This window comes from Pseudomonas sp. B21-047, from assembly GCF_024748775.1.
Classification (GTDB): Bacteria; Pseudomonadota; Gammaproteobacteria; order Pseudomonadales; family Pseudomonadaceae; genus Aquipseudomonas; species Aquipseudomonas capeferrum.
Window position 1 is genome coordinate 185,172 of the sequence record NZ_CP087169.1, and the last position, 227,726, is coordinate 412,897.

The window sequence follows — 227,726 nt, forward strand, 5'->3', positions numbered from 1 at the left end:
GCAAACCATGAAGCGGGTCTACCTGCTGGCCGTGCTGGCGATCGTGATCGCCGCTGCGCTGGGTATCGCGGTGGCCAAGCACAGTGGCTATGTGTTGATCTCCTATGGCAGCTTCCGTTACCAGTCGGGGCTGTGGGCGGCATTGGCCGGGCTGATCGCCGTAATCGCCGTGCTCTGGTTGCTGCGCTACCTGGTCGGCCTGGTGCTGACCTCCAGTGGTGTGGTCAACCCGTGGTCGCGACGCAACCGCAGCCGTCGCATCCGGGTGGCCATCGAGCAAGGCCAGTTGGACCTCGCCGAGGGTCGCTGGGCCAGCGCCCAACGCCATCTGCACCGCGCCGCCGAAGCCGAGCGCCAACCCTTGCTGTACTACCTCGGTGCCGCCCGCGCGGCCAACGAGCAAGGCCGCACGGCAGACAGCGACCAGTTGCTCGAGCGTGCTCTGGAGCGTCAGCCGCAGGCCGAGCTTGCCATTGCCCTGACCCATGCCCAGTTGCAGATGGACCGCGGTGATACCGACGGCGCCCTGGAAACCCTGCTGGCCATGCACGAGCGACACCCGCAAAACGGCCAGGTACTGCGCCTGCTGCAGCGCCTGCACCTGGGGCGCGGCGATTGGTCGGCGCTGATTCGTCTGCTGCCTGAGCTGCGCAAGGGCAAGGTGCTGCCGGCCGATGAGCTCGCCGAACTGGAAAAACGCGCCTGGGGCCAGAACCTGAGCCTGGCGACGACCCGGGGCGAAGATGCGCAAAGTGCGCGTCAGGCCCTGGAGCGCGCCTGGCAACAGCTTACCGCCGCCCAGCGCCAGGAACCGCAACTGGTGCTGGCCTATGCCGAGCAACTGCGGCAGGTGGGCGCCCAGGGCGAGGCGGAGCAGGTGTTGCGCACCGCCCTCAAGCGCGAATACGAAAGCCACCTGGCCCGTTTGTATGGCCTGGTGCGCGGTGATGACCCGGCACGTCAGCTACAGGCTGCCGAAGGCTGGCTTAAAGCCAACCCTCAAGACCCGAGCCTGTTGCTGACCCTCGGCCGCCTGAGCTTGCAAAACCGCCTGTGGGGCAAGGCGCGTGACTATCTGGAAAGCAGCTTGCGGATGGAACGCAACCCGGAAACCTGCGCCGAGCTGGCCCGCCTGCTCGCCGGCCTTGGCGAGACCGAGCGCAGCAACCAGCTGTTCCAGGAAGGCCTTGGTTTGCTGGATGAGCGTCTGTTGGCGCTGCCGTTGCCAGAAGCCGTACGCGCCTGAACCTTTGCCTGAGCCACCCCTGAGCCCGCGCCGAAGTGCGGATTCAGGGGCTGGGTAACTTGTCTGGCAATGTAAGTTAGATCTGCAATCCATTTCTTAAGACGTTTCCTACTTCCAGAATGGAAACTTCCTTTGCTATTCAGCGACTTGTCGTCCCTGTAGTGCCTTGAAACAAAGCGGTTGTTTCCTCTACCGTTTCAAGCCACTTCATTCCCCGGGACCACCATTGCCCATGCTGCCGGCCCGTTTACGTACTTTCTTTGTCCCTGCCTGCCTGGCCTCGTTGGCGGTGCTGGTCGGGTCCTATTACCTGGAATATACGCTGGGGCTGATACCGTGCCCGTTGTGCTTCACCCAGCGCCTGCTGTTGGGCCTGTATGCGATGCTTTGCCTGGGCGCAGTGGTACAGGCGCCTTCGACCAGCCGCGGTTACACGCGGGCGCTGCTGGCCTGCTCGCTGACGGGGGCGCTGCTGGCCGCCCGGCATGTCTGGCTGCAAGGGGCGAGTGGGGCGGTTCATGTATGCCCGGCGCCGATCTGGCGGGTGTTCGAGCAATCCTGGCGCGAGGCTGCCCGGCAGTTACTGCTGGGTGGGCCGGATTGCCACTCGCTGACCTGGAGTTTTTTCGACCTGACGCTGCCTGAATGGAGCCTGTTGGCGTTCCTGTTGCTGGCTGCGCTGCCCTTGAGCCACCTGCTGGCGTATCGTTTCCGCACCCTGGCCGGTACTTGACCTGGCGCACGCCTGGGGCGCCATCGCGACCAATGGCGTTGCCAGGGGGTATTAAACACTTGTATGAACTTTGTCTGCTGAGTACCTTGATGGTCAGCACGCGCGGGAATAATCTCCCAGCACGCATACCGAAAATACAACTGCTCGATGCCGTCCTGCTGATGTCACCTTTGTGCTGCGCGGTCGTGGTGCGAGGTGCAGCGGCATCTACCCAGAAGGGAAGAGATCGCCATGCTCGATAGTTGTCAGAACGCCCAGGAACGCTGGGGCGGGGTTCATAAGCTGATCGACCGTTGGCTTTTGGAGCGCCAGGAGCTGGTGCAGGCTTTCCGCGCGTTGCGCGACGCCAAGCCGGCCTTCGCCGACAAGGACAAGAACCGCGATTTCTGTGCGGTCCTGGTCGACTACGTGTCGGCCTGGCACTTCGAGGTCAGCGAACAGTTGGTCAGCGAAGCCAAGGCCTTCGGTGATACGCGTGGCCTTGAACTGGCCACACAGATCAACCCACGTATCGATGACAGTACCCAGATCGCCCTGGCATTCAATGACCATTGCGAGAAGGGCGAGTGCAAGGACCCGGAGCGCTTCGCCGAAAAACTGGCCAAGCTGGGCGGCCTGCTGCACGAGCGCTTCGAGCTGGAAGATTGCCTGATCGAGGTGCTGCACAACGCGCACAAGGAAGAGGGCGCAGTCGAAGCCTGAGGCTTGGCGTCAGTCGCCAACTGCCAGCAGTTCGATCTCGAATACCAAAGGCGTATAGGGTGCGATCAGGTCACCCGCGCCCTCTGCGCCGTAGGCTTGTGCCGACGGAATCACCAGGCGCCATTTGGCGCCTGCATGCATCCGAGGCAAGGCCACCTGCCACCCCTCGATCACCGAGCCCAGGCTGAACCACTGCGGCTGTTGGTTCTGATCGAACACCGAGCCGTCCGGCAACCTGCCTACGTAACGAACCTGTACCTTGCCCCCCGCTTTGGGCTGTGCCCCGGCGCCACTTTGCAGTTCGCTGTAGAGCACGCCTTCGGGTAGCTCATGCACACCGGCCCGTGCCCGCTCGTTGGCCATGAAGCGAGTTTCCACCGCCTTGAGCTTGTCTGCCTCGGCCTGCTCCGCCGTGCTGTCTGCCTGCGCCTCATGCTGCTGCAGCACGGCCTGCATGCGTGCCTTGTCGAGCTTCAGCGGCTGCCCTTGATAGGACTGGCGCAGGCCTTCGACCAAGGCGTCCAGTTGCAAGCCAGGCATCTCGGTGCGCAAGCGCTCGCCCAGGCTGGCGCCCAGGCTGTAGGCCAGGTCGTGGTCGTCCGCATTGGCCAGGGCGAAGGGCGCCACCAGGCACAAACCTAAAACAAGAAAACGAGGCATGGGCAGTTCCTGCGCAATGAGCGGGCCGTTACAGCCAACATCGGGGTGGGCCAGTATCTGCCAAATATGAGCAACGCTTAATTCAGCAACTACACTTTCACGGAGCTGCAAGATAACAACTTTGCCCAGGCATGCAACGCGGCGTAAATATTACTGTCAACATGCCCTAGCGGCGGTAGCAGCAGAAGCATAGTATGAGCCGCAATCTCGTCAGCCAGGAGGTAAACCATGTCGGCCAAAAAGAAGCCAGTAAGTACGCCGTTGCACCTGCTCCAGCAACTTTCGGGCAGCCTGCTCGAACATTTGGAAGATGCCTGCTCGCAAGCGCTGGCTGATGCGGAAAAACTGCTGGCCAAGTTGGAAAAGCAACGGGGCAAGGCACAAGAGAAACTGCACAATGGTCGCCTGAAAATGCAGGACGCGGCCAAGGCAGGTAAAGCCAAGGCGCAGTCCAAGGCCCAGAAAGCCATTGGTGAACTTGAAGGGTTGCTCGACTCGCTCAAGGACCGTCAGACCCAGACCCGCACCTATATCCAGCAACTCAAGCGTGATGCCCAGGACAGCCTGAAGCTGGCCCAGGGTGTGGGCAAGGTGCGTGAAGCCGCCAGCAAAGCGCTGGACCAGCGCGCCGTAGCCGCCAAGGCTGCAAAACCGGCCGCTGCCAAAGCCCCGGCGAAAGCCGCCGCTACCAAGCCAGCCGCTCGCACCGCCGCCAAGCCAGCCGCCAAAGCCGCCACTGCCAAGGCGCCAGCCAGAGCTGTCGCTAAACCCGCTGCCGCCAAGGCGCCAGCCAAAACCGCCGCCGCCAAGCCTGCGGCCAAGCCAGCCGCCAAACCAGCCGCTGGCAAAGCTCCGGCCAAGGCTGCTGCTGCCAAACCCGCAGCCAAGCCAGCTGCTGCCAAAGCCCCGGCCAAGGCTGCTGCTGCCAAACCCGCAGCCAAGCCAGCTGCTGCCAAGGCACCCGCCAAGGCCGCTGCCGCCAAGCCTGCAGCCAAACCAGCCGCTGCCAAAGCCCCGGCTAAAACAGCAGCGGCCAAACCTGCGGCCAAGCCTGCGGCGAAACCGGCCGCTGCCACCAAGGCACCCGCGCGTGCCGCCGCCAAGCCCGCTGCAAAACCGGCGGTGAAAGCAGCCGCCAAGCCAGCTGCAGCCAAGCCAGCGGCCGCCAAGCCAGCCGAAACCAAGCCGGCCACGGCTGCCACCAGCACGCCTGCTGCCGCGACCAATTCGGCCGCCCCGGCCCCGGCCGCTTCGGCACCTGCCAGCACCCCGGCTCAGGCGCCGTCTTCGGCCTCCTGAAGCGCTGCCGCCGCGACGCGCAATTGATGCAGCGCGCGGTGTTCTCGGGCCTGGTCCGGCGCTAGCCGGGCCAGCCAGTCGTCCGTGGGCTCGTGAGAGTCTGCGGGCCACTGTTGCGAAAGCGCCTGCAAGCGTTCCAGCAAGGTCTTCTCGGCCTGCAATTCCAGCCTCTTTACCTGCTCACGCAATGCCGCCAACAGCGCATCGTTGTGCGCTGCCGTGCGCCATTGTTGACGCAGGCCACGTAACGGGGCCACCACCTCACGCTGCCAAGGTTCGGCGATATCAACCAGGGCTTGCGCGCGCTGCTCAGTCACGGCCACGCCGCGTGCTTGCAGCCAGGTCGCACAGAGCAACAGGCAAACGTCACCGCCCAGCGCTTGCACGCCAAGGCAGGCCTCTTCCACGCCGGGCCTGGCATACAAGGCCAAGGCGTGATTCCACAGGTCGGTGCACATGATTCCACTCACGCTACGGGTCGAGGAAGCTGGTAGACTCCGCGACCATCATGATCAGACTATCCAACCTCACTTTACAGCGTGGTCCGCAGCGCTTGCTAGAAGGCGCCGAGATGACCTTGCACGCCGGCCACAAGGCCGGTTTGATCGGCGCCAACGGCGCCGGAAAATCCAGCCTGTTCGCCTTGCTGCGCGGTGAGCTTTCGCCCGATTCCGGCGACTGCCAGCTGCCCGGCGACTGGCGCATAGCCCACATGCGCCAGGAGGTCGACACCCTCGACCGCTTGGCCGTGGACTATGTGCTCGATGGCGACGTGCGCCTGCGCAAGGTGCAGGCCGAGCTTGCCGTGGCCGAAACGGCGCATGACGGCACCGCCCTGGCCCGCCTGCACAGTGAGCTGGAAAGTGCCGACGGCTATACCGCCGATGCCCGCGCGCGCAAGCTGCTGGCAGGCCTGGGTTTCACCAACGAGCAGATGGACCGCCGTGTCGGTGACTTCTCCGGTGGCTGGCGGATGCGTCTGAGCCTGGCGCAGGCGCTGATGTGCCCGTCCGACCTGCTGCTGCTCGATGAGCCCACCAACCACCTGGACCTGGATGCGATCCTCTGGCTGGAAGACTGGCTCAAGGGTTACCCCGGCACCTTGCTGCTGATTTCCCACGACCGCGATTTCCTCGATGCCGTGGTCGACCACGTGCTGCACGTCGAGCAGCGCAAGCTCAACCTGTACAAGGGCGGTTACAGCGCGTTCGAGCGCACCCGTGCCGAGCGCCTGGCGCAACAGCAGCAAGCCTACGAGAAGCAGCAGGCCCAGCGCGCGCACATGGAAAAGTACATCGCCCGCTTCAAGGCGCAAGCCACCAAGGCCCGCCAGGCACAGAGCCGAATCAAGGCCCTGGAACGCATGGAAGAACTGTCGGCGGCGCATGTCGATTCGCCGTTCGATTTCGTCTTCCGCGAATCGCAGAAAATCTCCAGCCCGCTGCTGGACATGTCCGAGGGCTGCCTGGGCTATGGCGACAAAGCCATCCTGGAGAAGGTCAAGCTGCAACTGGTGCCGGGCGCGCGCATCGGCCTGCTCGGCCCCAATGGTGCGGGCAAGTCGACCCTGATCAAGAACCTCGCCGGCGAGCTGGCACCGCTGTCGGGGCGCCTGGTCCGTGGCGAGAACCTGGCCGTGGGTTATTTTGCCCAGCACCAGCTCGACTCCCTGGACGATAAGGCCAGCCCGCTGCTTCACCTGCAGCGCATTGCCCCCACAGAGCGCGAGCAGACGTTGCGCGACTTCCTCGGCGGCTTCGATTTCCATGGCAACCGTGTCGACGAACCAGTGGTGAATTTCTCCGGCGGCGAGAAGGCCCGGCTGGCCCTGGCGCTGATCGCCTGGGAGCGGCCGAACCTGTTGCTGCTGGACGAACCGACCAACCACCTCGACCTGGAAATGCGCCTGGCCCTGACCATGGCCCTGCAGGAGTTCGCCGGTGCCGTGGTGGTGGTTTCCCACGACCGTCACCTGCTCAAGAGCACCACCGACGACTTCCTGCTGGTGGCCGACGGCAAGGTCGGTACCTTCGATGGCGACCTGGAAGACTACAGCCGCTGGCTGCTCGACTACCGTCAGCGCAGTGCGCCGGCCAGTAGCGCCCCAGCCAACCCGGACAAGACTGACAAGAAGGCCCAGCGCCAGGCGGCAGCGGCCTTGCGTCAGCAGTTGGCACCGCACAAGAAAGCGGCCGACAAGCTGGAGGCCGAGCTCAACCAAGTGCACGGCCAGCTGGCCGAGATCGAGACCGCGCTGGGCGACAGTGGCGTCTACGAGGCGGCGCGCAAGGATGAACTGCGTGACCTGCTGGCCCGGCAGAGCAAGCTCAAGCAGCGTGAAGGCGAGCTGGAAGAGGGCTGGATGGAAGCCTTGGAAACCCTCGAAAGCATGCAGGCCGAGCTCGAGGCGCTGTCCTGATGGAGGCGTTGCGCTCGCTGCTGCCGGGGCAATGGATGGATACCTTCTGGCTGGGGTTGCAGATTCTGCTGATCCTGGCCGCCGCCTTCGTGCTGCAGCGCGTCATCGCCCGTGGCCTCAGCCGTCTGGGCCAGCGTTATCCATTGCCGCCGGAGTTGCTGGTGCCGGTGCGTGGCAGCCTGCGCTGGTTGATCATGGGCAGCGCACTGCTGTTCGTGCTGGAGCGCATGGGGGTTTCTGCGACGGTGCTGTGGACGGCGCTGTCCGGTTTCGTCGCGGTGGCCGCGGTGGCCTTCTTCGCCATGTGGAGCGTGCTTTCCAACCTGCTGTGCGCAGTGTTGATCTTCACCGTCGGGCCGTTTCGCATCGGCGATGTGGTGGAGTTGGTCGATACCCTGGACAAGCCTGGGGTCAAAGGCCGGGTCATAGCCATCAACCTGCTGTTCACCACGCTGATGGAATTGCCCGAGGCGGGCGGGGCGCTGGTGCAAGTGCCCAACAGCCAGTTCTTCCAGAAGTCGGTGCGGCGCTGGCGGGGGGCTGAAGTGCAGGGCCTGAACAGGGACTTGTCGAGCGAGTCTGACTGACCCCCTGACATTGGCCAGCAAAGAGGCCGCTACAACCCCCGCACACACTCAAAAAATCGCTGGTTATTTTTTCACCAACACCTTAGCTTAACGTTTTGCAACATATGTTCGAGCGAGGTGTGTGATGTCGATGGAAGTGTGGTTGGGCTTCTTTGCTGCGTGTTGGGTGATCAGCCTTTCACCGGGGGCCGGGGCGATTGCCTCGATGTCCAGCGGCCTGCAGTACGGTTTCTGGCGCGGTTACTGGAACGCCCTGGGCCTGCAGATTGGCCTGATTGTGCAGATCGCCATCATTGCCGCCGGCGTCGGCGCCATCCTTGCTGCGTCCGCCACTGCCTTCACGATCATCAAGTGGTTTGGCGTCGCCTACCTGGTGTACCTCGCCTACAAGCAATGGCGTGCGTTGCCGATGGACATGAGCGACGAGCCTGCCGTACGCCCCATCGGTAAACCGCTGAGCCTGGTGTTCCGTGGTTTTCTGGTCAACGTCAGCAACCCCAAGGCCTTGGTGTTCATGCTGGCGGTGCTGCCGCAGTTCATCAATCCCCATCAAGCGCTGCTGCCGCAGTACGTGGCAATCACCGTGACCATGATCACCGTCGACATGCTGGTGATGGCGGGTTACACCGGCCTGGCTTCGCGCGTGCTGCGCCTGCTGCGTACGCCCAAGCAGCAGAAGCGGCTGAACCGTACCTTTGCCGGGTTGTTCCTCGGCGCGGCGACCTTCCTGGCGACCCTGCGCCGCGCGCCTATCTGAAAAAAGCCCGCGAGTGATGGCACCGGCTTCGCCGGTGTTCGCGGGGCAAGTCGGATCGCCGCACCGCCGCTCCCCCGCTATTTCGGTTTTTCCACAAACCCCTTGAGCAAATCCAACGGCAGCGGAAACACGATGGTCGAGCTCTTGTCCCCGGCTATCGCCCCCAGCGTCTGCATATAGCGCAACTGCATGGCTCCCGGCTCCTTGCTGAGCATCTGCGCCGCCTGCATCAGTTTCTCGGACGCCTGCAATTCCCCTTCGGCATGGATCACCTTGGCCCGCCGTTCACGTTCGGCCTCTGCCTGGCGTGCGATGGCACGCACCATCGATTCATTGAGGTCGACGTGCTTGATCTCGACATTGGCCACTTTGATGCCCCAGGCATCGGTTTGCGCATCCAGCACTTGGCGTATGTCGGCGTTGAGCTGCTCGCGTTCGGCCAGCAGCTCGTCCAGTTCGTGCTTGCCGAGCACTGCGCGCAAGGTGGTCTGGGCCAGCTGGCTGGTGGCGACGAGAAAGTCCTCGACCTGAATGATTGCCTTCTGGGGGTCGAGCACGCGGAAGTACAGCACCGCATTGACCTTTACCGAGACGTTGTCGCGGGTGATCACATCCTGCGGCGGCACATCCAGCACGACCGTGCGCAGGTCTACCCGGACCATCTGCTGGATGACCGGGATCAGCAAGATCAGCCCCGGCCCTTTGACCTGCCAGAAGCGCCCGAGCTGGAACACCACGCCGCGCTCGTACTCTCGCAAGATACGGAACGCCGACAGCAACAGCACGCCCAGCAGCATCAGCAGGGCGCCGAAACCCAATTGCATGAACATCGTCATTCTCCTTGCGCCGAAGGTGCAGCGGCGCTTACCTCCAGCATCACGCCGCGACGCGCCATGACGCGCACGTGTTGGCCAGGTTGCAGTGGCGTCGCGCACTGTACCTGCCACTGTTCGCCCTGCGCCTGTACCGAGCCGCAGTACGGGTTGTCTGCCAGCACCTGGGTGACGGTGACCAGGCTGCCGACCAGGCCGGCATCACCGCTGACCAAGGCGCGTTTGCGCGCTTTCAGCGCCATGCCCAGCACGCCACCGATGAACAGCGCCGAAAGCAGCGCCAGGCTGGCGATCAACGCCAAGGGGATGCCAAAGCCGGGGGCATCGGTATCCATCAAGATGACCGCACCGACCACGAACGCAACGATGCCGCCAAAACCGACCACGCCGAAGCTGGGCAAGAACGCTTCGGCGATCATAAAGGCCAGCCCAAGCAAAATCAGCGCGACTCCGGCGTAGCTCACCGGCAGCAACTGCAGGGCATACAGCGCCAACAGCAGGCAGATGCCGCCGATCACGCCGCCAACGGCGGAGCCAGGGTTCATGAACTCGAACAGCAGGCCGTACACGCCGACCATGATCAGCATCAGCGCCACGCTGGGGTTGGTGATCACCGCCAGCAAGCGCGTGCGCCAGTCCGGCAGGTGCTCGACCAGGCTGGCATCGCCGGTGTGCAGTTGCCGTGGTTGGCCGGCAACCTCCAGCGTCTTGCCATCAAGCTGGCGCAGCAGGTCGGGCAGGTCGTTCGCCACCAAGTCGATTACCTTCAGTTGCATGGCCTCGTTGGCAGACAGGCTGACCGCTTCACGCACCGCCTTCTCCGCCCAATCGGCATTGCGCCCGCGCAGCTGCGCCAGGCCCCGTATGTAGGCGGCGGCGTCATTGACCTGTTTGCGGGCGAGGGTTTGCGCATCGTCACCGGGCCTGGCCTTGTCGTCCTTGGGGGCGCCGCCGATCTGCACCGGTGTGGCAGCCCCCAGGTTGGTCCCTGGGGCCATGGCTGCAACATGGCTGGCATAGAGGATATAGGTGCCGGCACTGGCAGCCCGCGCCCCGCTGGGGGCGACGAAGCTTGCAACTGGCACGGGGCTGGCGAGTATTGCCTTGATCATCTGGCGCATGGCGCTGTCCAGGCCGCCGGGCGTATCCATGCGAATGACCACCAGTTGCGCGCCCTGCGCCTGGGCCTGGTCCAGGCTGCGCACCAGGTAGTCTGCACTGGCCGGGCCGATGGCATCGTCGATGCTCAACACCCAGACCGCTCCGGGCGCGGCCTGGCCGCTCGGCGTCAACCCGAACAGCATCAACAGCAACAGCCAGCGCCACCAGCGAGCGGCCACCTGTCGTCACCTCGTTCGCCTCTATTACACAAGTTTAGTCATGGCTGGCGGCCCAAGGCCTAAAATTGAAGATTGGGGGTAACTGCGGAGGTGCATCATGCGCATGGCAAAGACGCTGCAGGCTCGCCTGGACAAGGCCAACTGCGACTACGACATCATTCCCCATCCACATTCGGCCACCAGCCTGGAATCGGCCCGCACGGCCGGCGTACCCGCCGAGCGTGTCGCCAAGTCGGTGATGCTCGATGACCGGCATGGCAACTACATCATGGCCGTGCTACCGGCCAACCGGCACCTGGACATGAGCAAGGTACGCATGTCCGGCGCCTGGCAACTGACCCGCGAAAGCGGCTTGCCGAGCCTGTTCGGTGATTGCGAACGGGGCGCGGTACCGGCGCTTGGCGATGCCTACGCGATAAAAATGATGCTCGACCCGACCCTTACCCGCCAAGGTGATGTCTACCTGGAGGCAGGTGACCACGATCACCTGATCCACATGAGCATGGAGCAGTTCATGAAGCTGGTACCGCACGCCGAAGTGCGTGAGCTGTGCTGATGTTCTCAAACCAATGCCGGGCGGGCGTCGTAGACGGCCTGGCCGGCTTTCAGGAGGAACCATGGAAGCACCTACCCACCCATTTGCAGACCTTTTCAAACAGCTGGGCTTGCCTGACGATGCCTTGAGTATCGATCAATTCATCACCAGCCATTCACCGCTGCAAAACGACATCAAGCTGGTGGATGCCCCGTTCTGGACCGACGCCCAGCGCAGTTTCCTGAAGGACAGCATCAATGAAGATGCCGATTGGGCGGTGCCCTTCGACCAACTCAACGAAGCGTTGCGTCGTCCCCGAAAATAAAGCGCCGAGCGGCACCTGACGAGTGATTGGCCGTTGCTATGCTCAGGAAAACAATAAGGGGATAGCGCGATGAAAGATCCCTACGCACCAGGCTTCTGGTGCTCCGTGACGATCCTGGGCACGCTGACGGCCAGTTACTTCTATGGCATCAGGCAGACGCAACAGATGAACCAGGCGGTGCAGTTTCTCTACGCCGCCGCCGCGGTCACCGTGGCGGTTGCGCTGGTGGCGCTGACCTGGATCGCCTGGCAGCACTTGCACCTGAACAAGCGCGAAGTGATTCAGGGGCGAACGTTGCTGACCATCTGGAACACCAAGGTGGCCCTGCGCCGGGTCGAAACGGTGTTCGACCGCTATTTCTGGGGTAGCTACTGGCATTCCGGGCGTACGTTCGAAGAGGTCATGGGCGAGCTCAAGGGCACGCCCCTGGAGCAGAGCCTGGATGCCCTCAAGCGCCAGTGCCGGGCGCTCGACCGCGAAATCCACGATCACCAACACCATTGGCTGGCCAACGCGCGGGACTTGTCCAGTGTGGCGGCGGCCATGGCCCGTGAGCGCTACCAGCTCGACCTGGGCGAACCCACCTGTACCGGCAACGGTACCACTGCAGTGCTCAATCGCGACCTTGAAGTGCTGGTGTATACCTGGTCGGCGCGCCTGCGCAGCTTCGACCATCAACTGGACGAACTGGAGCGCGCCTACCATTGACGCGGTTCATTCGCCGCGGATGTACTGCTCCAGCTGCAGGATCAAGTTGGCCTGCTCGGCAATGGTTTCCTTTACCAGGTCGCCGATCGACAACAGGCCGAGCAGCTCGCCGTTGCTGACCACCGGCAGGTGACGCAAATGCAGGTTGGTCATCTGGTTCATGCAGTATTCCAGGTTGTGCTTGGGTTCGACCGTGATCACCGGGGCGCTCATGATCTCGCGCACCGGTGTTGCCGCTGACGAACGGCCCTTGAGCACCAGCTTGCGGGCGTAATCGCGTTCGCTGACGATGCCCACCACCTGGTTGTTCTCCACCACCGGCAGTGCGCCGATATTCTTCTCCGCGAGCAGCTTGAGCGCCTCCAGCACCGAGTCGTCAGGGCCGATGGTGTAAACGGTCTGGTGTTTCGACTTGGTTTTGAGGATTTGTTCGACGTTTTTCATACGGGCCTCTGCGGTGGAAAAAGCGTTGTCTCCAAGTAAATAAAGCATCCGGCACGGCGCTCTGCACGGCAATGCAGGAAACGGCATGGAGGCGATTGAAAAACGTCATGGTTGAGCCGATTGCGTACTTCGCGCAGGAGGCAGGCCAGATTTAGTGTGCTGGGGACCTTCCTGGGGGCGGTAATGTTCCCAATAATCTGTGACAATGCATGTCAAGTTGCCATCATCTAGACCTCGTTCGGCAAGGAGCCGCAATGCAAAGTATGTTTCGCCTTACAGCGCTAAGCTGCGCCTTCATGATCGCTGCCGGTTGCAGCAGCCAACAGAGGGAGAGTATTTCCAAGACTGTGAAAGACATTGGCAAGGACTACGGCCTGCCAGTGCTCTGTGGTGTCGGGGCCGTGGCCGGGGGGGCTGCCGGTTATGCCCTCAAAGGCAAGGACGGCATCTTGCCGGGCGCCGCAGCTGGCGGCGCCTTGGGTTGCGTCGTCGGTTATGTGTGGCAGTCCCGCCTGCAGGAGCTTGACCGCATCGCCAAGGAAGAAAACCTGAAGATCACCACCGAGCAGTTGACGGTCGCCTCGGCCGCCGTGGTAACGGCGGTGCCTGAACAGGCAGGCCTGGTGACTCAGATCGAGGACACCGGCATGTTCGCCACCGGCTCCGACCAACTGACCGCAAGCGGCCAGCGGGCCGTGGCCAAGCTGGCGCAGATGTATGCCAAGCCTGCGGCCAGCGACAAGCAGGCTGCCGCCAAGGAGGCGCAAGCACGTCGCCTGCTGATCGTTGGCCACAGCGATGCGGTGGGTAATGCCGAGTTCAACCAGAAGCTGTCCGAGCGCCGCGCCAAGACGGTCGGCAAGGTCATGCTGCAGGCCGGCATCCCGGCCGGCGCGATCTACTACCAAGGGGCCGGGGCATCGCGCCCGATCGCCGACAACAGCGACCCGCTGCTGCGTGGCAAGAACCGCCGCGTGGAAATCGTCGAGCTGGCAAACGAACAGGCCCTGGTAATGCGTGCCCAGGCCGAAGCGAGCAACACCCGCTACCTGCACTACGGCACCTCGACCGCCGCCAAGCCCCGTCAGGCGGCCACCACGGCGCAAGCGAGCAGCAAGCCTGCGCCGACCAAAGCCACCACGGCGCAGCGTACGCCTGCCGCGACCAGCACCAGCACCAGCACCAGCACTGCCAAGGCCGTTGCTGGCGCACGACCGCAAGTCGATTTCGCGGGTACGCCGGTTGCCAGCTACAACTGGACCATGGCCCAGAACATCAAGCCGAAACAGAGCGGTTTCACGCTGATCAGCAGCGCCTACGCGGCGCAGATGCCGATGTCCAGCTGCGAAGCCGACCGGCCACGCAATGCCGGTGAAGTGCTGAGCATGGCCAATGACCAGCCCTTGCAGCGGCGCGCCACCAAGGACTATCTGCCGGGCTACAACAACCGTGTCTGGGCCAACCTGGTCAACGGGCACCTGGTGACCGTGTCGCCGGTCTCGATCTTGCGCGAGAACGCCCGGGTCGATCGCCAGCCGATCCTTCAGCTGGTCGAAGACTACAAGCTGCCCACCCAGCACAAGACGCGGACGATGAACGCCGTGGCCAACACCTATGAAGGCGAAAGCGAAGTGCTGTACCGGGTCTTCGCCAGTGATGCCCAGGCCTCGATTTCCTGCATGGATATCGTGTTCAGCAAAGGCAACGCCGAAGTCAACGAGGGTGCCTTGTTCTATGCCGCCGGCAGTGACGCGTATGTCGCTTCCTACAAGCCGATCCCGGCCAAAAAATAAATCCCCGTCAAGGACGTCCTGAATGGAAGACTTTTCGCTTGCTGCACTCAAATCGCTGATTCTCGCTAATCAGTTGCTTTCCGCTGGCCTGCTTTCGCTGCTGATCACGGCGGTGATCGTGCGTAACTACTGGGAAGAGGTGTCCTACTTTCTGATCCGTGTCTGGCACAGCTTCCCCTTGATCGGCACGGTGGCGCGCTTGTCGCGCAAGCCAGCTTCGGTCGACGGTGACGGCTGGATCAACCACGAAGTCAACCTGGCGAACGTGTACAACAAAAAATTCAAGCTGTACGCCAAGGACGCGAACGCCTACAGCGCCTACCTCGATTACCTGTCCAAGGCTGGTGAGGCAGGGCGTTCTGCGCGCCCGTGGTGGGTATTGGCGGTAGTACTGATGTTGGTGGTGGTCGAGGCCATGGGCTTCGCCTATGTGGTCGCCGGCTGGGTGAACATGGATGCCTCCACCAACGACCGTCATTGGCTGACCGCTTTTGTGGCGATCCTGCTGGCCGTCGCCTCGGCGTTTCTTGCCGAAGCCGCCGGGCACGCGTTGCACCACAACAGCCTGGTCGCCCGCGCCCGCCACTGGTGGCAAGGTGAAGAGCCCTCCAAGCGCTCCCGCTCCCTGAAGTCCAACAAAGCGATCAACCTGGAAGACTCGTTCGACGACTCGGACAAGCCTGACTACGAGCAGCTGCTGGCCCGCGTAAAGGATGTAAACGCCAACGTCACGCGCAAGTTCTTCTGGTTGATCACTTGTGGTGTGTTCGTGGTTGCCATGGCCATCGGCGCCTTCGTCATCCGTTCGGCCACCCTGGACAGCATCGAGACCGAAATGGTCAACGGCATGCGTGCCGAAGCGTCCTCGCAAAGCAGCACTGCAGGTTCGCCATTCGACCTTCCGGCAGAGTCCCAGGCCATCAACGATGAAGCGGATAACGCCACCATCGACGACAAGATGCAGGCGATCCGCAAGGCCAGCCTGACCACCTATGTGATGCTGTCGCTGATCTACGTGGCGATTCAAGGCATCAGCCTGTGGTTGGCGAGCCGCTACTTCTTCGCCGGTACGCACTCGCATACCGCCTGGCAGCGTACCCACAAGTACGCCACCTCCGAAGAGATGCTCGATGCAATGGATCAGCAGCGTTCGGCCATCGCCAGCCATGCCGATGACAAGCTGCGTCGCCTGCAGACCTTGTTGTCCAGCCGCGATCACACCGATGCCAACGTGCTGACTGCGCTGGACGGGGAAAATACCGCCCGCCGCAATTTCCTGAGTTTCGTCGAGCACAAGGCAGACAAAATCTCGGAGAAGCCGGAAAAGCCAGTTCGGCCCGTTGAAGCCGTTGCGCCAGCGCCAGCTGCGGTCGCCGTCGCCGCCGCCGCCGCGCCGGTCGAGCCCCAGCCTGCCGTTGCCCCAGCTGCCCCAGCTGCCCCAGCTGCCCCAGCTGCCCCAGTTGCGGCAGCGGTCGAGCCGGCCGCTATCAAGGCGTCTGACTTCCACGATGTCACCGGCCTGCCGGAAGAAAGCCTGGCCGCCGCCAGCCGTGCGCTGAATGTCAGTGAGGCGCAACTGCGTGATATCCGCGAGCAACAGCAGGCGCTGAAGGCGCTTGGCCTGTTCCCGGCGAACAAGGAGGGCATGCTGTCATGAGGCTTGCCAAGGCCCTGATCCTTGCGCTGGCGCTGCCGTGTGCAGCGCTGGCCGCCGAACGCAACGACCTGCAGAGCTGCTACACGCGCAACGGCCTGGCCGATATCAAGCCAGCAGGGACCGGCCGCGAGCTGGTGGTGATCATCGATCAGACCATCCCGATGCCTGAAGACCTGCAACGCAGCAGCTGGGGCCAGATCGACCGGTTCGTGCAGCCGGGCGATCGCGTCAGGCTGTATACCTTCTCGGCGTTCCTGCCGGGTGAGTATCAGCGCCTGGTGTATGCCGGCGAGCTGGACATGCCGTTGCAGGGCGAGGTGCGTGACGATGTGAACATGCGCAAACTGCGTGGCCTGGACCAGTGCCTGGCGACCCAGAAAAAAGCCTTTCAGGCAGGCTTTGGCGGCTTGTTCGTGAAAGGCCTGCGTGAAGCCCGCCAGGACATCCCCAAGAGCGAGATCATGAACACGCTGCGCCGCGTGGGTGACGACATGGGCAAGGAGCAGGGTGTCCAGGAGCGGGTGGTGTACCTGATTTCGGACATGCTCGAGCATTCCGACTACACCAGCTTCTACGCCGCCAATCAGATCAAGCAGCTGGATGTCGCCAGCGAGCTCAAGCTTGCGCAAAGCAAGGGGCTGTATGCGGACCTGCAGGGTGCACGGGTGTATGTGTCTGGCGCAGGCCTGGTCACCGACGCGGTGAAGCATGCCTACCGTTCCGGCAAGACCATGGATGCGCTGAACAACTTCTGGGCGCAGTACCTGAATGCGTCCAACGCGACGCTGGAAGGCTTTGGTACACCGAGCCTGAGCACCGACCTTCGGTAATCAGACACTGGGGCCGCGCTGCGGCCCCAGTGTGCTTGCTTACAGCTTCGGCATCTGCCCGATGCGCGCGACCATCTCGCTCACCACCTGCAGATCCAGCATGAACTGCTCCACGGTCTTGAACTCGTTGTCGTTATGCCCGGTGTACTTCACATCAGGCATGGCCAGGCCGAATTGCACGCCGTTGGGCAGGTCATGCACCGAGGTGGCACCCGCCGAGGTGCCGAACTCATGTTTCATGCCCAGGTTTTCGCTGGCCACGGCCAGCAGGGCCTTGACCCATTCGCCTTCCGGGTTGCGGAACATCGGCTCGTCGAGGCTGTAGTCGAAGGCGACCGGGACATGGCTGGTGCTGGTCCATTTGCCCAGTCTGGCTACCAGTTCCTGCTTGATCGTGGCGACCGGCTTGCCTTTCGGGATGCGCAGGTTCACCGCCAGTTTCAGCCCCTTGTCATCCACGCCGACGAAGGTCAGCGAGGCGGTCAGCGGGCCCATGAACGCATCTTCGAAGCCTACGCCCAGCTTCTTGCCCAGGTAGTCCAGGCCCCAGTTGTCGTTGGCATAGCGAGCGGCGTCGGTGAACTGGTTGTGCTTGAGCGGCACCTGTTGGCCCAGGCCATCGATGAACACCAGCATGCGCGCCACCGGGTTGACCCCAGATTCGGGCTCCGAAGAGTGGGCCGAGACGCCGGTGACGGTCAGCAGCACGTCCTTGCCAGCCACCTTGGCGTCGATCTTGAAGTCACCGCCATTGCCCTTCACATACTCGGCACCGGCCTTGTTCAGGCTTGCGGCCAGTTCAGCCGGCTTGTCGCTGGCCAGGGTGGCTACCGAGGTGGTGGGGATCTGGTTGGTGGCCAGGCCGCCGGTGAGGTGGGTGATTTCAGCGCCCTGGCCGCTGGCGGCGCGTTTGTCGAAGCTGGCCATCACCGTGCCGTAGCCCTTCTCGGCTATCACCACCGGGTAGCCGCCATCGAGCGCCAGGTTGTAGTCGGGCGTCGGGTTGCGCTCGAAGTAGTAGGGGATGGCATCCCCGCTGGTCTCTTCGGTGGTGTCCACCAGCAGTTTCAGCTGCCGGGCCAGCGGCAGGTTTTCGTCCTTGGCCACTTTCAGTGCATACAGCGCCACGACGATGCCGTTCTTGTCGTCTTCGGTGCCACGGCCGTACATGCGGTCACCTACCAGGGTGACCTTGAACGGGTCGAGGCGGGTGCCATCGTCCAGCTTCCAGTTGTCCGGGTTGACCGGCACCACATCGGCGTGGGCATGGATGCCGACCACTTCCTTGCCTTCGCCGAGGGTGATCTCGTAGACCCGGTTGTCGACATTGCGGAAGTTCAGGCCAAAGCCTTCGGCCAGGGCTTTGATCTTGTCGGCGATCTTCAGGAATTGCGGGTTCTCGTGCTGCGGCACACCGTCGACGCTGAAGGTGGGGATGGCCACCAGTTCACGCAGGGTTTCGGTGGCGGCCTTGCCGTACTTGATGCGGGTATACAGGCCCAGCAGGCGGTTGATCTCGTTTTGCTGTTCGACGGCCAGGGGTTTATTGGCCAGGTAGGCGCTCAGCGTTTCGCCGAGGTTGTCGGCCTTGGCCAGGTCGCTGCCGTTGAGCTTGCCGATGAACTGCTTGAAGTCGGCAGGGTCGGTGCCGTCGTAGGCCTTGATGATGGCCGCAGATTGTTGCTGGGAGAGGTTGGCCTGGGCCGGCACGCTGAACAGGCCGATACTGGCCAGCAGCAGTGAGGTTGCGGTGAGTTTTTTCAGGTGCATGGGTGCGCGCATTCCTTCGCGAATCGTTGTAGGGAGGTACCCGTTCGAAAAACGGGAAGGTGCCCACGCTAACACCAATGCTCTGCGGTACGGGAGTACCAGAAACGCGACATGTCGCACAAACGAAAAAGCCCCGGGAATAATCCCAGGGCTTTCGAAGATGGCGCACTCGGCGGGATTCGAACCCACGACCCCTGCCTTCGGAGGGCAGTACTCTATCCAGCTGAGCTACGAGTGCAACGCGCACGCATGATACCCATCTGTTTCGGTTGCGTCCATCGCCTTGATCTGTGGCTGTTTTTCCCCGGGGTGATCCTGTGGCAGCGCGCTAGCCATTCATAGCGCAATCAGTTCAGGCCGCAGCCCTTCGACCCGGCGCGCCGGTTGCCGCAGACTTTACCGACCCCGTCGAAGCTGACCAGCGGCGGCGTGACGTCGGCCTGGTTGGCGGCGGGCTGTCTTGCACATCATCGAGGTCAACGAGGCGGGGGATGTACTCGACTTCTCGGGCCTGAACCAGATCCTCGACCCGTACCGTGGCGACCTGCCGTTGGGTGACACCGCTGGGGTGGGTGCCGGGCGCAACTGGGCGCACGTCAATGCCATCGATTACGACGCAGATGACCACAGCATCATCGTTTCAGCACGCCATCAAGGGGTGGTGAAGATTGGCCGCGACAAGGCGGTGAAGTGGATCCTCGCCTCGCCCCAAGGCTGGCCGCAGCGGCTGCGGGACAAGGTGCTGACGCCGGTTGAAAGCGAAGGCTTTGACTGGTCGTGGACCCAGCACACGGCCTGGCTGGCCGGCAAAGGCACCTTGACCGTGTTCGACAACGGTTGGGGGCGTGACTTTGCCCCGACCAAACTGACCGGCAACTACAGCCGCGCGGTGGAATACAAGGTTGACGAGGCCAAGGTGGGGTATCGGGCGTTGGTGATCGACTTGGCCACGGCGTTTTGAGGTTTGATCGTTTTGTGATCAGGGGGGTGTGGCTTTCGGGCGCTTGCCTTGGGTTTTGAGGTGGGGCGCAAATCGAGCGCCGCGCGGGCGGCGCTCGATCTCACAGGCACTGAAAATCTCACGCCAAACACCCCCCTTTCACATTTCTCCCCGCCCGATCGTCTACCCTGTAGCGGCCGTTCTGCGGGCGATTTCAGATGGGCTGTTCAACCATTCGTTCTTTTTTTCGAACAGCCTATTGTCCTACACCCCAGCAGCCGCTTAGCATTCGTTTGAGATTTCAAACGCTCGATGCCCTGCTTTGGGCGCTTTTCAACAATCAACAATTCGGGAAGCCGACATGCAGCTCAAAGACGCTCAGTTGTTCCGCCAGCAAGCCTATATCAATGGTGAGTGGCTGGATGCGGACAATGGCCAGACCATCAAGGTGACCAACCCGGCCACCGGCGAAGTCATCGGTACCGTGCCGAAGATGGGCACCGCGGAAACCCGCCGCGCCATCGAAGCCGCCGACAAGGCCCTGCCGGCCTGGCGTGCCCTGACCGCCAAAGAGCGTTCGGCCAAGCTGCGTCGCTGGTTCGAACTGATGATCGAGAACCAGGATGACCTGGCTCGCCTGATGACCACCGAGCAAGGCAAGCCACTGGCCGAAGCCAAGGGCGAAATCGCCTACGCGGCCTCGTTCATCGAGTGGTTCGCCGAAGAAGCCAAGCGCGTCTACGGTGACACCATCCCGGGCCATCAGCCCGACAAGCGCCTGATCGTCATCAAGCAGCCAATCGGCGTTACCGCGGCCATTACCCCGTGGAACTTCCCGGCGGCGATGATCACCCGTAAAGCCGGCCCGGCCCTGGCCGCTGGCTGCACCATGGTGCTCAAGCCTGCTTCGCAGACCCCGTACTCCGCCCTGGCCCTGGTCGAGCTGGCTCACCGTGCCGGTATTCCGGCTGGCGTGCTGAGCGTCGTCACCGGCAGCGCTGGCGAAGTCGGCGGCGAGCTGACCGGCAACTCCCTGGTACGCAAACTGTCCTTCACCGGCTCGACCGAAATCGGTCGCCAGCTGATGCAAGAATGCGCCAAGGACATCAAGAAGGTTTCCCTGGAGCTGGGCGGCAACGCCCCGTTCATCGTGTTCGACGACGCCGACCTGGACAAGGCCGTCGAGGGCGCGATCATCTCCAAGTACCGTAACAACGGCCAGACCTGCGTCTGCGCCAACCGTATCTACGTGCAGGACGGCGTCTACGACGCGTTCGCCGAGAAGCTGGCCGCCGCAGTGGCCAAGCTGAAGATCGGTAACGGTCTGGAAGACGGCACCACCACCGGCCCGCTGATCGACGGCAAGGCTGTCGCCAAGGTCCAGGAGCACATCGAAGACGCGGTCTCCAAAGGCGCCAAGGTGCTGGCCGGTGGCAAGCTGATCGAAGGCAACTTCTTCGAGCCGACCATCCTGGTCAACGTGCCGAAGACTGCTGCTGTCGCCAAGGAAGAGACCTTCGGCCCGTTGGCGCCGCTGTTCCGCTTCCAGGACGAAGCCGAAGTCATCGCCATGTCCAACGACACCGAGTTCGGCCTGGCTTCGTACTTCTACGCCCGTGACATGAGCCGTGTGTTCCGTGTTGCCGAGGCCCTGGAATACGGCATGGTCGGCATCAACACCGGCCTGATCTCCAACGAAGTCGCGCCGTTCGGCGGCATCAAGGCTTCGGGCCTGGGCCGCGAAGGTTCCAAATACGGTATCGAGGACTACCTCGAAATCAAATACCTGTGCATCAGCGTCTGATCACCGGTTAAAAGGCTTTACCTCTGCCAGCGGGGCGCGAGAGCGACGTCTCGCTGGCCTTTTTTACATGCAGTACCTGGTGGCCAGGGCGTTCACGGCAGTCGATCAACGAATACTGTGCGCGAGCACTCCCAGCCACCCCCGAATAAAAGCGCCATTCCGATCGGCGCAATGAGGGCATTATGAGCAAGACCAACGAATCCTTGATGCAACGCCGTGTAGCTGCCGTCCCACGTGGCGTCGGCCAAATTCACCCGATCTTCGTTGATACCGCGAAGAACTCGACCGTGATCGACGTTGAAGGCCGCGAACTGATCGACTTCGCCGGCGGCATCGCTGTACTGAACACCGGCCACCTGCACCCGAAAGTGGTTGCAGCTGTGCAAGAACAGCTGACCAAAGTCAGCCACACCTGCTTCCAGGTGCTGGCCTACGAACCCTACGTAGAGCTGTGCGAGAAGATCAACAAGCTGGTCCCAGGCAACTTCGACAAGAAGACCCTGCTGGTCACCACCGGCTCCGAAGCCGTTGAAAACGCCGTCAAGATCGCCCGTGCCGCCACTGGCCGTGCTGGCGTGATCGCCTTCACCGGCGCTTACCACGGCCGTACCATGATGACCCTGGGCCTGACCGGCAAGGTCGTGCCGTACTCCGCTGGCATGGGCCTGATGCCAGGCGGCATCTTCCGCGCACTGTTCCCGAACGAACTGCACGGTGTGAGCGTCGACGACGCCATCGCTTCGGTCGAGCGCATCTTCAAGAACGATGCCGAGCCTAAGGACATCGCCGCGATCATCCTGGAGCCTGTTCAGGGTGAAGGTGGCTTCCTGCCGGCGCCGAAAGAGCTGATGCAGCGCCTGCGCGCCCTGTGCGACCAGCACGGCATCCTGCTGATCGCCGACGAAGTGCAGACCGGCGCTGGCCGTACTGGCACCTTCTTCGCCATGGAGCAGATGGGCGTCGCGCCTGACCTGACCACCTTCGCCAAGTCGATCGCTGGCGGCTTCCCGCTGGCCGGTGTGTGCGGCAAGGCCGAGTACATGGACGCCATCGCCCCAGGTGGCCTGGGCGGCACTTACGCCGGTTCGCCGATCGCTTGCGCCGCGGCCCTGGCCGTGATCCAAGTGTTCGAAGAAGAGAAACTGCTGGACCGCAGCAAGGCCGTTGGCGAGCACCTGGTTGCCGGCCTGCGCAAGATCCAGGACAAAAACCCGATCATCGGTGACATCCGTGGTATGGGCTCGATGATTGCTGTCGAAGTCTTCGAGAAAGGTACTCACACCCCGAATGCCGCTGCTGTTGGCCAAGTAGTTGCCAAGGCACGTGACAAGGGTCTGATCCTGCTGTCGTGCGGCACCTACGGCAACGTCCTGCGTATCCTGGTCCCGCTGACCGCCGAAGACGCGCTGCTGGACAAAGGCCTGGCCATCATCGAAGAGTGCTTCGCTGAACTGGCCTAATGTGACGCGCTTCTGAAAAAACCCGCTTCGGCGGGTTTTTTTTGTGCCCAGAAAACCTGAGGGGCGCTATGGTTGACGCAGGACTTGCCGAGGAAGCTGCGACGGATTGCGTGCCAGGGATATTCAGGAGTTGGCCATGAGCGCTGTAGACCCCACCCCACCTTGCGTATTGATAGTCGAAGGCGACCCGTGGGTGCGTGACATGCTCAAGGAGATGCTGCTCAGCGTGCGCTGCGACGCCCGGCTGCAGGTCTGCGCCGACGGCTCGCAGGCACTGACCGCGCTATCGAGCAAGCCCGACCTGATCATCGCTGCGCGTGAGCTGGCCGGCGTCGATGGCCTCGACCTGCTGCGCAAGGTGCGCGCCAAGGGCCCTGGGTTGCCGTTCATTCTGATGAGCAACCGCAGCGACAGCGCCAGCGTGCGCGAGGCGTTGCCGTTGCACCCCACGGCTTATCTGAGCAAGCCACTGAACCTGGAAAACCTGCGCAAGCGCCTTGAAGAGCTGCTGCTGGCCGTGGGTGAGGAAATCGCCTGCCCGGTGCCGCACTTGCAGCCGGGTGCCAGCCTGCCTGGTTACCTGGAACAGCGCCGTGCTACCGCCGATGGTGGGCCGCTGCTGGCCGATGTGCAGGTGGCGATCAAGCGGGCGCTGAACCCCCAGGGCCTGAACCTGAAGGTGCTCGAGGAGGAAGTGCGCAACGACCCGCAGGTCACTGCGGTGCTGATCGCCGCCGCCAACAGCGCTGCCCTGCACCGCGATGCGCCCGTGCAGACCTTGCTGCAGGCGTTGAACAAGCTTGGCAGTACCCAGAGCATGAACCTGATCCTGGGCATGACGCTCAAGCGCAGCGCACGGCTGAGTGACCCGCTGCTGGCGCAGCATGCGGCCCACTACTGGAACCTCTCGCTGCACTGTGCCGAATACGGTCGCAGCCTGGCGCGCATGCTCGAACTGGACGAAGGGCGTTGCTACTGCGCGGGGCTGCTGCACTGCCTGGGTGACCTGGCGGTGTTGCGTTGCCTGCAGGAGTGGCGCCTGGCCGGTGGGGAGCTGGACGAGGGCAGGGTGCAGCAGTCACTGGATGAGTACGGCGCAGCGTTTGGTTCGGCATTGCGCACGCGCTGGCGCTTGCCACTGGCGCTGCGCGAATTGATCGCGGCGGTTTACCAACTGGGCGGTGGCGTGTATTCGCGGGAGATCCTGGCGATGAACCTGGCCGGGCAATTGTCGCGGCTGCCGGCGGGTCATGGGTTGGAGTCGGTTGCCAGTAACAAGACTGCGCGGCTGCTGAAGATCGGCTTGCCGGAGCTGAGCCGGTTGCGCAAGGTGGAAAACCCTGAGGTGAAGCCGCAGGGTGAAGAATCACCTGTGGACGAAAATGGGGCGGATACCTGAGATCATGAGAAAGCCGCATGAAACGCCCTCTGGGTTCACGCTTGCACCCGTTCGGGGTCTGCCTGAAATGACAAAACCCAGCCTAGGCTGGGTTTTGCAGGTCCCTCAAGGGGAATAAAACGCTAAGTGCCTCTAAGGGCTACGTGGGCACGATAATCGAGAAGGCTGTTGTTGTCAAATCTTGAGTAAGGATGCTGCATTCATGACTTTGATCACGGCGCGTTGTAGATGCTCCACAACTTCGCGAGTCAGTATCAGGTCAAGATGACCCCGCCCAATCTGTCTGGGTTTAAACAAGCGCTCTCTGCTCACTTGCGCCACCAAGTCAGATTTTGCCCAGCGGATTCGTTGTTTGAAGTAAGGCAGCTCTTCAATCAGGTGTGCAGGTATCTCTACATGCCACCCTCGACTCAGCTTTCCGGCATCTCTTGTGGAAGAGAGCGGCACCACAATGCACGCGTTGGAATCGATTTTGCCATTAAGGACCACCACCAGTCGATTTTTTACCATTTCAGGTTTCAAGCGGAAATCGTAAAGGCAGGGGGGATCCGCTGCTGATCTACCGATCCTGTACTCCCCATAATTGCATTCCAGTATTTGCCCTACCCTCGGCTCGAATTTGATAGCCATGTGTCACCTAGAGACCTTTACGACAGGCTTGATGATGTCACATGGTATTAAGCAGTTGTTTGCTCAGTGGTGCTCAGGAATTAATTTTAGATTTTTCCCACGCGACACCGCTGAATCACTGTAAGAACTTTTGTTGTTATATTTATAGACTTGGTTTTTCAGAAGTTTCCTACAGCGATCTATGTATTGTTTTGTGGAATTTCAATCGCGACTCTGAGCGTGTCGCAGGCGAGAAAGTTTTCACCTAACTACCCCCGTACGATCTGGTTCTTCCCCTGGCGTTTGGCCCGGTACATCGCCGCATCGGCGCGGGCGAACAGGCTGTCCAGGGACTCGTCCTCGTCGCTCAACGCCGTCAGCCCCTGGCTCACGGTCACACCATATTCGTGATCGCCATGGCTGAAGCTCAGCCGTTGGATCTCGCGTTGCAAACGCTCGGCAATCTGCTCTGCCACCTGCGCATTGCAGCCAGGGAACACTGCCGCAAACTCCTCGCCACCAATACGCCCGAACTGGTCGCCCCGGCGTAGCACGGCTTTGCCGCTGTCAGCGATGCGTTGCAGTACCTGGTCGCCTTCCTGGTGGCCGTAACTGTCATTGACCTGCTTGAAGTCGTCGATGTCCAGCAGCAGGAATGCCAGGGGCGTGCCGTCCTCGCGGGCGCTTTCGAACGCCTGTTGGGCGCATTCGAAGAAGTGCCGGCGGTTGCTGCTTTGGGTCAGCACGTCGGTGGTGGCCAGGCGATGCAGTTCGCCTTCAAGCTGCTTCTTCTCGGTGATGTCCTCGGCGATGCCGACAACGATCACCCGCTGCTCGCCCTCGCGCTGCTGGTTGATGTAGCACTTGTCGCTCAGCCAGCGCACCTGGCCTTCGGCATTGAGGATGCGGTACTCGCGGTCTTCCACCGAACCTTTGAGCAGCACCTGGGCCAGGCTGCGCTCGGCGTATTCGAGGTCGTCGGGGTAGATGCTGTCGCGCCACTCGTTGTAGTCGGCCAGCACCAGGCTGGCCGGGCGGCCAAAGATGCGTTCGTAGGCAGGGCTGACGTACAGCACCTGGCGGGCTTCCCAGTCGAACGCCCAAAGCACGGCGTTGACGCTGTCGAGCAATGAACTGAACAGCTGTTCGCGCTCACTCAGGCGCGCGACTTCGCCTTGGGCGTGAAGCAAGGCCAGCAAGGTTTGGGCGGCTTCTGGAGGTGGGGTGCCGGGCAGGGATGTTGGGAGTTTTTTGGCCATGTGCACGGAGCGAGTCTCGACAAGGAAGCGTGCGGCCAGCATCAGGCCCGCCACGCGGGCGATGTGCCGGGTTGGAGTCGAAACCAGAGGGGGAAGTTCCGAGCGGCACGCCCTGCCAGAAGAGCGTGCCGATCAACGGCCTTCAGGCGCCAGTCGGGCGCAGGGAGTAGGTCTTGAGCTGTGCGGCGAAGTCGTGCAGGGCGTGAATACCGCTGGCTTCGGCCTCGTGCACCCAGTCCTTCATGGCGGCGAGCATGTCGTGGCCATTTGCGCTGGTGCGCGCCCAGATTTGCTGCAAGGCCAGGCGCTTTTCGTAGATGACCTTGAGCGCCTGGCTGTGTGCGAGCAGCGACTCGATGCGTACGTGGTGGCGGTCTTCCAGCAGGCTGGTCTCGCGCGACAGCAGGCGCTTGGCGCGGCGGAAGCGGTGGCGTACCGACGCATCGACCTTGGCCAGTTCCTGCTGGACCAGCGGGCCGATCACCAGCTTGCGGTACTGGGCCATGATCTGGAAGCGGTTGTTGAGGATGGCCATGGCGGTGTCCATGTCCAGGTTCGCCTTTCCTTCTACCCGGTGGGCGATCGGTGCCACGCGCTGCACCTTGGCCAGGCGCAACATGCAGAACAGGCGGATCCAGGCCCAGCCCATGTCGAACTCCCAGCGCTTGACCGAGAGCTTGGCCGAGTTGGGGTAGGTGTGGTGGTTGTTGTGCAGCTCTTCGCCACCGATGACGATGCCCCACGGCACCAGGTTGGTGGCAGCGTCACGGCATTCGAAATTGCGGTAGCCCACCGCATGGCCAAGGCCGTTGACCACACCGGCAGCCCAGAACGGAATCCACATCATCTGCACCGCCCAGACGGTGATGCCGAGGGTGCCGAACAGCAGCAGGTCGATCACTGCCAGCAGGGCAATGCCGCCCAGCTTGTAGCGCGAGTAGAGGTTGCGCTCGATCCAGTCGTCCGGGCAGTTCTTGCCGTAGATGCGCAAGGTTTCGGGGTTGCGCGCCTCTTCGCGGTAGAGTTCGGCGCCTTTGCGCAGGACCGTGCTCAAGCCCTTGTGTACCGGGCTGTGCGGGTCGTCCGGGGTTTCGCACTTGGCGTGGTGCTTGCGGTGGACGGCAGTCCACTCGCGGGTGTTCTGCGCCGTGGTCAGCCACAGCCAGAAGCGGAAGAAGTGCTTGAGCGCGCCATTGAGCTCCAAGGCCCGGTGCGCGGAGTAGCGATGCAGGTAAACCGTGACGCTGACGATGGTCACATGGGTCATCAGCAGTGTGATGCCGACCAGTTGCCAGGCCGACAAGTCGAGCAGGCCGTTGTACCACATAGGTGTTAAAACCCTCGAGAACACAGGGGAAGGGCATGATTATCCCTTGGCAGGGAAATAAAACCAGTCACCCATTCAGATAGGACGTCACGACATGTTTCAACCTTTATAATGCCTGATCTTCGTTCAAGGGCCACTCCCCCCGACATGTCTGTTTCCGTTCGCGACGCCTTGCGCATGGCAGCGCTCTACGTGGTGCTGTCGATCCTCTGGCTGGTGCTGGCCCAAGTGCTGCTGCAGGGGATGACTGACGACCCGCTGGCGCTGACCGTGGGGCAGCAGATCAATGTGGTTATCTGGGTGATGTTCAGCGCGGTGCTGATCTTCGTTTCGCGCGCGCGGCTGCTGAATTTCATCGGCATCGGCGTGCGTCTGCGCGGCGAGGACCGCGAGCGGCTGCGCATGGCGGCGGCGGTGTTCGACAGTACCCTCGAAGGCGTACTGGTGACCGACCGCCAAGGCTTGATCGTGCACGTCAATCGCGCCTTCATGCGCATCACCGGCTACCAGCAGGACGAGGTCGTTGGCCAGCGCCCGAACAAGTTCAAGTCGGGCCGCCATGGCGTGGCGTTCTATCAGCAGATCTTCGCCACCCTGGCCGAGAAGGGCGAGTGGAGCGGCGAGATCTGGAACCGCCGCAAAAGTGGCGAGATCTACCCGCAATGGCAAACCATCCGTGCCATACACGATGACGCCGGCGAGCTGAGCCATTACGTGGCGGTGTTCAGCGACATCAGCGCGATCAAGCATACCGAGCAAGAGCTGGCCTACCTGGCGCATCACGACCCGCTGACCGGCCTGCCCAACCGCTTGCTGTTCACCGACCGCGTCGAACAGGCACTGGTGACGGCGCAAGCCAACAAGCGCGGTTGCGGCTTGCTGCTGCTCGACCTGGACCATTTCCAGAGCATCAACGACGGGCTTGGCCACACCATTGGCGACCAGTTGCTCAAGCTGGTGGGCGAGCGCCTGGGTGAGGTGGTGGGCAGCGGTGTGACCCTGGCGCGCCTGGGCGGCGACGAGTTCGGTGTGCTGGCCGAGAACTGCCAGCAGGTCGGCCAGGCCGGCAAGCTGGCGCAGCGCATCATCGAGCGTATGCGCGAGCCGTTCGTGTTTGATGGGCATCGCCTGTTCATCAGTGTCAGCGTGGGCATCGGCCTGTTCCCCAGCGATGCCTTGAGCGCCGAGCAGCTGCTGCGTAACGCCGACTCGGCGCTGTTCAAGGCCAAGAGCAGCGGGCGCGCCTGCTATGCGCTGTACACCGAGGAGCTGACCGCGCACGCCCAGCACCGGGTGGAAACCGCCGGGGAGCTGCGCCGGGCGCTGGAGCAGGACGAACTGCGGGCGTACTTCCAGCCGGTGCACGACCTGGCCACGGCGAAGCGGGTTGGGGTCGAGACGCTGGTACGCTGGCAGCATCCGCAACGCGGCCTGGTGCCCCCGAGCGAATTCATCCCGATCGCCGAACGCACCGGGCTGATTGCCGAGATCGACGCCTGGGTGCTGCGCCAGGCGTGTCGGCAGATGGTGCAGTGGCAGCGTGAAGGCCGGCAAATGGCCTTTGTGGCGGTGAATATCTCAAGCCGCCTGTTTGGCCAGCACGCGCTGTATCGGCAGGTGGCCGAGGTGTTGCACGAAACCGGCCTTGACCCGGCGTTGCTCGAACTGGAAGTGACCGAAAGCGCAGTGATGGAAGACCCGGAAGTAGCGCTGGAGCAGCTGCATCGCTTGCGTGAGCTGGGGGTCACCTTGGCTATCGACGATTTCGGTACAGGCTATTCGTCGCTGCTGCGCCTCAAGCGCTTGCCGGTGCAGAAGTTGAAGATCGACCAGGGTTTTGTCGCCGGGTTGCCGCATGACGACGATGACATTGCGATTGTGCGGGTGATCATCGCCCTGGCCCGCAGCATGGGCATGCAGGTGCATGCCGAGGGCATCGAGCAGCATGAGCAGGCCAGCTTTTTGCTGCAGGAACAGTGTCAGTTGGGGCAGGGGTACTGGTTTGGGCGGCCGATGCCGGCTGGGGATTTGGATTGGGAGTGAGGTGGTGCCCGTATGATCTTGGGGCCGCACAGCGGCCCCCCAAAAAAATGGCTCACCGCTTGTTCAACCCCTTCGCTAACCGATCCCCACCCAGCTGAATCACCGCCACCAGCGCGACCAGCATGGCAATCACGGTCAGCATGACCTGGCTGTCAAAGCGCTGGTACCCATAGCGATAGGCAATATCCCCCAGCCCACCGGCGCCAATCGCCCCGGCCATGGCCGACGAGTTGATCAAGGTCACCAGGGTGATGGTGAACCCGCCGACGATGCCCGGCAGCGCTTCGGGCAACAGCACATGCCAGACGATGTGCCAGCGCCGGCAACCCATGGCTTGCGCGGCTTCGACCAAGCCATGGTCGACTTCGCGCAAGCTCACTTCGGCAATGCGTGCAAAGAAGGGTGTGGCGGCGATGGTCAGCGGTACCACGGCCGCCCACACGCCGTAGGTAGTACCGACCAGCAGGCGGGTGAAGGGTATCAGCGCGACCATCAGGATCAGAAACGGGATCGAGCGGAACAGGTTGACGAACGCGCCCAACACCCGGTTAAGCAGGCGCGCCTCGAATATTCCGCCTTTGTCGCTGGTGACCAGCAGCACCGCCATCGGTACCCCGACCAACAGGGCGATCAGCGAAGACACGCCGACCATCAGCAGGGTATCGAGCAAGCCTTCAAGCAGGCGATCAAACCACATGGCCCAATACCTCCACGTCTTCGGCCCAACGGCGGGCGCGCGCCAGCAACTGGTGGGTTTCGTGTGGCGAGTGCTGCACCGACAGGATCAACTGCCCGAGCGCATGCTCACCGATGGTTTCAACACCCCCTTGCAGCAGGCGTACACGCCCGCCCAGGTCGTTGAACAGGGCCGATAGCTCCGGCTCGCCGAGCAGGGTCAGCTTGAGTACCACGGCGCTGTCGCGGCTCACCGGGCTGGCTTTGAGGCTGGCCTGCAAGCTAGCCGGCAGCTTGGCCTGCAACGGCGCGAGCAAGGTGCGGGTCACCTCGTGACGTGGCGCCCCGAATACCCGCCAGACCTCGCCCTGTTCGACCACTTCGCCACGCTCCAGTACTACCACGCGGTGGCAGATATCGCGGATCACCGCCATCTCATGGGTGATCAGTACGATGGTCAGGCCCAGGCGCTGGTTGATGTCGCGCAGCAGCTCCAGGATCGAGGCCGTGGTTTCGGGGTCCAGTGCCGATGTGGCCTCGTCGCACAAGAGGATCTCGGGGTCGTGCACCAGTGCCCGGGCAATACCGACCCGCTGTTTCTGCCCGCCGGAAAGCTGCGCCGGGTAGACCTGGTGCTTTTCCTGCAGGCCAACCAGCTCCAGCAGTTCGCGGACCTTGCGTTGGCGTTCGGCCTTGGGCACCCCGGCCACCTTCAGCGGCAGCTCGACGTTCTGCCACACGGTCTTGGCCGACATCAGGTTGAAGTGCTGAAAGATCATGCCGATGCGACGGCGCAGCGTGACCAGGCGGTCCTCGTCCAATGGCGCGATGTCCACCTGGTCGATCAGCACGCGGCCTTGGCTGGGCTGCTCCAGGCGGTTGATGGTACGCAGCAGCGATGACTTGCCGGCGCCGCTGCGGCCGATGATGCCGAAGATCTCACCCCGGCGAATGTTCAGGTCGATGCCGTGCAAGGCGGGCTGCGCCTGGCCAGGGTAGGTCTTGCCCAGGCCGATGAAGCGCACATGGGCTTCATTGACGTCGGGGCGCAGGGCCTGTTCCTTGGCCGTTGGCGGCAATGGTTGTGGTGTCGGCGCCCTGAGTGCGCTGGCCTGGCTCATGTCAGCCCTCCCAACCGGCCTGGTAGAGGTTGCCGTGGGCTTTGTTCAACGCCGCGCGCACGGCGGGCGAGTGCTGGTAGATGTCGACGAACTTGGCCAGGCGGGGGTCGTCCTTGTTTTGCGGACGGATGACGAACTGGATCACGTACTCCTTGTTTTCCAGGCCGTCGAACAGCAGCGCCGAGGTGGCGTCGAAGGTGTTGGCCAGGCGGATGTAGGCCGGGTAGCCCTGGACCAGGTCGGCGTCGTCATAGGCGCGCACCAGTTGCACCGCCTCGACCTGCAGAATCTTCAGTTTCTTGGGGTTGGCGACGATGTCGTCCTCGGTGGCCTTGTAGCCGACCCCCGGCTTGAGCGTGATCAGCCCGGCCTTGGCCAGCAGCTGCAGGCCACGGCCGCTGTTGATCGGGTCGTTGGCGATGGCCACGCTGGCGCCTTCGGGAAGCTCGGCGAAGCTTTTGTATCGCTTGGCGTACAAGCCGACGTTGTTGATGATGCCCGGCGCGTAAGGCACCAGGTTGAAGCCTGCGGCGGCCTTGGCGTTTTCCAGGAACGGGATGTGCTGGAAGTAGTTCACGTCGATGTCGCCGCTGTTGAGGCTGACATTGGGTGCGATCCAGTCGCTGAGCTCGATCAGCTTCACCTCCAGGCCCTGCTTGTGAGCCTCTTCCACGGCGGCTTCCAGTGGGATGGCGAAGGCTGAGGTGGTGCCGATCTTCAAGGGCTCGGCGGCGATCGCGCTGGCGTACAGGCCGAGGGTGAAGGCCATGGCCGCGACGGGCCGGAACAGTTTCTCAAGCATGGTGCAAGGCTCCCGTCGGGGCAGGGGTTGGGGTGAAGCGGTAGGCCGAGCCGGGGTGGCTGGCGGGCAGGTGCGGGTGGTCGGTGTCGAACAGCTTCGCGCGCAGGGTGCCTTCGGCGTAGGCGGTCTTGTAACGGCCACGCTGTTGCAGTTGCGGGATGACCAGGTCGATGAAGTCTTCAAAGCTTTCCGGGGTGACGGTGCGGGTCAGGTTGAAGCCGTCCAGCCCGGTTTCGTCGAGCCAGGCGATCAACGCATCGGCGACCTGCTCGGGTGTGCCGACCAAGGTCACGTAGCGGCCGCCCAGGGCGTGTTGCTCAAGCAGACGGCGGCGGGTCCAGGCGTTTTCCTGCAGCTGGCGGGTGGCCGACTGAATGGCGTTGCCCTTGCTGAAACCGATCGGCTCGTCCAGCCCAAAGGCCGCAAAATCGATGCCGGTGGAGGCGGCGAAGTGCGCAACGCCAGCCTCTGGGCTGGCATGACGCAGGTACTCGGCATGCTTGGCCTGGGCCTGTTGCTCGGTGGCGGCAACGATCACCGTGATGCCCATGAACACCTTGATGGCCTGCGGGTCGCGGCCGGCTGCCTGGGCGGCGGCGCGTACCTTGTCGACCTGGGCGCGGGTGGCGGTTTTGTCCTGGCCGCTGATGAACACGCATTCGGCATGGTTGCCGGCGAACGCCAGGCCACGCGTGGAGCTGCCCGCCTGGAACAGCACCGGTGTGCGCTGCGGTGACGGCTCGCTCAGGTGGTAGCCCTCGACGTTGTAGAACTCGCCGTGGTGGCTGACCTTGCGCACCTTGTCGGGCTGGGCGTAGATGCGCTGCTCGCGGTCGGCGACCACGGCATCGTCGGCCCAGCTACCTTCGAGCAGTTTGTACAGCACCTGCAGGTATTCGTCGGCCTGGTCGTAGCGGCGGTCGTGCTCGGGTTGCTGCGCCAGGCCCACGGCGCGGGCAGCGCTGTCGAGGTAGCCGGTGACGATGTTCCAGCCGACCCGGCCATTACTCAGGTGGTCGAGGGTGGAGAGGCGGCGGGCGAACAGGTAGGGCGCTTCGTACGTGAGGTTGGCGGTAAGGCCGAAGCCCAGGTGGCGGGTGACTGCGGCCATGGCCGAAACCAGCAGCAAGGGGTCGTTGACCGGCAGCTGGATCGACTCCTTGAGGGTCACCTCCAGCGACTGGCCATAAATATCGTAGGTGCCGACGATGTCGGCGATGAACAGCCCGTCGAACAGCCCCCGTTCCAGCAGGCGGGCCAGGTCGGTCCAGTACGCGAGGGTCTTGTACTGGGTCGAGGTGTCCCGCGGGTGGGTCCACAGGCCATGGTTGATATGCCCGATGCAGTTCATGTTGAAGGCATTGAGCAGCATCTGCTTGGCCATCAGATGGTCCCCCGGCGCGGCGGGTTTTCGTTGTTGAGGTAGTAGTTGCCGATGGCGTGGTACTTCCAGCGCACCGGGTCGTGCAGGGTGTGCACCCGGGCGTTGCGCCAGTGGCGGTCGAGGTTGTGCTCGGCCAGGGTGGCCTGGCTGCCGGCCAGTTCGAACAGCGTGGTACCGGCGGCGAGGGAGATTTCGGTGCTGATGGCGCGTGCTTCGGCCACGGCGATGGAGGCGGCGGCGACGTTGTCGGCGCTGCTGTCCTGCTGGGCGCGGTCGAGGTATTCGCCCGCGCGTTCCAGCAGGGCTTCGGTGGCGTGCAGGCGGATTGCGAGCTGGCCGAAGCTTTTCAGGGTCAGTGGGTCTTCGCTGGCCTTGTCCAGGCCCGAGTCGACCCAGGGGCGGCTGCGGGTGCGCACGAAGTGCAGGGCATCCTCGTAGGCGGCGCGGGCGATGCCGGTGTCGATGGCAGCGTGGAGGATCTGTGCCAGTGGGCCGACCGGGGTCGGGCGTTCGAAGGCGCTCTGGAACGGCACGACGTCTTCGGTGCGCACCCACACGTTGTCGAATACCACCGAGCCACTGCCGGTGGTGCGCTGGCCAAAACCGCTCCAGTCGTCGATCACCTGCAGGCCCTGGCTGTCGGCGGGGACGAAGGCCAGTTGCTGCACGCCGTCTTCGTCGATCACCGAGGTGGGGATGCGCTGGGCGTAAAGGGCGCCGGTGGCGTAGAACTTGCGGCCATTGATACGAAAGCCGTCGCCATCTCGGGTCAGGCGGGTGGTGCGGTCGTTGGCGGTTTTCGTGCCCAGCTCGGCCAAGGCATTGCCGAAGCGCCGGCCCGCCAGCACTTCGGCGTACAGGCGCTGTTGCTGCTCGGGGCTGCCGTTTACGCGCAGCAGTTCCAGGGCGTAGAAATGGTTTTGCGGTATTTGCCCGAGCGAGGCGTCGGCCTGGGCAATGCGGGCGATGACCTTGGCCAGGGTAACGTTGGAGACACCGGCGCCGCCAAAGGCCTTGGGTACGCTGATGGCCCACAGGCCAGAGCGGGTGAACAGGTCGAGCTCGGCGAGGGGCAGGCGGCGCTCGCGGTCGCGCAGGGCGCTGTCGCGGCGCAGTTGCTGGGCGATGTCTTCGGCGATGGCCAGGGCTTGGGTGTCGTGGGTGATGATGTTTGTGGTCATGGTGTTTCTCCGGGGCCTTTGGGGCCGCTTCGCGGCCCTTTCGCGACGCAAGGCCGCTCCTACAGGGATCGGGGGCTGTCTGTAGGAGCGGCCTTGCGTCGCGAAAGGGCTGCACAGCAGCCCCCAGGGCCAAAAAATCAGATCCAGGAATGCCGAGCAGGCAGGGTGCCGTTGAGGTGGTAGGCCCCCACCGCGTGGTACTTCCAGCGCACCGGGTCATGCAGGGTGTGCACCCGGGCATTGCGCCAGTGGCGGTCGAGGTTGAACTCGGCAAGGGTGGCGCGGCTGCCGGCCAGCTCGAACAGCTTCTCGCTGGCCTGCAGGCTGATTTCGGTGGTCAACACCTTGGCCTCGGCCACGGCGATCGAAGCGCGGGCCGCAGCGGTTGCGTCCACTGGCGCTGCATTGACCTCATCGAGTACCCGCGCCGCCTTGCGCAGCAGCGCCTCGGCAGCGTGCAGCTCAAGCTTGAGGCGGCCGATATCGGCAATCACATACGGGTCGTCGCTGGCGCGCTCGACCTTGGCCTCGATCCACGGCCGCGACTTCTCCCGCACAAAGCGGATGGCCTCTTCGATGGCTGCTTCGGCGATGCCGGCGTCGATGGCGGCCTGGATCAACTGCGAGGCTGCCCCCTGGATATTGGGGATGTCACGCTGGCGCCAGTTGTCGATCACCAGTTCCGCGTCCACCGGCACCTGGTCAAGCAGCACGGTGCCGCTGGCAGTGGTGCGTTGGCCGAAACCGGACCAGTCATCGACGATGCGCAGGCCCGGGCTGCCACGGCGGACGAAGGCCAGGCGCTGGCGGCCCTCGTCATCCAGCGCCTTGACCGCCACCCAGTGGGCGAACAGGGCACCAGTGGAGTAGAACTTTTCGCCACTGATGCGATAGCCGTCGCCCGTGAGGGTGATCTTCGCCTTCAGGGTCAGGGTGTCTTTAGTGCCGCGCTCGGGGCCGGCGTTGCCGATGCGCCAGCCGTCCAGCACGCTGCGGAAGATCACCGCCTGCTGTGCCTCGGTGGCCGTCAGGCGCAGCAACTGCAGCATGCCGAACTGATTCTGCGGGATCTGGCCCAGGGCCGGGTCGGCGGCACTGATCAGGCGGAATACTTCGGCGACGGTTTCGAACGAGACATCAGGGCCGCCGTGGGCCTTGGGTACGCTGATGCTGCCCAAGCCGCTGCGGGTGAACTGCTCGATCTCTGCCCATGGCAGCTTGCGTTGCTGGTCGCGGCGCGCGGCCTGCTCACGGGCCACATCGGCCAGCTCGCGAGCAGCTTGCAGGGCTTCGGCGTCGTTGCGCAGCACCTTGGCTGGCAGCAGCAGGGGCGAGCTGTCGAGGTCGCTGTGGAAAAGGGTATTTGGCTGGCTGGACATCAGTACCGCTCCTTGGCTGCACTCAATGCCCTGGCGATACGCACTGGGGTGATTGTGATTGTGATCCTGACCATTCCTAACCTCACAAAAGTAGTTGTGTCGCTTCAGCTGATGGCGACAGACGTTTGCTGGTCCGGTGGTCCGGTGTATATACCCTAATGGCTTATTAAGAGATTATGAACTAACCTTTTGGAATATATATAGAAGTCGAGATGTGCAGCGGGTGTGCCGGCCCCTATCGCGGGCAAACCCGCGAAGAGGCCGGTGCAGGCTTACTCGGAAGCCGCAGTACCGAGAAACTTGCGCAAGAACTGCCGAGTACGTTCTTCCTTGGGCGCGGCAAACAACGCCTTGGCCTCGCCCTGCTCGACGATCACCCCCTTGTCGAAGAAGATCACCCGGTTCGCCACATCCCGCGCAAAGCTCATCTCGTGGGTGACGATGATCATGGTGCGCTTCTCTTCGGCGAGGCCGCGGATGGTGGCGAGCACTTCACCGACCAGCTCGGGGTCGAGCGCCGAGGTGGGTTCGTCGAACAGGATCACCTCAGGCTCCATGGCCAGGGCACGGGCAATGGCTACCCGCTGCTGCTGGCCACCGGACAGGCGCCGGGGGTAGGCGTCTTCCTTGCCCGCCAGGCCGACCTTGGCCAACAGCTTGCGCCCCAGTGCCACGGCTTGGTCGCGGGGCGTTTTCTTGACGATCACCGGCCCCTCGATCACGTTCTCCAGGGCAGTGCGGTGCGGGAACAGGTTGAAGTTCTGGAACACGAACCCGGCCTGCTGGCGCAACCGGCGGATCGCACTTTGCTGACCGCCCAGCGGGCGATTGGCATCGATGCTGATGGCGCCGATCTGGATCTGCCCCGCGTCGGGGGTTTCCAGCAGGTTCAGGCAGCGCAGGAAGGTGGTCTTGCCAGAGCCGCTGGGGCCGATGATGGCGACCACTTCGCCCGGCTGCACGGTAAGGTCGATGCCGTTGAGCACGGTCTGGCCCTTGAACTGCTTGGACAGGCCCTTGACTACGATCATGCTCAGTGCTCCTGGTCATGTTGGTTGACCCGCGCTTCCATGCGGTTCTGGAAGTGCGCGAGGATACTGCAGAGTATCCAGTAGATAACGGCCACAGCCAGGTACATGGTGAAGACTTCGAAGGTGCGCGCAGTAATCAGCTGGGCCTGGCGGAACAGCTCGGGCACCTGAATGGTCGCCGCCAGGGCGGTGTCCTTGACCAGCGAGATGAAGCTGTTGCCCAGCGGCGGCAAGGCTGTGCGCAAAGCCTGCGGCAAGATTGCCCGGCGCATGGCCTGGGTGCGGGTCATGCCAATGCTGGCGGCGGCCTCCCACTGGCCACGGTCGATCGAGGAAATCGCCGCCCGCAGGATTTCGCAGATATAGGCGGCCATGTTCAGCGACAGGCCGATCAGCGAGGCCGGGATCGGGTCGAGTTCGATACCGATCTGCGGCATGCCGAAGTAGATCACGAACAGCTGCACCAGCAGCGGCGTGCCCCGGAAGAACGACACGTAGATGCGTGCCAGCCAGTCCAGCGGCAGGATCTTCGACAGCCGCATCAGGGCCAGGGCAAAGCCCAGCACCAGGCCGAAGAACATGCCGCCGACACTGAGCAGCACCGTATAACCCGCGCCCTTCAGCAGGAAGGGCGTGGAATCGACAACGAGTTGCAGGCTTTCAGCGATCATTTGGTGACATCGGCACCGAAGTATTTTTCCGACAGCTTGGCCAACGTGCCGTCGGCTTTGAGCTTGTCGATGGCCTTGTTGATGGCCGCCAGCAGTTCAGGCTCGCCCTTGCGCAGGGCCACGCCGCTTTCCAGACGCGAGAAGGCGTCACCGGCCAGTTCCGTGTCCTTGGCTTTTTGCGCGTATTCCAACGCGGCCAGGCGGTCGATCAGGATGGCGTCGATGCGGCCGTTGCGCAGGTCGGCGAACTTGCTCGGGTCATCCTCGTAGGTGCGCACGTCCGCTTTCGGCACGTCCTGCTTCACCCATTGTTCGTAGTTGGTGCCCAGGCCCACGCCGACCTTCTTGCCTGCCAGGTCCTGCGCGGTCTTGATGTTCAGCTGTTCGGCCTTCTTCTTCAGGATCAGCGCCTGAATGCCAGAGACGGTGTAGGGCTCGGAGAAGTCGTACTTCTTCTTGCGCTCTTCGGAAATGGTCACCTGGTTGATCACCACATCCAGCCGCTTGGACTCCAGTGCCGCGAGGATGCCATCCCATTTGGTCGGTTGAACCTTGGCCTTGACCCCCAGCTCCTTGGCCAGCAGCTCGGAAAGCTCGACTTCGAAGCCGCTCAGCTTGCCGTTTTCGTCCTGGAAGCTGAAGGGCGGGTAGGTGCCCTCCAGACCGACGTTGATCACGCCCTTTTCCTGGATGGTTTTCAATTGCTCGCCGGCGAACGCCTGGCTGAGCAGGCCGGCACCCAGCAGGATGGCCAGGCTGGCGTTGAGTAGCGGTTTGGCGAATTTCGACATGTCAGGCCCCGCGCTTGTTGTGGAAGTGGTGGGTGGCGACTATAGAGTTGGCCGCTTAGGCCAGGAAATAATAAAAAATTATCTTATTATTCCTTTTTTGTTTTTCTGTCGAGGTAGGTCAGCTTTGAGGTTAGGCCAGGATGCTGGCGCCGTCATCGCGGCTTATGCCCTACTTAGCGCAGGATGGAATAAAGCGTTGTTTTTTCCAAGGGATGGATTTGCCGTAGAGTGGATTGCATAACGACAGATTGGCCCCAGGCAGGAGAACACCGTGAGCGAACAACCAACATCCGCCCATTGGCAGCTGCACAGCATCGTCAGTGGTTTGCGCAGCGCCCGCGAGCAGTGGCGCAGCCGCAATGGCCGCAGCATTGGCGAGCAGGGTGGGCGCGAACTGCCTTCTCGCGAGGCCATGCGGCAAGTCCTCGAACAGTTGTGCGGGGCGCTGTTCCCCATGCGGCTGGGGCCGGTCGACCTGCGTGAAGAGAGCGAGGATTTCTACGTAGGCCACACCCTGGACGCCGCCTTGACCGCGTTACTGGCCCAGGCCCGCCTGGAGCTGCGCTACGCCGCCCGGCACAGCCAGGGCGACCTGGCAGCCGTCGATGCCCAGGCCCTGCGCCTGATCCAGGCCTTTGCCGCGGCGTTGCCCAACTTGCGCGTGCTGCTCGACACCGACGTGCTGGCCGCCTACCACGGCGACCCGGCGGCGCGCAGTGTTGACGAAGTGCTGCTGTGCTACCCCGGCATTCTGGCGATCATCCATCACCGTTTGGCGCACCATCTGTACCAGGCGGGCCTGCCGCTGCTGGCCCGTATCAGTTCGGAGCTGGCGCATTCGGCAACCGGTATCGACATCCACCCCGGGGCGCAGATCGGGCCGAGCTTCTTCATCGACCATGGCACCGGGGTGGTGATTGGCGAGACGGCCATCATCGGCGAGCGTGTGCGTATCTACCAGGCCGTGACCCTGGGCGCCAAGCGCTTCCCCAGCGATGAGTCGGGAACGCTGCACAAAGGCCTGCCGCGCCACCCCATCGTCGAGGACGATGTGGTGATCTATGCGGGGGCGACGATCCTGGGGCGCATTACCATCGGCAAGGGCTCGACCATTGGCGGTAACGTGTGGCTGACCCGCAGCGTGCCGGCCGAGAGCAACATTACCCAGGCGAACCTGCAGCTCGATTGCCAGGACAAGAACTGACCTAAGCTATTTGCAGCCTGGCCCCGCGAAAGGGCCGGGCCTGCCATGTGCCGATCAGCACCGCGGTTCGCATCAAATCCCGATCCATGTTTAACTTGAACGCTTGTTCAATGATAAACGCTGGTCCGCTGCCGGTGTTCAACAGGAGGATTCCTTTGCTGAACCCGTTCATTCCGAACCTTTCGTCACTCGACGAGGTGCATGCCCGATGAGTGCACCGAACCCATCCCTTGCCAATGGCAAGATCCGCATGAACCCCCCGGTGTTCTATTTCGCGGCAAGCTTCATCCTTCTCTTCGGCTTGGTGGTCATCATCAACCCTCAAGCTGCCGGCGACTGGTTGCTGGCGGCGCAGAACTGGGCGGCCAACACGGTCGGCTGGTACTACATGCTGGCGATGACGCTGTACCTGGTCTTCGTGGTGGTCACCGCCTTGTCCGGCTACGGCAAGATCAAACTCGGTGCCGACCACGACGAACCCGAGTTCAGCTACCTGTCCTGGGCCGGCATGCTGTTTGCCGCCGGCATCAGCATCACGCTGTTCTTCTTCTGCGTGTCCGAACCCCTGACCCACATGCTGCAGCCGCCCCAGGGCGAAGCGGGCACGGCAGAGGCCGGGCGCCAGGCGATGCAGATCCTGTTCCTGCACTGGGGCCTGCACGGCTGGGGTGTGTTTGCCTTCGTCGGCATGGCACTGGCCTACTTCGCCTACCGGCATAACCTGCCACTGGCCCTGCGCTCGGCGCTGTACCCGCTGATCGGCAAACGTATCAACGGGCCGATCGGCTACGCGGTGGACGGCTTCGGCATCATTGCCACGGTGTTTGGCCTGGGCGCCGACATGGGCTTTGGCGTGTTGCACCTGAACGCCGGCCTCGACTACCTGTTCGGTATCAGCCACAGCCAGTGGGTGCAGGTGGCCCTGATCACCTTGATGATGGGGGCGGCGGTGGCCGTGGCGGTCGCCGGGGTGGAGAAGGGCGTGCGGGTGATGAGCGACATCAACCTGTTCCTGGCCTGCGCCCTGCTGCTGTTCGTGCTGTTCGCCGGCCCCACCCAGCACCTGTTCAATACGCTGATCCAAAACCTGGGTGATTACCTCGGCGCCTTGCCACGCAAGAGCTTCGACGTCTATGCCTACGGTGAAAACCGCGACTGGCTGGGCGGCTGGACGGTGTTCTACTGGGCCTGGTGGATTGCCTGGGCGCCCTTCGTGGGCTTGTTCATTGCGCGCATCTCGCGTGGCCGTACCATCCGCGAATTCGTCTTCGGCGTGTTGCTGATCCCCCTGGGCTTCACCCTGGCGTGGATGTCGATCTTCGGCAACAGCGCCCTGGACCAGGTCATCAACCACGGCATGACCGCGCTTGGCCAGTCTGCCCTGGATAACCCGTCGATGAGCCTGTACCTGCTGCTGGAAACGTATCCCTGGAGCAAGGCGGTGATCGCGACGACGGTGTTCATCAGTTTCGTGTTCTTCGTCACTTCGGCCGACTCGGGCACCGTGGTGTTGTCGACCTTGTCGGCCAAGGGCGGTGACCCGGATGAAGACGGGCCTAACTGGTTGCGGATCTTCTGGGGTGCGATGACCGCGCTGATCACCAGCGCGCTGCTGTTTGCCGGCAGCATCGATTCGCTGAAGTCGGCGGTGGTGCTGACCTCGCTGCCGTTCTCGCTGATCTTGCTGTGCATGATGTGGGGGCTGCACAAGGCGTTCTACCTGGAGTCCCAGCGGCAGATCGCGCAGATGCATTCGCTGGCCCCGTTCGCCCAGTCACGCCGCGGGCGTGGTGGCTGGCGCCAGCGCCTGAGCCAGGCGGTGCACTTTCCGTCGCGTGATGAGGTGTACCGCTTCATGGACGACGTGGTGCGCCCGGCGATTGCCGATGTGCGTGAAGTGTTCGAGCAGAAGGGCCTGGTGCTGATTACCCAGGACGACCCCAGCCATGACAACGTCAGCCTGAAGATCGGCCATGGTGAAGAGCAACCGTTCATCTACCAGGTGCAGATGCGTGGCTATTTCACGCCGTCGTTTGCATTGGGTGGGCTGGGTACGCAGGAGTTGAAAAACCGCCGCTATTACCGGGCGGAGGTGCACCTGAGCGAAGGCAGCCAGAACTACGACCTGGTGGGCTACAGCAAGGAGCAGATCATCAACGACATCCTCGACCAGTACGAGCGGCACATGCAGTACCTGCACCTGGTCCGCTAGACCCTAACGCCCGCTCCCACAGATTCCGCACAATGCCTGAGAGCAGCGGGGTACTTGTGGGAGCGGCGGTGCGGCGATCCGACTTGCCCCGCGAAGAGGCCGGTGCAGGCCCCATCAATTTTCAGAACGGCGCATCCCCCAGGATCGTCGCCCGGTGCATCACCCGCCGCTCAGGCCGGTAATCATCCACCGCAAAATGCTGGGTCACGCGGTTGTCCCAGAACGCCACATCATTTTCCTGCCAGCGCCAGCGAATGCTGAACTCCGGCCGTGTCGCATGGGCGAACAGCAGCTTGAGCAACGCTTCGCTTTCATACTCGTTCAACGCGTTGATGCGCGTGGTGAACCCCTCGTTGACGAACAGCGCCTTGCGCCCGCTCACCGGGTGGGTGCGTATCACCGGGTGCGACAGCGGCGGGTTGTTGCGCCGTGTCGCCTCCCAGCGCGCCAGGTGTTCGGGCGTTGTGCCAAACCGTTCGAGCGGGAATGACTTGGTGAAGTCGTGGGTAGCGGTGAGCCCGTCGAGCATCGCGCGCAACGGCGCCGACAAGGCTTCCAGCGCGGCAATACCACTGGCCCACAGGGTGTCGCCGCCATACGCCGGCAGCTGCTTGGCGCTGAGTACCGCGCCCAGGGCCGGGGTCGGCAGAAAGGTCACGTCGGTGTGCCATACCGCATTGTCGCGCACGTCGGTGACCGCCGTGTCGAGTACCAGCACCTGCGGGGTTTCGGGCACGTTGGGGTAGATCGGGTGGATGTGCAGGTCACCAAAGCGGGCAGCGAAGCTGGCCTGCTGCTCCGGGTTGAGCGGTTGCTCGCGGAAAAACAGCACCTGATGCTTGAGCAACGCCTGTTCGATGGCATCGCGCTGCTCGGCGGTGATAGCGCGGCTGATGTCCACGCCGCTGATCTGCGCGCCGAGCGCCGGGCTGAGAGGGGTGATGGTCAGGCTCATGTCGGTCTCGATCTGTTCTGTGGGCGCCGAAATGCCGGCGTGGTCAGTGGCTTTGCCCGTGCCAGGGCACCAGTTTTGCGTTGCAGGGCGCGCAAGCTCATCTCCAGGGCAAAGGCGATCAGGGCGATCAGCAGGATGCCCAGCACCACCACGTCGGTGACCAGGAACTGCGCCGCCGACTGCACCATGAAGCCCAGGCCGCTGGTGGCGGCGATCAGTTCTGCGGCCACCAGGGTCGACCAGCCCACGCCCAGGCCGATACGGATGCCGGTGAGGATGTCGGGCAATGCGCTGGGCAGGATCACGTGACGGATCAACTGCGCCTTGCTGGCGCCCAGCGACTGCGCAGCGCGCAGCTTGGTCGGGTCGACAGTGCGCACGCCGGTAGCGGTGGCGATGGCAATCGGGGCGAAGATCGCCAGGTAGATCAGCAGCACTTTCGACAGCTCGCCAATGCCGCACCAGATGACGATGAGCGGCAGATAGGCCAGCGGCGGGATAGGGCGGTAGAACTCGATCAGCGGGTCGAGAATGCCCCGCGCCACGCGGTTGTAACCGATGGCGATACCGACCGGAATGGCGGTCAGGGTCGCGGCCACCAGGGCCAGGCCGATGCGGCCCAGGCTGGCGCCCAGGTGCTGCCACAGGCTGGCATCCATGTAGCCTTGGGTCAGCAGGGTCCAGGCCCTGGCCAGGATGTCGCCGGGCGAGGGCAGGAACAGCGGCTCGATCCAGCCAGCTGCCGTCACCAGCCACCATACCAGCAGCAGGCTGGCCAGGGTCAGGGTGCTGATCCAGCGGGTGGAAAGCGGGCGGCGTGTCTTTTCGGCAGGCCGGGTGTGGCTATCGTGCTTGCCGTTGACCGGCAGGTCCAGGCTGCTCATGCGCGCTCCTGCAGGCTTTGGCGTTGGGAGAAGACCCGCGCCAGCACATGCTCGCGGGTTTCGATGAAGCGTGGGTCGGACTTGATCGCCCGGGCCGACTCGCCAGCGGCATAGCGCTGGCCGAAGTCCAGTTGCAGGCGCTCGACCACACGGCCGGGGTTGGGGGCCAGCAACACCAGCTCGCTGGCGAGGAATACGGCTTCTTCGATGTCGTGAGTAATCAGGAACACCGGCTTGGCGGTGCGCTGCCAGACCTGCAGCAGCAGCTCTTGCATCTGCTCGCGGGTGAACGCGTCGAGTGCGCCGAACGGTTCGTCCATCAGCAGTACCCGTGGGTCGGCCGCCAGCGCGCGGGCAAGGCCCACACGCTGCTTCTGGCCACCGGACAATTGCCAGATGCGCCGCTCGGCGAACCCTTCCAGGTCGACCAGGGCCAGCATCTCGCGGGCCTTGGCTTCACGTTGCGCGCGCGGCACGCCGGCCAGCTCAAGGCCGAAGGCGACGTTGCCCAGCACGTTCTGCCAGGGCAGCAAGGCGTCGTCCTGGAACACCACGCCGCGTTCGGCGCCTGGGCCTTTGACCGGCACGCCGTCCAGGCTGATGCGCCCGCTGCTGGGGGCCACGAAGCCGGCGATCAGGTTGAGCAGCGAAGTCTTGCCGCTGCCGGACGGCCCCAAGGCCACCAGCAGTTGGCGTGGCCCCAGGCTCAGGTTGATGTCGGCCAGCACCGGGGTGCTGGCGCCGGGGTACTGTGCGCTGATGCGCTCCAGTTCAAGCAAGGCCATGGCTGGCTCCGGGTCAATTAGGCAGGAACTTGGCGCTGACGTACGGCGAGTAGTCCGGCAGCACGGCGTCGACCTTGCCTTGCTGCTTGAGGAAGTTAGCCGTGTCGGTCAGTGCTTTGGTGGTTGGCGCACCCAGGGCGTTGGCCTGGTCTGCGGCCAAGGGGTAGACGTTGCCTTCCAGCAGTACCGGGATATCGCTGGCCTTGGCGCCGGACAGCTTGACCAGCTTGGCCACGTTGTCTTTGTCGGCCAGCCAGGCTTGCGGGTCTTTGCGGTAGTCGGCGTAGGCGTCGAGGGTGACCTTGGCGAAGGCCTTGACCACGTCGGGGTGCTTGTCGGCGAAGTCCTTGCGCACGATCCAGGCGTCGAAGGTAGGTGCGCCTTTTGCGGCCAGTTCACCCGAGGTGATCAGCACTTTGCCGTTTTCCTTGGCCACGCCCAGGGCCGGGTCCCAGACGTAGGTGGCGTCGATGTCACCGCGCTTCCAGGCCGCAATGATGGCCGGTGGTGCGAGGTTGAGGATCTGCACCTTGGTGGGGTCGATGTTCCACGCCTTGAGCGCCGCCAACAGGCTGTAGTGGCCGGTGGAGACGAAGGGCACGGCGACTTTCTTGCCGATCAGGTCTTGTGGCGTCTTGATGGTGTCGCGCGCCACCAGCGCTTCGCCAGCACCAATCTGGGTGGCGATCAGGAAGGTTTCGACCGGCAGCTTGCGGGTGGCGGCGGCGGCCAGGGGGCTGGAGCCGAGGTAGCCAATTTGCACGTCACCGCTGGCCACGGCGGTGATCACATCGGCGCCGTTGTCGAATTTGCGCCAGTCGATGCTGGCCTTGCTGGCTTTTTCGTAGTCGCCATCAACCTGGGCCACTTTGGCCGGGTCGACTGTGGTCTGGTAAGCCACGGTCAGGTCAGCAGCCTGGGCCAACCAGCTGGTGCTGGCGAGAGTCAGGGCGGCGAACAGGCGCAGCGGAGCGTGCGGGATCATGGTGAACCTCTCGTCAGGCAATCGATGTGATGGATGGCGAGAAGACTAAATGATCTAAAAAATAGAAAATAAATAACTTTTTAGAATTAGCTTAGGAGCCAATTGCTGTAAGGCAGGAGCGGCAAGAGCAGGGAATCGCCGGTGACCTGTCTCAATGGCGAAAACCGAGAGGACTGCTAGGCTCTTTGCCCCTTAGACCCGGCTGGAATTAGGTTATGAGCAAACGTTTGCAAATAACTGAAAGTTATGATTGATACGCCTGGCTACAACAAATGGTAGTAAAGGTTCCTAATATATTCCGGAATAATCTTACAAATTCATAAAACGGTCATTTTGGATTTATAGGATTGTCATTATCCTGTAGCGCAGGTGGCCTTAGACCAAAGTCGCGAAACGTTTAGAAACGATTGACTTTATGGTCACGCTTTGGGACTAAATCGCCAATCCACGGTGAGCAGGGCAGCAGATCCCGCCGCCAGAGATACACAAGAATTAGAACGTAGAGGAGCAAAACATGTACAAGTCCAGCCTGGCTCTGGCCGTGGCACTGGGGGTTCTCGCCCAACAAGCAGGCGCTGCCGGTTTCGTTGAAGACAGCAAACTGTCGCTCAGCTCGCGCACCATGTACTTCAACAACGACAACCGTGACGGCGGTGCTGACAACCGCGAGTCTGGTCAGGGCTTCAAGCTTGACTACCTGTCCGGTTTCACCGAAGGCACCGTTGGTTTCGGCGTCGATGTCCAGGCCCTGTGGGGGATTCACCTGGATGGCGGCCGCGGCAAGCACCCTGACAACAGCAGCTTCTTCCCCAGCGATACCGACGGCTCTGCTGTGAGCCAGTGGGCGCGCGTGGGCGGTAACGCCAAGGCTCGCTTCTCCAAGACCGAGGTTCACTACGGTAGCGCCCTGGCGCCGAACCTGCCGATCCTGGTTGCCAACGATGGTCGTCTGCTGCCGCAGACCTTCGAGGGTGGCACCATCCAGTCGAAGGAAATCGACAACCTGACCGTCAATGCCGGTCAGCTGACCCACGCCATGGGCCGTGCTTCGAGCAACCGTACCGGCCTGTCCGTGGCGGGCGCTACCCAGGACAGCAACAAGTTCCGCTACGGCGGCCTGGACTACAAGCTCACTCCAGACCTGACCCTGCAGTACTACTACTCGAACCTGGAAGACTTCTACAAGCAGCACTTCCTGGGCGCGACCCACGTGTTCAAGATCGCTGACGACCAGTCGTTCAAGACCGACCTGCGCTACTTCGACAGCAGCAGCGACGGCAAGAACGGTGAAGCCGGCTACCGCTTCAGCAACAACGGCGGTTATGCCAAGAACGCTGGCGAGGTCGACAACAAGACCTGGACCGCCATGTTCACCTACACCCTGGGTGGCCATGCATTGATGCTGGGCCACCAGCGCGTCAATGACGACGGTGGCTTCGTCTGGCTGAACCAAGGCAACGTGGTTGACGGCAATGGCCGCAACGAAGGCGCCGGTGGTTCGAGCTTCTACCTGTTCACCGACAGCATGATCAACCAGTTCGCCAAGGCCGGTGAAAACACCACCTTCGGTCAGTACTCGTATGATTTCGCGCGTCTGGGCGTGCCAGGCCTGAAAGCCTCGGTCTCCTACCTGAAAGGTGAAGACGGCAAGAACGCCAACGGCAACGGTACCTTCAGTGAATGGGAACGTGACGCCCGCGTCGACTACGTCATCCAGGAAGGCACCTTCAAGGGCCTGGGCGCCAGCCTGCGTCACGGTGTCTACCGTGGTACTGGCACCAGCTCCCTGGCTGACCAGGATCAGACCCGTCTGATCTTCAACTACACTTACAACTTCCTGTAAGCCGTAGCTGAACAAGGAGCCTCGCCTAGTGCGAGGCTTTTTTGTGTCTGCGATTTCGTATGCTATTAGGTTATGAATAAATCAGTATTTATTCTTTTTGTTTTTAACCGAATGCAGGCACATTGAACTTCACCAGGCCAGAACACAGCACAGGAGCCGCACCCCATGAGCCTCAAACTCGGCGATATCGCCCCCGATTTCGAACAGGATTCCAGTGAAGGCAAGATCCGTTTTCATGAGTGGCTCGGCAACAGTTGGGGTGTGCTGTTCTCTCACCCGGCCGACTTCACCCCGGTGTGCACCACCGAACTGGGCCTGACCGCCAAGCTCAAGGACGACTTCGCCAAGCGTGGGGTCAAGGCCATCGCGCTGTCGGTGGACCCGGTCGACTCGCACCACAAGTGGATCGATGACATCAACGAGACCCAGAACACCGTGGTCAACTTCCCGATCATCGCCGACGCCGACCGCAAGGTTTCCGACCTGTACGATTTGATTCACCCGAATGCGAACGACACCCTGACCGTGCGCTCGCTGTTCGTCATCGACCCGAACAAGAAGGTGCGCCTGACCATTACCTACCCGGCCAGTACCGGGCGCAACTTCAACGAAATCTTGCGGGTGATCGATTCGCTGCAGCTGACCGACAACTACAAGGTCGCCACGCCAGGTAACTGGCAGGACGGTGACGAAGTGGTGATCGTGCCTTCGCTCAAAGATGAGGAAGAGATCAAGCAGCGCTTCCCCAAAGGGTATCGAGCGGTAAAGCCCTACCTGCGCCTGACGCCGCAGCCTAATCGTTAAAGGATCCTCGTTGTATTGCTCTTAGCCATGCAGGGTTTTTCGGGCCGTTTCGACGGCCCTTTTTTTTGCCTGGGATTTGCGCAGCTTGGGGCCGCAGAGCAGCCTCAAAACCGCAAACCCTATAAATAACAATAAGGAATAAACAAATGAAAAAATATGATTTCTAGATATATAAGCAGACTGTTAATGTCACTCCAACAGAACACAAGGAAGCGCTGCAATGCTGGTCGTCTCAATCGGTGGTAGCCCTGGTACCCGTTCACGCTCTGGCGTGCTGCTCGAGCGCTCGCGCCAGTGGCTGCAGGACCGCGGCGTTGAAGTGGTGACGTTCCAGGTCCGTGACTTCCCCGCCGAAGACCTGCTGCATGCACGCTTCGACAGCCCGCAGGTGCAGCACTTTCAGCAACTGGTGGCTCAAGCCGATGGCCTGATCGTCGCCACCCCGGTGTACAAGGCCTCGTTTGCCGGTGCGCTGAAGACGTTGCTCGACCTGCTGCCCGAACGCGCCTTGGAGCACAAGATCGTGTTGCCAATTGCCACCGGCGGCAGCATCGCCCACATGCTGGCGGTGGATTACGCGTTGAAACCGGTGCTTTCGGCACTCAAGGCGCAAGAGACCCTACAAGGGATCTTCGCCGACGACAGCCAGGTCGCCTACGCAGAAGGCAGCAAGCCAGCCCAGCTGGCGAGCGCCCTGCAAGAACGTCTGCATGACTCGCTGGAAACGTTCCACGTTGCCCTGGCTCGTCGGCCGCGGCCGGTAGCGCCCGGTGTATTGAATGAACGGCTGATCAGCGCCCGCTGGAGCATCTGACCCGCCTTACTGCTGTACCACCTTACTCGCCCGTCAACGAGGCCAGCAGGTGCAACCCGAACCCTATTCGCACAGGAGAGCGCCATGCGCACAGTCTTCTTGCGTCGTGGTCTGGTCGCCCTGTTTGCGGCGGCTGTGTCCTTCGGCGCCATCACCCAAGCCCAGGCCGAGAGCCTGCGCATCGGTTACCAGAAATACGGCACACTGGTGCTGCTCAAGGCCAAGGGCACGCTGGAGAAGCGCCTGGCCGAACAGGGCGTGCACGTGCAATGGACCGAATTCCCCGGTGGCCCGCAGCTGCTCGAAGGGCTGAACGTCGGCTCCATCGACTTCGGCGTCACCGGCGAAACACCGCCCGTGTTCGCCCAGGCCGCCGGTGCCGACCTGCTCTATGTCGCCTACGAGCCGCCTGCGCCGCACAGCGAAGCGATCCTGGTAGCCAAGGGTTCGCCGATCCAGTCGGTGAAAGAACTCAAAGGCAAGAAGGTCGCGCTTAACAAGGGCTCGAACGTTCACTACCTGCTGGTGCGTGCGCTGGAAGACGCCGGCCTCAAGTACAGCGACATCCAACCGGTCTACCTGCCTCCAGCCGATGCCCGTGCTGCGTTCGAGCGCGGCAGCGTCGATGCCTGGGTAATCTGGGACCCTTACCAGGCTGCCGCCGAGCAGCAGCTGCAGGCACGCACCCTGCGTGACGGCAAGGGCCTGGTCGACAACCATCAGTTCTACCTCGCCACCCGTGACTACGCCACTCGGCACCCGGCTGTGATCAGCACCTTGATCGAGCAAGTGCGCGCTGTGGGCGAGTGGTCCCAGGCCAACCCGCAGGAGGTCACCGACCAGGTCGCACCGCTGCTGGGGCTGCCTGCCGACATCACCCTGACCTCGGTCAAGCGCCAAGGCTACGGCGCCGCGCCGCTCACCCCTGAGGTGGTGGCCGCACAACAGAAGATCGCCGACACATTCCAGGCACTCAAGCTTATTCCCAAGCCGCTGAGCATCAAGGACGTGATCTGGACACCCCCGGCCAAGGTCGCCAGTGCGCCTTGATTGATTTGCCTGCGCCGGGGCGCCGCTCCGGCTTGAGCCACCCTTGAGGAGACAACTCCAATGAGCCTTAACATTTTCTGGTTCCTCCCGACCCATGGTGACGGCATGTACCTGGGCACGTCCGACGGCGCGCGCGCAGTCGACCATGGCTACCTGCAGCAGATTGCCCAAGCTGCCGACCGCCTCGGTTTTGGTGGGGTGCTGATCCCTACCGGGCGTTCTTGCGAGGATTCCTGGCTGGTGGCAGCGTCGCTGATTCCAGTGACCCAGCATCTGAAATTTCTGGTTGCCCTGCGCCCCGGCATCATTTCGCCGACCGTGGCGGCGCGCCAGGCCGCGACCCTGGACCGCTTGTCCAATGGCCGTGCACTGTTCAACCTGGTGACCGGGGGCGACCCGGACGAACTGGCCGGTGACGGCCTGCACCTGAGCCATGAAGAACGCTACGAAGCCTCGGTCGAGTTCACTCGCATCTGGCGCAAGGTGCTGGAAGGCGAAAGCGTCGATTACGACGGCAAGCACATTCAGGTAAAGGGTGCCAAGCTGCTGTACCCGCCGATTCAGCAACCACGCCCGCCGCTGTATTTCGGCGGTTCGTCCGAAGCCGCCCAGGACCTGGCTGCCGAGCAGGTCGAGCTGTACCTGACCTGGGGCGAGCCACCTGCCGCCGTGGCTGAAAAAATCGCCCAGGTGCGCGAAAAGGCTGCCGCTCAAGGCCGTGAAGTACGCTTTGGCATCCGCCTGCACGTGATCGTGCGTGAAACCAACGAAGAAGCCTGGGCCGCAGCCGACCGCCTGATTTCGCACCTGGACGATGACACCATCGCCCGTGCCCAGGCCTCGCTGGCGCGCTTCGACTCGGTTGGCCAGCAGCGCATGGCAGCCCTGCATGGCGGCAATCGCGACAACCTGGAAGTCAGCCCCAACCTGTGGGCGGGTGTCGGCCTGGTGCGTGGTGGTGCCGGTACTGCGTTGGTCGGCGATGGCCCGACCGTGGCGGCCCGGGTCAAGGAATACGCCGAGCTGGGCATCGATACGTTCATCTTCTCGGGTTACCCACACCTGGAAGAGTCCTACCGCGTGGCCGAGCTGTTGTTCCCGCATCTCGACGTGCAGCGCCCGGAGCAACCGAAAGCCGGTGGTTACGTGAGCCCGTTCGGCGAGATGGTGGCCAACGACATCCTGCCCAAGTCCGTGTCGCAGAGCTGAGGGCCGGACCATGAGTCGTGCAACTTCTTCCACCCTGGCTCAGCGCCTGGCGCCGTGGGCCCTGCCGGTACTGCTGCTGGCAGCCTGGCAGTTGGCGGTCAGCGCGGGCTGGCTGTCGACCCGCATCCTGCCGGCACCCAGCGCGGTGGTCAGCGCGGGTGTCGAGCTGGTGCGCAGCGGCGAGATCTGGACCCACCTGGCTATCAGTGGCTGGCGTGCCGGGCTTGGTTTCGTCATTGGCGGCAGCGTCGGCCTGGTGCTGGGCTTTATCACTGGCCTGTCGAACTGGGGCGAACGCCTGCTCGACAGCTCGGTGCAGATGATCCGCAACGTGCCGCACCTGGCGCTGATCCCACTGGTGATCCTGTGGTTCGGTATCGACGAGTCGGCAAAGATCTTCCTGGTCGCCCTGGGCACGCTGTTTCCGATCTACCTCAACACCTACCACGGTATCCGCAACGTTGACCCGGCGCTGGTGGAGATGGCGCGCAGCTATGGCCTGTCCGGTTTCGGCCTGTTCCGTCAGGTGATCTTGCCCGGTGCGCTGCCCTCGATTCTGGTCGGCGTGCGCTTTGCCCTGGGCTTCATGTGGCTGACCCTGATCGTGGCAGAAACCATTTCGGCCAATGCCGGCATCGGTTACCTGGCGATGAACGCCCGTGAGTTCCTGCAGACCGACGTGGTGGTTTTGGCCATCGTTCTGTACGCCGTGCTTGGCAAGTTGGCCGACCTCGCCGCCCGCGGCCTGGAGCGCGTCTGGCTGCGCTGGCACCCGGCTTATCAAGTTGCCAGGAAGGAGGGCGCATGACCGTGCTCAAGGAACAGCCGCCACGCCTGCTGCGTGGCATCCCCCTGGCATCCAACGGCCTGCGCAAGACCTTTGGCCAGCGTGAAGTGCTCAAAGGCATCGACCTGCACATCCCGGCCGGCCAGTTCGTCGCCATCGTCGGCCGCAGCGGCTGCGGCAAGAGCACCTTGTTGCGCTTGCTGGCCGGGCTCGACCAGCCAAGCGCCGGTCAACTGCTGGCCGGTGCTGCGCCGTTGGCCGAAGCCCGCGAGGAAACGCGGCTGATGTTCCAGGACGCTCGGCTGCTGCCGTGGAAGAAGGTGATCGACAACGTCGGCCTGGGCCTGTCTGGCAACTGGCGCCCGCGTGCGCTGGACGCATTGGAGGCGGTTGGCCTGGCTGACCGCGCCAATGAATGGCCGGCGGCACTTTCCGGCGGCCAGAAGCAGCGTGTAGCGCTGGCCCGGGCACTGATCCACCAGCCTCGCCTGTTGCTGCTCGATGAGCCGCTGGGAGCCCTGGATGCGCTGACCCGTATCGAGATGCAGCAACTGATCGAACGCCTCTGGCGTCAGCACGGTTTTACCGTGTTGCTGGTTACCCACGATGTCAGCGAAGCGGTTGCCGTGGCTGACCGGGTGATTTTGATCGAAGACGGCGAGGTCGGGCTCGACCTCACTGTTGACCTGGCCCGGCCAAGGGCGCGGGGTTCGCACCGCCTGGCGGCGCTGGAAAGCGAAGTGCTCAACCGTGTTCTGTCGGTACCGGGCACTGCGCCCGAGCCGGACCCTGTAGCCCCTTTGCCCACGCAACTGCGTTGGGCGCACTGAATGACTTACTTACCTCACTGAAGCCGAAGAGAAGGAATCAAGCCATGACTATCAAAGCCATCAACGTCCGCAACCAGTTCAAAGGCACCGTGAAGGAAATCCTCGAAGGCCCGGTACTGTCGGAAATCGACGTACAGACTGCCTCCGGCATCGTCACTTCGGTGATCACCACCCGCTCGGTCAAAGAGTTGGAGCTGCAGGTGGGCAGTGAAGTGATCGCGTTCGTCAAATCCACCGAAGTGTCCATCGCCAAGCTGTAATGGCAGTGGCGGCGCTGTGCGACCCAGTCGCGGGCTTGATCCGCGAATGGGCCGCCAGGCGGCCCGTACCCTTTAGCCCTAAGCGGGTCGCAACCCGCCAAACAGTTTGTTGGCCTGGCTTTCCGTGAGGGCGCCGCGCCAGGCGCCCGCGCCCAGATTGCGTTCGTGGGCAAGCTTGATGTGACCGGCCTCGAGCCGTGCAAAGCCTTGTGCTGGCCTGCGCTTGAAGTGGAAGTGCGCATACCACAGAGGGCTGCTAGTGGCCGCATCGTCGATGCGGTACTCCTCCAGATACTCGATAGCTTGGCCCTGCCTGTTCTTGGCCGGCTCCAGCACGCGTGACCAACCGATCCGCACCTCACCTTGGCTTTGCAGGTAATCCAGATGACCAGGCTCAGGGCGCTGTGTGGCTTTGGTCTGGTCGATGCGCAATTGCCGACCCACCCTGCGCAGTTCGCCTGCAGCCTGTTCGACACTGCCTGTAAGCTGGCGCTGAGCCTCGGTCAGCGCGCTCCCTCCCCGGCGGGCGATGTCCCGCGCCAGGTCCTCCAGCGTCGTGGCATAACCAATGGCCAGGTCTTGCAGGCTGGCAGGGGCCATGTTCAGGGCCTTGTACTGCTGTAGCTTGGCTTGCTGCGCGGCGACATTGCCCAATCGCTTGCGCGCGGCGGCCACCAGTACCATCAGGTCGGCTGCGGCCGCGGCAGGCTGCACACTTCTGGGTTGCCACAAGTTATCGGCGGTACGGGTGAAGGTGATGTGTGTTTCCTGGTTCAGTCTGTTGCTGACCTGCATCTGCGGCTGGCCGTCGATGGTGATCTCACTGCCTATCAACAACTGTTGGTCCACGGTTTCGAACAGACGGGGCCTGCTCGGCCCGCGATGACGGTTTGGCTTTCGCGTGATGGGGGCTGAGGCGTCGATGCCTGCCTCGACTTCGGCGATCAGTTGGGCCAACGAATGGCGCATTCGCTGGGTGCTTTGCGGTGTGATGTAATCAGGGAAGTCGTCCTGCCAACTGGTCATGTAGTTGCCAAAGCGCTGATAGCGGTCTTTGAGCTGGCGCAGGAAACGGTGCTCCTGGGTGCGGCTCAGGCCCGCAGTCGCCAGATCTTGATGGCTGAACAACAGGCTCCTCAGGTCGGTGATTTCCTGCCTCACCTGACGTTGCATCAACAGGTAGTCATAGCTTGGCCGGCTTGGCAGCGGGACGATGTGGCTCAGTTCGATGGCCAGTCTTACGGTTCGGTACTCATGAGGGTGCATCGGCATCTGCAGTCTATCGAGTGTTTGTTGGTAAACGGTGAGCTCATTGCCGCGCAGTTTTTGGGTGACCCTTGCCACTCGATGGAATTCGTATTCCAGCTTGCCGAGTGTGTGGCAGAAGCGCTCCTGAGCACCCCTCATCTGCCGCAGGAGCTCAAAGGAGTTGTCGCTGGCGGCGTCCAAGGCTTGTTCGAGCTGTTTGATCCGGGTGTATTCATCCTGCATCCGCAGATTGAGTTGTACGATCAAGGTGGGGTGCTGCCTGCCCAGGTTATAGGCCATTTGGTTGTGCATGCCTTGGTAGTGGCGACCCAGCTGTGGCTTGATTCTGTGCAGTCGCTCCAGGCTTTGCTCATGAAATGTCACGAAGGCTTCCAATTGCTCGATGGACTCCTGTAGCGCCTGCCTGATGGCGGGCAACGGCGCCGGTGTGCCTTGAGGGCCATTGGGGCCAACTCCGCGTGCGGTGTTCCAGGCCGAGACTTTTTCGGTGAGACGGGCTTGGTGTGCAACGCGGCCATTTTCGATGTCTTGCACCACCTGCCTAGGCGATAGCAACGCGGGCTGCCGGCCAAGGTAGCCGCGCAGGTGCTGCCAGCCCTGCTGGTACAGCCTGCCGAGGTAGGCGCCACCGCCTGCCAGCCCACCGTCGACGATACGCCCGCTCAGGCTGCCGTGGGGCTGCCAGGAGCCCAGCTCGTCGAGCTTCACAGGCTGCTTGTAGCTGCGTGCTGCGCTGCCCTTGAGGCGCCAGGTGCGATAGGTCGCGTCCCACTCGACCTGATAGTGCAGCCCCTGGCTGACGATGAAGTCGTTGCCGGTCTCGGCATGCCGGTTGACACCCTTGCCGTGAACCTCGGGGTGGTCGCGCCAGTGGCCCGAGGGCGCTTCGGTTTCATAACCGCTGAAGGGGTCGGTGCGCCCCCGGCGGGTCACGGTGGTGGGCCGCAACCCTTCGAGGCGCTGGCGCAAGTGGGTGCGGGTGCGTGCAAGTGCAGTGGACGAGCGCGACACAGAGGCGGCAGGCACCACATCGAAGAGCGCATCGACCAACGACAGGAACACGCTGTTCAGGTGCTCGACCCCCTCGCCAGGGTCACTCCGCAGAAATGCCTCGACGCTGGCATTGGCGGCGCTCCAGCCATCGTAGAGGGCAATCGCGGTACCTACGCCGGGCACGAAGCCCAGCGCCAGTTTGAGGTAGTCGTATACGCGCCCGTGGCGCATCGCCTCGCTTTCCAGGTACAGGTCGACCTGGCTGCGCGACGAGGCGCGGTGTTCGAGGATCAGCCGGCCCATCTGCAGGTTGGCTCGCACCTGGGCGATCGGCTCTGAACGGGCATTACCCACGCCGATGAAACCGGTGAACCGCTTGAGCAGCGCCTGGTTGATATAGGACAGGTGCGTGCGTGTGTCGCCTTCCAGCGGGCGGCTGGCGAGGTAGGTGCGCATGGCCTCGTCGATGGCCATGTCCTCCAGCGCCTGGCATGCCTGCTCGCTGTTTTCGTACTGGCTGATGACCTTGCCGTTGGGGGCATCGGGTAGCAACAGCAGGCACGGCCCGCTCGCCGGCTTGAGCAGGAAGATGCCCGAAAGCGTCACGCGGTCGCTGCTACCGTCCGCAGCTACGCCAGGCCGCAGGTCGAGTGCATGGTGATCGATGGTGCGGGTAAGCGTGGTGCCCTGCTGTTCGCGGCAGAACAGCTCGAATACCTCCATGCCGTGTGCATCCAGGGTATCGGGCCGGCTCAACAGCAGGATCTTCAACTGGTGCTCGAAGGGCCCGCGGAGCGTTTCCTGGCGCCATTGTGCCTGCCAGTCGGATTGCTCCGCGTTGCCCTTGAAGGTATCGCGTATCTGCTGCTCGTAGGCGCCAGCCACATCCAGTGTCTGCACCAGGGTGGCAATGTAGCTGTGGTTGAGCTTTTGTTGCAGGTCAGGCGTCGCCGTCGTGTCTTCGATTACGATGTTGGCGTTGGCCAGGCGCAAGGTCAGGTCGTCGTCCAATGCCCACAGCAGAAATTGCTCAAGGGGCACGTGGCTACGTTCGGCACTGAACGTCGTGACCTCTTTGTAGGCATTGGCGAAGCCGGACTCCGGCAGCGGGATACGCTGCTTGCCTGTGCGGTCGGCGATGTCCAGGGTGACTTGGGGCAGCGTCGTCAGGCCGAGTGACTGGCGCAGGTGCCCGTTCATCAGGTTGCGTGAAAACGCCCCGCGCTCAGGCAGGTCCCTCGCCAGTAAGCCGCTGGCAGCCAGCATGCTGACGCGCAATGCGTCGAACTGCGCCGCCAGTGCCTCGCGCTGGGGCGCATCAAGGTGGCTCAGTGAATGCAGGCGGGTGTGCAGGTTGGCAGTGCGGTTACGCTCGGCCAGCCGTTCGAACGCCTGGATCCTGGCGGCGTTGTTGCTGGCGCTCAGTTTCCAGCGCAGTTGCAGGCGCGACGAGGGGGCGGCCTGGGTCAGCAGGGCCACGTGGGTCGAGGCCAGGTAATCGAAAGCGTGGGTGGTGATGGGTTCGCTGATCAGGGCTGGTGTGTGCTCGCCGCTGTCGATCAGCTCAAGGAGCGCATCGATGTCCTGCGGCCAGACGCTTTCCAGCAGCACTTCTGGCCAGGCGCCCTGCAACGTGTTCAGCAGTCGTTCGGCCAGTTGGGCCTGGTCCGGGTAACAGGCCAGGCCACCGTCGTGCCCGGGTTTGTAGAGCAGCAAGGCGCTGTCTGCTTCACCCGTGGCGTCCTGGGGTATCGCCCGGAGGGTGATGAAGCCCGTCAGGGCCCAACTGCGAGGGCCCACCACCAGTTTCAGAGCGCTGGGCACGACCTGCCGTTGCAGGCTGGGGTTTGGCCGCTCCACCAGTTGGCGAACCCATTGCAGGCGCGATTCGCTCAGGTCCCCCAAATGTTGTTGGAACTCGGCCTCCAGCAGCAAGGCCTTTGCAAAGTGCTGGCTGAGGTGTTCGAACCTGCTGTTTTCGCCGTGCATTTGCCCCCAGGTTTCCGGCGTGGGCGACTCGGGAAGCGCAGCCAGCACTTGTTGCAGTAGGGCGTCCTGGGCATCGAGCTTGGCTTGCTGGGCCTGCAGCTCCGCCAGGCGTGCAGAGCCTGGCCCGGTATCGCTGCCCAGGTAGGCGGCCAGCAGCTGTTCCTGGCGGTCGATGCGCTGCTTGCGCCAGCCGAGTGGCAAGCGTTCGTCGAGTGAATCGAAATGCACCTCGTCCTCCGCCAACGCTTCATCGGCACTGACCAGCCGAGCCAGCTCCTCGCTCAATGCGTCGGGCAGCTCGACCTGCAGTTGCAGGCCCTGGCCGGTCAGCAGGCTGTTGAGCAGGCCGGCGAAGCCATCACCCGGGAGCGCGATGACGGCGATGAACGTGCTGTCGCTGTCGCTGGCCAGCGCGGTGGGCGGGGTGCGCCACAGGCGGTCCCGATGCTCGTGGGCCCACTGCAGCAGGGCCGCTTCGCTGTGGAAGGCGCGTACCGGGTTGTGGCCGTCGGGCCGGTACAGCAGCCAGGGCTCGTCATCGCCCGCGGGCGTGATCAGTAGCGCAGTGGGGCAGGCCCCTACGGGGATGCCTGGCTGATGCCAGTGCAGTTGCGCATACCGGCTGCTGCTGTCCAGCTGGCCCAGCTTCCAGGCCTTCGTTGCGATTCGGTCAAGCCCGTAGTTGAGCTCCAGCGCGCTCTGGAAATGCGCGTGCAACTGCTGCTCGGTAAAGGCCCTGCGTGCTATCGACTGCCCGGGCATACGTGCGTCCCAGTAGCTGGCGTGCCCAGGTGAAGGCTGCAGCTGCGCCTGGTTGAACACGCTATTCAGTGCCTTGACCGCCTGGCGTCGTCGCAGGTCGGCCTTGCCGAGGGCATTACCGCGTCCGGCGATAATCCAGGGGGTGGTGGGCAGGGGCAGGGGGCTGGCGAAGTCGTCCAGGCCGATGGGCGTGGTGTCGGCTGACAAGTCGAAAGAATGAGGCATGGTCGTGATCCACGTTGGCTGAGTGCTGGAGAGGAGCGCCCATTTCAACGTTCGATCGGAGGCGAACTGCGTTACATGTTGCTCGTTCAGTGTGTGTGGCGTTTTCCCAGGAACGGCGGCAGGTAGAGCCCCAGATACGCTTCGAATACCCGCATGCCTTCCTCGGCCATACGCGGGGTGATCTGTTCATGCAGCTGCATCGAGCGGGCATACACCCGGTCGCTCAATTCCATGGCCAAGGCAAACACATCCACATCGGTCGGCATTGTCGGCAGCTGGAAGTGCTGGTCGAACAGCCTGTGCATCAGCTCGCCCAGCTCCATGTCGTGCTGGCGGTCAGCCTGCACCACTTCGCTCAGGCCATGCTGGGCAAGGATCAGTTGGCGCGCTGCGGCGTCTTCGTTGTAGATGTCGAGCATGCGCTGCTCGATCAGCCGTGACAGTTGGTGCCAGGTATTGAACGCAGCGCTGTCGATGGGGGCGCTTAGGGCTTCGCGAAAGGCCCGATGCACATCGGCGGTCAACGCCTCGAGCAAGGCGGGCACGCTGGCGAAGAAGTGATACACCGACGAAGGCGGGATTTGTGCCCGTTCGGCAACGCTGTAGATCGACAGCCCCGCGACCCCTTGCTCTGCCAGAAGCTCGCGAGCCGCCGCCAGGATCGCTTCGATCCTGGCCTGGCTGCTGGCGCGCGGCTTGCGAAGGGAGGCGGTGCGGCTCATCAGTTGCTGATCGCCAGGATGCTGGCCTGGTAGGCACCGACGAACAGGTCGAAGTCGCCGACTTCGGTCTGTTCAAGCTCGCTCTGCTTGGCCAGGGACTCGCGGGCGAGCGTTTCGAAGGCCTGCTGGCGCGCGCTGCTCAACGGTTGTTCGCGCAAGCTCTCGGCATGGACACGGCTCTGGCGCAGCGAGAACTGGATAAAGCTCTCGTCGTGTTCGGTCATGCGCGCCAGTACTTGGGCCGATGGGGTCAGCGAAGCGTCGTCGACCTTGGCCTGTTGGGCATCCAGTGCCTTGGCGTGCTCGTCACTGCCGTGTGCCTGGTCGAGCAGGTCGGCCAGCGCGCGAATGCGCGTGATCAGTTCGCCGGCCCACGCCTGCAGACCGATCGGTTGGCCATCGCGCTGCAGTTGCAGGCCAGGGCGGCGACCTTCCTTGACCACGGTCAGGAAGTTGCTGGTGCACTGGCCGCATTCGCCGTTGTCCAGTTGCGGGCTTTCTTCAAGCGCGCAGAACAGCAGGAATGCATCGAGGAAACGCGCCTCGGGCAGGTCGATGCCGACGGGCAGGAACGGGTTGATGTCCAGGCAGCGCACTTCGACGTACTGCACGCCACGGGAGGTCAGGGCCTGGATCGGCCGCTCGCCGGTGTAGGTGACGCGCTTGGGGCGGATGTTCGAGTAGTACTCGTTCTCGATCTGCAGGATGTTGGTGTTCAGTTGCACCCACTCGCCATCCACGTGGGTACCGACCTCGACGTAGGGCGGGTAGGGCGTGCCCACCGCCTTGCGCAGGCTGTCGGTGTAGCTGGCCAGGTTGTTGTAGCAGGGCGTGAGGCCAGCCTGGGCGTTGCTCTGGTAACCCAGGTCACTCATGCGCAGGCTGGTGGCGTAGGGCAGGAACAGGGTTTCGGCGTCCAGCTCTTCGAGTTGGTGCGGGCGGCCACGCAGGAAGCCTTTGTCCAGTGTCGGCGAGGCGCCGAACAGGTACATCAGCAGCCAGCTGTAGCGGCGGAAGTTGCGGATCAGCGCGATGTAGGCCGACGACTGATAGTCGCGCGCGTCTTCTTCGCTGCCTTCACTTGCGCGCAGCAAGGGCCACAGCGTCTCTGGCAGCGAGAAGTTGTAATGGATGCCCGCGATGCACTGCATGGTGCGGCCGTAGCGCAGGGCCAGGCCTTTGCGGTACACGTGCTTGAGCTTGCCGATGTTGGAGCTGCCGTATTCGGCGATCGGGATGTCTTCCTCGGCCGGCAACGCACAGGGCATCGACGGGCTCCACAGGTACTCGTCACCCAGCTTGGTGTAGACGAAGCGGTGGATCTCTTCGAGGTTCTCCAACACCTGGGCCGGGTCTGCGAGGGCCGGGGTGATGAACTCCAGCAGCGACTCGGAATAATCGGTAGTGATCTGCTCATTGGTCAGCGCCGAACCCAACGCTTCCGGGTGCGGGGTCTGGGCCAGGCGACCTTCATCGGTCACGCGCAGGCATTCTCGCTCAATACCGTGCAGGCACTGCTTGAGCAGGGGAAGATTGGCGCCGAGCAGGCTCAGGCGGCGGTTGAGGAGGTCGCTCAAGATGGATTCCTTCACGCGTCAGTCGCCCCAATATGGGGGTGGAGATAACGGTCTACAAGGGTAGGGAGAAAGGAACTGGCGTTGTCGCCTGGTTTACGCGGTTCCAGCAGTGCCAGCGCACTGCTGAAAATACCGCAGATAGTGCTTGGTGAGCTAGAGAACCGCGAAGGTTCCTTGCGCTTTGGCCACCAGCTTGTCGCCTTGGACTACGTCGGCGTCGACCACCAGGGTGCGCCGCCCGGCGTGCAATACGCGGGCGCTGCACACGACCTCGCCGTCGCTGACGGCGCGCATGTAGTTGATCTTGCATTCGATGGTGACGCTTTGCTGGTCGAAGCCATGGCTGGCCGAGCAGGCCAGGCCCATGGCGATGTCCACCAGGCTAAAGATCGCCCCACCGTGCAGTTTCTGCCCCCTGTTGCGCAATTGCGGCGCAAGCGCCAGGGCCACTTCGGCAACGCCGGTGTCCAGGCGTTGCAGGCGGCAGCCGAGCAACTGGCTGAAGGCGCTTTCGACGTATTCGCGCGGGACGTCCATCACTTCTTCTTCAGTTGCTTGGCGTTGGCGAACAACGAGGCCATGGCATTGTTGGCCGGGGCTGCGGTGGTGGTTTCACGCGGGCGTGGCGCCTGCTGCTGGCGATTGCCACCGTTGCCACGGCCGCCACCCCGGTTGCCTTCGACCTTCTCGCCCGGGGTATCGCCCATGCGCATGGACAGGCCGACACGCTTGCGCGGGATGTCCACTTCCATGACCTTGACCTTGACCACGTCGCCGGCCTTGACCGCTTCACGCGGGTCCTTGACGAACTTTTCCGACAGCGCCGAGATGTGCACCAGGCCGTCTTGATGCACGCCAATGTCGACGAAGGCACCGAAGTTGGTGACGTTGGTGACCACGCCTTCGAGGATCATGCCGGGCTCCAGGTCCTTGAGGTCTTCGACGCCGTCCTGGAAGGTCGCGGTCTTGAACTCAGGGCGTGGGTCGCGGCCGGGCTTGTCCAGCTCCTGGAGAATGTCGGTGACGGTCGGCAGGCCGAAGGTCTCGTCGGTGAACTTCTTCGGGTCGAGGCGCTTGAGGAAGCTGCTGTCGCCGATCAGCGAGCGGATATCGCGGTCGGTGCCGGCGGCGATGCGCTGCACCAGCGGGTAGGCTTCCGGGTGCACGGCAGAGGCGTCGAGCGGGTTGTCACCGTTCATTACACGAAGGAAGCCGGCGGCCTGTTCGAAGGTTTTTTCACCCAGGCGGCTGACCTTTTTCAGCGCTGCGCGGGTGGCGAACGGGCCGTTGGCGTCTCGGTGCGCCACGATGTTCTGCGCCAGGGTTGCGTTGAGGCCCGAGATACGGGTCAGCAGCGCCACCGAGGCGGTATTGACGTCCACCCCCACGGCGTTCACGCAGTCCTCGACCACCGCGTCCAGGCCGCGGGCCAGCTTGAGCTGGGACACGTCATGCTGGTACTGGCCGACGCCGATGGATTTCGGGTCGATCTTCACCAGTTCGGCCAACGGGTCCTGCAGGCGGCGGGCGATGGAAACAGCGCCGCGGATCGACACGTCCAGGTCCGGGAATTCGCGGGCGGCCAGTTCCGAGGCCGAGTACACCGAAGCGCCAGCCTCGGAGACCATGACCTTGGTGACCTTCAGGGCCGGGTATTTCTTGACCAGTTCGGCCACCAGCTTGTCGCTCTCGCGGCTGGCGGTGCCGTTGCCGATTGCCACCAGCTCCACCGAGTGCTTGGCGCACAGGGCGGCCAGCACGGACAGGGTGCGGTCCCAGTCGTTTCGCGGTGCGTGCGGGTAGACGGTGGCGGTGTCCAGCAGCTTGCCGGTGGCATCGACCACGGCGATCTTGCAGCCGGTGCGCAGGCCCGGGTCCAGGCCCAGGGTGGCGCGCGGCCCGGCTGGGGCGGCCAGCAACAGGTCGTGCAGGTTGTGGGCGAAGACATTGATCGCCTCGCCCTCGGCGTTGTCGCGCAGCTCACCGAACAGGTCGGTTTCCAGGTGGGTGTACAGCTTGACCTTCCAGGTCCAGCGCACCACCTCGGCCAGCCACTTGTCGGCCGGGCGGCTGCGGTTTTCCAGGCCGAAGTGGCCGCCGATCATGACTTCGCAGGGGTGCAGGGTGCCGGGCAGTTCTTCGCCGACCTTCAACGAGGCACTGAGGATGCCTTCGTTGCGCCCGCGGAAAATCGCCAGGGCACGGTGCGACGGGGCGCTGCGCAGCAGTTCGTCATGGGCGAAGTAGTCGCGGAACTTGGCGCCTTCTTCTTCCTTGCCGGCCACCACGCGGGCGCTGAGCACGGCCTCCTGCTTGAGGAAGTTGCGCAGCTTGTCGAGCAGGGCGGCGTCTTCGGCGAAGCGCTCCATGAGGATGTATTTGGCGCCCTCCAGGGCCGCCTTGACATCGGCCACGCCTTTTTCGGCGTCGACGAAGCGTGCCGCTTCGGTTTCCGGGGCCAGCTGCGGGTCGTTGAACAAGCCGTCGGCCAGCTCGCCAAGGCCGGCTTCCAGGGCGATCTGGCCCTTGGTGCGGCGCTTTTGCTTGTACGGCAGGTAGAGGTCTTCGAGGCGGGTCTTGGTGTCGGCCAACTTGATCTCGCGGGCCAGCTCCGGGGTCAGTTTGCCCTGTTCCTCGATGCTGGACAGGATGCTGGCGCGGCGCTCGTCGAGTTCGCGCAGGTAGCGCAGGCGCTCTTCCAGGTGGCGCAGCTGGGTATCGTCCAGGCTGCCGGTCACTTCCTTGCGGTAACGGGCGATGAAGGGCACGGTCGAGCCTTCGTCCAACAGGCCCACGGCCGCTTCGACCTGTTGTGGGCGTACGCCCAGTTCCTCGGCGATACGGCTGTTGATGCTGTCCATGTAAACCACCTGACAATTGTGAATACGGGGGCCGCGCGCGGGCTCGGAGCCTGACGGCGCTGGATGAAAGCCGCGCATTATACCCATCGTGATCGGCTTGCGGTGATGGCGCCAAGCCAGCCCGAGAGGCCCGGAACTGGCGCTGGGGGAAAAATCTGCTAACAATGCTCACGGCACGCGTTGCAATGGCTACGCCATAATGCGCGGCGATACCAGAGGAGTTATTCATGACCGGCACTGCAAACACCGCTGAAGGTGACAAGATTCTCATCGTCGACGACGATCCCGGGCTGAGCAGCCTGCTGGAACGTTTCTTCACCAGCAAGGGCTACCGTGCCCGCGCGGTGCCCAATACCGAGCAGATGGACCGCCTGCTGTCGCGTGAGGTCTTCAACCTGGTCGTGCTCGACCTGATGCTGCCTGGCGAGGACGGCCTGACCGCGTGCAGGCGCCTGCGCCAGTCGAACAACCAGATCCCGATCATCATGCTCACCGCCAAGGGCGACGAGCTCAGCCGCATCAAGGGGCTGGAGTTGGGCGCCGACGATTACCTGGGTAAGCCGTTCAACCCCGACGAGCTGATGGCCCGGGTCAAGGCCGTGCTGCGCCGCCAGGCGCCGAGTGTGCCCGGCGCCCCGGGCAGCGAGGACGAATCGGTCACCTTCGGTGATTACGAGCTGTCCCTGGCTACCCGCGAGCTCAAGCGCGGCGACGAAGTGCACATGCTCACCACCGGTGAGTTCGCCGTGCTCAAGGCGCTGGTCATGCATGCGCGTGAACCGCTGACCCGCGACAAGCTGATGAACCTGGCCCGTGGCCGTGAATGGGACGCCCTGGAGCGCTCCATCGACGTACAGATCTCGCGCCTGCGCCGCATGATCGAGCCGGACCCGTCCAAGCCACGTTATATCCAGACGGTCTGGGGCGTGGGCTACGTCTTCGTACCAGACGGAAACGCCGGCAAATGATGCCTTGCCGTCGATGAAAACGCCGCTGTGGTTTCCGCAAAGCTTCTTCGCCCGCACGCTGTGGCTGGTGCTGATCGTCGTCCTGTTTTCCAAGGCGCTGACCCTCGTTTATCTGCTGATGAACGAGGATGTGCTGGTCGACCGTCAGTACAGCCATGGTGTGGCACTGACCTTGCGCGCCTATTGGGCTGCCGATGAAGAAAACCGCGACAAGATCGCCGAAGCCGCAGGGCTGATCCGGGTGACCGGCTCTGGGGTACCCGAAGGCGAGCAACACTGGCCTTACAGCGAGATTTACCAGCGGCAGATGCAGGCCGAGCTGGGCGAAGACACCGAGGTACGTCTGCGCATCCACGCGCCACCGGCGTTGTGGGTCAATGCGCCGAGCCTCGGCCCTGGCTGGCTCAAGGTGCCGTTGTACCCGCATCCGCTGCGTGGGCAGAAGATCTGGAACGTGCTCGGCTGGTTCCTGGCCATCGGCCTGCTGTCCACCGCGTCGGCCTGGATATTCGTACGCCAGCTGAACCAGCCGCTCAAGCGCTTGGTGTTCGCCGCCCGGCAACTGGGCCAGGGGCGTAGCGTGCGCTTGCCGATCAGCGACACTCCCAGCGAAATGACCGAGGTGTACCGTGCGTTCAACCAGATGGCCGAGGATGTCGAGCAGGCAGGGCGTGAGCGTGAGTTGATGCTGGCAGGGGTTTCCCACGACCTGCGTACACCGCTGACGCGGCTGCGCCTGTCGCTTTCGCTGTTGGACAGCGACAACGACTTGAGCGATGACATGGTTCGCGACATCGAGGACATGGACGCGATTCTCGACCAGTTCCTGGCGTTCATCCGCGATGGCCGTGACGAGCCGGTGGAGGAGGTCGACCTGGCCGACCTGGTGCGCGAAGTGGTGGCGCCGTACAACCAGCCGCACGAGCGGGTACGCCTGTGCCTTGAGCCGATACCGCCGTTCCCGCTGCGGCGGGTTTCGCTCAAGCGCATGCTGGGCAACCTGATCGGCAACGCCTTGCACCATGCCGGCAAAGGGGTCGAAGTGGCCGCCTATGTTTCGGGCGACGAGAGCGCGCCTTACGTGGTGCTCAGCGTGCTGGACCGGGGCACGGGGATCGACGAGTCGGAGCTGGAGACCATCTTCAACCCGTTCATTCGTGGGGACCGCGCCCGGGGTGGCAAGGGCACCGGGTTGGGCCTGGCGATCGTCAAGCGGATCGCGGCCCAGCATGGCGGCAATGTGGAGCTGCGCAATCGGTCCGGTGGCGGGATCGAGGCGCGGGTGAGGTTGCCGTTGGGGCTTTTGCTGCCGCGTAATGCCGTGTGATTGCCGGGGCCGCTTTGCGGCCCATCGCGACACAAGGCCGCTCCTACAAGGGTTACGCGATCCCCTGTAGGAGCGGCCTTGTGTCGCGATGGGCTGCAAAGCAGCCCCGAATCTCAGCCCTTACCCTTGGTCCGGGTCTGATTCGGCCCGCCGTTCTTCTCCAGGTGTTCGATGATCATCCCGGCCACGTTCTTGCCGGTGGTCACTTCAATGCCCTCCAGGCCCGGCGACGAGTTCACCTCCATCACCAACGGCCCATGGTTGGACCGCAGTATATCCACACCCGCCACGCTCAAACCCATCACCTTGGCCGCACGAATCGCGGTAATCCGTTCTTCCGGGGTGATCTTGATCAAGCTGGCGACCCCACCCCGGTGCAGGTTGGAGCGAAACTCCCCAGGCTTGGCCTGACGCTTCATCGAGGCAATCACCTTGTCGCCCACCACGAAGCAGCGAATGTCGGCACCGCCGGCCTCCTTGATGTATTCCTGCACCATGATGTTCTGCTTCAGGCCCATGAAGGCTTCGATCACCGACTCGGCCGCCTGGGTAGTCTCGCACAGCACCACGCCGATGCCCTGGGTGCCTTCGAGCACCTTGATCACCAGGGGGGCACCATTGACCATCTGGATCAAGTCCGGGATGTCGTCAGGCGAGTGGGCGAAGCCGGTGATCGGCAGGCCGATGCCGCGCCGCGACAGCAACTGCAGCGAGCGCAGCTTGTCGCGCGAGCGGGCGATGGCCACCGACTCGTTGAGCGGGTACACGCCCATCATTTCGAACTGGCGCAATACCGCGCACCCGTAAAAGGTGACCGAGGCACCGATGCGCGGGATTACCGCATCGAAGCCTTCCAGCGGCTTGCCCCGGTAGTGGATCTGCGGCTTGTGGCTGGCGATGTTCATGTAGGCCCGCAGGGTATCGATCACCACCATTTCGTGGCCACGCTGGGTACCGGCTTCGACCAGGCGGCGGGTGGAATACAGACGCGGATTGCGCGACAGCACAGCGATCTTCATGCAGCACCTGTGACAGGGGAAAGGGTGGCCGCAAAGGCCGGTTTGTCTTGTACGTACTTCAGGCCAGGGTTGACCACCAGTTGGCCGTGAATAAGTGCCTTGGAGCCGAGCAGCAGGCGGTAGCGCATGTCCTTGCGGCAAGCCAGGGTGAACTCCACTTCCCATACAGCATCGCCCAATGCCAGCGAAGTGCGGATCACATAACGGGCCTGGGCATGGCCGTTGGAGCTCTTGATAGTCTTCATGGTCACCAGCGGGGCTTCGCAACGGCGGTGGCGCAACTGAACCACCGAGCCCAGGTGCGCGGTAAAACGGACCCACGGCTGGCCGTCACGCTCGAATGGTTCCACCTCGGTGGCGTGCAGGCTTGAGGTGCTGGCCCCGGTGTCGATCTTGGCGCGCAGCCCGGCCAGCCCGAGGTCGGGCAGGGCCACCCACTCGCGCAGGCCGATCACAGTCAAATGGTCAAATGTCTTCACGAAGCGCACCCAGGGGATAAGGTGGTGAACTGTAAGCACGGCGTGGACTTTTTGCATCCGCAAGATACGGTAGTACAGTTCGATGAAAGACTGAATTCGAGGTAACGGGATGGCACACAAGGCGGAAGAAGACGACAAAGTTCGCCTGGACAAATGGCTGTGGGCGGCGCGGTTCTACAAAACCCGAGCGCTGGCCAAGGCGGCGATCGAGAGTGGCAAGGTGCATTGCCGGGGCGAGCGCTGCAAGCCAGGCAAGGAACCGAGGGTGGGCGATGAGTTCGTCCTGCGCACAGGGTTCGACGAGCGTACGGTCGTGGTCAAGGCGCTGTCGGTAGTGCGCCGTGGGGCGCCGGAGGCGCAGGCGCTGTACGCCGAAACCGAAGAGAGCGTGCGGCGCCGTGAACAGGCTGCCGAGCTGCGCAAGGCCGGCGCGATGGGTGTGACCACCGACGGCCGGCCTAACAAGAAACAGCGGCGGCAGATTCATCAGCTGCACGGCAGCTTCGAGTGAACGGGGCCGCATTGCGGCCCCAAGCATCAGCGAACCACAGCCAACCGCCCGACCAACGGCAGCTTGGCTGCCAACCGGAACAGCGGCGCCGTCCAGCGCATCAATGCCGCACTGCCCTTGGCCGCCAACGGTGTATGGCAGCTCCACCCCAATGCCAGTATCGCCATCAGCAACCCGCCGATGTAGTCATCCTGGCCCCAATGGGCGCCTGCCACCAAACGCGGCAGCATGAACACCACCGCCAGCCCCCAGACCACCAGGTAGTGCACCAGGCGCCGGCTGAACAGGCTCATGAACAACGCCCAGATCAGCAACACCGAGGCGTGATCACCCGGGAAGCTCTTGCTGGAGCGGTCCTTGAGTTCCCAGGCAGCCTCCAGGTTCGGGTAGTAGTCACTGAGGTGCACGACGTCATCGAAGATCATCGACGGGCTCTTGTGTTGCCATCCAGCGGCATCGACCCACTTGGAAAACAGCGCGCGAATCACCACTAATAGGACCAGGGTGACCAAAAAACCGAAAAAGGCCTCACGCACCTGGCAGGCTTTGAACACCCAGTTGCCACGGATCAGCACTGCCAGCAGGATCAACCCGACCACGATGTCGAACGGGCGCAGGCTGCCAAGGGTCCAGATGTAGCGCCAGGCGGTGTTGTCGGCCAGCGGCGCATTGAGGCTGTGAAACAGCCATTCGTCGAAAGTCAGGCACAGGATCTGGCCAATAGGCCATAACCAGAAACACAGTAGAGCGATGGGCAGCAGCGTGCAGGCTGCCAAGGGTCCCAAGGACCACCTTGCTTGGAACAGTGGTCGATTGTCCATAAGATACCTCTATTGCCAACAGGAATCGGAGCGCCTTGTGAGCGCTCTGTCACGGGCTTCGCAAGTGTTTCGAAATCCCGTGTAACCATTTTGTCATCATTTTTAGATAGCCAGAACCTATGAGCGAATTGCCGGATACCGATTTCACCCAACGCTTCATCTTCGACGACCGCGATATCCGCGGTGAGTGGGTGGGGCTCGACCGCAGCTATGCCGAAGTGCTGGCGCGTCACCCGTACCCCCAACCTGTGGCCGCGCTGCTCGGTGAGCTGATGGCTGCCACCGCATTGCTGGTGGGCGCGCTGAAGTTCGATGGCCTGCTGATCCTGCAGGCACGTTCCCAGGGGCCGATCCCGCTGCTGATGGTGGAATGCTCCGGTGATCGCGAGATTCGCGGCGTTGCCCGTTACGAGGCGGACCAGATCGGCGCAGAGGCGACCCTGGCCCAGCTGATGCCCGACGGCCACCTGACCCTGACCATCGACCCGGTCAAAGGCCAGCGTTACCAAGGTACCGTCGACCTGGACGGCGCCAACCTGTCGGAATGCTTCACCAACTACTTCGTTCAGTCGCAGCAGCTCAATACCCGTTTCTGGCTCGATGCCAAGGACGGCAAGGCGCGCGGCCTGCTGTTGCAACAGTTGCCGGTAGACCGCCAGCGCGACGAAGAAGAGCGCGCCGAGAGCTGGCAGCATGTAACGGCCCTCGCCAGCACGCTCAAAGCCGAAGAGTGGGTGCTGGACAACGAAACCCTGCTACACCGCCTCTACCATGAAGACGCCGTGCGCCTGTTCGATATCGAGCCGCTGCGCTTCCACTGCAGTTGCTCGCGCGAGCGCTCCGGCAATGCACTGGTAAGCCTCGGCCAGCACGACGCCGAGCAGTTGGTCGAAGAGTGCGGTGGCACGGTGGAAATCGATTGCCAGTTCTGCAACGAGCGCTATTTCTTCGATGCAAGCGATGTCGCGCAACTGTTTGCCGGTGGCGGGACAGACACGGCGTCAGAAACTCGGCACTGAAACGATTAACTACAGGGAATTCTGCTGTCGAATTGCGCAAAAGCGCAGTAACGACAGGAGGGGCCTACTTTTTTTGGGCGTTTCTGGCATAATCCGGCCACTTTTTTCGCTGTAGTAGTTTTTTACAGACAACTACAAAACGTTTGGAGCACTCGGCCTCGGGCCGGATGGGGTATCTCATGACGCAAGCCAACAACACCGTGTACACCGACCTGAGCGTCGATAAGCTGGTAGAAGAAGCGCTGCAACGCGGTGAGGGCGTGCTGGCCGATACTGGCGCACTGGTGGTCGAGACCGGTCACCGCACTGGCCGTTCGCCGGCTGACCGTTTCATCGTCGAAGAACCTTCCACCCAGGCTGCCATCTCCTGGGGCCCGATCAACCGCAAGTTCCCGGCCGACAAGTTCGATGCCCTGTGGGACCGCGTCGAGGCGTTCAACAACGCCCAGGATCACTTCGTTTCCTACGTTCACGTAGGTGCGGCCGCCGAGCACTACCTGCCGGTGAAGATGACCACCCAGACTGCCTGGCAGAACCTGTTCGGCCGTTGCCTGTTCATCAACCCTGAGCAGTTCAACCCGGCTGGTCGTGACCAGTGGCAGATCCTCAACGTTGCCAACTTCGTTTGCGAGCCTGAGCGTGACGGCACCAACTCCGACGGCTGCGTGATCATCAACTTCGCCCAGAAGAAGGTGCTGATCGCTGGCATGCGTTACGCCGGTGAAATGAAGAAAGCCATGTTCTCGGTGCAGAACTTCCTGCTGCCGGCTGCCGACGTGCTGCCAATGCACTGCGCTGCCAACATCGGCGAAGAAGGCGATGTGACCCTGTTCTTCGGCCTGTCCGGCACTGGCAAGACCACCCTGTCGGCCGACGAAAGCCGTTACCTGATCGGTGACGACGAGCACGGTTGGGGCGAAGGCGTTGTCTTCAACATGGAAGGCGGTTGCTACGCCAAGTGCATCGACTTGTCCGAGAAGAACGAGCCGGTCATCTGGAAAGCCATCAAGCATGGTGCTGTGCTGGAAAACGTCGTGCTCGACGCCAACAAGCACGCCGACTACACCGACGTCAGCCTGACCCAGAACAGCCGTGCGGCCTACCCGCTGGAGCACGTTGCCAAGCGTTCCGAAGCGAACCTGGGCGGCGAGCCTAACGCGGTCATCTTCCTGACCTGCGACCTGACCGGCGTTCTGCCTCCGGTTTCGATCCTGAACAACGAACAGGCTGCCTACCACTTCCTGTCCGGTTACACCGCGCTGGTCGGTTCCACCGAAATGGGTTCGGGCGGCGGCATCAAGTCGACCTTCTCCACCTGCTTCGGCGCGCCGTTCTTCCCGCGCCCGGCTGGCGAGTACGCTGAGCTGCTGATCAAGCGCATCAACGGCTTCAACTCCAAGGTCTACCTGGTCAACACCGGCTGGACCGGTGGTGGCTACGGCGTTGGCAAGCGCTTCAGCATCCCGACCACCCGCGCCGTGATCGCTGCGATCCAGAGCGGCGCGCTGGTAGGTGCCGACACCGAGCACCTGGACATCATCAACCTGGACGTGCCAAAAGCCGTTCCGGGCGTTGATACCGAGCTGCTCAACCCGCGCACCAACTGGGCTGACAAAGCTGCCTACGACGAGGCCGCCAAAGGCCTGGCCAAGCTGTTCATCGAAAACTTCAAGAAGTTCGAAGTTTCCGACGCCATCAAGGCTGCTGGCCCACAGCTGTAAGCTGTCGTTAGCTGTAAAGAAAAGCCGCCTGAGATGGCGGCTTTTTTGTGCCTGAAGCTTTTGCACGATGACTAATGGCCTTTTCGCGGGCTGCCCGCAAAAAGGACGTAAAGACATCCTCCAGTCTGGATTTTCTGTTTCACTGTTAGCATCCATTGCGACCTCGCGAGACAGACAGATGACCGAAGCCCCACAGCGCAGTGCATTCGCCCACTTCCATCCCATCCTCACCCGCCCCCAGGACAACGACCTGAACGGCCACATCGCCGGTGCCACCGTGCATGGCTTTTTCGAAACCGCCATCCAGGCCTTCCTCGTCGAGCAAGCTGAGCTGGACCTGCGTGAAGGTGCGCTGGCGGCGTTCGTGGTCAGTTCGGCTGCGGACTTTTTCGCGCTGCCGGGTTTTCCGGATGTGCTTGAGGTGGGCCTGGGGGTGACGCGGTTGGCCGGCAGTACCGTGGAATACCGGTTGGCGCTGTATCGCCCTGGCGAAAGGGATGCGTGTGCGGCGGGGACGGTGGTGCAGGTGTTCATCGAGCGCTCAAGCGGCCGGCCTGTGCCGCTGCCTGAGGCGCTGCAGGCCATTCTCAGCGGCCTTCAGCTCGCCCCGCAGGCATAAAAAAGCCCCGCCGGGCGGGGCGGGGCTTTTGCTGCCAGGGCCAAGCCCTCAGGCATCAGTGGCGCCAGTGGCGCTTGTGCTTGCGGTGGCCGTAATGGTTGCCACGGTCATAGTGACGACGGTCGTCGTAGCTACGGCGGTAGCGGCGATCGTCATGGCGTTCGTCGTCGTCGGCCTTGTTGCCCATGTAGTTACCCAGCGCGCCACCGGCACCGCCGCCGGCTGCCGCACCAATATAGCTACCGGTGGTGCCGCCCACCGAGCGACCAACCACGTTGCCGCCTGCGGCGCCCAGCGCGCCACCGATGGCGGCCTCGCCACGCTGGCGTTTGTCGGCACCCAGGGCACCGCCGGCTGCGCCGCCCAGGCCGGCACCAATAGCGCCGCCCGTGCTACCACCGATGGAGTTGCCCACTACGGAGCCGAGTACCCCACCCAATGCGCCGCCAATGCCGGCCTCGGTATTGCCACCGGCCATGGCAACGCCGCTGAGCAAGCTGAAAGACAACAACAGAATCGAGGAGTACTTCTTCATCAAGAGAGCCTCATAAGGATGACGAGGCGAATTTGAGGCTATGGAGGGCGGCTGGCAATTGAAATCCGACGAGTAGCACGAGTTGTACACAATTCTCTAAGTTACTGTTTTCTAGGTGAAACTTTATTGTTTTTTGGCTGTCAGAGGTACTTATGACAAAGCCCTGAACCGTTACGGAACAGGGCTTTTTCGTTTTTGCCGTAAGCCTTTCGAGCGCTACAGAATACGCCCGTCGTCCCGCGCACGTTCCAGCTTGATGGCAATGAATTTGGACGTCGGCGTATGGCTGCCATCGCCAATGCTCTCCAACGGCACCAGCGGGTTCACCTCTGGATAATAGGCCGCCGCCTGCCCGGCCGGGATATCGAAGGCCAGCAAGGTGAAGCCGTGCACACGGCGCACATGCTCATCCCCCCACAACGAGACGATGTCGACCTTCTGCCCCGGCTGGAAGCCAAGGCGGATGATGTCGGCCTCGTTGACGAACAGCACCTCACGCTGGCCGCGCACGCCTCGGTAGCGGTCATCCAGGCCATAGATGGTGGTGTTGTACTGATCGTGCGAACGCATCGACTGCATGACCAGGTCGGGCAATTGGCCGCTGGCCCGCACGCGCTCATCAAGCAAGGTGTCCGGCAGCAAGTTGGCCTTGAAATTGGCGCGCCCGGTGCTGGTCTGCCATTCGCGGTTGGCGGCGCTGTTGCCCAGGTAGAAGCCACCCGGCTCGCGCAGGCGCTGGTTGAAGCCGCTGAAGCCGGCAATGGTGTCGCCGATCAGGTCGCGGATGCGGTCGTAGTCGGCAACCAGCCAGTGCCAGTCGACCGGCTGCTTGCCCAGGGTGGCGGCAGCGATACCGGCAACCACCGCAGGCTCCGAGCGCATCTGCGTCGTCAGCGGCTTCAACTGGCCGTTGGAGGCATGGACCATGCTGAACGAGTCTTCCACGGTCACCGCCTGTGGCCCGTCGGCCTGCAGGTCGATATCGGTACGGCCCAGGCACGGCAGGATCAATGCCTGCTTGCCGTGCACCAGGTGGCTGCGGTTGAGTTTGGTGCTGATGTGCACGGTCAGCTCGCAGTTGCGCAGCGCCTGCGCGGTACGCGCGGTGTCTGGCGTGGCCTGGGCGAAGTTGCCGCCCAAGCCGATGAACACCTTGGCACGGCCGTCGAGCATGGCGTGGATGGCTTCGACGGTGTTGTGGCCGTTGTGCCGCGGCACGGGGAAGTTGAAGCGCTTCTCGAGGGCGTCGAGCAGTGCCAGCGGCGGGCGCTCGTTGATACCCATGGTGCGGTCGCCCTGCACGTTGCTGTGGCCACGCACCGGGCACAGGCCGGCGCCTGGCGCGCCGATGTTGCCGCGCAGCATCTGCAGGTTGACGATTTCCTGGATGGTCGGCACCGAATGGCGATGCTGGGTGATACCCATCGCCCAGCACATGATCACCCGCTTGCCACGGCAAAACATGCGCGCGGCCAGCTCGATGTCGGCCAGGGCCAGGCCGGATTGCGTCTGGATATGCGCCCACGGCGTGGCATCGACCACTGCCAGGTAGTCATCGACGCCGTGACCATGCTCGGCGATGAAGGCATGGTCGAACACAGCAGGTTCGCCGTTGGCCTGGGCCTCACGTTCCCACTGCAGGACGAACTTGGCCATGCCGCGCAGCAGCGCCATATCGCCACCGAGGGCCGGGCGGAAGAACGCGGTGTTGGTCGGCCGGTCACTGTTGGTCAACATCTCCAGCGGGTTCTGCGGGTGCTGGAAACGCTCCAGGCCACGCTCTTTCAGCGGGTTTACGCACACCACCTGGGCGCCGCGTTTCACCGCATCGCGCAGCGGGTCGAGCATGCGTGGGTGGTTGGTGCCCGGGTTCTGGCCCCAGACAAAGATCGCATCGGCATGCTCGAAGTCGTCGTAGGTGACCGTGCCCTTGCCGACGCCGACGCTTTGCCCCAGGGCCACGCCGCTGGCTTCGTGGCACATGTTCGAGCAATCGGGGAAGTTGTTGGTGCCGTAGGCCCGCACGAACAGCTGGTAGAGGTAGGCGGCTTCGTTGCTGGCCCGCCCCGAGGTGTAGAACTCGGCCTGGTCAGGGGTGGCCAGGTTGTTCAGTTCGCGGGCGATCAGGGCAAAGGCGGCATCCCAACTGATGGGCTGGTAGCGGTCCTGTAGTGCGTCGTAGACCATCGGTTCGGTCAGGCGCCCCTGGTACTCCAGCCAGTAATCGCTCTGCTCGCGCAGCGCGCTGACGCTGTAGCGGGCGAAAAAGGCGGCGTCCACGCGGCGCTTGGTGGCTTCCCAGTTGACCGCCTTGGCGCCGTTCTCGCAGAACTTGACCATGCCGCTTTCGGGCGAATCGCCCCAGGCGCAGCCGGGGCAGTCGAAGCCGCCGTTCTGGTTGGTCTTGAGCAGCGCGCGGATGTTCTTCAGTGCGTTATCGCTGCCGACCCAAGCCTTGGCCACGCTGCGCAACGCGCCCCAGCCTCCGGCGGGGCCGTGGTAGGGCTTGTAGCGAGGGGGGGCGGCTGGGGCGTTGTCAGGGAGGGGCTGGTACGAGGTCACGGCTGTTACGACTCCGCCGCTGGGCTGTAGACCCGCGGTGCACTGTGTTTGGGCAAGTGAATGAGGTTGAGGTTGTGCTTGCGCGCCCATTGCAGGGCCAGGCCGGTGGGTGCCGAGAGGCTGACCAGGGTCTGGATGCCGGCACGCAGCACCTTCTGGATCAGCTCCAGGCTGCAGCGGCTGGTGACGATGGCCAGGCCGCCGGTGCTGTCGATGCCTTGGCGCAGCAGGGCTCCGATCAGTTTGTCGAGGGCGTTGTGCCGGCCGATGTCTTCGCGGCCGAGCAGCAGTTCGCCGTTACGGTCCATGAACAGTGCCGCATGCACCGCGCCGCAATGCTGGCCGAGCGGCTGGAAGGCGTCGATACGCCCACGCAGGCCTGCCAGCCAGTGCGCAGGCGGCAAGGGCGCGCCGGGCAGTTCGGCCAGCTCGGGCAGTGCCTGCTCGAGTGCTTCGACCCCGCACAGGCCGCAGCCGCTGGTGCCGGCCAGCTGGCGGCGCTGGTTCTTCAGGTTCCAGAAGGCACGGCTGGAGATTTCCAGGTCGGCGTACAGGGCCGAACCGCTGCCGGACAGCTTGAGGTCATAGATCTCGTGGGTGCCTTCGACAAGCCCGGCGCCGACGCTGAAGCCGACGGCAAAGTCTTCAAGGTCGGTAGGGCTGACCAGCATCACCGCTTGGTTGAGGCCGTTGTAGGCAATGGCCAAGGCCACTTCTTCGGCCAGGGGCGTACTGGCGAGCTCGGCGTCGCCGAGCTGGGCATAATCGTAGGTGTTGCTGGCGGCGGGCAAGGCCAAAGGCGATGAGGCCGCGCAGACCGGAGGTTTGCTGTTCATCGGGGCTGGCTACCGGCGGCGATTTGATAGCCCAAGCCTAGGCCTGTGGGACGGTCTCGTCTAATCGCTAGGGTCTATGCCTTGATAGACCGCGTCGATTGGTCGCGGCAGGGGCATATCGGGTAATCCTGGCCTAGACTCCTGGCTCCGAGGTTTTATCAACAAGGAGAACGCAATGAGCCTGTTCAGTTTCGTGAAGGAAGCCGGCGAGAAGTTGATCGACCTGCTGACCCCCGGTAATGCCAATGCCGAGGACCAGTTGAAAAAGCACGTGGAAAGCGTCGGCCTGGGAAATCCGAACATCACCGCCACTGTAGAGGGCGACACGATCATCCTCAAAGGCGAGGTTGCCAGCCAGGAGGAGAAAGAGAAGATCATTCTGGCGGCGGGCAACATCAACGGTGTGGCCAGCGTTGATGATCAGATCACCGTAACAGGGCCGGTCGTTCAGGCGGCGCGCTTCGTTACCGTGAAAAAGGGTGACACGCTGTCAGCCATTGCCGTAGTCGTGTATGGCAATGCCAACCAGTACAACAAGATCTTCGAGGCCAACAAGCCGATGCTGTCGCACCCGGACAAGATCTATCCGGGGCAGGTGTTGCGCATTCCGGACTGATAGATCGTGCTGGCTCTTTCGCGGGGCAAGCCCGCTCCCACAGGCACCCTGCAATGCTCAAGGGTTTTGCTTACCTGTGGGGGCGGGCTTGCCCCGCGAAGAGGCCCTCAAAGACCCGACAACAAATCCCGGTAATCCTCTACCGCGGCAAACTCCTGGGTATCGCGCGGCGCTGCCTGGCTGTCCGGTTGCCTCACTGCCAGCAAGTGGCCGACCCCAAACTGCCGTGCGCTGCGCAAAATGGCCAGGGTGTCGTCGATAAACAGGCTGCGCGCCGGGTCGAAGCCGATATCCGCCTGCAACGCATCCCAGAACTGTGGGCTTTCCTTGGGGTAGCCATAGTCATGCGAACTGATCAGCCGCTCGAAGTACGGCGCCAGTTCTACCCGCTCCAACTTCAGTGACAACGAATCGCGGTGGGCATTGGTGATCATCACCACGCGCTTGCCCGCCTGGCGGATGGCGGCCAGGAAGGTGTCGGCATCCGGGCGCAGGGCGATCAGGTCGGCGATCTCGCGCTTGAGCTCACGGATCGGCAGCTTCAGCTCACGGCTCCAGAAGTCCAGGCAGTACCAGTTGAGCGTGCCGGCATTGCGCTCGAACAGCGGCTGCAGCTCCATTTCTGCCATGGCCCGGCTGACGCCATGCAGCTCGGCATAGCGCTGGGGCAGGTGGTCCAGCCAGAATCGGTTGTCGTAGTGCAGGTCGAGCAGCGTGCCGTCCATGTCCAGCAGGACGGTATCGATGGCAGACCAGGGAAGAACAGACATGGGAAACTCTCGTTCAGTCGGCTAGCCACGGTATAGTAACCCGTTCACGCCCAGGAGCTGCCCCATGCGCCAGAAACCCACCGTCCTCAACCGCGAAATCGTCGCCAGCAGCCGCCTGTTCCGCGTCGAGGCCGTGCAATTGCGCTTCAGTAATGGTGCCGAGCGCACCTACGAGCGACTGGTCGGCCGGGGCAACGGTTACGGGGCGGTGATGATCGTGGCGATGCTCGACGCCGAACATGCTGTGCTGGTCGAGGAATACTGCGGCGGCACGGACGAATACGAGCTGTCGTTGCCCAAGGGCCTCATCGAACCGGGCGAGGACGTGCTGGCGGCGGCAGACCGGGAGCTCAAGGAAGAGGCCGGTTTTGGGGCGCGGCAACTGGAGCACCTGACCGAACTGTCGCTGTCGCCTGGCTACATGAGCCAGAAGATCCAGGTGGTGCTGGCGACCGACCTGTATGAAGAGCAGCTTGAAGGCGATGAGCCGGAGCCGATGCGGGTCGACAAGGTCAACCTGCGCGAGCTGTCGGCCCTGGCCATGCACCCGCAGTTCACCGAGGGCCGCGCCTTGGCGGCGCTGTACCTGGCGCGCGACCTGCTGAGCCAGCGGGGGCTGCTGGAGCTATGAACGACCTGCAACTGATGCACGAAGTGGTCAAGCTGGCCCAGGTGGCGGGCCAGGCGATTCTGCCGTTCTGGCGCGCCGATGTGGCGGTCAGCAACAAGGCCGACGATTCACCGGTCACTGCGGCAGACCTGGCGGCGCACCGGGTCATTGCCGATGGCTTGCTGGCGCTGGCGCCGCACATCCCGGTGCTGTCCGAGGAAGACTGCGACATCTCGCTGGCCGAGCGCCAGGGCTGGAGCCGCTGGTGGCTGGTCGACCCGCTGGACGGCACCAAGGAATTCATTGCAGGCAGTGAAGAGTTCACGGTCAACATCGCGCTGATCGAAAACGCTGAGGTGGTGTTTGGCGTGGTGTCGATGCCGACCAACGGGCGCTGTTACTTTGGCGGCCGCCAGTTGGGTGCCTGGCGTGCCGAGGCGGGTGAAGCTGCCGAGCCGATCCAGGTACGCAATGCACCGCCTGCCGATGGCCGTTTCACCGTAGTCGCCAGCCGTCGTCATTCCAGCCCGGAGCAAGAAGCGCTGCTGGCCGGGCTAGGGGCTGCGGTGGGGGACCTGGCACTGGCCAATATCGGCAGCTCGCTGAAGTTCTGCCTGCTGGCCGAAGGCAGCGCCGATTGCTACCCGCGCCTGGCGCCGACTTCGCAGTGGGACACTGCTGCGGCGCAGGGGGTGGTCGAAGGTGCCGGTGGCGAGGTCATCGAGCTGGACGGCCAGCCGTTCCGCTATCCGCCGCGTGAGTCACTGCTGAACCCGTTTTTCCTGGCCTTGCCCAGCGCTGCCAGCTGGCGCCAGGCCTTGATCGACCTGTCGCGCCGCGCCTACAACAACTAGGGTGCGTGCAGGCAATCAGCGGTGCAGAACGTACTGCCCGCTGAACTGCACGGCCGGTTCGTCGCTGCCGGCATTGCTGACGGTAGTCTCCAGCGTCAGCCGCGCCCGCCCACGGCGCTGGTACATCGTCACGAAGCGCGCCCAGCTCTTTTCATCCGGCGCCGCACAGCGGGCCACCGCCGTACCGGTGACCGGCAACGGGTAACTGATCTGCCCCTCCTGGATGACGATATGCCCGTCATCGATGCCCAACTCGCGCAAGCGCAGGTGCAGCCACCCCCAGCCCACCAGTACCGCAGCGCAGTACAAGCTGCCGCCGAACATGGTGCTCTTGTGGTTGACATTGGCCGCCAGCGGCAGCTGCAGGCGCAGGGTGTGCTGCTGCCAGTCGATGACCTCCAGGCCCATTTCCCGCGTGAGGGGGATGTCGCTGTGCAGTACGCCCTGCAGGTACTGGCTGTCGGTGCTCATGGACGGTTGTCCTCCTGGTCGTCGTGCCCGCCGCTGCCGCCGTCAAAACTGAGGCTGTGCTTGCGCAGCTTGTCATGCAAGGTCTTGCGTGGAATGCCCAGTGCCTCGGCCAGGCTACGCATGGAGCTGTGGGGTTGGGCAAGCTCGGCGGCAATCAGCGAGCGCTCGAACTGCTCGACCTGTTCGCTGAGGTTGCCGGCCACTACCACCGGCGCCGGCGTTGTCGCAGCCGGTGCCTGGCCGTCGAGAGCAAGCTCAAGGCCCAGGGCAAAGCGTTCTGCAGCGTTCTGCAGCTCCCGCACATTGCCAGGCCAGGCGTGGCGCAGCAGCATGGCGCGCTGGGCGGGCTGCAGGGTGTGCGGCGTCAAGCCGTGGCGCTGGCTGGCGGCATCGGCGAAGTGCTGGAACAACACCAGGATGTCGTCACCGCGCTCACGCAGCGGGGGTATGCGCAGCGGCGCCACGTTCAGGCGGTAATACAGGTCGGCGCGGAAGCGCCCCTGGTCGGCGGACTGGCGCAGGTCTTCCTTGGTGGCCGCAATGATGCGGATATCCAGCGGGATCAGCTGGTTGCCGCCCAGGCGCTCGACCACCCGCTCCTGCAACATGCGCAGCAGTTTGACCTGAACATCCAGGCTCATGCTTTCGATTTCATCGAGAAACAGCGTGCCGCCATTGGCGAATTCGAACTTGCCGATGCGCCGCTTCTGCGCACCGGTGAAGGCGCCAGGTTCGTGGCCGAACAACTCGCTCTCGACCACCGACTCGGCCAGTGCCCCGGCGTTGATCGCCACGAATGGCCCGTCACGGCGGCTGGACAGGTCGTGCAGGGCGCGGGCCACCACCTCTTTGCCGGCACCGGTCTCACCCAGTATCAGCACATCGGCGCGGGTACCGGCCAAGGCGCCGATCTGCTCGCGCAGGCGCAGCATCGACGGCGACTGGCCCACCAGGCGCGTGGCCAGTTGCTGGCGGTCGCTCAAGGCCAGGCGCAGGCTGCGGTTGTCCAGCACCAGGCGGCGCAGGGCCAGGGCGCGGCGCACGCTGTCGAGCAGGGCGTCGCTGGCAAACGGTTTTTCAAGGAAGTCATAGGCACCGGCGCGCATCGCCTGTACCGCCAACGGCACATCGCCGTGGCCGGTAATCAGCAGCACCGGCAGCTCGCTGTCGCGCCCGTGCAGTTGCTCCAGCAGTTGCAGGCCATCGATGCCAGGCATGCGGATGTCGCTGACCACCACACCGGGCCAGTCGGCTTCGATACGCTCGGCCAGGCCTTGGGCATCGGCCAGCGCCACCACCTTGAGCCCGGCAAGGTCCAAGGTCTGGCTCAGCGCTTGGCGCAGGTGGGGGTCGTCGTCGACCAGAATGACCTGGGCTTGGCTGTCGATCAGTGTCTCGGGGGTCATGCCGAGGGGTCCTCCGAATTGGGCAGGGTAGCGCCGGGTGCGGCCACGCGCAGTTGCAGGGTAAGCAAGGCGCCGCCTTCAGGGTGGTTGGCCAGTAGCAGTTCACCGCCCAGCGCGCGCATCAGGCTTTCGCAGATGGCCAGCCCCAGGCCCAGGCCCTGGGTGCGGGTCTTGGTGGTGAAGAACGGCTCCTTGGCATGCTCCAGCGCCTGGCGGCTGAAGCCAGGGCCGTTGTCGCGGATGAACAGGTAGACGTAGCCATCGCGCTGTTCGGCACTCAGCCACAGACGGCGCGGGTTGGCCTTTTCGGTCAGGGCGTCGAGGGCGTTGGCCAGCAAGTTGCCCAGTACCTGGCGCAGGCGGGTTTCGCCGGCCTGTACCCACAACGTGGCCTCTGGCAGGTCGCGGATCAGCTCGACGGCCATCGCGCGGCGGCGCTTGGCCAGCAAGGCCAGGGCATCGTCCAGTGCCGGCTGCAGGGCCACGCTCTCCGGGGCGTGGCGGTCGCGGCGGGCGAAGGCGCGCAGGTGGGCGATGATAGAGGCCATGCGCCCGGTCAGTTCACCGATCAGCTTGAGGTTGCCGCGGGCGTCGTCGGTGCGTTGATGGTCAAGCAAGATCTCGGCGTTCTCGGCGTAACTGCGAATGGCCGCCAGCGGCTGGTTGAGCTCGTGGCTGATACTCGCCGACATGGTGCCCAGCACCGACAGCTTGCCGGCCTGGACCAGTTCGTCCTGGGCCCGCACGGCTTCCTGCTGGGCATTTTCACGTTCCAGCACGGCACTTTTGAGGCGGGTATTGAGGCCTTCGAGGTCGGCGGTACGTTCGGCCACGCGCTTTTCCAGCTCTTGGCGGCCACGGGCCTCGAAGTCGATACGGTCGATGTAGTGGCGCCGCCGCTGCATCACCAGGCCGGCCAGCAGCATCATCACCAGCAGCGTGCCGGCGCCGATGGCCATCACCGTCTGCACCGAGCGGTCGACCAGCATGCGTGGCGCGAGGATGCTGACTTGCCAGCCGGTTTCCTTGATGTCGCGGGTCTGGGTGATCCACGCATTCTGGCTGAGCAGCAGCGGCTGCGGGGCCTGGGTTGGGTACGGCTGGATGGCGATGATCGCCTGGCGCTCGGCCTCGGTCAGCGCGCGGGTGGCACGGAAGCGCCAGTCGGGCCGTGAGGTCAGGATCACCACGCCGTTATGGTCGGTCAGCAAGAGTTGCTCTGGGGTGCGGCCCCAGAGGGTTTCGGTGTGGTCCAGGTCGACCTTGACCACCAGCACGCCAACGATGCGCTCGCGGTCCCGCACCGCTGCGGCGAAGAAGTAGCCACGCTTGGCCGAGGTGGTGCCCTGGCCGAAGAAGCGCCCCAGGTGGCCGGCCATGGCCTCGTTGAAGTAAGGGCGGAAGGCGAAGTTACGGCCGACGAAACTGTCGTGCTTGTCCCAGTTGGAGGCGGCCAGGGTGTTGCCGCTGACGTCCATCAGGTACATGACCTCGGCACCGGTCTGCTGGACGATGTTCTTGAGCAGGCGGTTGGCGTTGGTCACCGCTTCCAGGCGGAACGGGTCAGCCAGCACGCCGCGCAGGGCCGGCAGGTCGCCGAGGATCTGCGGCAGGGTTTCGTAGCGGTGCAGGGTGCCGAGCAGGTTGGCGACGTACAGGTCGAGGGTCTGGCGGTTCTGTGAGGCCAGTTCTTCCTGGTAGTAGCGCTCGGCCAGGTGATGCAGCGGCCACAGCAGCGGGGCCAGGCACAGGGCCAGCAGGGCCAGGCTGCGCCAGCGGGGACGGCGTGGGGGCGTGGGTTTTGCAATCATCACGTAAGTGCGCCAGAAAAGTCTGACGCAATTATGCGCTACTTGAGGCAGTCGATCAGCGCCTGCTGCCAGTGTGGCAGGCGGATGTGCCATTCGTGGGCCAGGCGTGAGCAGTCCAGGCGTGAGTTGAGCGGCCTGCGGGCCGGCGTGGGGTAGTCGCTGGACGGGATTGGCAGCAGTTCGGCGCAGGGCAGGCCTTGGGCCTTGAGTTGCTCGGCGATGGCCTGGGCGAAGCCGAACCAGGACGTCTCGCCTTGCGCGGTGAGGTGGTAGGTGCCCCAGGCGCCCGCCTGCCCGGCCTGCCAACGTTCGACCAATACACGGGTGCTGGCGGCAATGCTGCCGGCCCAGGTCGGTGCGCCGATCTGATCGTCGACAATGCGCAGTTGAGGCTTCTCTTGCAGCAGGCGCTGCAGGGTCAGCAGAAAGTTGCGCCCGTACAGCGAATAAACCCAGCTGGTGCGCAGGATCAAGTGCTGGCCGGCCACTGCGGCAATCGCCTGCTCGCCTGCAAGTTTGCTTTGGCCGTAGACTCCCAGGGGGTTGGGGGCGTCTTGTTCGGTATAGGGCGTGGCCTTGCTGCCGTCGAAAACGTAGTCGGTGGAGTAGTGGATAAGCGGCGCGCCGAGCCGTGCCGCTTCTTCGGCAAGTACGCCAGGGCCGTGGGCATTGATCGCAAAGGCGCGCTCTGGCTCGTGCTCGGCCTGGTCGACCGCCGTGTAGGCACCCGCATTGATGATCAGGTCGGGGGCCAGCTGGCGCAGCGGGCCACGCAGGGCCTCGGGCTGGGCCAGGTCCAGTTGCTCGCGCCCGAGCACGTGAAGCTCGCCAAGGCCGACCAGCTGCGCCTGCAGCGCCTGGGCTACCTGGCCGTTACGGCCACATACGACAATCTTCATGGCAGCAGTTGCGCCTCACTCAGCGGTACGCCGACCTTGTCCTTTTCCGACAGCACCGGCGGCCCTTCGAGTTGCCAGTCGATGGCCAGCTGCGCGTCGTCCCAGCGGATGCAACGGTCGGCGCCTGGGTTGTAGTAGTCGGTGGTCTTGTAGAGGAACTCGGCCGTTTCGCTGACCACCGCAAAACCGTGGGCAAAGCCAGGTGGAATCCACAATTGGCGATGATTGTCGGCCGACAGGTGCACGGCAACCCACTGGCCGAAAGTTGGCGAGCTCTTGCGCACATCCACGGCAATATCGCGGATCTCGCCCTGTACCACGCGCACCAGTTTGCCTTGGGTGTTTTCCACCTGATAGTGCAGGCCGCGCAACACGCCCTTGAGGGAGCGGGAGTGGTTGTCCTGGACGAAGTCCACGGCAACGCCGGTCTGCTTGGCAAACTCACGGGCGTTGAAGGCTTCGAAGAAGAAGCCTCGGCTGTCACCGTATACCGTCGGTTCGATGATCAGTACATCAGGGATCTCGGTGGGGATGATGTTCATGCAGACTCGTTAGCCAGTTTGCCCAGGTACTGACCGTAACCGGTCTTCTTGAGTTTTTCAGCCTTGGCCAGCAACTGGTCACGGGTGATCCAGCCCTTGTTGAAGGCGATTTCTTCCAGGCAGGCCACCTTCAGCCCCTGGCGATTCTCGATGGTCTGCACATATTGCGAGGCATCCAGCAGGCTCTCGTGAGTCCCGGTATCGAGCCAGGCAAAGCCGCGGCCAAAGCGCTCCACGCGCAGGTCGCCGCGCTTGAGGTAGGCATTGGTGACATCGGTGATTTCAAGTTCGCCCCGCTCGGAGGGGCGGATGCCCTTGGCAATTTCGATCACGTCGTTGTCGTAGAAGTACAGGCCCGTCACCGCATAGCTGGACTTGGGCTTGAGGGGCTTCTCTTCGATGGACAGGGCATTGCCTTGCTCGTCGAACTCGACCACGCCGAAGCGCTCCGGGTCCTTGACCCAATAGCCGAATACCGTGGCGCCACTCGGGTGGTTGACCGCGCGCTGCAACTGTTCGGTGAAGCTCTGGCCGTGGAAGATGTTGTCGCCAAGAATGAGGCACACCGAGTCATCGCCGATGAACTGCTCGCCGATCAGAAATGCCTGGGCCAGGCCATCGGGCGAGGGCTGCTCGGCATAGTTGATGTGGATGCCGAACTGGCTGCCGTCGCCGAACAGCTGGCGATACTGGGGCAGGTCCTGGGGTGTCGAGATCAGCAGGATTTCGCGGATATCGGCGAGCATCAGCACCGAAATCGGGTAGTAGATCATCGGTTTGTCGTAAATCGGCAGCAGTTGCTTGGAAACCCCAAGGGTGATGGGGTGCAGGCGTGTGCCGGATCCTCCGGCCAGGACGATGCCCTTGGTCATGCAATGAGCTCCTTGATGTCGGTATTGCCCAGGCGTTCACCCTGGTAGCTGCCATCCTGGACATGACGGCACCATTGCAGGTTGTCCAGGTACCACTGCACCGTCTTGCGCAGCCCGCTGGCGAAGGTTTCTTGCGGTACCCAGCCCAGTTCCCGTTCGATCTTGCTGGCATCGATGGCATAGCGCAGGTCGTGGCCGGGGCGGTCCTGGACGTAGCTGATCAGGTCTGCATAGCGGGCCACGCCTTGCGGGTGCTGCGGCGCCAGCTCTTCGAGCAGGGCGCAGATGGCGTGCACCACGTCGAGGTTCTTCTGCTCGTTGTGGCCACCGATATTGTACGTTTCGCCGACCTGTCCGTGGCTCACTACTTCAAGCAACGCCCGGGCGTGGTCTTCGACGAACAGCCAGTCACGTACTTGCTGGCCATTGCCATACACCGGCAGTGGCTTGCCGGCCAAGGCATTGAGGATCATCAGCGGGATCAGCTTTTCGGGGAAATGGTAAGGGCCGTAGTTGTTCGAGCAGTTGGTAATCAGCACCGGCAGCCCGTAGGTGCGGTGCCAGGCGCGCACCAGGTGGTCCGAGGCGGCCTTGCTCGCCGAATAGGGGGAGCTGGGCGCATACGGCATGGTCTCGTGGAACAGGTCGTTGGCGCCATGCAGGTCGCCATAGACTTCGTCGGTGGAGATATGGTGAAAACGGAACGCACGGCGCTGCTCGGCCGGCAGCTGGCTCCACCAGGCGCGGGTGGCTTCGAGCAGGGCGTAAGTGCCGACGATGTTGGTCTGGATGAACGCGGCCGGACCGTCGATCGACCGGTCCACATGGGACTCGGCTGCCAGGTGCATGATCGCCCCAGGCTGAAAGCGTTCGAGCACGGCGTTGACGGTTGCCGAGTCGGCGATATCGGCCTGGACGAATTCGTATCGGGTGTTGTTGGCGATGCTCTGCAGCGATTCGAGGTTGCCGGCGTAGGTCAGCTTGTCGAGGTTGAGCACTTCGTGTTCGGTGTTGTCGATCAGGTGGCGGACCAGCGCCGAGCCAATGAAGCCGGCGCCGCCTGTGACGAGTATGCGCATCTCAAATGGCCTCTGGAAAACCAAGTTCTATGGCATGCAGCCTAGCTCGTCGGCTAGGGTGGTGGCAGACAAATATCATGGGTTTGGCGGGAAGGCTTGGGGTTATTTCGATTGATATCGGTGTAATTGGTTTGATGGTTAAATTAGACAGGCTTTTTTGCTTTTAATACCGATATATATCGGTTATAAATTTGCGATAGCCGGGGGCGCTTTGCGCCCCATCGCGACGCAAGGCCGCTCCTACACACACACACACTACCAACGCCCCAGTGCACATCGGCTCAGGGCCTACGCAGAGGTTAACCATGAAAACCCTCAACTCCACCCCCCGTGCCGACGGCTTCCATATGCCCGCTGAATGGGCGCCGCAGACCCAAGTCTGGATGGTCTGGCCGGAGCGTTCGGACAACTGGCGCCTGGGTGGCAAACCGGCGCAGGCTGCGCATGTGACGCTGGCCAAGGCCATCGCCCGCTTTGAGCCGGTGACCGTGGGGGTTTCCGCTGGCCAGTACGAAAACGCCCGTCGCCAACTCGACCTGCCGAACATCCGCGTGGTGGAAATCAGCAATGACGATGCCTGGGTGCGCGATACCGGCCCAACCTTCGTCATCAACGACCACGGCGAAGTGCGCGGTGTGGACTGGGGCTTCAATGCCTGGGGCGGTTTCGAGGGCGGCCTCTACGCGCCCTGGAACCGTGACGAGGAACTGGCCGCCAAGGTACTGGAAATGGAGCGCTGCCAGCGCTACCAGACCGAGGGCTTCGTGCTGGAAGGTGGCTCGATCCACGTGGACGGCGAAGGCACCGTGATCACCACCGAGGAATGCCTGCTCAACCGCAACCGCAACCCGCACCTGGGCCGCGAACAGATCGAGGCGGTGCTGCGCGAGCACCTGGCGGTCGACACCGTGGTCTGGCTGCCGGACGGCCTGTACAACGACGAAACCGACGGCCACGTCGACAACTTCTGCTGTTACGTGCGCCCAGGTGAGGTGTTACTGGCCTGGACCGATGATTCCAACGACCCCAACTACGCACGCTGCCACGCCGCGCTGGAGGTGCTGAAAAACACCCGCGATGCCAAAGGCCGTGAGTTCGTGGTGCACAAGATGCCGATTCCGGGCCCGCTGTATGCCACTGCCGAAGAATGTGACGGTGTCGACCAGGTGGCCGGTAGCCAGGAGCGCGACCCGTCGGTACGCCTGGCCGGCTCGTATGTGAACTTCCTGATCGTCAACGGTGGCATCATCGCGCCAAGTTTCGATGACCCTGCAGATGCCCAGGCCAGAGCGATCTTGGCCAAGATCTTCCCGGACCACGAAGTGGTGATGATCCCTGGCCGTGAGCTGCTGCTGGGCGGGGGCAATATCCATTGCCTGACCCAACAGCAACCCGCGCCGCTCAAGCGCTGAAGCCACGCTGAACGAAGAGGCCCGTCATCTGACGGGCTTTTTATTTCAGGCGACGTCCGGCGCCGCGAATGGCATATGTTTTGTATTGTTTTTCAACGAGATAGCTCGGCTTGGCCGGGCGCTTGGATCTGTAACAATATCTACGTAGATTAGCCGCTCACGGGCAAGGGAGTACGTGTGGAAATGAACGCAGCAAGTGAGTCGGCTTTGTGCCCATCGGCAGTGAATCATCAATCGCTCAAAGTTCTGGCGCAGTGGTTGAAGCACCATGGAAGCAAACAGGTCAGGACGACCGACCCACGACGTCTGCTTGCCGGGCGATACCCCCAAGGGCTGATCAGTGACGCGGAGATGCAAGCGCTGATGGCGGTGTGGCACTGACCGTATCGGGCTAGCCTGCACCGGCCCTGACACCGGTGCAGGCAGTAAACATCAGAAGCGGTAAGTGCTCGTCACCACCAGGCTGCGCGGGTCACCCGGTTGAATCTGCGCGGCGCTGGTCGCCGAGCTGTAGTAGGTCTTGTCGGCAATGTTGTTCAACGCCGCGCGCACATCCCAATCGTGCGTGCGGTAGCCGGCGAGCGCATCCCAGCGGCCATAACCCGGCATTACCGTGGTGTTCTGGTTGTCGGCATAACGGTCACCCACCAGCGTCAGCCCCGTCTCGGCGTACCAGCCCAGCTCCGGCTTCCAGGTCACGAACAGGCTGGCGTTGCGCTTGGCCACGTCGTTGATGCGGTTGCCTTCCTGGTTGTTGTTGTCCTTGACGATGGTGGCATCCTGCAAGCCGATGCCCCCGCGCACGTACCAGTTGCCGACGATGTTGCCGGTAGCGGTCAGCTCGATGCCGCGCGAGCGTTGCAAGCCGGTGAGCACAATGATTTCCGGGTTGTTGGCGTCACGCGTGCGGCGGTTGTACAGCTCCAGTTCATACACCGCGAGGGTGGTGGTCAGGCGCTGGTCGAGCCAGTCGCTCTTGACCCCGATTTCCTTCTGCCGGGTCATCTCTGGCCCGGTGTCGTTGGTGTTGCCCGGCGCGCCCGGGGTGATGCCGATCAGGCCACCGCCCACGGGCGAGAAGGTCTTGCTCCACGACGCATAGAACGAGTGATCACGCCACGGCGTATACACCACACCCAGGCGCGGGCTGGTGGTGTTGCTGTCCTGCGGCTCGGAAATGCCCTTGATCTTGTTGGTGGTTTCCACCTCGAACTGGTCGAAGCGCACGCCCGCGAGGATTTGCCATTGATCGTTCAGGCGGACTTGGTCCTGAAGGTACAGGCCACGGCTTTCGACAACGGTGTGGTTGTTGCTCGACACCAGCAGCGGCCCATTGTGCTGCAGGTTACGGTTGGGGTTGCCCACGTCCAGGCTCGGCACCGTACCCGTCGGGGCGGTGTACAGGGTCGGGTCACGCCGTTGGCTGCCGAACTCCAGGCCCACCAGCAGTTTGTGCTCCAGCCCCAGGGTGTTGAAGTCGCCCTCGGCTTCCAGGTTGTTGAACAGGTTGCGGGTGTTCAGGTCTTGCTGCCAGCGCTGGCGGGTGACGGTGTTGTTGCTGGCGTTGTAGCCCGTGGCGTAGGTGTTGTCGAACTCGCTGTCGAGCTTGAACAGGCCAAGGGTGTGGCGCAGTTGCCAGGCTTCGTTTAGCTGGTAGTTCAACCGCGAGCGCAGCGACTGGGCGCGGTCGTCGATGTAGTCGCGCTGGGTATCGCCATAGGTGGTGCTGCGGCTTACGTCTGCCGGGCGGCCGTTGACGCCAGGGATGCCGCGGTCGGGCGTGCGGTTGTAGCGGCTGTATTCGTATTGCACCAGCCAGTTCAGGTCCGGCGTCAGTTGCCAGCTCATCGAGGGCGCGAACAGTTGGCGGCTGCCATCGATGCCATCGCGGAAGCTGTTGCTGTCCTCGTTGCCCAGGTTCAGGCGCAGGCTGATGGTGTCGCTGGGGTCGGCACTCAGGTCGGCGTACAGGCTGCGCAGGTCTTGGCTGCCGCCTTGCGCCTCGATGCTCGAACGGCGGCCGTGCTCGGGCGCCTTGCTGACGCGGTTGACGATGCCACCCTGGCTGCCACGGCCGTACAGCACTGCGGCCGGCCCTTTGAGCACTTCGACACGCTCGATGTTGTTGAGGTCGCGAATGTACTGGCTGTCATCGCGAACACCGTCCAGATAGAAGTCGTTGCTGGCATCGAAGCCGCGGATGCGCACGCTGTCGAAACGGGTGTCGGCGCCGCTGCTGACGTTGGGGATACCCTCGAGTGCCTTGCCCAAGGTGTTGCTGCCGTAATCCAGCACGTTGGCGGTTTTCACCGTGTCGATGGCCTGGGGTACATAGCGCACCGGCGTCGAGGTGCGCGTCGCGGTACTCACCTCCTTGACCCGCGGGTTGTCCTGTTCACGCTCGCTTTCGGCGGTGACCGACAGTTCCGGCAGGGTAGTGGTGGCGGCGTTGGCGAGGCTGGCGCTGAACAGCAGCGACAGGCCCAGCGACAGGGGGGAAAGGCGGCAGGGTACAAGCATGGACACATCCGGACCGAGGCAGGTGAAAAGAAGGTGCGAATGGTAATGCTTGCTATTTACTGTTGCTTGGGTATTTGTAAAGGGTTGTCTTTACATATGTATCACTTTGTAACTAGGCACTTTGTATGATCCCCCGGCCCAAGATTGCTCCCACAACGTCAGGTGACTTACCTGACAAGAGAAAAATTGCCCACCGATAGCGCGAACAGGCATGGAAATGCACCAGACTTGCCGGTTATTTTGGTTATATCAACCTGCATTTCACGATTTTTTGACATTTGTAATCGCACACCGCTAGGATTCGGCCAACGCCTGCTGGCCATGACATGGCCATGCTGCTGTTGAAGGCCACCGTGCGCTTGCCGGCAAAGCCTTCCAGTTTGGATCCGCATAGCGTCGAACCTACGAAGGGGCGTTGGTTCCTGGCGTCATATTGCAGAGCGTTTTTGATTAAGAAATAAGGAAAATAACATGTTGAAAACCAGGATCAGCCTGGTCGCCTTGGCGATGATCGCCGCGACCCAGGCACAGGCCAATGAGCAGGCCGACAGCAAGGGCTTCATCGAAGACAGCCACGCCAATGTGCTGCTGCGCAACGCCTACATCAACCGTGACAAGAAGCACGGTACCGATGACCAGATCGAATGGGGCCAAGGCGTCATCGCCAACTTCTCCTCCGGTTTCACCCAGGGCACCGTCGGTGTCGGCGTCGACGCATTCGGCCTGTATGCCGTGCGTCTGGACGGCGGCAAGGGCCACAACGGTGGTGGCGGCGTCGACTTCTTCAAACCGCACGAAACCACCAATGCCGAGGGCAACGCCAGCTCGCCGCATAACCTTGCCCGTGGCGGCGCTGCCGTGAAATTCCGCATCTCCAACACCGTGCTGAAGTACGGTGACCAGATGCCGGCACTGCCTGTGCTGCAGTACGACGATGCACGTCTGCTGCCAGAAAGCTTCACCGGCACCCTGCTGACCTCGAAAGAGATCGAGGGCCTGGAGCTGAACGCCGGTCGCTTCACCCAGGAAGCGCGCAAGAGCGCCGAGCGTCGTGACGGTGGTGGCCTGAAGTCGATCAACGTCTTCGGCGGTAGCTACAAGTTCACCGACAACTTCACCGCTTCGCTGTACACCGCAGACAACGAAGACGTGATGAAGAAGCACTACCTGGGCTTGAACTACGTCTTCCCGATCGCCAGCGACCAGTCGCTGACCCTGGACTTCAACGGCTACAAGTCGGACATCGACAAGCAGTACGTCCAGGCCGCTGGCCTGAACGGCGACTCCAACACCATCTGGAGCCTGGCTGCCACTTACGCGTACGGTGCCCACTCGTTCACCCTCGCGCATCAGCGCAGCACCGGCAGCACCGGCTACAACTACGGCTTCTACCAGAACGCCGGTGGCGTGGGTGACGGTGGTTCGACCATCTACCTGGCCAACTCGTACTGGTCCGACTTCAACGCCGAAGACGAGCGCTCCTGGCAGCTGGGCTACGGCCTGGACTTCGGCGCCTATGGCGTTCCGGGCCTGACCTACAAGCTGGCCTACGTGGTGGGTGACAACATCAACACCCGCAACGTCGCCAACCCGCAAGGTTTCGGTGAAGGTAAAGAGCGCGAGATCTTCAACCAGATCCGTTACGTGGTTCAGGACGGCCCGGCCAAGGACCTGTCGATCAAGCTGCGTAGCTCGTTCGTGCGTACCAACAATGCGGTACAGCAGAACGGCTACAACGACGACGGCAACGAAGTCCGCGTATTCGTCGAGTACCCGATCAGCATCTTCTGATCTGATCCCGCTGGGGCTGCTTTGCAGCCCCGGTTGTTCAAGCCGGCGCTGTTTCTTTGCGGCGTATAGCCGGCGCTGCCGCCACCCCTGCAACTTCCCCCGTCTCCGGTGCAAAGCTGTCGCTACGCGCCATCCGCCACATCCGCGCATAAAACTCGCTTTCAATCGAGCCACTGAGCAATTCGCCAGGCTTGAGAAACGTATGCAAATCCGAGAACAAGCCGATTTCACTGGCGCTGACACGCCGTGCCAGGTGCTTGGGCTTGAGTTCGCTTGGGTGCTCCAGCCCTGCGGCCGCCAGCATCTCGGCCAAGGTGTGCAGCGTGTTGCGATGAAAGCTGGCCACGCGCTGGGCCTTGTCCGGTACCACCAGCGCGCGCTGGCGTAGCGGGTCTTGGGTGGCAACCCCGGTCGGGCACTTGTTGGTGTGGCAGCTTTGCGACTGGATGCAGCCGATGGCGAACATGAAGCCGCGCGCCGAATTCACCCAGTCGGCACCAATGGCCAGCACGCTGGCGATATCGAAGGCGCTGACGATCTTGCCCGCTGCGCCAATACGGATGCTCGAACGCAGGTTCAGGCCGACCAAGGTGTTGTGCACGAACATCAGCCCTTCGCGCATGGGCACGCCCATGTTGTCGCTGAACTCGCGTGGTGCCGCGCCGGTGCCACCTTCCTTGCCGTCGACGACGATGAAGTCGGGGGTGATGCCGGTGGCCAGCATGGCTTTGGCAATGCCCATGAACTCCCACGGGTGCCCCAGGCAGAACTTGAAGCCCACTGGCTTGCCGCCCGACAGTTCGCGCAGGCTGGCAACGAACTTGAGCAATTCGACCGGCGTGCGGAAGGCGCTGTGCGCAGCCGGGGAAATGCAGTCCTGGCCTTCGCGCACGCCCCGGGTCGCGGCGATTTCCGGGCTCACCTTGTGCCCTGGCAGGATGCCGCCGTGGCCGGGTTTGGCGCCCTGGCTGAGCTTGATCTCGATCATCTTCACTTGCGCCGAGCGGGCTTGCTCGGCGAAGCGTTGCGGGTCGAAAAGGCCCTATTCGGTACGGCAGCCAAAGTAACCGCTGCCGATCTCCCAGATCAGGTCGCCACCATGTTCGCGGTGGTAGGGGCTGATGCTGCCTTCACCGGTGTCATGGGCAAAGCGGCCCAGGCGTGCGCCCTGGTTGAGGGCCGCGATGGCGTTGGCGCTGAGGGCGCCGAAGCTCATGGCCGAGATGTTGAAGATCGAGGCCGAGTAGGGCAGCCGGCATTGCGGCCCGCCGATGGCGATGCGGAACGAAGCAGGGTCGGGGGTGGCCACCGGCAGCATCGAATGGCTGATGAATTCGAAGCCCGGCTTGTAGGCATCGTTGAGTGTGCCAAAGGCTTTTTCGGCGCTTTCATTCTTGGCCCGGGCGTACACCAGCGAGCGCTGGGAGCGGGAGAACGGCAGCTTGTCGTCGTCGCCTTCGATCAGGTATTGGCGGATTTCCGGGCGGATGGTTTCGATCAGGTAGCGGATGTTGCCCAGGATCGGGTAGTTGCGCCGCACCGCATGGTGGCTCTGGCGCAGGTCATTGAGGCCGACCAGGCTGAGCAGGGCGGTGAGCACGGTGAACGGCCAGAGCCAGGCCTGTTGGGGCAGTAGCGGCAGGCTGGCGAAGGTGAACAGCAGGCAGGTGACGAGGCAGGCGTAGCGGCTGGGCAGTGAATGTTTCATGGGTCCATCGCAGGCAGGATGACCGGGCCTAGGATAGGCAAAGGCAGGCTGCGGAAAACCTGGTGAATCGGTAAAAGACTGTTACCTGATCGCAGGTTTGCCCTGCGCGACCCTTTCGCGACGCAAGGCCGTGATGGCAGGTCATTCGGGCAACCGCACACTGGCCCGCAAGCCGCCGCCGTCGCGGTTGTACAGCAGCAACTCGCCGCCATGACTGGCCGCGATGCGCTGGGCGATGCTCAACCCCAAGCCATACCCGCCAGACGCCTGATTGCGCGACCCTTCCCCCCGCACGAACGGGTCGGTAACCGTCGCCATCAAGCCGGGTGCAATCCCCGGCCCGCAGTCATCGATGTGGATAAAAACCCCCGTGGCCACGCGCTCCAGCGTGACCGAAACGTCTTTGCCATAGCGCAAGGCATTGACCAGCAGGTTCTGCAGGCACCGCTGCAGCAGCAATGCATCGACCCGCACGGTGCCAGCCTGGCCCTCAACGGGAAGTGGCTCACTGGCGGTGGCCAAATCTGCGCACTGGCGCGCCACCAGCTGGTCCAGGTCCACCTGTTGCAGGTTCTGCTGCTCGCCGGCGCGCAGGTAGTCGAGTACCTGGCCGATCATGTCGTCCATCTGCGTGATGTTCTGCCGCAGCCGTTCGCGCTGCTCATCGTCTGGCAGGCGCTCCAGGCGCAGGCGCATGCGGGTCAACGGGGTACGCAAATCGTGGGACACGGCGGCGAGGAAGTAGGCCTTGTCGTTGACCATCGCAATCAACCGTTGCTGCATCGCATTGAAAGCCTGCGCCGCCTGGCGCACTTCCTGCGGCCCATCCAGCGCCAAGGGCGGCTGCTCCAGGTTGCTGCCCAGCCCTCGCGCTGCGTCCGCCAGGCGCTGCAGCGGGCGCAGGCACAGGCGCACCGCCAGCAGGCACACCAGCAGCACGGCAACGATACGCAGGGCATACACCCGCAGCAGGTAGTCGCTGATCAATGCCCAGGCAGACTCGCCACTCCAGCCCTGCAGCTCCTGGCCATCGATGGTCAGCCAATGCCCATCGGCCAGCGGCACGGCAAACTGAATATGCGCCTGGGCCGTGCGCAAGCCGAACAGGCTGCGCCAGACAATCGGCTGGCCCAGTTCGTCAGTCAGTTGCACCTTCATCAGGCGCACGTCCACAGCATGGCCAATTTCGTACTTGAGGGCCTGGTGCAGCAGCAATTCGATGCGTTTGCGCCCCCTGCGTTCGTCCCCTTCCTGCGCGGGCAAGGCCTCGGCACAGCGCAGCTGATAATGGGCTGGCGCCCGCACTGCGCCGGCATGGCAGTCGGCCTTGGCAATCAGGGGCGCGCTGCGGGCGGCGATCAGCCGCACCGGGGCTTCGAGCACCTGCGCGAAACGCACATCGAACCAGATGCTGCTCGACATCAGTTGGATCACCAGCGTGCCGCTGACCATGATCAGCAGCAGTTGGCCAAACAGCGTGCGCGGCCACAGCCGGCGGAGCCAGCGCACCTCAGGCATCCGCCTCGCTGCGGGCGAGGCTCAGCAGGTAGCCTTCGTTGCGGATGGTGAGGATCTGCGCGACGGCGCCCGGCGCGCGGCGCAGTTGCTGGCGCAGGCGGCTGACGCACATGTCTACCGAGCGGTCATCGGGCAGGTGGTCACGGCCGAACGCACTGCGGGTCAGATGATCGCGCGACACCACACGGTTGTTGGCTTCAAGCAGCTCACGCAGCACGCGGTAATCGGAGCGGGGCAGGGTCAGTGTCTCGCCGTCCGGGCGGGTGAGCAGGCGCTTCACGTGGTCGAGGCGAAAACCGGCAAATTGCTGCGCTTCGACAGCCGGTTTTGCCACCGGTGTATCGAGGCGCTGGGGGCGACGCAGCACGGCCTTGATCCGGGCAATCAGCTCGCGTGGCTCGAAGGGCTTGGCCAGGTAGTCGTCCGCGCCCACTTCCAGGCCAATGATGCGGTCCAGCGTGCTGCCTTTGGCAGACAACATGATCACCGCCAGGCCAGGGGTGGCTTGCAACTGGCGGCACAGGCTCAAGCCATCCTCGCCGGGCAGCATCAGGTCCAGCACCACCAGTTCCACTTTGTGCGCAGCCAGTTGCTCACGCATCTGCTCGCCATCAGCGGCAGCCAGTACGGTGTAACCGGCATCTGTCAGGTAATCACAGAGAAGTTCGCGGATTTCGTCGTCATCGTCGACAACCAGCAGCGTTGTACTCATTGCTAAAAACACCTGTTCGGTGAGGGCCGGAGGCGCTCGTTACGTTCAATTACATCCCCGTACAAGCCGGGGCTGGAGCCCCAAGGGCGGATGCCTAGAATCGTAACAAAAAATCATCTGCGAATACGAAACCTTCCCAAATGAAACCTCGGAGCATCATGAACGACTTCTCTTCCATCGGCCGAGGCGCAAGTCACCTCACCCCGCTCGCCTTCTTCATCGCCGCGGCCATCAGCGGCAGCGCCATGGCTGCCGACAGCAAGCCACTGGAGCTGGATGCCACGCAGATCGAGGACAGCGCGCTGGTGCCTGCCGATGAAGCCGGCCAGCTAGGGTACACGGTCGAGAGCAGCCGCAGTTCAACCGGCCTCAAGCTGACGCCGCGGCAAACGCCGCAGTCGGTAACCACCATTACCCGCCAGCAGATGGACGACCGCGCCATCCACACCATCGAGCAGGCGCTGGAAACCACGCCAGGGGTGACGGCCAGCAAAGCCGAAGTCGGCGGGCGCACCGACTACCGGGCCCGAGGCTATTCGATCAGCAACTGGAAGGTCGATGGCCTGCAGTTTCAGGGTGGCTCCGACTTCAGCGGCGGTGGTAACGCGCTGAACATGGAACTGTACGAGCGCATCGACATCGTGCGTGGCGCCAACGGCCTGCTGGGCGGCACCGGCGACCCCTCGGCCACCGTCAACCTGATCCGCAAGGCCCCGACCAAGACCTTCGGCGGCAGCGCTTATGCGACCTACGGCAGCTGGGACAAACGCCGCCTCGGCGCCGACCTGAACCTGCCATTGTCCGAGGACGGCCGCCTGCGTTCGCGGTTTGTAATGACCCAGCAGGACGCCAACTCGTTCCGCGACAATCAGTCCGAGCGCGCCCGCGCTGCGCTGGCCAACTTCGAATTCGACCTCGACGACGCCACCACCCTGGGTGCCGGTTACCAGTACGAATACAACAAGGTCGTCGGCGGCGGCTGGGGTGCGAACATCCCGATCTGGTACCGCGACGGCAGCAAGACCGACCTGCCGCGCAGCACCAACGTGGTGCCCAGCTGGAGCTTTGGCGAGTACACCACCCGCACGGCGTTCGGCTCGCTCGAGCATCGCTTCGACAACGACTGGACGCTGGACCTGAAGGCCGCCCAAAGCACCGCCGAGGCCCTCAACCACCGCGGCCTGGCCAAGGTCAACTCGGCGGGCCGCGGCACCTTCGGCGGCTACTGGGACCAGGACGGCAGCGGCGCCGTGCTCAACGGCCTGCACAGCGCCAGCGACACCACCCAGCAGTCGGCGCAGATCGACCTGTCCGGCCCGTTCCAGCTGTTCGGCCGTACCCATCAGGCGATGGTCGGTTACAACGACAGCCGCACCGTGGCCTGGTCACCGGAATACACCTGCAACATGGTCAGCGACGGCCGCGTCAGTGCTGCGGCGCTGGGTTGCCAGTTCCGCGCCAACAACGGTTTGCCGCTGACCGACTGGCGCAATGGCGTGGATGACGACTACGACATGATCGCCTCGCGCACCGGCCGCCACAGCAAGACCACCACCCGCTTGCAGGGCATGTATGCAGCTACTCGCCTGAGCATCACCGACCCGCTGTCGGTGATCGTCGGCGTGCGCACCAGCAACTATTCCGCAATCACCCGCAGCAATGCCGGCGTGCGCACCAGCCAGGAAGAAAACGGCATCGTCACCCCCTACCTGGGCGCGGTGTACGACCTCAACGACACCTACTCGCTATACGCCAGCTACACCGACATCTTCACCCCGCAGACCGCCGAGACCAGCAGCGGCAGCAAGGTCGAGCCGATTCGCGGGCAAAGCTACGAAACCGGCATCAAGGGCGAATGGTTCGATGGCCGCCTGAATGCCTCGGCGGCGTACTTCCGCACCAAGCAGGAAAACAAGGCCGTGCTGGACGGCGACCTGACCACACCGACCGGTAACGACGCCTACAAGGCTGGCTCTGGCCAGGAAACCGACGGCATCGACCTGGAAATCGCCGGGGCACTGACCCCGAACTGGAACGTTTACGCGGGCTACACGTACCTGCACTTCCGCCGTATCGACAGTGATGGCCGCAGCGACCCGTCGCACCTGTTCAAGGCTTCGACCACGTATCGACTGTCTGGCCTGCTGGACCGCTTGACCCTTGGCGCAGGGGTTACCGCGCAGAGCAACATTCGCGCGGTATCCAGCCCGGCTGGGCAGCCTAGCAATGGTGTTAGCACAGGTGCTACCGACGTCAACTGGTCGGGGTATGCGATCTGGAATGCCATGGCCAAGTACCAGCTGACTGACGATACGAGTGTCAGCCTCAATGCCAATAACCTGTTCGACAAGCACTACTACACCCGCTACGGGTTCTACGCGGGGGCGATCTATGGGGATCCGCGGAACCTGTCGTTGACGGTGAGTACGGCGTTCTGACGGAGGCGGGTCGCCTGGTTGCGGCATCGGATGGCATTGAGCAGGCTGCCGAAGCGTTGGTTGTGAGTGGCGAAGCATCAGCGTCTAGGCAGGGTGTTGCGGTTGAAGCCCGTCCAAGCTTGCCAGGAGGGTTTATCGCACATACAGATATCTGTTTGACAGATATCTGTATGTGCGATAAATTTCGGTATATGTAAGGACGCCGGAAACCAAAAACATGCGAGTGGTAACAAAGACGGCGGTTGCACAAGCCATTGAAACGTACAGCCAGTGGAAAGAGCCACTGAACTTGTGGCTGACCACCTTTGACAGGCCGCCCCTTCGGTTTGAGTCCTTTGATCAAATTCGTGATGTTTGGGGCACTGCCTCAGGATGGAACGTCGATCGCATTCCTCACTCAAAGCTGAGACACACGAGCAAAAAAGGACCTCTTGATATCTACGTCTTCGATATCAAGAAAAATGAATGTCGAATCATCGCGTGGATCAACACACGAACCGGCACCATTTACATGAAGGACATTCTGCCCCACGCTGGATATGACAAGTGGTGCAAAAGTGATGTTAAGTAGATGATCACAAGGCCGGCTCTATCTATGTACAATGTAATTATAGGTGACCAGATGAAGCGTGATAAGATCGAAGCCAATGGACTAGATTCCTTCATAGCTAATATTTCACCAATGTTTGATGGGCTGAGTGATCAGATAGCTACAATGTCCAAGTTGTTATCTGCCTGTCATGATCCCATTGAAGATGATGATGACCTGCAGGGGCGGATGGCGCTAATTGATGAGCTCTACGCTCATGCGGACAGTGAAGATCACGCAGCAGCACGTTTTGCGGAGCTGGTCGCTGATCGCGTGTACGAGTACGAAACTGAAACGGTGTTGATACCTCAATCCTCTCAGTCGGAAGCGCTCGCGTTTCTGATTTCGGACAGGGGCGTTAAACAAAAAGATTTGTCTGGCATTGCAACGCAAAGTGCTGTTTCTGAAATACTGAACAACAAAAGAAAAATGACGGTTGGGCAAATAAAAGGCTTTGCTGATTTCTTTAAGGTGCCTGTTGAATTCTTTATGAATGGTGCAGTCTGATGAAAGCGTTGAACGCTGTGTGTGTAACCTAACGGCGCTCTATGGATAGCACAGCAAGAACACTTTAAATCGTTTACCCAAAGCCCCTCCGCCCTCACTGTGGTATGGGGCTTTTAGGGGTTATGTAAAGCTGCTTATAGCTTCCTGATAGTCCCAGTGTACCTCTCAAACCCCGCCATTTTTGATCAGTTCGATTTGCGAGGGGAGAGTTGTGGGTGGCAGCTTGCCTGCGATGGGCCGCGAAGCAGCCTCCTGCAGTCAGCTGGATTGCGCCTGCTGAACCTCGCGAACCGGCTTGTCCAACCGGTCCTCCATACGGTCCCAGTCCTCCCCGAACAGCTCCACCGGATGCATAGTGCGATCGGCTCCATTGCCGCAGGCCAGCGCTTTGGCGGGGCAATACAGGTCGCACCCCCAGCAGATGCGTTCAGGGTGGCTGGGGTTGGTGGGGAATTTCTTGGCCATAGCGTCCATTCTCGCAAGTGGGGTGCTGAGCCCAAGCTATGCCTTCCAGCGCTTTCAGCCTTGATTGAAATCAAGGCGCGCTGCGTCTTGCGGTAAGGTTTTCAACTTATCGTTTCTGCGATCGGCATGTGATCGCGAAAGTCGGTCCGAGCAGTATCACTGGCTGGAGGTGATAGGGGCGCTATCTGACACAAGAAGGAGTGGATGAAATGGCATCGATGAAACGTCCCCGCCTGCGGGCGGTTCAGCCTCGGTCGGGCGCTAGCCTTGAGCTGACTTTTACCAATGGGCAGCGGTTTACCCTGGATATGAGCGACGCGCTTAAAGCGTATCCGGGGTTGGCGCCACTGGCTAAGCGCAAAGCGTTCGAAGACGTAACGTTAGGGGATGGAGGCTGGTCTGTGGAATGGCCGGCGCTGGATATTCAGATCGGTGCCGACACCCTACTGCTGGACGCGCTTGCCCAAAACGCCCCGGATGAGAACACCCGGATATTCATTCGCTGGCGGCTGCGGCTCGACCAGGCTGCCGAAGCACTGGGCGTCAGTGCGCGCAGTATCAGCCGTTACAGTAGCGGTCGTGAAGCGGTACCACGCTCACTGGCGTTGGCTTGTCTGGGCTGGGAGACGTTGGAGCAGAAAGGCAGCCTGACAGGTCACGCTTGCTTCCCCCTGGGGTAATTGCGGGGCGGGGGAGCGAACACACAAACAAAGAAGGCCCACCTTTCGGTGAGCCTTCTTTGATACTGCGTATGGTGGCACCAGGAGTCGAAAAGTATCATAAATCATTGATTTAATTGGTTATAAAAGAATTTGCGCAAAGCGCTATCTCAAAAAATACCCTATAACCTTCGTCTAACTATTTCAGTTTAAAGAGCAGTAAGTTTAAATTTGGAAAGGGTGGGTGTATCAACTACGGATGTTAGTAACTTGATTGGTCTGGGTTCTGCTGGTGGAGAGGTTGGATATGTTTTTATTAGGGTGTGCAGTCCGGCTATAACAAGTAAGAAGTTGTCAGCAGATTGGTTCTGGAAGGATGCTGGAGTTAGCTTGTTTGTAAAAGTTTTAGCTGCCCGTTTTAATGAGGCTGTTTATTCTTGAGGTCTGCAGGTGGAGTTCTTCTTGAATTATTTCTGAGGCTTGATTCCAGACCTCAGAAGCGTAGCTTTCAGAGATTCCGAGTTGTAAAAATCGCCATTTCCTCTCGGCATCCCACCATGGAGAATCAACCAAATAATTAACCTTTACGCTTTCGAGGTAAAAACTGATCCAAGAAAGTTGCTTGGGCGGTATCTTGAGTTTAGCTCCGGCGCGTTGAATGGCGGCCCGTCCCTCAGGTGTATGTTTGTCAATAGCTACCCATGTAGGGAAGCTGCTTTCAACATCTGCAGTCGAGGGGGTGACTATAGGTAGTGATGACATCGCAAGATAGGACGCTGCGATACAGAATGCCTTATCCCATTGCCAGCTTGCTTGTTTATAAATACTTCGGGCTGAAGCTGTAACTTTCTTTTGTTCAAGGCTTAAGCTCTTGCTCTCCACCCAGTTAAAGAAAGCGTCAGGTCTCTCCAGTCCTGCAGCTACCGTTCTAACGGCTAAACTATCTGGAGAGTCTTTTGCTGCACTTTTATTTCCAGTGGAGTATTCGTAAGCAAGGCTTCCTAGACCCGCTGCATCCTTATTTTTTTTAGACCCTGCAACTTTTTTAATAAGGACAATGGTTGGTGTGTGTGACGCTACCACCGGCACTAGCGGCCAGCACTCCTCAAACAAGATTACGCTTGCTCGGGTCTGAAGCCACTTTGAGTCGCCATTTTTGGCGAGGGTCAAAGCGACTTTCTCAGATAGTTCTGTATGACCACGGCGTACCAATTTCTGCAAAAGCGATCGAAAAATTGCTTTTGGAAAGCCAGTGCTCGCAGAAGAGGGAAAGCGCGTCATATACTGAACATTTTTGAAGTTATCCAGCTACTCTGGTAGTTTTCTTTGCACTTGCACCATGATGAACATTGTCTGCGTGTGATCGTACGGTCTGTAAGCTTGGAGATTGCTTCCTCGGCCGAAATATAATCTTTGCTAGGCGTATCTCCAGTTGCAGGGTCATCTATGATTACGCTTAGAAAGTTTCTGTCGAGAGGGATGGCTCCGTTGGGTGCTTGTAGTGTAATCATCTGATCAAAGTTCCCGGCGTGCCAGTCGGCGTCTAACTCCGAGATACTTGTAAAATAGCGCTGCTCAACTGGAGTGTTGATCTGCCATTTTGAAGGGTTTGTCTTGGTAATCCGCACGTCAGAAGCTGAAAGTATAACTTTTGAGTCGAAAACAAAAAGAACTGGGCCGTAATGATTTCGGCGCGAAGCACGACGATGGATGTCTACAGTGTCAAGAAAAACATCGTTCCAAACACCTAGGTTCTTATCGAGGTCATCGGTATATTGCCCCGTCTGGGCAAGTCCGAAATTCTCGACGTGTCCCCTAGATGCAAGGCTATTTAGTTTCAGAAGACTTACACTAGTAGCTAGCGTATTAGCGTGAAAGAAATGCGACATCCCCTTTTTCTGGGCTACATCGTAAACCTCTTGTGGCAGCATAATTTTTCTCTTGTTAGAAGTTATGCTAAGTACATCAGATTTTTCAAACGGTTGCAATTGAGACGTTGGGCAAGCTCAATATTTTGAGCTAGTTTTTTCTAGAGGACGGCTTAGCACGATGTGTTCGGGCTTCCGGCCCTCATCGCCTCAACTGAATGTGGCCGAGAGTGGGGCTTCTTGGCATAATAGCCACCTCCAGTCGAAGCAGCCGCAGCGCCGACAAGAAGTTCATATTTTTCAAGGAGATACGAATTGACCTCGATGCAAGAAGCCCCAATCCCTGCCACTGCAGAGCCGAGGTCGGTGTGGACCAGTCTTCTGAGTGCGAGTCGTCGGAAAAAAACCGATGCAGGCACCGTCGTGCCTGCAGCCAGTTCAAGTAGCGGAAGAGTGGAACTCCGCACCGAAATCGAGCGCGACTATGATCGCATTTTGTTTTGTGCCCCCGTCCGACGAATGGCAGACAAAACTCAAGTGTTCCCCCTTGATAGGAACGACAGCGTTCGGAACAGATTGACACATTCACACGAGGTTTCGAACTTAGCCCGTAGCTTCGGCACTACACTGGTATACTCGAATAACATTGCGAGTGAAGTTCCCACTGCTGTGAGGGATATTCCTTCCCTTCTTGCTGCAGTAGGTCTTGTCCACGATTTAGGAAATCCACCCTTTGGCCATCAAGGGGAGGGGGCAATCCAAAGCTGGTTTTTCGACAATATTAGTTCAGTTGCCGGTAAGAAATTCAGCGTGCTGACGGAACGGCAGTATCGTGACTTCTTAAAATTTGAAGGTAATGCTCAGGCATTTAGGTTGGTAACACGGCTTCAAGTGCTTAATGATGATTTTGGGCTAGATCTAACTGTTGCGACACTTGCTGCCATGATGAAGTACCCTGTTGGGGCGATGGGTGTAAATAAGAACAACGTTTGCACCAAGAAGCATGGTTTCTTTTTGTCCGAAGAGTCGATAGCAAAACATGTTCTAGAAAGTGTTGGTCTCTCAATCGGCAAACGTCACCCAATGTCTTACATCATGGAGGCTTGCGACGATATTGCTTATGCGGTTCTTGATATTGAGGATGCTGTCAAAAAAGGACTGGCTTCATTTTCAGACCTTCTAGCTTACTTGGAGCACCACGCCCCTCAAGATAATGTAATTAATGAGTTGGTGGAGAAGTCACGAGCGAAGCATGTTGAGTATCGGCTATTAGACTTGTCTCCTGCAGAACTAAATGATGTATCCATGCAGCGTTTTAGAGTTTATGCAATTGGGATGATGATCAACTCTTGCGTTGATGCGTTTGTCGAAAATCAGAACAGTTTTATCGAGGGCTTGGCTCCCAGGGCCTTGTTAGATATTTCGAGTGTTTCGCGGTTGCGTGAGTTACTGGGCGACTTTTCTTTTAATCATACGTTTCAACATCGTTCAGTCCTAGAGGTTGAGTTGACTGGTTATAACACGATACGTGGATTAATGGATATTTTCTGGGCTGCTATTTTAGAAACTAACCCAGATAATGAAGTTTATCGCCCTAGTCATCCATATAATCGATATGTCTTTATGAGGATATCTGAAAACTATCGGCGCGTGTACAACTCGCCTCCTGGCGATCTGAAGGGCCTACCATTACGGTACCGCCAATGTCTACTATTGACGGATATGATATCTGGCATGACAGACTCCTATGCGGTAAACCTTCTTCAGGAGCTCCGCTCCTATCAAGCTCGTGGGTGAGATAGCTCAATGAATTCAAAGTCAGCGAAAAAGAAAATTCAGGTATTTCTCGGTGAGGAGCTGGGAGAAACTCATCCGATTCAGCACCTGAAAAGCTCTCTCGCTGACTTAGCTATATTTGGTGGGATGATTCGCGATCTAACGTTAGGGCGTCCTGAATTTTTTAATTCGGATATAGATTTGGTATCAAGCGCATCTGCCGAAGAAATATACTATGCAATCCGAAATTACTCACCTGTGAGAAATAGGTTTGGAGGGTATAGGTTTTTCTTTTTAGGGCGCCCTTATGATATTTGGTCTCTAGAAGATACGTGGGCTGTTCGCGAAGGGTACGTGAAAGCAATATGCATAGAAGATCTGTGCAGGACAACCTTCTTTACTACTGATGCTGCCATATTTAACATTAATAGTGAATGTTTCTATTTGCCTAAATTTTGTAGGCAGTCTATTAGGCGTAAAATTCTAGATATTAATCTAATACATAATCCTTATCCTGCAAAAATGGCGATAAAAGCTATTGATCTATCAGTGAGAAGAGGGTTTAAGTTATCGCCAGGCTTATGCGAATATGTCTTGCGAAATGACGCCTTGTTAGGGAATTTCGCTGGCTTTAGGGCTAATTTGATTAGCCATCTTGAAAAAAGCCCAGAAAGGCCATTCGAATTTACTAGGCAGCTTTCTCTGGAGTTTATTTAGCTCAGCTTAAGGCTCATCAAAGCATTTCGGCTCATAATGTAAGATAGTCGCTTCCAAAAACTACATTGGCACCTGTGGCGCTGCGTAGCTCATAGCTGAAATTGCGGCCATCTTCTATACCCACCAATGCCGATCACCTCATTTTTTCACCGACCCTCGCCCCACGTCATCCCGCCAAGAATGCTGAGTGTTATCAGGGATCAAGGCCCCTGCGACCTGTGGGGAATGTCCTCTACGCGGGACTGGCGGCTCCTTACAACCGGGAGCAAGGGCATCTCATGATCTGGCCTCCTGAGCACCGTTACCGGTGGGCGGGTGGAGGCAGCGCTGGCTGACTAAAGCAGCGCCTGAAGATCCGTGTCCGCTCCATGAAGCCCACATTCCAAGCGACTACCTGAAGCCCGATGCTGCGCTCCCGATTTCTTTCTGGAGCCAGTCCGCCATGATGCGTCCCGACAGCAAAGTCGAAAAAGTTTACCTCTACCCCAAGCCTGTGGATTTTCGAAAATCCATCGACGGCCTCACCGCCCTGGTCGAGCTGGACATCAAAGTCGCCGTGTTCGACCCCGTACTTTTCGTCTTCCTCAATAAAGCCCGTAACCGCATCAAGGTGTTGTACTGGGAGCGCAACGGCTTCTGCCTTTGGCTCAAGCGCCTCGAAGCCGAACGTTTCAAAACTTCCCCCGACGCCACCGACGAAGCCATCGTCCTGACCGTCCAGGAACTTAACTGGTTACTCGACGGCTTCGACCTCTGGCGCAACCGTCCACATCAGGTTCTGACACCCCGTTTCGTTGCCTGACCCGGTATAATCCGGGGCATGATTTCCTTGCCCGACAACCTTCCAGACGATCCCGTACTACTCAAGCAGATGTTGCTTGAGGCCTACGAAGCACGCTTGCGCGAGCAGGAAGTCAACGAAGCCTATGCCACCCACATCGTCGACCTGAAAGAACAGATCAAGCTGCTGCGTGATCGCCTGTTCAACCGCAAATCCGAGCAGACGGTCGATCCCAATACGCCGCAACTGGCAATGTTCAACGAGCCGGAAAGCGAGCCGTTGCTGGCCGTGGTTGAGGATGCGGACGAAGAAGTCGTTGCCCCAGTCAAACGTCGTGGCAAGCGCAAACCGTTGTCGGCTGAGCTGCCACGTGTCGAAGTCATCCACGACTTGCCCGAGCACGAGCTGACCTGCGCCTGCGGTTGCCGCAAACATGTGGTTGGCGAGGAAACCAGCGAGCAGCTCGATATCGTGCCGATGCAGATCCGCGTGCTCAAACATGTGCGCAAGGTCTACGGCTGCCGTGGTTGTGAAGCGGCGCCGGTCACCGCCGACAAACCGGCACAGCTGATCGAAAAGAGCATGGCCAGCCCCAGCGTGCTGGCCATGCTGTTGACCACCAAGTATGTCGATGGTCTGCCGCTACACCGTTTTGAAAGCGTACTGTCCCGGCATGGCATCGAAATCCCCCGGCAAACCTTGGCCCGCTGGGTAATCCAGTGCAGCGAACACTTCCAGCCGCTGCTGAACCTGATGCGTGAGCGGTTGTTGGAAAGCCCGGTGATTCACTGCGATGAAACGCGGGTGCAGGTGCTCAAGGAACCGGATCGCGACCCGACCAGCCAGTCCTGGATGTGGGTACAGGCCAGCGGCTTACCTGATCGACAAGTCGTATTGTTCGACTACACCACCAGCCGTGCGCAGGAGGTACCGTTGCGCCTGCTGGAGGGCTATCGCGGTTATGTCATGACCGATGATTACGCCGGTTACAACGCGTTGGCATTACAGCCCGGTGTCGAACGGTTGGCGTGCATGGTTCATGCACGACGCAAGTTTGTCGAGGCGCAAAAGGTGCAGCCCAAAGGCAAGACGGGACGTGCCGATGTGGCGCTGGCGATGATCAACAAGCTGTATGGCATCGAGCGTGAACTCAAGGATGTCAGCGATGACCAGCGGTTCATCGGTCGCCAGGAACGAAGCCTGCCGATCCTCGGCCAGTTGAAAAGCTGGCTGGACAAGACGCAGTCCCAAGTCACACCGCAAAGCGTGCTGGGTAAGGCGGTGCAGTATCTGGCGAACAACTGGAGCCGGCTGGAACGCTATGTCGAGGCCGGCCATTTGCCGATCGACAATAACCTGGCAGAGCGTGCGATAAAGCCGTTTGTCATCGGGCGCAAGGCCTGGTTGTTCAGCGACACGCCCAAGGGTGCTGCGGCTAGTGCACAGATCTACAGCTTGGTCGAGACCGCGAAGGCCAACGGCCAAGAGCCCTATACGTGGCTGCGCCACGTACTGGAGCGGTTGCCGCATGCCTCGTCGGTAGAGGACTACGAAGCGCTGCTGCCGTGGAACTGCTCACCGGAGATGCAACGGTAAATCGAAGCTCCATCTGGCGGTAGGTGGGGTTCATGGATCGCACTCGAAGATCCTGAGCCGAGTGAACGCAGCAATGCGATGACCGGGGCATGCCTGACTGTCAGTCAGGTGCAGTCCATTCCGTGGTCTGCGGCACCATCATCTACAAGGCTGTTGCTGGTGACATCGGCGTTTGTCACGCCGATTGTCACGAGGGGGAATGCCGCAAAGCCACGTGCGATCAGGGCTGCAGCAGTGGTAGAAGTGCCCGTCTCTTTTCAGGAAAAGAGACGGGCACAGGTTGGCGCAGTATTCGGCCAAGCGGATAGGTTGCTGCAGGGCAGCAAGGTACGGAGCATCTGGCGCACGAGCGCTTTATGTGTAAGAGCATCCATCACATGGGTAGTGACCGGGCGAGCTGCCGAATGCTAATCGCCCTTGGGGAGAACCACCGCGGGAGCGGCGTGACCTTGAAGGTTCGGGTCACCTGGGGTGCTGTCATCGACAGCGCTTGCAACTCCCGGTCTACGCCTGTGGACAATATTCGTCAAGCAAAGCGATTTCAGGGATTTAGCGCCTGTGGATAAAACTATCCCCCGGTGGACATCAGTGGTTTTCCACAGACGTACTCTGTGCCAGCAGTTTTTTTTTAGGTATGGTGCTTTCAAGCGGGGCGGCTTTGCAGGCCCGTTTGAAAGGACCCGCGCGGAGGAGCTTCATGGGGTGCTGTGGGTAACTTCACAGCGAGTTTGAGGTGGTGGTGCGGCGGGTTACTCGGTCCTCTTGGCACTGCGCAGGCGCGTGACGTTCTCGCCCGTCTGCCTGGCAAACTCATGCGGCGTCACATGGTCCTCGCGGTTTGCCTCTAGAAACCGGCTCCACCAGGTCATGATCATCCGGCGCTCTTCGAGGAACTCGGCCTTGTGGGTATAGGCGGCGCGCACGTTGTTGCGTTCCTTGTGGCTCATCTGCCGCTCGATAGCCGTCTCCGACCACAGCCCGGACTCGACCAGCGCACTGCACGCCATGGCTCGGAACCCGTGGCCGCAGATATCCACCTTGGTGTCGTAGCCCATCGTCCTGAGCGCTACATTCACCGTGTTCTCGGACATCGGTTTCCACGGTTTGGCATCTCCCGCGAACACTAGGTCGAACTTGCCGGTGATCGCGTGGATCTGCTCAAGCAAGGCCACTGCCTGGGGCGATAAGGGTACAACGTGGATATCCCCGGCCATCTTTGTACCCCTTGTGGAAAAGGGCACACCGTCCAGCGCCGGGCGGGTGTCGGGATCTCCCAGATGCCGCGCTTGAGGTCGAACTCGTTCCATCGGGCGAAGCGCAGTTCACTGGAGCGTACGAATACATGCAACGACAGCATCACCGTGTGGCGCGTGAGCGGGCGACCTCTGTAATCCTCAATGCATGCCAGTAGCTCTGGCAGCCGCGATAAGGGTAGTGCGGGTCTGTGAGTTACCCGTGGTGTCTTGATCGAGCCATCGAGGTCGTGAGCCGGGTTCGCTGTGATCAGCCGCAGCCGTTTGGCTTCACGCATGATGCTTTGCAGGTAGTTCTTGATCCTGAGCGCCACGTCGATGGTGCCGCGCTTCGTCACGGCTTCCAGTGGCTGCATGAGGTCGTGGGTGTCCAACTCAACGATTGCTCTGGCACCGATCAAAGGGAATACGTGAGTTTTCAATCGGCTGAGCACTGTCTTGGCGTGGCCGGGCGCCCACTTGGGCACCATGCTGGCGTGCCAGTCGAGCGCAACGCTTTCGAAGGTCCGGCCGTTGATCACGGCCTGAGTCTTGGTTTGTTGTTTGTACTGGATGGGATCTATGCCGTTAGCGAGCTGCTGCTTGATCTCGAAGCGCTTGCGGCGTGCATCGCCTAGCCCGACCACCGGATAGCTGCCGAGGGCGGTCAGGCCTTCGCGGCCATCCGGTTTCACGTACCTGAGCCGCCAGCCTTTGCGGCCGTTGGGTTGCACAAGCAGGTAAAGACCGTCGCCGTCGAAGAGCTTGTACTCGCGCTCTCTGGGCTTTGCCGTGCGACAGGTGGTGTCTGTAAGCGGGGCAGTGGTGCGGGCCATAAGGGTAGTCTCCGATATCGAAACGGACCTCTATCCTTAAAACTACCCTTATTAGCGCTGGCTACCCCCGGAATCCGACGGAACGCCAAAACGAAAAAACCCGCCAGAAGGCGGGTTTTTCGGGGGTTCCAGAGATTTTGAAAGCTTTCTATGGAACCTTGAATGGTGCCGGCACCAGGAATCGAACCCGGGACCTACTGATTACAAGTCAGTTGCTCTACCATCTGAGCTATACCGGCAATGGGGCGTCATTATAACGATCGTTTGGCGCCTGTAAACCACTTCCTTGCGATTGTTTGCAAATGACCTAAGTCACCGGCTTAAAAGGAGATTTTTCTTACCAGCCGCGGTGGATCGTGTTGACGCTTGGTTCGGTTTTGCCAGGGTTGAAGAACAGCTTGTCGTTGTCGCAGCCGCGCTTGCGGCAAGGGCTCTCGACGCGCAGGGGCAGGCCTCTGTCGCCGCCCAGTTGCATGCCGGGGGTGTCCCAGCCCAGGTGGCTGGAAGGGTGGCTTGGGGTGTCGCTGGCGCAGGCGGTCAGGGCCATGGCGAAGGTCAACAGGGCTAGGGGTTTGGCTTGGGTCACGATGAGGAAGTCCGTTAGTCCATTGTCGGTTCTGGCGCAACGCCAGAAGGTCGCGGGGCTGGCGGGCAGCGCGCGACGTCTCTTTTTAATGATGTGGGGGTGAATGATACACCGTGGGGAGGTGTGCAGTGCGAGCTTTGCGGGCGCTGATCGACCATCTTCAACCGTCGTGCGTGCGTGTGTAGGAGCGGCCTTGCGTCGCGAAAGGGCTGCGAAGCAGCCCCAGGTTTGCGAACCAACGCAGGTATCGACGTTTGTTCACACATTGCTGGGGCTGCTTCGCAGCCCTTTCGCGACGCAAGGCCGCTCCTACAATCAAGGCGGCTATCAGCTGTAGGGCATTTCTGAACCTGAAACCAAATGCTTCCGGGTTTGCATGCTTCGGACCTATCCTACGCGCGCTGCTGAAGTATCGCTGTTGTCGGGGAAATGCCTCACGGATACCGTTTCTGGGTCGCTTCGGCGACCGGGTGTGAGAACCCGACCACGAATGAGCGTCACCCAAATGGTGGCTGTACGCGGGCAGACTTCGGTCTGGCCGGGGCTTTCCTTATTCACTCGGTTTCTCACCCCGCGTATGGCTGCCACCTAAATCCGTGAGAAAGATTTAGTGGCAGTTCCTTCCGTGAATAAGGAGTTACGCCATGATCAAGATCGTCCCCGACCCACCACGCCCGCTCATCCACACCCCCTACTTCTCTATCCACAGCGACATCTCCCCACACGACGCACTCACCCAGGCCCGCGAGCTCATCCGCGCTGTGGCCCAAACCCTCGACGAACACTGCCGCGCCCACGCCGGCGAACCTGGCCTTAGCCGGCTGGCCCACACAGCTCAGGCCGCCGAGTCGGCAGCGATATTGCTGCAGCACGCCAGTGAACGCATGAGCGCGGAGGGGGAAATCGCATGAACGATAACCCCAAGCCCATCACCACAGCCGGCCTGGAAACCTTCCTGGACGTCGGCGACCCACCCGTTGGCCTGTTGCGGGTGCAGCCCGGTATTGCGATCGACGATGCCTATGAACAGGTCTCTGTGCTGCTCAGCTACATCAAGCATCTGCTCAGGGAGGGTGATCTGGAAGACGACCACAAGCTGTTGGGTGCGGCCGATTACCTGACGGCGATGGCCAAGGCATTGATGAACGATATCGAGCTGGCCAAGAACAAATTCCGCTGACCCACAGGGCCGCTTTGCGGCCCTAGGCGGGCGCACAAGAAAAGTTTATGCACAAGTAGCATTGCCAACTTGCGCGAAAGGCATGCCGAGCTGCTACACCGCTGGTCTTTGCGCAAACGCCTGTTTTTGCTGGCCTTGAGCTGTACGAAGGAATAAGCCAAACGCTTGAAATAGCGCTTGGATCCAACCATTCATCAAAAGCTTGTGCACAGAGTTATCCACAGGTTGTGCTGCGGCTAACGGTCGCGTTCTGCCAGGATGAGGATGTTGCGCGGGGTGAGGGGGTAGTCACAGAACAACCCGAGGCGTACGGCATAACCCTGTTCTTCCAGAAACAGCGCACGGTCGAGTATCAGCCACAGTTCCAGCGGGCGGCGGAACAGGTTGCGCACACGTTCCAGGTTGCGCACTTCTGCCAGGCGCTGCCAGCCGGCGGCTTCCAGGGCAGCCCAGTCGGGGGTGCCGCTCAGGGGCACGTGCTTGAGCTCGGCCAGGCCCCGGCAGTACGCCTCGAAAGGCTTGTCCAGCCAGGCCACCGGCAGCGAGGGAGTGGGCAGGTAATCATCACACTGGCGCTGCTGGCGTTGCAGCAGATCGAAGCCCAGGCGGCGGGCCATCGAGGTGTCGCGTTGGCGACGCACGCGGGCGCCCGCGGTGACGGTTTCACTCAACGGTAAGCCCAGGTCGTCCAGCGACAAGTGCAGGCTGGAGGCTTGCGCGGCGGTGGATAACGCCTGGTACTGCTGGGCCTGGATGCGGTTGTAGCAGCAAGGGGCCACGGCCATTTGCCGGCAGCCTTGCTCGCTGGCCAGGTGCAGAAGGCGTACGTGCAGGTCGCCGCAGGCGTGCAGAGCGACCACGGTCTTGTCGCTATCCAGGTGGCCGGCGCTGTCTGCGGCCATGACATCCTGGTGCACATGGTGTGCAGGCAGGTGGTGGTGGTCGCTCAGGGCCTGGCCTGCGGTCACGAGTTCGGCGTCGTATTCCAGGCAGGTCAGGTGCTGGCCGGGTTGCAGCAGGCGGCGGCCGAGGTGGCCTTTACCAGAGCACCAGTCCAGCCAGTGCCGGGTTGGCGCGTTGAAGGCCAGCCGGCGGGTGAAGGCTTCGATCTGCTGCCATTTGCGACCGGGCACGCCAACGTCGAGGCGGTGGGCGGCGGGAGGGAGGCCGGCGTCGGGGAGTGCGTCGAGGGTGCAGAGTTGCTGGGCTTGTTGGGCCAGTTGGGGGAAGGGGGCGGGCACGCCTTGCGTCACCCGCTCGGCTTCGGCATCGTTCAGGCTGCATTGGCGCAAGTGGGCGGAGAGTGCGGGGTGTTCGGCTTCCCAATCCAGGCGCAGCGCGGTGAATGGCCTGGGTTTCCACAGGTGCTGGTGCTCGGTCAGGAACTGGTCGAGGGCCTGGAAGCGGTCGCTGTGGGGGATGGAGGTCATGGTTGTTGTCGGCTGGGGTTGGGGCTGCTGTGCAGCCCTTCGCGGGGCAAGCCCGCTCCTACAGGGTCGGAGCGGGGGTGAGGTCTAGCGCCCTTGGCAGGCGTCTACCCGCAACCAGCGCTCCAGCAGTTTGAAGCCCTGCACCAGGACAAACGAGATAACCAGGTAAAACACCCCGGCGGCAAAGAAGATCTCCACCGGCAGGTACGTCCGGGCAATGATGGTACGCGCCATGCCGGTCAGCTCCAGCAGGGTGACGGTACTGGCCAGGGCGCTGGCCTTGAGCATCAGGATCACCTCGTTGCTGTAGGCCGGCAGGCCGATCCGCGTGGCGCGCGGCAGCATGATGTAGATCAGGGTCTTGGTGCGCGACATGCCCAGTGCCCGTGCCGCTTCGATCTCACCCTTGGGGATCGACTGCAGCGCACCGCGCAGAATCTCGGCGATATAGGCGGCGGTGTGCAGGGTCATGGTCAGCACGGTGCACCAGAACGGATCGCGCAGGTAAGGCCACAACGCACTGCTGCGCACCGCCTCGAACTGGGCCAGGCCGTAATAGACCAGGAACAGCTGCACCAGCAACGGCGTACCGCGGAAGAAGAAGATGTAGCTGAACGGCACGGCGCGCACGTACCAGTGCCGCGACGAGCGGGCAATGCCCAGCGGGATGGCCAGGATCAACCCGGCAACCACAGCGATGGCCACCAGCTCCAGGGTCAGGGTCGCGCCCTGGGCCAGGCGTGGCAGCCATTTGATGATGACTTCCCAATTCATTGTTCGGCCCTCGCAAAGCCGCGAGCGGCGCGTTTTTCCATGAAGTACATGCCGGTCATGGCGACGACGGTCAAGCCCAGGTAGATGCAGGCCGCAACCATGTAGAAGGTGAACGGCTCCTTGGTCATGGTCACGCCGATTTGCGCGTGGCGCATGATTTCTTCAAGGCCGATGACCGATACCAGCGCGGTGTCCTTCATCAGGATCATGAACAGGTTGCCCAGGCCGGGCAGGGCGATGCGCCACATCTGCGGCAGGATGATGCGCGAGAGGATGCGCGCCTTGGACAAGCCCAGTGCCAGGCCCGCCTCACGGTGCCCCTTGGGGATCGCCAGGATGGCGCCGCGGAACACCTCGGTGGCGTAGGCGCCGAAGCACAGGCCGAGGGCGATGACGCCGGCAGCGAAGGCGCTGAGCTCAAGGCCCGGCATGTTGAGCGCCTCGCCGATGCTGTTCATCAGGCCGACGGTGCCGAAATAGATAAGCAGGACCCAGAGCAGTTCGGGCACGCCGCGAACCAGGGTCGAGTAGAAGCCGCCAAGCCATTGCAGCGGCTTGACCGGGGAAGTCTTGGCCAGGGCACCGAGCAGGCCCAGGACCAGCCCCAGCAGCAAGGCGCAGAGCGCCAGTTTTACGGTCATCAAGGTGCCAGCCGCCAGGGCCGGACCGAATCCGTGCAGGTCGATATTCATGGGTAGGGTCGTTCTAGGGACCGGCACGCCGCAAGGGCGTGCCGGTCGGGGCGAATCAATAGATGCTGAACGGGAAGTACTTGTCGTTGATCTTTTTGTAGGTGCCGTCGGCGACAATTTCCTTCAGTGCGGCATTGAGCTTGTTACGCAGCTCATCGTCACCTTTGCGTACGGCAATGCCGACCTTGTCGCTGTCGTTCACCGGTTCGCCTTTGAACTCGAAGTTTTTGCCAGCGGCAGACTTCAGCCAGTCGTAGTTGGCGTACTTGTCGGCGAGGATGGCGTCGAGGCGGCCGGAGGTCAGGTCCAGGTAGGCGTTTTCCTGGCCATCGTACAGGTTGACCTTGAACTCGTTGTCCATGCCGCCGTTGTCGTCCAGCCAGGTCGCGGCCTGGGTGGCGCGCTGGGTACCGATGGTCTTGCCCTTGAGCGAGGCGCGGTCGGTCTTGAAGTCGACGTTTTTCGGTGCGATGAACTGCTGCTTGTTCGAGTAGTACGGGTCGGTGAAGTCGACGGCCTGCTTGCGCTCGTCGGTGATCGACAGCGAGGAGATCAGGAAGTCGAACTTCTTGGCGTTCAACGCCGGGATGATGCCGTCCCAGTCAGAGGTGACCACTTCGCATTCGACTTTCATCTTGGCGCACAGTGCGTCGCCGATGTCTTTGTCAAAGCCGACCACCTGGCCGCTGGCATCCTTGTTGTTGAACGGCGGGTAGGCCGCCTCGATGCCCATTTTGAGTTTTTCGGCTGCCATGGCATTTGCCGAGAACACCAGGGTGGCGGCAGCGGCCAGGAGGAATTTCTTATAGGTCTGCATTCGTGTTGCTCCGTTAGCGGTGGCTGGACATGAATTGCTTGCAACGCGCCGAGGTCGGGTTCTCGAAGACCTGCTGCGGCGATCCTTGCTCTTCAACCAGGCCCTGGTGCAGGAAGACCACTTCACTGGACACCTGGCGGGCAAAGTTCATCTCGTGCGTCACCAGCAGCATGGTACGGCCTTCTTCGGCCAATGCGCGGATAACGTTTAGCACTTCCTGGACCATTTCCGGATCGAGCGCCGAGGTCGGCTCGTCGAACAGGATGACCTTGGGCCTCATGGCCAAGGTACGGGCAATGGCGGCGCGCTGTTGCTGGCCACCGGAAAGCTGGGCGGGGTAGCTGTGGCGCTTGTCGTAGATGCCAACCTTGTTCAGCAAGGCTTCTGCGGCTTCGATGGCCTCGGCCTTGCTTTGGCCGAGCACGCGGCGCGGGGCCTCGATGATGTTGTCGAGGATCGACATGTGCGGCCACAGGTTGAAGTTCTGGAAGACGAAGCCGATCTCGCTGCGCAGGCGGTTGATCTGGCGGTTGTCGGCGGCGATCAGGTCACCGTTTTTGGCGGCCTTGAGCTTGAGCGATTCGCCGGCGACCAGGATTTCGCCCTGGTGCGGGTTTTCGAGCAGGTTGATGCAGCGCAGCAAAGTGGACTTGCCGGAACCGGACGACCCCAGGATGGAGATCACGTCACCATCGCGTGCGGTCAGCGAAATGCCCTTGAGAATTTCCTGCTCGCCGTAGCGTTTGTGCAGATTGCGGATTTCCAGCGCGGGCGTGGCCTGGGCCATGTGCGGTCCTCATGTGTTCGGGTGCGTTCCCAGCTGTTGGCGGCCTTCCTGGCGTGCGCCAAGCTAGCATAGCGGCATTAGGCGGCCAACAGGGTCGCTAGGGGCTCGGGTCGCTGTCGGGGCAGATTGTCGCATCGCTGCAGTGCAACGTCGCGAGGATGACCGCGAAGGTCTAGCCCAACACCAGAGCCTTGATGAAAAAAGGCGCGATGGTGCCAGCTTTGGCCCGCTCTTGGAAGCGGTTTTGGACCATTCGCGGGTAAACCCGCCGGCACAGGGTTGGTAATCGGTTTACCTGCAAACGGGTGAACGTGGGTAATGGGTTGTACCTTGAGGTTGTACTTTTTTGCATTGCAACGGTGCAAAGGTGTTACCTAGGAGCACCTTTGGTGCGTTTGTAAGTGGGTATTTCCGTAATCCCGACTTGGCAGGCGGTTTTGGCGACCTTTCGGTCAAGGCGTGGCCGAAAGCCCTGCAAGCCGCGCCCTTAATGGTTGCCAGAGATTTCTGACGAATGCTTTCAGCAACTGGCTCGCTTATTGCCACTGGGAAACCGCCGATTGCAGCGACGCCTAAACAACCCCGGGCGCGCTTCGTTCCCGTAGTCGGCGTGGTCCACTCCTTACAAAGGTAGTTTTATGAGCGGTAACAATTCCAACGACCTCGCTCAGGGGCTCAAATCGCGGCATGTCACCATGCTGTCCATCGCTGGCGTAATTGGCGCCGGTCTGTTCGTGGGTTCCGGCCACGCCATTGCGGCCGCAGGGCCTGCCGTACTGATGGCCTACGCGGCTGCCGGTACGCTGGTGGTGCTGGTCATGCGCATGCTGGGCGAAATGGCCATTGCCTCGCCTGACACGGGCTCCTTCTCGACGTATGCCGACCGCGCCATCGGGCGTTGGGCCGGCTTCACCATCGGCTGGCTGTACTGGTGGTTCTGGGTGCTGGTGATCCCGCTGGAAGCCAACGCGGCCGCAGCCATTCTGCATGCCTGGTTCCCTGCTGTTGATCTGTGGGCCTTCTCCTTGATCATCACGCTGGTGCTGACCCTGACCAACTTGTGCAGCGTGAAGAACTACGGCGAGTTCGAATTCTGGTTCGCCCTGCTCAAGGTGCTGGCGATCATCGGCTTCATCGTGGTGGGCTGCGTGGCCATGTTCGGCCTGGCGCCGGGCAGCCAGGTGAGCGGTGTCAGCCACCTGTTCGACACCCAGGGCTTCATGCCCAACGGCTTGGGCGCGGTGCTGGCCGCCATGCTGACCACCATGTTCTCGTTCATGGGCACCGAAATCGTCACCATCGCCGCTGCCGAGTCCAAGGACCCGGGCAAGCAGATCAGCCGCGCCACGAACTCGGTGATCTGGCGTATCTGCCTGTTCTACCTGGTGTCGATCTTCCTGGTCGTGGCGCTGGTGCCGTGGAACGACCCGGCCCTGGCGGAACTGGGTTCCTACCAGACCGTGCTGAGCCGCATCGGCGTGCCGAATGCCAAGCTGATCGTCGACATCGTCGTGCTGATCGCCGTGACCAGTTGCCTCAACTCGGCGTTGTACACCTCTTCGCGCATGTTGTTCTCGCTGAGCAAACGTGGCGATGCGCCGGCTGTTGCGCAGCGCACTACCAAAGCGGGCACCCCGCACTGGGCGGTACTGTTGTCCACTGCCGCGGCCTTCCTCTGCGTGTTCGCCAACTTCGTTGCGCCGGCCCAGGTGTTCGAGTTCCTGCTGGCCAGCTCCGGCGCCATCGCGCTGCTGGTGTACCTGGTGATCGCTGTTTCGCAACTGCGCATGCGCAGCCAGCGTGAAGCGCGTGGCGAGAAGATCGACTTCAAGATGTGGCTGTTCCCGGGCCTGACCTGGGCGACCATTGCCTTCATCATTGCGGTGCTGGTGGTGATGGGGCTGCGTGAAGATCACCGTGCCGAGATCATCGCGACGGCCTTGCTGAGCATTGGTGTGGTGGCCGCTGGGCTGCTGGTGCATCGCAAGCGCGAAGCGGCTGGGCGGGTGGCGCTGGATAACTGATCTGCGCTGCTATGAATGAAAAGGCCGCGCCCTGTGTTGGGTGCGGCCTTTTTGTTTGTCTGGCCTTTTCGCAGGTCAGCCGTACAGCTTCTGCTGTTGCTTGGCCACCACTTCGGAAGCGGTGATATAGGCTTCCTGGAACGCGTCGCTTTCCAGCCAGGCCATGGTGGTGTCTTCGTCGGCGCCATCGAGCCAGGTGCGGTAGGCGGTGAACACCAGCACGATGTAGTCGGTGGCGTGCTCTTCCTTGTGGCCTTTGAGTACCAGGGTCAGCAGCGGGTCGACCAGGAACACCGAGATCATCGCGACCAGGCTGGTTTCCTGTGCCGCCTTCATCTTGTCGAACAGCTCTTTGTAGCTGTCCGACTCCATGGCCTTGTTGAACACCTGCTCGATGCTGGCGCTGTCACCGGCGCTGGCCTTGACCGTCTGGCCGCTGCGCACCATGCGGTTCTGCTTGGCCTTGCTGGCGGCGCGTTTGGCGCGTTTCTGTTGCTTGGTAGGGGTGGCCATGGGTAGATCCTTGGGGGTGCCTGAAAAAGTGCGCGTATTGAATCGTACTTGCCTGTGAAACCCAAGCGGCAAGCGAGGGTCCTAGGCAGGTTGCCGGATGTCCGGTACCCACTCATGAGGAATTCACGGATGAAAACAGCGATTTCGCTTGGCCTGCTGGCTGTGGCGCTGTCCGGCTGCGGCAACATTGCCGCCGTCAAGTCGTTCAACACCCCGTATGGCTCGCCGACGTCGGGCGATACCGCACGCCTGCGGGTGATTGCCGATGGCATGGTGCGCGCTGTGCCGGGCAAGGATTGCGTCGACTGGTACAGCCCCGGGGCAGGGGTGATTGCAGTGCCCAAGGAGGGCTTCGCCGACCGCAATGGCGAAACCCTGGGCATGCCTGCCAGCGCCCCTGTGGCGGCGGGCGATGCGGTCAGCGAAGTGCTGGTGCCGGCCGGCAAACCGTTCACCTTGCACTTTCTCGACGGCGGGCGCAGTAGCTACAACAGCGTCACCAATTGCCTGGGCATGTTCTATTTCGTGCCGCAAAAAGGCGCCGATTACGAAGTGGTGGTGCGCGGCTACAACGCTTGTGGCGTCGAGCTGCGCCAGCTGGGCGTAGAGCAGCCGGTGAAGACCACCAAGGCTGAATACTGCAGCGCCATGGCCAACTTCTGATTGCCCCTTTCAGTGGGTGGTGGCTGGCGCCTCGTCCTCTTCGAAGTCGCGTGATGCGCGCCCTACCAGCATGGGGTCCGCGGCATGTGCCACAGCCGGGTCCTTGCCCGGGTAATCCAGCGAATGCAGGAAGTGGCGGATGCAGTTGATGCGTGCGCGCTTCTTGTCATCGGACTTGATCACCGTCCACGGCGCATCGGCCGTATCGGTATGGAAGAACATCGCCTCCTTGGCTGCGGTGTAGTCGTCCCACTTATCCAGCGACTTGATGTCGATGGGCGACAGCTTCCAGTGCTTGAGCGGGTCGTCGCGGCGCGAGATGAAGCGCCGTAGCTGTTCCTCGCGGTTCACCGAGAACCAGTACTTGAACAGCAGAATGCCGCTGTTGCACAGCATGCGCTCAAGGTCGGGTGCCTGGCGCATGAACTCCAGGTACTGCAGCGGGGTGCAGAAGTCCATCACCTTCTCGACCCCGGCGCGGTTGTACCAGGAGCGGTCGAAGAAGACCATTTCACCCGCCGTCGGCAGGTGCTGGATGTAGCGCTGGAAGTACCACTGGCCTTTCTCTTGTTCGGAAGGCTTCTCCAGCGCGACGATCCGCGCGCCGCGCGGGTTGAGGTGCTCCATGAAACGCTTGATGGTGCCGCCTTTGCCCGCCGCGTCGCGGCCTTCGAACAGAATCACCACGCGCTGGCCGGTTTCTTTTACCCAGCTCTGCACCTTCAGCAGTTCGATCTGCAGGGCATGCTTGGTCTTCTCGTATTCCTGGCGGTGCAGGCGGGTGCGATAAGGATAGCTGGCAGGCAAGCGTGCGCGGGTGCTGTCTTCGTTGCTGCCTTTGGGCGCCGTGGCCACTTCAAGTGCGGCGGGTTGCTGGCTGATCCGGGTAATCGCGGGTTCGGGCTTGCGCTGACGTGGCCGGCGCGGGCGCAGCGCAGTGGGGGTGGGTTCGCTGGGGGCGGGGAGCAGGAGGGTGGATTCTTCGCTCATGGAAGTCCTTGCGGGTAGTCGAATGTCCACCTGGCATTTTAAGGGTGAGCGATGGGTGGCTTTTTGATGTTGGTCAAGCTGAGTGAAGGCGGCAGCGTTCGTATAAACAGCTTGAAACAAGTGTAAATTGATGTAGTGTTAACTGTGGTTTACATTTTCGCCATGCACACACTAATTCAAACCGATAGGTACAGAAGGTGGTTCTCTGCCCTGCGTGATGATCGAGCGCAAGCTCGTATCAATATTCGATTGCGTCGAATCGAGCTGGGAGTATTGGGTGATTGTAAGCCGGTAGGTGAGGGAGTATCCGAGCTTCGGATTGACTACGGTCCAGGTTATCGGGTGTATTTCGTTCAGCGGGGCTATGAGGTAATCATTCTCTTGGCGGGAGGTGACAAGGCTAGCCAGGCCGCGGACATCAAGTCAGCACTCAAGCTGGCACGCAATCTTTAGGAGGTTGCCATGACAGACATCAAACTAAGCAAGTGGGACGTCGTAGACCACTTGAAATCCGAGAAGGACATGGTCTTGTACCTCGAGGCATGTCTTGAGGAAAATGACCCTGCGTTGCTGGCCGCAGCGCTGGGTGACATAGCGCGAGCGCGAGGCATGGCTCAGCTAGCGCGCGACACTGGCCTGACCCGTGAAGGGTTGTACAAAGCACTGTCTGCAGAGGGTAACCCCAGCTTGGCCACTATCATGAAAGTCATGGCGGCTCTTGGGGTGCGGTTACATGCTGAGGTTGTGCCTGCCCAGGTCTCAGGGTAGGCACCAGAGGATCGGTAATACAGGGCGCTGCACCAGCCCCCGATCCTGATAGACACAAAAATCGCAGACAACAAAAAACCCGCACTTGGCGGGTTTCTTGTTGTCGCTTCGGGTAACTTTGCAACCACCAGAAGCTGAAGGTGGTGCCCAGAGACGGAGTCGAACCGCCGACACGAGGATTTTCAATCCTCTGCTCTACCGACTGAGCTATCTGGGCGACGAGGTGAATTAAATAGATTTCCAGACCGTCCGTCAACGACTTTTTGAAAAAATTTTAAATTAATTCCGTCGCTTACGTTTTCTGGGGTCATTCGGCCGGCGGAACGTAGCCTTCCGCCTGGGCATAATCTTCGCCGGCGAAAAACTTGTCCATTTCGGCCTGGAGGAACTTGCGGTCCTCGCCATTCATCATGTTCAGGCGCTTTTCGTTGATCAGCATGGTCTGGTGCTTCTGCCAGTCGGCCCAGGCCTTCTGCGAGATGTGATCGAAGATGTCCTGGCCCTTGGCGCCGGGGTAGGGCGGGCGCTCCAGGCCTGGGAGTTCTTCTTTGTACTTGCGGCACATCACGGTGCGGGTCATCGGGCGTCTCCTGCAATCAGTTCGTCGGCCGCGCGTTTGAGCAATTTCTTGACCGGGGCGGCGAGGCCCAGGCGCGGCGGGGTGGCGAGGTTATACCAGAGCCAGTCGGGCTCGGCCACGTGCTGGCCGACCGGGTCGACCCGTACCAGCCAAGGTTCGATCGCCAGCTGGAAATGGCTGAAGGTGTGGGTCAGGCCATCCAGGGCTTGGCTGCCAGCCAGGCGCAGGCCGTGCTGGTAGGCGAGGTCGTCGAGCTGCTCGATGTTCTCAAGCTCCGGCAGGCTCCACAAACCGCCCCACAGGCCGCTGGAAGGGCGACGGTAAAGCAGGATCGCGCCTTCGTGGTTGGCCAGCAGTGGCATCAGCGTCCGGCGTTGCGGCAGCGCCTTGCGTGGCTTGGGCTCTGGGTAGCGGGTTTCTTCGCCGTGCAGGTGCGCTTCGCAGCCACGCTGCAGCGGGCAGATCAGGCAACTGGGCTTGCTGCGGGTACACAGCGTGGCGCCCATGTCCATCATCGCCTGGGTGTAGTGGTTGGCGCGTGTCAGCGGGGTGAAGCGTTCGGCGCTGGCCCACAGCTGGTTGGCCACCTTGGGCTCGCCAGGGTAGCCGGCCTGGGCGGTGTAGCGGGCCAACACGCGCTTGACGTTGCCGTCCAGGATCGGCGCGCGGATGCCCATGCTGATGCTGGCGATGGCACCGGCGGTGGAGCGGCCGATGCCCGGCAGTTCGGTCAGTTGCTCGACGCTGCGCGGAAACTCGCCGCCATGCTGCTCGACGACGATCTTCGCGGCCTTTTGCAGGTTGCGGGCGCGGGTGTAATAGCCCAGGCCCGTCCACAGGTGCAGCACCTCGTCCTCCGGCGCCTCGGCCAGCGCCTGCACGGTGGGCAGGGCCTGCATGAAGCGGTCGAAGTAGTTGAGCACGGTACTGACCTGGGTCTGCTGCAGCATGATTTCCGACACCCACACCCGGTATGGGGTGATGCCCTGTTGCCAGGGCAGGTCGTGTCGGCCGTGCTCGTCATACCAGTCCAGCACGGCGCTGGAGAACTGCTCGGGGCTCATCGCTTGAACAGCCCCTTGAGCGCGTCTTTTACTTCCGGGCTCACTTTGTCTCCGAGTTTCTCTTCGAGTTTTTCATCGATCTTGTCTTTCAGGCGGTTGCCGGCCAGTTTCGCGGCGACCTTGCCCAGGCCGTCCTGGTCCAGGCGGCAGGCCTTGGCACCAAGCTCCAGTGGGCCGCGGCAGCGCAGCGGCACTTCAACACCGACATAGCGCTGGTTGACCTGGCAGGCCGGGTCCGGCATGGCACGCTGGTCGCCCTCGACGATCACGCCAACGTTGTAGTCCATGCCCAGTACGCGCAGGTCGACGTCGCCGTGGCCGTTGACGGTCAGGCCCGGGATGCGTGCCTTGAGGTCTGGGTTGCTGGCTACGCCATTGCGCACCACCAGGCTGCCGCGCAGTTCCTGGAAGGGCGTGTCCTTGCCGCGCGGCTCGCCGCTGAGCGCTTTGCGGTTGAGCGTGGCGATGGCCTGGCACAGTTGCTGTTCCAGGTTGGCATTGACCAGCACGCCGTCGTTGATGGTGAAGTTGGCGTTGCCATTGAGGGTATCGACCAGTGCCTTCTGGCTGTTGCCGGTGGCGGTCAGGTCGCTGGTCAGGGTCAGCAGGCCCTTGACCGGTGGCGTCTGCTCCTTGCCCTCGGTCTTGATGAAGTGCTCCACCGGTACCCGGTCGATCTTGGTACTGACGCCAAGCTGCGGCACGGCGGGGCGTACATCGACAGTGCCCTTGGCCTCGAAGGTGCCGTTGTACAGCTCGCCGCGCAGGGTCTGCAGGGTCACCAGGCCGCCTTGGCCGGTGGCCTTGAGCTGGGCGTCCTGAATGGGCAGTTTGTCCAGGGTCAGCGCGCCGAATGCCAGGTCGGCCTGCAGGTCGAGGGCGCGCAGGCGGTCCACCGGCAGCAGCTTGTCGTCACTCCAGGCGACCTGGGTCGGGGCGTTGGGCAGCGGTGAGCTGCCGGCACCGGCCACGGCGCTGGCTTCCTGTTGCTTGACCTCGGCCTGGCGGGCGGCGGTAGCGCCCTTGGCTTCTTCGCTCTTGGCCGGCAGGTAGCGGTCGGCGTCGAAGGTATCGGCCTTGAGTTGCAGGCGCAGGGCTTGCTTGGCGAAGTCTTCGACGGCTACGCGGCCGGTGAAGGTGCTGTCGTCCAGCTTCACCGCCAGGTCGGCCAGGGCCAGGCTGTTTGGTGTGCCCTGCAGGCGGGTGACCAGTTCCAGCTTGGTGAAGGCAGCCGGGTCGTTGGTGGCGGGCAGCGGGTGGCCGACGCCGTCGAGGAAGCTGCGCAGGTCGAACTGGGCGATGGACAGGCCGCCGCTCAGTTGCGGTGCCTTGTCCAGCTCGCGCAGGTTCAGCTCGCCCAGCGCACGCAGCTGGTTGGCCGAGATTTTCAGGCCGTTCCACGAGGCCACATTGGCCGCCAGGTCGACCAGCAGCTGGCCCTGGGCGGCGAAGGTCACGGTCTTGCCGGCCAGCGGTTCGCCCGAGGTTTCGCCCGACAAGCGCATGTCTTCGAAGTTGTAGCGCTTGAGCTTGCGATCGAAACGCAGCTCGCCGGCAAGCTCGGTGCGTGCCTTGATGTTCGGCTGGCTGGCACTCAGGAATGCACTGGCCTTGAGCGCAATGTTCGCCCCTTCGTGGACCGGGCCGGTGCTCAGCTGGATGCTTTCGGCGCTGTAGCTTTGCCCACTCTTGGCATCGGTGTACTGCACGCGGGCGTTGTTCACGGTCAGGCTGTCGATGTCGAGTTTGACCGCACGCTCGCTGCCGCTTTCGGCTTGTGCCGGTGCCTGCTCGGTCGACGGCTGGGCCGGTGTGGTGGCCGGCGCGTCGTTCTGAGCCGGCAATGGCTTGCCGATGTCTTCCCAGTTGCCGTGGCCGTGTTCGTCACGGGCCAGGGTCAGGTTCAGGCCTTCGACGCGCACATCGCTCATCTGCACCTCGCGGCGCAGCAGCGGCAGCACACGCACCGACAAACCGAGCATCTGCAGGTCGGCAAACGGCTCCTTGGGCTTGTTCAAGGTAGCGATGCTTGCTTCGTGCAGCTCCAGGCCCAGCCACGGGAACAGGCTCCAGCCGATATCACCGTTGAGGGTCAGCTCGACATGAGCCTTGTCGCGCGCCAGCTGGCGAATCTCGTCTTTATAGTCGTTGGGATCGAAGAGGTGGGTCAGGGCGAAGCCCAGCGCCACGATGATCAGCAGCAACCCGAGAAGCCCCAGTCCCAGGATTTTGCCGAACGCTTTCATGGGCGAGTCCTTGTAGTCCAGTTTGAAATTCAGCGGCAGAGTATAGCGCCGCAGTGCTTATATCTGCGTATCCGACAAGAGATACAGGGCATTTACCTACGAATGGCTCAGATTGTGCGGTTTTCGTCGGCCGGCCTCTTCGCGGAAGCAGCCCGCTCCCACAGGATTGGGCGAGCCCGCTCGTACCGTTTCAGCGACTGAAAAATCCACGATATCAGATTGCTTTCATGCCACCTGATGCTGGTAACCTTGCGCCGTTTTTTGTGTGCCCGCGACCCATTGTCGCGGTTCGCTTGCCCAGTCCAGGCCCAATAACAAAGGATCAAACCCATGAGCAGTACCGTCACGGCGGGCACCTTGGCCGGCGCGCCGAGCTTCCTGTCTAAGGAGCGCATCATCGCCCGCCCGGGCTTCAACCGCTGGCTGGTACCACCGGCGGCCCTGGCTATCCACTTGTGTATCGGCATGGCCTACGGCTTTTCGGTGTTCTGGTTGCCGCTGTCGCAAGCCATCGGCATCACCGCCCCGCTCGCCTGCTCGGCCGACATGGGCTTCATCGCCCGCCTGTTCAGTGCCGAGTGTGACTGGCCGATTTCGATGCTGAGCTGGATCTACACGCTGTTCTTCGTGTTCCTCGGTTGCTCGGCGGCGGTGCTGGGTGGCTGGCTGGAACACGCCGGGCCGCGCAAGGCCGGGCTGGTATCGGCTGTGTGCTGGTGCGGCGGTATGCTGATTTCGGCGATTGGCGTGAAGACCCATCAGCTGTGGCTGATGTGGCTGGGCTCAGGCGTGATTGGCGGTGTCGGCCTGGGCCTGGGTTACATCTCGCCGGTCTCGACCCTGATCAAGTGGTTCCCGGACAAACGCGGCATGGCCACCGGTATGGCGATCATGGGCTTCGGCGGCGGCGCGATGGTAGGTGCACCGCTGGCGACCGCGCTGATGGGCCACTTCGGCAGCGCGCAGGATGTTGGCGTATGGCAGAGCTTCGTGGTCATGGCGGCGATCTACTTCGTGTTCATGTCGGCGGGCGCGCTGGGTTACCGCGTGCCACCGACCGGCTGGAAGCCCGAGGGCTGGACGGCGCCGGCGAAAAAGGCCGGCAATGGCATGGTCACCGACCGCCATGTGCACGTCAGCGTTGCCTGGAAAACCCCGCAGTTCGCACTGGTGTGGTTGGTGCTGTGCCTGAACGTCTCGGCGGGCATCGGTATTCTCGGCATGGCGTCGCCGCTGTTGCAGGAAGTGTTCGCCGGCAAGTTGCTGGGCAACGAGCTGCGTTTCAGCGAGTTGAATGCCGCGCAGCTGGCGCAGATTGCAGCGATCGCCGCAGGTTTCACCGGCTTGCTGAGCCTGTTCAACATCGGCGGGCGCTTCTTCTGGGCATCGTTCTCTGACTACATCGGGCGCAAAAACACCTACTTCGCCTTCTTCGCCCTGGGCGTTGGCCTCTACAGCCTGGTGCCGAACATGGGCCACCTGGGCAACGTGGCGCTGTTCGTGGCGGCGTTCTGCATCATCCTGTCGATGTACGGCGGTGGCTTTGCCACGGTGCCGGCGTACCTGGCCGACCTGTTCGGCACACAGATGGTCGGTGCGATTCATGGGCGCCTGCTGACCGCCTGGGCGGCGGCGGGTGTGCTTGGGCCGGTGCTGATCACCTACCTGCGTGAGTCTCAGCTGGCGGCGGGCGTGGAACGGGCGGCGGCTTACGACATGACCCTTTACATCCTCTCTGGGCTGCTGGTGCTGGGGTTCATCTGCAACATGCTGATTAGGCCGGTGGCAGACAAGTACTTCATGAGCGACGCGCAACTGGCTGCCGAACGTGCGTTGAGCCATGACAAGGGCGCTGATGGTGCGCGGTCGCTGGAGTGGCATGCGGCGCCCGGGAGCTTGCCGTGGGTACTGCTGGCTTGGGCGGCGGTGGTAGTGCCGTTGGCGTGGGGCGTGTGGATTACCCTGCAGAAGACGGCTGTGCTGTTCCATTGAGGGTGGGCCTGGGGCTGCAAAGCAGCCCCAGGATCCCTGCTTGTATAGACCTGTAACAGCATCCAGCCCCCGCAATTGCTTGCCCTGCCATATGTCATCCGCGTTTCAAGCTGGCGCGTTCTGGGCCTATAATGGAACCCTTTTCGCCCAATGATTTTGCGGAGCTGGTGATGGTCGAACGTAAGGCTTCCGTCGAGCGCAATACCCTGGAAACCCAGGTAAAGGCCTCGATCAACCTAGATGGCAGCGGCAAGGCCCGATTTGATATCGGTGTGCCTTTCCTTGAACACATGCTCGACCAGATCGCCCGGCATGGGCTGATCGATCTGGACATCGAGTGCAAGGGTGACCTGCACATCGACGATCACCATACCGTCGAAGACGTCGGTATCACCCTGGGCCAGGCATTCGCCCAGGCCATCGGTGACAAGAAAGGCATCCGCCGCTACGGCCACGCCTATGTCCCGCTGGATGAAGCGCTGTCGCGCGTGGTCATCGATTTTTCCGGCCGCCCAGGCCTGCAGATGCATGTGCCGTACACCCGCGCCAGCGTCGGCGGCTTCGATGTCGACCTGTTCCAGGAGTTCTTCCAGGGCTTCGTCAACCACGCCTTGGTGAGCCTGCACATCGACAACCTGCGTGGCCACAACACCCACCACCAGATCGAGACCGTGTTCAAGGCCTTCGGTCGTGCCCTGCGCATGGCCGTGGAGCTGGACGAGCGCATGGCCGGGCAGATGCCTTCCACCAAGGGATGCCTGTAAATGCAAACGGTAGCCGTAATCGACTATGGCATGGGCAACCTGCACTCGGTGGCCAAGGCACTCGAGCACGTCGGTGCTGGCAAAGTCCTGGTTACCAGCGACGCTGCGGTGATCCGCGAGGCCGACCGTGTGGTGTTCCCTGGCGTGGGTGCGATACGCGACTGCATGGCCGAAATCCGCCGCCTGGGCTTTGACCGCCTGGTGCGCGAGGTCAGCCAGGACCGCCCGTTCCTGGGCATCTGTGTCGGCATGCAAGCGCTGCTCGAACACAGCGAAGAAAACAACGGCGTCGACTGCATCGGCCTGTTCCCCGGCCAGGTGCGTTTCTTCGGCAAGGGCCTGCAAGAAGATGGCGAGCACCTGAAGGTGCCGCACATGGGCTGGAACGAAGTCAGCCAGACCATCCATCACCCGTTGTGGCACGACATCCCTGACCGCGCGCGCTTCTACTTCGTGCACAGCTACTACATCGATGCTGGCAAGCCGGCCCAGGTGGTCGGTCGCGGCCACTATGGCGTCGACTTCGCCGCCGCGCTGGCCGACGGTTCGCGCTTTGCCGTGCAGTTCCACCCGGAGAAGAGCCATACCCATGGCCTGCAGTTGCTGCAGAACTTCGTCGCCTGGGACGGGCGCTGGTAAATGAGCAGAGCGAAGACCAAGGCCCCGGTCATCACACTGGCCGCCGAGCAGGAGCGCGAGGCGCTCGACACCCTCAAGCGCTTTCTCGAAGACCGTTTCGAGTTGCAGCTGGGCTCGTTCGAAGTGGCCGAGGTCCTCGACCTGTTCAGCAAAGAGATTGCACCCCATTACTACAACAGGGCGATTGCCGATGTTCAGCTGCACCTCAAGGAGCGGTTCGAGAGCATCGAGAGCGACCTGTGGGCACTCGAGAAGCCCTGAAACCCAACAAATAGACAGGTTCCCAAGATGCTGATTATCCCCGCTATCGATCTGAAGGACGGTGCTTGCGTGCGCCTGCGCCAGGGCCGCATGGAAGACTCCACGGTATTTTCCGACGACCCGGTGAGCATGGCCGCCAAGTGGGTCGAGGGTGGCTGCCGCCGCCTGCACCTGGTCGACCTCAACGGCGCCTTCGAAGGCCAGCCGGTCAACGGCGAAGTGGTGACCGCCATCGCCAAGCGTTACCCGACCCTGCCGATCCAGATCGGCGGCGGCATCCGCTCGCTGGAAACCATCGAGCACTACGTCAAGGCGGGTGTCAGCTACGTCATCATCGGCACCAAGGCGGTCAAGCAGCCAGCGTTCGTTGCCGAGGCCTGCAAGGCGTTCCCGGGCAAGGTCATCGTTGGCCTGGACGCCAAGGACGGCTTCGTTGCCACCGACGGCTGGGCTGAAGTCAGCACTGTTCAGGTCATCGACCTGGCCAAGCGCTTCGAGGCCGATGGTGTGTCGGCGATCGTCTATACCGACATCGCCAAGGACGGCATGATGCAGGGCTGCAACGTGCCCTTCACCAAAGCCCTGGCCGAAGCCACGCGCATTCCGGTGATCGCGTCCGGCGGCATCCACAACCTGGGCGATATCAAGGCCCTGCTGGACGCCAAGGCCCCAGGCATCATCGGCGCCATCACCGGCCGTGCCATCTACGAAGGCACCCTCGATGTCGCCGAGGCCCAGGCCTTCTGCGACAACTATTAAGAGCAGCGGCAAGCTGTAAGCTGTAAGCCGCAAGAGAAAGGCCAGACCGCGATAGGCTGTTCTCTTGCAGCTTGAAGCTCGAAGCTTGAAGCTGCCTTTCCAGGAGAAGTCATGGCTTTAGCTAAACGCATCATCCCTTGCCTGGACGTGGACAACGGCCGTGTGGTCAAGGGCGTCAAGTTCGAGAACATCCGTGATGCCGGCGACCCGGTGGAAATCGCCCGTCGCTACAACGAGCAGGGTGCCGACGAAATCACCTTCCTCGACATCACCGCCAGCGTCGATGGCCGCGATACCACGCTGCATACCGTCGAGCGCATGGCCAGCCAGGTGTTCATCCCGCTGACCGTGGGCGGTGGCGTGCGCACTGTGCAGGACATCCGTAACCTGCTCAACGCCGGTGCCGACAAGGTCTCGATCAACACCGCCGCAGTGTTCAACCCGGAGTTCGTGGGCGAGGCGGCAGACCGTTTCGGTTCGCAGTGCATCGTGGTCGCCATCGATGCCAAGAAGGTGTCCGCACCCGGTGAAGCACCGCGCTGGGAAATCTTCACCCACGGCGGGCGCAAGCCGACCGGGTTGGATGCCGTGGAGTGGGCGAAGAAGATGGAAGGCCTGGGTGCCGGCGAGATCCTGCTGACCAGCATGGACCAGGACGGCATGAAGAACGGCTTTGACCTGGGGGTTACCCGGGCCATCAGCGATGCGCTGGGGATTCCGGTGATTGCTTCGGGTGGGGTGGGTAACCTGCAGCACCTGGCTGACGGGATTGTGGAAGGGCATGCCAGTGCGGTGCTGGCGGCCAGTATCTTCCACTTTGGCGAGTACACGGTGCCGGAGGCCAAGGCCTACATGGCTTCGCGCGGGATCGTCGTTCGCTGATCCATTGATTGGGGCTGCTTTGCAGCCCATTCGCGGGGCAAGCCCGCTCCCACAGGTTCATGAGCAGCGCAGTCCCTGTAGGCGCGGCCTTGCGTCGCGAAAGGGCCGCACAGCGGCCCCAACAGCATCACCCGTGGTTCTTGCCCAACAACGCGTGATAAAGCTCGGTATCCCCAAGAATCCCCACCACCTTGTCGTTATCCTGCAGCACCAGCTTGTTGCCCGTCTGATAACGAATCTGCAGCGCCTCACGCATGCCGATATCGGCGTGCACCACCGTAGGCCTGCGCTCCAGCAGTTCTACATTCTGCCCTGGCGCCCAATTCTGCATATCCAGGCCGTTCTGGCCTTGGCGTGCACGTTTGAGCAAGCCGCCTTCGCCAATGTCCAGCCATGAGTCGATACCCGGGTCCAGGCACACCGACCCATTGACCCGTTTGCAGTTGTCCAGGCTGCGCATCAGGCTGCGCCCGCACAGCACGTTGAGCGGGTTGGTGTGGGCAACGAAGGTGCGCACATAGTCGTCCGCGGGGTTGAGCACGATCTCCTCGGGCTTGCTGTACTGGATGATCCGGCCGTCCTTCATGATCGCGATACGGCTGCCCAGTTTCAGCGCTTCGTCCAGGTCGTGGCTGACGAACACGATGGTCTTGTTCAGCTTGCGTTGCAGCTCCAGCAGTTCGTCCTGCAGGCCCTGGCGGATCAGCGGGTCGAGCGCCGAGAACGGTTCGTCCATCAGCAGGATGTCGGCATCCATCGCCAGCGCCCGGGCCAGGCCCACACGCTGCTGCATGCCACCCGACAGCTCATCGGGCTTCTTGTTGCGCCATTGGGTCAGGCCCACCAGTTCGAGCTTCTCGTCAACCAGCTTGCGCCGCTCCTTCTCTGGGCGGCCCTGCATCTCCAGGCCAAAGCTGATGTTCTCGCGCACGGTCAGCCAGGGCATCAGGGCGAACTTCTGGAACACCATGGCGATGCGCTTGGTGCGCATCATCTTCAGCTCTGCCGGGGTGCAGTGGGCAATGTCGATGTGCTTGCCTTCATGCTCGACGAACAGCTTGCCGCGGCTGACGGTGTTCAGGCCGTTGATGCAGCGCAGCAGGCTCGACTTGCCCGAACCGGACAAGCCCATGAGCACGCAGATCTCGCCTTTCTCGATGTCCAGGTTGGCTTTTTCGACACCCACCACCAGGCCGGTCTGCTTGAGGATCTGCTCACGGGTCTTGCCCTGGTCGAGCAGCGAAAGTGCCTCGCGCGGTTTATTGGAGAAGATGACGTCGACGTCTTCGAAACGAATGATGCTCATGCTTCACCCCTTACCGTGACTTCCGGTTGCTTGCAGATACGGTCGAGCATGATCGCCAGCAGCACGATCGCCAGGCCCGCTTCGAAGCCCAGGGAGATATCGGCGGTGTTCAGTGCGTTGACCACAGGTTTGCCCAGGCCATCGGCGCCCACCAGGGCCGCGATCACCACCATCGACAGCGACAGCATGATGCACTGGGTCACACCGGCGGCGATGCTCGGCATCGCGTGCGGCAGTTCGATGCGGGTCAGCAGCTGGCGGCGCGAGCAGCCAAAGGCCTTGCCGGCGTCGAGCAGCTCTTGTGGCACATCGCAGATGCCCAGGTAGGTGAGGCGAATCGGCGCGGCAATGGCGAACACCACCGTCGAGATCAGCCCCGGGACCACGCCCAGGCCGAACAGGGTCAGGGTCGGGATCAGGTAAACGAAGGTTGGCACCGTCTGCATCAGGTCGAGCACCGGGCGCATGGCGGTATAGAACATCGGTTTATGCGCGGCGAGGATGCCCAGCGGCACACCGAAGGCCACGCAGACCACCGTGGCGAATGTCACCTGCGCCAGGGTTTCCATGGTCTCCTGCCAGTAGCCCAGGTTGAGGATCAGCAGGAACGACAGGGCGACGAATGCGGTCAGCGCCCACTTGCGCTGGATGAGGTGCGCCAGGGCGGCGAACAGGGCGATGAGGACGAATGGGTTGAACCAGGTCAGGGCGCTGGTGACGCCATGAATCATGAACTCCAGGCCTTGCGCGATGGCATCGAAGTAATCGGCGCCATTCTGGGTCAGCCATTCGACGAACGACGCGATGTACTGGCCCAGGGGTATTTTCTGATCGATAAGCATGATAGCGAGCTTCCACCTGCAAAGATTGAAATCAGTCCGGGGCGGGCACGGTCCCGCCCCGAGGTAGCGCTATTGCGTGGTTCGTTATTGCGCGAGCTTGGCCTTGGCCGCCTCAAGGCCGGGTTTGCCATCAACGGTGGTCACGCCGGCCAGCCAGGTATCCAGCTTGCCGGGGTTGTCTTTGAGCCACTTCTTGGCGGCTGCTTCGGGTTTCATCTTGTCGTCCAGGACATAGCCCATCATGGTGCTTTCATCCTTGAGCTCGAACGACAGGTTCTTGAGCAGTTGGCCAACGTTGCTGCATTCCTGCACGTAGCCCTTGCGGGTGTTGGTCAATACGGTTGCCTTGCCGAAATCGGGGCCAAAGTAGTCGTCCCCGCCGGTCAGGTACTGCATCTTGAAGCGGGTGTTCATCGGGTGCGGTTCCCAGCCCAGGAACACCAACGACTCGCCACGTTTCTGCGCCCGGTCAACCTGCGACAGCATGCCTGCTTCGCTGGATTGCACGATCTTGAAACCGGCGTCCTTCAGGCCGAAGGCGTTCTTGTCGATCATGCTCTGGATGGTGCGGTTGCCGTCGTTGCCTGGTTCGATGCCGTAGATCTTGCCGTCCAGTTCCTGCTTGAACTTGGGGATGTCGGCAAAATCCTTCAGGCCCTTGTCGTACAGCGCCTGGGGTACGGCCAGGGTGTACTTGGCGTTTTCCAGGTTGGCGCGCACGGTCTCGACGGTGCCGGCGTCGCGGTACTGCTTGATGTCGTTCTCCATGGTCGGCATCCAGTTGCCGAGAAACACGTCCAGGTCCTTGCCGGTGGCCAGCGACTTGTAGGTCACCGGTACCGAGATCATGGTGGTGTGGGTCTTGTAACCCAGGGCTTCGAGCACAACGCTTGTGGTGGCTGTCGTCACGGTGATGTCGGTCCAGCCGACATCGGAAAAACGTACCGTCTGGCACTGCTCAGGCTCGGCGGCCTGGGCCAGTATCGGTGCGGACAACAACGCAACCAGCAACAGCGAGGGTGAACCTTTCATGGATGGACTCCTGAGATTTTGTCTTCGGGTTCGCATGGGTCGCCGGGCTTTCTGAAGGTCCGGTCGACCAGGCCTGCAGAGGGCAGGTTGCGTGGCCGTGCTTTACGAGTCGCTTTCGATAATCCTCCAGCGCCGGGCAATCGCCTACTGGTGGGGTCGTATCCAGTACGCAACGGGTCGTATCCAGTACGGGCGATGTCGCATATGGATTTTTCCACCCCCTCGGCCGCGTTTTTGCGTCACCCGGCCACTGGAAAGCGGCGTAATGGTGGCAGCACCTCAGGTAAAAACAGCGCGGCGCAGCTGGACAAAAGTACGTCGGTTGCAGACGGCGAGGGGGTAGGCAAAAGCCCGATGATGCGTGCATACATGGCGGCTCGCAGCTTCAGCCTAGCAGTTGCCCCGCCCTGCGCATGGCGCGCAGAGACAAGCCCAGCAAGAGGTGATTCGACAATGGCCATCAGCGTGTTCGACCTGTTCAAGATCGGTGTCGGGCCTTCCAGCTCCCACACCGTCGGCCCCATGCGTGCTGGCGCTCTGTTTGTCCAGGGGCTGCGTGAGCGCGGCGAACTGGAACAGGTCAAGCGCATCGAGGTGCGGCTCTACGGTTCACTCTCGGCCACCGGCATCGGCCACGGCACCGACAACGCCACCATCATGGGCCTGATGGGCGACTGGCCTGACGCCATCGACCCGACCCAGATCGTCCCACGCATTGCCGACCTGCGCGAAACCAACACCCTGCTGCTGGACGGCCGCCTGCCCATCGAGTTCGTCTGGGCCCGCGACATGCTGCTGCTGGACGAGAACCTGCCGTACCACCCCAATGCCATGACCCTGGTCGCCGAGGGCGCGCAGGGCGAGCTGCACCGTGACACCTACTACTCGGTAGGTGGCGGTTTCGTGGTGGATGCCGCCCAGGCCGCCAGTGGCGTGCTGGATGCCGACCAGACGGTGTTGCCTTACGATTTCAACAGCGCCGACGAGCTGCTGCGGCTGTGCAAGCAAAACGACCTCAGCGTGTCGCAATTGATGATGGCCAACGAGAAGGTCTGGCGCACCGAGGCAGAGATCCACGCCGGCCTGCGCACGCTCTGGCAAGCCATGCAGGACTGCGTCAGCAACGGCTTGAAGTACGAAGGCACGCTGCCCGGTGGCCTCAACGTACGCCGCCGCGCCGCCAAGCTGCACCGCAGTTTGCAGGAGGTCGGCAAACCTAATGTAATCGGCTCGACGCTGAGCGCCATGGAGTGGGTCAACCTGTTCGCCCTGGCGGTCAACGAAGAGAACGCCGCCGGCGGGCGCATGGTCACCGCGCCTACCAACGGGGCGGCCGGCATCATCCCGGCAGTGTTGCACTACTACATGCGCTTCAGTGATGCGGTGGATGAGTCGAGTGTGACCGACTTCTTCCTCGGGGCCGCAGCGGTGGGCATCCTGTGCAAGAAGAACGCTTCGATTTCCGGTGCCGAAGTCGGCTGCCAGGGCGAGGTCGGTTCGGCGTGCGCCATGGCTGCTGCAGGCCTTGCCCAAGTGTTGGGGGCCACGCCGGCACAACTGGAAAACGCCGCCGAAATCGCCCTGGAACACAACCTTGGGCTGACCTGCGACCCGGTCGGTGGCCTGGTGCAGGTGCCGTGCATCGAGCGCAACGCGATTGCTGCGGTGAAGGCAATCAACGCGGTGCAGATGGCTCTGCGCGGCGACGGCGAACACTTCATTTCGCTCGACCAGGTAATCCGCACCATGCGCGATACGGGTGCCGACATGCACGACAAGTACAAAGAGACTTCGCGTGGCGGCCTGGCCGTCAGCGCGATCGAATGCTGATGCGCTAATCTCGCTCTGATGGCAGCACGACGCCCCGTTATGGGGCGTTTGTGTATGACCGGCCGTCAGATGTCGCGATGAGTGTGGGCATTGTCGGTGACACTTAAGAGTGTCGTTTCTGGGTAACCCCCGGGGCATCTGTCACCAAAGTGCTCAGCAGTTACACGTAGCACGCCTAGTACGCCGGTTCTGGAAGTTTGACCGGCGTGATCGAAGGGCCTGATTTGCCTGATGAAGGCGTCGTTTTCAGGTTTTTTCGGATAGCCGTTCAAGTTCCGGCACGGCGTTTGCGTTGTGTTTGGTTACAAGCCCCTGCAACACGAAACAGGGGCCATAACAAGAAATCAGTGCCCGCCTGAGGCACACCCTGCATTTGTGTGAGGAGAAATCGCGATGACGTCGTACACCTCCGGGACCCCAACCCAGAACCGCACAGCCCCCCAGTCCATCGGGTTTCTTCTACTGGACAACTTCACCCTCATTTCCCTGGCATCGGCCGTCGAGCCGCTGCGCATGGCCAACCAGCTTTCTGGCCGCGAGCTTTACCGCTGGCACACCCTGACCGTCGATGGCGGCCAGGTCTGGGCCAGCGATGGCCTGCAGATCACCCCCGATGCGGCCATGCACAGCGCACCGCCAATCGACACGGTGATCGTCTGCGGTGGCGTCGGCATTCAGCGCACCGTCACCCGTGAACACGTCACCTGGCTACAGGCGCAGGCCCGTCAGTCGCGTCGCCTGGGCGCCGTGTGCACCGGCAGTTGGGCACTGGCCTGCGCCGGGCTGCTCGACGGTTTCGATTGCAGCGTGCACTGGGAATGCCTGGCGGCCATGCAGGAGGCCTACCCGCGGGTGAACATGAGCACCCGTTTGTTCACCCTCGACCGTAACCGCTTCACCAGCTCTGGCGGCACCGCGCCGCTGGACATGATGCTGCACCTGATCAGCCGCGATCACGGCCGTGAGCTGTCGGCGGCGATTTCCGAGATGTTCGTCTACGAGCGCATTCGCAACGAGCAGGATCACCAGCGTGTGCCGCTCAAGCACATGCTCGGCACCAACCAGCCGAAGCTGCAGGAAATCGTCGCGCTGATGGAGGCCAACCTCGAAGAGCCGATCGACCTCGACGAATTGGCGGTGTATGTGGCGGTGTCGCGGCGCCAGCTCGAGCGGTTGTTCCAGAAGTACCTGCACTGCTCGCCGTCGCGCTACTACCTGAAGCTGCGCCTGATCCGCGCACGGCAGTTGCTCAAGCAGACGCCGATGTCGATCATCGAAGTGGCTTCGGTGTGCGGCTTTGTCTCCACGCCGCACTTCTCCAAGTGCTACCGCGAGTACTTTGGCATCCCGCCGCGTGATGAGCGCGTGGGCTCCAACACGGCCCAGCAGGTAGCGATGATGCCGATCCCGCAGGCCTTGACCTTGGCACCGCATAGCGGCCCGTTGGCGGCTTTGAGCCAGGCGCGCAACGAGTCGACGTTTGCCAGTGTAAGGCTCTGATACGGCACCGGCCCCTTCGCGTCGAATCGCCGCGAAGGGGCCGGTAGAGACCCTGCAAAGTGATGTTTCAGCCCCGGTTGTTGAAGCTCGCCAATGCTGGCAATAGCTGTTTATCGATCGCCTGGCGCACCGCCGGCAGGATCGTTGCGCTCCCGGTATACATCTGCTCGACCATGCCCTTCAGCGCCCGTGCATTAGGCTCGGTCAAACCGCGCACCACCGCCTCGCAAGCCTGCTCGGCACTGGCCCCGGCGGGAATCTCGAAACCGCGCGCGCGCAAGTGGCCGGCGAGGTCGTCCTGATCAATCAAATCCGCATGCATCATGGCTGTTGTCCCTTTTATCGCTAAGAGAGTGCTGCTGTGATTTACGACCGATTCTGTGTCCCCTGCGACAGGGCCGCAACCACAGAATGTCGGCATGACTGCTTTGGCTAAGAACAGGTCGTTTACGGCTAAATCTCCCCGCCATGAAGTGCGCACACTCAAGCCATCTACCGCAACGGAGGGTTTGGTCACCCTCGCTCGTTCACAGTGGATGTTGCTCGCTCTTGGCCCCGGATGCTCACGGCTTTCCGGGGTTATTTTTTTCCAGCGAGCTGACAAATTTGCTAGTTGTCGGGCCCGCCAAATACCCCCTAAATGTTGCCAACTCTCACGCATCGAGGTGGCGTCATGAACACAGGGTTTTGTGCAGCGTTGTTAATGGTGCTGAGTACTTCGTTATTGGCAGGCTGCGTTTCTTCTTCCGCTCCGATCACGACGCCCGAAACCCAATCCCCTCTGTTGTTCGAAGTGGCCTCAGACGATCTGCAAACGCTCCAGAAGGCACCTGGCATCTATCCCTCTCTGGCCATGTTGCTGAACGACCCGTCTACTCAGCAAGTCCAGGCCATCAAGGTCAATGCTTCCTTGATATCCGCCCACACCAGGACGTTGCGCGTTCCGGTGGGCAACGACAAGACGATAGAGTTCACCTTGAGGCGTGCTGATCCGCCAGCCCCAGGTATGTCGGGTTGGGTAGGTGATGTGTCAACGCAACGCAGTCAGGCTGCCACTTCCAGCTCGGGTGTTGATTTTGACCCTTTCACCTGGATATCTCTGGTCCGTCAGGGTGATCAACTGGTAGGCACCTTGCATGTGGACGGGCAGCTGTATCGTTTGGAGTCTGTGGGGGCTGGGCATCATGTTTTGGTCAAGGTAGATGAGGCCAAATTGCCGCCTGAAACCGATGCTACTGCAAACTTGGATAATCGGGTTCTGGGTGAGTCCGTGGGCAAGCCGGCGCAATCAGCGCACAGCGTAATTCGTGTGCTTTTTTTCACCACCAATGAGCGCCGCAGGGTAACGCCCACCTACAGAGCGCAATTGGCGCAGGGCATGCAGAACGCAAATCAGGCGATGATCAATTCTCGGGTTCCGATTACCTTTGAAATTGCAGGCTTTATTGACCCCGATTACGCCGAAGGCAATAAAACGGGGATAGAGCAGTTTGCAGACTTCAGGACCGCCGGTCGTGAATTGAACCGACAGGTTGTGACCGCACGCGAACGCCTCCGTGCCGATTTGGTAAGTTTATATACGTCTTACGCCGGGACAGGTGGCGAAGTCGCCGGCGGCGGTTACTCTATCGTAGGCCACCCGCAGGTACTGGCTCATGAATTCGGTCACCATTTGGGCGCTGGGCATGGCTGGGGGGGCAACCCAGGCGCTGGCTACAATCATGGTTATGCTCATGACAATCCGAAATTTCATACGATCATGGTGACGACCTGGGGCGCAATTCCCTATTTTTCCAACCCCAGGCTTTATTACGACGGCGTGAGGATGGGGACGTTCGAACATCATGATGTCGCACGGGTTTTCAACGAGCGCAGAGAAGCGGTCGAGAATACCTATCCGCCGATGCCGGTCGTTGACGTTCAGGTAACCGTATTTGATAACTTTAATATGCAAGGTGACCGTTGCGCGTTCGCGTTACCTGCAGGGGTCCGTACCACGTTAATTGCGAACGCCTGTGGCTTGGCTTGGAATTACAAGGTTCGTTCGCTCAGCGTGCGCAACTTCACGCCGGGAAAGACCCTGCGGGTCGGTAACGCGTTCGCCTGGCATACCTATGTGAGTCACTATTATATAGGTGACTTCGATATTCGTTCACTCTCCAGGGATGGCCAGGAGGTCCCGGAGGGGATGGACATAGTGCCCTACCCTAATGACCTGCAGCGCAAAGTGACGCGGATTGAACTCCTGGAAGGCAGGGCTTCCAAGTGAGTCCACACGCGCCGTGTCCGGCAGGCCACACTTCAATCACGCCGCGACCTTCGCGGTAACAACGCCCTTACAAGTGTATGGCTCTACCGACAAAATCAGCAGGGGGGGCATCGTGTTGTTGCCCTACCAGGGTATGTAGTGAAGCAATGCTGTTATCGCCAAAAGGGGCCGCTTTCGGCCCCGCCAGGTCCACATGCAACAGCATCTGCTCGCTGGCCGCCAACGCCTCGTCAAACCCCGCCCTGTGCAAGCTGTGGTACAGGTGCAGGCGCTTTTTATCGAAGCCGATGATCTGCGTCTGCACCCATACGTCGGTACCGAGCTTTACCTCATGCAGGTAATTGATGTGCGCTTCGAGGGTGAACAATGAATGCCCACTTTGGCCTCGCGCATCGGCGTCCAGGCCGATGTGCTCCATCAGCGCATCGGTGGCATAGCTGAAGATCAACAGGTAATAGGCATCGCGCAGGTGCCCGTTGTAATCGACCCAGTCCTCCTGGACTGGGGTGAGGTAGGTGATCAGTGCGGGCATTGCTTGCTCCTCAATCGCCAAAGGCCATGCCATGTGCGGCCTTGCTGGTCTTCACTGCCTCCAGCACTGCCAGCAGGGTGTCATCACGATAGCGCTCCAGCGCGGCGATGCTGCGCTCGCCTAACTGCTCCGAGGTACCGTCCACTACATCGTCGATCAGTTTGTCGGTCAGCTCCGGTGCCGGCAGGTAGGTCCACGGCAGTTGCAGGGCGGGGCCGAACTGGGCCATGAAGTGACGCATGCCGGCGTCGCCACCGGCCAGGGTGTAGGTCAGGAAGGTGCCCATGAACGACCAGCGCAGGCCGGCGCCAAAGCGGATGGCATCGTCGATCTCGCCGGTGGTCGCCACGCCGTCGTTGACCAGGTGCAGCGCCTCGCGCCACAGCGCTTCGAGCAGGCGGTCGGCGATAAAACCGGGCACTTCCTTGCGCACATGCAGCGGGCGCATGCCCAGGGCGGTGTAGATGGTTTTCGCCGCCTCGATCGCCTCTGGCGCGGTGTCGCTGCCACCGACGATTTCTACCAATGGCAGCAGGTACACCGGGTTGAACGGGTGGCCGACCACGCAACGTTCGGGGTGGGTCGAGGACTCATAGAATTCGCTGGGTAGCAGCCCCGAAGTACTGGAGCCGATGATCGCGTTCGGCTTGGCCGCCGCGCTGATCTTGGCGTGCAGGTCGAGCTTGAGGTCCAGGCGTTCTGGGGCGCTTTCCTGGATGAAATCGGCATCGCGCACGCACGCCTCGATGGTGCTGACGAACTTCAATCGATCTTGCGATGCACCCGGTGCCAGGCCTTGTTTTTCCAGCGCCGGCCAGGCGTTGGCGATGCGCTGGCGCAGGGCCTGTTCGGCGCCCGGTGCCGGGTCCCAGGCGACCACATCGAGCCCGTGGGCGAGGGCGCGGGCAACCCAGCCGCTGCCGATCACGCCACTGCCCAGGGCGGCGAAGGTGTTGATCTTGGTGATGAATGGCATATCGGTCTCCAGAGCGGATCAGCGGCGTTCGAGGTTCATTTTTGCCCGGCCCTCGGCCGGGGTCAGGACACGGGCGCCGAGGCGGGAGATGATCTCCACCGCGCGTTCGACCAGTTGGCCGTTGCTGGCCAGTACGCCGCGGTCCAGGTACAGGTTGTCTTCCAGCCCAACGCGCACGTTGCCGCCGAGCAGCACGGCCTGGGCCGCCATCGGCATCTGCATGCGGCCGATGCCGAAGCCGGCCCAAGTGACGTTGGCGGGCAGGTTGTCGACCATGGCCTTCATGGTCGTGGTGTCTGCCGGTGCGCCCCACGGGATGCCCAGGCACAGCTGGAACAACGGGTCTTCGAGCAGGCCTTCCTTGATCATCTGCTTGGCGAACCACAGGTGGCCGGTGTCGAAGATTTCCAGTTCGGCCTTCACGCCCAGTTCGGTAATGCGCTTGGCCCCAGCGCGCAGCTGCGCAGGGGTGGAAACATAAATGGAATTGCCATCGCCGAAGTTGAGCGTGCCGCAGTCGAGCGTGCAGATTTCCGGTAGCAGGGCTTCGACATGGGCCAGGCGTTCCAGCGGGCCGATCAGGTCGGTGCCAGGGCCAAATTCCATGGGCGATTCGCCCGGGCCGATTTCCAGGTCGCCGCCCATGCCGGCGGTAAGGTTGACGATGATGTCCACGTCGGCTTCGCGGATGCGTTCCATGACTTCGCGGTAGAGGTTCACGTCGCGGCTGAAGCGACCGGTTTGCGGGTCGCGGACGTGGCAGTGGACCACGGTGGCGCCGGCTTTTGCGGCTTCTACGGCGGACTCGGCGATCTGTTTGGGCGTGACCGGGACCAGGTGGCTTTTGGCGGCGGTGTCGCCGGCGCCGGTGAGGGCGCAGGTGATGATGACGTCGTGGTTCATGGCGGTTCCTTGTTATATCTGGGTAACAGGATCTCTGTAGGAGCGGCCTTGTGTCGCGAAAGGACTGCGTAGCAGCCCCAGGGTCTATGCGGCGTGCAGAATCCTGGGGCCGCTTTGCGGCCCTTTCGCGACACAAGGCCGCTCCTACACCGACCGGTTTGACCTGTCAGTGGGGGCTATCGGCGAGAAAGGGCCGCATCAGTTGGCAGTAAGCTTGAGGTTGTCCGCCGCCGGCTTGCCGTCGAAGGTGGTCACACCCTCAAGCCAGCGGGCCTTGTCTTCAGGGTGGTCCTTGAGCCACTGGCGGGCCGACGCCAGTGCATCCTTGTGGTCGAGCAGCGGTTGCATCATGCGGCTCTCGTCCTCGGCGCTGAACGTCAGGTTGGCCAGCAGGCGGTGGGCGTTGGGGCAGCGCTCGGCGTAGTCCGGCGCGGTCACCGTCCACACCGTGGCCCGGCCTTCGTCAGGGCCGAGTGCGCCTTGGCTCTCACCCAGGTAGGCCATGTCGATATTCACGTTCATCGGGTGCGGCGCCCAGCCGAAAAACACCACCGCCTCCTTGCGCCGCACGGCGCGGTCGACCGCAGCGAGCATGCCGGCTTCGCTGGACTCGACCAGCTGGAACTTGCCCAGGCCGAACTGGTTCTTGGCGATCATCGCCTTGATCTGGGTATTGGCGCCCGAGCCCGGCTCGATGCCGTAGATTTTTCCACCCAGCTCCTTTTCGAACTTGTGGATGTCGGCGAAGTTCTTCAAACCCTTGTCGGCCAGGTATTTGGGCACTGCCAGGGTTGCCCGGGCATCTTCCAGGCTCGGCTTGTCGAGCACCTTCACCTGCTTGGCGTCGATGAACGGGGTGATGGTCTGGGTCATGATCGGGTTCCAGTAACCCAGGAACATATCCAGGCGTTTGTCGCGGATACCGGCAAAGATGATCTGCTGCGAAGCGCTGGTCTGCTTGGTCTGGTAACCCAGGCCGTCGAGCAGCACCTGGGCCATGGCGCTGGTGGCGATGACGTCGGTCCAGTTGACCACGCCCAGGCGCACGTTCTGGCAGGCGGCGGGCTCGGCGGCAAAAAGCGGGGTAGAGGCGATGCTGCTCACGGCAAGGGTCAACAGGCTGCGGCGGATCAAGCTGTGCATGGTGGCTCTCCATCGGCAGTGCATATTGTTATGGTGGGCGGCCTCTGCGGACCGTTTGCTTAAACTACGCCGCTGGCGGGGTGGAAAATCGCACCCTGGCGACCAACACTTGCACCCTGGCGACCACCTCTCTTGTGGAGCATTCAATGGCGGATACCATTCACTTCCTGCTGCTGCCGGGGTTCTCGGCGATGGGCTTCATCAGTGCCCTGGAGCCGCTGCGCGTGGCCAACCGCTTTCGCGGCCCGTTGTATCGCTGGTGCGTGCTCAGCTTGGACGGCGGGGCGGTGCAGGCCAGCAATGGGATGTCGGTGAACGCCGATGCGGCGCTGGGCGCTGGTGAGGCGGGCGCCATTGTGCTGATCGTCGCCGGTTTCGAGCCGTTGGCCTGCTTCGGCCCGCCACTGCAGCAGGCGCTACGCCGTCTGGATCACGAGGGGGTCATCCTTGGCGGTATCGATACCGGTGCGGTGGTGCTGGCCGAGGCCGGCCTGCTCGACGGCCACCGGGCCACGGTGCACTGGGAGGCGCTGGAAGCCTTCAAGGAGCGCTACCCGAGCCTGCAGGCGACCCAGGAGCTGTTCGAGATCGACAGGCGGCGTATCACCTGTGCCGGCGGCACTGCCTCGATCGACCTGATGCTCGACCTGATTGCGCAGGCACACGGCAGTGAGTTGGCGGTGCAGGTGTCGGAGCAGTTCGTGCTCGGGCGTATCCGCCCGCGACAGGACCACCAGCGCATGCAGATCGCCAGCCGTTATGGCATCAGCAACAAGAAGCTGGTGAAGGTGATCGGCGAGATGGAGCGCAACACTGAGCAGCCGCTCAATACCCAACTGCTGGCCGATGCCGTGCAGGTGACGCGGCGCCAGTTGGAGCGGCTGTTTCGCCTGCACCTGGATGACACGCCCAGTGGCTTTTACCTGCGCTTGCGGCTGGACAAGGCGCGGCAGCTGTTGCGCCAGACCGACATGAGCGTGCTGGAGGTGGGGGTGGCGTGCGGGTTCGAGTCGGCGTCGTACTTTACCCGCTGTTACCGCGCGCGGTACCAGCGCTGCCCGCGGGAGGATCGGTTGGCCCGGGTGGTTTGAGGGTTGTCATACCGGCCTTTTCGCGGGGCAGGTTTACTGCTGGCCAACGGACTGCAAATACTCCGACCGGTCATCACTGCGCTGCGCCACGCAGGTATTCCACGCTGCCTCGAACGCTTTGCTGCCAGGCTTTTCGGCATAGGTCTCGACCTTGCAATCAGCATCGCGCAGCTGCGCCCACAGCTTTTCTGCCGCCTCCATGCGCCCGACCAAGGCGGTGGCCTGGTCGGCTTCGTCGGCATACTGGTCGCGAATGCGCTGGGTCAGGTCATCGTAAGCCGACTTCAGCTCACGCTCGGCGGTCTGCTTGTTGAACGCCGCACACGCGTAGCTCTGCTGGTCGGTCTCGACGTTGTCGCAGGGGGTGCTCTCTTCCTCACCGGCCTGGGCGCCCGAAACGACGGCCAGCAGTACCAGCCATGCCATTGATTTCATCCTTTTCTCCTCAACAGGCTGACGAATCGCAGGGATTCTCGCTCAGCCGAAGGCGACGTGGTAGCTCCCTGACGAAATGTTCATGAAAGCCTCGAACATGTCGTTATCGAGACTGTCTCTCATCGCCAGACAGCGCCGCAGAGCGCCTGTTGTCGCGCATTGACGCTTTCGGCAAACCCCCTGTCGTTTTTGCATCGGGGCGCCTCGGGCCGCAGGCATATGCTGGCCCCAAAGCGCCGGCACATGCTTCAGGCGCGGACCACTCAAGAACCCAGTCAATAAAAGGGGACAGCCTGATGAGCCCAGCAGAACTTCACGCCGACAGCATCGTCATCGACGGTCTGATCATTGCCAAATGGAACCGCGAACTGTTCGAGGACATGCGCAAAGGCGGGCTGACTGCGGCCAACTGCACGGTGTCGGTCTGGGAAGGCTTCAAGGCCACTGTCGACCAGATCGCCGCCAGCCAGAAGCTGATCCGCGACAACGGTGACCTGGTCATGCCGGTGCGCACCACCGCCGACATCCGCAAGGCTAAAGAGCTGGGCAAGACCGGCATCCTCTTCGGCTTCCAGAACGCCCACGCGTTCGAAGACCAGATCGCCTACGTGGACGTGTTCAAGCAGCTGGGCGTGGGCATCGTGCAGATGTGCTACAACACCCAGAACCTGGTGGGTACCGGCTGCTACGAGCGTGACGGTGGCCTGTCGGGCTTCGGCCGTGAGATCGTCGCCGAGATGAACCGCGTCGGCATCATGTGCGACCTGTCCCACGTCGGCTCCAAGACCTCCGAAGAGGTCATCCTCGAATCGAAGAAGCCGGTCTGCTACTCCCATTGCCTGCCGTCGGGCCTGAAAGAACACCCGCGCAACAAGTCGGACGAAGAGCTGAAGTTCATCGCCGACCACGGCGGTTTCGTCGGCGTGACCATGTTCGCACCGTTCCTGGCCAAGGGCATCGATTCGACCATCGACGACTACGCCGAAGCCATCGAATACACCATGAACATCGTCGGTGAAGACGCCATCGGCATCGGCACCGACTTCACCCAGGGCCACGGCCAGGACTTCTTCGAGTACCTGACCCACGACAAGGGCTATGCCCGTCGCCTGACCAATTTCGGCAAGATCATCAACCCGCTGGGCATTCGCACCGTCGGGGAGTTCCCCAACCTCACCGAGACCTTGCTCAAGCGCGGCCACTCCGAGCGTGTGGTGCGCAAGATCATGGGCGAGAACTGGGTAAACGTCCTCAAGGATGTCTGGGGCGAGTAAGCCGCTCTCCAAGCCTGAAAGCCCCTGCCAGCAACGCCGGGGCATCCCAATAAAAATTTTATGGAGTTGAGTTTCCATGGCCAAGATCGCCCCGCAATTGCCAATCGAAGTCGACACCGAGACCGGTGTATGGACCAGCGACGCCTTGCCGATGCTGTACGTGCCACGCCATTTCTTCGTCAACAACCACATCGGCATCGAGGAAGTGCTGGGCGCTGACGCCTATGCCGAGATCCTCTACAAGGCCGGCTACAAGTCCGCCTGGCACTGGTGCGAGAAAGAAGCCGAATGCCATGGCCTGGAAGGCGTGGCGGTGTTCGAGCACTACATGAAGCGGCTGTCCCAGCGTGGCTGGGGCCTGTTCGAGATCCAGGACATCGACCTGGACAAAGGCACCTGCAGCGTCAAGCTCAAGCACTCGGCATTCGTGTACGTGTACGGCAAGGTTGGCCGCAAGGTCGACTACATGTTCACCGGCTGGTTCGCCGGCGCAATGGACCAGATTCTCGCTGCCCGCGGCAGCAAGATCCGCACCGTGGCCGAACAGGTCTACGGCGGGTCGGAAGAAGGCCACGAAGATGGCCTGTTCGTTACAAAGCCGTTGTAAGCCGGAGATAGCGTCATGGCATTCGAAGCAATGTTCCAGCCGATCCAGATCGGCAAACTGACCATCCGCAACCGCGTGCTCAGCACCGCGCACGCCGAGGTCTACGCCACTGACGGCGGCATGACGACCGACCGCTATGTGAAGTATTACGAAGAGAAGGCCAAGGGCGGCATCGGCCTGGCGATCTGCGGCGGCTCGTCCGTCGTCGCCATCGACAGCCCGCAGGAGTGGTGGGCGTCGGTCAACCTGTCGACCGACCGCATCATCCCGCACTTCCAGAACCTGGCCGACGCCATGCACAAGCATGGCGCCAAGATCATGATCCAGATTACCCACATGGGCCGTCGCTCGCGCTGGGACGGCTTCAACTGGCCCACCCTGATGTCGCCGTCGGGCATCCGTGAACCGGTGCACCGCGCCACCTGCAAGACCATCGAGGTGGAAGAGATCTGGCGCGTCATCGGCAACTACGCGCAGGCTGCGCGGCGTGCCAAAGAGGGCGGCCTGGATGGCGTCGAACTGTCGGCCGTGCACCAGCACATGATCGACCAGTTCTGGAGCCCGCGGGTCAACAAGCGTACTGACGAATGGGGCGGTACCTTCGAAGGCCGCATGAAATTCGGCCTTGAAGTGCTCAAGGCCGTGCGCGCCGAGGTCGGTGACGACTTCTGCGTGGGCATGCGCCTGTGTGGTGACGAGTTCCACCCCGATGGCCTCAGCCACGAGGACATGAAGCAGATCGCCGCCTACTACGATGGAACCGGCATGCTCGACTTCATCGGCGTGGTCGGCTCGGGTTGCGACACCCACAACACCCTGGCCAACGTCATCCCCAACATGAGCTACCCGCCGGAGCCGTTCCTGCACCTGGCGGCCGGCATCAAGGAAGTGGTCAAGGTCCCGGTGCTGCACGCGCAGAATATCAAGGACCCGAACCAGGCCACGCGCATCCTCGAAGGCGGCTACGTGGACATGGTCGGCATGACCCGTGCGCACATGGCCGACCCGCACCTGATCGCCAAGATCAAGATGGGCCAGATCGACCAGATCAAACAGTGCGTCGGTGCCAACTACTGCATCGACCGCCAGTACCAGGGCCTGGATGTACTGTGCATCCAGAACGCCGCGACCTCCCGTGAGTACATGGGTGTGCCGCACATCATCGAGAAGACCACCGGCGTCAAACGCAAGGTGGTGGTGGTTGGCGCCGGCCCGGCCGGCATGGAGGCCGCCCGCGTGGCTGCCGAGCGTGGCCATGATGTGACCCTGTTCGAGAAGAAAGACCAGATTGGCGGGCAGATCACCATTGCTGCCAAGGCACCGCAACGTGACCAGATCGCCGGTATCACCCGCTGGTACCAACTGGAGCTGGCGCGGCTGAAGGTCGACCTGCGCCTGGGCACCGCAGCCAGCGTGGACGCCATCCAGGACTTGCGCCCGGACGTGATCGTGCTGGCGGTGGGCGGCCATCCGTTCGTCGAGCAGAACGAACACTGGGGCGCTGCCGAAGGGCTGGTGGTCAGCAGCTGGGACGTGCTCGACGGCAAGGTTGCGCCGGGCAAGAACGTGCTGGTGTACGACACCATCTGTGAGTTCACCGGCATGTCGGCGGCGGACTACATTGCCGACAAAGGCAGCCAGGTCGAGATCGTCACCGACGACATCAAGCCGGGTGTGGCCATGGGGGGTACGACCTTCCCGACCTACTACCGCAGCATGTACCCGAAAGAAGTGATCATGACCGGCGACATGATGCTGGAAAAGGTCTACCGCGAAGGCGACAAGCTGGTGGCGGTGCTGGAGAACGAGTACACCGGTGCCAAGGAAGAGCGCGTGGTCGACCAGGTAGTGATCGAGAACGGCGTGCGGCCTGATGAAGAACTGTACTACGCGCTGAAGGAAGGCTCGCGCAACAAGGGCCAGATCGATGTGGAGGCGCTGTTCGCCATCAAGCCGCAGCCGATCCTCAGCCAGCCGGGCGAGGGCTACCTGCTGTACCGCATCGGCGACTGCGTGGCCCAGCGCAACGTGCATGCGGCGATCTACGACGCCTTGCGCCTGTGCAAGGACTTCTGATCGCACCGCCCCTATAGGGGCGGGACTGGCCCCCCTGTAGGAGCGGCCTTGCGTCGCGAAAGGGTCGCGTAGCGGCCCCGGCATTTAGCAGTGCTACACATTGCCGGGGCCGCTGCGCAGCCCTTTCGCGACGCAAGGCCGCTCCTACAGGGGTCCGCGCCCACCTTTTGAGAGGGGCGCAAGAATTCAGCTGTTTGTGGGAGCCTCCCATGTTGAACACCCTTCTACCCATTCTGCTGTTCGCTGCCCTTGGCCTGGCGGTGCTCGGCGCCCTGCGCCGTGTGCGCATGTGGCGGCGTGGCCGACCGTCCAAGGTCAATCTGATCGGCGGCCTGCTGGCCATGCCGCGACGCTACCTGGTGGACCTGCACCACGTGGTCGAGCGCGACAAGTACATGTCCAAGACCCACGTGGCCACGGCGGGCGGCTTCGTGCTGTCGGCTGCCTTGGCGATCCTGGTGCACGGCTTCGGCCTGCAGAGCAAGATCCTCGGCTACGCCTTGCTGGTGGCGACGGTGATCATGTTCACAGGCGCGTTGTTTGTCTTCAAACGCCGCCTCAACCCGCCTTCGCGCCTGTCCAAGGGCCCGTGGATGCGGCTGCCGAAAAGCCTGTTGGTGTTCGCCGCGAGCTTCTTCGTCGCCACCTTGCCGGTGGCCGGCATCCTGCCCGCCAACACCGGTGGCTGGGTGATGGTCGGCGTACTGGGCCTGGGTGTGCTGTGGGGCGTGTCGGAGCTGTTCTTCGGCATGACCTGGGGCGGCCCGATGAAACACGCCTTCGCCGGTGCCCTGCACCTGGCCTGGCACCGCCGTGCCGAGCGCTTCGGCGGTGGCCGCTCCACCGGCCTCAAGCCGCTGGACCTGGAAGACCCGAACGCACCGCTGGGTGTGGAAAAACCGGTGGACTTCACCTGGAACCAGCTGCTCGGTTTCGATGCCTGTGTGCAGTGCGGTAAATGTGAAGCCATGTGCCCGGCCTACGCCGCAGGCCAGCCGCTGAACCCGAAAAAACTCATCCAGGACATGGTCATCGGCCTGGCCGGTGGCACGGACGCCAAGTTTGCCGGTAGCCCTTACCCGGGCAAACCTATTGGCGAGCATGGCGGCCACCCGCACCAGCCGATCGTCAACGGCCTGGTCGACGCCGAGACCTTGTGGTCGTGCACCACCTGCCGCGCCTGCGTCGAGGAGTGCCCGATGATGATCGAGCACGTCGATGCCATCGTCGACATGCGCCGTCACCTCACCCTGGAAAAAGGCGCGACCCCGAACAAGGGCGCCGAGGTGCTGGACAACCTGATCGCCACCGACAACCCTGGCGGCTTCGCCCCTGGCGGGCGGATGAACTGGGCGGCCGACCTCAACCTGAAACTGCTGTCGGAGGTGAACACCACCGAGGTGCTGTTCTGGGTTGGTGATGGTGCCTTCGACATGCGCAACCAGCGCACCCTGCGCGCCTTCGTCAAAGTGCTCAAGGCCTCGGGCGTGGACTTTGCCGTGCTCGGCCTGGAAGAACGCGACAGCGGTGACGTGGCGCGGCGCCTGGGCGATGAAGCGACCTTCCAGCAACTGGCCAAACGCAACATCCAGACCCTGGCCAAGTACCGCTTCCAGCGCATCGTCACCTGCGACCCGCACAGCTTCCATGTGCTGAAGAACGAGTACGGTGCCTTGGGCGGCGAGTACCAGGTGCAGCACCACAGCACCTACATCGCCGAACTGATCGCGGCCAACAAGCTCAACCTCGGCCAGCACAAGGGCGGCAGCGTGACCTATCACGACCCGTGCTACCTGGGCCGTTACAACGGCGAATACGAGGCGCCGCGCGATGTGCTCAAGGCGCTTGGCATCGAAGTGCGCGAGATGCAGCGGTCGGGCTTCCGTTCTCGTTGCTGCGGCGGTGGCGGCGGTGCGCCGATCACCGACATCCCGGGCAAGCAACGTATCCCCGACATGCGCATGGACGACATCCGTGAGACCGAGGCCGAGCTGGTGGCAGTCGGTTGCCCACAGTGCACCGCGATGCTCGAAGGTGTGGTCGAACCGCGCCCACAGATCAAGGACCTGGCCGAGTTGGTAGCGGATGTACTGATCGAAGACCAAGCCCCTGCGAACGCCAAGTCGCCAGCGGCCAAACGTGAACCTGCGGAGGTGCACTGATGAGCGACATCATCCGCCGCGACCCACGCGCCGAGTGGATCGCCCGTAACCGTCTGCATCCGCTGCACGCGGCGATGCAGACGCAACAAACCACTTGGATGGGGCCAAACGGTGTCATCCGCAAGAACCCCCACGCGATTGCCGCAGGCTTTATCGGCCCCGCTGGCATCAAGCGTATCGACCGCAGCGGCGCCCAGCAGGGCACCGGTGTGGGCGGGCGGCGCACGGCGGCGGCTGAAGTGAAACTGCCGCTGCACCAGGTGCCGGCGCCGGCGTACTACATCGCCGTGGTGCCGGACATGGTCGGCGGCCGCCTCGGCAGCCACGACCGCGACTTGCTCGGCCTGGCCCACAGCCTGGCAGGCAGCGACGGCGCGGTGCTGGCGATCGTGTTTGGCGAGCACAAGGAAAGCAACTTCGCCAACGCCGGTGTCGACCGCTTGCTGGTCATCGAGGGCGAAGCTTTCGAAGGCTACGCGCCAGAGCAACTGGTGCAAGGCTTGCGGGCTGTGGATAACCAGTTCACACCGCGCCACTGGCTGCTGCCCGACAGCCGCACTGGTGGCGGTGAGCTGGGCAGGCGCCTGGGCGCTGCCCTGGGCGAGCGCCCGGCGACGCGGGTGTGGCAGGTCAAGGATGGCCAGTGCATCGGCCGCGCCGGTGCCGGCCAGCAAGACCTGCAGCGTGCAGTGCCGCGCTTGATCCTGGCGGCGGCGGAATGCGCCGAGCCGGTCAGCGAAACCCGTCACGAAGCGCTGCCGGTGGAGTTGTCCACAGGCGTGGTGCGCAGCCTGTCGCGTATCGAGGACCTGGGCTCGGTGGCGGTCGACCCGGCCACCATCGCCATGGCCGAGGCGGAGTTCATCGTTTCGGGCGGCAACGGCGTCAAGGACTGGGACCTGTACCACAAGGCCACGGCGGCACTCGGTGCCACCGAAGGCGCCTCGCGGGTGGCGGTGGACGACGGCTTCATGCCGCGCAACCGCCAGGTGGGGGCTACCGGTACCTGGGTCACGGCGCGGGTTTATGTGGCGGTGGGTATCTCTGGCGCCATCCAGCACCTGCAGGGTATCGGCGCCTGCGACAAAGTGGTGGCGATCAACATGGACCCGGGCTGCGACATGATCAAACGGGCCGATCTGTCGGTGATTGGCGACAGTTCGGCAATTCTCCAGGCACTGGTCGAGGCTGTGGACAACTACCGCAGCGGCGGCCAGCGCGACGCGGCATAAGGGCACGAGCATGAGTACGAAAGTCATCAGCCTGGTTTCGATCGGTGCCCACCCAAGCTCCGGGCGCGCCCGCCGCGCCGAGCAGGACGCGCGTGCAGTGGAGCTGGGTCTACAGCTGGCTGGGGATAACTTGCAGGTGGTACATGCCGGCGACCCTCGTGAAGAGGCGCTGCGCGCCTACCTGGGCATGGGCCTGGAGCACCTGGACGTGCTGGAACAGCCAGCAGGTGCGGATGTATTGGGCGTGCTCGGCGACTATTTACGTGATGCTGGCGCGCAGCTGGTACTGACTGGCAGCCAGGCGGAAACCGGTGAAGGGTCGGGCATGCTGCCGTTTCTGCTGGCCGAGAAGCTGGGCTGGCCGTTGATCGTCGGCCTGGCAGAGGTAGAGTCCATCGAAAACGGCACCGCCCAGGTACTGCAAGCGCTACCACGGGGCCAGCGGCGTCGCCTCAAGGTGCGCCTGCCATTGCTGGCGACTGTGGATAACGCAGCGCCCAAGCCGCGCCAGAGTGCCTTCGGCCCGGCGCGGCGGGGTGTGCTGGCGGCGCGTGACGTGGCCATTGTCGAAGACGAGCTGCTGGGCGAGGCTGAGCTGCAACCTGCCCGCCCACGGCCCAAGCGCCTGAAGGTGATCAAGGCCAAGAGCGGTGCCGACCGGATGAAGGCGGCCACGGCCAAGGCCAGCGGCGGCGGGGGCAAGGTGCTCAAGGATGTATCGCCGCAAGAAGGCGCCGAGGCGATTCTCAAGCTGCTGGTTGAGGAAGGCGTTCTACGCTGACGTGCATTTAATCTCATTGACTCAGCAGGGACTCTGTGGGAATGGCGCACCCGCAGGCCCTTCTAAGGCTGTAGCTCGGCAACATTGAATGCCCAAAAGGCCAGCCCGTCGATCACCGGTTCAAAACTTACGCGCCCTCCCTCCAGTAGCCGCGCCTTGCCTACCATCAGAATTGCACTCCGCGCCACGAAATAGTCCCCGCTGCCGTCCTCAGCCGATATCACGCCCACTCCATTCGCCTCATGGAACCACTTCACAGTGCCTTTCAGGCGACTGTGCATAAGTGACCTCGTGCTGCTGCCATCTGGATTGTTTTCAATCAATCATGAGCGGGATGTTGAGGAAACTGGCAAAAATGTCAGGTGGGCCGCGTTTTACCCCCGGAATCTGTTCGCCAAGGTGTGGATAAAGTGTTCGTGCTTCGCTGCAGCGCAATGGCTTCGGGCCTTGCAGCGATACGTACAAATAATGATCAATTTCAGCAAACGCTTTCAGAAATACCGCAATTCAAGGGGTTGGTGTAGTTATCCACAGGGCGTTTAAGCGAATGGGTGGACTTGCTCACAAAGTCTGTTGGCGAACCTGTGGGCAAGTTGTTCGGGAAGTGCTGCAACCCAGGCCTGCCAAGGCTTGCAGAGTTTTGATCAAAAATTGATCTAACGAGGTAGGCGCCTGGCCTGTGGAAAACCATTGCCCTGCAACTGACATTTTTGCCAGTTACCGCTACAGGTACCCTTTGCTAACGTACTGGCAGGTAATGACCTGGGGAGCGTAGCAATGGCGGGTACCACACTGCTGGCAATTGACCGCCAGCGCTCGGTGCTGCGAGGGCAGGCTACCCCGCATCGACGCTATACGCCCTACGCTGGGTTCCAACCCGATGCTGGACCTTGGCTGGCATTCTCTGATGCGCACCTCGATCAAGCCAGTGGCTGCTACCTGCTGGGCAATGGGCATCGTGCCTATAGCCCGCAACTGATGCGCTTTCGCTCGCCAGATCGGCTCAGCCCGTTCGCTGCGGGTGGGTTCAACGCATATGCATACTGCCTCGGTGACCCGATCAACTACCGCGATCCGACAGGGCAGGAAGCCCAGGAAGCCAGTGAGTACCTGTTTCCTATCCTCAGCATTCTTACCAACTTAACGGGTTTCTTCACCAGTGGTCTGAAGCTTCGATCAATGTTGCGAACACGTCAGGCTCATCGAGGCATGGCCCTACAAGCAGCCGCTGTCAACGACACGGTAGGGCTCTTGCCTGTCTCATCGCGAAGTGATTGGGCGCTTTCGGTGGTCAGTGGCGCCAGTGCTGTTGCAGGGATCACAGTGGGGATCAGTCGCCTGGTGGAGCCAGGAAAAGATTGGCAGACATGGGCATTGTCAACCCTTACCGTGATTTCCCTGGGAACGTCGGTAAAGGAGGTTTGGGACCTCGCTCAGGCGAAACCATGGCTGCAGGGTACCCCTGAGATGATCGGGATGAATAGATGGACGCTCGACCGCGCTTCTCAGCGCTCTCTGTCTGCCGAATCGAGAAATAGCATACGACAAGCCGCAATACGCAATACGCAACACGCAGTGAGCAAGCTAGTGGGGTCACCACTAGCCGCATGTGAACGGATACTTACTGCGCCTGCACTTCCTTCAAGTACGGCGCAGGCTCCGCCCCCAGGTTCTCCAGCACGCGCTGGCTGTACCAGTCGATGAAGTTCACCACGCCAAATTCATAGGTCTTCGAATAAGGCCCTGGCTGGTATGCCGTGGAGTTGATCCCGCGCTGGTTCTCTTCGGCCAGGCGGCGGTCTTGGTCGTTGGTCGCGTCCCACACCTTGCGCATGCGCTCCGGGTCGTAATCGACGCCTTCGACGGCATCCTTGTGCACCAGCCACTTGGTGGTGACCAGGGTCTCCTGGGCGCTGATCGGCCACACGGTGAAGACGATCAGGTGGTCGCCCATGCAGTGGTTCCACGAGTGCGGCAGGTGCAGGATGCGCATCGAACCCAGGTCCGGGTTCTTGATGCGGCCCATCAGCTTCTGGCAGGCCTGCTTGCCGTCCATGGTCATCGACACGGTGCCCTTGAGCAGCGGCATGCGCACGATGCGGTTACGCAGCCCGTGGCTCTTGTGCAGGTACGGGATCTTCTCGGCTTCCCAGGCGGCGGCAGAGGCGGCCACGTGGTCCTTGAATTCCTGGCTGGCGCGTGGGTCGTTGGTGTCGTCCCACTCCAGCAGGGTTTGCAGCAGCTCTGGGTGCGAACCGCTGCAGTGGTAGCACTCGCGGTTGTTTTCCAGTACCAGCTTCCAGTTGGCCTTTTCCAGCAACTGGGTCTGCACCGCGATCTTGGTGTTCTCCATGTCGTACGGTTCCATGTAATGGTCCAAAGTGGCCAGGAACTCGTCGATGGCTGGCGGGTTTTCCGCCAGGCTGATGAAGATGTAACCACCCGCAACCTTCACGTTCACCGGCTTGAGGCCGTATTCCTTCATGTCGAAGTCGGCGCCCATCTCGGTGCCGGCGAACAGCAGGCGACCGTCCAGCTCGTAGGTCCACTGGTGGTAATGGCAGACCAGCTTGGCCACCTTGCCCTTGTCGCTGGTGCACAGGCGCGAACCGCGATGGCGGCAGACGTTGTGGAAGGCATGCACCTTACCTTCGGCGCCACGGATGACGATGATCGGGTTCTTGCCGATCTGCAGGGTAATGAAGTTGCCTTTGGCCGGAATCTCGCAAGTCATGCCAGCGATCAGCCACTCTTTGTGGAAGATCTCCTGCATGTCGATCTGGAACAGACGCTCGTCGGTGTAGAAAGGCTGGGGCAGCGAGTAGGTTCGCTCGCGGGTCTGCAGCATCTCGGCGGTAGCCTTGCGTGCTGCTTCCAGTGGATCGCCCAGGCTCAGGGTTGCGGTGACGTCCATCGTGTGGTCCTCGGGGCCGCGTGCGGCCGGCAAAAGGTGGCTAATCATTGTTGTGGTGCCGCAAGGCTGTCGTAAAAAAAACAGCGTGTTCTTTTGCCGTGGAGTGTGCGTCCGAAGGCGTCGTGAACCGTATCCATGGGCGACATGGCCGATTTGAATTACGACGCCCTAGCCCTTGTAGCATGGGGCTGGTCGCGATAAGTACGCCGATGTCGCAGGCAGGAATGTACGTCGCCTTCAGCTTGCGCATTATCGCAGCCATAAAAAGGCCAATTGTCGGCTGCTGGAGATGAACATGTCCGATACCTTCCTCAATCCGGTCACCACCCAGACCTGGGCCAACGGCCGCCACATCGTGCGCTGCGTCAAGGTCATTCAGGAGACCTGGGACGTGCGCACGTTCTGCTTCATGGCCGACCAACCGATCATGTTCTTCTTCAAGCCAGGGCAGTTCGTCACCCTGGAACTTGAGATCGAAGGCAAACCGGTGATGCGTTCCTACACCATCTCCAGTTCGCCGTCGGTGCCGTACAGCTTCTCGATCACGGTCAAGCGGGTGCCAGGCGGGCATGTCTCCAACCACCTGCACGACACCATGCACGAAGGCGCAGAGCTGCCGGTGCACGGCCCGGTGGGGTTGTTCAACGCCATCGACTTCCCCTCGGGCAAGGTGCTGTACCTCTCGGGCGGTGTTGGTATCACCCCGGTGATGTCCATGGCGCGCTGGTTCTACGACACCAACGCCAATGTCGACATGGTCTTCGTGCACAGCGCCCGTTCGCCGAAAGACATCATCTTCCACCGCGAGCTGGAGCAGATGGCCTCGCGCATCCCCAACTTCAGCTTGCACATCATTTGCGAGAAGCACGGGCTGGGCGAGCCCTGGGCGGGTTACCGCGGGTACCTGAACCAGCGGCTGATGGAGCTGATCGCGCCCGACTACATGGAGCGCACGGTGTTCTGCTGCGGCCCGACGCCGTACATGAGCGCGGTCAAGCGCATGCTTGAAGCCGTCGGCTTTGACATGAAGAACTACCATGAGGAGTCGTTCGGCGCGACGCCGGCAGAGGCCAAGGCCGATGCAGTGGAGCACGCCGAGCAGGCCGCCGACGCGCCGGAAGTGGATGTCTCCGACCTCAACCTGGTGGAGTTCATCGGCAGCGAGAAGAGCATCCGCGTTGCCCCGGGCGAGACTGTGCATGCGGCAGCGGCGAAGGTCGGGCTGATGATCCCCAAGGCCTGCGGCATGGGCATTTGCGGCACCTGCAAGGTGCTCAAGCTGGGCGGCGAAGTGGAGATGGAGCACAACGGCGGCATTACCGAGGAAGACGAGGCCGAGGGCTACATCCTGTCGTGCTGCAGCGTGCCTAAAGGAGATGTGCGGATCGATTACTGATCCAGCTTCAAGAGTGTGGATTCTTCACAGCTAAGCCCGCTCCCATAGGCCTGTGGGAGCGGGCTTGCCCCGCGAATGGCATCAGACCCAGACTGCATCCCAATGCGGATAATCACCCGCACGGTCAACCAATCCTGCTCTGATGGGGGTGGCAACGATGTACCTCGCTACCTGCAGCACACTTTCTTCCCGGCGCAAGGCTCGGTCCTGGTAGCCCTGCTGCCATATCTTTTCGCGCCGCATGCCCCGCTGATAAAGCGCATGGCTGCTGCGTGACTTGAATCTGCGCATCAGGCGACACAAGGTGCCGCTTCGTAACTCGATCAGCCAGTGCACATGGTCCGGCATGACCACCCACGCGAGGGATTGGCAATGCCCATCGAGCTCAGCCTGTCTGAGTTGCTGGATCACGCCACGGGCGAGATGAAGGTGGGTGAAGGTCCGCTTGCGCTCATGGGTTACCGTAGTCAGCAAGTACAACCCACCAGGCTGAGAGAAACGGCCACGGCGCAGAAGATGGGATTGAGCACGCTCCAACATTCCCCGCCGCACGCCACTGCCAGCTCACCTAATGTTCCTCTGAATCTTATTTCAGGGGGCATCACAAGGCGTACCATGATCCCTGTGGGAGTGGGCTTGTCCCGCGAAGCAGGCACCGCAGAGCATGGCACGGGCTTCGCCCGTGTTCGCGGGACAAGCCCGCTCCCACGGGGCTGGCTGTTTTAGAATTTTGAGCAAGGCAGTTGCTCTCACAGGTTATCCGCAGGCCATGAGAGTGCGAATGGGCCGCAAAGCGGCCCCAGTACTGTCAGGTGCGGAAGCGGGCCACCAGGTTGTTCAAGTCCACCGCCAACCGCGACAGCTCGGCACTCGCTGCGCTGGTCTGATGCGCCCCGGTTGCACTCTGTACCGACAGATCATTGATATTCACCAGGTTGCGGTCCACCTCGCGCGCCACCTGTGCTTGTTCTTCCGCCGCGCTGGCGATCACCAGGTTACGCTCGTTGATCTGCGCCACCGCGCCGGCAATGGTATCCAGCGCCATGCCCGCGCCACGGGCGATGTTCAGGGTCGACTCGGCGCGTTCGGTGCTGGTGCGCATCGACGCCACCGCCTCCTCGGTACCGCCCTGGATGCTACCAATCATCCGCTCGATTTCGCTGGTCGACTGCTGGGTACGATGGGCCAGTGCCCGCACTTCATCCGCCACCACGGCGAAGCCACGGCCCGCCTCACCGGCACGGGCTGCTTCGATCGCGGCATTGAGCGCCAGCAGGTTGGTCTGGTCGGCCAAGCCGCGGATCACATCGAGCACCTTGCCGATGTCGCGCGATTGCTCGGCCAGGTGGGTGATCAGCGTGGCAGTGGCTTGCACATCGCCGCTCATGCGCTCGATGGCGCCGACGGTTTCCAGCACCAGGTCGCGCCCGTCGCCCGCCGAACGGCTGGCTTCACCCGAGGCCTGCGAGGTGCTCACCGCGTTGCGTGCCACTTCTTCCACGGCGCTGGTCATCTCGGTGACCGCAGTGGCGGCCTGTTCGATTTCGTTGTTCTGTTGCTGCAGGCCACGGGCGCTCTCGTCGGTGACGCTATTGAGCTCTTCCGCTGCAGACGCCAGCTGGGTGGCGGAGCCGGCAATCAATTGCAGGGTGTCGCGCAGCTTGTCTTGCATGCGGGCCATGGCGCGCAGCAGGCGGGCGGCTTCGTCGGTGCCTTCGGCACGGATGACATGGGTCAGGTCACCGTCGGCCACCTGCTCGGCGCATTGCAGCGCCTCTTCGATCGGCTTGACGATGCTGCGGGTCAGCAGGAACGCGCACAGCAGCGTCAGCACGGTGGCGGCGATCAACAGGCCGATGACCAGGGCGAAGGCGGCAGCATACTGGCTGGCTGCGGTTTCGTTGGTGGCACGGGTCTGGTCGGTGTTGATGCGCACCAGGGTGTCCATGACCTTGTTGATCTGCTCGGAGTTGGCCAGCAGGTCGCGGTTGAGCAGGTCGCGCAACTCGTCGGTGCGGCCCGCCTGGCTCATGCTGCGCATGCGCGCCTCCAGCTGGCGGTATTGACTGAGCAACTGGCTGTACTGGTCGAAGGCCGCTTGCTCGTCGGGTGCGCCGATCATCGGCTGGTAGGCCTGGCGGGCGCGGTCGATCTGGGCGTTGCGTTGGTCCAGCAGGTTGAGGGTGTCGCGCTGGGTCTCTGGCTCGCGGTTGATCAGCAGCCGATAGGAGAGGGTGCGCATGCGCAGGTTCAGCGCGGTAAGTTCGTCGAGCATCTTGATGCTGGGCACGCTGATGCTCTCGATGGCGACGCCCGCCTGGCGGATGTTGCCCATCTGCATGAGCGAGAAAATGCCGAGGCCGAGCATCAGCAGGCCGATCAGCGCGAAGCCGAGCAGCGCGCGCGGGGCGATGTTCATGTTGCGTAGGGACATGGAGGGATCCAGGCAGGGGAGGGTCGCACACAGCACGACGAAATATGACTTGCCTGGCTATCGGTCGTGACTGGTCAGTCTTGAGCGAGACCGGTGAAATTTGTGAGCGCGCTAACTTTTTCCTGACCGGCGGTTGACCCAGGTCGGAACAAGCGGCCCGATACCCTGTCAATCTGCGCAGCAGAAACCTTAAGAATCCGATATTTAATGGCGAGGACTGACACTTTTCTTTATCGTGTGCGCCCTCTGCAACAACCTGAGATAGACCCCATGCTTGAAGCCTCCCTGAATCAAATCGAGCAACTGGTCAGCGACCTGATGCATAAAAACGCTCAACTCACCGAGCAGAACACCACCCTCGGCCAGCAACTGGCCCAGGCCAAGGAAGAAAACGAAACCCTGCAGCTGTCGCTGATGGAGCAGGAAGAAAAGAACGGCGCCACTGCCGCGCGCATCCAGGCGCTGGTTGATCGCGCCAGTGCGGGTGTCGTCAACGCATGAGCTTGAATGCGCAGCCGGTCAATGTCGTGTCGATCCTTGGCAGCGACTATTCGATCAAGGCGCCTGAAGGCCAGGAAGAAACCTTGGCGCAGGCGGTGCGAATGCTCAACACCGCCTTGGCCGAGACCAAGCGTTCGTACCCGACCTTGATCGGCGACAAACTGCTGGTGCTGGCTGCCCTGAACCTGTGCTCCAAGCAGGTTGAGCTGCAGAAGGAGCATCAGCAGACGCTTGCGCGCACCCAGGCGCAGATCGACGCCACGGTGGACGCGATCGTTCGGACTATTGCCGAATCCTGATGGGCACCTGGGGCCGCACAGCGGCCCCAAGGTCCCCAAGCAATGTCCCAGATCACTGGAATAACTGGATACGTAAGTGTATACACTTCCCGCAAAACAATAATTGGCGGGGAGCAAGGGCATGCGTATCTGGCGGCGAAGCATCCAGTGGCAATTGATCGCAAGCATGGGCGCGGCCCTGCTGGCGAGCATCCTGGTAGTGGTGATCATCTTCACAGTGGCGTTCAACCGCTTGACCGAACGCTACCTGGTCGACACGGCGCTGCCGGCCAGTGTCGAAGCCATCCGTAACGACATCGAGCGCATGCTCGGCCAGCCGCTGGTGGCTGCGGCCGACATTGCCGGCAACACCCTGCTGCGCGACTGGCTTGCCGCGGGCGAAGACCCTGCGCAAGCACCGCGCTTCATCGAATACTTGGACGCTGCCAAGCAGCGCAACAAGGCCTTCACCACGCTGTTCGCCGCCACAGAAACCGGCCATTACTACAACGAAAATGGCCTGGACCGCACCCTCAGCCGTGCCAACCCCAAGGACAAGTGGTTCTACGGCTACATCGACAGTGGCGCCGAGCGCCTGATCAATATCGACATCGACGGTGCCACCGGTGAGTTGGCGCTGTTCATCGACTATCGCGTGGAAAAGGACGGCAAGCTGGTAGGCGTCGCCGGCATGGGCCTGCGCATGGCCGAGCTGTCGAAACTGATCCATGACTTCAGCTTTGGCGAGCACGGCAAGGTGTTTCTGGTGCGCAACGATGGGCTGATCCAGGTGCACCCGGACAACGCCTTCAGCGGCAAGCGCCAACTGGTCGATCAGCTCGATGCGCACGCCGCCAAGGCAGTGATGAATGGTGAGCCGGGCCTGCGCACCAGCCGCTTCCAGCGCGATGGCGAAGATTATCTGGCGTTGGGCCTGCCACTGCGCGACCTGAACTGGACTTTGGTCGCCGAGGTGCCGGAGGCCGAGATCTACGCGCAGATGCGTCAGGCGGTATGGCTGACCACGTTGATCGGTGGCGGCGTGGCGCTGCTGTCATTGTTGCTGGTGGTGTTGCTGGCACGTGGGCTGGTGCGGCCTATCCGCCGGGTCACTGCCGCGCTGGTGCAGATCGGCAGCGGCGCCGGTGACCTCAGCCATCGCCTGGATGATTCGCGCCAGGACGAGCTGGGTGACCTGGCGCGGGGCTTCAATCGTTTTCTCGACAGCCAGCGCAGCCTGATTGGCGAGGTGTTGCAGACTTCTGAACGGCTGCATCGGGCCGTCGAGCAGGTGACCCAGGTGGTGGACAACACCGCCGAACGTTCCGGACGGCAGCAGGAAATGACCGAGATGGTGGCCACCGCTGTGCACGAAATGGGGCTGACGGTGCAGGACATTGCCCGCAATGCCGGTGATGCGGCGCAGGCCTCGCAGTCGGCGCGTGATGAGGCCTTGCAGGCGCGTGAAGTGGTGCGCCGTTCGATTCAGGGCATCGAGGGTATGTCGGGGGATATCGGCAAGGCGGCGGATGCGGTGGAGCAGTTGGCCGACGAAGTCGCCTCGATCGATGAAGTATTGGCGGTGATCCGTAGTATTTCCGAGCAAACCAACCTGCTGGCGCTGAATGCGGCCATCGAGGCTGCGCGGGCAGGGGAAATGGGCCGCGGCTTTGCCGTGGTGGCCGACGAAGTGCGAACGCTGGCGCGGCGCACGCAGCTGTCTACCGATGAAGTGCAGCAGATGATCCAACGCCTGAAGCAGGGCGCGGGTTCGGCGGTGAGCTCGATGCAGGCGGGGCAGCAGGCGACCGGCAGTGGCGTGGAATCGAGCCAGCGCACCGGGGCGTCACTGGGGGCGATTACCGATCAGGTGGAACATATCAGTGACATGAACCATCAGGTGGCCACAGCGACTGAAGAGCAGTCGGCGGTAACTGAGGAGATCAACCGCACGGTGCAGGGGATTTCCGACCTGGCGCGGGAGACGGCGGCTGAGGTGCAAGGGTGCCGCGAGGAGTGCCAGGCTTTGCGTGGTTTGGCCGATGACCTGGCGCGGCAGATGGGTGGGTTCAGGCTCTAGGTCGGTGTTGGCTTCTTCGCGGGGCAAGCCCGCTCCCACACGTACAGCGCCGGCATTGAGATTGGCGCTGTACTTGTAGGCGCGGGCTTGCCCCGCGAATGCGGCCTGTCAGGCGGTGATGATGCTGCGAATATCCGCCGCCAGCTCACGCACCCGTTCCTCTTCGGTGTCCCACGAGCACATGAACCGCGCCCCGCCGCTACCAATAAAGGTGTAGAAGCGCCAGCCCTTGCCGCGCAACGCCTCGATCGCAGGCTCTGGCATCTGCAGGAACACCCCGTTGGCCTCCACCGGGAACATCAGCTCAACCCCCGGCAAGTCACTCACCAACGACGCCAGCAACTGCGCGCAGTGGTTGGCGTGGTTGCCATGGCGCAGCCAGGCGCCGTCTTCCAGCAGCCCGACCCAGGGCGCTGACAAGAAGCGCATCTTCGAGGCCAGTTGCCCGGCCTGCTTGCAGCGGTAGTCGAAGTCCTCGGCCAGGTCGCGATTGAAGAACAGGATCGCCTCACCCACCGCCATGCCGTTCTTGGTGCCGCCAAAGCACAGCACATCGACGCCGGCCTTCCAGGTCAGCTCTGCCGGGCTGCAACCGAGGAACGCGCAGGCATTGGTAAAGCGCGCGCCATCCATGTGCAGGTTCAGGCCCAGCTCCTTGCAGGTGGCGCTGATCGCCTTGAGCTCATCGGGGCGGTACACGGTGCCCACTTCGGTGGCCTGGGTGATGGTCACCACGCGTGGCTTGGGGTAGTGGATGTCCTGGCGCTTGAGGGCGACCTCACGAATCGATTGCGGGGTCAGCTTGCCGTTGACGCTGGCCGCCGTCAGCAGCTTGGAGCCGTTGGAGAAAAACTCTGGCGCGCCGCATTCGTCGGTCTCGACGTGGGCGGTCTCGGAGCAGATCACGCTGTGGTAGCTCTGGCACAGCGAGGCCAGGGCCAAGGAGTTGGCGGCGGTGCCGTTGAAGGCGAAGAACACTTCGCAGTCAGTTTCGAACAGCTCGCGAAAGTACTGGGCGGCCCGCTCGGTCCACTGGTCGTCGCCATAGGCGCGGTCGTGGCCCATGTTGGCCTTGGCCATGGCGGCCCAGGCTTCGGGGCAGATGCCGGAATAGTTGTCGCTGGCGAATTGTTGGCTCTTATCTGTCATGACACGGTCCTGTGAACGACGCAGAACTGCACTCTAAACTATCGATTCAGCAGTTGCCTATACAACCTGCTTTCAGTCGGATCTGTGTCGGCCTCTTCGCGGGGCAAGCCCGCTTGCACAATAGTCCTGCATACAGCAATCAATGGGAGCGGGCTTGCCCCGCGAAGCGGCCGGCAACAGCAACACAAAGCCAATGTCGTAAACGCGCCATTGCAAGGCGTGCGCAGGCATCTGACCCACCCCGGCCAGTCATACCATCGCCACAAAGGGCCACAGTGCCTTACAGACAAGAAACGATCGCTGCCGGGAGACAACAAGATGTTCAGCAAGCAAGACCAGATCCAGGGTTACGACGACGCACTGCTGGCGGCGATGAATGCCGAAGAACAGCGCCAGGAAGATCACATCGAGCTGATCGCCTCGGAGAACTACACCAGCAAGCGCGTCATGCAGGCCCAGGGCAGCGGCCTGACCAACAAATACGCCGAAGGCTACCCAGGCAAGCGCTACTACGGCGGCTGCGAGCACGTCGACAAAGTCGAAGCGCTGGCCATCGAGCGCGCCAAGCAGCTGTTCGGTGCCGATTTCGCCAACGTCCAGCCGCACTCCGGCTCTTCCGCCAACGGCGCGGTCTACCTGGCCCTGCTGCAGGCCGGTGACACCATCCTGGGCATGAGCCTGGCCCACGGCGGCCACCTGACCCACGGCGCCAAGGTGTCGTCTTCGGGCAAGCTGTATAACGCTGTGCAGTACGGCATCAACACCGACACCGGCCTGATCGACTACGACGAAGTCGAGCGCCTGGCAGTCGAGCACAAGCCAAAGATGATTGTTGCCGGCTTCTCGGCCTACTCCAAGACCCTCGACTTCCCACGCTTCCGCGCCATCGCCGACAAGGTCGGTGCGCTGCTGTTCGTCGACATGGCCCACGTCGCCGGCCTGGTTGCCGCTGGCCTGTACCCCAACCCGCTGCCGTACGCCGACGTGGTCACCACCACCACCCACAAGACCCTGCGCGGTCCACGTGGCGGCCTGATCCTGGCCAAGTCCAACGAAGCGATCGAGAAGAAGCTCAACGCTGCCGTATTCCCAGGCGCCCAGGGTGGCCCGCTGATGCACGTCATCGCCGCCAAGGCCGTGTGCTTCAAGGAAGCGCTGGAGCCTGAGTTCAAGCGCTACCAGCAGCAGGTCATCGAAAACGCCCAGGCCATGGCCCAGGTGTTCATCGACCGCGGCTACGACGTGGTGTCCGGCGGCACCGACAACCACCTGTTCCTGGTCAGCCTGATCCGCCAGGGCCTCACCGGTAAAGATGCCGACGCCGCCCTGGGCCGCGCGCACATCACCGTCAACAAGAACGCCGTGCCCAACGACCCGCAGTCACCGTTCGTCACCTCGGGCCTGCGCATCGGCACCCCGGCTGTCACCACCCGCGGCTTCAAAGTCGCCCAGTGTGTGGCCCTGGCTGGCTGGATCTGCGACATCCTCGACAACCTCGGTGATGCCGACGTTGAAGCCGATGTGGCGAAGAACGTCGCCGCCCTGTGCGCAGACTTCCCTGTTTACCGCTGAGTGGAGTAAACGACCATGCAACGCTACTCGGGCTTCGGCCTTTTCAAGCACTCCCTCAGCCACCACGAAAACTGGCAGCGCATGTGGCGCACGCCGACCCCTAAAAAGGTCTACGACGTGGTCATCGTCGGCGGTGGCGGCCATGGTCTGGCCACGGCCTACTACCTGGCCAAGGAACACGGCATCACCAACGTCGCGGTGATCGAGAAAGGTTACCTGGGCGGCGGCAACACCGCCCGTAACACCACTATCGTGCGGTCCAACTACCTGTGGGACGAGTCGGCGCAGCTGTACGAGCACGCCATGAAACTGTGGGAAGGCCTGTCCCAGGACATCAACTACAACGTGATGTTCTCTCAGCGCGGCGTCTACAACCTGTGCCACACCCTGCAGGACATTCGTGACTCCGAGCGCCGCGTCAGTGCCAACCGCCTCAACGGTGTCGATGGCGAACTGCTGAACACCGCCCAGGTCGCAGCCGAAATCCCGTACCTGGACTGCTCCAAGAACACCCGCTACCCGATCCTCGGCGCTACCGTTCAGCGCCGTGGTGGCGTCGCCCGTCACGATGCCGTGGCCTGGGGTTACGCCCGTGCCGCCGATGCCCTGGGCGTCGACCTGATCCAGCAGACCGAAGTGATCGGTTTCCGCAAGGAAAACGGCGCGGTCATCGGCGTGGAAACCAACAAAGGCTTCATCGGCGCCAAGCGCGTCGGTGTGGTCACTGCCGGCAACTCCGGGCATATGGCCAAGCTGGCCGGCTTCCGCCTGCCGCTGGAATCGCACCCGCTGCAAGCACTGGTGTCCGAGCCGATCAAACCGATCATCGACAGCGTGATCATGTCCAACGCGGTGCACGGCTACATCAGCCAGTCCGACAAGGGCGACCTGGTGATCGGTGCCGGTATCGACGGCTGGGTCGGCTACGGCCAGCGCGGTTCGTACCCGGTGATCGAGCACACCCTGCAGGCGATCGTCGAGATGTTCCCCAACCTCTCGCGCGTACGCATGAACCGCCAGTGGGGCGGCATCGTCGACACCTCGCCGGACGCCTGCCCGATCATCTCCAAGACCCCGGTCAAGAACATGTTCTTCAACTGCGGCTGGGGCACCGGCGGCTTCAAGGCGACCCCGGGTTCGGGCAACGTCTTTGCCGCAAGCCTGGCCAAAGGCGAGATGCACCCGCTGGCTGCGCCGTTCTCCATGGACCGTTTCTACAACGGCGCACTGATCGACGAACACGGCGCCGCCGCCGTCGCCCACTAACCGGAGACACCGTCATGTTGCATATTTTCTGTCCCCACTGCGGCGAGCTGCGCTCCGAAGAAGAGTTCCACGCCTCCGGCCAGGCGCACATCGCCCGCCCGCTGGACCCTGCCGCCTGCTCCGACGAAGAGTGGGGCACCTACATGTTCTTCCGCGACAACCCGCGCGGTATTCACCATGAACTGTGGGACCACGTTGCCGGCTGCCGTCAGTACTTCAACGTCACCCGTGACACCGTGACCTACGAGATTCTGGAAACCTACAAGATTGGCGAGAAGCCGCAGGTGACCGCCAACGGCAAGCAGAACAGCGCACCGTCGACCGTCAAAGGCCAAGGGGAAAAAGTATGAGCCAGACCTATCGCCTCGCCAGCGGCGGCCGTATCGACCGCAGCAAGGTCCTGAACTTCACCTTCAACGGCAAGACCTACCAGGGTTATGCCGGTGACAGCCTGGCCGCCGCGCTGCTGGCCAACGGCGTCGATATCGTCGGCCGCAGCTTCAAGTACTCGCGTCCGCGCGGCATCATCGCCGCCGGTACCGAAGAGCCGAACGCCATCCTGCAGATCGGCTCCAGCGAAGCCACCCAGATCCCTAACGTGCGTGCCACCCAGCAGGCGCTGTACGCCGGCCTGGTCGCCACCAGCACCAACGGCTGGCCGAACGTCAACAATGACGTCATGGGCATCCTCGGCAAGGTCGGCGGCAGCATGATGCCGCCGGGCTTCTACTACAAAACCTTCATGTACCCGAAATCGTTCTGGATGACTTACGAGAAGTACATCCGCAAGGCGGCAGGCCTTGGCCGTGCACCGCTGCAGAACGACCCGGACAGCTACGACTACATGAACCAGCACTGCGACGTGCTGATCGTCGGTGCCGGCCCTGCTGGCCTGGCTGCCGCCCTGGCCGCTGCCCGCAGCGGTGCGCGGGTGATCCTCGCCGACGAACAGGAAGAGTTCGGTGGCAGCCTGCTCGACAGCCGCGAGACCCTCGACGGCAAGCCTGCCGCCGAGTGGGTGAGCAGCATCGTCAAAGAGCTGGAAAGCCTGCCGGAAGTGACCCTGCTGCCACGCGCCACGGTCAACGGCTACCACGACCACAACTTCCTGACCATCCACGAGCGCCTCACCGACCACCTCGGTGACCGCGCCCCGATCGGCCAGGTGCGTCACCGCGTGCACCGTGTGCGTGCCGGCCGTGTGGTACTGGCCGCTGGCGCACACGAGCGCCCGCTGGTGTACGGCAACAACGACGTGCCGGGCAACATGCTGGCCGGTGCTGTCTCCACCTACGTGCGCCGCTACGGCGTGGCCCCGGGCCGCAAGCTGGTGCTGTCGACCAACAATGACCACGCCTACCGCGCCGCGCTGGACTGGCACGACGCTGGCCTGCAAGTGGTCGCCATCGCCGACGCCCGCCACAACCCGCGCGGTTCGCTGGTCGAGGAAGCACGTGCCAAGGGCATCCGCATCCTCACCTCCAGCGCCGTGGTCGAGGCCAAGGGCAGCAAGCACGTGACCGGCGCCCGCGTGGCCGCCATCGACGTGCAGGCACATAAAGTCACCAGCCCTGGCGAAACCCTCGAGTGCGACCTGATCGCTACCTCCGGCGGCTACAGCCCGATCGTCCACCTGGCTTCGCACCTGGGCGGTCGCCCGGTATGGCGTGAAGACATCCTCGGCTTCGTGCCGGGTGATGCACCGCAGAAACGCGTGTGCGTCGGTGGTATCCACGGCATCTACGCCCTCGGTGACGTGATTGCCGACGGCTTCGAAGGCGGCGTGCGCGCAGCCACCGAAGCCGGCTTCAAGGCCACTGCCGGCACCCTGCCGAAAACCGTGGCACGCAAGGAAGAGGCCACCGTGGCGCTGTTCCAGGTGCCGCACGACAAGGGCACCAAGGGGCCGAAGCAGTTCGTCGACCAGCAGAACGACGTGACCGCCGCCGGTATCGAACTGGCCACCCGTGAAGGCTTCGAGTCGGTCGAGCACGTCAAGCGCTACACCGCGCTGGGCTTCGGTACCGACCAGGGCAAGCTGGGCAACATCAACGGCCTGGCCATCGCCGCCCGTTCGATCGGCATCACCATTCCGGAAATGGGCACCACCATGTTCCGCCCGAACTACACGCCGGTGACCTTCGGTGCGGTAGCGGGCCGGCACTGTGGCCACCTGTTCGAGCCCGTGCGCTTCACCGCCCTGCATGGCTGGCACGTGAAGAACGGCGCCGAGTTCGAAGACGTCGGCCAGTGGAAGCGCCCGTGGTACTTCCCCAAAGCCGGTGAAGACATCCACGCCGCCGTGGCCCGCGAGTGCAAGGCTGTGCGCGACAGCGTGGGCCTGCTCGACGCCTCGACCCTGGGCAAGATCGACATCCAGGGCCCGGATGCACGCGAGTTCCTCAACCGCATCTACAGCAACGCCTGGACCAAGCTCGACGTGGGCAAGGCCCGTTACGGCCTGATGTGCAAGGAAGACGGTATGGTCTTCGACGACGGCGTCACCGCCTGCGTTGGCGACAACCACTTCTACATGACCACCACCACCGGCGGCGCCGCCCGTGTGCTGCAGTGGCTGGAGCTGTACCACCAGACCGAATGGCCAGAGATGAAGGTGTACTTCACCTCGGTCACCGACCACTGGGCGACCATGACCCTGTCCGGCCCCAACAGCCGCAAGCTGCTGAGCGCGCTGACCGACGACATCGACCTGGACAAGGACGCCTTCCCGTTCATGACCTGGAAGGAAGGCACTGTTGGCGGCGTACCGGCCCGGGTGTTCCGTATCTCGTTCACCGGTGAGCTGTCGTACGAAGTCAACGTGCAGGCCAACTACGCCATGGGCGTACTGGAAAAGATCATCGAGGCAGGCAAGCAATACAACCTGACCCCGTATGGCACCGAGACCATGCACGTACTGCGTGCCGAGAAGGGCTTCATCATCGTTGGCCAGGACACGGACGGCTCGATGAACCCGGACGACCTCAACATGAGCTGGTGCGTGGGCCGCAACAAGCCGTTCTCGTGGATCGGCCTGCGTGGCATGAACCGCGAGGACTGCCTGCGCGACAACCGCAAGCAACTGGTCGGCCTCAAGCCTGTGGACCCGACCCAGTGGCTGCCGGAAGGTGCTCAGCTGGTGTTCGACCCCAAGCAACCGATCCCGATGGACATGGTCGGCCACGTTACCTCCAGCTACGCAGCCAACTCCCTGGGCTATTCGTTCGCCATGGGTGTGGTCAAGGGCGGCCTCAAGCGCATGGGCGAGCGTGTGTTCTCGCCGCAGGCCGACGGCAGCGTGATCGAGGCGGAGATCGTGTCTTCGGTGTTCTTCGATCCGAAGGGTGAGCGGCAGAACGTCTAAGGCCCACCGGTAGGCCTGAATTGGAATGCAAACCTTGTGGGAGCGGGCTTGCCCCGCGAATGCGCTGGTGGCCTCACCGCCCCCTTCGCGGGACAAGCCCGCTCCCACTGGGCCCCCATTAGCATTCGGGCATTGCATCTGACCTCTGGTCTTACGGACAACAGAATTCAAGGCAGGTAAGAAATGAGCGCTATCAACGTCTTCCAGCAAAACCCCGGCGCCGAAGCCAAGGCCCAGTCGCCGCTGCACCACGCCGACCTGGCCAGCCTGGTTGGCAAGGGCCGCAAGAACGCAGGTGTGACCCTGCGTGAAAAGAAATTCCTCGGCCACCTGACCCTGCGCGGCAATGGCCATGACCCGGCCTTTGCCGCAGGCGTGCACAAGGCCTTGGGCCTGGAGCTGCCGGTCGCCCTGACCGTGGTCGCCAACAACGAGATGTCGCTGCAGTGGATGGGCCCCGACGAGTGGCTGCTGATCGTCCCGGGCGGCCAGGAGTTCGCCGTCGAGCAAAAACTGCGCGCGGCCCTCGAAGGCCTGCACATCCAGGTGGTCAACGTCAGCGGTGGGCAGAGCCTGCTGGAACTGCGCGGCCCGAATGTGCGCGAAGTGCTGATGAAGTCCACCAGCTATGATGTGCACCCGAACAACTTCCCGGTGGGCAAGGCTGTTGGCACCGTATTCGCCAAGTCGCAACTGGTGATCCGCCGCACCGCCGAAGACACCTGGGAACTGGTGATTCGCCGCAGCTTTGCCGATTACTGGTGGCTGTGGCTGCAGGACGCTTCGGCCGAATACGGCCTGAGCATCGAAGCCTAAGGAGAAAGACATGAGTCGGGCACCGGATACCTGGATTCTCACCGCCGACTGCCCGAGCATGCTCGGTACCGTCGACGTGGTGACGCGTTACCTCTTCGAGCAGCGCTGCTACGTGACGGAGCACCACTCCTTCGATGACCGGCAGTCGGGGCGCTTCTTCATTCGCGTCGAATTCCGCCAGCCGGACGATTTTGACGAGGTCGGTTTCCGTGCCGGCCTCGCCGAGCGCAGTGAAGCGTTCGGCATGGCCTTCGAGCTGACCGCGCCCAACCACCGCCCCAAGGTGGTGATCATGGTGTCCAAGGCCGACCACTGCCTGAACGACTTGCTGTATCGCCAGCGCATTGGCCAACTGAGCATGGACGTGGTCGCGGTGGTGTCCAACCACCCCGACCTGGAGCCACTGGCGCACTGGCACAAGATCCCCTATTACCACTTTGCACTCGACCCCAACGACAAGGCTGGGCAAGAGCGCAAGGTGTTGCAGGTGATCGAGGCGTCTGGCGCTGAGCTGGTCATCCTTGCCCGCTACATGCAGGTGCTGTCGCCCGAGCTGTGCCGACGCCTGGATGGCTGGGCGATCAATATTCACCACTCACTGTTGCCAGGGTTCAAGGGCGCCAAGCCTTACCACCAGGCGTACAACAAAGGCGTGAAGATGGTCGGCGCCACGGCGCACTACATCAACAACGACCTCGACGAAGGGCCGATCATTGCCCAGGGCGTCGAAGTGGTGGACCACAGCCATTACCCCGAGGACCTGATTGCCAAGGGACGGGATATCGAATGCCTGACGCTGGCGCGGGCGGTGGGGTATCACATTGAACGGCGGGTGTTCCTTAACGCCAATCGGACAGTGGTGCTCTGACTATTTTGGGGCTGCTTTGCAGCCCTTTCGCGACGCAAGGCCGCTCCTACAGGGGTACGCGATCTCCTGTAGGAGCGGCCTTGCGTCGCGAAAGGGCCGCGAAGCGGCCCCCTGCATTTGGTCTGCCGTAAAAAGGCATCCCCCTGTCGCTTCCAGTCAGTGCCTTGCGCCCCATCAGGCCCACAATTCCCTGCATTCCAGTAACACATGCCGCCCATGGATGGCGGCGCTTCAACCAACGCTGCATAAATAAAAACCAAGCGAGGTAAGAGCATGTCTGGCAATCGTGGAGTGGTATATCTCGGCGCCGGCAAGGTCGAAGTACGCAATATCGACTACCCGAAAATGCAGGACCCGCGTGGCAAGAAGATCGAGCACGGGGTGATCCTCAAGGTGGTCTCCACCAACATCTGCGGCTCCGACCAGCACATGGTCCGCGGCCGCACCACTGCCCAGGTCGGCCTGGTGCTGGGCCACGAAATCACCGGTGAAATCGTCGAGTTGGGCCGTGACGTCGAACGCCTGAAAAAGGGCGACCTGGTGTCGGTACCGTTCAACGTCGCCTGCGGCCGCTGCCGCTCGTGCAAAGAGATGCACACCGGCGTCTGCCTCACCGTCAACCCGGCCCGCGCCGGTGGCGCCTACGGCTATGTCGACATGGGCGACTGGACCGGCGGCCAGGCTGAATACGTGCTGGTGCCGTACGCTGACTTCAACCTGCTGAAACTGCCGGATCGCGACAAGGCCATGGAAAAGATCCGTGACCTGACCTGCCTGTCCGACATTCTGCCGACTGGCTACCACGGTGCTGTGACGGCCGGCGTTGGCCCAGGCAGCACCGTTTATGTTGCCGGTGCCGGCCCGGTCGGCCTGGCTGCTGCTGCCTCGGCCCGCCTGCTGGGCGCTGCCTGCGTCATCGTCGGCGACCTCAACCCATTGCGCCTGGCACACGCCAAGTCGCAGGGCTTCGAAGTGGTCGACCTGTCCAAGGACACCCCGCTGCACGAGCAGATCGTCGATATCCTCGGTGAGCCGGAAGTGGACTGCGCCGTTGACGCCGTCGGCTTCGAGGCACGCGGCCATGGCCACGAAGGTGCCAAGCACGAAGCCCCGGCTACTGTGCTGAACTCGCTGATGCAAGTGACCCGCGTTGCCGGCAACATCGGTATCCCAGGGCTGTACGTGACCGAAGACCCGGGCGCGGTAGATGCCGCTGCCAAGATCGGCGCGCTGAGCATCCGCTTTGGCCTGGGCTGGGCGAAATCGCACAGCTTCCACACCGGCCAGACCCCCACCATGAAGTACAACCGACAGCTGATGCAGGCGATCATGTGGGATCGCATCAATATTGCTGAAGTGGTTGGCGTGCAGGTGATCAGCCTGGATCAGGCGCCGGAAGGGTATGGCGAGTTTGATGCTGGGGTGCCGAAGAAGTTTGTGATTGATCCGCACAAGACGTTTAGTGCGGCGTGAAGGATATAAACGAAGCCCCGTGCCTGGGGCTTCGTTTACCGGCAGGCCAGTTAGAGCTGCGGCCGAATAGGTTTATAGTCTTTTCGGATCTGCACTGAATGGTCGTTCAGATCGTGTAGCTGATCATGGCGTCTTTTTCCAGCCTTGAGCATAAAGGAATTTTGACGCTCCAAAATATTGATTTGAATGTTGAGCTTGCGTTGGTCGATTTTTTCAAACAGCTTGGGCGCGGCTTGAAGGCTTTTGATTTCACTCAGGTTGCTAGCGAATTTTCCATAGTCATCCCCGACAAGAAACAGGTGCGTGCCATTCCGTTGTTTGATTGAATGAAGATGAGTGCGAGTCAATGTGTAGGTGGCAGTTTTAGGTGGTAAACTTAAATTCGCTGTGTTGCCACTTTGGTTGAAAATTTCTTGATTGTTGAGCCATTGTTTTTTTGACGTTGTGCTGAAAATTTCAATTTTTCTTCTGGATACTGAAGTAATTCCTTGAATTGTGACGTGGCCGGTAGGGTCGGTATAGTTCAAGGGGTCTCCATGGCAGTAGGCGAAAGGGTTCATGCCGCCTTCGTCGAAAGGGCTGAGATTGTCAGGTGCAAGAAAGCGCATGAGCTCGGGGCTGTAGAGCCGATAGCCGTTACCCAGTAGATAGCCTAGGGTTTGGGGCTCGATACGCTCACCATTGAAACCGAGCGAGTGACGACGGGGGAGCAGGGCGGGGGCGTGTCCATAAGCTGAATAGCTATGCGCGGCTTCGTCACTTTCGCTTTGCACCTGTAGAACAGAGCCTTTGTCATCGGTTGCCAGTAACGCGTTACCTGACATTTCACCCGTCTGCTGCTCGGCCAGTGGCATCTCCGCGCTGCGGAAGATGGCGCGATGATGTTTACCCTGCTTCACGGTAACGAGCCTACTGTCTTGGTAGAAGAAGAACGATTTATTCACTGACTTAATCATGGCGTTGGCCTCCTAGAACCCAAGATCAGCGAGTTGCCAATTGTTTTTAGATCTTGGCTTTTCGTAGCTCTTCGGCGCGATAGTATAGGTCTGGGTCTGTTTTGCCTTCGCGATGGTTGAAAAGGTTCATCGGGCTACCGTTGCGTGCTGATTGAATTTTCATTTGATTTATGTGTTGATCGTTGTTTTTTTTGTATTCGAGATATCTGACTCTAATGGCCATTTGGTCGGTAGATTCTGTGGGTGCTTGGCCATACTTCTTTAGATTTTTGAGCTTTTTCTTGACGTATTTTGCATCGGTGCTTATTTGGTTTTGTAGTTTATTGATTGCTGTCAGGTTTTCTATGGTCGTTGGTTCCTCGGTCAGTTGAATAACCGCTGACCTGTCAAGCATGAGCTTCTCGCGGCGGTCGGATACTTGTTGTTTTCGTTTATCAATTCGACTGCTTCTTGTGCTTATCCAAGTGGATGGCTTAAATAACGAGAAGTGACCTGTTGGGTCTGATTGGTTGACGGGATCTCCCAGGCAATAGCAGTAGCTATTCAAGCCGCCCTCTTGAAAAGGACTTAGATTGTCTGGCGAATAAAATCGCATCAGGGCTGGGCTGTAAGATCGGTAACCGTTGCCGAGCAGATAGTGTCCCTCGTCTGTCCGGTACTGGCCGTTAAATCTTAATAAGGAGAATAAGGAGAGCATTCTGGTTTTGGCAGCATCATGCCCATAAGCCGCATAGGCCAGTGCTGCAGTTTCTACTTCGCTACTCATACCTAGTACTGAGCCGCTTTTGTCTGTAAACACTCGGGTCGCGCTTGCTTTCAAGTCGGTGTGAAGCTCCGCAAGTGGCACGTCGTCGTAAGCAAAGATGGCACGCTTCTGCGCTCCCTGACTGACGGTGATGAGCTTTCCGTTCTGGTAGAAGAACTGTGTAGCGTTCGCCTGGTTTTTCATGAAGCGCTCCTGTTATCAGTCACCGCTGATGGGCCTATAACAGGATATTGGTCAGGAATGGAGTGGTCGGCTACTGGCAAAAATGATAGGTATGCGGAAATTGCCTACGTGGCTATGGGCCATTTCCTGCTTACTCTACGAATCAGCAGGAAATACCCTACGCAGTCTGTCGAATCGCGTCTGATTGCCCCTGTGAACCCCGGTCCGTAGGCTCGTTGGGTCGCTGAACGGTTCAGCGATGGGGGTGTGGAAACCCTGGTAGTCATCGATCGACATGCCGTTATGGCGGCTGTGCGCGGGAGGCCGTTTGGCCTACCGGGTTGCTCGATGACCGGTTTTCCACCCCGCGTTCAGCTGCCTCCATTCGTGTGGAAACGAGGTTGGTGGCTTTCCCATCACCATCGAGTTGAATCATGAAAAAAATCGTCCCCGATCCACCCCGCCTCAAACTGTTCAACACCCTCTATTCCTCCATCCACCCCGACCTGCTCCCGCTCGACGCCTTGTCTGTCGCCAGCGAGATGCTGCTGGGCATCTCGGAAACCGTCGACGAGTACCGCCGCATCCATACCGGTGAGCCGGGCCTGCACATGCTGGCCAATGCAATCCATTCCGCCGATACCGCCCACGCGTTGATCGAGCACGCGCTGGCGCGTATGTGAAGGAGGGTGTAGTGCGATGAGCGACGATAGACAAGCAAACGTTACGGTTGGCGCCAAGACCTTCTGCGAGGCTGGCGAACAGCCCAGCCATCTGTTCCGGGTGATGCCTGGTGTGCCGTTCGAGCATGCCTATGAGCAGGTTTCGGTACTGCTGGGGTACATCAAGCACCTGGTGCACGAAGGGGATATGGAGGATGACCACAAGCTGCTCGGTGCTGCGGATTACCTGAGTGCGTTTGCCAAGGCGATCATGGATGACATCGAGCTTGCTCGGAACAGAAGGCACTGACTGGGCCAGTCTGTTAGCGGGGCCGCTGTGCGGCCCTTCGCGGGGCAAGCCCGCTCCCACAGGATCCCGATCTGCGGCTTGGAACAAACCTTCAATCTTTCAGTCGAATGCCTCGTTTCCCAGGCCATCCCGGCCTACGAGGTCCCTCCCGATGAAAGCTCTCACCCTGGCAACCCTGATGACCCTGGCCGCAAGCCCGGTGTTCGCCTTCAACCTCAGCGACGCCGCCAACGCCGTGTCGGCCATGCAAAACCAGAAACAGCAGGGCCAGGTGCAGGCGCCCGAGGCGCAGGCCAATTTGCTCAATACCTTGGGCAGTGAACTGAAGATCACCCCGGAACAGGCAGTGGGTGGGGCAGGGGCGATGCTGGGGTTGGCGCGCAACAACCTGAGTTCTGACGATTACGGCCAACTGACCAAAGCCGTGCCCGGGCTGGACCTGCTGTCGGGTGCCAATGCGCTGGGCGGGTTGAGCGGGCTGGGTGAACTGCTGGGCAAGAACAGCGAAAGCCAGTCGGCGTTGAGCAATGCGCTGGGCAATAACGTGGAAAACCGCAGCGACCTGGACAGTGCGTTCAAGGCGCTGGGGATGGATACCGGGATGATCGGGCAGTTTGCGCCCTTGATTCTGCAGTATCTGGGGCAGCAGGGGATTGCCGGGTCGTTGCTGCAGAACCTGGGTAGCCTTTGGACTACCCCGGCGCCCTTGACCCAGCCATCGGTCTGAAGGACAGGCGCGGCCTGTAGGAGCGGCCTTGCGTCGCGAAAGGGCTGCGTAGCGGCCCATCGATATTAGCGGCGACGCTGAAATCCGGGGGCCGCTGCGCAGCCCTTTCGCGACGCAAGGCCGCTCCTACAAGAGCACGTTCAGCTTAGGTCAGGTGGCTTCGGTGAAATCCACCAAGCGCACCGGGCGGCGGAAGCCAGCGGTCAGCACCGCCAGATACGCCAGCCCCAACGCAAACCAGCACAGCCCAATCACCAACGTCAGCGCCGACAGGCTGGTCCACAGCCACAATGTCAGGCTCAACCCCACCAGCGGCACCGCGCCATAGCACAGCAAGCCTTTAAGGTTACGCTGCGCGCTGTCGTTCATCAGGTGCGTCTTCACCACTGCCAGGTTAACCGCCGAAAACGCCACCAGCGCGCCAAAGCTGATCAACGAGGCGAGGGTGGCCAGGTCGATCACCAGCGCCAGCAACGAGAACGCCGACACCAGCAGGATGGCGAACACTGGCGTGCCGAAGCGTGGCGACAGATACCCGAATGTGCGCTGTGGCAGCACTTTGTCACGCCCCATGGTGAACAGGATGCGCGACACCGCCGCCTGCGAGGCCAGCGCCGAACCCAGGCTGCCGGCAACGAACGCAGCCGTGAAGAAGTTGGCCAGGAACTGCCCGCCCGCCTTGAACATCACCTCGTTCGCCGCCGCATCGGCATTGACGAAGGTGCTGCCCGGGAACACCAGTTGGCTGACGTAGGCCAGTACGGTGAACAGCACGCCGGCACACAGCGTGGTCAGGATGATTGCCCGTGGCACGTCGCGGCGGGCGTCGCGGCATTCTTCGGCCAGGGTCGAGACAGCATCGAAACCGAGGAACGACAGGCACAGTACTGCAGCACCGGCCATCAGCGGGCCAAAACCAGGCTGGGTGCCGTCACCCATCAGCGGTGACAGCAAGTCCACCGGCTGGCCGGCCAGGGTCTGGCAAGACAGCGCCACGAACACCCCGATGAACACGATCTGCGCGCCGACGATGAGGTTGCTGGCCTTGGCCACCGAGTGGATACCGATCACGTTGAGTACGGTCACCAGTGCGATCGAGGCAAGGATGAGGGACCAGGCTGGGATGGCGGGGAAGGCGATGTTGAGGAACAGGCCGATGAGCAGGTAGTTGATCATCGGGATGAACAGGTAATCGAGAAGCAGCGACCAGCCGGCGAGAAAGCCCACGTTTGAGCCAAACGCCATGTTGCTGTAGGAGTACGCCGAACCCGCGACCGGGAAGCGCTTGACCATGAAGCTGTAAGACGTGGCGGTGAACGACATGGCCAGCAACGTGACCAGGTAGGCGCCAGCGGTGCGGCCACCGGTGAGCTCGGTGACGATGCCGTAGGTGGTGAAGATGGTCAGCGGGACCATGTAGACAAGGCCGAAAAACACCAGGGCGGGCAGGCCGAGGACACGGCGGAGCTGGGCGGGGGCGGAGCTAGGTTGGTTGGCCATTGATCGATCCAGGCATTTTTTGTAATTGTGCTTTGATCGATTTTTATCCACTTATGGGGATGATGACAAAGAAGTAATCCTTATGCTGATTATTAGTCAGGCTTTTAATCGAGTTTATCTGGGGGGGGCGTCTTCGCGGGGCAAGCCCGCTCCCACAGGCCCACCACTATCCGTGGGAGCGGGCTTGCCCCGCGAAGAGGCCGGCCCAGGCTTACTACTTAGCCAATTCCCCACGCAACTGCTCGATCCGCTGATCCTTCTCCAGCCACAGCTGATTCACCCACGCCTGCACGGACTGCCGGAAGGCCGGGTCATTTTCATAATCCCCATCCCACAATGCCGGGTCCAGCTCACGCACTTGGATGTCGATAATCACCCGGCTAATGCTGCCATTGAGCAAGTCCCAGAAGCCGGGCGCCTTGTGGCCGGGGTAAACGATGGTCACGTCCAGCAGCGCGTCCAGCTGCTCGCCCAGCGCTGCCAGCACAAAAGCCACGCCCCCGGCCTTGGGCTTTAGCAGGTGACGGTAAGGCGATTGCTGCTCTTGGCGCTTGGCCTCGGTGAAGCGTGTGCCTTCGAGGTAGTTGACCACGGTCACCGGCTGGCGCTTGAACAGCTCGCAGGCGGCTTTGGTGATTTCCAGGTCCTTGCCCTTGAGCTCGGGGTGCTTGTCCAGAAACGCCTTGCTGTAGCGCTTCATGAATGGGTAATCCAGCCCCCACCAGGCCAGGCCCAGCAGCGGTACCCAGATCAGCTCCTTCTTGAGGAAGAACTTGAAGAACGGCGTGCGGCGGTTGAGGCTTTCGATCAGCGCGGGGATGTCGACCCAGCTCTGGTGGTTACTCACGGCCAGGTACGAGGTGTCCTTGCGCAGGCGCTCGACGCCGCGGATGTCCCACTGGGTGGGGATGCACAGGGCAAAGATCGCTTTGTCGATCTCCGACCAGGTTTCAGCCACCCACATCACCGCGGCGGATGCGTAGTCGCGGCCACGGCCCGGCAGCACCAGCTTGAGCAGGGCAAACACCAGCAGCGGGCAGATCAACACCACGGTGTTGAGCAGCAACAGAAGGGTTGTGAGAATGCCGGTCAGCAGGCGACGCATAAAGAAACTCTTGTTGTGAGATAAACGCGGTCGGCAATGATAAGCAGCGATGCGCCCCACGCCAAATTTCCAGTGCCCGTCGGCGGGGACAAATGTTTCACATTGTGTTGATTACCCTGTAACGACGAACCTATTCAACGTGTGCAGTCTAAGCACTGTCTGCAATCAAGGAAGCGTAACCCGTGAAATCACTGCTTGCCCTGTTGTCGCTGTTTGCCTTGCCGGTCATGGCCGCTGAGCCGACGATTTATGGCCGTTACGAAAACATTGCCCTGCCGGAAATCGGCGAAACGCTGAAGGCCAAGATGGACACTGGCGCCTTCACTGCATCGCTGTCGGCCAAGGACATCGAGCTGTTCACCCGCGATGGCGATGAGTGGGTGCGCTTCCGTCTGGCGACCAAGGAGTCCGACGGCAAGGTCTACGAGCACAAGGTCTCGCGCATCAGCAAGATCAAGGGCCGTGCCGACGAAGAGGAAGAAGGCGATGCGCCGGAAATCTCCAAGCGTCCGGTGGTGGACCTGGAGTTGTGCCTGGGTGATGAGAAGCGCACCGTTGAGGTGAACCTGGTAGACCGCAGCAGCTTCAACTACCCGCTGTTGATCGGGTCAAAGGCGTTGCGTGAGTTCAAGGCGGCGGTCAACCCGGCCAAGAAGTTTACCGCGGGCAAGCCGGACTGCTGACCTGGAACCTGACTGGCCCATTGTAGGAGCGGCCTTGCGTCGCGATAGGGCTGCGTAGCGGCCCCGGCGATTTATGCCACTACAGAAAACCTGGGGCCGCTACGCACCCCTATCGCGACGCAAGGCCGCTCCTACACAATAGTGCGTCGCCATCGACATTTGCACAGGCCGCGCACCATGCCCCATATCCTCATCGTCGAAGACGAAGCCGCCATCGCCGACACGCTGGTCTACGCCCTGCAGGCCGATGGCCACAGCACCGAATGGGTGACCCTGGGCAGCGCGGCCCTCGATAAGCAACGCCAGCGCCCGGCCGACCTGATCATCCTCGACATCGGCCTGCCCGATATCAGTGGCTTCGAAACCTGCCGCCAGCTACGCCGCTTCAGCGAAGTGCCGGTGATGTTCCTCAGCGCCCGCGACGGCGAAATCGACCGGGTGGTGGGCCTGGAGATCGGTGCCGACGATTATGTCGTCAAACCCTTCAGCCCGCGCGAGGTGGCCGCGCGCGTGCGGGCGATCCTCAAGCGCATGGCGCCAAGGGCTGAGCCTGCTGCTGTGGCAACGCTGTTCCAGCTCGACACCCTGCGCATGCAGATCAGCTACCGCAACCAGCCGCTGGCCCTGACCCGCCATGAGTTCCGCCTGCTGCAATGCCTGCTGGAGCAGCCCCAGCGGGTATTCAGCCGCGAGCAATTGCTCGATGCCTTGGGGGTGGCCTCCGACGTGGGCTACGAGCGCACCATCGACAGCCATATCAAGAGCCTGCGTGCCAAGTTGCGCCTGGTGGCCAGCGCGGCAGAGCCGATCCAGACCCACCGCGGCCTGGGCTACAGCTACAGCCCGGATCACGCCTGATGCGCCTGGGCATCCGGATCTTCCTGGTGTATTTCCTGTTCGTTGGGCTGGCAGGCTACTTTCTGCTCAACACAGTGCGCGAGCAGATCCGCCCGGTGGTGCGCCAATCGTCCGAGGAAACCCTGGTAGACACCGCCAACCTGCTGGCGGAGATCCTGCACGATGACGTCAAGGCCGGCACCCTCGGCCAGAGCCGCCTGCCCGAAGTGCTCAAGGCCTATGGGTCGCGTAGCCCGGGCGCGCAGATCTGGGGGTTGGCGAAGAACCAGGTCAGCCACCGCATCTACGTGACTGACGCCAAAGGCATCGTCCTGCTCGACTCCAGCGGTGAAGGCCTGGGCAAGGACTATTCGAAGTGGAACGATGTCTACCTCACCCTGCGCGGCGAATACGGTGCCCGCTCCACGCGCAGCGTCGCTGATGACGAAAGCACCTCGGTGATGCACGTGGCCGCGCCGATCATCGATGACGGCCGGATCATCGGCGTGGTGACCGTGGCCAAGCCCAACAGCTCGCTGCAACCCTACATCGACCGCTCCGAGCAGCGCTTGCTGACGTTGGGCCTGGGCTTGATCGGCCTGGGCCTGTTGATCGGTGCCGCGCTGTCGTGGTGGCTGGCGCGCTCGCTGCGCAGGCTGGCCCGCTACGCCCAGGCCGTCAGCGAAGGCGAACGCGCGGCGCTGCCGCACTACAAGGGCGGTGAGCTGGCGCACCTGGCCAATGCGGTGGAGCGCATGCGTACGCAACTGGAAGGCAAAGCGTACGTCGAGCGCTACGTGCATACCCTGACCCACGAACTGAAAAGCCCGCTGGCGGCCATTCGCGGTGCTTCCGAGTTGCTGCAGGGCGAGATGCCGGCCGAACAGCGGGCGCGCTTTGTGGGCAACATCGAACGGGAGAGCGAGCGCTTGCAACAGATGATCGAGCGCCTGCTCAACCTGGCGCGGGTCGAGCAGATGCAGGCGCTGGAAGACGAACAGCAGGTGGCGCTGGCATCGCTGGTCGACGAACTGCTGCTGGCCCATGCGGCACGTATCGAAGGGGCTGGCTTGCAGGTGCGACAGCGGGTGCCGGTAGGGCTGCGGTTGTTGTGTGATCCGTTTCTGATGCGCCAGGCGCTGGCCAACCTGCTCGATAACGCGCTGGACTTTACCCCGGTGGGCGGGGCGCTGCTGTTCGAGCTGGAGCGCGAGGGCGGGCGCGTGGCATTGAGCCTGTTCAACCAGGGGCAGGCTATCCCGGCGTATGCCATCGGGCGGGTCAGCGAGCGGTTCTACTCACTGCCACGGCCGGGCAGCGGGCGCAAGAGTACCGGGCTGGGGCTGAATTTTGTGGCTGAGGTGATGCAGTTGCATGGCGGCACGTTGGCGGTGGATAACGTTGACGGCGGGGTGCGGGTGCGGTTGTGGCTGCCGATGCGGCGTATCAGCTGAGGTTGCTGGGGCTACGCGCAAAAACACGCAATCTCCATAGAGTCTCCCCAAAGCCTCCATGCAAGGCGCAGACACTGCGCCCACTGCCATAGGAGGCCCCATGAACAAGACCTTGAGTTTCAAGCTCGGCATGATTGCCCTGCTGATGTTGCTGTTGCTGATCCCCCTGCTGCTGATCAACGGCCTTATCGACGAGCGCCAGAGCCTGCGTGACAGTGTGGTGCGGGACATCGCCCAGAGCGCCAGTTTCGACCAGCAGCTCAGCGGCCCGCTGCTGGTGGTGCCCTATCGCAAGTACCAACGGCGCTGGATCGACAAGGACGGCGAGCGTACCCAGGAGACCAGCACCGTCGCCGGCCATCTGTACTTCCTCCCGGAAACCTTCGACGCCGACCTGGGCGTGGAGACCGAGCTGCGCGCACGCGGTATCTACCAGGCGCGGCTGTTTCACGCCAAGGGCCGTATCAGTGGCCGCTTCAAACTGCCCGAGCGCTGGGGCATCGACAAGGACTTCGACGACTACCGGTTCGACAAGCCCTTCCTGGTGGTGGGCATCAGCGATATCCGCGGCATCGAGAACGGCCTGGAGCTGACCTTCGACGAACGCAAATTGCCGTTCGAAGCCGGCACCGGGCTCAGCTGGATGCGCGCGGGCGTGCATGCCAGTCTGCCAGGGCTGGATGGCCTGCAGGCGCGCGAGTTCAGCTATGGCTTCGACCTGGCGTTGCAGGGCACTGGCCAGCTGCAGGTATTGCCGGTGGGCCGCACCAGCAGTGTCGACCTGCGCGCCAACTGGCCGCACCCAAGCTTCATCGGCAGCTACCTGCCCAGCCGTCGCGACATCGATGCCCAGGGCTTCAGTGCCCATTGGCAGACGTCGTTCTTCGCCACCAACCTCGAAGACGCCCTGCGCCAGTGCGCCAGCGGGGGGGAGTGCACGGACTTCAGCGAGCGGACCTTCGGCGTGAGCTTCGTCGACCCAGTGGACCAGTACCTGAAGAGCGAGCGGGCGATCAAATATGCGTTGTTGTTCATCGCGCTGACCTTTGCCGGCTTCTTCCTGTTCGAGGTGTTGAAAAACCTCAGCGTGCACCCGGTGCAGTACATCCTGGTGGGAGTGGCGCTGGCGTTCTTCTACCTGCTGTTGCTGTCGTTGTCCGAGCACATTGGCTTCGGCCCGGCGTATGGGCTGTCGGCTTTGGCCTGTGTGTTGCTGATTGGCTTCTACCTGAGCCACGTGTTGCACAGCCTCGGCCGTGGGGTGGGGTTTGCAGCAGGGTTGGCAGCGCTGTACGCGATGCTTTATGGGCTGCTCAGCGCCGAGGACTATGCGCTGCTGATGGGCTCGCTGCTGTGCTTTGGCTTGCTGGGCGTGTTCATGGTGCTGACCCGGCGGCTGGACTGGGCACGGGTGGGGAGGGCGGCATGAGGGAGGATAGAGAAATCGGGCGCTGGTTGGCCCGCAGGATCGGGCAGTTGTTTCCTGTGATACCCAAGTAAGGCTTGGGGCTGCTTTGCAGCCCATTCGCGGGGCAAGCCCGCGAATGGCCCTGTCAGGCTGTCGGTGCTGTGGCGACCATCGAAGGCCGCTTGGCCACCTCGGCATACCAGGCCGCCAACCTAGGCTGGTGCTCACGCCAGCCAAAATCAGGCTGGCGCAAATCCAGGTATCCCAGTGCGCACGCCACACCGATTGCCGCCAGATCAAAGCCCGAGATCAGCTCCGCCAGGTGCTCCTGCTCCAGGTTGGCCAGGCTGCGGCGGATCTTCTCGCCCTGCGCTTCAAGCCAGCCGTCCCAGCGCTTGCCTTCAGGCCGCAGGAAGCTCTCATAGCGCGACGACACCGCCGCATCCATGATCGCATCGGCCTGCGACACCAGCGTCATGCGCCGCCAGCGCGCCGAGCCTTCACGCGGCAGCAACGGCAGGCCGACATGCTGCAGGTCCAGGTACTCGCAGATCACCCGGCTGTCGTGCAGCACCGTGCCGTCGTCCAGGCGCAGGGCCGGGATCTTGCCGATCGGGTTGCCCTGGTTGAGCTGCGCGTCGCCGCTCACCGGGCTGATGTTCACCGGTTGCAGGGTGACGCGGTCAAGCTGGCCAGTCTCGTGCAGCACTACCATGACCTTGCGCACGAAGGGCGATAGTGGCGAGTGGAACAGCGTCATCGTGGCCATGGTTCAGTTGCCTTGCAGGCTGGGCGGCAGGCACACGCCGGTACCGCCGATGCCGCAGTAGCCGCCCGGGTTCTTGGCCAGGTACTGCTGGTGGTAGGCCTCGGCGAAGTACACGGTTGGCGCTTGGTCGATCTCGGTGGTGATCTCGCCGAAACCGGCCTTGTTCAGCTCGGCCTGGAAGGCGTTGCGGCTGGCCTTGGCTTCGTCGAGCTGCTGCGGCGAGGTGCAGTAGATGGCCGAGCGGTACTGGGTGCCGACATCGTTGCCCTGACGCATGCCCTGTGTCGGGTTGTGCAGTTCCCAGAACATCGCCAGCAACTCGCGGTAGCTGAGCTTGTTCTTGTCGAACACCACCAGCACCACTTCGGTGTGGCCGGTCAGGCCCGAGCAGACCTCTTCGTAGGTGGGGTTGGGGGTGAAGCCGCCGGCATAGCCGACCACGGTGCTGACCACGCCTTCACGCTGCCAGAAGCGGCGCTCGGCGCCCCAGAAGCAGCCCAGGCCGAAGATGGCGAAGTCGATGTCACCTTCGAAGAACGGGCCGAGCAGGGGCGTGCCCTCGAACACATGGTGGAACTCGGGCAGGGACATTGGGGTTTCGCGGCCAGGCAGCGCCTGCTCCGCAGTTGGCATGACGTTTTTGTTCACCAGGATTTCCGAACGCAGGACCATGGCCGTTCCTCTTTTTTTTTCAGATATCTGTTTGTCAGATAGATAAGTGTGGGCCGCGAAAGGGCCCGAATGGACTCTATAGTGCACGAGGTTGACGCTGCTGTCAGGCCACCGGGCCGCGCGGATAGCGCTTGAGTTTCTCGGCCAGCTCACGCCCCGGAATCGGCCGATCGAACAGATAGCCCTGGCCCACATCGCAGCGGTGCCGGCGCAGAAACGCCAATTGCGCCGGGGTCTCGATGCCCTCGGCCACCACCTTGAGCTTGAGGTTATGGGCCATGGCCACCACCGCCGAGGTGATCTCCATGTCGTCCTGGTTGTCGGGGATTTCGTTGATGAAGCTGCGGTCGATCTTGATGATGTCGATCGGAAACTTCTTCAGGTAGCTCAACGACGAATAGCCCGTGCCGAAGTCGTCCATGGCCAAGGTCAGGCCCAGGGCCTTGAGCTCGTCGAGCTGGCGGTGGGTGTCTTCGGTCGCTTCCAGCAGCAGGCCTTCGGTCAGCTCCAGCTCCAGCAGGTGCGGGGGCAGGGCCTCCTCCTTGATGATCGAGCTGATCGACGCTACCAGGTCAGGGTCGGAAAACTGCTTGGGCGACAGGTTGATGGCCACGTGCAGGTTGCCCATGCCGGCCTCGCGCAGCTGTTGGCTCATGCGGCACGCCTGGCGCACCACCCACTTGCCGATGGGGATGATCAGGCCGGTTTCCTCGGCCACGCTGATGAACTGGTCCGGGCGGATCATGCCGCGCTCGGGGTGGTTCCAGCGCAGCAGTGCCTCCAGCCCCAGCAGGCGGCCGCTGCGCAGGCACAGCTTGGGCTGGTAGAACACCTCCAGCTCGTTCTGGGTCAGGGCGCGGCGCAGGTTGTTCTCGACGAACAGCTTGTAACTGGCCTCGGCATTGAGCACTTCGGTAAACACCTGCACCTGGTGCTTGCCGTTGGCTTTGGCCTTGTGCAGGGCCAGGCCTGCGTTTTTCATCAGGCTCGCCGGGTCGATGCCATGCAGCGGCGCGCAGGCCAGGCCCACCGAGGCGGTGACGTTGATCAGCTGGTTGTCGACGAACATCGGTTTGTCGAGGGTGCGCAGCAATTGCTGGGCGACGCCCTGGCCATCTTCCAGGTGGGTGTCGTCGAGCAGCACGGCAAACTCGTTGCTGGCAAAGCGCGCCAGGATGCCGCCGGCGCTGAGGCTGTTGCGCAACCGGCGGGCGAGGCTGACCAGCAGCTTGTCACCGGTCTGGTGGCCGAGGCTGTCGTTGATGCGCTTGAAGTTGTCGATGTCCACCAGCAGCAGGCACATGGAATGCTCGTCGTTGCGGGCAAAGCGCTCGTCGAGGCTGCGGATGAAGGCCGGGCGGTTGCCCAGGTTGGTCAGGTTGTCGGTGTAGGCCAGGCGTTCGATGCGTTGCTGGGCCAGCTTGGTCTGGGTGACATCTTCGTAGATGCCGATGTAGTGGGTCAGCTCGCGGTTGTCACCATACACCTTGGAAATCGACAGCTGGCCCCAGTAGGGCTCGAGGTTTTTACGCCGGCTCTTGAATTCGCCCTGCCAACTGTTGCCCATGGCCAGGCTCGACGGCGAATCGAACAGCAGCTCGCTGAGGTTTTCCAGGGCGGGCAGTTCGGCCAGTTGGCGGCCCTGGACTTCGTCGGTGCTGTATTGGGTGATCGCGGTGAAGCTTGGGTTGACGTACTCCACCACGCCATCGCGGTTGACCAGCAAAAAGGCGCTGGCGCTTTGCTCTACGGCGCGCTGGAACAGGTGCAGGGCACTGGCTGCCGTGCGCCGGTTGTGGTTGGTGATGACCTGGGCGAACTGGTCGGCCAGCTCACCGGCAAAGGCGATTTCGTCAGACTGCCAGGCCCGCGGCTGGCCGCTCTGCTCCAGGCACAACACGCCGATGACCTGGCCATCGACGCGCACGCTGGCATCGAGCATGGCTTTGTTGTCGGGGCGCAGGCTTTGCGTCAGGGCGCGGGTGCGCGGGTCGTGGCTAGCGTTGTGGGCGTCGATGGCGCGGCTGGCGTGCAGGGCGTCGAGGTAGTCGGGAAAGCGGCTGGCATCGATGGCTTCGGGCAGGCGGTGTTGCTGCTCGTGGCGATACCAGGCGCTGATCGGCTCCAGGCGCTGGTCTTCCAGGTGCCAGATGCTGGCGCTGTCGACCTTGTAGATTTCGCAGGCGCTCTGGGTGATCAGCTCGGCAGCTTCGAGCAGCGAGTTCCCGGCACTGTAGCGCTGGCGGGCCAGGCGCAGGATGAGGTCTTGCTGGCCACGCACCCGCTCCAGGTGTTCAAGCTGTTCTTGCTGGGCGCGCTGGTTGAGTTGCAGGGCCAGCTGCAGGCGGGTGTTGCGTGACTCCAGCTCGCTGGGGTCTGCGTCGTTGGCGTCGTCGGGCGGGTCGTCGAGCACGCTCAGGTAGCCGCGCAGCAGTTGGCGATTGTGCTGCCTGTAGGCCTCCCCGGCTTCCACCAGGCGCAGCGATGCACCAGGGCCATGCAAGGTGTAGCGCACCCGGTAATAGCCGCGACGGGCCAGTTGCGACTGGATTTCATCGTGCAACCTGTAGCGGGCCTCGGGTTCCATCAGGCTGGCATAGGGCGCATCGACGAGGGCACAGAGTTCGCCGGCCTGCAGGCCGAACTGGCGCTCGCAGGCAGGGTCGAGGTAGAGCATTGCCCAGGTGGCTTCGTTGAGCCTTTCGAAACGCAGCATGCCGAGCCGCGAGGGCACGGGTAGCTGCGTGACGACCTCGGCCGCCACACGGCTGGCGGCATCGGGTTGGCTTTTCATCGAAGACTCGCTTGAAGAGGGTGACACGGCCTGGGGGGCGGCGTATCTGGCAAGGTTGCATCATGTCCCGAGGGCTGGCAAGCGGCCATGCGTGATGCTGTGTACGGGTTATCGGCTGTTTGGCCGGAAATGTTAGTTCGCCTTGAGAATTTTGGCGTCTGTGAGATCGAGCGCCGCCCGCGCGGCGCTCGATCTCACAGGCGCCACAACCCTATCGGCGGACAAAAAAAGCCCCGCCAAATGACGGGGTTGAGGTACGAGCGTGGCAGCTCGAAAAGGGTACTGCCCCTCTTGCGAGGGGCAGCTTGCCGCCTTACAGCAGCAGGGTGCGGATATCCGCCAGCACGTCGCCCAGGCGCTTGGTGAAGCGCGCGGCGGCAGCGCCGTTGATCACACGGTGATCGTAGGACAGCGACAGCGGCAGCATCAGCTTCGGCTGGAAGGCTTTGCCATCCCACACCGGCTGCATGGTTGCCTTGGACACACCGAGGATCGCCACCTCTGGCGCATTGACGATCGGCGTGAAGCCGGTGCCGCCAATGTGGCCGAGGCTGGAGATGGTGAAGCAGGCGCCTTGCATGTCGTCGGCCGACAGCTTTTTGGTGCGCGCCTTCTCGGCCAGTGCAGCGGCTTCGGCAGCCAGTTGCAGCAGGTTTTTCTGGTCGACGTTCTTGATCACAGGGACCAGCAGGCCGTCCGGGGTGTCCACGGCAAAGCCGATGTTCACGTACTTCTTGCGGATGATGGCCTTGCCGCTTGGTGCCAGCGAGCTGTTGAAGTCCGGCAGTTCCTTGAGCAGGAAGGCGCAGGCCTTGAGCAGCAGTGGCAGCACGGTCAGCTTGACGCCAGCCTTCTCGGCCACGGCCTTCTGCGCAACGCGGAAGGCTTCCAGCTCGGTGATGTCGGCAGAGTCGAACTGGGTGACGTGCGGCACGTTCAGCCAGCTGCGGTGCAGGTTGGCGGCACCGACCTGCATCAGGCGGGTCAGGGCCACTTCTTCCACTTCGCCGAACTTGCTGAAGTCCACGGCAGGGATCGGCGGGATGCCAGCGCCGCCAGTCGCGCCGGCAGCTGCCGGTGCTTCTTTGGCCTTCTGCATCATCGCCTTGACGTAAACCTGCACGTCTTCTTTCAGGATACGGCCGTGCGGGCCGGTCGCGGCAACCGCGCCCAGCTCGACACCGAACTCACGGGCCAGCTGGCGAACAGCGGGGCCTGCGTGAACCTTGGCGTTGTTGCCGGCAGCCGGTGCGGTAGCGACCGGTGCAGGGGCAGCAGCGGGGGCAGCGGCAGCCGGTGCGGCGGCCGCAGCCGCCTCAGCCTTGGCCGGTGCAGCAGCGGCAGGCGCTGGCGCAGCAGCCGGGGCGGCGCCCGCGACTTCCAGTTTGATGATCAGGTCACCGGTGCCGACTTCGTCGTCCAGCTTGGCGATCACTTCCTTGACCACGCCAGCGGCGGGCGAAGGGATTTCCATGGAGGCCTTGTCGGACTCCAGGGTAATCAGCGACTGGTCGGCTTCGACGGTGTCGCCGACCTTGACCAGCACTTCGATGATCTTGGCCTTGCCCGACGAGCCGATGTCCGGCACGTGGATGTCCTGCACGCTGGCAGCAGCAGGGGCTGCAGCCGGCGCAGGGGCCGCTTCGGCAGCCGGCTTTTCAGCGGCAGCCGGCGCAGCGGCAGGGGCAGGTGCGGCGGCTGGGGCCTCGGACGCAGCAGCGCCCTCGGCTTCCAGAACCAGCAACTCGTCGCCCTCTTTCAGGCGATCGCCCAGCTTGACCTTCAGCTCTTTGACGATGCCTGCCTTGGGGGCCGGGATCTCCATGGAGGCCTTGTCGGACTCCAGGGTCAGCAGGCTCTGGTCAGCCTCGATACGGTCACCGACCTTGACGAACAGCTCGATGATTTCACCTTCACCGCTGCCGATGTCAGGTACGCGAATGAGTTCGCTCACTTAAAAATACTCCTCAGCAGTCCAGTGGGTTGCGCTTGTCCGGATCGATGCCGAACTTGACGATAGCGTCAGCCACCACTTTCGGTTCGATCTCGCCACGGTCAGCCAAGGCTTCCAGGGCAGCCAGCACCACGAAGTGACGGTCGACTTCGAAGAAGTGACGCAGCTTCTTGCGGCTGTCGCTGCGACCGTAACCATCGGTACCCAGGACTTTGAACTCTTTGCTCGGCACCCACTGGCGAATCTGTTCGGCGAACAGCTTCATGTAGTCGGTGGAGGCGATGACCGGGCCTTTGCGACCGTTCAGGCACTCTTCGACGTAAGTCAGCTGAGGCTTCTGGCCAGGCTTGAGGCGGTTGGCGCGTTCCACGGCCAGGCCGTCACGACGCAGTTCGTTGAAGCTGGTGACGCTCCACACGTCGGCACCGACGTTGAACTCTTCACGCAGGATCTTCGCCGCTTCGCGGACTTCGCGCAGGATGGTGCCGGAGCCCATCAGCTGAACGTGGTGCGCGGCTTCGCGGGTGTCTTCTTCGAGCAGGTACATGCCCTTGATGATGCCTTCCTCGACACCGGCCGGCATGGCTGGCTGCTGGTAGGATTCGTTCATCACGGTGATGTAGTAGAAGATGTCCTGTTGCTCTTCGGTCATCTTCTTCATGCCGTCCTGGATGATCACCGCCAGCTCGTAGCCGTAGGTCGGATCATAGGTGCGGCAGTTCGGGATGGTGCCCGCCATCATGTGGCTGTGACCGTCTTCGTGCTGCAGGCCTTCACCGTTGAGGGTGGTGCGGCCGGCGGTACCGCCGATCAGGAAGCCACGGGTGCGGCTGTCGCCAGCGGCCCAGGCCAGGTCGCCGATACGCTGGAAGCCGAACATCGAGTAGAAGATGTAGAACGGCAGCATCGGCTGGTTGTGGCAGCTGTACGAGGTACCGGCAGCGATGAACGACGACATGGCGCCGGCTTCGTTGATGCCTTCCTCGAGGATCTGGCCCTTCTTGTCTTCGCGGTAGAACATCACCTGGTCTTTATCGACTGGCTCGTAGAGCTGGCCGACCGACGAGTAGATGCCCAACTGGCGGAACATGCCTTCCATACCGAAGGTACGGGCTTCGTCCGGGATGATCGGGACGATGCGCTGGCCGATTTCCTTGTCCTTGACCAGCTGCGCCAGGATGCGCACGAAGGCCATGGTGGTGGAAATTTCACGGTCGCCCGAGCCATCCAGGATCGCTTTCAGCGTTTCCAGGGATGGGGTCGGTACGCTGAAGCTCTTGGCGCGGCGCTGAGGTACGAAGCCACCCAGGGCTGCGCGGCGCTCGGCCAGGTACTTGGCTTCGGCAGAACCTTCTTCCGGCTTGAAGAACGGCAGGTTCTCGAGGTCGGCATCCTTGACCGGGATGTCGAAGCGGTCACGGAAGTGACGCAGGCTGTCGACGTCGACCTTCTTGGTGTTGTGCGCGGTGTTCTTGGCTTCGCCTGCACCGGTGCCGTAACCCTTGATGGTCTTGGCCAGGATGACAGTCGGCTGCTCTTTGTGGTTCACCGCCTGGTGGTAAGCCGCGTAGACCTTGTACGGGTCGTGGCCGCCACGGTTGAGCTTCCAGATCTCTTCGTCGGACAGGTCTTCGACCATGGCCTTGAGCTCTGGGGTGTTGAAGAAGTTCTCACGCACGTAGGCGCCGTCTTTGGCTTTGTAGTTCTGGTACTCGCCATCGATGACTTCGTCCATGCGGCGCTGCAGGGCACCGTTGGTGTCCTTGGCCAGCAGTGGGTCCCAGAAACGGCCCCAGACGACTTTGTTGACGTTCCAGCCACCGCCACGGAACACGCCTTCGAGTTCCTGGATGATTTTGCCGTTACCGCGAACTGGGCCGTCGAGGCGCTGCAGGTTGCAGTTGATGACAAAGATCAGGTTGTCCAGCTTCTCGCGGCCAGCCAGGGCGATTGCGCCCAGGGATTCCGGCTCGTCGCACTCGCCGTCGCCCATGAAGCACCAGACCTTCTGCTTGCCGGCCGGGATGAAGCCACGGGCTTCCAGGTACTTCATGAAGCGTGCCTGGTAGATCGCCTGGATCGGGCCCAGGCCCATCGAAACGGTCGGGAACTGCCAGAAGTCAGGCATCAGCCAAGGGTGCGGGTACGAAGACAGGCCTTTGCCGTCCACTTCCTGACGGAAGTTGTTCATCTGGTCTTCGCTGATGCGCCCTTCCATGAAGGCACGGGCGTAGACGCCTGGCGAAGCGTGGCCCTGGAAGAACACCAGGTCGCCGCCGTGTTCTTCGGTCGGGGCCTGGAAGAAGTAGTTGAAGCCGATGTCGTACAGGGTGGCACTGGAGGCGAAGCTGGAGATGTGCCCGCCCAGGTCCGAGTCTTTCAGGTTGGTGCGCATGACCATGGCCAGAGCGTTCCAACGCACCAACGAGCGAATGCGGCGTTCCATGAACAGGTCGCCAGGCATGCGTGCTTCGTGGGTGACAGGGATGGTGTTGCGGTATGGCGTGGTGATCGCATACGGCAGCTGGGAGCCACTACGGGTGGCCAGCTCGCCCATACGGGTCATCAGGTAATGAGCGCGGTCTTCGCCTTCTTTGTCGAGGACCGACTCCAGGGCATCCAGCCATTCCTGGGTTTCGATTGGATCGAGGTCTTGCATGGCTTGCTCCAGGGCGGAAAGGCAACCAGAATCGATTGCCTGAGTTTGCGACTGGCCTTATGGGCAGACGTCGTGAATTCTTGGATTACCGGAGTGTGATCCGGCGCCGTGTAGTTTTACTACAAATGCATTCGCATTTCATGCTTTTAGACAGTCGGGGTAGTAGTAAAACTACAGAAATGCGGCTTTTGGTCGCACCCCTGCTTGTGGGGAAAAACGTTCATGTTGGTTGGCGGTGTGTCGCGAACGGGTGATTCTTGATGTTTTTTGCCAGTGATTCGTTTTTTTTAGCTATTTCCAACTTTTGTATGACAGTCCAACCGTGGTCCGCCTTCCATTTGGCCGCCTTTACCCCTCTCTTTCACGCCGATCAAGGATAGTCCATGCGCCTGCCTTTGCCGCTCGATCTGCCCGCCACCCTGCAACCGCTGGTCGCTCGTAATCAGCAGTTCCTCAGCGATGCCGTGGCTGGCCACCCCGAACTCGACCTGAACGCTTGGAGCCCGGCCCATCGGCAACAGTTCGACCAGGTTGCCGCCGCCAGCGACTTCGTCCTCGGCCAGGCCCAGCGCGAGCCGGCCATGCTGTTTGCGCTGATGGCCAGTGGGGAACTCGAGCGGCGCTATGCGCCCGGTGAATTGCGCGCGCAGGTCGCTGCCGTGGCCCAGGCCGCGCAAAGCGAAGACGCGCTTGCGCGTAACCTGCGCCGCGAGCGCAACCGTCAACAGGTGCGCATCATCTGGCGCGACATCACCCGCCAGGCCGAACTGGGTGAAACCTGCCGCGACCTCTCCGACCTTGCCGACGCCGCCATCGACGAAGCCTATCAATGGCTGTACCCACGCCATTGCCAGCAGTTCGGCACGCCCATCGGCCACCGCAGCGGCCAGCCGCAGCACATGGTGGTGCTGGGCATGGGCAAGCTGGGGGCGGTAGAGCTGAACCTGTCGTCGGACATCGACCTGATCTTCGCCTTCCCCGAAGGCGGCGAGACCGAAGGGGTCAAGCGCTCGTTGGACAACCAGGAGTTCTTCACCCGCCTGGGCCAGCGCCTGATCAAGGCCCTGGACCCGGTCACCGTCGACGGTTTCGTGTTCCGCGTCGACATGCGCCTGCGCCCCTATGGTTCGGCCGGTTCGCTGGTACTGAGCTTCAATGCCCTGGAACAGTACTACCAGGACCAGGGCCGTGACTGGGAACGCTACGCCATGATCAAGGCCCGGGTAGTGGCCGGTGACCAGGTGGCAGGCGCCCAGTTGCAAGAGATGCTGCGCCCGTTCGTCTATCGCCGTTACCTGGACTTCTCGGCCATCGAGGCCCTGCGCACCATGAAGCAGTTGATCCAGCAGGAGGTGCGGCGCAAGGGCATGTCCGAGAACATCAAGCTGGGTGCCGGCGGCATCCGCGAGGTGGAATTCATCGCCCAGGCCTTCCAGCTGATCCACGGCGGGCGTGACCTGAGCCTGCAGCAACGGCCCTTGCTCAAGGTGCTGGCGACCCTCGAAGGCCAAGGTTACCTGCCGCCGGCGGTGGTGGCCGAGCTGCGCGAAGGCTACGAGTTCCTGCGCTATACCGAGCACGCCATCCAGGCCATCGCCGACCGCCAGACCCAGATGCTGCCAGACAGCGAGACAGACCAGGCGCGTGTCGCCTATATCCTGGGCTTCGCCGACTGGCAGGGCTTCCATGACCAGTTGATGCAATGGCGTGGCCGTGTCGACTGGCACTTCCGCCAGGTGATCGCCGACCCGGATGACGAAGACGGCGAGGGTGAGCTGGTGGTGGGGGGCGAGTGGTCGCCGCTGTGGGAGCAGGCGCAGGATGAAGACGCCGCCTGCCGGCAGCTTGAAGAAGCCGGCTTCAAGCAGCCGGCCGATGCCTTGCGCCGCCTGGCCGGGTTGCGCTCCAGCCCGCAGCTGCGGTCGATGCAGCGCATTGGCCGCGAGCGCCTGGATGCCTTCATCCCACGGCTGCTGGCCCAGGCCGTCGAGCATCAAGACCCTGATCTGGTGCTTGAGCGGGTGCTGCCGCTGGTTGAGGCGGTCGCGCGGCGTTCGGCCTACTTGGTGCTGCTCACCGAAAACCCGGGGGCCCTGCGCCGGCTGTTGACCTTGTGCGCGGCCAGCCCGTGGATCGCCGAACAGATTGCCCGCTACCCGTTGCTGCTCGACGAACTGCTCAACGAAGGCCGGCTGTTCAGCCCGCCACTGGCGCCGGAGCTGGCCAGCGAACTGCGCGAGCGTTTGACGCGCATCCCCGAGGACGACCTGGAGCAGCAGATGGAGGCGCTGCGCCACTTCAAGCTGGCCCACAGCTTGCGTGTGGCCGCCTCGGAAATCAGCGGCAACCTGCCGTTGATGAAAGTCAGCGACTACCTGACCTGGCTGGCCGAAGCCATCCTTGACCAGGTGCTGGCGCTGGCCTGGCGCCAGACCGTGGCCCGCCACGGCCAGCCCAAGCGCAGTGATGGCAGCCTGTGCGACCCGGGTTTCATCATCATTGGCTACGGCAAGGTCGGTGGCCTGGAGCTGGGCCATGGCTCGGACCTGGACCTGGTGTTCATCCACGACGGTGACCCGCAGGCCGAAACCGATGGCGACAAGCCCATCGACAGCGCGCAGTTTTTCACCCGCCTGGGCCAGCGCATCATCCACCTGCTGACCACCCAGACCAACTCCGGGCAGCTCTACGACGTGGACATGCGCCTGCGCCCGTCCGGCGCTTCGGGGCTGCTGGTGAGTTCGCTCGGTGCATTCGAGCGCTATCAGCAGAACGAAGCCTGGACCTGGGAGCACCAGGCCCTGGTGCGGGCCCGCGTGCTGGTCGGCTGCAAGCAGGTGGGCGCAGCGTTCGAAGGAGTACGCGCCAAGGTGTTGGGGCAGGCCCGTGACCTTGAGAAATTGCGCACCGAAGTCAGTGAAATGCGCGCCAAGATGCGCGGCAATCTCGGTACCAAGGCTACCGCCGCCGGCACGGCGGCGAATGCGTTCGATGCCGGGGTTGCGTTCGATATCAAGCAGGATGCCGGCGGTATCGTCGATATCGAATTTATGGTGCAATACGCCGCTTTGGCCTGGTCTTTTGACCATCCGGCCATACTTCGATGGACCGATAACATCCGCATTCTGGAAGAGCTGGAGCAGGCGGGCTTGATGCCGGCCAGTGACGCGGTGCTGTTGCGCGAGGTGTACAAGGCGTTCCGTTCTGCCTCCCACCGCCAGGCCTTGCAGAAGCAGGCCGGGGTGATCGATGCGGCGCAGTTTGCCGATGAGCGTCGTGAGGTACGGCGCATCTGGGGCGAGCTTGGGCTGAGTTGAAATTGCCGGGGCCGCTTGGCGGCCCTTTCCGACCGGTCCGGCGCCCCGGCAGGGCCGCTCCGGGGGCCTGGAGGCCCATGTTCCACCACCGGTGGTACACTGTCCGCCACATAGCCTGAATATAAAGAGGGGAGGCCAGGCTGTACCGCAGCCTGCAGCCTCCCCGAGCGTTTCTGGACTAAGCATGAGAATACTGATCATTGGCCCCAGCTGGGTCGGCGACATGGTAATGGCGCAGACCCTGTTCCAGTGCCTGAAACAGCAGCACCCCGACTGCGTGATCGACGTGCTGGCGCCCGAGTGGAGCCGGCCGATCCTCGAACGCATGCCCGAGGTGCGTCAGGCCTTGAGCTTCCCGCTCGGCCATGGCGCGCTGGAGCTGGCCACGCGGCGGCGCATCGGCAAGTCCCTGGCCGGCCAGTACGACCAGGCGATCCTGCTGCCCAACTCGCTGAAATCGGCGTTGGTACCGTTTTTTGCCGGTATCCCCAAACGCACCGGCTGGCGCGGCGAGATGCGTTTCGGCCTGCTCAACGACGTGCGCAAGCTGGACAAGGCGCGCTACCCGCTGATGATCGAGCGCTTCATGGCCCTGGCCTATGCGCTGGGTGCCGAGCTGCCGCAACCCTACCCGCGCCCCAGCCTGCAGATCGAGGCGCAGAGCCGCGACCTGGCCCTGGCCAAGTTCGGCCTGGCGCTGGACCGCCCGGTGCTGGCGTTGTGCCCTGGTGCTGAGTTTGGCGAGGCCAAGCGCTGGCCGGCCGAGCACTACGCCGCCGTGGCCGATGCCATGATCCGCCAGGGCTGGCAGGTGTGGCTGTTCGGCTCGAAAAGCGATCACCCGGTCGGTGAGCAGATTCGCGACCGGCTGATCCCGGGGCTGCGTGAAGAATCGTACAACCTGGCGGGTGAAACCTCGCTGGCCGAGGCCATCGATTTGATGTCCTGCGCCGATTCGGTGGTGTCCAACGACTCTGGGCTGATGCACGTGGCCGCCGCGCTGAACCGCCCGCTGGTCGCCGTCTATGGCTCGACCTCGCCGGGCTTCACGCCGCCGCTGGCCGAGCACGTCGAAGTGGTGCGCACCGGCATCGAATGCAGCCCTTGTTTCGACCGTACCTGCCGCTTCGGGCACTACAACTGCCTGCGCCTGCTCGAACCGCAGCGCGTCATCGCCGCCTTGCACAGCCTGGGTGGTCCGAACCTGATCGATACCGTGGCCGAGGTTGACTAAGTGCGGGTACTGATCATCAAGACTTCGTCGCTGGGGGATGTGATCCACACCCTGCCGGCAATCACCGATGCCGCCCACGCCATACCGGGCATTCGTTTCGACTGGGTGGTGGAAGAAGGCTTTGCCGAGATCCCCAGCTGGCACCCTGCGGTCGACGAGGTGATCCCGGTGGCGATCCGGCGCTGGCGCAAGCATCTCTGGCAGACCCTGAAGAGCGGCGAGTGGAAGGCGTTCAAGCAGCGTGTTCGCGCGCGCAAGTACGACCTGGTGATCGATGCCCAGGGCCTGGTCAAATCGGCCTGGCTGACCCGCTACGTCAAGGCACCGGTGGCCGGGCTGGACCGCTACTCGGCCCGCGAAGGCCTGGCCAGCCGCTTCTATGACCGGCCGCTGTCGGTCGCGGTTGGCCAGCACGCCGTGGAGCGGGTGCGTCAACTGTTCGCCATGGCCCTGGCCTATGACCTGCCGGAAGGCATCGGCAACTACGGCCTGGACCTCGATCGCCTGCAATTGCCGCCAGCTGCCCCCTACGTGGTATTCCTGCACGGCACCACCTGGGCCACCAAGCATTGGCCCGAGGCCTACTGGCGCGAGCTGGCTGAGCGCATGGGCCGGCGCAAGCTGCAAGTGCGCCTGCCCTGGGGCAACCCGGCCGAGAAGGCGCGCGCCGAGCGTATCGCCCAGGGCTTGAACAACTGCCAGGTGCTGCCCAAATTGAACCTGGTCGGCGTCGCCCGCGTGCTGGCTGCGGCCAAGGCCTGCGTGGCCGTGGACACCGGCCTGGGCCATCTGGCCGCAGCGCTGGACGTGCCGACCATTTCGCTGTTTGGCCCGACCAACCCTGGCCTGACCGGCGCCTATGGCCGCGCCCAGGTTCACCAGGCCAGCGATTTCCCCTGCGCGCCCTGCCTGCAGAAGAAGTGCACCTACAAACCGAGCGCCGATGACCTGCGCCGGTTCGATCTCAAACGCGAGTGGCCACTGTGCTTCACTCGCCTGAATCCCGAGCATGTGGCGAGCCGCTTGAGCGCGTTGCTGCTGGCTGAGGATGTTCGTTAATGCAACTGGCTTTCGTGCTTTACAAATATTTCCCCTTCGGCGGGCTGCAGCGCGACTTCATGCGCATTGCCCTGGAATGCCAGAAGCGCGGCCATCAGATTCGCGTGTACACGCTGATCTGGGAAGGTGATATTCCGCCGGGCTTCGAAGTGCTGGTGGCGCCGGTCAAGGCGCTGTTCAACCACCGGCGCAACGAGAAGCTCAGCGCCTGGATGGCCGCCGACCTTGCCAAGCGCCCGGTCGACCGCCTGATCGGCTTCAACAAGATGCCGGGGCTGGACGTGTACTACGCCGCCGACGGCTGCTTCGAAGACAAGGCCCAGACCCTGCGCGGCGGCCTGTACAAGCGCTGGGGCCGCTACCGGCACTTTGCCGCGTACGAGCGGGCGGTGTTCGCCAAGGATGCGAAAACCGAGGTGCTGATGATCTCCGAGGTGCAGCAGCCGCTGTTCGTCAAACATTACGGCACCCCGGCAGAACGCTTCCACCTGCTGCCGCCGGGCATTTCCCCGGATCGCCGCGCGCCGGCCAATGCCGCCGAGATCCGCGCCGGGTTCCGCAAGGAATTCAACCTGGCGGACGATGACCTGCTGCTGGTGCAGATTGGTTCGGGGTTCAAGACCAAGGGCGTCGACCGCAGCCTCAAGGCCTTGGCCGCACTGCCGTCGGCGTTGCGCAAGCGCACCCGCCTGATGGTCATCGGCCAGGACGACCCCAAGGTGTTCCAGCTGCAAAGCGCCACCCTAGGCTTAGGTGACCAGGTGCAGTTCCTCAAGGGGCGTAGCGACATCCCGCGCTTCCTGCTGGGCGCCGACCTGCTGATTCACCCGGCCTACAACGAAAACACCGGCACCGTGCTGCTCGAAGCCCTGGTGGCAGGCCTGCCGGTGCTGGTGTCCAAGGTGTGTGGCTACGCCCACTACATTGCCGAGGCCGACTGCGGCCTGGTCCTGGACGAGCCGTTCGAGCAGGAACAACTCAATGGCTACCTGCAACGCATGCTCGAAGACCCGCAGGCGCGCGCCGACTGGTCGCGCAATGGCCTGGCCTTTGCCGATACGGCCGACCTGTACAGCATGCCGCAGCATGCTGCCGACGTGATCCTGGGGCAGACCGCATGAAGCTGATACTGGCCGAACCCTTCAAGCGCCTGTGGGCCGGGCGTGATGCCTTCGAGGCCGTGGAAGCGCTGCAAGGCGAGGTATACCGCGAGCTGGAAGGCCGCCGCACACTGCGCACCGAGGTCGAGGGCGAAGGCTTTTTCGTCAAGATCCACCGGGGCATCGGTTGGGGCGAGATTTTCAAGAACCTATTCAGCGCCAAGCTGCCGGTGCTCGGTGCCGGCCAGGAATGGCGAGCCATCCAGCGTCTGCACGAGGTCGGTGTGCCGACCATGACCGCAGTCGCCTATGGCGAGCGCGGCAGCAACCCGGCCACCCAGCACTCGTTCATCGTCACCGAAGAGCTGGCGCCGACCATCAGCCTGGAAGACTTCAGCATCGACTGGGTCAGGCAGGCGCCCGAGCCACGCCTCAAGCGTGCGCTGATCGCCGAAGTGGCGAAGATGACCGGTGGCATGCACCGCGCCGGGGTCAACCACCGCGACTGCTACATCTGCCACTTCCTGCTGCACACCGACCGCCCGGTGACGGCAGACGACTTCAAGCTGTCGGTCATCGACCTGCACCGTGCCCAGACGCGGGCGAGCATCAGCCGCCGCTGGCGTGACAAGGACCTGGCCGCGCTGTATTTCTCGGCGCTGGACATCGGCCTGACCCGTCGCGACAAATTGCGTTTTCTGCGTGGCTACTTCCAGCGCCCGCTGCGCCAGGTGCTTGCCGAAGAGGCCGCGCTGCTCGCCTGGCTGGAACGCAAGGCGCAGAAACTCTATGACCGCAAGCAACGTTATGGGGATGCACTCTGATGTCGGGTTGGACACTGGCGCCCGGCTACGAACACCTGGCGGCGGATTTCGGCAGCCTTGATGCCGTCTTTGCCATCCAGGGCGAACGCTTGACCCGCGACCCGCTCAGCGAGGTGGTGCGCATCGAGCGTGACGGCGTCAATTACTACGTCAAGCGTTACACCGGCGCCGGCAAGCACATGCGCCGTTACCTCGGCAGGCCGCGCATCAAGGCCGAATGGCAGAACCTCAAGCAGTTCGCCAAGTGGGGCATCCCCACCGCCGAAGTGGTCGCCTGGGGCCTGGAACGCAAGGGCCTGGCGTTTGGCCGGGGGGCGATGATCACCCGTGAACTGCCGCGCACCGAAGACTTGTCGGCGCTGGCCGAGCGCAATGATGCACGCCTGGCTGACCGGGCCTGGGTCGAGCATGTCAGCCAACAGCTGGCGCGCCACACTCGGGTCATGCACGAGCACCGTTTCGCCCACAACGACCTGAAGTGGCGCAACTTGCTGGTCGACGACCAGGGCACGCTATTCTTCATCGACTGCCCGACCGGCGACTTCTGGCGCGGTTTCATGTGGCGGCACCGGATGATCAAAGACCTGGCGTGCCTGGACAAGGTCGCCAAATACCACCTGTCGGCGACCCAGCGCCTGCGTTTCTACCTGCAATACCGCGGTCGCGACCGGCTCAATGCCCGCGACAAGAAGCGGATCCGCCAGGTGCTGAGCTTTTTCGAGGGAAGGGAATGACCGATTACCTGGCCAGCGCAGACCTCGCGCTGCTCAAACGCCACGGCTTGAACGACTTCGAGGCGCTGTGGGCGCTGCAGCTCGATGCCGTGGACGAGCCCAACACCGGGCGCGGGGGCTGGAGCAGCGTGTTCCGCCTGGAGCTCGAAGGCAAAGGCTACTACCTCAAGCGTCAGAGCGACTACCTCACCCGCACCCTGCACAGGCCCTTCGGCGAACCGACCTTCGCCCGCGAATTCCGCAATATCAGCCGTTACCAGAAGCTGCACATCCCGGCTTTGCAGGCGGTGTTCTATGGCGAGCGCAAGCAGGCCGGCCAGCACCGGGCAATTCTCATGACCCGGGCGCTGGACGAATGGGCCGACCTGGACAGCCTGTTGGCCCAGTGGCCGCAGCTGGGCGACGCCGAACGCAAAGGCATCCTTGAAGCTTGCGGCCAGTTGGCGCGCACGCTGCACAGCGCCGGGCAGGTACATGGCTGCTTCTACCCCAAGCATATTTTCTTGCGCCAGCGCCGCGAGGGCTGGGACGCGCAACTGATCGACCTGGAAAAGACCCGCCCGCTGCTGTTCGGCATGCGTGACCGGCTCAAGGACCTGGAGCCGTTGCTGCGCCGTGCCAGTGCCTGGAGTGAGGCGGATGTGCGTCAGTTGCTGGCGGCCTACCTGGCGCAGCCGGCGGACAGCGCCCTGGTCGACAACTGGCTGCAACGGCTGACGCAACGCCGTCGTGAAAAAGAGGCCCGCTGATGCGTTTGTCTGAACTGAAAGCTGCCGGGCGCACCCCGGCATTGCCCTTGAGTATCACCCTGGCCGATGCCGCCGGTAGCGCCGACCTGCAATTGTTCAGCCTGCTGCGCGTACTGCCCGGCCAGCGCTATGTCGGTGCCGGTGTCTGGCGTGGCACGCCGGTGCTGGCCAAGCTGCTGGTGGGGGGCAACGCTGCGCGGCATTTCCAGCGCGAGTTGCAGGGCGTGAAGCTGTTGGCCGAGCAAGGCCTGACCACGCCGAAGCTGCTGGCCGATGGCTTGAAGGAAGGCGAGGGCGGCTGGCTGTTGTTCGAGTTTCTCGATGGCGCAGAAAGCCTGGCCGATGCCTGGGCCGCCGTTGAGCACCTGCCGGTACTGGCCGACGAACAGCACCTGGTGCTGGGCGAAGCGCTGACCGCGGTGGCGCAGATGCACGCCAAGGGCCTGTGGCAGGAAGACCTGCACCTGGACAACCTGCTGCGCCACGGCGCCAAGCTGTACCTGATCGATGGCGCGGGCATCAAGGCCGAGACGCCGGGCCAGCAGTTGTCGCGCCCGCGTGTGCTGGAAAACCTCGGGGTGTTCTTCGCCCAGTTGCCCAAGCGTCTGGAGCCCTTCATCGAAGAGCTGCTGGTGCATTACCTGCTGGCCAATGCCGAGCACGCGTTGCCGATGGAAGCGCTGCAAAAGCAGATCGACAAGGTGCGCAACTGGCGCCAGAAGGACTACCTGGAAAAGGCCGGCCGCGAGTGCACACTGTTCAGTGTCGAGCGCAGCCTTTCGGGCCTGCGGGCGATCCGCCGTGGTGAAGTCGAAGCGATGCTGCCGGTGCTGGCGCAGGCCGATGCGCTGATCGACAACGGCCACCTGTTCAAGACCGGCGGCGCCGCCAGCGTGGCTCGCATCGACGTCGATGGCCGCCCGCTGGTGCTCAAGCGCTACAACATCAAGAACACCGCGCACTGGTTCAAGCGCTTCTGGCGCCCGAGCCGGGCCTGGCACTCGTGGATCGAAGGCCATCGCCTGGAGTTCCTCGATATCGCCACACCGCGCCCGTTGGCGGTGCTGGAGCAACGGGTGATGGGCCTGCGCAGCCGTGCGTACCTGGTCACCGAATTCGTCGATGGCCCGGACCTGACCGCGTGCTTTGCGCCCTATGTGGAAAACGGCGAGGCGCCTGAAGAGCAGGTCGATGCGTTGGTCAAGGTGATGCAGCAACTGATCCGCGAGCGCATCAGCCATGGTGATTTCAAGGGCCACAACCTGTTCTGGCACAACGGCCAATGGTCGCTGATCGACCTCGACGCCATGTGCCAGCACGCCACGGGGCTCAGCTTCGCCCCGGCCTACGCCCGTGACCGGGCGCGGCTGCTGCGCAACTGGCCGAGTAGCTGTGCCCTGCATCAGCGCCTCGACCGGTTGCTGCCACGGCTCGCCGAGTAGCCTTCGGGCAGCGCCAGCCAATCGCTGCTGCGCCCGGCCTGGCGCACACGGATGCGCCATTGGTGGTCTTGCCAGCGCAGGATCGCCCACGGCACCACGCCGGCTTGCTGGGCGTGGGGGATGAGCAGGTGGTAGCGCCCGGCGAGCAGGTGCGCCCGCAGCGGCAGTTGCCCGGCAGCGGTTTGCAAGTAGAGCTGGTCGTCTGCGCGGTACAGCCCTGCCAGCGCATCCACCGCCTCACCCGCCAGCGGCGGTTGCAGGCGGCAGTCGGCGAGCAACTGCGCAAGATCCGGCAGGCCGTCGTACCACAGCACCGGTGAGTCGATGACCCAGTTGCCATCGGCCAGGCGTTTGACCGGCTGCTGCAAGTAGGCATCGGGTTGCGTCGGGTCGATGACCCGCCAGCGACGGCCGTCGAACGCGACCTTGTAATAACGGCCGTGGGCGTCCTGGATGTAATACAGGGTCAGCCCTTCGAATGCCGATGCTTTCTCGAAAACGCCTTCGCCGTGCACACCGTCAATGGTGTAGCGCAGATTATCGAGTGCAGGCGTGATGCTGTAACGCGAGGGCAATGGTAATGGCGGTTGTGTCGGCATGCCACGCATCATCCGGCGCATCAGGCCGGTGCTGACCATGCTGGTGCCGGCATCGTTGGCATAGCTCAGGGCGTTGTAGGTATGGGTCAGCACGCCGTCGATGTCATCTTGGCCAAAGGCGTCCACCCCACCCCAGATCTCGATGGCCATGCGCCCCAGCGCAAGCGGAAGTTGCACCCGGGCAGGCAGTACCAGGCTGATCAGGTCTAGCAGGCGCCAGGCCAGGTCGGCGCCTTGCTGGAGGTCGGCTTCCCCGGTGGTACGGCTGTCGGCATCGACCTTGGCCAGCCAGGCGCGCACCTCGGCCCTGTAGCAGGCGAAAAACAGCTCGTCGTCGATCGCCGGGGTGCGCAGTACGGGGCTCAGCCGGCCTTTGTTCAGCAGCCGTTCGATGCCTGCGGGTGCCAGCAACGGCAGGCGGCCCGCCATGTAGGCGCGCAGGGCGGGTTGTTTGCGCAGTAGGCGCATCAGTTCGCGCGCATTGCTCAGCCCCCGCCAGGCGCGGCGGTCGGGTGCGTCCGGCGTGTAGAGGATGAACGCGCCCACGCCGGCGCCCTCGGCATTGATCAGCAACACGCCTTGCAAGGTATGGCCATGGATCGTCAATTGGCGCACGGTGACGCGCTGTCCGTCCACCGGGGGGCGAAGCGCGTTATGCGGATAGTCCAGCACCTGACGCACCCAACGGTAGGCTCGCTCATCAGGGTTGCGGGCGAGATGCCCGGCATAGCGCGCCTTGGCCGCCTCGGCGCACATGCGGGCGCGGTTGACCAGGGCATGGGCATTCAGCCGCCACCCCCCGACCGGGGAATCGATCAATTGGGTTTTCAGGTAGGCATGATAGCTGCCACCGACATTCAGGTGCCTGATCATCGCCTTGATGTAGGCCGGGTTCAGTGCCTCGGGTAATGGCTTGCCGTGACGGTGGGTTACCCGGGCGGTGAGCCAGTAGTCGTAGTCGAACCAGGCCACGTTGCGCAATGCCAGCTCGTGTAGCGGGTAGCTCTCTCTGATCAGTTCGATCATCTGGCCGCCGACGTGCTCGAAGCCTCGCCAGGTAACGTAGCTTGAAGGGTGAAACGGATTCAACTGCGGGCCTGCCTGCCGGCTGTGCACGACATGGATCATGATGTCTGCGGCTGCGTAGCGCAGGCCATGATCGTGGCGCAGGCGTTCTTCGACGCGCGCGCGCGCCCAGCCCTGCAGGCTGTCCTGCTGGCGGAACTGCCCCAGGGTGAGGATGCCCGGGGCGGCGACGCGATTGCCGGCGGCTACCAGTTGTTGCATCGTCTGCATGATATGCGTAAGCCCCTGGGGCCCTGCCTTGCTCAACCAATTGGGCAGGTTTTTTTCCAGCAGCAGGCCGTAGCGGGTGTCGAGCAAGGCTTGCTTGCCGGCTTCAGCCGCCACTGAAAGGGCATTGTGCAGCGTCTCGACGGCCGGTGCCGGGGCACCCTGGGCGCTTGCCCAGGCTTGGTTGACACGCAGGCGCTGCGCTTCGATCAGGCTGTCGACCTGGGCTTGCACCGGGTCATCGGGATACCATTCGTAGCGTAGCCGGTCGGCCTTGGCGGCGTTGCCGATACGCGCGTCATCAACCAGCAGGCGTAGCAGTGGCGGGCCTTGCAGTGGGTCGTCGAGGCGCTCGCACAGCTCAAGGTGCAAGTCGGCCAGCGAGGCGTAGGCCTCGATGCCCTGGGCCAGGCCGCACAGCAAGGCCGGGCCCAGGGCCTGCTCTGGGGTGAGCTCGGCAGCCTCGTCGTTGCCGGTGACGACCACGAACATACCCGGCAGCACCGCGCGGCTGTGGGGCTGGCTACGGCTGAGGACCAGGCGGTACACCTGGGCACGCGTGGCCACCGGCTGGGGCCTCCGTTGCCAGGCGTTGGGCAGGTCGAGGCACAGGCTGAGGGCGTCGGCCTCGGGGGCGGGCAAGGTCCCGTCGGCCAGGCGCAGTGTCAGCTCGGCGTGCATCAGGGCGCGGCGCAGGTCGCCGAGGCGCACCCTGCGCGAGCGGCCTTGGGTGTCGCAGGCGGCCCAGTATTCCGCCAGTTCGCCCTGCAGTTGCTGTCGGCTGAGCGGTTGCCGGTCGGCGGCCGGTAATTGCGCCAGCAGGGCGATGATCTGCTGGTCGAGGAATTCGATGCGTTCCAGCGGTAGCATGTTGCGCTCCTTTCTTAAGGGAGCCGCAACGTTAGGGCCCAGGGCAAGGGCCGGAGCGGTAGCCGGTTATCGACTGCAAAGCCCGCGCAGGCTGAGGATGGCGGGCACGCCGAGGCCCAGCCAGGCCAGGGCGTCCCAGGCACCGTCACCCAGCAAGGCGGCAAACAGGCCGGCGGCTCCGAGCACGCTGATGGCGGCCGGCCAGGCGAAGATCCGCCAGGATGATCGAGAGGCGTGGCTCATGCCCGCACCTCCCGGGCTTTGCGCTGCTTGCTTAGCCACAGGTACAGGCCGCTGCCGAGCACGATGATGGTCAGCACATCCAGCACCGCCCAGAGAATCTGCATGGGGCGCCCGCCGTAGTCACCGAAGTGCAGTGGCTGGGACAGGCCCATGGCGTCCATGTACCACGGGCGTTCGCCCACTGCCGTCACGTGCAGGGTGCGCGCATCGATCAGCACGGGGGTGAGCAGGTGCGAGGTCAGGTGAGTGGCGCCCTTCATGAACACGGCGTAATGGTGCTCGCTGGAGAACCGCGTGCCGGGGAAGGCGATGAAGTCCGGGCGCATACCGGGCGCGGCCTGCTCGGCGATGTCCAGCAGGCGGCTGGCCGGGGCGCGCTCGGTGAGCGGCGGGGCGTTACGGTAGGGCGCGACCATGGCGGCCAGGCTGTCGTTGCGCCAGGCGGCGATCACCAGGTCGGACAAGGCACTGATCACCCCGGTGACACCAACGGTCAGCGCCCAGGCCAGGGTCACCACGCCAATCAGGTTGTGCAGGTCGAGCCAGCGCAGGCGGCGGGATTTGTCGTGGCGTACCGTGGCGAAATCCAGGCGGCGCATGAACGGCGCGTAGAGCACGGTGCCAGAGATGATCGCCACGACGAACAGCACACCCATGAACGCCAGCAGCAGCTTGCCGGGCAGCCCGGCGAACATGTCGACGTGCAGGCGCAGCATGACCATCATGAAGCCGCCGTTGGCGGCGGGCATGGCGACAGCTTCGCCGGTGCGGGCGTCGAGCATGAAGGTGTGTGACGAATTGGGCTCGGTGCCTGCGGTGGCGGCGGTGATCGCCACCACGCCGTTGCGTTCGTCCTCGTCGTAGCCGAAGTACTGCATCACTTCGCCGGGGCGATGCTGCTCGGCCTTGAGTACCAGTTGCTGCAGGTCGAGGTGCGGGGTGCCTGCGGGCATCTCGCGCAGCTCGGGGGCATCGCCGAGCAGATGCTCCAGCTCGTGGTGGAAGATCAGCGGCAGGCCGGTCAGCGCCAGCAACAGCAGGAACAAGGTGCAGACCAGGCTGCTCCAGGTGTGGATCGCGGACCAGCGGCGGATGGTTGAGCTTTTCATCACGGTACCGTTTCTCGTCTGATGAAACCTGGGGCTGCACAGCAGCCCGGGCGACTCAGAACTTGTAATTGACGCTGGCCACCACGTTGCGTTCGTCTCCGTAGTAGCAGTAGTAACCGTCACAGGTCGACAGGTAGTCCTTGTTGAACAGGTTCTTCGCATCGACGGCCACCGTCACGCCCTTGAGCGTGCCGTTGAGACGGCCCAGATCGTAATGCACCGACGCGTCGTAGACTGTGTACGACCCAACATGGCCCCAGTCGGTATTGGTGGTGTTGCCGTAGGTATCGCCCACATAGCGCACACCAACGCCTACGCCAAAGCCGTCGAGCGCCCCTTCGTGCCAGGTGTAGTCGGCCCACGCGGTGGCTTGGTTGCGTGGCACCTGCGCCATACGCTTGCCTTTCTCTCCGTCGTTGCCTTTGATGATCTCGCTGTCGTTGTAGGTGTAGGAACCTACCAGTTTGAGGTTCTCGGTGACGTCGGAGGTGGCTTCGAGCTCCAGGCCCTTGACTCTGACTTCACCTACCTGGCGGGTCACGCCACCTTCGGTGACCGACATGTTCTGTTGGGTCAGGTCGAACACCGCCGCCGTGAACAGGCTCTTGCTGCCGGGGGGCTGATACTTGATACCTAACTCGTACTGCTTGCCTTCGGTGGGCTTGAACGCATCGGTACTGTTGACCGCAGCACCTGTTGCTGCCTGGAACGACTCGGCGTAGGACAGGTACGGCGTCAAGCCGTTGTCGAACACATAGCTCAGGGCCGCGTTGCCGCTGAACTGCTTGTCACGCTGGGTATTGGTGGCGTCGCCCTGGTTATGGAAGGTAGTGCCGGTGTGCACCCAGTCTTCACGACCGCCCAAGGTCAGGCGCCAGTTGTCCAATGCCATCTGGTCCTGCACGTAGAGACCGGTCTGTTGGGTCTTCTGTGTGTAGTCATACATGTCGAAGTATTGGACGTTGGAGAAATCCTGGCCGTACACCGGATTGTGGATGTTGCTCGGCGGTACGCCAGCGGAACCCCAGCGCCAGCGGGCATCGCTGGTCGAGCGTTGGTGGTCGAGGCCCAGCAGCACGGTGTGACTGATTGCGCCCGTCTGGAAGTCGGCCTGGAAATTGTTGTCCAAGGCGAACTGCGAGATGTCCTCTTCGACGATACCTGCGGTGCGTTGCACGGTGCCGTCGGCGCTTACGGCCTCATCTGGCCCGGCTGGCCAGATCGACCCACCGGCGGTAATACCCTTGAAGTCCAGTTCGTTGCGTGCGTAACGCAGGTTCTGACGGAACTGCCACACATCACTCAAGCGCGTCTCGAACGCATAGCCCAGGTGGTAGTAAGTGCGGTCGTACGATTCCCAGTCTGGATCGCCCAGGTTCTTGTGGTGGGAGATCTTGCCCGCTGGGCTGTCCAGCTTGGTGCCCTGCAGTGGCAGGAACTGACCGGTAATGCCGGTATCGTCGCGGGTGTACTGGGTAATGAAGGTCAGTTTTGTGACGTCGTTGATGTTCCAGGTCAGGCTGGGGGCGATGTTGTAGCGCTTGTCTGGAATATGGTCGATCGGGGTACCGCTGTCGCGCACGGTACCGCTTACCCGGTACAGGAACTGGCCGCTGTCATCGACCTTGCCCGTGCTGTCAAAATTAATCTGCCGGTGATTATTGCTGCCGACCTGGGCTTCCACCTCGTGGCTGGCTTCCAGCTCTGGCCGGCGGGTAGTCATGTCAAGCAGGCCGCCGGGCGGGGTTTGGCCGTAGACCGAGGACGCAGGGCCACGCAGCACGGCAATACGCTCAAGGTTCCAGGGCTCAATTTTCGGCGAAGCGTAGTTGCCCTTGGGCAAGGGCAGGCCGTCGAGGAATTGTGTGGGTACGAAGCCACGCACTAGCAGCCAATCGCTGCGCGAATCGGAGCCGTAGCCGCTGCTTTGTACCCCAGCGGTATAGCGCAGTGCGTCGTTGAGGCTGAGGACGGGGCGGTCTTCCATTTGCTGACGGGTGATCACGCTGACCGAGCGCGGCAATTCGGCGATGGCCGTGTCGGTCTTGCTGCCTGCTGCGGTACGTGTGGCGGTGTAGCCTTCCACTGGGCCCCAGGCGCTTTCGTAGGCCGCATTCGCATTGATCGCCGTCTCCGGCAATGCGAGCGTTCCTTCAGGCGTCGCCACCAGGCTGTAGCTGCCGACGCTGCTCTGCTGCAACTGCAACCCGGTGCCGCGCAGGGCGGCCTGCAGGGCGCCGATGCCGTCGTACTGGCCGGTGACGGGCGCCGAAGTGCGGCCGCTGACCAGTGCTGGGTCGATGGCCAGGGCGATGCCCGATTGGCTGGCGATCTGGTTGAGGGTGCTGGCCAGGGGGGCGCTGGGCAGGTCGTAGGCGCGCAGGGCGGATTGCTCGGCGGCGAACAGGGCAGGGCTGGCCAACGGCGCAGCCAGGCCAATGGCCAGGGCCATCAGGCTGGGGCGCAGGATACGATCGACAGTACGGGACATGCAGCGGCTCCTCGACGGATAAGTGCTTACTGCTTCCTTGCCGAGCGAGATTTCAAAAGTGACAGGGGGTGTCATGAAAAAAGCGAGATTGTTTGCAGGGCGGCCACAGGCCGCTACTACTGGGGCTGAACCGTTACCCACCACGGGGTATGCCGCTCGATCTTCACCGGCAGTGCCGGCACCAGCGATGCCAGGGCCAGGTCGATGTCGGTCAGCGGGAAGCTGCCGGTAACACGTAGGTCGGCGACCTCGTCTGCCACCCCGAGGTGGCCGCTGCGGTACTTGCCGAGGGCAGCGACCAGGTCAGCCAGGCGTACGTTGTCCACCACCAGCATGCCGCGGGTCCAGGCATCGGCACCGACGTCGACCGTGCCGACCTGGCCGAGGCCGTTGGCATCCATGAGCACCTGCTGGCCTTCGCGCAATACCTGTTCGTCACCACTGTTCAGCGGCATGGCCGCGACCGAGGCCTGCAGCACTTCCAGGCGTGTTCCGTTGGCCTCACGGCGCACCAGGAAGCGCGTGCCCAGCGGGCGCAGGCGGCCGTCGTCGGTGCGTACCAGCAACGGGCGTGGGTCTTGGTGGCCGGTCTCGACCGAGATTTCACCCTGGTGCAGCACGATCACCCGTTGCGCGCCTGCGTAGTCGATGTCCACTGCTGTGTGGGTGTTCAGGCTCAGCAAGGTGCCGTCTTCCAGGCGCAGGGTGCGCAGCTCGCCGGTGGCGGTGCGTTGGTCGGCCAGCCAGTAGTGCGCTGACAGCGACGGGGCGCCGACCCAAGCCAGCAACGAACCCAGCAGGAACATGCCCGCCAGGCCACCGCCCACCTTGCCGATGCGCCGGCGCAAGCCGGCACGCGATTGCAGCAGCGCCTGGCGCGCGGGCCCGGCAGCGGCGCTGACGCGCAGGTCAAGGCAACCCAGCTGGCGCCAGGCGCGGGCATGCTCTTCGCTGGCAGCGTGCCAGCGCATGAACTCACTGCGTTCATCTGGCGTGCCGCTGCCCTGGTCCAGGCTCAGCTTCCAGGCAATGGCTGCATCCAGCACCCGCGACGAGACCGGTGAACCGTTCACGTCGGCTCCCCGTACAAGGCCACATAGCACTGGCGCATGCCCTGGGCGATGTACTGGCGTACCCGCGAGACCGAAACACCAAGGCGCTCGGCGATTTCGGCGTGGCCCATGCCGTCCAGGCGGTTATGCAGGAAGGCCGCACGGGCCTTGCTCGACAGCTTGCCAAGCAGGCGGTCGATGGCCTTGAGGTCTTCGAGAATCAGGTGCTGGATTTCGGGGGAGGGCTGTTCGGCTTCCGGCAGGTGGGCGAGTTCGGCCAGGTAGGCCTGCTCCAGTGCGGCGCGGCGGAAGTGGTCGAACAGCAGCCCCTTGGCCACGGCGGCCAGAAAGGCGCGCGGCTCGCGGGGCGTGTCTAGTTGCTCGCGGCCGAGCAGGCGCACGAAGGTGTCCTGGCTCAGGTCTTCGGCACGTTGGCGGCAGGCCATGCTGCGTTGCAGCCAGGCGAGCAGCCAGCTGCGGTGATCGCGGTAAAGCGCACCGACCAGCTCGGCGTGTGGGCTGTGTGCAGAAGACAAGCAGCCTCCCCCCGGAACGAATGCATTAACTAACGATAATTATTCGCGATTGTTGCAGAGGCGGGGGGCGCCGCGCAATGGACGCTTATCGGATTGCCACCAGGGCGGGGCTTCCAGGCGCTGAATCATCCAAGCCCTACAAACCGTGACTCTGTGCCGCACGCCGCCGCCACCCGCGCAACCGCTGCTCAAGTTGCAACGGGCTGTCGAGCTGCTGGCGGCGAGCCTGGCTGAACAGGATCAACGCCAGCTCGGCAGTGACCTGGGCATCGGCGCTGGCATGGTGGCGCTCTTCAACCTGCAGGCCAAAGCGGGCGACCCAGTCATCCAGCCCGGCTTCGCGCAGTACCGTGTCGGGGTTGAGCATCGGCGCCAGTTCAGCCACATCCAGGAACGGCACCTGCAGGCGATAGCCCAGGCTTTCCTTGAGCGCCCGCGCCAGCATGCGCTGATCGAAAGGCGCATGGAACGCCAACACCGGGCTGTCGCCAATGAAGTCGAGCAGGTCGATCAACGCCTCGACTGGGTCGCAACCCGCGGCCAGGGCACTGGGCCCTAGCCCGTGAATCAGCACACTGGCGTTGGTCTTCTGGGAGGGGCGGTACAGAGTGCGTTCGAACTGCTGGGCAAAGTCGATGGCACCGTCCTCGATGGCCACGGCACCGATCGACAGGACCTGGTCGCGGTTGGGGTTGAGGCCACTGGTTTCCAGGTCCAGCACCACCCAGCGCTGTTCGCGCAACGTGCACACCCCCAGCGCAGCCGGCTTGGGCAACTGCGCCAGGCGTTGGCGCGCGGTGTCGTCCAGCGTGGGCAGGCTGGGGCGCAGCCAGGCGAACAGGCTCATAGCTGGTACCGCAAGGCCAGGCTGCTTTGCAGGCGCTGGGCCTGGCGCAGCGACTCACGCAGGATGCGTCGGTCCAGGTGGTTGAGGCTGTCGGGGTCGACGCGGTTGGAGTAGGGCAGGTTATCGCGGGTCTGGCGCTGGTGCTGCTGCATGCGGGTCTGCTGGATGAAGTGGTAGGCCTCTTCGTAAGCCGCACCGTCGAGTGGTTCGATGATGCCCTTCTGCACCAGCTGGCGCAGGCGTTCGAGGGTGTTGCAGGCGCCGATGCCGTTGGCCAGGGCCAGCAGGCGCGCACCATCGACGAAGGGCGTCAGGCCTTGCACCTTGAGGTCGAGGGTGGCGGCCTTGTCGTTGCCCTGGCGGGTCAGCACGAATTCGCGCAGGCGCCCCACCGGTGGGCGTTGGCGCAGGGCGTTGTCGGCCATCATACGCTGGAAAATGCGGTTGTCGGCGACCTGGGCCAGCAGGCTCTGGCGCAGTTGTTCACAGCCTTGCTCGTCACCCCAGACCACGCGCAGGTCGAAATAGATGCTCGAACCCAGCAGGTTTTCGGGGCTTGCCTCGCGGATGAATCCTGCAAAGCGCCGCGCCCATTCCCCGCGTGACAGGCACAGCGCGGGGTTGCCGGCCATGACATTGCCTTTGCACAGGGTAAAGCCGCACTGTGCCAGGCACTGGTTGATGTACTGCGCCAGGGGCAGCAGGCGGGCACGGATCGCGTCGGCTTCGGCGCTGTCGCGGGCCTCGAACAGAATGCCGTTGTCCTGGTCGGTGTGCAGGGTCTGCTCGCGTCGCCCCTCACTGCCGAAGCACAGCCAGCTGAACGGCACGCCTGGGTCGCCGCGTTCGGCTATGGCCAGTTCGATCACCCGGCAGACTGTGTGGTCGTTGAGCAAGGTGATGATCTGGGTGATCTGCGTCGACGAGGCGCCATGGGCGAGCATGCGCTCGACCAGCTGGCTGATCTCACCGCGCAGCGACACCAGGGTGTCCAGGCGCGGGGCATGGCGGATGGTACGCGCCAGGTGCACCAGGTCGACACGTTGCAGGGAGAACAGGTCACGCTCGGAAACCACCCCGCACAGGCGCTGGTTGTCCACCAGGCAGACATGCGCGATATGCCGCTCGGTCATGGCCATGGCGGCATCGAAAGCACTGGCCTGCGGGCTGAGGTAGAACGGCCTGGCGGTCATGTGCCGGTCGATGGGCGCGCCCAGGTCGGCATCCGCGCCCGCCACCACCTGGCGCAGGTCGCGCAGGGTGAAGATGCCGATCGGGTAGCGCTGGGGGTCGACCACGACAATGCTGCCGACCTGCTGCTCGTGCATCAGCCGCACGGCGTCGCGCAGCGGCGTGTCGGGGTTGCACACCACCGGGTGACGCATGGCCAGCTCCCCCAGGGGGGTGTTCAGCGAGTACTGGGTGCCGAGGGTTTCCACGGCGCGTTGGCGCACCTGCTGGTTGACCTGGTCGAGCAGGCTGCTGACCCCGCGCAGGGCAAAGTCGCGAAAGGCTTCCGACAGGGAGAAGACGCGGATGAAAGCGGCCTTGTTCAGTTGCAGGCAGAAGGTGTCCTCACCGGCCAGGTGCTCGGTGCGGGTGGCGCGCTCGCCAAGCAGGGCGGCCAGGGGGAAGCACTCGCCGCTGGTGATCTCGAAGGTGGTCTCCACACCGGGTTTGACCAGGTGCTGGCGTTCGCCGACCACGCGCCCTTGTTTGACGATGTAGAAGTGCTCGACCGGGCCGTCGGCGGGTTTGACGATGCTTTCGCCACTGGCATAGAAACGCAGCTGGCACTGCTCGACCAGATACGCCAGGTGGCTGTGCTCCATCTGGTTGAAGGGTGGGAAGCGCTGCAGAAACTGCAACGTACCTTGTATGTTCTGCAGCACAGCCGTCCTGCCCGCCTGGCTGTAGGCGTCCTTTTTACTCATGACACTGACCGTATCGCTACGCCGAACTATATATATCTATATATAGGTGCCGGCCTTGTTGTTCTCGGTCCCCATGGTCGGCTGGCTGAGGTGTGGTGCCCATTGGACGTAAGTCTATGGGCGGCGTGTGATCAATATCGCAAAGCGCGGTCTTACCGGTGAGCAAGACTTTTTGACGAGACGACCATGGTTGAGCATGACGACATCCTGAGTGACGCCGAACGCGAGGCACTGGCCGGGCTGGTGGCGCCTATTGCGCCCAAGCCTGTGGTTCTGGTGGTGGATGACAACCGAGTGAACAGCGAGGCCTTGAGCCTGTACCTGAAAAGCAGAGGCATCGACTGCATGACGGCCGACGGGGTCCAGGAGGCGATGTTCAAGCTGCATTACGAGCCGAGGATCGCCTTGGTGATCACTGACCTGCGCATGGAGCCCAAGGATGGCCTGGATCTGATCCGGTATATTCGTAAGTCGGAGCGGGCGGCGTTGTCGATCATCGTGGTGTCGGGCGACACCGATGTGAAAGAGGCGGTAGACGTGATGCACCTGGGGGTGGTCGACTTTTTGCTCAAGCCGGTGGACCTGGGCAAACTGCTGGAGCTGGTGAAGAAAGAACTGAAGATTGGGTGATGGGTAGGGGGGTCGCAAAGCGGCCCCCGTACGCAGATGTGACTTACAACCCGTTACGCGCCTTGAACTCGCGACGGCGACGGTGCAGTACCGGCTCGGTATAACCGTTCGGCTGCTTGCCACCTTCGATCACCAGCTCCACGGCCGCCTGGAACGCGACGTTGTCGTCGAAGCTCGGCGCCATCGGTTGGTACAGGGGGTCGCCAGCGTTCTGCTGGTCGACCACCACCGCCATGCGCTTGAGGCTTTCCAGCACCTGCGCCTCGTTGACCACGCCGTGGCGCAGCCAGTTGGCCAGCAGCTGGGCCGAGATGCGCAGGGTGGCGCGGTCTTCCATCAGGCCGACGTTGTTGATGTCCGGCACCTTCGAACAACCCACGCCCTGATCGATCCAGCGAACCACGTAGCCAAGGATGCCCTGGGCGTTGTTGTCCAGCTCGTTGCGGATCTCCTCGGCCGACCAGTGGGTGTCGGCGGCCAGCGGGATGGCCAGGATGTCGTCGACCGAAGCCGGGGTGCGCGTAGCCAGCTCGCGCTGACGCGCCTGCACATCGACCTTGTGGTAGTGCAGGGCATGCAGGGTAGCGGCGGTCGGCGAAGGTACCCAGGCGGTGTTGGCACCGGCCAGCGGGTGGGCGATCTTCTGCTCGAGCATGGCAGCCATCAGGTCGGGCATGGCCCACATACCTTTGCCGATCTGCGCACGGCCTTGCAGGCCGGTGGCCAGGCCGACGTCGACGTTGTTGTTCTCGTAGGCGCCGATCCACTTCTCGTTCTTCATGGCGCCCTTGCGCACGACGGCGCCGGCTTCCATGGAGGTGTGAATTTCGTCACCGGTGCGGTCGAGGAAGCCGGTGTTGATGAACGCCACGCGCTCGGCAGCGGCCTTGATGCAGGACTTGAGGTTGACCGTGGTACGGCGCTCCTCGTCCATGATGCCGACCTTGACGGTGTTGCGCGGCATGCCCAGCAGGTCTTCGACCTGGCTGAAGATTTCAGCGGCGAAGGCCACTTCTTCAGGGCCGTGCATCTTCGGCTTGACGATGTAGACGCTGCCGGTACGGGTGTTCTTGCGGCTGGTGTTGCCGTTGAGGTTGTGCAGGGCGATCAGGTTGGTGAACAGACCGTCCTGGATACCTTCGGGGATTTCATTGCCTTGGGCATCGAGGATCGCCGGGTTGGTCATCAGGTGGCCAACGTTGCGCACGAACAGCAGCGAACGGCCGTGCAGGGTGACGGTGCCACCGTTTGGCGCGGCGTATTCGCGGTCTGGGTTCATGGTGCGGGTGAAGGTCTTGCCACCCTTGTTCACGCTTTCGGCCAGGTCGCCTTTCATCAGGCCCAGCCAGTTGCGGTAGACGATGACTTTGTCATCGGCGTCCACGGCCGCGACCGAGTCTTCGCAGTCCATGATGGTGGTCAGTGCCGATTCCATCAGGATGTCTTTGACGCCGGCGGCATCGGTGCTGCCAACCGGGGTGCTGGCATCGACCTGGATTTCGAAGTGCAGGCCGTTGTGCTTGAGCAGCACGGAGGTCGGCGCGGCGGCATCGCCGACGTAGCCGATCAGTTGGGCATCGTCACGCAGGCCGCTGTTGCTGCCGCCCTTGAGGGCGACGACCAGCTTGCCGGCTTTGATGCTGTAGGCCGTGGAATCGACATGCGAGCCTGCAGCCAGTGGCGCGGCTTCGTCGAGGAAGGCGCGGGCAAAGGCAATAACCTTGTCGCCCCGGGCTTTGTTGTAGCCCTGGCCTTTCTCGGCGCCGCCTTCATCGCTGATGGCATCGGTGCCATACAGGGCGTCGTACAGCGAACCCCAACGGGCGTTGGCGGCGTTCAGGGCGAAGCGGGCGTTCATCACCGGCACTACCAGCTGTGGGCCGGCCATGCGGGCGATTTCTTCGTCCACGTTCTGCGTGGTGGCCTGGAAATCGTCGGCTTGTGGCAGCAGATAGCCGATTTCCTGGAGGAAGCTTTTGTAGGCTACGGCGTCATGGGCCTGGCCTTTGCGTGCCTGGTGCCAGGCGTCGATCTTGGCTTGCAGCTCGTCGCGCTTGGCGAGCAGGGCTTTGTTCTTTGGAGCGAGGTCATTGATGATCTTCTCTGCACCTGCCCAGAACTGCTCGGCGACGATGCCGGTCCCGGGGATGGCTTCGTTGTTCACGAAGTCGTACAGGACCTTGGCGACCTGAAGGCCACCGACTTGAACGTATCCAGTCATTGCTTGCCTCACTCTGCTCAGCTATTTCGCTCTTCTGTATTAAGCCTGTAGCGCTTCTCTAAACACGGCACCAGTGCGTGCCCAGGTCGGATGAACCCGAGGGCGGCTGGGTGCGGCCTGCCAGACGGGCTGGCGGGCAGTGTGCGTATTTTCACAGGCGCCTTGGCAGACATCCAAACGACGTTTTGTAGTCCGCGCCACGGGATACTACATGAAGCAGTAGGCGGGGCAAAATCAGACTAAAAGCGTCGTTGTGCGACCCGTTGGTCGCGTATGGTCACGCTGGGAATTGGTATGTTCGCAAAAAACAGGTGGATTGTTCCAGATAAATCTTGAAACAGTACACGATTAGTCATGTCGATTGCCCTGCGGCAGGTTGCCGCGCCTTGCCTATACTCAATCGATCCCCCGGTTTATCGCCGCCCAGCGCGGTTCGACACAGAGGAAGGGCTTGTGGATCATCTTGTACTCACTGTGATTGCCCCTGACAAGGCCGGCCAGGTCGAACGCATTGCCCAATGCATCGCCGACCACAGCGGTAACTGGCTGGAAAGCCGCATGTCGCGCATGGCCGGGCAGTTCGCCGGCATCCTGCGGGTGGCGGTGCCGGCGGAAAATTATGCAGAACTGGTCGCGTCGCTGCAGGCCCTGGCCCGCTACGATATTCGTGTATTGATTGCCGAGAGCGGCATCGAGCCGTCGTGCACCTGGAAGCCTATCGCCATGGAGCTGGTGGGTAATGACCGGCCCGGGATCGTGCGCGATATCACCCGGCTGCTGGCCGAGCTTGGGGTGAACCTGGAGCGCTTTACCACTGAAGTGCGGCCTGCACCGATGAGCAGTGAGCCGTTGTTTCATGCCAATGCATTGTTGGCGCTGCCGTTGACCTTGTCGCTGGACGAACTGCAGCAGCGGTTGGAGAGCCTGGCGGATGATTTGATGGTGGAGTTGGAGCTGCGGGCGGAAGAGTGATCCGCGATGGCTGGGGCCGCTTTGCGGCCTCAGGGTTATCCCCCGTTTTACAGGTACGGCCCTGTGGATAACCTGGGGGCGCACCTCTCCAGCCCGCGCGCATCAAGGCCTGCAAAGGTTTGATCAAAAAACGCCCAGAATGCAGCAGCTTGTGCACAAAGCACGGGGACGAGGGTGTGGATAACCTCTGGAGATGTCTCTGCAGGCCACGACCCACGTGCCCTGCAGAGTTTTGATCGTTTTTTGATCAGGCGCGCTTGCGCAAATTCAGCCAGGCATCGACGCTGTATATCGCCAAACCTGCCCAGATGAACACGAACGCCACCAGGGTGCTCGACGACAAATGCTCGTCAAACAGCAGCACCGCCTGCAGCAGCACCAGGGTCGGGGCGAGGTACTGCAGGAAGCCCAGCGTGGTATACGGCAGATGGCGTGCGGCAGCGTTGAAGCACACCAGCGGCACCAGCGTTACCGGCCCTGCCGCCATCAACCACAACGCTTCGCTGCTGGTGTAGAACGCGCCCTGCGCGCTCATCGCGGCGGGGTGCAGCAACAGCCAGCCAAGGGCCAGGGGCACCAGCATCCAGGTTTCCACCACCAGGCCCGGCAACGCTGCCACGGGCGCCTGTTTGCGGATCAGCCCATAGAAGCCGAAGGTCAGCGCCAGTACCAGCGAGACCCAGGGCAGGCTGCCGACCTGCCATACCTGCTGGGCCACGCCCACCGCCGCCATGGCCACTGCCAGCCATTGCAGGCGGCGCAGGCGCTCGCCCAGGATGAGCATGCCCAGCAGCACGTTGATCAGCGGGTTTATGTAGTAGCCAAGGCTGGCTTCGAGCATGCGGCCATTGTTCACCGACCATACGTAGGTCAGCCAGTTGCCAGCGATCAGCGCGCCGCTCAGCGCCAGGATGGCCAGCCGGCGCGGGTTGTCGCGCAGTTCGCGCCACCAGCCGGGGTGCTTCCATACCAGCAACAGCAGCGAGCCAAACAAGGCCGACCAGAGCACCCGGTGGACGATGATCTCCACCGCCGGCACGCTCTGGATCGCTTTGAAGTAGAGAGGGAACAGGCCCCAGATGATGTAGGCACTGAGGCCTAGGATGTACCCGCGTTGCGGGTTTGCGGCGTGCATGCAGAATCCTTGCTTAGGTAGCTAAATAAAGCGACGCCTATTGTAGACAGAGGTCAGCGCACTTCTAGAACAATTTCAGCGGTTGTTCATCGAGGGCTGCCATCTGCTCGCGCAGCGCGAGAATCTGGTCGCCCCAGTAGCGCGGCTGGCCGAACCACGGGAAGCTTCGCGGGAATGCCGGGTCGTCCCAGCGCCGCGCCAGCCACGCGCTGTGGTGCAGTTGGCGCAAGGCGCGCAGCGGCTCGATCAGGGGCAGCTCGCGTGGGTCGAAGTCGTGGAACTCGTTGTAGCCGTCGATCAGCTCTGCCAGTTGGCCGAGGCGTTCTTCGCGGCTGCCGGCGAGCATCATCCACAGGTCCTGCACCGCCGGGCCCATGCGGCAGTCGTCGAGGTCGACCACGTGATACACCTCGTCGCGATGCATCAGGTTGCCCGGGTGCAAGTCGCCGTGCAGGCGCATCACCTTGTGTGGGGTGCGCGCGTAGATATCCTCGACCCGTTTCAGCAGGTCGCGGGCCACGGACTCGAAGGCGGGCAGCAATTCGCGCGGGACGAAGTTGCCTTCCAGCAGGGTTTGCAGGGAGGCGTGGCCGAAGTTGTCCACAGCCAACGCTTCGCGATGCTCGAACGGCCGTGTCGCGGCAACGGCGTGCAGGCGGCCGAGCAACTGGCCGAGGCGATAGAGCTGGTCGAGGTTGCCGGGTTCTGGTGCATGGCCGCCACGGCGGGGGAACAGTGTGAAGCGAAAACCCTGGTGCTCGAACAGTGTGCGGCCGTCGTGCTGCAGAGGCGCGACCACGGGCACTTCACAATCAGCAAGCTCGGCAGTGAAGCGGTGTTCTTCAAGAATCGCCGCATCGCTCCAGCGGCCAGGTCGGTAGAACTTGGCGATCAGCGGTTGTGAGTCTTCGATGCCTACCTGGTAGACGCGGTTTTCGTAGCTGTTCAGCGCCAGGATCCGGGCATCGCTGAGGAAGCCGATGCTTTCTACGGCGTCCAGGACCAAGTCGGGGGTGAGGGTGACGAAGGGGTGTGACATGGTGGCTCCGGGGATAGGCGGCGTGCAGCCATGGTAACGCATTCCACCTTGCCAAACGGTGCGGCCAAGCTACACCGGCACCCCCAGCAGCACATAAGAAGGATGGAACTGTGCCCGTACCTGGCTGCCCGTTTGAATCCGATTGCGCGTCAACCACGCCTTTTCGGCGAACGCGCACAATGTCTGCCCATTGCCCAGCGCCAGCCGTACTTCGCTGGGCCCGTCAGCGTCCGCCAGCACGTGTTCCACCGTTGCCTTGAGGCAGTTGCTGCCCGCGTCGGCGTCATCGCCATCCCCCAGCAGTTGCACCCACCCGGCCTTGAGCAACGCCACCACCATTGTCCCCAGGGTCAACTCCAGGCGCGCGGTGCTGTCGTGGGTAATCAGCGCCTCGATCTCCAGGCCACCGCCCAGCGCCAGGCTTACGCAGTCATGCCGGCCTTCACGGCGTAGGCCGCTGACCTTGCCCTGCAGCTGATTGCGCGCACTGGTGCGCAGCATCAGGCGCCCGAGCAGGTCGAGGTCGCTGGACTCTTCGGCCGCTTCCAGGATTTGTGCCTGCAGGGCCTGCAGGCGTTGATAAAGACGCAGCACGCGTTCGCCTTCGACCGACAGGCGTGCGCCGCCGCCGCCACGCCCGCCGGTGCTGCGCTCGACCAGGGGCTGGCTGGCCAGGTTGTTGAGCTCGTCGATGGCGTCCCAGGCGGCTTTGTAGCTGACGCCTGCGGCCTTGGCGGCGCGTGTGATCGAGCCTTGTTCGGCGATGTGCTGGAGCAGGGCGATGCGTTGCGGGCGGCGGGCGATGTGCTGGGTGAGCAGGGCGGGTAGGGACATGGGCAGGATAATCAGTGGTTGATGCAAGGTCGTTGCTTTATAGCATGGCCCTGATTGGTTGCATGGCCCTGATTGGTGTAGGAGCGGCCTTGCGTCGCGAAAGGGCTGCGCAGCGGCCCCCATCGATTTTAGCGGCGACGCTGGAATCCGGGATTAGCGGCGACGCTGGAATCCGAGATTAGCAGCGACGCTGGAATCCGGGGGCCGCTGCGCGACCCTTTCGCGACGCAAGGCCGCTCCTACACGGGCTTGGGGGTGCGTGCCAGGCAATACACATCGACCCGGCGTGCCCCGGCCTTGGTTAACACCTGGGCAATCGACTGGGCGGTGGTGCCGGTAGTCAGCACGTCATCGACCACCGCTACATGCCTCCCCGCCAGTGCCTTGTGCCCGGTGACGCAGAACGCCTGGCGCAGGTTGCGGCGCCTGGCCTTGGCATCCAGGTGCTGCTGCGCCTGGGTCTCGCGTGTACGCAGCAGCAGCCTCTCGTCGCAATCGATGCCCAGCTGCGACGCCAACCAGCGCGCCAGCATGCCGGCCTGGTTGAAGCCGCGCTCACGCAGTCGACGCTTGGCCAAGGGCACAGGCAACAGCAGGTCAGGTTGCGCCAGGCCTTCTGCATAGCGGTGTTGCAGGCCCTGGCCGAGCAATTCGGCCATCAACCGCCCCAGCGGCCACTGGCGTTTGTGCTTGAAGCGGCTGATCAGCGTGTCTACCGGGAACCCGTAATGCCACAGCGCGATGACCTGGTCGAACGCCGGCGCCCGGCGGCTGCATTGGCCGCAGGTCAGGTTGGCCATGGGCAAAGGCAGTGCGCAGCGCAGGCAGTAGTCCTGCAACCAAGGCAACGCCTGTTCGCAGGCGACACACAGTGAGTACGCCTGTTCGGCAGGGGCGTCGCAGAGCAGACAGTGTTGGTTAATATTTACACACTTGTAAACCAGTGCTTTCAGGTTGGGTTGACAGTTCATAGGCCTTCCATGACTATGCGAGCTATCCGTGATGCGCTGGCGGGCATTCCTGTCCCGGCGCCAGTTACAGCCTAAACAAGGAAACGCCGATGAGCGCCAGCACAACTGCAACAACACGTCACGACTGGACCCTGGCCGAGGTCAAGGCGCTGTTCCAGCAACCATTCAACGACCTGCTGTTCCAGGCGCAAACCGTGCACCGCGCGCATTTCGACGCAAACCGCGTGCAGGTCTCGACCCTGCTGTCGATCAAGACCGGCGCCTGCCCGGAAGATTGCAAATATTGTCCGCAGTCCGGCCACTACAACACCGGGCTGGAAAAACAGAAGCTGATGGAAGTGCAGAAGGTGCTGGAAGAAGCCGCCCGCGCCAAAGCCATTGGCTCGACCCGCTTCTGCATGGGCGCGGCGTGGAAGCACCCGTCGGCCAAGGACATGCCCTACGTGCTGGAGATGGTCAAAGGGGTCAAGGCCATGGGCCTGGAAACCTGCATGACCCTCGGCAAGCTCGATCAGGACCAGACCCAGGCGCTGGCCCAGGCCGGCCTCGACTATTACAACCACAACCTCGACACCTCGCCCGAGTTCTACGGCAGCATCATCACCACCCGCACCTACAGCGAACGCCTGCAAACCCTGGCCTATGTGCGTGATGCCGGGATGAAGATCTGCTCTGGCGGCATCCTCGGCATGGGCGAGTCGCTGGATGACCGCGCCGGCCTGCTGATCCAGCTGGCCAACCTGCCCGAGCACCCGGAGTCGGTGCCGATCAACATGCTGGTCAAGGTGGCGGGCACGCCGCTGGCCGAAGAAGAAGATGTCGACCCGTTCGACTTCATCCGCATGCTGGCGGTGGCCCGCCTGCTGATGCCCAAGTCGCATGTGCGCCTGTCTGCCGGCCGTGAGCAGATGAACGAGCAGATGCAGGCCCTGGCCTTCATGGCGGGCGCCAACTCGATCTTCTATGGCGAGAAACTGCTGACCACCGCCAACCCGCAGGCTGACAAGGACATGCAGCTGTTCGCCCGCCTGGGTATCAAGCCTGAGGCCCGCGAAGAGCACGCCGATGAAGTGCACCAGGCAGCCATCGAGCAGGCGCTGGTCGAACAGCGCAGCAGCGAGATGTTCTACAACGCAGCAACGGCCTGAGATGGCCTTTGACCTGGCAGCGCGCCTGGCCGAACGGCGCGCTGCAGACCTGTATCGGCAGCGGCCACTGCTGGAGAGCCCGCAGGGGCCTGAAGTGGTGGTCGATGGCCAGCCGCTGTTGGCGTTTTGCAGCAATGATTACCTGGGCCTTGCCAATCACCCGGAGGTGATCGCCGCCTGGCAGGCCGGCGCCGAACGCTGGGGTGTCGGTGGCGGCGCGTCGCACCTGGTGATTGGCCACAGCACGCCGCACCACCAGGTCGAAGAGGCGTTGGCAGAGCTGACCGGGCGGCCGCGCGCGTTGCTGTTCTCCACCGGCTACATGGCCAACCTGGGCGCCATCACTGCGCTGGTCGGGCAGGGCGACACGGTGCTGCAGGACCGCCTCAACCACGCCTCGCTGTTGGATGGCGGGCTGCTCAGTGGTGCCCGTTTCAACCGCTACCTGCACAACGACCCGGCCAGCCTGGCCAGCCGCCTGGACAAGGCCGTGGGCAATACCCTGGTGGTGACCGATGGGGTGTTCAGCATGGATGGCGACCTTGCCGATTTGCCGGCCCTGGCCAAGGCCGCCCGCGCCCGCGGCGCCTGGCTGATGGTTGATGATGCCCATGGCCTGGGGACCTTGGGGGCCCAGGGTGGCGGTATCGTCGAGCACTTTGGTTTGGGTGTGGATGATGTACCCGTGCTGATCGGCACCCTGGGCAAAGCCTGCGGCACGGCCGGCGCTTTTGTTGCCGGTAGCGAAGCGTTGATCGAGGCGCTGGTGCAGTTCGCCCGACCTTACATCTACACCACCAGCCAGCCCCCGGCGCTGGCCTGTGCCACGCTTAAAAGCCTGGAGCTGCTGCGCCGCGAAACCTGGCGCCGCGAGCACCTGGCCGCGTTGATCCGCCAGTTCCGCCAGGGCGCCCAGCAGATCGGCCTTGAGCTGATGGACAGCCCCACACCGATTCAGCCGATCATGATCGGTGACAGCGCCCAGGCCCTGCGCCTGTCACAGATGTTGCGCGAGCGGGGCTTGCTGGTGACGGCGATCCGCCCTCCCACCGTGCCCGCCGGCAGCGCGCGCCTGCGGGTGACGCTGAGCGCCGCGCACAGTGAGGCGCAGGTGCAGCTATTGTTGAATGCATTGGCCGAGTGTTATCCACAACTGGAGCGCACCACTGGAGAGCGCCGATGCGAAATCGACTGATTCTATTGCCCGGCTGGGGCCTGGGCACCGCTGCGCTGGAGCCACTGGCTGCCAGCCTCAGGGCCCAGGATGCACGCCTGCAGGTCGAGCTGATGCCCCTGCCGGAACTGGCCGAGGCCGATGTGCAGGCCTGGGTCGACCACCTCGATCGCAAGCTGCCGACTGATACGTGGCTGGGCGGCTGGTCGCTCGGCGGCATGTTGGCCAGTGAGCTGGCAAGCAGGCGCGGTGATCACTGCTGCGGCCTGCTGACCCTGGGCAGCAACCCCAGCTTCGTGGCGCGGCCGGACTGGCCCCACGGCATGGCCGACGACACCTTCGGCACCTTCCTCGACGGTTGCCGCAGCCACACCCAGGTGACGCTCAAGCGCTTTCGCAGCTTGTGCAGCGACGGTGCCCTGCAACCGCGTACGTTGCTGCGTCAGCTTGGCGTAGGGGTGCCGGACACCGACCCGCTGTACCTTGCCACCGGCTTGCAGGTGCTGGCGCAACTGGATACCCGCGCGGCCCTGCAACACTTCGCCGGGCCGCAACTGCACCTGTTCGCCGGTAGCGATGCGCTGGTACCGGCGGAGGCCGCCAAGGCCCTGAGCGAACTGTTGCCGGACGTGGAAGTCGGCCTGGTCGAAGAGAGTTCCCATGCCTTCCTGCTGGAGTACCCACAGGAGCTGGCGGCGGGCATCAAGAGTTTCCTGCATGAGAGTGGCGATGACTGACCTTTCCCGTCCGACCCTGCCCGGCGCGCTGCCGGACAAGCGCCAGGTGGCGGCCTCGTTTTCCCGCGCGGCGGCCAGCTACGACAGCGTCGCGGCCTTGCAGCGCGACGTTGGCATGAGCCTGCTGGGCCAGTTGCCGGCGGGGCTGGCACCGTCGCGCTGGCTTGACCTGGGCAGCGGCACCGGGCACTTCAGCCGGGTGCTGGCCGAGCGCTTCGCGCAGGCCAGTGGCGTGGCGGTGGATATCGCCGAAGGCATGCTGCGCCATGCCCGGCATGAGCAGGGCGGCGCCCAGTACCACGTGGTCGGCGATGCCGAGCGCCTGCCGCTGCGTGAGGCCAGCGTCGACCTGGTGTTCTCCAGCCTTGCAGTGCAGTGGTGCGGGCAGTTCGCCAGTGTGCTGGATGAGGCGCGGCGGGTGCTGCGCCCAGGCGGTGTACTGGCGTTCAGCAGCCTGTGCGTCGGTACCCTGGACGAGCTGCGCGCCAGTTGGCAGGCGGTGGATGGCCTGGTGCACGTCAACCGCTTCCGCCGCTTCGACGATTACCAGCGCCTGTGCGCAGGCAGTGGCTTGCAGCACGTGACGCTGCAGCAGCGTGCGCATGTGCTGCACTACCCGGATGTACGCAGCCTGACCCACGAACTGAAGGCCCTTGGCGCCCACAACATCAACCCGGGCCGCCCCTCGGGCCTGACCGGCCGCGCGCGCATGCAAAGCTTGTTGCAGGCATATGAGGCATTTCGCCAGCCCCAGGGGCTGCCAGCCACTTATCAAGTGGTCTATGGTGTGTTGCGCAAGCCACAGGGGTAAGGGGAGTCAGATGAGCCAGGCCTATTTCATTGCCGGTACCGATACCGACGTCGGCAAGACCACCATTGCCGCCGGCCTGCTGCATGCGGCGCGGTTGCAAGGCATGAGCACCTTGGGGGCCAAGCCGGTGGCGTCCGGTTGCACGGTAACCCCAAAGGGCTTGCGCAACAGCGATGCGCAAGCGCTGATCGATGAAAGCTCGATCAAGTTGCCGTACGAACAGGTCAACCCGTTTGCCTTCGAGCCTGCGATCGCACCCCATGTCGCGGCCCGTGAGGCTGGCGTCACGCTGGGCGTGCCCGAGCTGCTGGCGGCGATGCGCAACGTGCTGCAGCAAAACGCCGACTTCACCTTGATTGAAGGCGCCGGTGGCTGGCGCGTGCCGTTGTCGGGCCAGGCCAACCTGTCTGACCTGGCCATCGCCCTGAAACTGCCGGTGATTCTGGTGGTGGGGGTACGCCTGGGCTGTATCAGCCATGCCTTGCTCAGCGCCGAAGCGATCGCCCGCGACGGGCTGCAATTGGCGGGCTGGGTGGCGAACATCATCGAACCGCGCACGTCGCGCCTGGAAGAGAACCTGGCCAGCCTCGCCGAGCGGTTGCCCGCGCCTTGCCTGGGGCGGGTGCCCAAGTTGAAGCAGGCGAGTGCCGACATGGTGGCGGAGCATTTACAGCTTGATTTGCTCGATTAACCGCCGCTGTCTATCGACTGGCACTGGGCCATTAACGATTTAAACGGGCCTTTTCTGCCGTCGCCTGCTTTAATTAGGCCTGTTCGTCATCCAGCGTCAATGGAGTCCTGACATGGAAATCACCGGTAGCTCCGCCTACTACGCGGGCCTGAGCGCAATCCAGACCGGCCAGAACCGCGTCGATCAAGCCGCCAGCCAGATTGCCAACACCAGCCAGATTGCCAACAACAGTGCCGAGCGCACTGCCACCAGCCAGTCCAGCGACTTTCAGGCAGAACGCCTGCGCGCGGTCGATCGCAGCCAGCAAATGGACATGGCGACCAGTACCGTGCAACTGGCACTGGGCAAGCATGAAGTCGAGCTTGGCGCAAAAGTCGTCAAGGCTTCCGACGAAATGCTCGGTCGGATCATCGACACCTACGCCTGATTTCTGGCATCCCCTGTAAAACACCTCCTTTCAACACTGTGGGAGCGGGTTTACCCGCGAATGCGTCCGATCAGACACCTTTATCGTCTGGGAGGCCCTGTTCGCGGGTAAACCCGCTCCCGCAGCCTGTGCATTTCAGGCACTGATCGTCGTGCAGTGGCCGAAACGTCATTTTTCGTGACGTAAATGGCACCATCGTCCCTTCTTGACATCCGCGCGTGCTAAACGTAAGTTTCAAACAACTGTTTGATCGAAAGCCGCCAAGAGCTTGTCGGTAGTACCGATCACCCCCGAACTCATCACAGAGGTTCACCGCAATGCCTGACTACAAAGCCCCCTTGCGTGATATCCGTTTCGTTCGCGACGAGCTGCTCGGCTACGAAGCGCATTATCAGAGCCTGCCGGGTTGCGAGGACGCCACGCCCGACATGGTCGACGCGATCCTTGAAGAAGGCGCGAAATTCTGTGAGCAGGTACTCGCCCCGCTGAACCGCGTTGGCGACCAGGAAGGCTGCACCTGGAGCGAGTCGGGCGTGAAGACGCCGACCGGCTTCAAAGCGGCTTACGAGCAGTTTGTCGAGGGTGGCTGGCCGAGCCTGGCGCATGACGTTGCCCACGGCGGCCAAGGCCTGCCGGAATCGCTGGGCCTGGCCCTGAGCGAGATGGTCGGTGAGTCGAACTGGTCGTGGGGCATGTACCCAGGCCTGTCCCATGGCGCCATGAACACCATTTCCGAGCACGGCACGCCTGAGCAGCAAGAGGTCTACCTGACCAAGCTGGTTTCCGGCGAGTGGACCGGCACCATGTGCCTGACCGAGCCGCACTGCGGCACTGACCTGGGCATGCTGCGTACCAAGGCCGAGCCTCAGGCTGACGGTTCGTACAAAGTGTCGGGCACCAAGATCTTCATTTCCGCTGGCGAGCACGACATGGCCGACAACATCGTCCATATCGTGCTGGCCCGCCTGCCCGATGCCCCGGCTGGTACCAAAGGCATCTCGCTGTTCATCGTGCCGAAGTTCATGCCCAACGCCGAAGGCGCTGCCGGCGAGCGTAACGCCGTGAGCTGTGGCTCGATCGAACACAAGATGGGCATCCACGGTAACGCCACCTGCGTGATGAACTTCGACGGCGCAACCGGCTACCTGATCGGCCCGGCCAACAAAGGCCTGAACTGCATGTTCACCTTCATGAACACCGCTCGCCTGGGCACCGCACTGCAAGGCCTGGCCCATGCCGAAGTGGCCTTCCAGGGCGGCCTGAAGTATGCCCGTGAGCGCCTGCAGATGCGCTCGCTGACCGGCCCTAAAGCCCCTGAAAAGGCGGCCGACCCGATCATCGTCCACCCAGACGTGCGCCGCATGCTGCTGACCATGAAAGCCTTCGCTGAAGGCAACCGCGCCATGGTCTACTTCACCGCCAAGCAGGTCGACATCGTCAAGTACAGCCAGGACGAAGAAGAGCGCAAGAAAGCTGACGCGCTGCTGGCTTTCATGACCCCGATCGCCAAGGCCTTCATGACCGAAGTCGGTTTCGAGGCCGCCAACCACGGCGTGCAGATCTACGGCGGCCATGGTTTCATCGCCGAGTGGGGCATGGAACAGAACGTGCGCGACAGCCGTATCTCCATGCTGTACGAAGGCACTACCGGCATCCAGGCCCTCGACCTGCTCGGCCGCAAGGTGCTGATGACCCAAGGTGAAGCGCTGAAGGGCTTTACCAAGATCGTGCACAAGTTCTGCCAGGCGCAAGAAGGCGTCGAGGCGGTCAAAGAGTTCGTCGAGCCGCTGGCGGCCATCAACAAGGAATGGGGCGAGCTGACCATGAAGGTCGGTATGGCCGCCATGAAAGATCGCGAAGAAGTGGGTGCCGCTTCGGTCGATTACCTGATGTATTCCGGTTATGCCTGCCTGGCCTACTTCTGGGCTGACATCGCCCGCCTGGCTGCCGAAAAGCTGGCTGCCGGTACTGAAGAAGTGGCGTTCTACACCGCCAAGCTGCAGACCGCGCGCTTCTACTTCCAGCGCATCCTGCCGCGTACCCGTACCCATGTGGCGGCGATGCTGTCGGGTGCAGGTAACCTGATGGCGATGGAAGAAGAGCACTTCGGTCTGTCTTACTGACCCATAAGCTGTAGAAAAAACCCGCCTGCCTTCACCGGCAGGCGGTTTTTTTCGTTTCGGGGCCAGGGCATTGCCAGCGGGTATTCAACTGTTCACGCGCGCTGCCGATGAAATAAGGGCACAATGCCACTATTGATCTGCCGGGTTGGAGATTACCCTTGTTTCGTCTTGATGCTGTACGCGTAAGCCACTTCCTGCCTTCGCTGTTTCTGTTGCTGGCAGGCCTTGCGGCGGCTTACGTAAGAGACCTCAGTGTCTTTTTCACGTCGCTGTTCAATGTGCTGCCCACCTTGGTCCTGCTATTGGGTGGTGCCTACTGCGCCGTTTATCGCCGCCAGCGCGAGCTGTTTCTGATGGTCACGGTGTACATCGCCTACTATCTGCTCGACACCCAGACCGACTTCTACCGCGACAACGGCCACGTGCGCGCGGATGCCGCGGTG

200 protein-coding genes, 3 tRNA genes and 5 pseudogenes (2 of these 208 cut by a window edge) are annotated in these 227,726 nt (G+C 62.5%); 108 read left to right on the forward strand and 100 right to left on the reverse strand.

The window, feature by feature from the left end; genetic code table 11:
• From LOY26_RS00770 to LOY26_RS00785, 4 genes are all read left to right on the forward strand, one after another.
• On the forward strand, positions 1-11 hold the 3' portion of the coding sequence (locus LOY26_RS00770; protein ID WP_047582865.1) for a uroporphyrinogen-III C-methyltransferase. 1,090 nt of this gene lie to the left of the window's left edge; only the last 11 of its 1,101 coding nucleotides appear in the window; its start codon lies beyond the left edge, outside the window; it ends in the stop codon at positions 9-11.
• Positions 8-1,246, forward strand: coding sequence for a heme biosynthesis protein HemY (locus LOY26_RS00775; protein WP_186660530.1), 1,239 nt, complete (start codon positions 8-10; stop codon positions 1,244-1,246). Before LOY26_RS00770 ends, LOY26_RS00775 begins: the two co-directional genes overlap by 4 nt.
• A gap of 232 nt (positions 1,247-1,478) precedes the next feature.
• Positions 1,479-1,979, forward strand: coding sequence for a disulfide bond formation protein B (locus LOY26_RS00780; protein ID WP_033703301.1), 501 nt, complete (start codon positions 1,479-1,481; stop codon positions 1,977-1,979).
• Between the two features lie 231 nt (positions 1,980-2,210).
• Positions 2,211-2,681: an Rsd/AlgQ family anti-sigma factor gene (locus LOY26_RS00785; protein WP_033703299.1), complete on the forward strand. Its 471-nt coding sequence runs from the start codon at positions 2,211-2,213 to the stop codon at positions 2,679-2,681.
• 9 nt (positions 2,682-2,690) lie between these two features.
• Here the strand turns inward: LOY26_RS00785 and LOY26_RS00790 are convergent, their stop codons facing one another.
• Positions 2,691-3,341, reverse strand: coding sequence for an FKBP-type peptidyl-prolyl cis-trans isomerase (locus LOY26_RS00790; protein ID WP_033703297.1), 651 nt, complete (start codon positions 3,339-3,341; stop codon positions 2,691-2,693).
• 228 nt (positions 3,342-3,569) lie between these two features.
• Between LOY26_RS00790 and LOY26_RS00795 the strand changes: the two genes are divergently transcribed.
• Positions 3,570-4,640, forward strand: a complete 1,071-nt coding sequence (locus tag LOY26_RS00795; protein ID WP_186665133.1) for an AlgP family protein — start codon at positions 3,570-3,572, stop codon at positions 4,638-4,640.
• Here LOY26_RS00795 and LOY26_RS00800 read toward each other — a convergent pair.
• Complete coding sequence (locus LOY26_RS00800; RefSeq protein ID WP_258714887.1) at positions 4,616-5,098, reverse strand: TIGR02444 family protein; 483 nt, start codon at positions 5,096-5,098, stop codon at positions 4,616-4,618. The two genes, LOY26_RS00795 and LOY26_RS00800, sit on opposite strands and share 25 nt — an antisense overlap.
• Positions 5,099-5,148: 50 nt before the next feature.
• Between LOY26_RS00800 and abc-f the strand changes: the two genes are divergently transcribed.
• The 3 genes from abc-f to LOY26_RS00815 all read left to right on the forward strand — a co-directional run bounded on the left by abc-f (position 5,149) and on the right by LOY26_RS00815 (position 8,403).
• Positions 5,149-7,059: a ribosomal protection-like ABC-F family protein gene (abc-f, locus tag LOY26_RS00805; protein ID WP_186660524.1), complete on the forward strand. Its 1,911-nt coding sequence runs from the start codon at positions 5,149-5,151 to the stop codon at positions 7,057-7,059.
• Complete coding sequence (locus tag LOY26_RS00810; protein ID WP_186660514.1) at positions 7,059-7,646, forward strand: mechanosensitive ion channel family protein; 588 nt, start codon at positions 7,059-7,061, stop codon at positions 7,644-7,646. The genes abc-f and LOY26_RS00810 overlap by 1 nt, the downstream gene beginning before the upstream one ends.
• 124 nt (positions 7,647-7,770) lie before the next feature.
• Positions 7,771-8,403 carry a LysE family transporter gene (locus tag LOY26_RS00815; protein ID WP_258714286.1) on the forward strand — a complete coding sequence of 211 codons (633 nt, stop codon included), beginning with the start codon at positions 7,771-7,773 and terminating at the stop codon, positions 8,401-8,403.
• A gap of 77 nt (positions 8,404-8,480) precedes the next feature.
• On the opposite strand, the gene LOY26_RS00820 is transcribed toward LOY26_RS00815, so the two are convergent.
• Both LOY26_RS00820 and LOY26_RS00825 read right to left on the reverse strand, forming a co-directional pair.
• A complete protein-coding gene (locus LOY26_RS00820) occupies positions 8,481-9,233 on the reverse strand; it encodes a slipin family protein (protein WP_027595137.1) in 753 nt (250 codons plus the stop codon).
• 2 nt (positions 9,234-9,235) lie between these two features.
• The gene (locus LOY26_RS00825) at positions 9,236-10,576 is read right to left on the reverse strand and encodes a nodulation protein NfeD (protein ID WP_258714287.1); all 1,341 of its coding nucleotides are present in this window, start codon (positions 10,574-10,576) and stop codon (positions 9,236-9,238) included.
• A gap of 97 nt (positions 10,577-10,673) precedes the next feature.
• On the opposite strand from LOY26_RS00825, the gene LOY26_RS00830 reads away from it, so the two are divergent.
• From LOY26_RS00830 to LOY26_RS00840, 3 genes are all read left to right on the forward strand, one after another.
• Positions 10,674-11,132 (forward strand): aminoacyl-tRNA deacylase, encoded by a 459-nt coding sequence (locus LOY26_RS00830; protein WP_033703289.1) that lies wholly within the window; start codon positions 10,674-10,676, stop codon positions 11,130-11,132.
• 61 nt (positions 11,133-11,193) lie between these two features.
• Positions 11,194-11,436, forward strand: coding sequence for a DUF2789 domain-containing protein (locus LOY26_RS00835; protein WP_186665135.1), 243 nt, complete (start codon positions 11,194-11,196; stop codon positions 11,434-11,436).
• Between the two features lie 69 nt (positions 11,437-11,505).
• Complete coding sequence (locus LOY26_RS00840; protein ID WP_033703287.1) at positions 11,506-12,144, forward strand: hypothetical protein; 639 nt, start codon at positions 11,506-11,508, stop codon at positions 12,142-12,144.
• 6 nt (positions 12,145-12,150) lie between these two features.
• Here LOY26_RS00840 and LOY26_RS00845 read toward each other — a convergent pair whose 3' ends face one another.
• A complete protein-coding gene (locus LOY26_RS00845; protein WP_033703285.1) occupies positions 12,151-12,588 on the reverse strand; it encodes a CBS domain-containing protein in 438 nt (145 codons plus the stop codon).
• Positions 12,589-12,842: 254 nt separating this feature from the next.
• Here LOY26_RS00845 and LOY26_RS00850 point away from each other — a divergent pair, with 254 nt between their 5' ends.
• From LOY26_RS00850 to LOY26_RS00860, 3 genes are read left to right on the forward strand one after another with little or no spacing between them, the layout of a single operon-like run.
• Positions 12,843-14,381: an OmpA family protein gene (locus tag LOY26_RS00850; RefSeq protein ID WP_258714288.1), complete on the forward strand. Its 1,539-nt coding sequence runs from the start codon at positions 12,843-12,845 to the stop codon at positions 14,379-14,381.
• A gap of 22 nt (positions 14,382-14,403) precedes the next feature.
• A complete protein-coding gene (locus LOY26_RS00855; protein WP_258714289.1) occupies positions 14,404-16,038 on the forward strand; it encodes a hypothetical protein in 1,635 nt (544 codons plus the stop codon).
• Positions 16,035-16,868: a hypothetical protein gene (locus LOY26_RS00860; RefSeq protein ID WP_186660504.1), complete on the forward strand. Its 834-nt coding sequence runs from the start codon at positions 16,035-16,037 to the stop codon at positions 16,866-16,868. Before LOY26_RS00855 ends, LOY26_RS00860 begins: the two co-directional genes overlap by 4 nt.
• A 39-nt stretch (positions 16,869-16,907) precedes the next feature.
• On the opposite strand, the gene LOY26_RS00865 is transcribed toward LOY26_RS00860, so the two are convergent.
• Together LOY26_RS00865 and LOY26_RS00870 are read right to left on the reverse strand one after the other, a co-directional pair.
• Positions 16,908-18,638 carry a dipeptidase gene (locus LOY26_RS00865; protein ID WP_258714290.1) on the reverse strand — a complete coding sequence of 577 codons (1,731 nt, stop codon included), beginning with the start codon at positions 18,636-18,638 and terminating at the stop codon, positions 16,908-16,910.
• Between the two features lie 161 nt (positions 18,639-18,799).
• A tRNA-Arg gene (locus LOY26_RS00870) sits at positions 18,800-18,876 on the reverse strand.
• 195 nt (positions 18,877-19,071) lie between these two features.
• Here LOY26_RS00870 and LOY26_RS00875 point away from each other — a divergent pair.
• The 4 genes and pseudogenes from LOY26_RS00875 to LOY26_RS00890 form a co-directional block, all read left to right on the forward strand.
• Positions 19,072-19,554: pseudogene (locus LOY26_RS00875) on the forward strand (aryl-sulfate sulfotransferase); the annotation flags it as partial.
• 385 nt (positions 19,555-19,939) lie between these two features.
• Complete coding sequence (gabD, locus tag LOY26_RS00880) at positions 19,940-21,382, forward strand: NADP-dependent succinate-semialdehyde dehydrogenase (protein ID WP_186660500.1); 1,443 nt, start codon at positions 19,940-19,942, stop codon at positions 21,380-21,382.
• Between the two features lie 182 nt (positions 21,383-21,564).
• Positions 21,565-22,842: a 4-aminobutyrate--2-oxoglutarate transaminase gene (gene gabT / locus LOY26_RS00885; protein ID WP_033703273.1), complete on the forward strand. Its 1,278-nt coding sequence runs from the start codon at positions 21,565-21,567 to the stop codon at positions 22,840-22,842.
• A 136-nt stretch (positions 22,843-22,978) separates the two neighbouring features.
• On the forward strand, positions 22,979-24,241 hold the full coding sequence (locus LOY26_RS00890) for a response regulator (protein ID WP_258714292.1): 1,263 nt from the start codon (positions 22,979-22,981) through the stop codon (positions 24,239-24,241).
• Between the two features lie 174 nt (positions 24,242-24,415).
• Here the strand turns inward: LOY26_RS00890 and LOY26_RS00895 are convergent, their stop codons facing one another.
• From LOY26_RS00895 to desA, 3 genes are all read right to left on the reverse strand, one after another.
• On the reverse strand, positions 24,416-24,871 hold the full coding sequence (locus LOY26_RS00895) for a type II toxin-antitoxin system PemK/MazF family toxin (protein WP_077068776.1): 456 nt from the start codon (positions 24,869-24,871) through the stop codon (positions 24,416-24,418).
• A gap of 248 nt (positions 24,872-25,119) precedes the next feature.
• Positions 25,120-26,151 carry a sensor domain-containing diguanylate cyclase gene (locus tag LOY26_RS00900; RefSeq protein ID WP_258714293.1) on the reverse strand — a complete coding sequence of 344 codons (1,032 nt, stop codon included), beginning with the start codon at positions 26,149-26,151 and terminating at the stop codon, positions 25,120-25,122.
• 100 nt (positions 26,152-26,251) lie between these two features.
• The gene (gene desA / locus LOY26_RS00905) at positions 26,252-27,436 is read right to left on the reverse strand and encodes a delta-9 fatty acid desaturase DesA (protein WP_047582890.1); all 1,185 of its coding nucleotides are present in this window, start codon (positions 27,434-27,436) and stop codon (positions 26,252-26,254) included.
• A gap of 147 nt (positions 27,437-27,583) precedes the next feature.
• Here desA and dibA point away from each other — a divergent pair, with 147 nt between their 5' ends.
• Positions 27,584-29,479: a phosphodiesterase DibA gene (gene dibA / locus LOY26_RS00910; protein WP_258714294.1), complete on the forward strand. Its 1,896-nt coding sequence runs from the start codon at positions 27,584-27,586 to the stop codon at positions 29,477-29,479.
• Between the two features lie 52 nt (positions 29,480-29,531).
• On the opposite strand, the gene LOY26_RS00915 is transcribed toward dibA, so the two are convergent.
• The 9 genes from LOY26_RS00915 to tcyJ all read right to left on the reverse strand — a co-directional run bounded on the left by LOY26_RS00915 (position 29,532) and on the right by tcyJ (position 38,514).
• Complete coding sequence (locus LOY26_RS00915) at positions 29,532-30,176, reverse strand: methionine ABC transporter permease (protein ID WP_186665145.1); 645 nt, start codon at positions 30,174-30,176, stop codon at positions 29,532-29,534.
• Positions 30,166-31,275, reverse strand: coding sequence for a methionine ABC transporter ATP-binding protein (locus LOY26_RS00920; RefSeq protein WP_186660482.1), 1,110 nt, complete (start codon positions 31,273-31,275; stop codon positions 30,166-30,168). The genes LOY26_RS00915 and LOY26_RS00920 overlap by 11 nt, the downstream gene beginning before the upstream one ends.
• Before the next feature lies 1 nt (position 31,276).
• Positions 31,277-32,077: a MetQ/NlpA family ABC transporter substrate-binding protein gene (locus LOY26_RS00925; RefSeq protein WP_258714295.1), complete on the reverse strand. Its 801-nt coding sequence runs from the start codon at positions 32,075-32,077 to the stop codon at positions 31,277-31,279.
• Positions 32,070-33,461 carry an LLM class flavin-dependent oxidoreductase gene (locus LOY26_RS00930; RefSeq protein ID WP_186660469.1) on the reverse strand — a complete coding sequence of 464 codons (1,392 nt, stop codon included), beginning with the start codon at positions 33,459-33,461 and terminating at the stop codon, positions 32,070-32,072. Before LOY26_RS00930 ends, LOY26_RS00925 begins: the two co-directional genes overlap by 8 nt.
• Positions 33,461-34,642: an SfnB family sulfur acquisition oxidoreductase gene (locus LOY26_RS00935; RefSeq protein WP_258714296.1), complete on the reverse strand. Its 1,182-nt coding sequence runs from the start codon at positions 34,640-34,642 to the stop codon at positions 33,461-33,463. Before LOY26_RS00935 ends, LOY26_RS00930 begins: the two co-directional genes overlap by 1 nt.
• A gap of 137 nt (positions 34,643-34,779) precedes the next feature.
• Positions 34,780-36,021, reverse strand: a complete 1,242-nt coding sequence (locus tag LOY26_RS00940; RefSeq protein WP_095064957.1) for an SfnB family sulfur acquisition oxidoreductase — start codon at positions 36,019-36,021, stop codon at positions 34,780-34,782.
• Positions 36,022-36,293: 272 nt separating this feature from the next.
• Positions 36,294-37,052 (reverse strand): L-cystine ABC transporter ATP-binding protein TcyN, encoded by a 759-nt coding sequence (gene tcyN / locus LOY26_RS00945; RefSeq protein WP_186660463.1) that lies wholly within the window; start codon positions 37,050-37,052, stop codon positions 36,294-36,296.
• A gap of 2 nt (positions 37,053-37,054) precedes the next feature.
• Positions 37,055-37,723, reverse strand: a complete 669-nt coding sequence (tcyL, locus tag LOY26_RS00950; protein WP_033703258.1) for a cystine ABC transporter permease — start codon at positions 37,721-37,723, stop codon at positions 37,055-37,057.
• On the reverse strand, positions 37,720-38,514 hold the full coding sequence (gene tcyJ, locus LOY26_RS00955) for a cystine ABC transporter substrate-binding protein (protein ID WP_095064963.1): 795 nt from the start codon (positions 38,512-38,514) through the stop codon (positions 37,720-37,722). Before tcyJ ends, tcyL begins: the two co-directional genes overlap by 4 nt.
• 271 nt (positions 38,515-38,785) lie before the next feature.
• Here tcyJ and epsC point away from each other — a divergent pair, with 271 nt between their 5' ends.
• Positions 38,786-39,718, forward strand: a complete 933-nt coding sequence (gene epsC, locus LOY26_RS00960) for a serine O-acetyltransferase EpsC (RefSeq protein ID WP_186660461.1) — start codon at positions 38,786-38,788, stop codon at positions 39,716-39,718.
• A gap of 250 nt (positions 39,719-39,968) precedes the next feature.
• Complete coding sequence (betT, locus tag LOY26_RS00965) at positions 39,969-41,930, forward strand: choline transporter BetT (protein ID WP_167334472.1); 1,962 nt, start codon at positions 39,969-39,971, stop codon at positions 41,928-41,930.
• Positions 41,931-42,051: 121 nt separating this feature from the next.
• Here betT and tauD read toward each other — a convergent pair whose 3' ends face one another.
• From tauD to tauA, 4 genes and pseudogenes are all read right to left on the reverse strand, one after another.
• Positions 42,052-42,885 (reverse strand): taurine dioxygenase, encoded by an 834-nt coding sequence (gene tauD / locus LOY26_RS00970; RefSeq protein WP_186665175.1) that lies wholly within the window; start codon positions 42,883-42,885, stop codon positions 42,052-42,054.
• Positions 42,886-42,928: 43 nt separating this feature from the next.
• Positions 42,929-43,769, reverse strand: a pseudogene (gene tauC, locus LOY26_RS00975) (taurine ABC transporter permease TauC).
• Positions 43,766-44,554 carry a taurine ABC transporter ATP-binding subunit gene (gene tauB / locus LOY26_RS00980; RefSeq protein ID WP_258714297.1) on the reverse strand — a complete coding sequence of 263 codons (789 nt, stop codon included), beginning with the start codon at positions 44,552-44,554 and terminating at the stop codon, positions 43,766-43,768. The pseudogene tauC and the gene tauB overlap by 4 nt, the downstream one beginning before the upstream one ends.
• Before the next feature lie 13 nt (positions 44,555-44,567).
• Positions 44,568-45,539 carry a taurine ABC transporter substrate-binding protein gene (gene tauA / locus LOY26_RS00985; RefSeq protein WP_033703247.1) on the reverse strand — a complete coding sequence of 324 codons (972 nt, stop codon included), beginning with the start codon at positions 45,537-45,539 and terminating at the stop codon, positions 44,568-44,570.
• Between the two features lie 514 nt (positions 45,540-46,053).
• On the opposite strand from tauA, the gene LOY26_RS00990 reads away from it, so the two are divergent.
• The 8 genes from LOY26_RS00990 to LOY26_RS01025 all read left to right on the forward strand — a co-directional run bounded on the left by LOY26_RS00990 (position 46,054) and on the right by LOY26_RS01025 (position 53,136).
• Positions 46,054-47,382: an OprD family porin gene (locus LOY26_RS00990; protein ID WP_033703246.1), complete on the forward strand. Its 1,329-nt coding sequence runs from the start codon at positions 46,054-46,056 to the stop codon at positions 47,380-47,382.
• 165 nt (positions 47,383-47,547) lie between these two features.
• On the forward strand, positions 47,548-48,186 hold the full coding sequence (locus LOY26_RS00995) for a peroxiredoxin (protein WP_033703245.1): 639 nt from the start codon (positions 47,548-47,550) through the stop codon (positions 48,184-48,186).
• 220 nt (positions 48,187-48,406) lie between these two features.
• Positions 48,407-49,000, forward strand: a complete 594-nt coding sequence (gene ssuE, locus LOY26_RS01000; RefSeq protein ID WP_186660457.1) for an NADPH-dependent FMN reductase — start codon at positions 48,407-48,409, stop codon at positions 48,998-49,000.
• 84 nt (positions 49,001-49,084) lie between these two features.
• A complete protein-coding gene (locus tag LOY26_RS01005; RefSeq protein WP_258714298.1) occupies positions 49,085-50,050 on the forward strand; it encodes a sulfonate ABC transporter substrate-binding protein in 966 nt (321 codons plus the stop codon).
• Between the two features lie 60 nt (positions 50,051-50,110).
• Positions 50,111-51,259, forward strand: coding sequence for an FMNH2-dependent alkanesulfonate monooxygenase (gene ssuD / locus LOY26_RS01010; protein ID WP_258714299.1), 1,149 nt, complete (start codon positions 50,111-50,113; stop codon positions 51,257-51,259).
• A gap of 10 nt (positions 51,260-51,269) precedes the next feature.
• Positions 51,270-52,067 carry an aliphatic sulfonate ABC transporter permease SsuC gene (gene ssuC / locus LOY26_RS01015; RefSeq protein WP_258714300.1) on the forward strand — a complete coding sequence of 266 codons (798 nt, stop codon included), beginning with the start codon at positions 51,270-51,272 and terminating at the stop codon, positions 52,065-52,067.
• Positions 52,064-52,876: an aliphatic sulfonates ABC transporter ATP-binding protein gene (ssuB, locus tag LOY26_RS01020; protein WP_186660451.1), complete on the forward strand. Its 813-nt coding sequence runs from the start codon at positions 52,064-52,066 to the stop codon at positions 52,874-52,876. Before ssuC ends, ssuB begins: the two co-directional genes overlap by 4 nt.
• Positions 52,877-52,920: 44 nt before the next feature.
• Positions 52,921-53,136, forward strand: coding sequence for a molybdopterin-binding protein (locus tag LOY26_RS01025; protein WP_008095172.1), 216 nt, complete (start codon positions 52,921-52,923; stop codon positions 53,134-53,136).
• 78 nt (positions 53,137-53,214) lie between these two features.
• Here the strand turns inward: LOY26_RS01025 and LOY26_RS01030 are convergent, their stop codons facing one another.
• The 5 genes from LOY26_RS01030 to LOY26_RS01050 all read right to left on the reverse strand — a co-directional run bounded on the left by LOY26_RS01030 (position 53,215) and on the right by LOY26_RS01050 (position 63,534).
• Complete coding sequence (locus tag LOY26_RS01030) at positions 53,215-58,374, reverse strand: dermonecrotic toxin domain-containing protein (RefSeq protein WP_258714301.1); 5,160 nt, start codon at positions 58,372-58,374, stop codon at positions 53,215-53,217.
• An 86-nt stretch (positions 58,375-58,460) separates the two neighbouring features.
• Entirely contained in the window at positions 58,461-59,096 is a 636-nt protein-coding gene (locus LOY26_RS01035; RefSeq protein WP_095064969.1) for a TetR/AcrR family transcriptional regulator, read from the reverse strand.
• Positions 59,096-60,673 carry a glutamate--cysteine ligase gene (gene gshA / locus LOY26_RS01040; protein ID WP_186665185.1) on the reverse strand — a complete coding sequence of 526 codons (1,578 nt, stop codon included), beginning with the start codon at positions 60,671-60,673 and terminating at the stop codon, positions 59,096-59,098. Before gshA ends, LOY26_RS01035 begins: the two co-directional genes overlap by 1 nt.
• Positions 60,674-60,826: 153 nt before the next feature.
• Positions 60,827-61,210: a PaaI family thioesterase gene (locus tag LOY26_RS01045; protein ID WP_186660445.1), complete on the reverse strand. Its 384-nt coding sequence runs from the start codon at positions 61,208-61,210 to the stop codon at positions 60,827-60,829.
• Entirely contained in the window at positions 61,210-63,534 is a 2,325-nt protein-coding gene (locus LOY26_RS01050) for a Tex family protein (protein ID WP_033703236.1), read from the reverse strand. The genes LOY26_RS01045 and LOY26_RS01050 overlap by 1 nt, the downstream gene beginning before the upstream one ends.
• 227 nt (positions 63,535-63,761) lie before the next feature.
• Here LOY26_RS01050 and ompR point away from each other — a divergent pair, with 227 nt between their 5' ends.
• A complete protein-coding gene (ompR, locus tag LOY26_RS01055) occupies positions 63,762-64,502 on the forward strand; it encodes a two-component system response regulator OmpR (RefSeq protein ID WP_033703235.1) in 741 nt (246 codons plus the stop codon).
• Positions 64,503-64,515: 13 nt separating this feature from the next.
• Positions 64,516-65,829 (forward strand): ATP-binding protein, encoded by a 1,314-nt coding sequence (locus tag LOY26_RS01060; protein ID WP_033703234.1) that lies wholly within the window; start codon positions 64,516-64,518, stop codon positions 65,827-65,829.
• 113 nt (positions 65,830-65,942) lie between these two features.
• Here LOY26_RS01060 and rimK read toward each other — a convergent pair whose 3' ends face one another.
• Both rimK and LOY26_RS01070 read right to left on the reverse strand, forming a co-directional pair.
• Positions 65,943-66,848: a 30S ribosomal protein S6--L-glutamate ligase gene (rimK, locus tag LOY26_RS01065; protein ID WP_012316721.1), complete on the reverse strand. Its 906-nt coding sequence runs from the start codon at positions 66,846-66,848 to the stop codon at positions 65,943-65,945.
• Positions 66,845-67,327, reverse strand: a complete 483-nt coding sequence (locus tag LOY26_RS01070) for an ATP-dependent zinc protease (protein WP_258714302.1) — start codon at positions 67,325-67,327, stop codon at positions 66,845-66,847. Before LOY26_RS01070 ends, rimK begins: the two co-directional genes overlap by 4 nt.
• Positions 67,328-67,436: 109 nt before the next feature.
• On the opposite strand from LOY26_RS01070, the gene LOY26_RS01075 reads away from it, so the two are divergent.
• A complete protein-coding gene (locus LOY26_RS01075) occupies positions 67,437-67,838 on the forward strand; it encodes an RNA-binding S4 domain-containing protein (RefSeq protein ID WP_047582909.1) in 402 nt (133 codons plus the stop codon).
• 26 nt (positions 67,839-67,864) lie between these two features.
• Here the strand turns inward: LOY26_RS01075 and LOY26_RS01080 are convergent, their stop codons facing one another.
• Positions 67,865-68,659, reverse strand: a complete 795-nt coding sequence (locus LOY26_RS01080; protein ID WP_186665189.1) for a phosphatase PAP2 family protein — start codon at positions 68,657-68,659, stop codon at positions 67,865-67,867.
• Positions 68,660-68,778: 119 nt separating this feature from the next.
• Between LOY26_RS01080 and hslO the strand changes: the two genes are divergently transcribed.
• The 3 genes from hslO to LOY26_RS01095 all read left to right on the forward strand — a co-directional run bounded on the left by hslO (position 68,779) and on the right by LOY26_RS01095 (position 72,018).
• Positions 68,779-69,678 (forward strand): Hsp33 family molecular chaperone HslO, encoded by a 900-nt coding sequence (gene hslO / locus LOY26_RS01085; protein WP_258714303.1) that lies wholly within the window; start codon positions 68,779-68,781, stop codon positions 69,676-69,678.
• A 179-nt stretch (positions 69,679-69,857) separates the two neighbouring features.
• On the forward strand, positions 69,858-71,399 hold the full coding sequence (locus LOY26_RS01090) for a phosphoenolpyruvate carboxykinase (protein ID WP_186661453.1): 1,542 nt from the start codon (positions 69,858-69,860) through the stop codon (positions 71,397-71,399).
• A gap of 178 nt (positions 71,400-71,577) precedes the next feature.
• Positions 71,578-72,018, forward strand: coding sequence for a thioesterase family protein (locus LOY26_RS01095; protein ID WP_033703228.1), 441 nt, complete (start codon positions 71,578-71,580; stop codon positions 72,016-72,018).
• Between the two features lie 55 nt (positions 72,019-72,073).
• Here LOY26_RS01095 and LOY26_RS01100 read toward each other — a convergent pair whose 3' ends face one another.
• The 3 genes from LOY26_RS01100 to fdhD all read right to left on the reverse strand — a co-directional run bounded on the left by LOY26_RS01100 (position 72,074) and on the right by fdhD (position 75,951).
• Complete coding sequence (locus LOY26_RS01100; protein ID WP_033703227.1) at positions 72,074-72,553, reverse strand: glycine zipper domain-containing protein; 480 nt, start codon at positions 72,551-72,553, stop codon at positions 72,074-72,076.
• A gap of 216 nt (positions 72,554-72,769) precedes the next feature.
• On the reverse strand, positions 72,770-75,115 hold the full coding sequence (locus LOY26_RS01105; protein ID WP_258714304.1) for an FdhF/YdeP family oxidoreductase: 2,346 nt from the start codon (positions 75,113-75,115) through the stop codon (positions 72,770-72,772).
• Positions 75,116-75,120: 5 nt separating this feature from the next.
• The gene (fdhD, locus tag LOY26_RS01110; protein WP_258714305.1) at positions 75,121-75,951 is read right to left on the reverse strand and encodes a formate dehydrogenase accessory sulfurtransferase FdhD; all 831 of its coding nucleotides are present in this window, start codon (positions 75,949-75,951) and stop codon (positions 75,121-75,123) included.
• A gap of 175 nt (positions 75,952-76,126) precedes the next feature.
• Between fdhD and lysM the strand changes: the two genes are divergently transcribed.
• Complete coding sequence (gene lysM, locus LOY26_RS01115) at positions 76,127-76,567, forward strand: peptidoglycan-binding protein LysM (protein WP_258714306.1); 441 nt, start codon at positions 76,127-76,129, stop codon at positions 76,565-76,567.
• A gap of 107 nt (positions 76,568-76,674) precedes the next feature.
• On the opposite strand, the gene yrfG is transcribed toward lysM, so the two are convergent.
• Complete coding sequence (gene yrfG / locus LOY26_RS01120) at positions 76,675-77,337, reverse strand: GMP/IMP nucleotidase (protein WP_047582917.1); 663 nt, start codon at positions 77,335-77,337, stop codon at positions 76,675-76,677.
• Between the two features lie 64 nt (positions 77,338-77,401).
• Here yrfG and nudE point away from each other — a divergent pair, with 64 nt between their 5' ends.
• A complete protein-coding gene (nudE, locus tag LOY26_RS01125; protein WP_033703221.1) occupies positions 77,402-77,968 on the forward strand; it encodes an ADP compounds hydrolase NudE in 567 nt (188 codons plus the stop codon).
• On the forward strand, positions 77,965-78,801 hold the full coding sequence (cysQ, locus tag LOY26_RS01130; RefSeq protein WP_186661461.1) for a 3'(2'),5'-bisphosphate nucleotidase CysQ: 837 nt from the start codon (positions 77,965-77,967) through the stop codon (positions 78,799-78,801). Before nudE ends, cysQ begins: the two co-directional genes overlap by 4 nt.
• A gap of 15 nt (positions 78,802-78,816) precedes the next feature.
• Here cysQ and LOY26_RS01135 read toward each other — a convergent pair whose 3' ends face one another.
• Genes LOY26_RS01135 through rfbB form a run of 7 tightly spaced genes read right to left on the reverse strand, consistent with a single transcriptional unit; the run spans position 78,817 to position 85,881 of the window.
• Positions 78,817-79,272, reverse strand: a complete 456-nt coding sequence (locus LOY26_RS01135; RefSeq protein WP_033703219.1) for a YiiD C-terminal domain-containing protein — start codon at positions 79,270-79,272, stop codon at positions 78,817-78,819.
• Positions 79,269-80,678, reverse strand: coding sequence for a sigma-54 dependent transcriptional regulator (locus LOY26_RS01140; protein ID WP_186661465.1), 1,410 nt, complete (start codon positions 80,676-80,678; stop codon positions 79,269-79,271). The genes LOY26_RS01135 and LOY26_RS01140 overlap by 4 nt, the downstream gene beginning before the upstream one ends.
• Positions 80,675-82,489 carry an ATP-binding protein gene (locus LOY26_RS01145; RefSeq protein WP_186661468.1) on the reverse strand — a complete coding sequence of 605 codons (1,815 nt, stop codon included), beginning with the start codon at positions 82,487-82,489 and terminating at the stop codon, positions 80,675-80,677. Before LOY26_RS01145 ends, LOY26_RS01140 begins: the two co-directional genes overlap by 4 nt.
• Before the next feature lie 38 nt (positions 82,490-82,527).
• A complete protein-coding gene (gene rfbD / locus LOY26_RS01150) occupies positions 82,528-83,388 on the reverse strand; it encodes a dTDP-4-dehydrorhamnose reductase (RefSeq protein ID WP_186661470.1) in 861 nt (286 codons plus the stop codon).
• Complete coding sequence (gene rfbC, locus LOY26_RS01155) at positions 83,385-83,930, reverse strand: dTDP-4-dehydrorhamnose 3,5-epimerase (protein WP_033703214.1); 546 nt, start codon at positions 83,928-83,930, stop codon at positions 83,385-83,387. Before rfbC ends, rfbD begins: the two co-directional genes overlap by 4 nt.
• Positions 83,927-84,802: a glucose-1-phosphate thymidylyltransferase RfbA gene (rfbA, locus tag LOY26_RS01160; protein ID WP_033703213.1), complete on the reverse strand. Its 876-nt coding sequence runs from the start codon at positions 84,800-84,802 to the stop codon at positions 83,927-83,929. The genes rfbC and rfbA overlap by 4 nt, the downstream gene beginning before the upstream one ends.
• Complete coding sequence (rfbB, locus tag LOY26_RS01165; RefSeq protein WP_258714307.1) at positions 84,799-85,881, reverse strand: dTDP-glucose 4,6-dehydratase; 1,083 nt, start codon at positions 85,879-85,881, stop codon at positions 84,799-84,801. Before rfbB ends, rfbA begins: the two co-directional genes overlap by 4 nt.
• Positions 85,882-86,186: 305 nt before the next feature.
• Here rfbB and aguA point away from each other — a divergent pair, with 305 nt between their 5' ends.
• Together aguA and LOY26_RS01175 are read left to right on the forward strand one after the other, a co-directional pair.
• Positions 86,187-87,293 (forward strand): agmatine deiminase, encoded by a 1,107-nt coding sequence (gene aguA, locus LOY26_RS01170; protein ID WP_033703211.1) that lies wholly within the window; start codon positions 86,187-86,189, stop codon positions 87,291-87,293.
• A 183-nt stretch (positions 87,294-87,476) separates the two neighbouring features.
• On the forward strand, positions 87,477-87,674 hold the full coding sequence (locus tag LOY26_RS01175; protein ID WP_238338693.1) for a hypothetical protein: 198 nt from the start codon (positions 87,477-87,479) through the stop codon (positions 87,672-87,674).
• Between the two features lie 51 nt (positions 87,675-87,725).
• Here the strand turns inward: LOY26_RS01175 and LOY26_RS01180 are convergent, their stop codons facing one another.
• Entirely contained in the window at positions 87,726-89,813 is a 2,088-nt protein-coding gene (locus tag LOY26_RS01180; RefSeq protein WP_033703210.1) for a TonB-dependent siderophore receptor, read from the reverse strand.
• Between the two features lie 471 nt (positions 89,814-90,284).
• On the opposite strand from LOY26_RS01180, the gene LOY26_RS01185 reads away from it, so the two are divergent.
• A complete protein-coding gene (locus LOY26_RS01185; RefSeq protein WP_033703209.1) occupies positions 90,285-91,604 on the forward strand; it encodes an OprD family porin in 1,320 nt (439 codons plus the stop codon).
• A gap of 37 nt (positions 91,605-91,641) precedes the next feature.
• Here the strand turns inward: LOY26_RS01185 and LOY26_RS01190 are convergent.
• From LOY26_RS01190 to LOY26_RS01200, 3 genes and pseudogenes are all read right to left on the reverse strand, one after another.
• Positions 91,642-93,312: pseudogene (locus LOY26_RS01190) on the reverse strand (FMN-binding glutamate synthase family protein).
• A gap of 141 nt (positions 93,313-93,453) precedes the next feature.
• Complete coding sequence (locus LOY26_RS01195) at positions 93,454-94,830, reverse strand: ATP-binding protein (protein ID WP_258714308.1); 1,377 nt, start codon at positions 94,828-94,830, stop codon at positions 93,454-93,456.
• Positions 94,823-95,542 (reverse strand): response regulator, encoded by a 720-nt coding sequence (locus LOY26_RS01200; protein ID WP_186661480.1) that lies wholly within the window; start codon positions 95,540-95,542, stop codon positions 94,823-94,825. The genes LOY26_RS01195 and LOY26_RS01200 overlap by 8 nt, the downstream gene beginning before the upstream one ends.
• 140 nt (positions 95,543-95,682) lie before the next feature.
• Between LOY26_RS01200 and LOY26_RS01205 the strand changes: the two genes are divergently transcribed.
• The 3 genes from LOY26_RS01205 to LOY26_RS01215 all read left to right on the forward strand — a co-directional run bounded on the left by LOY26_RS01205 (position 95,683) and on the right by LOY26_RS01215 (position 99,076).
• Positions 95,683-97,980: a TonB-dependent siderophore receptor gene (locus tag LOY26_RS01205; RefSeq protein ID WP_258714309.1), complete on the forward strand. Its 2,298-nt coding sequence runs from the start codon at positions 95,683-95,685 to the stop codon at positions 97,978-97,980.
• Positions 97,981-98,197: 217 nt separating this feature from the next.
• Positions 98,198-98,551, forward strand: a complete 354-nt coding sequence (locus LOY26_RS01210; protein ID WP_186661484.1) for a type II toxin-antitoxin system HigB family toxin — start codon at positions 98,198-98,200, stop codon at positions 98,549-98,551.
• A gap of 51 nt (positions 98,552-98,602) precedes the next feature.
• On the forward strand, positions 98,603-99,076 hold the full coding sequence (locus LOY26_RS01215) for a type II toxin-antitoxin system HigA family antitoxin (RefSeq protein WP_186661486.1): 474 nt from the start codon (positions 98,603-98,605) through the stop codon (positions 99,074-99,076).
• A 258-nt stretch (positions 99,077-99,334) separates the two neighbouring features.
• Here the strand turns inward: LOY26_RS01215 and LOY26_RS01220 are convergent, their stop codons facing one another.
• Positions 99,335-99,541, reverse strand: coding sequence for a DUF3079 domain-containing protein (locus LOY26_RS01220; RefSeq protein WP_186661488.1), 207 nt, complete (start codon positions 99,539-99,541; stop codon positions 99,335-99,337).
• Between the two features lie 209 nt (positions 99,542-99,750).
• On the opposite strand from LOY26_RS01220, the gene LOY26_RS01225 reads away from it, so the two are divergent.
• Complete coding sequence (locus LOY26_RS01225; RefSeq protein ID WP_258714310.1) at positions 99,751-100,221, forward strand: DUF2442 domain-containing protein; 471 nt, start codon at positions 99,751-99,753, stop codon at positions 100,219-100,221.
• A 384-nt stretch (positions 100,222-100,605) separates the two neighbouring features.
• Here LOY26_RS01225 and LOY26_RS01230 read toward each other — a convergent pair whose 3' ends face one another.
• Positions 100,606-101,481, reverse strand: a complete 876-nt coding sequence (locus LOY26_RS01230; protein ID WP_258714311.1) for a hypothetical protein — start codon at positions 101,479-101,481, stop codon at positions 100,606-100,608.
• The gene (locus tag LOY26_RS01235) at positions 101,478-102,131 is read right to left on the reverse strand and encodes a hypothetical protein (protein WP_258714312.1); all 654 of its coding nucleotides are present in this window, start codon (positions 102,129-102,131) and stop codon (positions 101,478-101,480) included. Before LOY26_RS01235 ends, LOY26_RS01230 begins: the two co-directional genes overlap by 4 nt.
• 261 nt (positions 102,132-102,392) lie before the next feature.
• On the opposite strand from LOY26_RS01235, the gene dgt reads away from it, so the two are divergent.
• From dgt to tnpC, 4 genes are all read left to right on the forward strand, one after another.
• The gene (dgt, locus tag LOY26_RS01240) at positions 102,393-103,865 is read left to right on the forward strand and encodes a dGTP triphosphohydrolase (protein ID WP_186711463.1); all 1,473 of its coding nucleotides are present in this window, start codon (positions 102,393-102,395) and stop codon (positions 103,863-103,865) included.
• Between the two features lie 9 nt (positions 103,866-103,874).
• Complete coding sequence (locus LOY26_RS01245) at positions 103,875-104,561, forward strand: hypothetical protein (protein ID WP_186711451.1); 687 nt, start codon at positions 103,875-103,877, stop codon at positions 104,559-104,561.
• 442 nt (positions 104,562-105,003) lie between these two features.
• Complete coding sequence (tnpB, locus tag LOY26_RS01250) at positions 105,004-105,363, forward strand: IS66 family insertion sequence element accessory protein TnpB (protein ID WP_009687920.1); 360 nt, start codon at positions 105,004-105,006, stop codon at positions 105,361-105,363.
• Between the two features lie 18 nt (positions 105,364-105,381).
• A complete protein-coding gene (gene tnpC, locus LOY26_RS01255) occupies positions 105,382-106,938 on the forward strand; it encodes an IS66 family transposase (RefSeq protein WP_258713692.1) in 1,557 nt (518 codons plus the stop codon).
• Between the two features lie 749 nt (positions 106,939-107,687).
• Here tnpC and LOY26_RS01260 read toward each other — a convergent pair.
• The 3 genes and pseudogenes from LOY26_RS01260 to LOY26_RS01270 form a co-directional block, all read right to left on the reverse strand.
• Positions 107,688-109,006: pseudogene (locus tag LOY26_RS01260) on the reverse strand (tyrosine-type recombinase/integrase).
• Between the two features lie 163 nt (positions 109,007-109,169).
• A tRNA-Thr gene (locus LOY26_RS01265) sits at positions 109,170-109,245 on the reverse strand.
• A 98-nt stretch (positions 109,246-109,343) separates the two neighbouring features.
• Positions 109,344-109,592 (reverse strand): hypothetical protein, encoded by a 249-nt coding sequence (locus LOY26_RS01270; protein WP_033703195.1) that lies wholly within the window; start codon positions 109,590-109,592, stop codon positions 109,344-109,346.
• 644 nt (positions 109,593-110,236) lie between these two features.
• On the opposite strand from LOY26_RS01270, the gene LOY26_RS01275 reads away from it, so the two are divergent.
• Positions 110,237-110,503 (forward strand): hypothetical protein, encoded by a 267-nt coding sequence (locus LOY26_RS01275; RefSeq protein WP_258714313.1) that lies wholly within the window; start codon positions 110,237-110,239, stop codon positions 110,501-110,503.
• Complete coding sequence (locus LOY26_RS01280) at positions 110,500-110,772, forward strand: DUF3077 domain-containing protein (RefSeq protein ID WP_258714314.1); 273 nt, start codon at positions 110,500-110,502, stop codon at positions 110,770-110,772. Before LOY26_RS01275 ends, LOY26_RS01280 begins: the two co-directional genes overlap by 4 nt.
• Positions 110,773-111,008: 236 nt before the next feature.
• Here the strand turns inward: LOY26_RS01280 and LOY26_RS01285 are convergent, their stop codons facing one another.
• From LOY26_RS01285 to LOY26_RS01305, 5 genes are all read right to left on the reverse strand, one after another.
• Positions 111,009-112,202 (reverse strand): SAM-dependent methyltransferase, encoded by a 1,194-nt coding sequence (locus LOY26_RS01285; protein WP_258714315.1) that lies wholly within the window; start codon positions 112,200-112,202, stop codon positions 111,009-111,011.
• An 84-nt stretch (positions 112,203-112,286) separates the two neighbouring features.
• On the reverse strand, positions 112,287-112,976 hold the full coding sequence (locus tag LOY26_RS01290) for an ABC transporter permease (protein ID WP_047582943.1): 690 nt from the start codon (positions 112,974-112,976) through the stop codon (positions 112,287-112,289).
• Complete coding sequence (locus tag LOY26_RS01295) at positions 112,973-113,668, reverse strand: ABC transporter permease (protein WP_033703191.1); 696 nt, start codon at positions 113,666-113,668, stop codon at positions 112,973-112,975. Before LOY26_RS01295 ends, LOY26_RS01290 begins: the two co-directional genes overlap by 4 nt.
• A gap of 55 nt (positions 113,669-113,723) precedes the next feature.
• Positions 113,724-114,485, reverse strand: a complete 762-nt coding sequence (locus LOY26_RS01300) for an ABC transporter substrate-binding protein (RefSeq protein ID WP_033703190.1) — start codon at positions 114,483-114,485, stop codon at positions 113,724-113,726.
• A 13-nt stretch (positions 114,486-114,498) separates the two neighbouring features.
• Positions 114,499-115,272, reverse strand: a complete 774-nt coding sequence (locus LOY26_RS01305; protein WP_027917578.1) for an ABC transporter ATP-binding protein — start codon at positions 115,270-115,272, stop codon at positions 114,499-114,501.
• Between the two features lie 638 nt (positions 115,273-115,910).
• Here LOY26_RS01305 and gabP point away from each other — a divergent pair.
• Positions 115,911-117,296, forward strand: coding sequence for a GABA permease (gene gabP / locus LOY26_RS01310; protein ID WP_033703189.1), 1,386 nt, complete (start codon positions 115,911-115,913; stop codon positions 117,294-117,296).
• 75 nt (positions 117,297-117,371) lie between these two features.
• Here gabP and LOY26_RS01315 read toward each other — a convergent pair whose 3' ends face one another.
• Entirely contained in the window at positions 117,372-117,809 is a 438-nt protein-coding gene (locus LOY26_RS01315; RefSeq protein WP_033703188.1) for a hypothetical protein, read from the reverse strand.
• 129 nt (positions 117,810-117,938) lie between these two features.
• Here LOY26_RS01315 and LOY26_RS01320 point away from each other — a divergent pair, with 129 nt between their 5' ends.
• Positions 117,939-118,472 carry a hypothetical protein gene (locus LOY26_RS01320; protein ID WP_050506183.1) on the forward strand — a complete coding sequence of 178 codons (534 nt, stop codon included), beginning with the start codon at positions 117,939-117,941 and terminating at the stop codon, positions 118,470-118,472.
• Positions 118,473-118,481: 9 nt separating this feature from the next.
• Here LOY26_RS01320 and ppk2 read toward each other — a convergent pair whose 3' ends face one another.
• Entirely contained in the window at positions 118,482-119,462 is a 981-nt protein-coding gene (gene ppk2 / locus LOY26_RS01325) for a polyphosphate kinase 2 (protein ID WP_258714316.1), read from the reverse strand.
• A 162-nt stretch (positions 119,463-119,624) separates the two neighbouring features.
• On the opposite strand from ppk2, the gene LOY26_RS01330 reads away from it, so the two are divergent.
• Entirely contained in the window at positions 119,625-119,915 is a 291-nt protein-coding gene (locus tag LOY26_RS01330) for a type II toxin-antitoxin system RelE/ParE family toxin (RefSeq protein ID WP_186661448.1), read from the forward strand.
• A gap of 9 nt (positions 119,916-119,924) precedes the next feature.
• Positions 119,925-120,230, forward strand: a complete 306-nt coding sequence (locus LOY26_RS01335; RefSeq protein WP_186661410.1) for an addiction module antidote protein — start codon at positions 119,925-119,927, stop codon at positions 120,228-120,230.
• A gap of 141 nt (positions 120,231-120,371) precedes the next feature.
• On the opposite strand, the gene LOY26_RS01340 is transcribed toward LOY26_RS01335, so the two are convergent.
• The 4 genes from LOY26_RS01340 to LOY26_RS01355 form a co-directional block, all read right to left on the reverse strand.
• Positions 120,372-120,447, reverse strand: a tRNA-Phe gene (locus LOY26_RS01340).
• 90 nt (positions 120,448-120,537) lie between these two features.
• Entirely contained in the window at positions 120,538-120,810 is a 273-nt protein-coding gene (locus LOY26_RS01345; protein WP_033703186.1) for an oxidative damage protection protein, read from the reverse strand.
• Complete coding sequence (gene mutY / locus LOY26_RS01350) at positions 120,807-121,874, reverse strand: A/G-specific adenine glycosylase (RefSeq protein ID WP_033703185.1); 1,068 nt, start codon at positions 121,872-121,874, stop codon at positions 120,807-120,809. Before mutY ends, LOY26_RS01345 begins: the two co-directional genes overlap by 4 nt.
• Complete coding sequence (locus LOY26_RS01355) at positions 121,871-124,120, reverse strand: AsmA family protein (protein ID WP_033703184.1); 2,250 nt, start codon at positions 124,118-124,120, stop codon at positions 121,871-121,873. Before LOY26_RS01355 ends, mutY begins: the two co-directional genes overlap by 4 nt.
• 330 nt (positions 124,121-124,450) lie before the next feature.
• Between LOY26_RS01355 and LOY26_RS01360 the strand changes: the two genes are divergently transcribed.
• The 6 genes from LOY26_RS01360 (at position 124,451) to hisF (ending at position 129,417) form a co-directional block, all read left to right on the forward strand.
• On the forward strand, positions 124,451-126,112 hold the full coding sequence (locus LOY26_RS01360; RefSeq protein ID WP_156311258.1) for an OFA family MFS transporter: 1,662 nt from the start codon (positions 124,451-124,453) through the stop codon (positions 126,110-126,112).
• Positions 126,113-126,282: 170 nt separating this feature from the next.
• On the forward strand, positions 126,283-126,876 hold the full coding sequence (gene hisB / locus LOY26_RS01365; protein WP_033703340.1) for an imidazoleglycerol-phosphate dehydratase HisB: 594 nt from the start codon (positions 126,283-126,285) through the stop codon (positions 126,874-126,876).
• Positions 126,877-127,515 carry an imidazole glycerol phosphate synthase subunit HisH gene (gene hisH, locus LOY26_RS01370; RefSeq protein WP_156311257.1) on the forward strand — a complete coding sequence of 213 codons (639 nt, stop codon included), beginning with the start codon at positions 126,877-126,879 and terminating at the stop codon, positions 127,513-127,515.
• On the forward strand, positions 127,516-127,776 hold the full coding sequence (locus LOY26_RS01375) for a DUF2164 domain-containing protein (protein WP_033703181.1): 261 nt from the start codon (positions 127,516-127,518) through the stop codon (positions 127,774-127,776).
• A 27-nt stretch (positions 127,777-127,803) separates the two neighbouring features.
• Entirely contained in the window at positions 127,804-128,535 is a 732-nt protein-coding gene (gene hisA / locus LOY26_RS01380) for a 1-(5-phosphoribosyl)-5-[(5-phosphoribosylamino)methylideneamino]imidazole-4-carboxamide isomerase (RefSeq protein ID WP_033703180.1), read from the forward strand.
• A 111-nt stretch (positions 128,536-128,646) separates the two neighbouring features.
• Complete coding sequence (gene hisF / locus LOY26_RS01385) at positions 128,647-129,417, forward strand: imidazole glycerol phosphate synthase subunit HisF (RefSeq protein ID WP_033703179.1); 771 nt, start codon at positions 128,647-128,649, stop codon at positions 129,415-129,417.
• A gap of 127 nt (positions 129,418-129,544) precedes the next feature.
• Here hisF and choV read toward each other — a convergent pair whose 3' ends face one another.
• The 3 genes from choV to LOY26_RS01400 all read right to left on the reverse strand — a co-directional run bounded on the left by choV (position 129,545) and on the right by LOY26_RS01400 (position 132,597).
• Positions 129,545-130,723: a choline ABC transporter ATP-binding protein gene (gene choV, locus LOY26_RS01390; protein WP_033703178.1), complete on the reverse strand. Its 1,179-nt coding sequence runs from the start codon at positions 130,721-130,723 to the stop codon at positions 129,545-129,547.
• A complete protein-coding gene (choW, locus tag LOY26_RS01395; protein WP_177326490.1) occupies positions 130,720-131,568 on the reverse strand; it encodes a choline ABC transporter permease subunit in 849 nt (282 codons plus the stop codon). Before choW ends, choV begins: the two co-directional genes overlap by 4 nt.
• A gap of 81 nt (positions 131,569-131,649) precedes the next feature.
• Positions 131,650-132,597 carry a choline ABC transporter substrate-binding protein gene (locus LOY26_RS01400; protein WP_033703176.1) on the reverse strand — a complete coding sequence of 316 codons (948 nt, stop codon included), beginning with the start codon at positions 132,595-132,597 and terminating at the stop codon, positions 131,650-131,652.
• A gap of 453 nt (positions 132,598-133,050) precedes the next feature.
• Here LOY26_RS01400 and LOY26_RS01405 point away from each other — a divergent pair, with 453 nt between their 5' ends.
• Both LOY26_RS01405 and LOY26_RS01410 read left to right on the forward strand, forming a co-directional pair.
• Complete coding sequence (locus tag LOY26_RS01405; RefSeq protein WP_047582955.1) at positions 133,051-134,427, forward strand: L-serine ammonia-lyase; 1,377 nt, start codon at positions 133,051-133,053, stop codon at positions 134,425-134,427.
• 393 nt (positions 134,428-134,820) lie between these two features.
• Positions 134,821-135,927, forward strand: coding sequence for a GlxA family transcriptional regulator (locus tag LOY26_RS01410; RefSeq protein ID WP_033703174.1), 1,107 nt, complete (start codon positions 134,821-134,823; stop codon positions 135,925-135,927).
• A 67-nt stretch (positions 135,928-135,994) separates the two neighbouring features.
• Here LOY26_RS01410 and LOY26_RS01415 read toward each other — a convergent pair whose 3' ends face one another.
• Positions 135,995-136,252, reverse strand: coding sequence for a hypothetical protein (locus LOY26_RS01415; RefSeq protein ID WP_033703173.1), 258 nt, complete (start codon positions 136,250-136,252; stop codon positions 135,995-135,997).
• 348 nt (positions 136,253-136,600) lie between these two features.
• Here LOY26_RS01415 and LOY26_RS01420 point away from each other — a divergent pair, with 348 nt between their 5' ends.
• Positions 136,601-138,196, forward strand: coding sequence for a reprolysin-like metallopeptidase (locus LOY26_RS01420; protein WP_258714317.1), 1,596 nt, complete (start codon positions 136,601-136,603; stop codon positions 138,194-138,196).
• Positions 138,197-138,263: 67 nt separating this feature from the next.
• Here the strand turns inward: LOY26_RS01420 and LOY26_RS01425 are convergent, their stop codons facing one another.
• From LOY26_RS01425 to choX, 4 genes are all read right to left on the reverse strand, one after another.
• Positions 138,264-138,728 (reverse strand): thioesterase family protein, encoded by a 465-nt coding sequence (locus LOY26_RS01425; RefSeq protein WP_258714318.1) that lies wholly within the window; start codon positions 138,726-138,728, stop codon positions 138,264-138,266.
• Between the two features lie 10 nt (positions 138,729-138,738).
• Positions 138,739-139,704 carry an L-carnitine dehydrogenase gene (locus tag LOY26_RS01430; RefSeq protein WP_258714319.1) on the reverse strand — a complete coding sequence of 322 codons (966 nt, stop codon included), beginning with the start codon at positions 139,702-139,704 and terminating at the stop codon, positions 138,739-138,741.
• 18 nt (positions 139,705-139,722) lie between these two features.
• Entirely contained in the window at positions 139,723-140,607 is an 885-nt protein-coding gene (locus LOY26_RS01435; RefSeq protein WP_047582960.1) for a 3-keto-5-aminohexanoate cleavage protein, read from the reverse strand.
• 198 nt (positions 140,608-140,805) lie between these two features.
• Complete coding sequence (gene choX, locus LOY26_RS01440; RefSeq protein ID WP_186661422.1) at positions 140,806-141,750, reverse strand: choline ABC transporter substrate-binding protein; 945 nt, start codon at positions 141,748-141,750, stop codon at positions 140,806-140,808.
• 146 nt (positions 141,751-141,896) lie between these two features.
• On the opposite strand from choX, the gene LOY26_RS01445 reads away from it, so the two are divergent.
• On the forward strand, positions 141,897-142,841 hold the full coding sequence (locus LOY26_RS01445; RefSeq protein WP_186666162.1) for a GlxA family transcriptional regulator: 945 nt from the start codon (positions 141,897-141,899) through the stop codon (positions 142,839-142,841).
• A gap of 33 nt (positions 142,842-142,874) precedes the next feature.
• Here LOY26_RS01445 and LOY26_RS01450 read toward each other — a convergent pair whose 3' ends face one another.
• Complete coding sequence (locus tag LOY26_RS01450) at positions 142,875-143,276, reverse strand: lysozyme inhibitor LprI family protein (protein ID WP_186661426.1); 402 nt, start codon at positions 143,274-143,276, stop codon at positions 142,875-142,877.
• Positions 143,277-143,572: 296 nt separating this feature from the next.
• On the opposite strand from LOY26_RS01450, the gene LOY26_RS01455 reads away from it, so the two are divergent.
• The 6 genes from LOY26_RS01455 to LOY26_RS01480 all read left to right on the forward strand — a co-directional run bounded on the left by LOY26_RS01455 (position 143,573) and on the right by LOY26_RS01480 (position 151,408).
• Positions 143,573-144,550 carry a dipeptidase gene (locus LOY26_RS01455; protein WP_033703163.1) on the forward strand — a complete coding sequence of 326 codons (978 nt, stop codon included), beginning with the start codon at positions 143,573-143,575 and terminating at the stop codon, positions 144,548-144,550.
• 76 nt (positions 144,551-144,626) lie between these two features.
• A complete protein-coding gene (locus LOY26_RS01460; protein ID WP_033703161.1) occupies positions 144,627-145,157 on the forward strand; it encodes a DUF5943 domain-containing protein in 531 nt (176 codons plus the stop codon).
• Between the two features lie 15 nt (positions 145,158-145,172).
• Positions 145,173-147,233 carry a dimethylglycine demethylation protein DgcA gene (gene dgcA, locus LOY26_RS01465; RefSeq protein ID WP_033703159.1) on the forward strand — a complete coding sequence of 687 codons (2,061 nt, stop codon included), beginning with the start codon at positions 145,173-145,175 and terminating at the stop codon, positions 147,231-147,233.
• A gap of 209 nt (positions 147,234-147,442) precedes the next feature.
• Complete coding sequence (gene dgcB / locus LOY26_RS01470) at positions 147,443-149,395, forward strand: dimethylglycine demethylation protein DgcB (RefSeq protein ID WP_258714320.1); 1,953 nt, start codon at positions 147,443-147,445, stop codon at positions 149,393-149,395.
• Positions 149,395-150,627, forward strand: coding sequence for an electron transfer flavoprotein subunit alpha/FixB family protein (locus tag LOY26_RS01475; protein ID WP_033703157.1), 1,233 nt, complete (start codon positions 149,395-149,397; stop codon positions 150,625-150,627). Before dgcB ends, LOY26_RS01475 begins: the two co-directional genes overlap by 1 nt.
• Positions 150,628-150,637: 10 nt before the next feature.
• Positions 150,638-151,408, forward strand: coding sequence for an electron transfer flavoprotein subunit beta (locus LOY26_RS01480; RefSeq protein ID WP_186661444.1), 771 nt, complete (start codon positions 150,638-150,640; stop codon positions 151,406-151,408).
• A gap of 62 nt (positions 151,409-151,470) precedes the next feature.
• On the opposite strand, the gene LOY26_RS01485 is transcribed toward LOY26_RS01480, so the two are convergent.
• Positions 151,471-151,689, reverse strand: a complete 219-nt coding sequence (locus tag LOY26_RS01485) for a cold shock domain-containing protein (protein WP_186666152.1) — start codon at positions 151,687-151,689, stop codon at positions 151,471-151,473.
• A 496-nt stretch (positions 151,690-152,185) separates the two neighbouring features.
• On the opposite strand from LOY26_RS01485, the gene LOY26_RS26865 reads away from it, so the two are divergent.
• A complete protein-coding gene (locus LOY26_RS26865; protein WP_309475605.1) occupies positions 152,186-153,112 on the forward strand; it encodes an RHS repeat-associated core domain-containing protein in 927 nt (308 codons plus the stop codon).
• Here the strand turns inward: LOY26_RS26865 and gbcA are convergent.
• Entirely contained in the window at positions 153,030-154,322 is a 1,293-nt protein-coding gene (gene gbcA / locus LOY26_RS01495) for a glycine-betaine demethylase subunit GbcA (protein ID WP_047582963.1), read from the reverse strand. The genes LOY26_RS26865 and gbcA overlap by 83 nt on opposite strands.
• A gap of 295 nt (positions 154,323-154,617) precedes the next feature.
• Here gbcA and gbcB point away from each other — a divergent pair, with 295 nt between their 5' ends.
• On the forward strand, positions 154,618-155,718 hold the full coding sequence (gbcB, locus tag LOY26_RS01500; protein WP_033703152.1) for a glycine-betaine demethylase subunit GbcB: 1,101 nt from the start codon (positions 154,618-154,620) through the stop codon (positions 155,716-155,718).
• An 81-nt stretch (positions 155,719-155,799) separates the two neighbouring features.
• Here gbcB and LOY26_RS01505 read toward each other — a convergent pair whose 3' ends face one another.
• The 3 genes and pseudogenes from LOY26_RS01505 to LOY26_RS26955 all read right to left on the reverse strand — a co-directional run.
• A complete protein-coding gene (locus tag LOY26_RS01505; RefSeq protein ID WP_186661755.1) occupies positions 155,800-156,255 on the reverse strand; it encodes an REP-associated tyrosine transposase in 456 nt (151 codons plus the stop codon).
• A gap of 271 nt (positions 156,256-156,526) precedes the next feature.
• Positions 156,527-157,399, reverse strand: coding sequence for a methyl-accepting chemotaxis protein (locus tag LOY26_RS26950; RefSeq protein ID WP_371856450.1), 873 nt, complete (start codon positions 157,397-157,399; stop codon positions 156,527-156,529).
• Positions 157,382-158,152 (reverse strand): annotated as a pseudogene (locus tag LOY26_RS26955) (MCP four helix bundle domain-containing protein); the annotation flags it as partial. The pseudogene LOY26_RS26955 and the gene LOY26_RS26950, both read right to left, overlap by 18 nt.
• 270 nt (positions 158,153-158,422) lie before the next feature.
• On the opposite strand from LOY26_RS26955, the gene LOY26_RS01515 reads away from it, so the two are divergent.
• The 3 genes from LOY26_RS01515 to LOY26_RS01525 all read left to right on the forward strand — a co-directional run bounded on the left by LOY26_RS01515 (position 158,423) and on the right by LOY26_RS01525 (position 161,011).
• Positions 158,423-158,653 (forward strand): hypothetical protein, encoded by a 231-nt coding sequence (locus LOY26_RS01515; protein WP_033703149.1) that lies wholly within the window; start codon positions 158,423-158,425, stop codon positions 158,651-158,653.
• The gene (locus tag LOY26_RS01520; RefSeq protein ID WP_033703147.1) at positions 158,650-158,952 is read left to right on the forward strand and encodes a cell division protein ZapA; all 303 of its coding nucleotides are present in this window, start codon (positions 158,650-158,652) and stop codon (positions 158,950-158,952) included. Before LOY26_RS01515 ends, LOY26_RS01520 begins: the two co-directional genes overlap by 4 nt.
• A gap of 121 nt (positions 158,953-159,073) precedes the next feature.
• Positions 159,074-161,011, forward strand: a complete 1,938-nt coding sequence (locus tag LOY26_RS01525; protein WP_095065429.1) for a methyl-accepting chemotaxis protein — start codon at positions 159,074-159,076, stop codon at positions 161,009-161,011.
• Positions 161,012-161,119: 108 nt separating this feature from the next.
• Here LOY26_RS01525 and LOY26_RS01530 read toward each other — a convergent pair whose 3' ends face one another.
• Entirely contained in the window at positions 161,120-162,160 is a 1,041-nt protein-coding gene (locus tag LOY26_RS01530) for a low specificity L-threonine aldolase (RefSeq protein ID WP_033703145.1), read from the reverse strand.
• A gap of 318 nt (positions 162,161-162,478) precedes the next feature.
• Here LOY26_RS01530 and LOY26_RS01535 point away from each other — a divergent pair, with 318 nt between their 5' ends.
• From LOY26_RS01535 to fdhA, 7 genes are all read left to right on the forward strand, one after another.
• Positions 162,479-163,732 (forward strand): serine hydroxymethyltransferase, encoded by a 1,254-nt coding sequence (locus LOY26_RS01535; protein WP_047582966.1) that lies wholly within the window; start codon positions 162,479-162,481, stop codon positions 163,730-163,732.
• Positions 163,733-163,747: 15 nt separating this feature from the next.
• On the forward strand, positions 163,748-164,998 hold the full coding sequence (locus tag LOY26_RS01540; protein WP_008089646.1) for a sarcosine oxidase subunit beta family protein: 1,251 nt from the start codon (positions 163,748-163,750) through the stop codon (positions 164,996-164,998).
• 14 nt (positions 164,999-165,012) lie between these two features.
• Positions 165,013-165,348: a sarcosine oxidase subunit delta gene (locus LOY26_RS01545; protein WP_027594307.1), complete on the forward strand. Its 336-nt coding sequence runs from the start codon at positions 165,013-165,015 to the stop codon at positions 165,346-165,348.
• Positions 165,345-168,362 carry a sarcosine oxidase subunit alpha gene (locus LOY26_RS01550; RefSeq protein ID WP_033703143.1) on the forward strand — a complete coding sequence of 1,006 codons (3,018 nt, stop codon included), beginning with the start codon at positions 165,345-165,347 and terminating at the stop codon, positions 168,360-168,362. Before LOY26_RS01545 ends, LOY26_RS01550 begins: the two co-directional genes overlap by 4 nt.
• 183 nt (positions 168,363-168,545) lie before the next feature.
• Complete coding sequence (locus LOY26_RS01555; protein WP_186658521.1) at positions 168,546-169,178, forward strand: sarcosine oxidase subunit gamma; 633 nt, start codon at positions 168,546-168,548, stop codon at positions 169,176-169,178.
• Between the two features lie 10 nt (positions 169,179-169,188).
• Positions 169,189-170,046, forward strand: coding sequence for a formyltetrahydrofolate deformylase (gene purU / locus LOY26_RS01560; RefSeq protein ID WP_033703141.1), 858 nt, complete (start codon positions 169,189-169,191; stop codon positions 170,044-170,046).
• A 273-nt stretch (positions 170,047-170,319) separates the two neighbouring features.
• Positions 170,320-171,519, forward strand: a complete 1,200-nt coding sequence (gene fdhA / locus LOY26_RS01565; RefSeq protein WP_033703138.1) for a formaldehyde dehydrogenase, glutathione-independent — start codon at positions 170,320-170,322, stop codon at positions 171,517-171,519.
• A gap of 50 nt (positions 171,520-171,569) precedes the next feature.
• Here the strand turns inward: fdhA and LOY26_RS01570 are convergent, their stop codons facing one another.
• Entirely contained in the window at positions 171,570-172,475 is a 906-nt protein-coding gene (locus LOY26_RS01570) for an RHS repeat-associated core domain-containing protein (protein WP_258714321.1), read from the reverse strand.
• Positions 172,476-172,521: 46 nt separating this feature from the next.
• The gene (locus LOY26_RS01575) at positions 172,522-173,424 is read right to left on the reverse strand and encodes an RHS repeat-associated core domain-containing protein (RefSeq protein ID WP_186666134.1); all 903 of its coding nucleotides are present in this window, start codon (positions 173,422-173,424) and stop codon (positions 172,522-172,524) included.
• A gap of 413 nt (positions 173,425-173,837) precedes the next feature.
• Between LOY26_RS01575 and LOY26_RS01580 the strand changes: the two genes are divergently transcribed.
• From LOY26_RS01580 to LOY26_RS01590, 3 genes are all read left to right on the forward strand, one after another.
• Positions 173,838-174,086, forward strand: a complete 249-nt coding sequence (locus LOY26_RS01580; protein ID WP_156311249.1) for a hypothetical protein — start codon at positions 173,838-173,840, stop codon at positions 174,084-174,086.
• A gap of 16 nt (positions 174,087-174,102) precedes the next feature.
• Positions 174,103-174,375 (forward strand): DUF3077 domain-containing protein, encoded by a 273-nt coding sequence (locus tag LOY26_RS01585; RefSeq protein ID WP_186666132.1) that lies wholly within the window; start codon positions 174,103-174,105, stop codon positions 174,373-174,375.
• A gap of 151 nt (positions 174,376-174,526) precedes the next feature.
• On the forward strand, positions 174,527-175,102 hold the full coding sequence (locus LOY26_RS01590) for a DUF2780 domain-containing protein (protein ID WP_258714322.1): 576 nt from the start codon (positions 174,527-174,529) through the stop codon (positions 175,100-175,102).
• A gap of 150 nt (positions 175,103-175,252) precedes the next feature.
• Here LOY26_RS01590 and LOY26_RS01595 read toward each other — a convergent pair whose 3' ends face one another.
• Entirely contained in the window at positions 175,253-176,602 is a 1,350-nt protein-coding gene (locus LOY26_RS01595; RefSeq protein ID WP_186666131.1) for an APC family permease, read from the reverse strand.
• 214 nt (positions 176,603-176,816) lie between these two features.
• On the reverse strand, positions 176,817-177,707 hold the full coding sequence (locus LOY26_RS01600) for an acyltransferase (RefSeq protein WP_186658545.1): 891 nt from the start codon (positions 177,705-177,707) through the stop codon (positions 176,817-176,819).
• Positions 177,708-177,889: 182 nt separating this feature from the next.
• Between LOY26_RS01600 and LOY26_RS01605 the strand changes: the two genes are divergently transcribed.
• The 4 genes from LOY26_RS01605 (at position 177,890) to creD (ending at position 182,110) form a co-directional block, all read left to right on the forward strand.
• Complete coding sequence (locus LOY26_RS01605; RefSeq protein WP_095065441.1) at positions 177,890-178,390, forward strand: ATP-dependent zinc protease; 501 nt, start codon at positions 177,890-177,892, stop codon at positions 178,388-178,390.
• A gap of 177 nt (positions 178,391-178,567) precedes the next feature.
• Complete coding sequence (creB, locus tag LOY26_RS01610) at positions 178,568-179,248, forward strand: two-component system response regulator CreB (RefSeq protein WP_258714323.1); 681 nt, start codon at positions 178,568-178,570, stop codon at positions 179,246-179,248.
• Positions 179,248-180,681, forward strand: a complete 1,434-nt coding sequence (creC, locus tag LOY26_RS01615; protein ID WP_186664716.1) for a two-component system sensor histidine kinase CreC — start codon at positions 179,248-179,250, stop codon at positions 180,679-180,681. Before creB ends, creC begins: the two co-directional genes overlap by 1 nt.
• A 100-nt stretch (positions 180,682-180,781) precedes the next feature.
• Positions 180,782-182,110: a cell envelope integrity protein CreD gene (gene creD / locus LOY26_RS01620; protein ID WP_186664719.1), complete on the forward strand. Its 1,329-nt coding sequence runs from the start codon at positions 180,782-180,784 to the stop codon at positions 182,108-182,110.
• A 124-nt stretch (positions 182,111-182,234) separates the two neighbouring features.
• On the opposite strand, the gene LOY26_RS01625 is transcribed toward creD, so the two are convergent.
• The 5 genes from LOY26_RS01625 to aceE form a co-directional block, all read right to left on the reverse strand.
• A complete protein-coding gene (locus LOY26_RS01625) occupies positions 182,235-182,858 on the reverse strand; it encodes a glutathione S-transferase (RefSeq protein WP_258714324.1) in 624 nt (207 codons plus the stop codon).
• A gap of 3 nt (positions 182,859-182,861) precedes the next feature.
• Complete coding sequence (gene msrA, locus LOY26_RS01630) at positions 182,862-183,530, reverse strand: peptide-methionine (S)-S-oxide reductase MsrA (RefSeq protein WP_186664722.1); 669 nt, start codon at positions 183,528-183,530, stop codon at positions 182,862-182,864.
• Between the two features lie 103 nt (positions 183,531-183,633).
• Positions 183,634-186,324 (reverse strand): EAL domain-containing protein, encoded by a 2,691-nt coding sequence (locus LOY26_RS01635; RefSeq protein ID WP_033703122.1) that lies wholly within the window; start codon positions 186,322-186,324, stop codon positions 183,634-183,636.
• Between the two features lie 313 nt (positions 186,325-186,637).
• Positions 186,638-188,278 carry a dihydrolipoyllysine-residue acetyltransferase gene (gene aceF, locus LOY26_RS01640; RefSeq protein WP_047583686.1) on the reverse strand — a complete coding sequence of 547 codons (1,641 nt, stop codon included), beginning with the start codon at positions 188,276-188,278 and terminating at the stop codon, positions 186,638-186,640.
• A 13-nt stretch (positions 188,279-188,291) separates the two neighbouring features.
• Positions 188,292-190,937: a pyruvate dehydrogenase (acetyl-transferring), homodimeric type gene (aceE, locus tag LOY26_RS01645; protein WP_033703119.1), complete on the reverse strand. Its 2,646-nt coding sequence runs from the start codon at positions 190,935-190,937 to the stop codon at positions 188,292-188,294.
• Between the two features lie 383 nt (positions 190,938-191,320).
• On the opposite strand from aceE, the gene glnE reads away from it, so the two are divergent.
• The 8 genes from glnE (at position 191,321) to LOY26_RS01685 (ending at position 201,396) form a co-directional block, all read left to right on the forward strand.
• Complete coding sequence (gene glnE / locus LOY26_RS01650; RefSeq protein WP_033703118.1) at positions 191,321-194,254, forward strand: bifunctional [glutamate--ammonia ligase]-adenylyl-L-tyrosine phosphorylase/[glutamate--ammonia-ligase] adenylyltransferase; 2,934 nt, start codon at positions 191,321-191,323, stop codon at positions 194,252-194,254.
• 184 nt (positions 194,255-194,438) lie between these two features.
• Positions 194,439-195,488, forward strand: coding sequence for a lipopolysaccharide heptosyltransferase II (gene waaF / locus LOY26_RS01655; protein ID WP_258714325.1), 1,050 nt, complete (start codon positions 194,439-194,441; stop codon positions 195,486-195,488).
• Positions 195,489-196,547, forward strand: coding sequence for a lipopolysaccharide heptosyltransferase I (waaC, locus tag LOY26_RS01660; protein ID WP_033703116.1), 1,059 nt, complete (start codon positions 195,489-195,491; stop codon positions 196,545-196,547).
• Positions 196,547-197,668, forward strand: a complete 1,122-nt coding sequence (locus tag LOY26_RS01665; protein ID WP_095065449.1) for a glycosyltransferase family 4 protein — start codon at positions 196,547-196,549, stop codon at positions 197,666-197,668. The genes waaC and LOY26_RS01665 overlap by 1 nt, the downstream gene beginning before the upstream one ends.
• Complete coding sequence (gene rfaP / locus LOY26_RS01670; RefSeq protein ID WP_186658562.1) at positions 197,665-198,471, forward strand: lipopolysaccharide core heptose(I) kinase RfaP; 807 nt, start codon at positions 197,665-197,667, stop codon at positions 198,469-198,471. The genes LOY26_RS01665 and rfaP overlap by 4 nt, the downstream gene beginning before the upstream one ends.
• Complete coding sequence (locus LOY26_RS01675) at positions 198,471-199,205, forward strand: lipopolysaccharide kinase InaA family protein (protein WP_033703113.1); 735 nt, start codon at positions 198,471-198,473, stop codon at positions 199,203-199,205. The genes rfaP and LOY26_RS01675 overlap by 1 nt, the downstream gene beginning before the upstream one ends.
• Positions 199,202-199,954, forward strand: a complete 753-nt coding sequence (locus tag LOY26_RS01680; protein WP_047583687.1) for a lipopolysaccharide kinase InaA family protein — start codon at positions 199,202-199,204, stop codon at positions 199,952-199,954. The genes LOY26_RS01675 and LOY26_RS01680 overlap by 4 nt, the downstream gene beginning before the upstream one ends.
• On the forward strand, positions 199,954-201,396 hold the full coding sequence (locus LOY26_RS01685; RefSeq protein WP_186664732.1) for a lipopolysaccharide kinase InaA family protein: 1,443 nt from the start codon (positions 199,954-199,956) through the stop codon (positions 201,394-201,396). Before LOY26_RS01680 ends, LOY26_RS01685 begins: the two co-directional genes overlap by 1 nt.
• Here LOY26_RS01685 and LOY26_RS01690 read toward each other — a convergent pair.
• The 8 genes from LOY26_RS01690 to LOY26_RS01725 all read right to left on the reverse strand — a co-directional run bounded on the left by LOY26_RS01690 (position 201,357) and on the right by LOY26_RS01725 (position 212,370).
• Positions 201,357-204,158 (reverse strand): dermonecrotic toxin domain-containing protein, encoded by a 2,802-nt coding sequence (locus tag LOY26_RS01690; protein WP_258714326.1) that lies wholly within the window; start codon positions 204,156-204,158, stop codon positions 201,357-201,359. The two genes, LOY26_RS01685 and LOY26_RS01690, sit on opposite strands and share 40 nt — an antisense overlap.
• A gap of 66 nt (positions 204,159-204,224) precedes the next feature.
• Positions 204,225-204,401, reverse strand: coding sequence for a hypothetical protein (locus tag LOY26_RS01695; protein WP_077068766.1), 177 nt, complete (start codon positions 204,399-204,401; stop codon positions 204,225-204,227).
• Entirely contained in the window at positions 204,398-205,510 is a 1,113-nt protein-coding gene (locus LOY26_RS01700) for a PepSY domain-containing protein (protein WP_186658569.1), read from the reverse strand. Before LOY26_RS01700 ends, LOY26_RS01695 begins: the two co-directional genes overlap by 4 nt.
• Positions 205,511-205,565: 55 nt before the next feature.
• A complete protein-coding gene (locus LOY26_RS01705; RefSeq protein ID WP_258714327.1) occupies positions 205,566-208,001 on the reverse strand; it encodes a TonB-dependent siderophore receptor in 2,436 nt (811 codons plus the stop codon).
• Positions 208,002-208,117: 116 nt separating this feature from the next.
• Entirely contained in the window at positions 208,118-209,074 is a 957-nt protein-coding gene (locus tag LOY26_RS01710) for a FecR domain-containing protein (protein WP_258714328.1), read from the reverse strand.
• Positions 209,071-209,589: an RNA polymerase sigma factor gene (locus LOY26_RS01715; protein WP_047583689.1), complete on the reverse strand. Its 519-nt coding sequence runs from the start codon at positions 209,587-209,589 to the stop codon at positions 209,071-209,073. Before LOY26_RS01715 ends, LOY26_RS01710 begins: the two co-directional genes overlap by 4 nt.
• Before the next feature lie 136 nt (positions 209,590-209,725).
• Entirely contained in the window at positions 209,726-210,436 is a 711-nt protein-coding gene (locus tag LOY26_RS01720) for a PolC-type DNA polymerase III (protein WP_186658578.1), read from the reverse strand.
• Positions 210,433-212,370 carry a putative nucleotidyltransferase substrate binding domain-containing protein gene (locus LOY26_RS01725; RefSeq protein WP_095065455.1) on the reverse strand — a complete coding sequence of 646 codons (1,938 nt, stop codon included), beginning with the start codon at positions 212,368-212,370 and terminating at the stop codon, positions 210,433-210,435. The genes LOY26_RS01720 and LOY26_RS01725 overlap by 4 nt, the downstream gene beginning before the upstream one ends.
• Before the next feature lie 186 nt (positions 212,371-212,556).
• On the opposite strand from LOY26_RS01725, the gene LOY26_RS01730 reads away from it, so the two are divergent.
• Positions 212,557-213,000: a response regulator gene (locus LOY26_RS01730; RefSeq protein ID WP_186658581.1), complete on the forward strand. Its 444-nt coding sequence runs from the start codon at positions 212,557-212,559 to the stop codon at positions 212,998-213,000.
• A gap of 43 nt (positions 213,001-213,043) precedes the next feature.
• Here the strand turns inward: LOY26_RS01730 and LOY26_RS01735 are convergent, their stop codons facing one another.
• Positions 213,044-215,221 carry a malate synthase G gene (locus LOY26_RS01735; protein WP_186658583.1) on the reverse strand — a complete coding sequence of 726 codons (2,178 nt, stop codon included), beginning with the start codon at positions 215,219-215,221 and terminating at the stop codon, positions 213,044-213,046.
• Positions 215,222-215,674: 453 nt separating this feature from the next.
• On the opposite strand from LOY26_RS01735, the gene LOY26_RS01740 reads away from it, so the two are divergent.
• Positions 215,675-216,193 carry a glycine cleavage system protein R gene (locus tag LOY26_RS01740; protein ID WP_033703100.1) on the forward strand — a complete coding sequence of 173 codons (519 nt, stop codon included), beginning with the start codon at positions 215,675-215,677 and terminating at the stop codon, positions 216,191-216,193.
• A 247-nt stretch (positions 216,194-216,440) separates the two neighbouring features.
• Here the strand turns inward: LOY26_RS01740 and rarD are convergent, their stop codons facing one another.
• The 4 genes from rarD to LOY26_RS01760 form a co-directional block, all read right to left on the reverse strand.
• Positions 216,441-217,328, reverse strand: coding sequence for an EamA family transporter RarD (gene rarD, locus LOY26_RS01745; protein WP_033703099.1), 888 nt, complete (start codon positions 217,326-217,328; stop codon positions 216,441-216,443).
• Positions 217,329-217,392: 64 nt separating this feature from the next.
• The gene (locus tag LOY26_RS01750; protein ID WP_033703098.1) at positions 217,393-218,367 is read right to left on the reverse strand and encodes a serine/threonine protein kinase; all 975 of its coding nucleotides are present in this window, start codon (positions 218,365-218,367) and stop codon (positions 217,393-217,395) included.
• 69 nt (positions 218,368-218,436) lie between these two features.
• The gene (locus tag LOY26_RS01755; RefSeq protein WP_033703097.1) at positions 218,437-219,201 is read right to left on the reverse strand and encodes a TOBE domain-containing protein; all 765 of its coding nucleotides are present in this window, start codon (positions 219,199-219,201) and stop codon (positions 218,437-218,439) included.
• A 239-nt stretch (positions 219,202-219,440) separates the two neighbouring features.
• Positions 219,441-220,172 (reverse strand): ComF family protein, encoded by a 732-nt coding sequence (locus LOY26_RS01760; protein WP_186664769.1) that lies wholly within the window; start codon positions 220,170-220,172, stop codon positions 219,441-219,443.
• Between the two features lie 89 nt (positions 220,173-220,261).
• On the opposite strand from LOY26_RS01760, the gene bioB reads away from it, so the two are divergent.
• The 8 genes from bioB to LOY26_RS01800 all read left to right on the forward strand — a co-directional run.
• Positions 220,262-221,320, forward strand: a complete 1,059-nt coding sequence (gene bioB, locus LOY26_RS01765) for a biotin synthase BioB (RefSeq protein WP_033703095.1) — start codon at positions 220,262-220,264, stop codon at positions 221,318-221,320.
• 1 nt (position 221,321) lies between these two features.
• Positions 221,322-222,515, forward strand: a complete 1,194-nt coding sequence (gene bioF / locus LOY26_RS01770) for an 8-amino-7-oxononanoate synthase (RefSeq protein WP_186658623.1) — start codon at positions 221,322-221,324, stop codon at positions 222,513-222,515.
• Positions 222,500-223,231, forward strand: coding sequence for an alpha/beta fold hydrolase (locus LOY26_RS01775; RefSeq protein ID WP_186658628.1), 732 nt, complete (start codon positions 222,500-222,502; stop codon positions 223,229-223,231). The genes bioF and LOY26_RS01775 overlap by 16 nt, the downstream gene beginning before the upstream one ends.
• Positions 223,224-224,042 carry a malonyl-ACP O-methyltransferase BioC gene (gene bioC, locus LOY26_RS01780; protein WP_186658631.1) on the forward strand — a complete coding sequence of 273 codons (819 nt, stop codon included), beginning with the start codon at positions 223,224-223,226 and terminating at the stop codon, positions 224,040-224,042. Before LOY26_RS01775 ends, bioC begins: the two co-directional genes overlap by 8 nt.
• Positions 224,043-224,052: 10 nt before the next feature.
• On the forward strand, positions 224,053-224,733 hold the full coding sequence (gene bioD / locus LOY26_RS01785; protein WP_033703090.1) for a dethiobiotin synthase: 681 nt from the start codon (positions 224,053-224,055) through the stop codon (positions 224,731-224,733).
• A 112-nt stretch (positions 224,734-224,845) separates the two neighbouring features.
• Entirely contained in the window at positions 224,846-225,160 is a 315-nt protein-coding gene (locus tag LOY26_RS01790) for a hypothetical protein (protein ID WP_033703088.1), read from the forward strand.
• A gap of 317 nt (positions 225,161-225,477) precedes the next feature.
• The gene (locus LOY26_RS01795; protein ID WP_033703087.1) at positions 225,478-227,283 is read left to right on the forward strand and encodes a phenylacyl-CoA dehydrogenase; all 1,806 of its coding nucleotides are present in this window, start codon (positions 225,478-225,480) and stop codon (positions 227,281-227,283) included.
• 158 nt (positions 227,284-227,441) lie between these two features.
• Positions 227,442-227,726, forward strand: the beginning of a protein-coding gene (locus tag LOY26_RS01800) for a diguanylate cyclase (RefSeq protein WP_033703085.1). It continues 999 nt past the right edge of the window; only the first 285 of its 1,284 coding nucleotides appear in the window; it begins with the start codon at positions 227,442-227,444; the stop codon falls past the right edge of the window.

Coding starts and splice junctions, on each gene's coding strand:
- LOY26_RS00775 (WP_186660530.1), top strand. CDS start 8: ATGAAGCGGGTCTACCTGCTGGCCGTGCTGGCGATCGTGATCGCCGCT.
- LOY26_RS00780 (WP_033703301.1), top strand. CDS start 1,479: ATGCTGCCGGCCCGTTTACGTACTTTCTTTGTCCCTGCCTGCCTGGCC.
- LOY26_RS00785 (WP_033703299.1), top strand. CDS start 2,211: ATGCTCGATAGTTGTCAGAACGCCCAGGAACGCTGGGGCGGGGTTCAT.
- LOY26_RS00790 (WP_033703297.1), bottom strand. CDS start 3,341: ATGCCTCGTTTTCTTGTTTTAGGTTTGTGCCTGGTGGCGCCCTTCGCC.
- LOY26_RS00795 (WP_186665133.1), top strand. CDS start 3,570: ATGTCGGCCAAAAAGAAGCCAGTAAGTACGCCGTTGCACCTGCTCCAG.
- LOY26_RS00800 (WP_258714887.1), bottom strand. CDS start 5,098: ATGTGCACCGACCTGTGGAATCACGCCTTGGCCTTGTATGCCAGGCCC.
- abc-f (WP_186660524.1), top strand. CDS start 5,149: ATGATCAGACTATCCAACCTCACTTTACAGCGTGGTCCGCAGCGCTTG.
- LOY26_RS00810 (WP_186660514.1), top strand. CDS start 7,059: ATGGAGGCGTTGCGCTCGCTGCTGCCGGGGCAATGGATGGATACCTTC.
- LOY26_RS00815 (WP_258714286.1), top strand. CDS start 7,771: ATGTCGATGGAAGTGTGGTTGGGCTTCTTTGCTGCGTGTTGGGTGATC.
- LOY26_RS00820 (WP_027595137.1), bottom strand. CDS start 9,233: ATGTTCATGCAATTGGGTTTCGGCGCCCTGCTGATGCTGCTGGGCGTG.
- LOY26_RS00830 (WP_033703289.1), top strand. CDS start 10,674: ATGCGCATGGCAAAGACGCTGCAGGCTCGCCTGGACAAGGCCAACTGC.
- LOY26_RS00835 (WP_186665135.1), top strand. CDS start 11,194: ATGGAAGCACCTACCCACCCATTTGCAGACCTTTTCAAACAGCTGGGC.
- LOY26_RS00840 (WP_033703287.1), top strand. CDS start 11,506: ATGAAAGATCCCTACGCACCAGGCTTCTGGTGCTCCGTGACGATCCTG.
- LOY26_RS00845 (WP_033703285.1), bottom strand. CDS start 12,588: ATGAAAAACGTCGAACAAATCCTCAAAACCAAGTCGAAACACCAGACC.
- LOY26_RS00850 (WP_258714288.1), top strand. CDS start 12,843: ATGCAAAGTATGTTTCGCCTTACAGCGCTAAGCTGCGCCTTCATGATC.
- LOY26_RS00855 (WP_258714289.1), top strand. CDS start 14,404: ATGGAAGACTTTTCGCTTGCTGCACTCAAATCGCTGATTCTCGCTAAT.
- LOY26_RS00860 (WP_186660504.1), top strand. CDS start 16,035: ATGAGGCTTGCCAAGGCCCTGATCCTTGCGCTGGCGCTGCCGTGTGCA.
- LOY26_RS00865 (WP_258714290.1), bottom strand. CDS start 18,638: ATGCACCTGAAAAAACTCACCGCAACCTCACTGCTGCTGGCCAGTATC.
- gabD (WP_186660500.1), top strand. CDS start 19,940: ATGCAGCTCAAAGACGCTCAGTTGTTCCGCCAGCAAGCCTATATCAAT.
- gabT (WP_033703273.1), top strand. CDS start 21,565: ATGAGCAAGACCAACGAATCCTTGATGCAACGCCGTGTAGCTGCCGTC.
- LOY26_RS00890 (WP_258714292.1), top strand. CDS start 22,979: ATGAGCGCTGTAGACCCCACCCCACCTTGCGTATTGATAGTCGAAGGC.
- LOY26_RS00895 (WP_077068776.1), bottom strand. CDS start 24,871: ATGGCTATCAAATTCGAGCCGAGGGTAGGGCAAATACTGGAATGCAAT.
- LOY26_RS00900 (WP_258714293.1), bottom strand. CDS start 26,151: ATGCTGGCCGCACGCTTCCTTGTCGAGACTCGCTCCGTGCACATGGCC.
- desA (WP_047582890.1), bottom strand. CDS start 27,436: ATGTGGTACAACGGCCTGCTCGACTTGTCGGCCTGGCAACTGGTCGGC.
- dibA (WP_258714294.1), top strand. CDS start 27,584: ATGTCTGTTTCCGTTCGCGACGCCTTGCGCATGGCAGCGCTCTACGTG.
- LOY26_RS00915 (WP_186665145.1), bottom strand. CDS start 30,176: ATGTGGTTTGATCGCCTGCTTGAAGGCTTGCTCGATACCCTGCTGATG.
- LOY26_RS00920 (WP_186660482.1), bottom strand. CDS start 31,275: ATGAGCCAGGCCAGCGCACTCAGGGCGCCGACACCACAACCATTGCCG.
- LOY26_RS00925 (WP_258714295.1), bottom strand. CDS start 32,077: ATGCTTGAGAAACTGTTCCGGCCCGTCGCGGCCATGGCCTTCACCCTC.
- LOY26_RS00930 (WP_186660469.1), bottom strand. CDS start 33,461: ATGGCCAAGCAGATGCTGCTCAATGCCTTCAACATGAACTGCATCGGG.
- LOY26_RS00935 (WP_258714296.1), bottom strand. CDS start 34,642: ATGACCACAAACATCATCACCCACGACACCCAAGCCCTGGCCATCGCC.
- LOY26_RS00940 (WP_095064957.1), bottom strand. CDS start 36,021: ATGTCCAGCCAGCCAAATACCCTTTTCCACAGCGACCTCGACAGCTCG.
- tcyN (WP_186660463.1), bottom strand. CDS start 37,052: ATGATCGTAGTCAAGGGCCTGTCCAAGCAGTTCAAGGGCCAGACCGTG.
- tcyL (WP_033703258.1), bottom strand. CDS start 37,723: ATGATCGCTGAAAGCCTGCAACTCGTTGTCGATTCCACGCCCTTCCTG.
- tcyJ (WP_095064963.1), bottom strand. CDS start 38,514: ATGTCGAAATTCGCCAAACCGCTACTCAACGCCAGCCTGGCCATCCTG.
- betT (WP_167334472.1), top strand. CDS start 39,969: ATGAACCCCCCGGTGTTCTATTTCGCGGCAAGCTTCATCCTTCTCTTC.
- tauD (WP_186665175.1), bottom strand. CDS start 42,885: ATGAGCCTGACCATCACCCCTCTCAGCCCGGCGCTCGGCGCGCAGATC.
- tauB (WP_258714297.1), bottom strand. CDS start 44,554: ATGGCCTTGCTTGAACTGGAGCGCATCAGCGCACAGTACCCCGGCGCC.
- tauA (WP_033703247.1), bottom strand. CDS start 45,539: ATGATCCCGCACGCTCCGCTGCGCCTGTTCGCCGCCCTGACTCTCGCC.
- LOY26_RS00990 (WP_033703246.1), top strand. CDS start 46,054: ATGTACAAGTCCAGCCTGGCTCTGGCCGTGGCACTGGGGGTTCTCGCC.
- LOY26_RS00995 (WP_033703245.1), top strand. CDS start 47,548: ATGAGCCTCAAACTCGGCGATATCGCCCCCGATTTCGAACAGGATTCC.
- ssuE (WP_186660457.1), top strand. CDS start 48,407: ATGCTGGTCGTCTCAATCGGTGGTAGCCCTGGTACCCGTTCACGCTCT.
- LOY26_RS01005 (WP_258714298.1), top strand. CDS start 49,085: ATGCGCACAGTCTTCTTGCGTCGTGGTCTGGTCGCCCTGTTTGCGGCG.
- ssuD (WP_258714299.1), top strand. CDS start 50,111: ATGAGCCTTAACATTTTCTGGTTCCTCCCGACCCATGGTGACGGCATG.
- ssuC (WP_258714300.1), top strand. CDS start 51,270: ATGAGTCGTGCAACTTCTTCCACCCTGGCTCAGCGCCTGGCGCCGTGG.
- ssuB (WP_186660451.1), top strand. CDS start 52,064: ATGACCGTGCTCAAGGAACAGCCGCCACGCCTGCTGCGTGGCATCCCC.
- LOY26_RS01025 (WP_008095172.1), top strand. CDS start 52,921: ATGACTATCAAAGCCATCAACGTCCGCAACCAGTTCAAAGGCACCGTG.
- LOY26_RS01030 (WP_258714301.1), bottom strand. CDS start 58,374: ATGCCTCATTCTTTCGACTTGTCAGCCGACACCACGCCCATCGGCCTG.
- LOY26_RS01035 (WP_095064969.1), bottom strand. CDS start 59,096: ATGAGCCGCACCGCCTCCCTTCGCAAGCCGCGCGCCAGCAGCCAGGCC.
- LOY26_RS01045 (WP_186660445.1), bottom strand. CDS start 61,210: ATGGACGTCCCGCGCGAATACGTCGAAAGCGCCTTCAGCCAGTTGCTC.
- LOY26_RS01050 (WP_033703236.1), bottom strand. CDS start 63,534: ATGGACAGCATCAACAGCCGTATCGCCGAGGAACTGGGCGTACGCCCA.
- ompR (WP_033703235.1), top strand. CDS start 63,762: ATGACCGGCACTGCAAACACCGCTGAAGGTGACAAGATTCTCATCGTC.
- LOY26_RS01060 (WP_033703234.1), top strand. CDS start 64,516: ATGAAAACGCCGCTGTGGTTTCCGCAAAGCTTCTTCGCCCGCACGCTG.
- rimK (WP_012316721.1), bottom strand. CDS start 66,848: ATGAAGATCGCTGTGCTGTCGCGCAATCCGCGTCTGTATTCCACCCGC.
- LOY26_RS01075 (WP_047582909.1), top strand. CDS start 67,437: ATGGCACACAAGGCGGAAGAAGACGACAAAGTTCGCCTGGACAAATGG.
- LOY26_RS01080 (WP_186665189.1), bottom strand. CDS start 68,659: ATGGACAATCGACCACTGTTCCAAGCAAGGTGGTCCTTGGGACCCTTG.
- hslO (WP_258714303.1), top strand. CDS start 68,779: ATGAGCGAATTGCCGGATACCGATTTCACCCAACGCTTCATCTTCGAC.
- LOY26_RS01090 (WP_186661453.1), top strand. CDS start 69,858: ATGACGCAAGCCAACAACACCGTGTACACCGACCTGAGCGTCGATAAG.
- LOY26_RS01095 (WP_033703228.1), top strand. CDS start 71,578: ATGACCGAAGCCCCACAGCGCAGTGCATTCGCCCACTTCCATCCCATC.
- LOY26_RS01100 (WP_033703227.1), bottom strand. CDS start 72,553: ATGAAGAAGTACTCCTCGATTCTGTTGTTGTCTTTCAGCTTGCTCAGC.
- fdhD (WP_258714305.1), bottom strand. CDS start 75,951: ATGAACAGCAAACCTCCGGTCTGCGCGGCCTCATCGCCTTTGGCCTTG.
- lysM (WP_258714306.1), top strand. CDS start 76,127: ATGAGCCTGTTCAGTTTCGTGAAGGAAGCCGGCGAGAAGTTGATCGAC.
- yrfG (WP_047582917.1), bottom strand. CDS start 77,337: ATGTCTGTTCTTCCCTGGTCTGCCATCGATACCGTCCTGCTGGACATG.
- nudE (WP_033703221.1), top strand. CDS start 77,402: ATGCGCCAGAAACCCACCGTCCTCAACCGCGAAATCGTCGCCAGCAGC.
- cysQ (WP_186661461.1), top strand. CDS start 77,965: ATGAACGACCTGCAACTGATGCACGAAGTGGTCAAGCTGGCCCAGGTG.
- LOY26_RS01135 (WP_033703219.1), bottom strand. CDS start 79,272: ATGAGCACCGACAGCCAGTACCTGCAGGGCGTACTGCACAGCGACATC.
- LOY26_RS01140 (WP_186661465.1), bottom strand. CDS start 80,678: ATGACCCCCGAGACACTGATCGACAGCCAAGCCCAGGTCATTCTGGTC.
- LOY26_RS01145 (WP_186661468.1), bottom strand. CDS start 82,489: ATGATTGCAAAACCCACGCCCCCACGCCGTCCCCGCTGGCGCAGCCTG.
- rfbD (WP_186661470.1), bottom strand. CDS start 83,388: ATGAAGATTGTCGTATGTGGCCGTAACGGCCAGGTAGCCCAGGCGCTG.
- rfbC (WP_033703214.1), bottom strand. CDS start 83,930: ATGAACATCATCCCCACCGAGATCCCTGATGTACTGATCATCGAACCG.
- rfbA (WP_033703213.1), bottom strand. CDS start 84,802: ATGACCAAGGGCATCGTCCTGGCCGGAGGATCCGGCACACGCCTGCAC.
- rfbB (WP_258714307.1), bottom strand. CDS start 85,881: ATGCGCATACTCGTCACAGGCGGCGCCGGCTTCATTGGCTCGGCGCTG.
- aguA (WP_033703211.1), top strand. CDS start 86,187: ATGAAAACCCTCAACTCCACCCCCCGTGCCGACGGCTTCCATATGCCC.
- LOY26_RS01175 (WP_238338693.1), top strand. CDS start 87,477: ATGAACGCAGCAAGTGAGTCGGCTTTGTGCCCATCGGCAGTGAATCAT.
- LOY26_RS01180 (WP_033703210.1), bottom strand. CDS start 89,813: ATGCTTGTACCCTGCCGCCTTTCCCCCCTGTCGCTGGGCCTGTCGCTG.
- LOY26_RS01185 (WP_033703209.1), top strand. CDS start 90,285: ATGTTGAAAACCAGGATCAGCCTGGTCGCCTTGGCGATGATCGCCGCG.
- LOY26_RS01195 (WP_258714308.1), bottom strand. CDS start 94,830: ATGCCTGAGGTGCGCTGGCTCCGCCGGCTGTGGCCGCGCACGCTGTTT.
- LOY26_RS01200 (WP_186661480.1), bottom strand. CDS start 95,542: ATGAGTACAACGCTGCTGGTTGTCGACGATGACGACGAAATCCGCGAA.
- LOY26_RS01205 (WP_258714309.1), top strand. CDS start 95,683: ATGAAACCTCGGAGCATCATGAACGACTTCTCTTCCATCGGCCGAGGC.
- LOY26_RS01210 (WP_186661484.1), top strand. CDS start 98,198: ATGCGAGTGGTAACAAAGACGGCGGTTGCACAAGCCATTGAAACGTAC.
- LOY26_RS01215 (WP_186661486.1), top strand. CDS start 98,603: ATGAAGCGTGATAAGATCGAAGCCAATGGACTAGATTCCTTCATAGCT.
- LOY26_RS01220 (WP_186661488.1), bottom strand. CDS start 99,541: ATGGCCAAGAAATTCCCCACCAACCCCAGCCACCCTGAACGCATCTGC.
- LOY26_RS01225 (WP_258714310.1), top strand. CDS start 99,751: ATGGCATCGATGAAACGTCCCCGCCTGCGGGCGGTTCAGCCTCGGTCG.
- LOY26_RS01230 (WP_258714311.1), bottom strand. CDS start 101,481: ATGACGCGCTTTCCCTCTTCTGCGAGCACTGGCTTTCCAAAAGCAATT.
- LOY26_RS01235 (WP_258714312.1), bottom strand. CDS start 102,131: ATGCTGCCACAAGAGGTTTACGATGTAGCCCAGAAAAAGGGGATGTCG.
- dgt (WP_186711463.1), top strand. CDS start 102,393: ATGCAAGAAGCCCCAATCCCTGCCACTGCAGAGCCGAGGTCGGTGTGG.
- LOY26_RS01245 (WP_186711451.1), top strand. CDS start 103,875: ATGAATTCAAAGTCAGCGAAAAAGAAAATTCAGGTATTTCTCGGTGAG.
- tnpB (WP_009687920.1), top strand. CDS start 105,004: ATGATGCGTCCCGACAGCAAAGTCGAAAAAGTTTACCTCTACCCCAAG.
- tnpC (WP_258713692.1), top strand. CDS start 105,382: ATGATTTCCTTGCCCGACAACCTTCCAGACGATCCCGTACTACTCAAG.
- LOY26_RS01275 (WP_258714313.1), top strand. CDS start 110,237: ATGATCAAGATCGTCCCCGACCCACCACGCCCGCTCATCCACACCCCC.
- LOY26_RS01280 (WP_258714314.1), top strand. CDS start 110,500: ATGAACGATAACCCCAAGCCCATCACCACAGCCGGCCTGGAAACCTTC.
- LOY26_RS01285 (WP_258714315.1), bottom strand. CDS start 112,202: ATGACCTCCATCCCCCACAGCGACCGCTTCCAGGCCCTCGACCAGTTC.
- LOY26_RS01290 (WP_047582943.1), bottom strand. CDS start 112,976: ATGAATTGGGAAGTCATCATCAAATGGCTGCCACGCCTGGCCCAGGGC.
- LOY26_RS01295 (WP_033703191.1), bottom strand. CDS start 113,668: ATGAATATCGACCTGCACGGATTCGGTCCGGCCCTGGCGGCTGGCACC.
- LOY26_RS01300 (WP_033703190.1), bottom strand. CDS start 114,485: ATGCAGACCTATAAGAAATTCCTCCTGGCCGCTGCCGCCACCCTGGTG.
- LOY26_RS01305 (WP_027917578.1), bottom strand. CDS start 115,272: ATGGCCCAGGCCACGCCCGCGCTGGAAATCCGCAATCTGCACAAACGC.
- gabP (WP_033703189.1), top strand. CDS start 115,911: ATGAGCGGTAACAATTCCAACGACCTCGCTCAGGGGCTCAAATCGCGG.
- LOY26_RS01315 (WP_033703188.1), bottom strand. CDS start 117,809: ATGGCCACCCCTACCAAGCAACAGAAACGCGCCAAACGCGCCGCCAGC.
- LOY26_RS01320 (WP_050506183.1), top strand. CDS start 117,939: ATGAAAACAGCGATTTCGCTTGGCCTGCTGGCTGTGGCGCTGTCCGGC.
- ppk2 (WP_258714316.1), bottom strand. CDS start 119,462: ATGAGCGAAGAATCCACCCTCCTGCTCCCCGCCCCCAGCGAACCCACC.
- LOY26_RS01330 (WP_186661448.1), top strand. CDS start 119,625: ATGCACACACTAATTCAAACCGATAGGTACAGAAGGTGGTTCTCTGCC.
- LOY26_RS01335 (WP_186661410.1), top strand. CDS start 119,925: ATGACAGACATCAAACTAAGCAAGTGGGACGTCGTAGACCACTTGAAA.
- LOY26_RS01345 (WP_033703186.1), bottom strand. CDS start 120,810: ATGACCCGCACCGTGATGTGCCGCAAGTACAAAGAAGAACTCCCAGGC.
- mutY (WP_033703185.1), bottom strand. CDS start 121,874: ATGAGCCCCGAGCAGTTCTCCAGCGCCGTGCTGGACTGGTATGACGAG.
- LOY26_RS01355 (WP_033703184.1), bottom strand. CDS start 124,120: ATGAAAGCGTTCGGCAAAATCCTGGGACTGGGGCTTCTCGGGTTGCTG.
- LOY26_RS01360 (WP_156311258.1), top strand. CDS start 124,451: ATGAGCAGTACCGTCACGGCGGGCACCTTGGCCGGCGCGCCGAGCTTC.
- hisB (WP_033703340.1), top strand. CDS start 126,283: ATGGTCGAACGTAAGGCTTCCGTCGAGCGCAATACCCTGGAAACCCAG.
- hisH (WP_156311257.1), top strand. CDS start 126,877: ATGCAAACGGTAGCCGTAATCGACTATGGCATGGGCAACCTGCACTCG.
- LOY26_RS01375 (WP_033703181.1), top strand. CDS start 127,516: ATGAGCAGAGCGAAGACCAAGGCCCCGGTCATCACACTGGCCGCCGAG.
- hisA (WP_033703180.1), top strand. CDS start 127,804: ATGCTGATTATCCCCGCTATCGATCTGAAGGACGGTGCTTGCGTGCGC.
- hisF (WP_033703179.1), top strand. CDS start 128,647: ATGGCTTTAGCTAAACGCATCATCCCTTGCCTGGACGTGGACAACGGC.
- choV (WP_033703178.1), bottom strand. CDS start 130,723: ATGAGCATCATTCGTTTCGAAGACGTCGACGTCATCTTCTCCAATAAA.
- LOY26_RS01400 (WP_033703176.1), bottom strand. CDS start 132,597: ATGAAAGGTTCACCCTCGCTGTTGCTGGTTGCGTTGTTGTCCGCACCG.
- LOY26_RS01405 (WP_047582955.1), top strand. CDS start 133,051: ATGGCCATCAGCGTGTTCGACCTGTTCAAGATCGGTGTCGGGCCTTCC.
- LOY26_RS01410 (WP_033703174.1), top strand. CDS start 134,821: ATGACGTCGTACACCTCCGGGACCCCAACCCAGAACCGCACAGCCCCC.
- LOY26_RS01415 (WP_033703173.1), bottom strand. CDS start 136,252: ATGATGCATGCGGATTTGATTGATCAGGACGACCTCGCCGGCCACTTG.
- LOY26_RS01420 (WP_258714317.1), top strand. CDS start 136,601: ATGAACACAGGGTTTTGTGCAGCGTTGTTAATGGTGCTGAGTACTTCG.
- LOY26_RS01425 (WP_258714318.1), bottom strand. CDS start 138,728: ATGCCCGCACTGATCACCTACCTCACCCCAGTCCAGGAGGACTGGGTC.
- LOY26_RS01430 (WP_258714319.1), bottom strand. CDS start 139,704: ATGCCATTCATCACCAAGATCAACACCTTCGCCGCCCTGGGCAGTGGC.
- LOY26_RS01435 (WP_047582960.1), bottom strand. CDS start 140,607: ATGAACCACGACGTCATCATCACCTGCGCCCTCACCGGCGCCGGCGAC.
- choX (WP_186661422.1), bottom strand. CDS start 141,750: ATGCACAGCTTGATCCGCCGCAGCCTGTTGACCCTTGCCGTGAGCAGC.
- LOY26_RS01445 (WP_186666162.1), top strand. CDS start 141,897: ATGGCGGATACCATTCACTTCCTGCTGCTGCCGGGGTTCTCGGCGATG.
- LOY26_RS01450 (WP_186661426.1), bottom strand. CDS start 143,276: ATGAAATCAATGGCATGGCTGGTACTGCTGGCCGTCGTTTCGGGCGCC.
- LOY26_RS01455 (WP_033703163.1), top strand. CDS start 143,573: ATGAGCCCAGCAGAACTTCACGCCGACAGCATCGTCATCGACGGTCTG.
- LOY26_RS01460 (WP_033703161.1), top strand. CDS start 144,627: ATGGCCAAGATCGCCCCGCAATTGCCAATCGAAGTCGACACCGAGACC.
- dgcA (WP_033703159.1), top strand. CDS start 145,173: ATGGCATTCGAAGCAATGTTCCAGCCGATCCAGATCGGCAAACTGACC.
- dgcB (WP_258714320.1), top strand. CDS start 147,443: ATGTTGAACACCCTTCTACCCATTCTGCTGTTCGCTGCCCTTGGCCTG.
- LOY26_RS01475 (WP_033703157.1), top strand. CDS start 149,395: ATGAGCGACATCATCCGCCGCGACCCACGCGCCGAGTGGATCGCCCGT.
- LOY26_RS01480 (WP_186661444.1), top strand. CDS start 150,638: ATGAGTACGAAAGTCATCAGCCTGGTTTCGATCGGTGCCCACCCAAGC.
- LOY26_RS01485 (WP_186666152.1), bottom strand. CDS start 151,689: ATGCACAGTCGCCTGAAAGGCACTGTGAAGTGGTTCCATGAGGCGAAT.
- LOY26_RS26865 (WP_309475605.1), top strand. CDS start 152,186: ATGGCGGGTACCACACTGCTGGCAATTGACCGCCAGCGCTCGGTGCTG.
- gbcA (WP_047582963.1), bottom strand. CDS start 154,322: ATGGACGTCACCGCAACCCTGAGCCTGGGCGATCCACTGGAAGCAGCA.
- gbcB (WP_033703152.1), top strand. CDS start 154,618: ATGTCCGATACCTTCCTCAATCCGGTCACCACCCAGACCTGGGCCAAC.
- LOY26_RS26950 (WP_371856450.1), bottom strand. CDS start 157,399: ATGGCCCGCATGCAAGACAAGCTGCGCGACACCCTGCAATTGATTGCC.
- LOY26_RS01515 (WP_033703149.1), top strand. CDS start 158,423: ATGCTTGAAGCCTCCCTGAATCAAATCGAGCAACTGGTCAGCGACCTG.
- LOY26_RS01520 (WP_033703147.1), top strand. CDS start 158,650: ATGAGCTTGAATGCGCAGCCGGTCAATGTCGTGTCGATCCTTGGCAGC.
- LOY26_RS01525 (WP_095065429.1), top strand. CDS start 159,074: ATGCGTATCTGGCGGCGAAGCATCCAGTGGCAATTGATCGCAAGCATG.
- LOY26_RS01530 (WP_033703145.1), bottom strand. CDS start 162,160: ATGACAGATAAGAGCCAACAATTCGCCAGCGACAACTATTCCGGCATC.
- LOY26_RS01535 (WP_047582966.1), top strand. CDS start 162,479: ATGTTCAGCAAGCAAGACCAGATCCAGGGTTACGACGACGCACTGCTG.
- LOY26_RS01540 (WP_008089646.1), top strand. CDS start 163,748: ATGCAACGCTACTCGGGCTTCGGCCTTTTCAAGCACTCCCTCAGCCAC.
- LOY26_RS01545 (WP_027594307.1), top strand. CDS start 165,013: ATGTTGCATATTTTCTGTCCCCACTGCGGCGAGCTGCGCTCCGAAGAA.
- LOY26_RS01550 (WP_033703143.1), top strand. CDS start 165,345: ATGAGCCAGACCTATCGCCTCGCCAGCGGCGGCCGTATCGACCGCAGC.
- LOY26_RS01555 (WP_186658521.1), top strand. CDS start 168,546: ATGAGCGCTATCAACGTCTTCCAGCAAAACCCCGGCGCCGAAGCCAAG.
- purU (WP_033703141.1), top strand. CDS start 169,189: ATGAGTCGGGCACCGGATACCTGGATTCTCACCGCCGACTGCCCGAGC.
- fdhA (WP_033703138.1), top strand. CDS start 170,320: ATGTCTGGCAATCGTGGAGTGGTATATCTCGGCGCCGGCAAGGTCGAA.
- LOY26_RS01570 (WP_258714321.1), bottom strand. CDS start 172,475: ATGATTAAGTCAGTGAATAAATCGTTCTTCTTCTACCAAGACAGTAGG.
- LOY26_RS01575 (WP_186666134.1), bottom strand. CDS start 173,424: ATGAAAAACCAGGCGAACGCTACACAGTTCTTCTACCAGAACGGAAAG.
- LOY26_RS01580 (WP_156311249.1), top strand. CDS start 173,838: ATGAAAAAAATCGTCCCCGATCCACCCCGCCTCAAACTGTTCAACACC.
- LOY26_RS01585 (WP_186666132.1), top strand. CDS start 174,103: ATGAGCGACGATAGACAAGCAAACGTTACGGTTGGCGCCAAGACCTTC.
- LOY26_RS01590 (WP_258714322.1), top strand. CDS start 174,527: ATGAAAGCTCTCACCCTGGCAACCCTGATGACCCTGGCCGCAAGCCCG.
- LOY26_RS01595 (WP_186666131.1), bottom strand. CDS start 176,602: ATGGCCAACCAACCTAGCTCCGCCCCCGCCCAGCTCCGCCGTGTCCTC.
- LOY26_RS01600 (WP_186658545.1), bottom strand. CDS start 177,707: ATGCGTCGCCTGCTGACCGGCATTCTCACAACCCTTCTGTTGCTGCTC.
- creB (WP_258714323.1), top strand. CDS start 178,568: ATGCCCCATATCCTCATCGTCGAAGACGAAGCCGCCATCGCCGACACG.
- creC (WP_186664716.1), top strand. CDS start 179,248: ATGCGCCTGGGCATCCGGATCTTCCTGGTGTATTTCCTGTTCGTTGGG.
- creD (WP_186664719.1), top strand. CDS start 180,782: ATGAACAAGACCTTGAGTTTCAAGCTCGGCATGATTGCCCTGCTGATG.
- LOY26_RS01625 (WP_258714324.1), bottom strand. CDS start 182,858: ATGGCCACGATGACGCTGTTCCACTCGCCACTATCGCCCTTCGTGCGC.
- msrA (WP_186664722.1), bottom strand. CDS start 183,530: ATGGTCCTGCGTTCGGAAATCCTGGTGAACAAAAACGTCATGCCAACT.
- LOY26_RS01635 (WP_033703122.1), bottom strand. CDS start 186,324: ATGAAAAGCCAACCCGATGCCGCCAGCCGTGTGGCGGCCGAGGTCGTC.
- aceE (WP_033703119.1), bottom strand. CDS start 190,937: ATGCAAGACCTCGATCCAATCGAAACCCAGGAATGGCTGGATGCCCTG.
- glnE (WP_033703118.1), top strand. CDS start 191,321: ATGCGCCTGCCTTTGCCGCTCGATCTGCCCGCCACCCTGCAACCGCTG.
- waaF (WP_258714325.1), top strand. CDS start 194,439: ATGAGAATACTGATCATTGGCCCCAGCTGGGTCGGCGACATGGTAATG.
- LOY26_RS01665 (WP_095065449.1), top strand. CDS start 196,547: ATGCAACTGGCTTTCGTGCTTTACAAATATTTCCCCTTCGGCGGGCTG.
- rfaP (WP_186658562.1), top strand. CDS start 197,665: ATGAAGCTGATACTGGCCGAACCCTTCAAGCGCCTGTGGGCCGGGCGT.
- LOY26_RS01675 (WP_033703113.1), top strand. CDS start 198,471: ATGTCGGGTTGGACACTGGCGCCCGGCTACGAACACCTGGCGGCGGAT.
- LOY26_RS01680 (WP_047583687.1), top strand. CDS start 199,202: ATGACCGATTACCTGGCCAGCGCAGACCTCGCGCTGCTCAAACGCCAC.
- LOY26_RS01685 (WP_186664732.1), top strand. CDS start 199,954: ATGCGTTTGTCTGAACTGAAAGCTGCCGGGCGCACCCCGGCATTGCCC.
- LOY26_RS01690 (WP_258714326.1), bottom strand. CDS start 204,158: ATGCTACCGCTGGAACGCATCGAATTCCTCGACCAGCAGATCATCGCC.
- LOY26_RS01695 (WP_077068766.1), bottom strand. CDS start 204,401: ATGAGCCACGCCTCTCGATCATCCTGGCGGATCTTCGCCTGGCCGGCC.
- LOY26_RS01700 (WP_186658569.1), bottom strand. CDS start 205,510: ATGAAAAGCTCAACCATCCGCCGCTGGTCCGCGATCCACACCTGGAGC.
- LOY26_RS01705 (WP_258714327.1), bottom strand. CDS start 208,001: ATGTCCCGTACTGTCGATCGTATCCTGCGCCCCAGCCTGATGGCCCTG.
- LOY26_RS01720 (WP_186658578.1), bottom strand. CDS start 210,436: ATGAGCCTGTTCGCCTGGCTGCGCCCCAGCCTGCCCACGCTGGACGAC.
- LOY26_RS01725 (WP_095065455.1), bottom strand. CDS start 212,370: ATGAGTAAAAAGGACGCCTACAGCCAGGCGGGCAGGACGGCTGTGCTG.
- LOY26_RS01730 (WP_186658581.1), top strand. CDS start 212,557: ATGGTTGAGCATGACGACATCCTGAGTGACGCCGAACGCGAGGCACTG.
- LOY26_RS01735 (WP_186658583.1), bottom strand. CDS start 215,221: ATGACTGGATACGTTCAAGTCGGTGGCCTTCAGGTCGCCAAGGTCCTG.
- rarD (WP_033703099.1), bottom strand. CDS start 217,328: ATGCACGCCGCAAACCCGCAACGCGGGTACATCCTAGGCCTCAGTGCC.
- LOY26_RS01750 (WP_033703098.1), bottom strand. CDS start 218,367: ATGTCACACCCCTTCGTCACCCTCACCCCCGACTTGGTCCTGGACGCC.
- LOY26_RS01755 (WP_033703097.1), bottom strand. CDS start 219,201: ATGTCCCTACCCGCCCTGCTCACCCAGCACATCGCCCGCCGCCCGCAA.
- LOY26_RS01760 (WP_186664769.1), bottom strand. CDS start 220,172: ATGAACTGTCAACCCAACCTGAAAGCACTGGTTTACAAGTGTGTAAAT.
- bioB (WP_033703095.1), top strand. CDS start 220,262: ATGAGCGCCAGCACAACTGCAACAACACGTCACGACTGGACCCTGGCC.
- bioF (WP_186658623.1), top strand. CDS start 221,322: ATGGCCTTTGACCTGGCAGCGCGCCTGGCCGAACGGCGCGCTGCAGAC.
- LOY26_RS01775 (WP_186658628.1), top strand. CDS start 222,500: ATGCGAAATCGACTGATTCTATTGCCCGGCTGGGGCCTGGGCACCGCT.
- bioC (WP_186658631.1), top strand. CDS start 223,224: ATGACTGACCTTTCCCGTCCGACCCTGCCCGGCGCGCTGCCGGACAAG.
- bioD (WP_033703090.1), top strand. CDS start 224,053: ATGAGCCAGGCCTATTTCATTGCCGGTACCGATACCGACGTCGGCAAG.
- LOY26_RS01790 (WP_033703088.1), top strand. CDS start 224,846: ATGGAAATCACCGGTAGCTCCGCCTACTACGCGGGCCTGAGCGCAATC.
- LOY26_RS01795 (WP_033703087.1), top strand. CDS start 225,478: ATGCCTGACTACAAAGCCCCCTTGCGTGATATCCGTTTCGTTCGCGAC.